The 224,069-nt window shown below is 71.0% G+C and carries 224 protein-coding genes, 1 tRNA gene, 7 pseudogenes and 1 riboswitch (1 of these 233 running past the window's edge); of the genes and pseudogenes, 125 read left to right on the top strand and 107 right to left on the bottom strand.

The genetic code is table 11. From position 1 onward, the window contains the following. Both GTY67_RS35075 and GTY67_RS19760 read left to right on the top strand, forming a co-directional pair. On the top strand, positions 1–173 hold the 3' portion of the coding sequence (locus GTY67_RS35075) for an NUDIX hydrolase (RefSeq protein WP_237502838.1). Its footprint begins 325 nt before the window's first position; 173 of the gene's 498 nt are visible here — the last part of the coding sequence; the start codon falls outside the window, past its left edge; the stop codon is at positions 171–173. A 105-nt stretch (positions 174–278) separates the two neighbouring features. Beyond that, positions 279–879 (top strand): annotated as a pseudogene (locus tag GTY67_RS19760) (sigma factor-like helix-turn-helix DNA-binding protein); the annotation flags it as partial. 79 nt (positions 880–958) lie between these two features. On the opposite strand, the gene GTY67_RS19755 reads toward GTY67_RS19760, so the two are convergent. The 4 genes from GTY67_RS19755 to GTY67_RS19740 form a co-directional block, all read right to left on the bottom strand. Next, on the bottom strand, positions 959–1,285 hold the full coding sequence (locus GTY67_RS19755; RefSeq protein ID WP_093694107.1) for a nuclear transport factor 2 family protein: 327 nt from the start codon (positions 1,283–1,285) through the stop codon (positions 959–961). A 226-nt stretch (positions 1,286–1,511) separates the two neighbouring features. Continuing rightward, complete coding sequence (locus GTY67_RS19750) at positions 1,512–2,408, bottom strand: LysR substrate-binding domain-containing protein (protein WP_093694106.1); 897 nt, start codon at positions 2,406–2,408, stop codon at positions 1,512–1,514. Positions 2,409–2,447: 39 nt separating this feature from the next. Next, positions 2,448–3,206, bottom strand: a complete 759-nt coding sequence (locus GTY67_RS19745; protein ID WP_093694105.1) for an SDR family oxidoreductase — start codon at positions 3,204–3,206, stop codon at positions 2,448–2,450. A 168-nt stretch (positions 3,207–3,374) separates the two neighbouring features. Continuing rightward, the gene (locus GTY67_RS19740; protein ID WP_161279530.1) at positions 3,375–3,560 is read right to left on the bottom strand and encodes a hypothetical protein; all 186 of its coding nucleotides are present in this window, start codon (positions 3,558–3,560) and stop codon (positions 3,375–3,377) included. 197 nt (positions 3,561–3,757) lie between these two features. Here GTY67_RS19740 and GTY67_RS19735 point away from each other — a divergent pair, with 197 nt between their 5' ends. Continuing rightward, the gene (locus GTY67_RS19735; protein WP_161279529.1) at positions 3,758–4,609 is read left to right on the top strand and encodes an SDR family oxidoreductase; all 852 of its coding nucleotides are present in this window, start codon (positions 3,758–3,760) and stop codon (positions 4,607–4,609) included. A 91-nt stretch (positions 4,610–4,700) separates the two neighbouring features. Then, on the top strand, positions 4,701–6,791 hold the full coding sequence (locus GTY67_RS19730; protein ID WP_161279528.1) for a serine/threonine-protein kinase: 2,091 nt from the start codon (positions 4,701–4,703) through the stop codon (positions 6,789–6,791). Between the two features lie 90 nt (positions 6,792–6,881). Here the strand turns inward: GTY67_RS19730 and GTY67_RS19725 are convergent, their stop codons facing one another. Both GTY67_RS19725 and GTY67_RS34640 read right to left on the bottom strand, forming a co-directional pair. Further along, positions 6,882–7,367, bottom strand: coding sequence for a hypothetical protein (locus GTY67_RS19725; RefSeq protein ID WP_161279527.1), 486 nt, complete (start codon positions 7,365–7,367; stop codon positions 6,882–6,884). 1,285 nt (positions 7,368–8,652) lie between these two features. Then, a complete protein-coding gene (locus GTY67_RS34640) occupies positions 8,653–9,213 on the bottom strand; it encodes a hypothetical protein (RefSeq protein ID WP_202461503.1) in 561 nt (186 codons plus the stop codon). Positions 9,214–9,349: 136 nt separating this feature from the next. Here GTY67_RS34640 and pip point away from each other — a divergent pair, with 136 nt between their 5' ends. Continuing rightward, positions 9,350–10,321 (top strand): prolyl aminopeptidase, encoded by a 972-nt coding sequence (gene pip / locus GTY67_RS19715; protein ID WP_161279526.1) that lies wholly within the window; start codon positions 9,350–9,352, stop codon positions 10,319–10,321. 120 nt (positions 10,322–10,441) lie between these two features. Here pip and GTY67_RS19710 read toward each other — a convergent pair whose 3' ends face one another. Next, positions 10,442–11,431: an aldo/keto reductase gene (locus GTY67_RS19710; protein WP_161279525.1), complete on the bottom strand. Its 990-nt coding sequence runs from the start codon at positions 11,429–11,431 to the stop codon at positions 10,442–10,444. Between the two features lie 131 nt (positions 11,432–11,562). On the opposite strand from GTY67_RS19710, the pseudogene GTY67_RS35560 reads away from it, so the two are divergent. Beyond that, positions 11,563–11,766 (top strand): annotated as a pseudogene (locus GTY67_RS35560) (EamA family transporter); the annotation flags it as partial. A 291-nt stretch (positions 11,767–12,057) separates the two neighbouring features. Beyond that, entirely contained in the window at positions 12,058–12,642 is a 585-nt protein-coding gene (locus tag GTY67_RS19700; RefSeq protein ID WP_161279524.1) for a Uma2 family endonuclease, read from the top strand. An 82-nt stretch (positions 12,643–12,724) separates the two neighbouring features. Here GTY67_RS19700 and GTY67_RS19695 read toward each other — a convergent pair whose 3' ends face one another. Together GTY67_RS19695 and GTY67_RS19690 are read right to left on the bottom strand one after the other, a co-directional pair. Beyond that, positions 12,725–14,059 carry an MFS transporter gene (locus GTY67_RS19695; protein WP_161279523.1) on the bottom strand — a complete coding sequence of 445 codons (1,335 nt, stop codon included), beginning with the start codon at positions 14,057–14,059 and terminating at the stop codon, positions 12,725–12,727. Between the two features lie 172 nt (positions 14,060–14,231). Beyond that, complete coding sequence (locus tag GTY67_RS19690) at positions 14,232–14,672, bottom strand: MarR family transcriptional regulator (RefSeq protein WP_093694094.1); 441 nt, start codon at positions 14,670–14,672, stop codon at positions 14,232–14,234. Between the two features lie 134 nt (positions 14,673–14,806). Between GTY67_RS19690 and GTY67_RS19685 the strand changes: the two genes are divergently transcribed. After that, entirely contained in the window at positions 14,807–15,046 is a 240-nt protein-coding gene (locus GTY67_RS19685; RefSeq protein ID WP_093694093.1) for a ribbon-helix-helix protein, CopG family, read from the top strand. Between the two features lie 54 nt (positions 15,047–15,100). On the opposite strand, the gene GTY67_RS19680 is transcribed toward GTY67_RS19685, so the two are convergent. Further along, complete coding sequence (locus GTY67_RS19680) at positions 15,101–16,555, bottom strand: NCS2 family permease (protein WP_161279522.1); 1,455 nt, start codon at positions 16,553–16,555, stop codon at positions 15,101–15,103. A 251-nt stretch (positions 16,556–16,806) separates the two neighbouring features. Here GTY67_RS19680 and GTY67_RS19675 point away from each other — a divergent pair, with 251 nt between their 5' ends. Next, positions 16,807–17,133 (top strand): DUF2530 domain-containing protein, encoded by a 327-nt coding sequence (locus tag GTY67_RS19675; RefSeq protein WP_161279521.1) that lies wholly within the window; start codon positions 16,807–16,809, stop codon positions 17,131–17,133. A gap of 198 nt (positions 17,134–17,331) precedes the next feature. Then, positions 17,332–19,800: an HAD-IC family P-type ATPase gene (locus tag GTY67_RS19670; protein ID WP_161279520.1), complete on the top strand. Its 2,469-nt coding sequence runs from the start codon at positions 17,332–17,334 to the stop codon at positions 19,798–19,800. Between the two features lie 74 nt (positions 19,801–19,874). On the opposite strand, the gene GTY67_RS19665 is transcribed toward GTY67_RS19670, so the two are convergent. The 5 genes from GTY67_RS19665 to GTY67_RS19645 form a co-directional block, all read right to left on the bottom strand. Next, complete coding sequence (locus GTY67_RS19665) at positions 19,875–20,741, bottom strand: DUF5707 domain-containing protein (protein WP_161279519.1); 867 nt, start codon at positions 20,739–20,741, stop codon at positions 19,875–19,877. Positions 20,742–20,951: 210 nt separating this feature from the next. After that, the gene (locus GTY67_RS19660) at positions 20,952–21,803 is read right to left on the bottom strand and encodes a calcium-binding protein (RefSeq protein WP_161279518.1); all 852 of its coding nucleotides are present in this window, start codon (positions 21,801–21,803) and stop codon (positions 20,952–20,954) included. A 150-nt stretch (positions 21,804–21,953) separates the two neighbouring features. Then, positions 21,954–22,754, bottom strand: coding sequence for a calcium-binding protein (locus GTY67_RS19655; RefSeq protein WP_161279517.1), 801 nt, complete (start codon positions 22,752–22,754; stop codon positions 21,954–21,956). Between the two features lie 213 nt (positions 22,755–22,967). Next, positions 22,968–26,171: a molecular chaperone Hsp90 gene (locus tag GTY67_RS19650; protein ID WP_161280183.1), complete on the bottom strand. Its 3,204-nt coding sequence runs from the start codon at positions 26,169–26,171 to the stop codon at positions 22,968–22,970. Between the two features lie 374 nt (positions 26,172–26,545). Next, positions 26,546–27,484: a DUF3027 domain-containing protein gene (locus tag GTY67_RS19645; protein WP_176727612.1), complete on the bottom strand. Its 939-nt coding sequence runs from the start codon at positions 27,482–27,484 to the stop codon at positions 26,546–26,548. Positions 27,485–27,913: 429 nt separating this feature from the next. On the opposite strand from GTY67_RS19645, the gene GTY67_RS19640 reads away from it, so the two are divergent. Genes GTY67_RS19640 through GTY67_RS19625 form a run of 4 tightly spaced genes read left to right on the top strand, consistent with a single transcriptional unit; the run spans position 27,914 to position 31,474 of the window. After that, positions 27,914–29,359, top strand: coding sequence for an MFS transporter (locus tag GTY67_RS19640; protein ID WP_161279516.1), 1,446 nt, complete (start codon positions 27,914–27,916; stop codon positions 29,357–29,359). Positions 29,360–29,386: 27 nt separating this feature from the next. Next, complete coding sequence (locus GTY67_RS19635; RefSeq protein ID WP_093694083.1) at positions 29,387–29,866, top strand: DUF2771 domain-containing protein; 480 nt, start codon at positions 29,387–29,389, stop codon at positions 29,864–29,866. A 53-nt stretch (positions 29,867–29,919) separates the two neighbouring features. Continuing rightward, complete coding sequence (locus GTY67_RS19630; RefSeq protein ID WP_161279515.1) at positions 29,920–30,615, top strand: futalosine hydrolase; 696 nt, start codon at positions 29,920–29,922, stop codon at positions 30,613–30,615. Further along, positions 30,605–31,474: a 1,4-dihydroxy-6-naphthoate synthase gene (locus GTY67_RS19625; protein WP_161279514.1), complete on the top strand. Its 870-nt coding sequence runs from the start codon at positions 30,605–30,607 to the stop codon at positions 31,472–31,474. Before GTY67_RS19630 ends, GTY67_RS19625 begins: the two co-directional genes overlap by 11 nt. An 11-nt stretch (positions 31,475–31,485) precedes the next feature. Here GTY67_RS19625 and GTY67_RS35330 read toward each other — a convergent pair whose 3' ends face one another. Beyond that, positions 31,486–31,869: a cold-shock protein gene (locus GTY67_RS35330; protein ID WP_006126557.1), complete on the bottom strand. Its 384-nt coding sequence runs from the start codon at positions 31,867–31,869 to the stop codon at positions 31,486–31,488. Positions 31,870–32,063: 194 nt separating this feature from the next. Here GTY67_RS35330 and GTY67_RS19615 point away from each other — a divergent pair, with 194 nt between their 5' ends. Next, positions 32,064–32,303 carry a hypothetical protein gene (locus GTY67_RS19615; RefSeq protein ID WP_093694080.1) on the top strand — a complete coding sequence of 80 codons (240 nt, stop codon included), beginning with the start codon at positions 32,064–32,066 and terminating at the stop codon, positions 32,301–32,303. Between the two features lie 59 nt (positions 32,304–32,362). Beyond that, the gene (locus tag GTY67_RS19610) at positions 32,363–32,668 is read left to right on the top strand and encodes a hypothetical protein (RefSeq protein WP_093694079.1); all 306 of its coding nucleotides are present in this window, start codon (positions 32,363–32,365) and stop codon (positions 32,666–32,668) included. A gap of 14 nt (positions 32,669–32,682) precedes the next feature. Here the strand turns inward: GTY67_RS19610 and GTY67_RS19605 are convergent, their stop codons facing one another. Next, positions 32,683–33,345: an HAD family hydrolase gene (locus tag GTY67_RS19605; protein ID WP_161279513.1), complete on the bottom strand. Its 663-nt coding sequence runs from the start codon at positions 33,343–33,345 to the stop codon at positions 32,683–32,685. Positions 33,346–33,528: 183 nt separating this feature from the next. On the opposite strand from GTY67_RS19605, the gene GTY67_RS19600 reads away from it, so the two are divergent. The 4 genes from GTY67_RS19600 to GTY67_RS19585 are packed head-to-tail and all read left to right on the top strand — an operon-like array spanning position 33,529 to position 37,534. Further along, the gene (locus tag GTY67_RS19600; protein ID WP_161279512.1) at positions 33,529–34,581 is read left to right on the top strand and encodes an iron ABC transporter permease; all 1,053 of its coding nucleotides are present in this window, start codon (positions 33,529–33,531) and stop codon (positions 34,579–34,581) included. Then, positions 34,578–35,648: an iron chelate uptake ABC transporter family permease subunit gene (locus tag GTY67_RS19595; RefSeq protein ID WP_161279511.1), complete on the top strand. Its 1,071-nt coding sequence runs from the start codon at positions 34,578–34,580 to the stop codon at positions 35,646–35,648. Before GTY67_RS19600 ends, GTY67_RS19595 begins: the two co-directional genes overlap by 4 nt. Further along, entirely contained in the window at positions 35,645–36,535 is an 891-nt protein-coding gene (locus GTY67_RS19590) for an ABC transporter ATP-binding protein (RefSeq protein ID WP_161279510.1), read from the top strand. The genes GTY67_RS19595 and GTY67_RS19590 overlap by 4 nt, the downstream gene beginning before the upstream one ends. 3 nt (positions 36,536–36,538) lie before the next feature. After that, a complete protein-coding gene (locus tag GTY67_RS19585; RefSeq protein ID WP_161279509.1) occupies positions 36,539–37,534 on the top strand; it encodes an iron-siderophore ABC transporter substrate-binding protein in 996 nt (331 codons plus the stop codon). Positions 37,535–37,552: 18 nt separating this feature from the next. On the opposite strand, the gene GTY67_RS19580 is transcribed toward GTY67_RS19585, so the two are convergent. Further along, positions 37,553–38,971 carry a hypothetical protein gene (locus tag GTY67_RS19580; RefSeq protein WP_161279508.1) on the bottom strand — a complete coding sequence of 473 codons (1,419 nt, stop codon included), beginning with the start codon at positions 38,969–38,971 and terminating at the stop codon, positions 37,553–37,555. 54 nt (positions 38,972–39,025) lie between these two features. Here GTY67_RS19580 and GTY67_RS19575 point away from each other — a divergent pair, with 54 nt between their 5' ends. Next, positions 39,026–41,491: a helicase C-terminal domain-containing protein gene (locus GTY67_RS19575; RefSeq protein ID WP_161279507.1), complete on the top strand. Its 2,466-nt coding sequence runs from the start codon at positions 39,026–39,028 to the stop codon at positions 41,489–41,491. Positions 41,492–41,512: 21 nt separating this feature from the next. On the opposite strand, the gene GTY67_RS19570 is transcribed toward GTY67_RS19575, so the two are convergent. Together GTY67_RS19570 and GTY67_RS19565 are read right to left on the bottom strand one after the other, a co-directional pair. Continuing rightward, on the bottom strand, positions 41,513–42,139 hold the full coding sequence (locus tag GTY67_RS19570; protein ID WP_161279506.1) for an RloB family protein: 627 nt from the start codon (positions 42,137–42,139) through the stop codon (positions 41,513–41,515). Beyond that, positions 42,084–43,463 carry an ATP-binding protein gene (locus GTY67_RS19565; protein WP_237502657.1) on the bottom strand — a complete coding sequence of 460 codons (1,380 nt, stop codon included), beginning with the start codon at positions 43,461–43,463 and terminating at the stop codon, positions 42,084–42,086. Before GTY67_RS19565 ends, GTY67_RS19570 begins: the two co-directional genes overlap by 56 nt. A gap of 273 nt (positions 43,464–43,736) precedes the next feature. On the opposite strand from GTY67_RS19565, the gene GTY67_RS19560 reads away from it, so the two are divergent. From GTY67_RS19560 to GTY67_RS19525, 8 genes are all read left to right on the top strand, one after another. Continuing rightward, positions 43,737–44,432: a DUF2071 domain-containing protein gene (locus GTY67_RS19560; RefSeq protein ID WP_161280181.1), complete on the top strand. Its 696-nt coding sequence runs from the start codon at positions 43,737–43,739 to the stop codon at positions 44,430–44,432. 433 nt (positions 44,433–44,865) lie between these two features. Then, complete coding sequence (locus GTY67_RS34635; protein ID WP_202462323.1) at positions 44,866–45,177, top strand: hypothetical protein; 312 nt, start codon at positions 44,866–44,868, stop codon at positions 45,175–45,177. A gap of 457 nt (positions 45,178–45,634) precedes the next feature. Then, on the top strand, positions 45,635–47,278 hold the full coding sequence (locus tag GTY67_RS19550) for a DNA repair helicase XPB (protein ID WP_093694070.1): 1,644 nt from the start codon (positions 45,635–45,637) through the stop codon (positions 47,276–47,278). A 51-nt stretch (positions 47,279–47,329) separates the two neighbouring features. Next, the gene (locus GTY67_RS19545; RefSeq protein WP_161279504.1) at positions 47,330–48,211 is read left to right on the top strand and encodes an AraC family transcriptional regulator; all 882 of its coding nucleotides are present in this window, start codon (positions 47,330–47,332) and stop codon (positions 48,209–48,211) included. Between the two features lie 400 nt (positions 48,212–48,611). Next, complete coding sequence (locus GTY67_RS19540) at positions 48,612–49,508, top strand: ABC transporter ATP-binding protein (RefSeq protein ID WP_161279503.1); 897 nt, start codon at positions 48,612–48,614, stop codon at positions 49,506–49,508. Further along, a complete protein-coding gene (locus GTY67_RS19535) occupies positions 49,505–50,566 on the top strand; it encodes an iron-siderophore ABC transporter substrate-binding protein (RefSeq protein ID WP_161279502.1) in 1,062 nt (353 codons plus the stop codon). The genes GTY67_RS19540 and GTY67_RS19535 overlap by 4 nt, the downstream gene beginning before the upstream one ends. A 59-nt stretch (positions 50,567–50,625) precedes the next feature. Continuing rightward, the gene (locus GTY67_RS19530) at positions 50,626–52,719 is read left to right on the top strand and encodes an iron ABC transporter permease (RefSeq protein ID WP_161280180.1); all 2,094 of its coding nucleotides are present in this window, start codon (positions 50,626–50,628) and stop codon (positions 52,717–52,719) included. Next, positions 52,716–53,765, top strand: coding sequence for a peptidase C39 family protein (locus GTY67_RS19525; protein ID WP_161279501.1), 1,050 nt, complete (start codon positions 52,716–52,718; stop codon positions 53,763–53,765). The genes GTY67_RS19530 and GTY67_RS19525 overlap by 4 nt, the downstream gene beginning before the upstream one ends. 10 nt (positions 53,766–53,775) lie before the next feature. Here the strand turns inward: GTY67_RS19525 and GTY67_RS19520 are convergent, their stop codons facing one another. Further along, on the bottom strand, positions 53,776–53,964 hold the full coding sequence (locus tag GTY67_RS19520; protein ID WP_030566947.1) for a hypothetical protein: 189 nt from the start codon (positions 53,962–53,964) through the stop codon (positions 53,776–53,778). Positions 53,965–54,382: 418 nt separating this feature from the next. Between GTY67_RS19520 and GTY67_RS19515 the strand changes: the two genes are divergently transcribed. Then, on the top strand, positions 54,383–56,464 hold the full coding sequence (locus GTY67_RS19515) for an ATP-binding domain-containing protein (RefSeq protein WP_161279500.1): 2,082 nt from the start codon (positions 54,383–54,385) through the stop codon (positions 56,462–56,464). 99 nt (positions 56,465–56,563) lie between these two features. Here GTY67_RS19515 and GTY67_RS19510 read toward each other — a convergent pair whose 3' ends face one another. After that, the gene (locus GTY67_RS19510; RefSeq protein ID WP_093694065.1) at positions 56,564–57,253 is read right to left on the bottom strand and encodes a copper homeostasis protein CutC; all 690 of its coding nucleotides are present in this window, start codon (positions 57,251–57,253) and stop codon (positions 56,564–56,566) included. Positions 57,254–57,494: 241 nt separating this feature from the next. Between GTY67_RS19510 and GTY67_RS19505 the strand changes: the two genes are divergently transcribed. Further along, entirely contained in the window at positions 57,495–59,777 is a 2,283-nt protein-coding gene (locus tag GTY67_RS19505) for a heavy metal translocating P-type ATPase (protein WP_343238711.1), read from the top strand. A 79-nt stretch (positions 59,778–59,856) separates the two neighbouring features. On the opposite strand, the gene GTY67_RS19500 is transcribed toward GTY67_RS19505, so the two are convergent. The 4 genes from GTY67_RS19500 to GTY67_RS19485 all read right to left on the bottom strand — a co-directional run bounded on the left by GTY67_RS19500 (position 59,857) and on the right by GTY67_RS19485 (position 63,037). Continuing rightward, a complete protein-coding gene (locus GTY67_RS19500; protein ID WP_161279499.1) occupies positions 59,857–60,732 on the bottom strand; it encodes a biotin-dependent carboxyltransferase family protein in 876 nt (291 codons plus the stop codon). Continuing rightward, the gene (locus GTY67_RS19495) at positions 60,729–61,502 is read right to left on the bottom strand and encodes an allophanate hydrolase subunit 1 (protein WP_161279498.1); all 774 of its coding nucleotides are present in this window, start codon (positions 61,500–61,502) and stop codon (positions 60,729–60,731) included. Before GTY67_RS19495 ends, GTY67_RS19500 begins: the two co-directional genes overlap by 4 nt. After that, positions 61,499–62,248, bottom strand: a complete 750-nt coding sequence (locus tag GTY67_RS19490; RefSeq protein WP_161280178.1) for a 5-oxoprolinase subunit PxpA — start codon at positions 62,246–62,248, stop codon at positions 61,499–61,501. Before GTY67_RS19490 ends, GTY67_RS19495 begins: the two co-directional genes overlap by 4 nt. A 78-nt stretch (positions 62,249–62,326) precedes the next feature. After that, complete coding sequence (locus tag GTY67_RS19485) at positions 62,327–63,037, bottom strand: maleylpyruvate isomerase family mycothiol-dependent enzyme (RefSeq protein ID WP_161279497.1); 711 nt, start codon at positions 63,035–63,037, stop codon at positions 62,327–62,329. A 175-nt stretch (positions 63,038–63,212) separates the two neighbouring features. Between GTY67_RS19485 and GTY67_RS19480 the strand changes: the two genes are divergently transcribed. From GTY67_RS19480 to GTY67_RS19470, 3 genes are all read left to right on the top strand, one after another. Beyond that, positions 63,213–63,902, top strand: coding sequence for a hypothetical protein (locus GTY67_RS19480; RefSeq protein ID WP_093694061.1), 690 nt, complete (start codon positions 63,213–63,215; stop codon positions 63,900–63,902). A 131-nt stretch (positions 63,903–64,033) separates the two neighbouring features. Continuing rightward, complete coding sequence (locus tag GTY67_RS19475; protein ID WP_161279496.1) at positions 64,034–65,290, top strand: PQQ-binding-like beta-propeller repeat protein; 1,257 nt, start codon at positions 64,034–64,036, stop codon at positions 65,288–65,290. A gap of 93 nt (positions 65,291–65,383) precedes the next feature. After that, positions 65,384–66,679 (top strand): Cmx/CmrA family chloramphenicol efflux MFS transporter, encoded by a 1,296-nt coding sequence (locus tag GTY67_RS19470; protein WP_161280177.1) that lies wholly within the window; start codon positions 65,384–65,386, stop codon positions 66,677–66,679. A 54-nt stretch (positions 66,680–66,733) separates the two neighbouring features. Here the strand turns inward: GTY67_RS19470 and GTY67_RS19465 are convergent, their stop codons facing one another. Further along, entirely contained in the window at positions 66,734–67,003 is a 270-nt protein-coding gene (locus GTY67_RS19465) for a DUF4031 domain-containing protein (protein WP_093694058.1), read from the bottom strand. Continuing rightward, entirely contained in the window at positions 67,000–67,368 is a 369-nt protein-coding gene (locus GTY67_RS19460) for a hypothetical protein (RefSeq protein WP_093694057.1), read from the bottom strand. Before GTY67_RS19460 ends, GTY67_RS19465 begins: the two co-directional genes overlap by 4 nt. Positions 67,369–67,432: 64 nt before the next feature. Between GTY67_RS19460 and GTY67_RS19455 the strand changes: the two genes are divergently transcribed. From GTY67_RS19455 to GTY67_RS19430, 6 genes are all read left to right on the top strand, one after another. Continuing rightward, on the top strand, positions 67,433–67,852 hold the full coding sequence (locus GTY67_RS19455; RefSeq protein WP_161279495.1) for a hypothetical protein: 420 nt from the start codon (positions 67,433–67,435) through the stop codon (positions 67,850–67,852). Beyond that, positions 67,849–68,118, top strand: coding sequence for a hypothetical protein (locus tag GTY67_RS19450; RefSeq protein ID WP_202461498.1), 270 nt, complete (start codon positions 67,849–67,851; stop codon positions 68,116–68,118). Before GTY67_RS19455 ends, GTY67_RS19450 begins: the two co-directional genes overlap by 4 nt. Positions 68,119–68,189: 71 nt before the next feature. Further along, complete coding sequence (locus tag GTY67_RS19445) at positions 68,190–69,107, top strand: MurR/RpiR family transcriptional regulator (protein ID WP_093694055.1); 918 nt, start codon at positions 68,190–68,192, stop codon at positions 69,105–69,107. 64 nt (positions 69,108–69,171) lie between these two features. Beyond that, entirely contained in the window at positions 69,172–70,131 is a 960-nt protein-coding gene (gene murQ, locus GTY67_RS19440; RefSeq protein ID WP_093694054.1) for an N-acetylmuramic acid 6-phosphate etherase, read from the top strand. A gap of 86 nt (positions 70,132–70,217) precedes the next feature. After that, positions 70,218–71,786, top strand: coding sequence for a PTS transporter subunit EIIC (locus GTY67_RS19435; RefSeq protein ID WP_161279494.1), 1,569 nt, complete (start codon positions 70,218–70,220; stop codon positions 71,784–71,786). A gap of 193 nt (positions 71,787–71,979) precedes the next feature. Beyond that, entirely contained in the window at positions 71,980–72,609 is a 630-nt protein-coding gene (locus GTY67_RS19430) for an NAD(P)-binding domain-containing protein (protein WP_161279493.1), read from the top strand. Between the two features lie 99 nt (positions 72,610–72,708). On the opposite strand, the gene GTY67_RS19425 is transcribed toward GTY67_RS19430, so the two are convergent. Continuing rightward, positions 72,709–73,326, bottom strand: a complete 618-nt coding sequence (locus tag GTY67_RS19425; RefSeq protein ID WP_093694051.1) for a Uma2 family endonuclease — start codon at positions 73,324–73,326, stop codon at positions 72,709–72,711. 238 nt (positions 73,327–73,564) lie between these two features. Between GTY67_RS19425 and GTY67_RS19420 the strand changes: the two genes are divergently transcribed. Beyond that, positions 73,565–75,430: a PP2C family protein-serine/threonine phosphatase gene (locus GTY67_RS19420; RefSeq protein WP_161279492.1), complete on the top strand. Its 1,866-nt coding sequence runs from the start codon at positions 73,565–73,567 to the stop codon at positions 75,428–75,430. Between the two features lie 52 nt (positions 75,431–75,482). Continuing rightward, on the top strand, positions 75,483–75,890 hold the full coding sequence (locus tag GTY67_RS19415) for a response regulator (protein WP_161279491.1): 408 nt from the start codon (positions 75,483–75,485) through the stop codon (positions 75,888–75,890). 69 nt (positions 75,891–75,959) lie between these two features. Here the strand turns inward: GTY67_RS19415 and GTY67_RS19410 are convergent, their stop codons facing one another. Together GTY67_RS19410 and GTY67_RS19405 are read right to left on the bottom strand one after the other, a co-directional pair. Further along, a complete protein-coding gene (locus tag GTY67_RS19410) occupies positions 75,960–78,416 on the bottom strand; it encodes an ATP-binding protein (RefSeq protein WP_161279490.1) in 2,457 nt (818 codons plus the stop codon). A 53-nt stretch (positions 78,417–78,469) separates the two neighbouring features. Then, positions 78,470–78,922 carry an SRPBCC family protein gene (locus GTY67_RS19405; protein ID WP_161279489.1) on the bottom strand — a complete coding sequence of 151 codons (453 nt, stop codon included), beginning with the start codon at positions 78,920–78,922 and terminating at the stop codon, positions 78,470–78,472. A gap of 214 nt (positions 78,923–79,136) precedes the next feature. On the opposite strand from GTY67_RS19405, the gene GTY67_RS19400 reads away from it, so the two are divergent. Both GTY67_RS19400 and GTY67_RS19395 read left to right on the top strand, forming a co-directional pair. After that, positions 79,137–79,307: a hydrophobic protein gene (locus tag GTY67_RS19400; RefSeq protein ID WP_093694046.1), complete on the top strand. Its 171-nt coding sequence runs from the start codon at positions 79,137–79,139 to the stop codon at positions 79,305–79,307. A gap of 99 nt (positions 79,308–79,406) precedes the next feature. Then, a complete protein-coding gene (locus GTY67_RS19395; protein WP_093694045.1) occupies positions 79,407–79,760 on the top strand; it encodes a PRC-barrel domain-containing protein in 354 nt (117 codons plus the stop codon). A 113-nt stretch (positions 79,761–79,873) separates the two neighbouring features. Here the strand turns inward: GTY67_RS19395 and GTY67_RS19390 are convergent, their stop codons facing one another. Both GTY67_RS19390 and GTY67_RS19385 read right to left on the bottom strand, forming a co-directional pair. Beyond that, complete coding sequence (locus GTY67_RS19390; RefSeq protein ID WP_161279488.1) at positions 79,874–80,119, bottom strand: hypothetical protein; 246 nt, start codon at positions 80,117–80,119, stop codon at positions 79,874–79,876. Beyond that, positions 80,109–80,369 (bottom strand): hypothetical protein, encoded by a 261-nt coding sequence (locus GTY67_RS19385; protein WP_093694043.1) that lies wholly within the window; start codon positions 80,367–80,369, stop codon positions 80,109–80,111. The genes GTY67_RS19390 and GTY67_RS19385 overlap by 11 nt, the downstream gene beginning before the upstream one ends. A gap of 222 nt (positions 80,370–80,591) precedes the next feature. Here GTY67_RS19385 and GTY67_RS19380 point away from each other — a divergent pair, with 222 nt between their 5' ends. Continuing rightward, positions 80,592–81,635, top strand: a complete 1,044-nt coding sequence (locus GTY67_RS19380) for a LacI family DNA-binding transcriptional regulator (RefSeq protein WP_161279487.1) — start codon at positions 80,592–80,594, stop codon at positions 81,633–81,635. Positions 81,636–81,776: 141 nt separating this feature from the next. On the opposite strand, the gene GTY67_RS19375 is transcribed toward GTY67_RS19380, so the two are convergent. After that, positions 81,777–84,623: a glycosyl hydrolase gene (locus GTY67_RS19375; RefSeq protein ID WP_161280175.1), complete on the bottom strand. Its 2,847-nt coding sequence runs from the start codon at positions 84,621–84,623 to the stop codon at positions 81,777–81,779. 243 nt (positions 84,624–84,866) lie between these two features. Between GTY67_RS19375 and GTY67_RS19370 the strand changes: the two genes are divergently transcribed. The 4 genes from GTY67_RS19370 (at position 84,867) to GTY67_RS19355 (ending at position 89,728) form a co-directional block, all read left to right on the top strand. Then, the gene (locus tag GTY67_RS19370) at positions 84,867–86,177 is read left to right on the top strand and encodes an extracellular solute-binding protein (RefSeq protein WP_093694041.1); all 1,311 of its coding nucleotides are present in this window, start codon (positions 84,867–84,869) and stop codon (positions 86,175–86,177) included. A 173-nt stretch (positions 86,178–86,350) separates the two neighbouring features. Continuing rightward, positions 86,351–87,331 (top strand): sugar ABC transporter permease, encoded by a 981-nt coding sequence (locus tag GTY67_RS19365; RefSeq protein ID WP_093694040.1) that lies wholly within the window; start codon positions 86,351–86,353, stop codon positions 87,329–87,331. Further along, positions 87,328–88,239: a carbohydrate ABC transporter permease gene (locus GTY67_RS19360; protein WP_093694039.1), complete on the top strand. Its 912-nt coding sequence runs from the start codon at positions 87,328–87,330 to the stop codon at positions 88,237–88,239. Before GTY67_RS19365 ends, GTY67_RS19360 begins: the two co-directional genes overlap by 4 nt. Positions 88,240–88,300: 61 nt before the next feature. Next, positions 88,301–89,728, top strand: a complete 1,428-nt coding sequence (locus GTY67_RS19355; RefSeq protein ID WP_161279486.1) for a GH1 family beta-glucosidase — start codon at positions 88,301–88,303, stop codon at positions 89,726–89,728. A gap of 55 nt (positions 89,729–89,783) precedes the next feature. On the opposite strand, the gene GTY67_RS19350 is transcribed toward GTY67_RS19355, so the two are convergent. The 3 genes from GTY67_RS19350 to GTY67_RS19340 all read right to left on the bottom strand — a co-directional run bounded on the left by GTY67_RS19350 (position 89,784) and on the right by GTY67_RS19340 (position 94,517). Then, entirely contained in the window at positions 89,784–91,184 is a 1,401-nt protein-coding gene (locus tag GTY67_RS19350) for an MFS transporter (RefSeq protein WP_161279485.1), read from the bottom strand. 280 nt (positions 91,185–91,464) lie between these two features. Then, the gene (locus GTY67_RS35555; protein WP_343238710.1) at positions 91,465–93,408 is read right to left on the bottom strand and encodes a DUF4157 domain-containing protein; all 1,944 of its coding nucleotides are present in this window, start codon (positions 93,406–93,408) and stop codon (positions 91,465–91,467) included. A gap of 197 nt (positions 93,409–93,605) precedes the next feature. Beyond that, a complete protein-coding gene (locus GTY67_RS19340) occupies positions 93,606–94,517 on the bottom strand; it encodes a LysR family transcriptional regulator (RefSeq protein ID WP_161279484.1) in 912 nt (303 codons plus the stop codon). Between the two features lie 114 nt (positions 94,518–94,631). Here GTY67_RS19340 and GTY67_RS19335 point away from each other — a divergent pair, with 114 nt between their 5' ends. Both GTY67_RS19335 and GTY67_RS19330 read left to right on the top strand, forming a co-directional pair. Continuing rightward, positions 94,632–95,444 (top strand): inositol monophosphatase, encoded by an 813-nt coding sequence (locus GTY67_RS19335; protein WP_161279483.1) that lies wholly within the window; start codon positions 94,632–94,634, stop codon positions 95,442–95,444. A gap of 46 nt (positions 95,445–95,490) precedes the next feature. Further along, on the top strand, positions 95,491–96,135 hold the full coding sequence (locus GTY67_RS19330) for an NAD(P)-binding domain-containing protein (RefSeq protein WP_161279482.1): 645 nt from the start codon (positions 95,491–95,493) through the stop codon (positions 96,133–96,135). Between the two features lie 42 nt (positions 96,136–96,177). Here the strand turns inward: GTY67_RS19330 and GTY67_RS19325 are convergent, their stop codons facing one another. From GTY67_RS19325 to GTY67_RS19315, 3 genes are read right to left on the bottom strand one after another with little or no spacing between them, the layout of a single operon-like run. Beyond that, complete coding sequence (locus tag GTY67_RS19325) at positions 96,178–97,332, bottom strand: glycosyltransferase family 4 protein (RefSeq protein WP_161279481.1); 1,155 nt, start codon at positions 97,330–97,332, stop codon at positions 96,178–96,180. Then, positions 97,314–98,711: a hypothetical protein gene (locus GTY67_RS19320; RefSeq protein ID WP_161279480.1), complete on the bottom strand. Its 1,398-nt coding sequence runs from the start codon at positions 98,709–98,711 to the stop codon at positions 97,314–97,316. Before GTY67_RS19320 ends, GTY67_RS19325 begins: the two co-directional genes overlap by 19 nt. Positions 98,712–98,756: 45 nt before the next feature. Then, the gene (locus GTY67_RS19315) at positions 98,757–100,007 is read right to left on the bottom strand and encodes a nucleotide sugar dehydrogenase (RefSeq protein WP_093694033.1); all 1,251 of its coding nucleotides are present in this window, start codon (positions 100,005–100,007) and stop codon (positions 98,757–98,759) included. A gap of 66 nt (positions 100,008–100,073) precedes the next feature. On the opposite strand from GTY67_RS19315, the gene GTY67_RS19310 reads away from it, so the two are divergent. Continuing rightward, positions 100,074–100,847, top strand: coding sequence for a glycosyltransferase family A protein (locus GTY67_RS19310; protein WP_093694032.1), 774 nt, complete (start codon positions 100,074–100,076; stop codon positions 100,845–100,847). On the opposite strand, the gene GTY67_RS19305 is transcribed toward GTY67_RS19310, so the two are convergent. The 3 genes from GTY67_RS19305 to GTY67_RS19295 all read right to left on the bottom strand — a co-directional run bounded on the left by GTY67_RS19305 (position 100,844) and on the right by GTY67_RS19295 (position 102,699). Next, positions 100,844–101,791: a TauD/TfdA family dioxygenase gene (locus GTY67_RS19305; RefSeq protein WP_161279479.1), complete on the bottom strand. Its 948-nt coding sequence runs from the start codon at positions 101,789–101,791 to the stop codon at positions 100,844–100,846. The genes GTY67_RS19310 and GTY67_RS19305 overlap by 4 nt on opposite strands. Before the next feature lie 75 nt (positions 101,792–101,866). Next, positions 101,867–102,349, bottom strand: coding sequence for an ATP-binding protein (locus tag GTY67_RS19300; protein WP_161279478.1), 483 nt, complete (start codon positions 102,347–102,349; stop codon positions 101,867–101,869). Positions 102,350–102,429: 80 nt separating this feature from the next. After that, positions 102,430–102,699: a hypothetical protein gene (locus tag GTY67_RS19295; RefSeq protein WP_093694029.1), complete on the bottom strand. Its 270-nt coding sequence runs from the start codon at positions 102,697–102,699 to the stop codon at positions 102,430–102,432. 115 nt (positions 102,700–102,814) lie between these two features. Between GTY67_RS19295 and GTY67_RS19290 the strand changes: the two genes are divergently transcribed. Together GTY67_RS19290 and GTY67_RS19285 are read left to right on the top strand one after the other, a co-directional pair. Then, positions 102,815–103,663, top strand: coding sequence for a helix-turn-helix transcriptional regulator (locus GTY67_RS19290; protein ID WP_237502656.1), 849 nt, complete (start codon positions 102,815–102,817; stop codon positions 103,661–103,663). Next, complete coding sequence (locus GTY67_RS19285) at positions 103,639–103,836, top strand: DUF397 domain-containing protein (RefSeq protein ID WP_161279477.1); 198 nt, start codon at positions 103,639–103,641, stop codon at positions 103,834–103,836. The genes GTY67_RS19290 and GTY67_RS19285 overlap by 25 nt, the downstream gene beginning before the upstream one ends. Before the next feature lie 112 nt (positions 103,837–103,948). Here the strand turns inward: GTY67_RS19285 and GTY67_RS19280 are convergent, their stop codons facing one another. From GTY67_RS19280 to GTY67_RS19270, 3 genes are all read right to left on the bottom strand, one after another. Next, positions 103,949–104,524, bottom strand: coding sequence for a hypothetical protein (locus GTY67_RS19280; protein WP_161279476.1), 576 nt, complete (start codon positions 104,522–104,524; stop codon positions 103,949–103,951). A gap of 72 nt (positions 104,525–104,596) precedes the next feature. Then, positions 104,597–105,442 (bottom strand): helix-turn-helix transcriptional regulator, encoded by an 846-nt coding sequence (locus GTY67_RS19275; protein ID WP_093694026.1) that lies wholly within the window; start codon positions 105,440–105,442, stop codon positions 104,597–104,599. 106 nt (positions 105,443–105,548) lie between these two features. Next, positions 105,549–105,773 (bottom strand): hypothetical protein, encoded by a 225-nt coding sequence (locus GTY67_RS19270; protein WP_161279475.1) that lies wholly within the window; start codon positions 105,771–105,773, stop codon positions 105,549–105,551. 235 nt (positions 105,774–106,008) lie between these two features. Between GTY67_RS19270 and coaD the strand changes: the two genes are divergently transcribed. Continuing rightward, a complete protein-coding gene (gene coaD / locus GTY67_RS19265; protein WP_161279474.1) occupies positions 106,009–106,503 on the top strand; it encodes a pantetheine-phosphate adenylyltransferase in 495 nt (164 codons plus the stop codon). Here coaD and GTY67_RS19260 read toward each other — a convergent pair. Both GTY67_RS19260 and GTY67_RS19255 read right to left on the bottom strand, forming a co-directional pair. Beyond that, positions 106,481–107,725, bottom strand: a complete 1,245-nt coding sequence (locus GTY67_RS19260; RefSeq protein ID WP_202461497.1) for a mannosyltransferase family protein — start codon at positions 107,723–107,725, stop codon at positions 106,481–106,483. The two genes, coaD and GTY67_RS19260, sit on opposite strands and share 23 nt — an antisense overlap. Before the next feature lie 687 nt (positions 107,726–108,412). Next, the gene (locus tag GTY67_RS19255; RefSeq protein ID WP_161279473.1) at positions 108,413–108,913 is read right to left on the bottom strand and encodes a SigE family RNA polymerase sigma factor; all 501 of its coding nucleotides are present in this window, start codon (positions 108,911–108,913) and stop codon (positions 108,413–108,415) included. A 582-nt stretch (positions 108,914–109,495) separates the two neighbouring features. Here GTY67_RS19255 and GTY67_RS19250 point away from each other — a divergent pair. Further along, positions 109,496–110,314 carry a hypothetical protein gene (locus GTY67_RS19250; protein ID WP_202461496.1) on the top strand — a complete coding sequence of 273 codons (819 nt, stop codon included), beginning with the start codon at positions 109,496–109,498 and terminating at the stop codon, positions 110,312–110,314. Positions 110,315–110,370: 56 nt separating this feature from the next. Then, positions 110,371–110,646, top strand: a pseudogene (locus GTY67_RS19245) (Uma2 family endonuclease); the annotation flags it as partial. Between the two features lie 49 nt (positions 110,647–110,695). Here the strand turns inward: GTY67_RS19245 and GTY67_RS19240 are convergent. The 10 genes from GTY67_RS19240 to thrC form a co-directional block, all read right to left on the bottom strand. Beyond that, positions 110,696–112,621 carry an ABC transporter ATP-binding protein gene (locus GTY67_RS19240; RefSeq protein ID WP_161280173.1) on the bottom strand — a complete coding sequence of 642 codons (1,926 nt, stop codon included), beginning with the start codon at positions 112,619–112,621 and terminating at the stop codon, positions 110,696–110,698. Next, positions 112,584–113,054: a lasso peptide biosynthesis B2 protein gene (locus GTY67_RS19235; protein WP_161279471.1), complete on the bottom strand. Its 471-nt coding sequence runs from the start codon at positions 113,052–113,054 to the stop codon at positions 112,584–112,586. The genes GTY67_RS19240 and GTY67_RS19235 overlap by 38 nt, the downstream gene beginning before the upstream one ends. Next, entirely contained in the window at positions 113,051–113,302 is a 252-nt protein-coding gene (locus tag GTY67_RS19230; RefSeq protein ID WP_093694019.1) for a lasso peptide biosynthesis PqqD family chaperone, read from the bottom strand. Before GTY67_RS19230 ends, GTY67_RS19235 begins: the two co-directional genes overlap by 4 nt. A gap of 2 nt (positions 113,303–113,304) precedes the next feature. Continuing rightward, a complete protein-coding gene (locus tag GTY67_RS19225) occupies positions 113,305–115,257 on the bottom strand; it encodes an asparagine synthase-related protein (protein ID WP_161280172.1) in 1,953 nt (650 codons plus the stop codon). A 50-nt stretch (positions 115,258–115,307) separates the two neighbouring features. Then, on the bottom strand, positions 115,308–115,430 hold the full coding sequence (locus GTY67_RS19220; protein ID WP_018511015.1) for a keywimysin-related RiPP: 123 nt from the start codon (positions 115,428–115,430) through the stop codon (positions 115,308–115,310). Positions 115,431–115,970: 540 nt separating this feature from the next. Then, positions 115,971–116,405: a hypothetical protein gene (locus GTY67_RS19215; RefSeq protein WP_161279470.1), complete on the bottom strand. Its 435-nt coding sequence runs from the start codon at positions 116,403–116,405 to the stop codon at positions 115,971–115,973. A gap of 157 nt (positions 116,406–116,562) precedes the next feature. Continuing rightward, positions 116,563–118,185, bottom strand: a complete 1,623-nt coding sequence (gene groL / locus GTY67_RS19210) for a chaperonin GroEL (protein ID WP_161279469.1) — start codon at positions 118,183–118,185, stop codon at positions 116,563–116,565. 325 nt (positions 118,186–118,510) lie between these two features. Further along, positions 118,511–118,717: a cold-shock protein gene (locus GTY67_RS19205; RefSeq protein WP_003967346.1), complete on the bottom strand. Its 207-nt coding sequence runs from the start codon at positions 118,715–118,717 to the stop codon at positions 118,511–118,513. A gap of 419 nt (positions 118,718–119,136) precedes the next feature. Continuing rightward, the gene (locus tag GTY67_RS19200) at positions 119,137–119,415 is read right to left on the bottom strand and encodes a MoaD/ThiS family protein (RefSeq protein WP_018511018.1); all 279 of its coding nucleotides are present in this window, start codon (positions 119,413–119,415) and stop codon (positions 119,137–119,139) included. Positions 119,416–119,456: 41 nt separating this feature from the next. After that, positions 119,457–120,752, bottom strand: a complete 1,296-nt coding sequence (thrC, locus tag GTY67_RS19195) for a threonine synthase (RefSeq protein WP_093694015.1) — start codon at positions 120,750–120,752, stop codon at positions 119,457–119,459. A gap of 18 nt (positions 120,753–120,770) precedes the next feature. Further along, a riboswitch (SAM riboswitch) is annotated at positions 120,771–120,898 on the bottom strand. A gap of 164 nt (positions 120,899–121,062) precedes the next feature. Here thrC and GTY67_RS19190 point away from each other — a divergent pair. Both GTY67_RS19190 and GTY67_RS19185 read left to right on the top strand, forming a co-directional pair. Beyond that, positions 121,063–122,013: a glucosyl-3-phosphoglycerate synthase gene (locus GTY67_RS19190; protein WP_161279468.1), complete on the top strand. Its 951-nt coding sequence runs from the start codon at positions 121,063–121,065 to the stop codon at positions 122,011–122,013. Positions 122,014–122,161: 148 nt separating this feature from the next. Next, positions 122,162–123,553, top strand: a complete 1,392-nt coding sequence (locus tag GTY67_RS19185; RefSeq protein WP_093694013.1) for a trehalose-6-phosphate synthase — start codon at positions 122,162–122,164, stop codon at positions 123,551–123,553. 52 nt (positions 123,554–123,605) lie between these two features. Here GTY67_RS19185 and otsB read toward each other — a convergent pair whose 3' ends face one another. From otsB to GTY67_RS19170, 3 genes are all read right to left on the bottom strand, one after another. Next, on the bottom strand, positions 123,606–124,463 hold the full coding sequence (gene otsB, locus GTY67_RS19180; RefSeq protein ID WP_093694012.1) for a trehalose-phosphatase: 858 nt from the start codon (positions 124,461–124,463) through the stop codon (positions 123,606–123,608). 152 nt (positions 124,464–124,615) lie between these two features. Continuing rightward, on the bottom strand, positions 124,616–124,876 hold the full coding sequence (locus GTY67_RS19175; RefSeq protein ID WP_093694011.1) for a DUF3263 domain-containing protein: 261 nt from the start codon (positions 124,874–124,876) through the stop codon (positions 124,616–124,618). Positions 124,877–124,918: 42 nt separating this feature from the next. Next, complete coding sequence (locus tag GTY67_RS19170; RefSeq protein ID WP_093694010.1) at positions 124,919–126,196, bottom strand: extracellular solute-binding protein; 1,278 nt, start codon at positions 126,194–126,196, stop codon at positions 124,919–124,921. Positions 126,197–126,593: 397 nt separating this feature from the next. Here GTY67_RS19170 and GTY67_RS19165 point away from each other — a divergent pair, with 397 nt between their 5' ends. The 3 genes from GTY67_RS19165 to GTY67_RS19155 all read left to right on the top strand — a co-directional run bounded on the left by GTY67_RS19165 (position 126,594) and on the right by GTY67_RS19155 (position 129,761). Continuing rightward, entirely contained in the window at positions 126,594–127,526 is a 933-nt protein-coding gene (locus GTY67_RS19165) for an ROK family protein (RefSeq protein ID WP_093694009.1), read from the top strand. Beyond that, positions 127,526–128,683: an N-acetylglucosamine-6-phosphate deacetylase gene (gene nagA, locus GTY67_RS19160; RefSeq protein WP_161279467.1), complete on the top strand. Its 1,158-nt coding sequence runs from the start codon at positions 127,526–127,528 to the stop codon at positions 128,681–128,683. Before GTY67_RS19165 ends, nagA begins: the two co-directional genes overlap by 1 nt. A gap of 151 nt (positions 128,684–128,834) precedes the next feature. Further along, positions 128,835–129,761 (top strand): 1-phosphofructokinase family hexose kinase, encoded by a 927-nt coding sequence (locus tag GTY67_RS19155; protein ID WP_161279466.1) that lies wholly within the window; start codon positions 128,835–128,837, stop codon positions 129,759–129,761. 77 nt (positions 129,762–129,838) lie between these two features. Here the strand turns inward: GTY67_RS19155 and GTY67_RS19150 are convergent, their stop codons facing one another. Both GTY67_RS19150 and cdgB read right to left on the bottom strand, forming a co-directional pair. Beyond that, complete coding sequence (locus tag GTY67_RS19150) at positions 129,839–130,834, bottom strand: CBM35 domain-containing protein (protein WP_093694006.1); 996 nt, start codon at positions 130,832–130,834, stop codon at positions 129,839–129,841. A gap of 143 nt (positions 130,835–130,977) precedes the next feature. Next, positions 130,978–132,633 (bottom strand): diguanylate cyclase CdgB, encoded by a 1,656-nt coding sequence (cdgB, locus tag GTY67_RS19145; RefSeq protein ID WP_161279465.1) that lies wholly within the window; start codon positions 132,631–132,633, stop codon positions 130,978–130,980. Between the two features lie 396 nt (positions 132,634–133,029). Between cdgB and GTY67_RS19140 the strand changes: the two genes are divergently transcribed. Then, positions 133,030–133,536, top strand: coding sequence for a flavin reductase family protein (locus GTY67_RS19140; protein WP_093694004.1), 507 nt, complete (start codon positions 133,030–133,032; stop codon positions 133,534–133,536). A 113-nt stretch (positions 133,537–133,649) separates the two neighbouring features. On the opposite strand, the gene arfB is transcribed toward GTY67_RS19140, so the two are convergent. Then, positions 133,650–134,084: an alternative ribosome rescue aminoacyl-tRNA hydrolase ArfB gene (gene arfB, locus GTY67_RS19135; RefSeq protein WP_030088019.1), complete on the bottom strand. Its 435-nt coding sequence runs from the start codon at positions 134,082–134,084 to the stop codon at positions 133,650–133,652. Positions 134,085–134,278: 194 nt separating this feature from the next. Between arfB and GTY67_RS19130 the strand changes: the two genes are divergently transcribed. After that, positions 134,279–134,854 carry a TerD family protein gene (locus GTY67_RS19130; RefSeq protein WP_093694003.1) on the top strand — a complete coding sequence of 192 codons (576 nt, stop codon included), beginning with the start codon at positions 134,279–134,281 and terminating at the stop codon, positions 134,852–134,854. Positions 134,855–135,142: 288 nt separating this feature from the next. Then, positions 135,143–136,765: a M4 family metallopeptidase gene (locus GTY67_RS19125; protein WP_161279464.1), complete on the top strand. Its 1,623-nt coding sequence runs from the start codon at positions 135,143–135,145 to the stop codon at positions 136,763–136,765. Positions 136,766–136,793: 28 nt separating this feature from the next. Here GTY67_RS19125 and GTY67_RS19120 read toward each other — a convergent pair whose 3' ends face one another. The 3 genes from GTY67_RS19120 to GTY67_RS19110 form a co-directional block, all read right to left on the bottom strand. After that, positions 136,794–138,188: a M1 family metallopeptidase gene (locus GTY67_RS19120; protein WP_161279463.1), complete on the bottom strand. Its 1,395-nt coding sequence runs from the start codon at positions 138,186–138,188 to the stop codon at positions 136,794–136,796. A gap of 94 nt (positions 138,189–138,282) precedes the next feature. Continuing rightward, positions 138,283–139,497, bottom strand: coding sequence for a hypothetical protein (locus GTY67_RS19115; RefSeq protein WP_161279462.1), 1,215 nt, complete (start codon positions 139,495–139,497; stop codon positions 138,283–138,285). Positions 139,498–139,556: 59 nt separating this feature from the next. Next, positions 139,557–140,114 (bottom strand): heme-binding protein, encoded by a 558-nt coding sequence (locus GTY67_RS19110; RefSeq protein WP_161279461.1) that lies wholly within the window; start codon positions 140,112–140,114, stop codon positions 139,557–139,559. Between the two features lie 251 nt (positions 140,115–140,365). Here GTY67_RS19110 and GTY67_RS19105 point away from each other — a divergent pair, with 251 nt between their 5' ends. After that, on the top strand, positions 140,366–141,655 hold the full coding sequence (locus GTY67_RS19105; RefSeq protein ID WP_161280171.1) for a sensor histidine kinase: 1,290 nt from the start codon (positions 140,366–140,368) through the stop codon (positions 141,653–141,655). Next, the gene (locus tag GTY67_RS19100; protein WP_161279460.1) at positions 141,652–142,305 is read left to right on the top strand and encodes a response regulator transcription factor; all 654 of its coding nucleotides are present in this window, start codon (positions 141,652–141,654) and stop codon (positions 142,303–142,305) included. Before GTY67_RS19105 ends, GTY67_RS19100 begins: the two co-directional genes overlap by 4 nt. Positions 142,306–142,351: 46 nt before the next feature. Here the strand turns inward: GTY67_RS19100 and GTY67_RS34625 are convergent, their stop codons facing one another. After that, positions 142,352–142,522, bottom strand: coding sequence for a hypothetical protein (locus GTY67_RS34625; RefSeq protein ID WP_176727606.1), 171 nt, complete (start codon positions 142,520–142,522; stop codon positions 142,352–142,354). Between the two features lie 102 nt (positions 142,523–142,624). Between GTY67_RS34625 and GTY67_RS19095 the strand changes: the two genes are divergently transcribed. After that, the gene (locus GTY67_RS19095; RefSeq protein ID WP_028419539.1) at positions 142,625–143,122 is read left to right on the top strand and encodes a hypothetical protein; all 498 of its coding nucleotides are present in this window, start codon (positions 142,625–142,627) and stop codon (positions 143,120–143,122) included. A gap of 18 nt (positions 143,123–143,140) precedes the next feature. Here the strand turns inward: GTY67_RS19095 and GTY67_RS19090 are convergent, their stop codons facing one another. Further along, positions 143,141–143,842 carry a pentapeptide repeat-containing protein gene (locus tag GTY67_RS19090; protein ID WP_202461494.1) on the bottom strand — a complete coding sequence of 234 codons (702 nt, stop codon included), beginning with the start codon at positions 143,840–143,842 and terminating at the stop codon, positions 143,141–143,143. 117 nt (positions 143,843–143,959) lie between these two features. Between GTY67_RS19090 and GTY67_RS19085 the strand changes: the two genes are divergently transcribed. After that, positions 143,960–145,195, top strand: a complete 1,236-nt coding sequence (locus GTY67_RS19085) for an NAD(P)-binding protein (RefSeq protein ID WP_161279459.1) — start codon at positions 143,960–143,962, stop codon at positions 145,193–145,195. 106 nt (positions 145,196–145,301) lie between these two features. After that, positions 145,302–146,303 (top strand): zinc-binding dehydrogenase, encoded by a 1,002-nt coding sequence (locus GTY67_RS19080; protein WP_161279458.1) that lies wholly within the window; start codon positions 145,302–145,304, stop codon positions 146,301–146,303. Between the two features lie 173 nt (positions 146,304–146,476). Here the strand turns inward: GTY67_RS19080 and GTY67_RS19075 are convergent, their stop codons facing one another. Continuing rightward, complete coding sequence (locus GTY67_RS19075; protein WP_093693994.1) at positions 146,477–146,974, bottom strand: GNAT family N-acetyltransferase; 498 nt, start codon at positions 146,972–146,974, stop codon at positions 146,477–146,479. A 28-nt stretch (positions 146,975–147,002) separates the two neighbouring features. Beyond that, complete coding sequence (locus GTY67_RS19070) at positions 147,003–147,968, bottom strand: aminoglycoside phosphotransferase family protein (RefSeq protein ID WP_161279457.1); 966 nt, start codon at positions 147,966–147,968, stop codon at positions 147,003–147,005. A 34-nt stretch (positions 147,969–148,002) separates the two neighbouring features. On the opposite strand from GTY67_RS19070, the gene GTY67_RS19065 reads away from it, so the two are divergent. Next, entirely contained in the window at positions 148,003–148,716 is a 714-nt protein-coding gene (locus GTY67_RS19065) for a rhomboid-like protein (RefSeq protein WP_161279456.1), read from the top strand. Between the two features lie 76 nt (positions 148,717–148,792). Then, positions 148,793–150,193 carry an FAD-dependent oxidoreductase gene (locus GTY67_RS19060; RefSeq protein ID WP_161279455.1) on the top strand — a complete coding sequence of 467 codons (1,401 nt, stop codon included), beginning with the start codon at positions 148,793–148,795 and terminating at the stop codon, positions 150,191–150,193. A 4-nt stretch (positions 150,194–150,197) separates the two neighbouring features. Here GTY67_RS19060 and GTY67_RS19055 read toward each other — a convergent pair whose 3' ends face one another. Next, entirely contained in the window at positions 150,198–150,818 is a 621-nt protein-coding gene (locus tag GTY67_RS19055) for a class E sortase (protein ID WP_161279454.1), read from the bottom strand. Positions 150,819–150,890: 72 nt separating this feature from the next. Further along, positions 150,891–151,346, bottom strand: coding sequence for a MarR family transcriptional regulator (locus GTY67_RS19050; protein ID WP_161279453.1), 456 nt, complete (start codon positions 151,344–151,346; stop codon positions 150,891–150,893). A gap of 220 nt (positions 151,347–151,566) precedes the next feature. Between GTY67_RS19050 and GTY67_RS19045 the strand changes: the two genes are divergently transcribed. Together GTY67_RS19045 and GTY67_RS19040 are read left to right on the top strand one after the other, a co-directional pair. Continuing rightward, the gene (locus GTY67_RS19045) at positions 151,567–153,000 is read left to right on the top strand and encodes an MFS transporter (protein ID WP_161280169.1); all 1,434 of its coding nucleotides are present in this window, start codon (positions 151,567–151,569) and stop codon (positions 152,998–153,000) included. A 138-nt stretch (positions 153,001–153,138) separates the two neighbouring features. Further along, positions 153,139–153,348 carry a hypothetical protein gene (locus tag GTY67_RS19040; RefSeq protein WP_161279452.1) on the top strand — a complete coding sequence of 70 codons (210 nt, stop codon included), beginning with the start codon at positions 153,139–153,141 and terminating at the stop codon, positions 153,346–153,348. Between the two features lie 57 nt (positions 153,349–153,405). Here the strand turns inward: GTY67_RS19040 and GTY67_RS19035 are convergent, their stop codons facing one another. Continuing rightward, a complete protein-coding gene (locus tag GTY67_RS19035) occupies positions 153,406–156,441 on the bottom strand; it encodes a BTAD domain-containing putative transcriptional regulator (RefSeq protein ID WP_161279451.1) in 3,036 nt (1,011 codons plus the stop codon). A 203-nt stretch (positions 156,442–156,644) separates the two neighbouring features. Between GTY67_RS19035 and GTY67_RS19030 the strand changes: the two genes are divergently transcribed. From GTY67_RS19030 to GTY67_RS18975, 12 genes and pseudogenes are all read left to right on the top strand, one after another. Continuing rightward, positions 156,645–157,934 (top strand): MFS transporter, encoded by a 1,290-nt coding sequence (locus GTY67_RS19030; protein ID WP_161279450.1) that lies wholly within the window; start codon positions 156,645–156,647, stop codon positions 157,932–157,934. 17 nt (positions 157,935–157,951) lie between these two features. Continuing rightward, complete coding sequence (locus GTY67_RS19025) at positions 157,952–159,277, top strand: ATP-grasp domain-containing protein (RefSeq protein ID WP_161279449.1); 1,326 nt, start codon at positions 157,952–157,954, stop codon at positions 159,275–159,277. Next, positions 159,274–160,059, top strand: a complete 786-nt coding sequence (locus GTY67_RS19020; protein ID WP_161279448.1) for a hypothetical protein — start codon at positions 159,274–159,276, stop codon at positions 160,057–160,059. The genes GTY67_RS19025 and GTY67_RS19020 overlap by 4 nt, the downstream gene beginning before the upstream one ends. Further along, a complete protein-coding gene (locus GTY67_RS19015) occupies positions 160,052–161,278 on the top strand; it encodes a fatty acid desaturase (RefSeq protein ID WP_161279447.1) in 1,227 nt (408 codons plus the stop codon). The genes GTY67_RS19020 and GTY67_RS19015 overlap by 8 nt, the downstream gene beginning before the upstream one ends. Beyond that, positions 161,275–162,633 (top strand): phosphoribosylamine--glycine ligase, encoded by a 1,359-nt coding sequence (gene purD, locus GTY67_RS19010; RefSeq protein WP_161279446.1) that lies wholly within the window; start codon positions 161,275–161,277, stop codon positions 162,631–162,633. Before GTY67_RS19015 ends, purD begins: the two co-directional genes overlap by 4 nt. 5 nt (positions 162,634–162,638) lie before the next feature. Next, on the top strand, positions 162,639–163,946 hold the full coding sequence (ectB, locus tag GTY67_RS19005; protein ID WP_161279445.1) for a diaminobutyrate--2-oxoglutarate transaminase: 1,308 nt from the start codon (positions 162,639–162,641) through the stop codon (positions 163,944–163,946). Next, on the top strand, positions 163,943–165,595 hold the full coding sequence (locus tag GTY67_RS19000) for a rhodanese-like domain-containing protein (RefSeq protein WP_161279444.1): 1,653 nt from the start codon (positions 163,943–163,945) through the stop codon (positions 165,593–165,595). Before ectB ends, GTY67_RS19000 begins: the two co-directional genes overlap by 4 nt. Positions 165,596–165,701: 106 nt before the next feature. Beyond that, positions 165,702–165,905 (top strand): annotated as a pseudogene (fdxA, locus tag GTY67_RS18995) (ferredoxin); the annotation flags it as partial. Between the two features lie 11 nt (positions 165,906–165,916). After that, entirely contained in the window at positions 165,917–166,459 is a 543-nt protein-coding gene (locus GTY67_RS18990; protein ID WP_161279442.1) for a GPP34 family phosphoprotein, read from the top strand. 166 nt (positions 166,460–166,625) lie between these two features. Next, the gene (locus GTY67_RS18985; protein WP_161279441.1) at positions 166,626–166,937 is read left to right on the top strand and encodes a hypothetical protein; all 312 of its coding nucleotides are present in this window, start codon (positions 166,626–166,628) and stop codon (positions 166,935–166,937) included. A gap of 549 nt (positions 166,938–167,486) precedes the next feature. Further along, positions 167,487–168,293 (top strand): hypothetical protein, encoded by an 807-nt coding sequence (locus GTY67_RS18980; protein ID WP_161279440.1) that lies wholly within the window; start codon positions 167,487–167,489, stop codon positions 168,291–168,293. Further along, entirely contained in the window at positions 168,265–169,116 is an 852-nt protein-coding gene (locus GTY67_RS18975) for a hypothetical protein (RefSeq protein WP_161279439.1), read from the top strand. Before GTY67_RS18980 ends, GTY67_RS18975 begins: the two co-directional genes overlap by 29 nt. A 286-nt stretch (positions 169,117–169,402) precedes the next feature. Here the strand turns inward: GTY67_RS18975 and GTY67_RS18970 are convergent, their stop codons facing one another. After that, a complete protein-coding gene (locus GTY67_RS18970; protein WP_161279438.1) occupies positions 169,403–169,942 on the bottom strand; it encodes a hypothetical protein in 540 nt (179 codons plus the stop codon). Positions 169,943–170,180: 238 nt separating this feature from the next. Here GTY67_RS18970 and GTY67_RS35060 point away from each other — a divergent pair. The 21 genes and pseudogenes from GTY67_RS35060 to GTY67_RS34610 all read left to right on the top strand — a co-directional run. Continuing rightward, positions 170,181–170,366: pseudogene (locus GTY67_RS35060) on the top strand (integrase); the annotation flags it as partial. 376 nt (positions 170,367–170,742) lie between these two features. Then, the gene (locus GTY67_RS18965) at positions 170,743–171,789 is read left to right on the top strand and encodes a hypothetical protein (RefSeq protein ID WP_161279437.1); all 1,047 of its coding nucleotides are present in this window, start codon (positions 170,743–170,745) and stop codon (positions 171,787–171,789) included. Continuing rightward, complete coding sequence (locus tag GTY67_RS18960; RefSeq protein ID WP_161279436.1) at positions 171,786–172,601, top strand: sigma factor; 816 nt, start codon at positions 171,786–171,788, stop codon at positions 172,599–172,601. Before GTY67_RS18965 ends, GTY67_RS18960 begins: the two co-directional genes overlap by 4 nt. A 103-nt stretch (positions 172,602–172,704) precedes the next feature. Further along, positions 172,705–173,715 (top strand): hypothetical protein, encoded by a 1,011-nt coding sequence (locus GTY67_RS18955; protein ID WP_161279435.1) that lies wholly within the window; start codon positions 172,705–172,707, stop codon positions 173,713–173,715. Then, complete coding sequence (locus GTY67_RS18950) at positions 173,712–174,131, top strand: hypothetical protein (protein WP_161279434.1); 420 nt, start codon at positions 173,712–173,714, stop codon at positions 174,129–174,131. The genes GTY67_RS18955 and GTY67_RS18950 overlap by 4 nt, the downstream gene beginning before the upstream one ends. Continuing rightward, the gene (locus GTY67_RS35550; RefSeq protein WP_161279433.1) at positions 174,128–174,319 is read left to right on the top strand and encodes a hypothetical protein; all 192 of its coding nucleotides are present in this window, start codon (positions 174,128–174,130) and stop codon (positions 174,317–174,319) included. The genes GTY67_RS18950 and GTY67_RS35550 overlap by 4 nt, the downstream gene beginning before the upstream one ends. Then, positions 174,316–174,669, top strand: a complete 354-nt coding sequence (locus tag GTY67_RS35545) for an HNH endonuclease (protein WP_161279432.1) — start codon at positions 174,316–174,318, stop codon at positions 174,667–174,669. The genes GTY67_RS35550 and GTY67_RS35545 overlap by 4 nt, the downstream gene beginning before the upstream one ends. Further along, positions 174,666–175,718, top strand: coding sequence for a conjugal transfer protein (locus tag GTY67_RS18935; RefSeq protein WP_161279431.1), 1,053 nt, complete (start codon positions 174,666–174,668; stop codon positions 175,716–175,718). The genes GTY67_RS35545 and GTY67_RS18935 overlap by 4 nt, the downstream gene beginning before the upstream one ends. After that, on the top strand, positions 175,715–176,029 hold the full coding sequence (locus tag GTY67_RS18930; protein ID WP_161279430.1) for a hypothetical protein: 315 nt from the start codon (positions 175,715–175,717) through the stop codon (positions 176,027–176,029). The genes GTY67_RS18935 and GTY67_RS18930 overlap by 4 nt, the downstream gene beginning before the upstream one ends. Before the next feature lie 38 nt (positions 176,030–176,067). Continuing rightward, a complete protein-coding gene (locus tag GTY67_RS18925; protein WP_161279429.1) occupies positions 176,068–176,253 on the top strand; it encodes a hypothetical protein in 186 nt (61 codons plus the stop codon). 45 nt (positions 176,254–176,298) lie between these two features. Then, positions 176,299–176,505: a hypothetical protein gene (locus GTY67_RS18920; RefSeq protein ID WP_161279428.1), complete on the top strand. Its 207-nt coding sequence runs from the start codon at positions 176,299–176,301 to the stop codon at positions 176,503–176,505. Between the two features lie 28 nt (positions 176,506–176,533). Next, complete coding sequence (locus tag GTY67_RS18915) at positions 176,534–176,680, top strand: hypothetical protein (RefSeq protein WP_161278855.1); 147 nt, start codon at positions 176,534–176,536, stop codon at positions 176,678–176,680. Positions 176,681–176,732: 52 nt separating this feature from the next. After that, entirely contained in the window at positions 176,733–177,056 is a 324-nt protein-coding gene (locus GTY67_RS18910) for a hypothetical protein (protein WP_161279427.1), read from the top strand. Between the two features lie 43 nt (positions 177,057–177,099). Next, positions 177,100–177,522, top strand: a complete 423-nt coding sequence (locus tag GTY67_RS18905) for an NUDIX hydrolase (protein ID WP_161279426.1) — start codon at positions 177,100–177,102, stop codon at positions 177,520–177,522. Positions 177,523–177,608: 86 nt separating this feature from the next. After that, the gene (locus GTY67_RS18900; protein ID WP_237502654.1) at positions 177,609–179,753 is read left to right on the top strand and encodes an ATP-binding protein; all 2,145 of its coding nucleotides are present in this window, start codon (positions 177,609–177,611) and stop codon (positions 179,751–179,753) included. Positions 179,754–179,953: 200 nt separating this feature from the next. Continuing rightward, the gene (locus GTY67_RS18895; RefSeq protein ID WP_161279425.1) at positions 179,954–180,559 is read left to right on the top strand and encodes a DUF5753 domain-containing protein; all 606 of its coding nucleotides are present in this window, start codon (positions 179,954–179,956) and stop codon (positions 180,557–180,559) included. Next, positions 180,552–180,737: a DUF397 domain-containing protein gene (locus GTY67_RS18890; protein WP_161279424.1), complete on the top strand. Its 186-nt coding sequence runs from the start codon at positions 180,552–180,554 to the stop codon at positions 180,735–180,737. Before GTY67_RS18895 ends, GTY67_RS18890 begins: the two co-directional genes overlap by 8 nt. A gap of 135 nt (positions 180,738–180,872) precedes the next feature. Next, positions 180,873–182,078 carry a helix-turn-helix transcriptional regulator gene (locus GTY67_RS18885; RefSeq protein WP_161279423.1) on the top strand — a complete coding sequence of 402 codons (1,206 nt, stop codon included), beginning with the start codon at positions 180,873–180,875 and terminating at the stop codon, positions 182,076–182,078. A gap of 163 nt (positions 182,079–182,241) precedes the next feature. Next, a complete protein-coding gene (locus GTY67_RS34615; RefSeq protein ID WP_202462322.1) occupies positions 182,242–182,409 on the top strand; it encodes a hypothetical protein in 168 nt (55 codons plus the stop codon). A gap of 187 nt (positions 182,410–182,596) precedes the next feature. After that, a complete protein-coding gene (locus tag GTY67_RS18880) occupies positions 182,597–183,076 on the top strand; it encodes a hypothetical protein (protein ID WP_161279422.1) in 480 nt (159 codons plus the stop codon). A gap of 22 nt (positions 183,077–183,098) precedes the next feature. After that, entirely contained in the window at positions 183,099–183,236 is a 138-nt protein-coding gene (locus GTY67_RS34610) for a hypothetical protein (RefSeq protein ID WP_202461492.1), read from the top strand. 130 nt (positions 183,237–183,366) lie between these two features. On the opposite strand, the gene GTY67_RS18875 is transcribed toward GTY67_RS34610, so the two are convergent. From GTY67_RS18875 to GTY67_RS18815, 13 genes are all read right to left on the bottom strand, one after another. Continuing rightward, positions 183,367–183,645, bottom strand: coding sequence for a hypothetical protein (locus GTY67_RS18875; RefSeq protein ID WP_161279421.1), 279 nt, complete (start codon positions 183,643–183,645; stop codon positions 183,367–183,369). Then, positions 183,642–184,334 (bottom strand): hypothetical protein, encoded by a 693-nt coding sequence (locus tag GTY67_RS18870; RefSeq protein WP_161279420.1) that lies wholly within the window; start codon positions 184,332–184,334, stop codon positions 183,642–183,644. The genes GTY67_RS18875 and GTY67_RS18870 overlap by 4 nt, the downstream gene beginning before the upstream one ends. After that, entirely contained in the window at positions 184,331–184,744 is a 414-nt protein-coding gene (locus GTY67_RS18865; RefSeq protein WP_161280167.1) for a helix-turn-helix domain-containing protein, read from the bottom strand. The genes GTY67_RS18870 and GTY67_RS18865 overlap by 4 nt, the downstream gene beginning before the upstream one ends. After that, positions 184,734–185,090, bottom strand: coding sequence for a hypothetical protein (locus tag GTY67_RS18860; protein WP_161279419.1), 357 nt, complete (start codon positions 185,088–185,090; stop codon positions 184,734–184,736). The genes GTY67_RS18865 and GTY67_RS18860 overlap by 11 nt, the downstream gene beginning before the upstream one ends. Before the next feature lie 549 nt (positions 185,091–185,639). Beyond that, positions 185,640–185,885 carry a hypothetical protein gene (locus GTY67_RS18855; RefSeq protein WP_161279418.1) on the bottom strand — a complete coding sequence of 82 codons (246 nt, stop codon included), beginning with the start codon at positions 185,883–185,885 and terminating at the stop codon, positions 185,640–185,642. A gap of 101 nt (positions 185,886–185,986) precedes the next feature. Next, positions 185,987–186,640, bottom strand: a complete 654-nt coding sequence (locus GTY67_RS18850) for a hypothetical protein (protein ID WP_161279417.1) — start codon at positions 186,638–186,640, stop codon at positions 185,987–185,989. Between the two features lie 86 nt (positions 186,641–186,726). Continuing rightward, positions 186,727–187,434: a hypothetical protein gene (locus tag GTY67_RS18845; RefSeq protein WP_161279416.1), complete on the bottom strand. Its 708-nt coding sequence runs from the start codon at positions 187,432–187,434 to the stop codon at positions 186,727–186,729. 76 nt (positions 187,435–187,510) lie between these two features. Further along, positions 187,511–187,882: a hypothetical protein gene (locus GTY67_RS18840; RefSeq protein WP_161279415.1), complete on the bottom strand. Its 372-nt coding sequence runs from the start codon at positions 187,880–187,882 to the stop codon at positions 187,511–187,513. Next, positions 187,879–188,082 carry a hypothetical protein gene (locus GTY67_RS18835; RefSeq protein WP_161279414.1) on the bottom strand — a complete coding sequence of 68 codons (204 nt, stop codon included), beginning with the start codon at positions 188,080–188,082 and terminating at the stop codon, positions 187,879–187,881. Before GTY67_RS18835 ends, GTY67_RS18840 begins: the two co-directional genes overlap by 4 nt. Positions 188,083–188,325: 243 nt before the next feature. Continuing rightward, on the bottom strand, positions 188,326–189,600 hold the full coding sequence (locus GTY67_RS18830) for an AAA family ATPase (protein ID WP_161279413.1): 1,275 nt from the start codon (positions 189,598–189,600) through the stop codon (positions 188,326–188,328). Next, on the bottom strand, positions 189,597–190,136 hold the full coding sequence (locus tag GTY67_RS35045; protein ID WP_237502653.1) for a hypothetical protein: 540 nt from the start codon (positions 190,134–190,136) through the stop codon (positions 189,597–189,599). The genes GTY67_RS18830 and GTY67_RS35045 overlap by 4 nt, the downstream gene beginning before the upstream one ends. A gap of 102 nt (positions 190,137–190,238) precedes the next feature. Then, entirely contained in the window at positions 190,239–190,673 is a 435-nt protein-coding gene (locus GTY67_RS18820; protein ID WP_161279412.1) for a hypothetical protein, read from the bottom strand. A 128-nt stretch (positions 190,674–190,801) separates the two neighbouring features. Beyond that, positions 190,802–191,008, bottom strand: coding sequence for a DNA-binding protein (locus GTY67_RS18815; protein ID WP_161279411.1), 207 nt, complete (start codon positions 191,006–191,008; stop codon positions 190,802–190,804). A 123-nt stretch (positions 191,009–191,131) separates the two neighbouring features. Here GTY67_RS18815 and GTY67_RS18810 point away from each other — a divergent pair, with 123 nt between their 5' ends. Both GTY67_RS18810 and GTY67_RS18805 read left to right on the top strand, forming a co-directional pair. Further along, entirely contained in the window at positions 191,132–191,827 is a 696-nt protein-coding gene (locus tag GTY67_RS18810; protein WP_161279410.1) for a helix-turn-helix transcriptional regulator, read from the top strand. Further along, the gene (locus tag GTY67_RS18805) at positions 191,808–193,010 is read left to right on the top strand and encodes a site-specific integrase (RefSeq protein WP_161279409.1); all 1,203 of its coding nucleotides are present in this window, start codon (positions 191,808–191,810) and stop codon (positions 193,008–193,010) included. The genes GTY67_RS18810 and GTY67_RS18805 overlap by 20 nt, the downstream gene beginning before the upstream one ends. Positions 193,011–193,104: 94 nt before the next feature. Here the strand turns inward: GTY67_RS18805 and GTY67_RS18800 are convergent. After that, a tRNA-Thr gene (locus GTY67_RS18800) sits at positions 193,105–193,178 on the bottom strand. 177 nt (positions 193,179–193,355) lie between these two features. Here GTY67_RS18800 and ugpC point away from each other — a divergent pair. The 3 genes from ugpC (at position 193,356) to GTY67_RS18785 (ending at position 196,009) form a co-directional block, all read left to right on the top strand. Beyond that, a complete protein-coding gene (gene ugpC, locus GTY67_RS18795; RefSeq protein ID WP_093692706.1) occupies positions 193,356–194,492 on the top strand; it encodes a sn-glycerol-3-phosphate ABC transporter ATP-binding protein UgpC in 1,137 nt (378 codons plus the stop codon). Positions 194,493–194,718: 226 nt separating this feature from the next. Further along, the gene (locus GTY67_RS18790) at positions 194,719–195,132 is read left to right on the top strand and encodes a hypothetical protein (protein ID WP_093692707.1); all 414 of its coding nucleotides are present in this window, start codon (positions 194,719–194,721) and stop codon (positions 195,130–195,132) included. A gap of 157 nt (positions 195,133–195,289) precedes the next feature. Beyond that, complete coding sequence (locus GTY67_RS18785; RefSeq protein ID WP_093692708.1) at positions 195,290–196,009, top strand: nucleotidyltransferase family protein; 720 nt, start codon at positions 195,290–195,292, stop codon at positions 196,007–196,009. Between the two features lie 151 nt (positions 196,010–196,160). Here the strand turns inward: GTY67_RS18785 and GTY67_RS18780 are convergent, their stop codons facing one another. The 7 genes from GTY67_RS18780 to GTY67_RS18750 all read right to left on the bottom strand — a co-directional run bounded on the left by GTY67_RS18780 (position 196,161) and on the right by GTY67_RS18750 (position 203,502). Next, on the bottom strand, positions 196,161–197,792 hold the full coding sequence (locus GTY67_RS18780; protein WP_237502652.1) for a DoxX family membrane protein: 1,632 nt from the start codon (positions 197,790–197,792) through the stop codon (positions 196,161–196,163). Positions 197,793–198,000: 208 nt separating this feature from the next. After that, the gene (rlmB, locus tag GTY67_RS18775) at positions 198,001–198,957 is read right to left on the bottom strand and encodes a 23S rRNA (guanosine(2251)-2'-O)-methyltransferase RlmB (protein ID WP_093692710.1); all 957 of its coding nucleotides are present in this window, start codon (positions 198,955–198,957) and stop codon (positions 198,001–198,003) included. A 101-nt stretch (positions 198,958–199,058) separates the two neighbouring features. After that, positions 199,059–200,459: a cysteine--tRNA ligase gene (gene cysS / locus GTY67_RS18770; RefSeq protein WP_093692711.1), complete on the bottom strand. Its 1,401-nt coding sequence runs from the start codon at positions 200,457–200,459 to the stop codon at positions 199,059–199,061. 199 nt (positions 200,460–200,658) lie between these two features. Further along, positions 200,659–201,063, bottom strand: coding sequence for a PPOX class F420-dependent oxidoreductase (locus GTY67_RS18765; RefSeq protein ID WP_093692712.1), 405 nt, complete (start codon positions 201,061–201,063; stop codon positions 200,659–200,661). A gap of 258 nt (positions 201,064–201,321) precedes the next feature. Continuing rightward, on the bottom strand, positions 201,322–201,846 hold the full coding sequence (ispF, locus tag GTY67_RS18760) for a 2-C-methyl-D-erythritol 2,4-cyclodiphosphate synthase (RefSeq protein ID WP_093692713.1): 525 nt from the start codon (positions 201,844–201,846) through the stop codon (positions 201,322–201,324). Beyond that, on the bottom strand, positions 201,836–202,603 hold the full coding sequence (ispD, locus tag GTY67_RS18755; protein WP_093692714.1) for a 2-C-methyl-D-erythritol 4-phosphate cytidylyltransferase: 768 nt from the start codon (positions 202,601–202,603) through the stop codon (positions 201,836–201,838). Before ispD ends, ispF begins: the two co-directional genes overlap by 11 nt. Positions 202,604–203,019: 416 nt before the next feature. Next, on the bottom strand, positions 203,020–203,502 hold the full coding sequence (locus GTY67_RS18750; protein ID WP_006380568.1) for a CarD family transcriptional regulator: 483 nt from the start codon (positions 203,500–203,502) through the stop codon (positions 203,020–203,022). Positions 203,503–204,228: 726 nt separating this feature from the next. Between GTY67_RS18750 and GTY67_RS18740 the strand changes: the two genes are divergently transcribed. After that, complete coding sequence (locus tag GTY67_RS18740) at positions 204,229–204,930, top strand: DUF461 domain-containing protein (protein ID WP_161279408.1); 702 nt, start codon at positions 204,229–204,231, stop codon at positions 204,928–204,930. Positions 204,931–205,016: 86 nt separating this feature from the next. On the opposite strand, the gene GTY67_RS18735 is transcribed toward GTY67_RS18740, so the two are convergent. Both GTY67_RS18735 and GTY67_RS18730 read right to left on the bottom strand, forming a co-directional pair. After that, positions 205,017–205,697, bottom strand: coding sequence for a response regulator transcription factor (locus tag GTY67_RS18735; RefSeq protein ID WP_003968183.1), 681 nt, complete (start codon positions 205,695–205,697; stop codon positions 205,017–205,019). Next, entirely contained in the window at positions 205,694–206,974 is a 1,281-nt protein-coding gene (locus tag GTY67_RS18730; protein ID WP_093692716.1) for an ATP-binding protein, read from the bottom strand. Before GTY67_RS18730 ends, GTY67_RS18735 begins: the two co-directional genes overlap by 4 nt. A 197-nt stretch (positions 206,975–207,171) precedes the next feature. Between GTY67_RS18730 and phoU the strand changes: the two genes are divergently transcribed. Continuing rightward, the gene (phoU, locus tag GTY67_RS18725; RefSeq protein WP_093692717.1) at positions 207,172–207,852 is read left to right on the top strand and encodes a phosphate signaling complex protein PhoU; all 681 of its coding nucleotides are present in this window, start codon (positions 207,172–207,174) and stop codon (positions 207,850–207,852) included. Between the two features lie 238 nt (positions 207,853–208,090). Further along, complete coding sequence (locus tag GTY67_RS34605) at positions 208,091–208,240, top strand: hypothetical protein (RefSeq protein WP_202461491.1); 150 nt, start codon at positions 208,091–208,093, stop codon at positions 208,238–208,240. A 173-nt stretch (positions 208,241–208,413) separates the two neighbouring features. On the opposite strand, the gene GTY67_RS18720 is transcribed toward GTY67_RS34605, so the two are convergent. Then, positions 208,414–209,754: an MFS transporter gene (locus tag GTY67_RS18720; protein WP_161279407.1), complete on the bottom strand. Its 1,341-nt coding sequence runs from the start codon at positions 209,752–209,754 to the stop codon at positions 208,414–208,416. A 205-nt stretch (positions 209,755–209,959) separates the two neighbouring features. On the opposite strand from GTY67_RS18720, the gene GTY67_RS18715 reads away from it, so the two are divergent. Further along, on the top strand, positions 209,960–210,721 hold the full coding sequence (locus GTY67_RS18715) for a phosphoglyceromutase (protein WP_047177359.1): 762 nt from the start codon (positions 209,960–209,962) through the stop codon (positions 210,719–210,721). Positions 210,722–210,850: 129 nt separating this feature from the next. Here the strand turns inward: GTY67_RS18715 and GTY67_RS18710 are convergent, their stop codons facing one another. After that, the gene (locus GTY67_RS18710; protein WP_343238709.1) at positions 210,851–211,525 is read right to left on the bottom strand and encodes a hypothetical protein; all 675 of its coding nucleotides are present in this window, start codon (positions 211,523–211,525) and stop codon (positions 210,851–210,853) included. A 230-nt stretch (positions 211,526–211,755) separates the two neighbouring features. Here GTY67_RS18710 and GTY67_RS18705 point away from each other — a divergent pair, with 230 nt between their 5' ends. Beyond that, positions 211,756–212,004, top strand: coding sequence for a hypothetical protein (locus GTY67_RS18705; protein ID WP_018511076.1), 249 nt, complete (start codon positions 211,756–211,758; stop codon positions 212,002–212,004). Next, entirely contained in the window at positions 212,001–212,243 is a 243-nt protein-coding gene (locus GTY67_RS18700) for a hypothetical protein (protein WP_018511077.1), read from the top strand. The genes GTY67_RS18705 and GTY67_RS18700 overlap by 4 nt, the downstream gene beginning before the upstream one ends. Before the next feature lie 93 nt (positions 212,244–212,336). Here GTY67_RS18700 and GTY67_RS18695 read toward each other — a convergent pair whose 3' ends face one another. Next, positions 212,337–213,152: a hypothetical protein gene (locus GTY67_RS18695; protein ID WP_161279406.1), complete on the bottom strand. Its 816-nt coding sequence runs from the start codon at positions 213,150–213,152 to the stop codon at positions 212,337–212,339. Positions 213,153–213,442: 290 nt separating this feature from the next. On the opposite strand from GTY67_RS18695, the gene GTY67_RS18690 reads away from it, so the two are divergent. Beyond that, positions 213,443–214,447: an aminoglycoside phosphotransferase family protein gene (locus tag GTY67_RS18690; RefSeq protein ID WP_343238708.1), complete on the top strand. Its 1,005-nt coding sequence runs from the start codon at positions 213,443–213,445 to the stop codon at positions 214,445–214,447. On the opposite strand, the gene GTY67_RS18685 is transcribed toward GTY67_RS18690, so the two are convergent. Beyond that, positions 214,425–214,937: a YbjN domain-containing protein gene (locus tag GTY67_RS18685; RefSeq protein WP_093692721.1), complete on the bottom strand. Its 513-nt coding sequence runs from the start codon at positions 214,935–214,937 to the stop codon at positions 214,425–214,427. The genes GTY67_RS18690 and GTY67_RS18685 overlap by 23 nt on opposite strands. 72 nt (positions 214,938–215,009) lie before the next feature. Then, positions 215,010–216,362, bottom strand: coding sequence for a D-inositol-3-phosphate glycosyltransferase (gene mshA, locus GTY67_RS18680; RefSeq protein ID WP_161279404.1), 1,353 nt, complete (start codon positions 216,360–216,362; stop codon positions 215,010–215,012). A gap of 199 nt (positions 216,363–216,561) precedes the next feature. On the opposite strand from mshA, the gene GTY67_RS18675 reads away from it, so the two are divergent. The 3 genes from GTY67_RS18675 to GTY67_RS18665 all read left to right on the top strand — a co-directional run bounded on the left by GTY67_RS18675 (position 216,562) and on the right by GTY67_RS18665 (position 220,360). Continuing rightward, on the top strand, positions 216,562–217,347 hold the full coding sequence (locus GTY67_RS18675; RefSeq protein ID WP_093692723.1) for a class I SAM-dependent methyltransferase: 786 nt from the start codon (positions 216,562–216,564) through the stop codon (positions 217,345–217,347). A 266-nt stretch (positions 217,348–217,613) separates the two neighbouring features. Then, on the top strand, positions 217,614–218,705 hold the full coding sequence (locus GTY67_RS18670) for a C40 family peptidase (RefSeq protein WP_093692734.1): 1,092 nt from the start codon (positions 217,614–217,616) through the stop codon (positions 218,703–218,705). 275 nt (positions 218,706–218,980) lie between these two features. After that, positions 218,981–220,360, top strand: a complete 1,380-nt coding sequence (locus tag GTY67_RS18665; protein ID WP_093692724.1) for a PP2C family protein-serine/threonine phosphatase — start codon at positions 218,981–218,983, stop codon at positions 220,358–220,360. On the opposite strand, the gene GTY67_RS18660 is transcribed toward GTY67_RS18665, so the two are convergent. From GTY67_RS18660 to GTY67_RS18650, 3 genes are all read right to left on the bottom strand, one after another. Then, a complete protein-coding gene (locus GTY67_RS18660; RefSeq protein WP_030566729.1) occupies positions 220,333–220,674 on the bottom strand; it encodes a DUF2516 family protein in 342 nt (113 codons plus the stop codon). The two genes, GTY67_RS18665 and GTY67_RS18660, sit on opposite strands and share 28 nt — an antisense overlap. Positions 220,675–220,804: 130 nt before the next feature. Beyond that, entirely contained in the window at positions 220,805–221,512 is a 708-nt protein-coding gene (locus tag GTY67_RS18655) for a hypothetical protein (RefSeq protein WP_161279403.1), read from the bottom strand. A gap of 43 nt (positions 221,513–221,555) precedes the next feature. After that, positions 221,556–222,026 (bottom strand): helix-turn-helix transcriptional regulator, encoded by a 471-nt coding sequence (locus tag GTY67_RS18650; RefSeq protein ID WP_093692726.1) that lies wholly within the window; start codon positions 222,024–222,026, stop codon positions 221,556–221,558. A gap of 83 nt (positions 222,027–222,109) precedes the next feature. On the opposite strand from GTY67_RS18650, the pseudogene GTY67_RS18645 reads away from it, so the two are divergent. The 3 genes and pseudogenes from GTY67_RS18645 to GTY67_RS18635 form a co-directional block, all read left to right on the top strand. After that, positions 222,110–222,277: pseudogene (locus tag GTY67_RS18645) on the top strand (TetR/AcrR family transcriptional regulator); the annotation flags it as partial. Between the two features lie 187 nt (positions 222,278–222,464). Further along, positions 222,465–222,683 (top strand): annotated as a pseudogene (locus GTY67_RS18640) (hypothetical protein); the annotation flags it as partial. 36 nt (positions 222,684–222,719) lie between these two features. Beyond that, on the top strand, positions 222,720–223,574 hold the full coding sequence (locus GTY67_RS18635) for an alpha/beta fold hydrolase (protein ID WP_161279402.1): 855 nt from the start codon (positions 222,720–222,722) through the stop codon (positions 223,572–223,574). Between the two features lie 139 nt (positions 223,575–223,713). On the opposite strand, the gene GTY67_RS18630 is transcribed toward GTY67_RS18635, so the two are convergent. Continuing rightward, positions 223,714–224,064: a helix-turn-helix domain-containing protein gene (locus GTY67_RS18630; RefSeq protein WP_093692735.1), complete on the bottom strand. Its 351-nt coding sequence runs from the start codon at positions 224,062–224,064 to the stop codon at positions 223,714–223,716. Between the last annotated feature and the right edge of the window lie 5 nt (positions 224,065–224,069).

Below are 224,069 nucleotides of genomic sequence, written 5' to 3'. Positions count from 1 at the left end.
GCTTCGATTACGCCTCCCGAAGCGGGCGCAGGACACGGCAGTTCACGTTCGCGGTCAACGTCACCGGCGGGGCCGGGGCAATCACCCTCAGCGAGCACGACGAGTCCGCCTGGGCCGACCCGCATGACCTCCCGGCCGTCAGCGACGAGACACGCGCCCTCCTGGGCGGCTGACCGGGCTTGGTGGGCGACGGACCCGCCCGGGCCTCGGCGCCGCGTTTGGCTGGAGAGCTTCCCGATGATCACCGTCAGGAGGTCAGGACGAGGCAGTGGCCTCCGGTCCTGGACGAGTCGGTGACCATGGCCATCCTCGTCGGCCTTCCTCGTCGTACTGGAGTCGATGACGCCCGCCGAGCGGGTGGCGTTCGTCCTGCACGACGTCTTCCGCTACCCCTTCGCCGAGATCGCCGACGTCCTCGGCCGCACCCCCGCCGCCTGCAAGCAGCTCGCGTCCTCCGCCCGGCGGCGGGCCCGCGGCGCACCGGGGCCGGCAGCCGGGCAAGCGGTGTCGGCAGCCGGGCGCGCCCATGCCGTGCGGCGGGTCAAGGAGGCGTGGGAGAGCAAGGACATCGCGGCCCTCGTCGACCTCCTCGACCCCGCCGCCGTGATGACCGCCGACGGTGGCGGCCTGGTCGGTACGGTCCTGCGTCCGGTCGCAGGCGGTACGCGCATCGCCCAGTACATGGTCGCCATCGCCGACAAGGCCCCGGGGCTCGAACTCCTGGAGCGGTCGGTCAACGGGGTGCCGGGGCTGGTGGCCCGGCTCGGCGGCACCGTGATGACCGTGGCGTCGTTCGATGTCGGTGACGACGGCCGGGTGACCCGCATCTGGGCCGTACGCAATCCGGAGAAGCTGCGGCCCTGGCTGAGGGAGGGCTGAGGCGGGCCCTCCGGGGCGGGTCGTTCGAGGCGGGCCGCGCAAACAGCGCCCTTCAAGGCGGGCCGCTCAAGGGACACCCTCAGGCAGGCGCCTGGCCCGTCTCGAAGCGGCTGATGCGGTCGCCGGTGACCGTGAAGGACCAGCGCGTCCGCATCGTGCCCCACGTGTCGTTCGTGTAGTCGACGACGAGGGTGCGGCCGTCGTCCGAGGCCTGCACGACGTCCATGCGGCCGTTCGCCTTCGGGGAGAAGATCTCCTTCTCCGTCCAGGCGGCCAGATCCCGCTCGCTGCCGTCGTCGGACATCGTGGCGTCCTCGGTGAGGACGGCGGTGAAGGCGCTCTCGTCGCCCGCGTTGACGGCGGCGACGAACCGTTCCACCACCGGGTCGTTGATCGATACGGTCACGGGTTCCTCCTGCGTACGTCCACGGCCGGGGCCACGAGGCTCCCGGCGCTGCTGTCGAGGCCGAGTCTCTGTCGGCGGGCCCGCCGCCGCATGTCGAACCGCGCCTGTCTCGCGTAACGCCTGCCGCCTACCGCGAAGGGCCAGGGAGCCGCTGACCAGGAGGGGCCCGGCGGCACCTACGGCCCGAACACCCACGTCACCCGCCCGCCCCCTCGGGAAACCCACCTCACCCCGCCCCTCCCCCGGGAAAGTCCCCCGCCCTGCTCAGGAACACCTCCCGGTCCCGGCAGGTCGTGTGTGCGGGCCACAGTGCGTGGACCGGTACGTGGACCGGCGGGTCCAGGTCGACGACGTACGCCGCACCGCCCGCCGCCGGGCCCGGGGGCGTGGTGACGAAGGCGATGCGGCCCGTCGCGGTGACGGCGGTGATGGGCGGAGTGCCCTGCACCGGGTTGCGCTGCGTGTCCGGCTCCACGCCCGCCTGGCGGCACAGGCCGATCAACAGGTCCGTGTACGCGGACGAGCCGGACTCGCCCCACACCGTGATCGGCTCCCCGCGCAGGTCGGCCAGGGCCACCGTGGGGCGGGCGGCGAGCCGGTGGCCGGCGGGGACGGCGACCCGGAGGCGGTGTTCGGCGATCCGGGCGCGGGTGAGCCCGGTGTCGGCGGGCATGGACCGGCTCAGCCCCAAGTCGCACGCGCCCGTGAGGAGTTGGTCGCGCAGCTCGTCCGGGAAGAGCTGGCGTACGTGGGCCTGTATGCCCTGCTCCTCCGTACGGGCCCGGGTCAGCAGGTCCACCACCTCCTCCGCCGTGACCGCCGGGGTGTGGCCGATCCTCAGGTGCCCGGCCTGGCCCCGGCCGATGCGCCGGGCGCGCTCCAGGGCGGCGTGCGCCTGGGCCTGGAGCGCGCGGGCGTCGTCGATGAGGGCCTGCCCGGCGGGGGTGGGGGTGACGTGCTGGTGGCCCCGGTCGAGGAGCTGGACGCCGACGTACCGCTCAAGGGTGCGGATGGATGTGCTCAGCGCCTGCTGGCTGAGGTGCAGCCGTTCGGCCGCCCGGGTGAACCCGCCCTCCTCCGCAACGGCGACGAGGTGTTCCAGCTTGTGCAGGTCCAGGGTCACGCGGTTCTCCGGTACGCCTGATCGGGATGGGAATCGGGGTCAGCGGACCGTGTAGCCGCCGTTGGCGAAGATCGTCTGACCGGTGATCCAGCCGCCCTCGGTGACCAGGAACTTCACCAGCGGCGCGATGTCCTCGATCTCCGTCAGCCGGCCGCCCATCGCCTGCGACTTGTGGAACTCCACCCGCTCCGGCGTCTCCTGCGGGTAGAAGAACGGCGTGTCCATCGGCCCCGGGGCCACATTGTTCACGGCGATCCCGCGCGAGGCGAACTCCTTGGCCGCCGCCCGGGTGAAGTGCTCCAGCGGGGCCTTGGCGCCCGCGTAGGTGGCGTACCCGTCGGTGAAGGCGGCGAGCAGGGAGGTCACCAGGCTGACGATGCGGCCACCGTCGTTGAGCCGGGCGCCAGCCTCCTGGAGGAAGAAGTACGCCGCCTTGGAGTTGATCGCGAACATGCGGTCGTACTCCTCCTCGGTCGTCTCGCCGATCGGCTTGCGGAGGACCATGCCGGTGGTGTTCACGGCCACGTCCACCCCGCCGAAGGCGTCGAGGGCCTGGTCGAAGAGGCTGCGTACACCTTCGACGCGGGTCAGGTCCTCCCGTACGACGAGGGCCTGGGCACCCGTGCCCCGTACCGCCTCCGCCGTCTTCTCGGCATCGGCGGCGGTGTTCTCGCCGTGGTAGTGCACGACCACGTTGGCCCCGGACTCGGCCAGGGTCCGGCTGATGAGGCCGCCGAGGTTCTTGGCCCCTCCGGCGACGACCGCGGTCTTGCCGTTCAGCAGCTGCTGCTCGCTCATGGTGATGGTCCCTCTCTCCGGCCGCACTGTCGATATGCGGCGTTCGTTGCAGTTTCCGTCGTCCACGCTAGGAGCGCCCCCGGGGCCGGGGGAAACACAAAGATCGCGTCGGCCCACCAGGAAGATGGGTCACCGCAGGTCAGCGGGGGTGCGAGGGGGGCAGACCTGTCACTCTTTCCCGGTGGCGGAGACTCGGCGAAACGCATGAGGCAGTACGACGCCGCTGATCACGCCTGCCGCCAGGACGGGAAAGACGAACAGCCGGCTTTCCGGCAGAAACGCCCACGCGATGATGACCCCTGTCGAATAGCTGAGCGTTTGAAGAATTCTCAGAGTGCGATCACCCTCCGCCACGCATCCTTTGCTCTTATGGACCGGGGCGCTCCTGCCCGGGGCTCCGGGCCAGGGGTGATCTCCCTCCCATGCCGACAAAACTTAAGCAGGCGGAGAACCACAACAGGCAGTTGCCTCCCGTCTTTTGGCCTGCGCGGCAGGGTGTCCTGCCGGGGAAAGTCGTTGACGTACGTGTACGGGTCACGAAGGATCGGCCCGTGACGATCAACGAACAGCCCTCGGCCCCGCGAGAGCAGGCAGCCCCGCAGCCGGCCTCGGCGGAGGCCTCGGAGCAGACAGCCCCGCAGCCGGCCCGGCCCGTCGCGCTCATCACCGGCGTCGGCCGCTCCATCGGCATCGGCGCGGGCATCGCCCGGCAGCTCGCGGCCTCCGGCTGGGACGTGGCCTTCACCTACTGGACGCCGTACGACCTGCGCATGGAGTGGGGCGCCGAGGACGGGGCCGCGGCCGCCATCGCGCGGGAGCTGGAGGACGCCGGAGCCCGTACGGCGACGATCGAGGCGGACCTGACCGGCCCCGACGCCCCCACCCGCATCTTCGACGAGGCGGAGCAGCGCCTGGGCCCGGTCACCGCGCTCGTCCTCTCGCACGCGGAGTCGGTGGACTCGGGGATCCTGGACACCACCGTGGAGGCGTTCGACCGGCACTTCGCCGTCAACGCGCGGGCCAGTTGGCTGCTGATCCGCGAGTACGGGCTGCGCTTCCGCGGCGAGCCGGGCGCGGGCACGGGCCGCATCGTCGCGCTCACGAGCGACCACACCGTGGACAACCTGCCCTACGGTGCGAGCAAGGGCGCCCTGGACCGCATCACCCTGGCCGCCGCCCACGAACTGGCCCACCTCGGAGTGACCGCCAACGTCGTCAACCCCGGCCCCGTGGACACGGGTTGGATGACCGGCGACCTGCGCGAGGCCATCGCCCGGGGCACCCCGCTCGGCCGCCTCGGCACCCCGCAGGACACCGCGCACCTGGTGGACTTCCTGTGCTCGCCACAAGGCCAGTGGGTCAACGGGCAGTTGCTGAAGAGCAACGGCGGAGCGGCTTCCTGAACCAGCCGCGGATCATCATCTCGCCACACCCTGTGCAGTCCTGACGGAGCGTCTACTGTTTGCCTGGTCCATGTAGTGCACAGGGGGTCGCATGCAAGGCGAAGACAGGTCCGGAGCCGGGGCCGAGGGCGGGGCCGGGGGCGGCGCGGCGGGTGACGGAGCCGCCGACGGCCGTGGCGGCCCCCAGGACCGCTGGGCGGGCGACGGCCTCCAGCGCGCGGACTCCGGGACCGCGCAGGAATGGCCCCCGACACCGCCGCGTACCCCCTCACCGGGCAGGCCGCAGGTGGTGATCGAGGGCCGTTACGAGCTGCTGGAACCGATCGGCAGCGGCGGCATGGGCGAGGTGTGGCGGGCCCACGACCGGCGGCTGCGCCGCTTCGTCGCCGTGAAAGGCCTCCTCGACCGGAACGCGATGACCGCCTCCACCCAGGCCGCCGCGATGCAGCGGGCGCGCCGGGAGGCGGAGGCGATCGCCAAGATCGAGCACCCGAACGTGGTGACCGTCCACGACCAGGTCGAGACCGACAACCAGGTCTGGATCGTGATGAAGCTCCTCGAAGCCAGGTCCCTGGCGGATCTGCTGCGCGCCGAGCGGGTGCTCGCCGTACCGAGGGCGGCGGACATCGGCCTCCAGATCCTCCAGGGCCTGCGGGCGGTACACACGGCGTCGGTCGTCCACCGCGATGTGAAGCCGGGCAACGTGCTGGTCCGGGACGACGGGTTGGCGATCCTGGTGGACTTCGGGATCGCGACGTTCGAGGGCGCGGCCCAGGTGACCCGGTCCGGCAGCGTCATCGGCACGCCCCCGTACCTGGCGCCCGAACTCTTCGCCCCCGGCTCCCCCGGCCCCACCCCCGCGTCCGACCTGTGGGCGCTCGGCATCACGTTGTACGAGATGGTCGAGGGCCGGGTCCCGTTCGCCGGCGGTGAGGTGTGGGAGGTCCAGGAGAACATCCGGCAGACCCCCGACCCGGCCCTCCGGTACGCCGGACCGCTCGCCCCGGTGATCCAGGGCCTCCTCTTCCCGGACCCGCACGAGCGCCTGGACGCGGCGACGGCGGAGGCGATGCTGCGGGAGGTGCTGGGCGACCCGCCTCCACGGAACACAACCGGATCGGAACCCGCGACACACCCGCCCACGGCGGTGTCCGAACCGCGCCCCGACCCGCTCGGCCCGCCCGTAGCGGCGCCTCGGGCGGACGGATCACCAGCACGCCGCAGCGCCCGGAAGCGGCCGTGGCTGAGGGCAGCGACGGCGACCCTGTGCGTGGCCCTGCTGGGCACGGCGGGCTGGCTGGTCGCGAAGGGCGTCGGCGACGACAAGGACGGTACGACGGGCACCGCCACGGCCGGCTCGGGCGGCCGTGGTGGCGGCAGCACCGTGACGGAGAAGTGGAAGGCGACGAACCCCACCCTGAAGATCGGCGTCAAGGACGACCAGCCGGGCCTGAGCAAGTACGACAGGAAGACGGACACGTACGCCGGTTACGACATAGACCTCGCCTACGCGATCGCCGGACACATGGGCTACAGCCGGAACGAGGTCGCCTTCACCACGGTCCCGACCGACTACCGGAGCACCGCGCTCAAGACGAAGGGCGTGGACCTCGTCATCGCCTCGTACAGCATCACGCCCGAACGGAAGAGCGCGTCACCCGGCGGGTACAGCGTCGACTTCGCGGGCCCGTACTACGAGGCGAGCCGGGGCTTCCTGGTCCGCGAGAAGTCCAGCAAGTACACGATCAACGACTCCAGCGACCTGCGCCGGCTCAAGGTCGAGGTGTGCACGGCGCGGGACTCGACGTACGAGACGGAGCTGCCGAAACGGGGCTTCACGATGACGGAGTCCCAGCCCAACACCTACCAGGACTGCCTGGACCAGCTGCTGGACGTGACGTCGGACGTCTACGCGGTGGCCTCGGACGACATCATCCTCGCGGGCTACGAGAAGGCGAACCCGGGCAAGGTGCGGCGGCTGGAGAACATCCAGGGCGCGGAGGGGTACGGCGTGGCGATGCGCCCCGGGTCGCCGGGCCTGAAGAGCGAGGTGTGCTCGGCGCTGCGAAAGATCCTGGCCGGGAAGGTCTGGGAGGACGTGTACGCGAAGAACCTGTCGACCCTCCTGGACAACAAGAACCCCCCGGGCCGCCCGGACCTGACGGAGTGCGAGGGGTACTGAGGCTTTTCGGGGCATATGGGCCCGGGGCCGGGGGCCACCGCCCCGGTCCGGGGTGCCGATCACAGTCCGGGACACCACGCCCGCCCCGGCTCACCGCTCCGGAAACCGCTCCCCGCACCGGCTGCAGAAGACCGGCACGGGATCCTCGGACAACCGCCCGCACTCCGCACAGACCCGGTCCAGCATGCAGGGCCCTTCGCCCCCTTCGTACGCCACACCGGCCCCCTTGACGGCAAGCCCGGGCCGACGACGGTGAACGGTGAGATACGTGAGCCCGCCAGCGTCGGCGACAAGGCCGCGCCGCGAGGTGCGAGGCAGCCAGACGACGGTGCTCGGGCTCAGCGCGATGTCTCCGCCCCCCAGACGGACACGTCCCGCGCCCTCCAGCACGACCAAGAGCACATCGAGCACGTCCTCCTGATGGACCCCGACCTCGGCACCGGCCGGCAGCCGCACAAGATTGGCGTCCAACTCCCGCCCCGCCTCAGCCAGATGCCACAGCGCGCCGCGCTCGTCGGGGGCGGCGGAGGCGAGGATGTCGTCCAGTACGGCGAGGACCCGTGGAGTCGCGTTCACGGCGGCAAGGTTACGCCCGGCTCGAGGCCACATTGGGCCGCCGAGGGATCTGGCGGCCCGTCGCGAAGAGGAAGTGCTCAGAGAATCTCTGGAAGCGCAGTGGTCACCCAGAAGACCCCAATGACCATCACGATGCCCCCTGCCAACCGATAGGTATTCGATGTCGCGAATACCGGATCGGCGTGACCGGATGGCCGTTCGAACATCCGGCCTGCGAGGTTCCCGAAGTTCCTCGACCATGGAGATACCGAACGCAATGATCAGCAACCCCAAAGCCAGGCCAGACAGATCGATCACCTCAGAATTCCCCACCCTACCTGGCTCGCTCAAATCATTTGAGCTATCAGATAAATAGCCCAGATTCCCCCGATGGCCCACGAAGCCGAAATTACTTTCACAAACCAAACGGATTATGACTGGGCCGCTCTTTCGCCGGAGAGTGACCTCAGGCGACTGCGCAGGCCGCATGACTGGTCTGGCCTGGCCTGGCAGGAAATCTTCATCCGTAATCCACCCCTCCCCGCTAAGACCACCCGCACCGCAAGCGGCCTACCTCATAGCGGCGTTGCCACCCATGATCAAGGCCTTCTGCCGTGCACCCAGGAACTTTATGCAACGCGGTTGCCTGGGCGCGCCCAGGACCCGAGGAAGGGGACGCAGGCCCCAGCAGTCCGGTACAGATCAGAAAACGAAACGGTCCGCCGGAGATCCGGCGGACCGCCGCGAATGACCAGTGCTCAGATAACCTCAAGAAGAGCAGTGCCTACCCAAGCGAACCCTATGAAAATCACAACGATTCCAACAAGTCGAAACGTATTTGGCGTCGCAATTCCGGGATCGACACGACTGGCCGCCCGCTCGAACATCCGGTCGGCTAGCCTCCAGAAGTTCCCCACTATGGAGACACCGAAAGAAATGATCAGCAACCCCAAAGCCAGACGAAACAGTTCAAACATAATTTCTCCGAATCAAGTCTCAGCACCTGGATAGTCGCTCTATTTCCCCACCAAGCGTGCAGTTCGGTCCGGAATTTTCTTCAAACCCCAAACCTGCCCCACTCCTATCTCGACCAAGTGGGCCCGTTCCCCTCAAGAGTTCCTCTTTCCGATAGCGGCTTCGTGGCTGCCTTCAATCCCTGCACTCCTGTAGAGTCCGGCACTGATGTCTCTACCGAATCCCGAAAGCGGTTCGATATCATCTCATCCGCGTCACTCCTGATTATCGAAATTCCGCCGGCGCCACCCTCGCAAAGTCCAGCAGCGGAACCGGACAAGGTCCAGCCGTACTACATGGGGCCATCCGGATGTCTGACTGATACGTAGCACACTGAACCACTCCCGACGAGGCCGGCATCAAAGCCCGCGTATTCGCATAAACCCCTGGTGTTCGTCATTCCAAAGTCGGCAAAGAGACCTTCCATCGAAGCACTCGCGACTCTGACCTCAAGAGGTGACCCGGAAATGGACATCATGAAGCCGCGCTTTACAGCATCCCAGACACCCTCCCTGCTCCGGCGCTCCCTATCAGCCTTGACCTGCGCGGCGGACGGCCCTGTCTTCCCGCTCTTTCCTGGAGCGGCAGCAACCTTACTCATCCCGTACGGAGGCGGCTTGTAGCCGGCAGCGGCGGCCTTGTACGCCGTGTAGCGCTGCTTGGCCACGGAGCCCCGCTTCGGGGATTCCTGCCATACCCACTTGCCGTTCTTCAAGGTGTAGCCGGCGTACATGCCCCGGTCCGAGGCCCAGCGCTCGTCGCCCTTGACGTTGCCCACCGTGTCGTCCGGGCGCAGGCCCGTCGGGTCCGACTTGGTGAGCGGGCTGTTGTGGGCGTAGCTGTAGGCGTTCATCTGCGCCGGGGCGTCGAAGTCGATGACCGGGTCGACGGAGACGAAGCGGCCCAGGGCGGAGTACGGGGGCTCCTCCCCCCGCCACGGCGGCCCCGTAAGGTGGCCGGTTCACGAGCCGCGATGGGGAGGCACCGAGGTGGAGCGGGCAGAGCCTGACGACCTGTACCCGCCGATCGACCCGTACGACAGCGGCATGCTGGACGTCGGCGACGGCAACCTCGTGTACTGGGAGGTGTGCGGCAACCCGGAGGGCAAACCGGCCCTCGTGGTCCACGGCGGGCCCGGTTCCGGATGCACCCCGCGTGCCCGCCGGTACTTCGACCCGGACCGTTACCGCGTCGTCCTCTTCGACCAGCGGGGCTGCGGCCGCTCCACGCCCCACGCGAGCGACCCGGCCACGGACCTGCGGCACAACACCACGCACCACCTGATCGCCGACATGGAACGCCTCCGGGAACACCTCGGCATCACCGACTGGCTGCTGTACGGGGGCTCCTGGGGCTCCACGCTGATCCTGGCGTACGCGCAGACGCACCCGGAGCGCGTCACCGAGGCCGTCATCGCCTCGGTCACCACGACCCGGCGCAGCGAGATCGACTGGCTCTACCGGGGCGCCGGCCAGATCTTCCCCGAGGCCTGGCACGCCTTCCGCGAGGCCGTCCCCGAGGCAGCCGACCCCAGCGAGGTGGTCCCTGCCTATGCCCGCCGTATGGAGAGCCCCGACCCTGCCGTACGGGAACGGGCCACGGCTGCCTGGTGCGCCTGGGAGGACGCGGTCCTGTCCCTGGAGGCGGACCCGGGCCCGGCCCCGTACAGCAGCCGCCCGGACCGTGCTCAGCAGGCCCTCGTCCGCATCTGCACCCACTACTTCTCCCACGGCGCCTGGCTGAAGGAGAACCGGCTCATCGACGACGCCGACCGCCTGACCGGCATCCCCGCCGCCCTGATCCACGGCCGCTTCGACCTGGGCAGCCCCCTGATCACCGCCTGGGAACTCGACCGCGCCTGGCCGGAGGCCGAGCTGACGGTCATCGACGACGCGGGCCACCTGGGCGGGCCCGCCACCCGGCGGGCGGTGCTGGCGGCGCTGGACCGGTTCGCGGGGTAGCAGACCTCCAGGTGCCTGGCGGCCCCGGCCGGCGGTCGGCTCCTCCGGGGCGGCACGCAAGCGCACGCGGCCGCCGCCCCGTCCGAGGGCAGCGGCCGCGTGGTTTCGCTTCGGGTCAGGTCACCAGGCGAAGGCCTCCGGTGACGGGCCCGGGCCCGGGAAGATCTCGTCCAGGCCCGTGAGGACCGCCTCCGGGAGGTCCAGTTCCAGGGCGCGCAGGGCGCTGTCCAGTTGGTCGGCGGTGCGCGGGCCGACGATCGGGCCCGTGATGCCGGGGCGGGTCAGGAGCCAGGCCAGGGCCGCCTCGCCGGGCTCCAGGCCGTGCTTCTCCAGCAGGTCCTCGTACGCCTGGACCTGGGCGCGGACCGTGCTGTTGGCCAGGGCGTCGGCCGAGCGGCCCGAGGCGCGGCGGCCCTCCGTGGCCTCCTTCTTGATGACGCCGCCCAGCAGGCCGCCGTGGAGCGGGGACCAGGGGATGACGCCGAGGCCGTACTCCTGCGCGGCCGGGATGACCTCCATCTCGGCGCGGCGCTCGGCCAGGTTGTAGATGCACTGCTCGCTGACCAGGCCGAGCGAACCGCGCCTGGCCGCCTGCTCGTTGGCCTGGGCGATCTTGTAGCCGGGGAAGTTCGAGGAACCCGCGTACAGGATCTTGCCCTGCTGGACCAGGACGTCGATCGCCTGCCAGATCTCCTCGAACGGGGTGTTCCGGTCGACGTGGTGGAACTGGTAGAGGTCGATGTGGTCCGTCTGGAGCCGCTTGAGGGAGGCGTCGACCGCCCGCCGGATGTTCACGGCGGAGAGCTTGTCGTGGTTGGGCCAGGCGTCGCCGTCGGGCGCCATGTTCCCGTACATCTTGGTGGCCAGGACCACCTTGTCGCGCCTGCCGCCGCCCTGGGCGAACCAGGTGCCGAGGATCTCCTCGGTGCGCCCCTTGTTCTCGCCCCAGCCGTAGACGTTGGCGGTGTCGAAGAAGTTCAGGCCCGCGCCGAGCGCGGCGTCCATGATCGCGTGGCTGTCCGACTCGTTGGTCTGCGGGCCGAAGTTCATCGTCCCGAGCACGAGTCGGCTGACCTTGAGTCCGGTGCGTCCGAGCTGTGTGTACTTCATGACGCCCCAGCCAACTCCTTCGAGTCCACTCCAGGCAAGCATGCGTCGGCCGAGTGTCCGAGGCCTGGGACGGACCGCCCCTGCCGTCAGCGGCCGCCCTCCAGCGTGACCACCAGTGTCCGCAGCAGCCGGTTCAGCTCCCCGGCGCGCTGCTCGCGTACGTCGTGTGATTCAACGGCATAGCGCGGCTGCCGGCCCTCGCCGCCTCGTTCCTGTCGTTCGCCTCGCCCCTGTGCGCCACGGTCCTGGGCTACCTCTTCATAGGGCAGACCCTGGGGCCGCTCCAGCTCCTGGGCGCGGCCGGGGTCGTCGGCGCGGTGGTGCTGGCTCAGCGCGGCGAGGGGGCAGCACCCGGTACGCCGCCCGCCTCAGCTGCCGAAAGCGGCCGCCACGGCGACGACGAGGAACATGAGCACGAGCACGGCCGCCATGATGCGGTTTCTGGTCTTCGGGTCCACCCTTCGAGCCTAACCGCACCACCCACCGGCCCCGCGCCCAGGCCCGTACCACCTCCAGGGCCCGGGCAGGCGTGAGGAAAAGGGTCCGGGCGTGTCCGGGAAGCCAGGCCTATCGTTGTCCTACGCGGCTGCCCGCACGCCCGTGCGGCAGCGGGGAGGAGCGGCACGATGACCGTCGTAGACACCGACAGGATCGACATGGCCGACATCAGCGACGAGCTGACTCTGGACGAGATGTTCGAGTGGCTTGAGCCCACCCCCGAGGGATTCAAGGTCGAGATCGTCGAGGGGACCGTCCATATGTCGCCGCAGCGGGACACGCACTGGGAGATCATCCGTCGGATCGTGCGCGCTCTGGAGGACCGGTTCGGGATGGACGTGCGGGCCCTCTCCGACGTACGCATCGACTTCGGCGAAGGCAACGGATTCGCCCCGGACGTCGTGAAGCTCTTCGACCAGGCCGCCAAGGACAGCCGTGGCCGCTGGCTCCCCGAGCACATCGAGTTCGTCGGCGAGGTCATCTCCAAGGGCACGGCCGCAGCCGACTACGGGCCCAAGAAGGACGCCTACGCGGCCGCCGGGGTCCCCGTGTTCCTCATCGTCGACCCGTACACCGGCCGCTGCCTCCTCCACTCGGAGCCGAAGGACGGCGGCTACCACAAGAAGCTGGTCGTCGACTTCGGCCTCGACATCGACATGAGCGACACCTCCATGGACCTCGTCCTGAAGACCGACTCCTTTCCTCGCGACTGACCCCCCGACAACGCGAGAGCCGCCCCTTCCCGGTCCGGGAGGGGGCGGCTCCGTATGTCCTGCGCCTGTCCTACGCCGTGTCCTACGCCGCCGTCGCCAGCTGCTCGCGCTGTACGAAGCGGACGTGCGGGTGGCCCGGGCGGAGGTCGACCTTCAGGCGGAGGCCGCCTATGCGGGCGAGGGCGAAGCCGACACCCAGGGCGGCGATCAGCGAGATCGCGCCGCCGGACGCGAAGCCGATGCGCGCGCCGTACGTGTCGCTGATCCAGCCGACGATCGGGGCGCCCACCGGCGTACCCCCGGCGAAGACCATCATGTACAGGCTCATCACCCGGCCCCGCATCTCGGGGTCGGCGGCCATCTGGACGCTCGTGTTCGCGGTGATGTTCGTCGTGAGGCCGAGCATGCCGATCGGGACCAGCAGGATCGAGAACAGCCAGACGCTCGGGGAGAGCGAGGCGGCGATCTCCAGCAGCCCGAACGCCGTGCCCGCTGCCACCAGCATCCGCAGCCGCGTGGAGCGGCGGCGGGCCGAGAGCAGCGCGCCGGCCAGCGAACCGGCGGCCATCAGGATGTTGAAGAACGAGTACATCCCGGCGCCGCCGTCGAAGACGCCGTCGGCGAAGGCGGTGAGCCAGGTCGGGAAGTTGAAGCCGAACGTGCCGACGAAGCCGACCAGGACGATCGGCCAGATCAGCTCGGGGCGGCCACGGACGTACCGCAGTCCTTCGCGCAGCTGGCCCTTGGCGCGGGGCACCCGTACCGAGGCGTGCAGTTCGCTCGTCCGCATCATCATGAGGCCGATGAGCGGGGCCAGGAAGGAGAGGCCGTTGAGCAGGAACGCCCAGCCGCTGCCGACCGTGGTGATCAGGACACCCGCCACAGCGGGGCCGATGAGGCGGGCGGACTGGAAGTTCGCCGAGTTCAGGCTGACCGCGTTGCGGAGCTGCGCGGGGCCGACCATCTCGGAGACGAACGACTGGCGGGCCGGGTTGTCGACGACGGTCACCATGCCGAGGAGGAAGGCGACCAGATAGACGTGCCAGACCTCGACGACGCCGGAGAGGGTCAGGACGGCCAGCGCGATACCGCACAGGCCGAGCATGGCCTGGCTGACGAGCAGGATCTGCCGCTTCGGGAGGCGGTCGGCGATGACACCGCCGTACAGGCCGAAGAGCAGCATGGGAAGGAACTGGAGGGCCGTGGTGATGCCTACGGCCGTCGCGGAACCCGTCAGGCTCAGGACGAGCCAGTCCTGCGTGATGCGGGACATCCAGGTACCGGTGTTGGAGATCACGGCGCCCGTGGCGAACAGGCGGTAGTTACGGATCTTCAGCGACGAGAAGGTCCCGCCGGTCTTGCTCTCGTGGGCGGAAGTCGGTGCGGGGGCGGAGTCTGCTCCGGATCCCGTACTCAAAAGGGTTCATCTCCTCATACGTCTGCGGCGTGCGGTCCGACGAGGACGTGACGACGGGCGCTCCGGCGGTGATCGTCCGGGCCGGCGGTGTGCCGGGCCCGGTTGATCGTCTTCCCCGTGCCGGTGGTCCCATCCGGTACGGGTCAGGCGTGGCGCCGGTGCGCCCGCGGGGTCACAGGTGGGCGAGCTTCTCCAGCACGGGCGCGGCGGCCCGCAGCGTCTCCCACTCGTCCTCGTCCAGGCCCTCGGCGAGCTGGGCCAGCCAGGCGTTCCGCTTGGTGCGGCTCTCCGCGAGCATGGCCTCGGCCTGCTCGGTCTGGCTGACCATCTTCTGCCGACGGTCATCGGGGTGCGGTTCCAGCCTGACGAGTCCCTTCGCTTCCAGCAGCGCGACGATGCGGGTCATCGACGGGGGCTGCACGTGCTCCTTGCGGGCCAGCTCGCCGGGGGTGGCCGAGCCGCAGCGGGCAAGGGTGCCGAGCACCGACATCTCGGTGGGGCTCAGCGATTCGTCGACGCGCTGGTGCTTCAGGCGGCGGCCCAGCAGCATCACGGCTGAGCGGAGGGAGCTCACGGCGGCGGCACTGGCACCGTCGTGGATCAGGTCAGGCATGTTTGTTAGCGTAACTCATTACCCAAACTAAATACCACCCGGTGGTACGCGCGCGAGAATCCGATCACCCGAACGAGTGAGACGGAAGCGGAAAGTGACGCGAAAAGCGCCCCCGGGCGGCGACCCTGCTCGGTATGGGATCGACAGTGCTCAGCCTGCGGATAGACGGTGAGCTGCTCGACCGGCTCCGGCAGCATGCCGCCAAACGCGGAATGAGCGTCCAGGACTATGTGGTCCGGACGCTCATTCGCGACGACTTCGACGAACGCTTCAAGGCCGCCGTCGACGAGACGGAGAAGTTCTACGGCCCGCCGGGCGCCTCCAGGGACGCCGACGAGGAGAGACCCGGCGCCCGCGTGAAACCGGTCACCTAGGGCGTCAAGCGGGGCGCTTGACGGTCACGTAAGTCACGTGAGGCTTGACGGTGATCACGTGAGGCCGAGCGCCGGCATCGCGTAGTAGAAGACGAAGACCGCCGACACCACGTACATCGCGATCGGGACCTCACGGCCCCGGCCCGCCGCCAGACGCAGCACGGAGAAGGCGATGAAGCCGATGCCGATGCCGTTGGTGATCGAGTACGTGAACGGCATCATCACCATCGCCAGGAACGCCGGGACCGCGAGCGTGTAGTCGCTCCAGTCGATGTCCCGTACGGACCCCGCGATGATCAGGAAGCCGACCGCCAGCAGGGCGGGAGTGGCCGCCTGCGACGGGACCATGGTCGCCAGCGGTGTGAGGAACAGCGCCACCGAGAAGAGCAGACCGGTCACCACGCTCGCCAGTCCGGTGCGGGCGCCCTCGCCGACGCCCGCCGTGGACTCCACGAAGCACGTGGTGGCGGAGGACGAGGTCGCACCGCCCGTGGCGACCGCGATGCCGTCCACGAACAGCACCTTGTTGATGCCGGGGAAGTTGCCGTTCTCGTCCATCAGCCTGGCCTCGTCGCCGACGCCCAGGATGGTGCCCATCGCGTCGAAGAAGCAGGACAGCAGCACGGTGAAGACGAAGAGGATGCCGGTCAGCAGACCGACCTTCCCGAAGCCGCCGAAGAGGCTGACCTCGCCGAGCAGGCCGAAGTCCGGCGCGGAGACCGGGTTGCCGGGCCATGCGGGCGTCGTCAGGCCCCAGGCGCCGTCGGGCAGGCCGGCCACCGCGTCGATGATCAGGGCGATGGCCGTCATGGCGATGATCGAGATCAGGATCGCGCCGGGCACCTTGCGCACGATCAGCGCCAGCGTGAGCAGCGCACCCAGCACGAAGACGAGGATCGGCCAGCCGGTGAGGTGGCCGTCGCCGCCGAGCTGGAGCGGCACGGTGGTGAGCGCGGCGTCCGGGATGCGCGAGACGAAGCCGGAGTCGACCAGGCCGATCAGCAGGATGAAGAGGCCGATGCCGATCGCGATGCCCTTGCGGAGCGAGCGCGGTACGGCGTTCATCACGCGCTCCCGCAGCCCGGTCGCGACCAGCAGCATGACCACGATGCCCGCGAGGACCACCATGCCCATGGCGTCCGGCCAGCTCATCCGGGGGGCGAGCTGGAGGGCGACGACGGTGTTGACGCCGAGCCCGGCGGCGAGCGCGATCGGCACGTTGCCGATGACGCCCATCAGGAGCGTGGAGAAGGCGGCGGAGAGCACGGTGGCGGTGACCAGCTGACCGTTGTCCAGCTGGTGGCCGTACATGTCCTTCGCGCTGCCCAGGATGATCGGGTTGAGCACGATGATGTACGCCATCGCGAAGAACGTGGCGAACCCGCCGCGGAGTTCGCGCCCGACGGTCGACCCCCGCTCGGAGATCTTGAAGAACCGGTCCACGCCGCCGGCAGGCTGCGGAGCCGAGGGCTGCGGGGAGTCGACCGGAGCGGTGGCCGAGGGGGGCATGGGTGACCTCAGTCGTACGTAGGGGAAGGCGGGGCGCTACCCGGGGCGGGAGCAAAAGGGGCGGAAGGTGATCGAAATTGGATGTTCAGACGAACAATTCGAGCCAGCCCAAAGCAGATTCAGTATGAATACATCAAGCGAAGATCGCTATCTCCGCGCGTAGACCCGCGTGGCCCCTTGGCGACCGGGCCGCGAACGGTCGTCCCAGCCGCCCGCGCACCCCCGATCGGGTGGCGCCATACACTGAACGCATGGAGAAGTGGACACCGAAGCACGAGGCGCCCGAGCCCCTGGAGGGCCCCGTCGTCTCCACCGTCGTCGGCGGCACGATCCTCTGGTTCGTCCTCTTCCTCGCCCAGCTCCCCTTCTACGGCTGGTTCGCCGACCGCGGGCACACCTGGTGGGTGTGGACGCCGCTGGCCGGAGCCGGGCTGGGCCTGATCGGCATCTGGTACGTCCGTGGGCGCGACGCCGCCCTCAAGCGCCACGCGGCCCAGGCACAGGCCAAGGACGCCGCGGGGGCCGAGGCGGCGGACGGCGCGCTGGGCACGAGCGCCCGGGCCGACCGGAGCGCCTGAGACGGCCGGAGCGACCGGACCGCCTGAGCCCCGACCGGGCCGACCGGAGCGCCTGAGGCTGCCGGTGTGCTGCTGGTAGCCCTCCCGTACGGGAACCTCCCGCCCCCGTACGACCACAGGACCGACTTGCTCCTCCCCTGGTCGGATCTTCGACCCCCCGGCGGGTGATCCGCGCCGTACGCCCGTACCGTCTAGTCCATGACGCAGCGGGCACTCGATTCCTCCGGGGAGCAGACCCCCGGACCCTCCCGGCCGGCCATGATCGACGCGGGGGCGGAGCTCGACCCCGTGCACCCCATGGACCTGCCACCTTCGACTCACGACGCCACCGGCCTCACCACCGCCGAGGTCGCCGAGCGGGTGGCGCGGGGCGAGGTCAACGACGTACCCGTGCGGTCCTCGCGCTCGGTCACCGAGATCGTCCGGGCCAATGTCTTCACCCGGTTCAACCTGATCATCGGCGTGCTCTGGGTGATCATGCTGTTCGTCGCGCCGATCCAGGACAGCCTCTTCGGCTTCGTGATCGTCGCCAACACCGGCATCGGCATCATCCAGGAGTGGCGGGCCAAGAAGACCCTGGACAGCCTCGCGGTGATCGGCGAGGCGAAGCCGACCGTGCGCCGTGACGGGAAGGCCGCCGAGATCTCCACCCACGAGATCGTCCTCGGGGACGTGGTGGAGCTGGGCCCGGGCGACAAGGTGGTCGTCGACGGCACGGTCGCCGAGGCCGACAGCCTGGAGGTCGACGAGTCGCTGCTCACCGGTGAGGCCGACCCGGTCCTCAAGCGGCCCGGCGACCCGGTGATGTCCGGCAGCTTCGTCGTCGCGGGCGGCGGGGCGTTCACCGCGACCAAGGTGGGGCGTGAGGCGTACGCCGCCCAGCTCGCCGAGGAGGCGTCGCGCTTCACGCTCGTCCACTCCGAGCTGCGCAGCGGCATCAGCACGATCCTGAAGTACGTCACCTGGATGATGGTCCCGACGGCGATCGGGCTGATCATCAGCCAGCTCGTCGTGAAGGACAACAACTTCAAGGACTCGGTCGCCCGGACCGTCGGCGGCATCGTCCCGATGATCCCCGAGGGCCTGGTCCTGCTGACCTCCGTCGCCTTCGCCATCGGCGTCGTACGCCTGGGCCGCAAGCAGTGCCTGGTCCAGGAGCTGCCCGCCATCGAAGGGCTCGCCCGGGTCGACGTGGTCTGCCTGGACAAGACCGGCACCCTCACCGAGGGCGGCATGGACATCACGGAGGTCCGGCCGCTCAACGGGAGCGACGAGGCGTACGTCCACCAGGTGCTGCGCTCCCTCGGCTCCTCCGACCCCCGCCCCAACGCCAGCCTCCAGGCCATCATCGACGCGTACCCGACGGCTGACGAAGCCGCCTGGGCCGTCACCGACGCCATGCCGTTCTCCTCCGCCCGCAAGTACAGCGGCGCGGCGTTCACCGAGGCCGACGGGACCCCCTCCGCCTGGCTGCTGGGCGCCCCCGACGTCCTGCTCGCCGACGGCGACGAGACCCTCACCGAGATCGAACACCTCAACGAGCAGGGCCTGCGGGTGCTGCTGCTGGCCCGGGTACGGGGTGAGCTGGACGCCCCGGACGCGGCCGAGGGTGCCGTACCCACCGCCCTGGTCGTCCTGGAGCAGCGCCTGCGGCCGGACGCGGCCGAGACGCTGTCCTACTTCGCCAAGCAGAACGTGGCCACCAAGGTCATCTCCGGCGACAACGCCGTCTCGGTCGGCGCGGTCGCCGGGAAGCTGGGTCTCGCGGGCGCCGAGAACACCCTGGACGCCCGCCGGATGCCGACCGACCCGGACGAGATGGCCACGGCCATGGAGCAGAACGCGGTCTTCGGCCGGGTCACCCCGCAGCAGAAGCGGGACATGGTGGCGGCCCTCCAGTCGCGCGGCCACACGGTCGCGATGACGGGCGACGGCGTCAACGACGTCCTGGCCCTCAAGGACGCCGACATCGGGGTCTCGATGGGCTCCGGCTCCGAGGCGACGCGGGCGGTGGCGCAGATCGTGCTGCTGAACAACAGCTTCGCGACGCTCCCGTCGGTCGTCGCCGAGGGCCGCCGGGTGATCGGCAACATCACCCGCGTCGCGACCCTCTTCCTCACCAAGACGGTCTACTCGGTGCTGCTGGCGATCCTGGTGGTCTGCACCCAGGTGGAATACCCGTTCCTGCCGAGGCACCTGACGCTGCTGTCCACGCTGACCATCGGCGTACCCGCGTTCTTCCTGGCCCTGGCGCCGAACAAGGAGCGCGCCCAGCCCCACTTCGTACGCCGGGTCATGCGGTACGCGATCCCCTCGGGCGTCATCGCGGCGGCGGCCACCTTCATCACGTACCTGGTGGCCCGCCACCACTACTCCGGGCCTGGCGCCCTGGAGGCCGAGACGAGCGCGGCGACGCTGACGCTGTTCCTGACCTCGATGTGGGTGCTGGCGATCATCGCCCGCCCGTACACCTGGTGGCGCATCGGCCTGGTGGCGGCGATGGGGCTCGGCTTCCTGATCGTGCTCGTGGTGCCGTGGCTCCAGGACTTCTTCGCCCTGAAGCTGGTGGGCACGACGATGCCGTGGACGGCGGTCGGCATCGCGGTGGCGGCGGCGGCCCTGCTGGAGTTCAGCTGGCGGCTGGTGGGGCGGCGGTTCGGGGCGTAGGCGGACCGCGCGGACATAGGGGAAGCCCCCGGGAGGACGAACCTCCCGGGGGCTTCTCCGTGGTGCCTGCCGAACTACTTCACGTCGACGAAGTCACCGGCGGCCGAGACGGCCGGGGTGGTCGACGTACCGGCGAAGCTGTAGCGCCAGTGACCGTCCACGGACGCCTTCACCGTGGTCTTCAGGGTGCCGGTGGAGCTGGTCTTGACGGTCTTCACCGTCGTGTAGCTCTTGGCACCCTTCTTCTTGAACTGGAGCTTCACGGGCTGAGCCGCGTACCCCTTGTACGTCGCGGTGTCCCAGTTGGCGCGCGTCAGCTTGCCGGTGACCGTGATGGTCTTGCCCTTCTTCACCGGCTCCGGGGAGGCGTTCACCGTCAGCTTGGAGAAGCGCTGGACGCGCACCCTGCCGGCGTTCTCGTTCACCGAGTAGTCGTCGTCGTTGGCGAAGGCCGCCGCGCCGATGTGCCAGTTGGCGGCGTCGGAGTTGATCATCTCCGAGGGGTCGAAGGTGACCGTGAGCTTGCAGGTCGACGTGTTCACCTTCACGACCTTGCAGGAAGCCCTGCTCTCGTTCTGGTCGAAGTAGAAGGTGTCCTTGTCCTCGAAGGTCTTGCCGACCCAGAGGATCGTCGCCGCGTCCGCGATGCCCGAGTCGTCGGTCGCCGTGATCTCGATGGAGAACTTCTGCTTCGACTTGGTGCCCACGACCAGCGGCTTGCCGCCGTTGGCGACCACGGAGAGGACCTTGGTGTCGCCCTGCTTCTCGGCGGCCGCGGCAGCGGCGGCCGACCGGGCCTTGGCCCCCTTGGGGGCGGCGGGCACGGAGAAGGCGGAGGCGCCGTCCGAGGGGCGGCGGTCGTCGGCCTGCGCGGCCGGTACTGCGAGGGCGGAGAGGGCCAGGGCGCCGGAGACGGCTGCCACAGTGGCACGAATACGCATGTGTCCCCAAGTGGAGAAGGGGCCCCGGGGCGCGGCGTCAGCCCGGCGGGACCCGTCTGGTCCAGAGCCTGTTGGCTCGCAGGATCAGACAGGCAACGCATGTGAATGGTTGTACGACTTTATGACTTTCCTGTGAACGGCCATGTGTCGGGCGCTGCGGGCCGACCCACTTGAGGCGGGCCGGCCGCACAGCACCCGTGCAGGCAGGATCTACTTCACGTCGAGGAAGTCGGCGGCGGACGTCACCGTCGGGGTGGTCGACGTACCGGCGAAGCTGTAACGCCAGTGACCGTCCACGGACGCCTTCACCGTGGTCTTCAGAGCACCGGTGGAGCTGGTCTTGACGGTCTTCACCGTCGTGTAGCTCTTGGCACCCTTCTTCTTGAACTGGAGCTTCACGGGCTGAGCCGCGTACCCCGCGTACTTCTTCGTCTCCCAATTGGCGCGCGTCAGCTTGCCGGTGACCGTGATGGTCTTGCCCTTCTTCACCGGCTCCGGGGAGGCGTCGGCGGTCAGCTTGCCCAGGCGCTGGACCTTGACGCGGGAGACGGAGTCCTTCTGGATCTGGTCGCCGTCCTCGGTCACCGCCACCACGCCGACGTGCCAGTTGGCCGCCTGGGCGTTCTTCAGCTTGGCCGGGTTGAGCGTGATGGTCCCCTTGCAGGTCGTGGTGGTCGCGTTGACCCCCTTGCAGGTGAACCCCTTCTCGTTGGGCCCGACACCGAAGGCGGTGTTGACGTTCTTGCCGACCCAGATGAACGGGGCGGTGCCGATGAGGCCGGAGCCGGTCGCCGTGGTGGAGAAGGAGACCGTCTTCTTCGCGTTGGCGGCGAGCACGATCGGCTTGCCGCCGTTGACGACCGCCGAGGTGATCTTGACCTTCGCGGCCTTCGCGCTCACACCGGCGGTGCGCTTCGCCTGGCCGCCCTGTGCGGGCTGCGGTGCGGTGAAGGAGGAGCCACCCGACGTCGGACGGCTGTCATCGGCCTGCGCGGCCGGTACTGCGAGGGCGGAGAGGGCCAGGGCGCCGGAGACGGCTGCCACAGTGGCACGGATACGCATGTGTTTTCCCCAGGTGGAGAAGGGGCCCCGGGGCACATCGTCAGCCCGGCGGGGCCCATCTGGTCCAGAGCCTGTTGGCTCGCAAGATCAGACGGGCGACACATGTGAATGGTTGTGCGACTTTATGACTTTCCTGTGAACCCCCGGGGTCTACCGCACGTCGACGTAGTCACCGGTGGCGGAGACGGCCGGGGTGGTCGACGTACCGGCGAAGCTGTAACGCCAGTGACCGTCCACGGACGCCTTCACCGTGGTCTTCAGGGTGCCGGTGGAGCTGGTCTTGACGGTCTTCACCGTCGTGTAGCTCTTGGCACCCTTCTTCTTGAACTGGAGCTTCACGGGCTGAGCCGCGTACCCCTTGTACGTCGCGGTGTCCCAGTTGGCGCGCGTCAGCTTGCCGGTGACCGTGATGGTCTTGCCCTTCTTCACGGGCTCCGGGGCAGCGTTCACCGTCAGCTTGGAGAAGCGCTGGAGCCGGACCGAGGCCGCCGTCTCGTTCACGCTCTCGTCGTTCCTGTCGCCGGTCGCGGCGACCGCGCCCCCTGCCGCCTGCCAGGTCCCGGCCAGGGTGTTGCGGCCGAGGCCGGAGCGCGGGTCGACCGTGATCGTGGCCGTGCAGGTCGATGTGGTCGGGTCGGCGGGTGCCACGGTGCACGTGCCGTGGGGCTGGTCCTGGCCCAGTACGGCGTCGACCTCGTCGATGTGGCCGTGCCAGAGGAACACGTAGGCGTCCGCTATCCCGGACGGGGAGGAGGCCGTGATCGAGACGGCGACCTTCTGCCGGGACTTGGTGCCCACCACGATGGGCTTGCCGCCGTTGACGACGACCTTCTTGATGACGGGACGCTCCGCCGGGCGGGCGGTCTGAGCGGCCTGCGAGGCGGGGACGGCGAGGGCGGACAGGGTCAGCGCGCCGGTGACGGCGGCGGCGGCGGTGACGGAAACGCGCATGTGCTCTCCCGGAGCATCTGCCTCCGGCCCGGTGGCCCGAAGTGTGTGGCTCGGCAGAACAGACGGGCGAGGCCGGGGAATGGTTGTAGCCCTGCCCCCGCCCCTGCCCCTGCCCCTGCCCCTGCCCCTGCCCGATCCGGCCCGGCCCGGCCCGGGCCCGGCTGAGTCGCCCGTCCGGGATTGCCTCAGCCCCTGCCTGCGTCGCCTCAGTCCCTAGTCGAACCAGCGGTCCCGCGCCAGCTCCTCCGTACGGGACGGGTCCTCCAGCAGGGCCGCGACCTCGAAGCGCCGGGGCCACTGGCCCGCCGCCCAAGCCAGACCCGCCGCCACGCCCTCCAGGGTGGACGCGTGGACCACCCCGTCCTGGGTGCGGCGCCAGTCCAGTTCGACGCCGCCCGCGCGGAGTTCGGGGTGTTCGATGTACGTGTCCGGGGTGGCGGGGCCGAGCAGGACGCGGACGGACTCCGGTACGCGGTGCTCCTCGCCCTCGCTGGTGACGCCCGCCTCGATCGTCTCGCCGAGCCGACGCACCTGGAGGAGGTCGGCCAACTCGGCGGCCCGGGACGGGGCTACGGGCAGCAGCGGCAGCCCCTCCGTCAGCGGCAGCACGTCCGGGGCGTCCGCGATCACGGCGTCCGCCGCGTCGACCACGGCCACCTCCCCGTCCACCACCGCCCGCAGCTCGTCCGGCAACGTCACCTGGTCCGGGTCGAGTTCGGCGAGGGCCGTGTAGAGCGCGTGCAGCTGTACGGGGGTGACGGGCCGGTCCTCGTCGGCCAGGCGTCCCAGCAGCTCGGCCGCACCGCCCGGTTCGTCGAGGAGAGCGGCGACCGAGGTGCGCACCCCGAGGGCCCGCAGCACCTGGGCGTCGTCGAAGCCGGTGGCGTCCACCGCGTCGTACAGCCCGGCCAGGACCGGGTCACCGCCGGCCGCGCGCAGTCCGGCGGGGCGACGCCCGTCCAGTACGGGGTGGTCGCGCAGCCACCACGCGGTGTACGGGCGCACGGACTGGGTCGTCCCGTCCGGGAGCAGCACCCGCACCGGCTGCGTGAGCGCGTCCCGCAACGGCGGCTGCGCCAGCATCGCGAGCGCCTGCGGCCAGGCGTCGTCGTCCACCAGATCCAGATCCCGTACGGCGACGATCTCGGTGGCGACCGGCGGCACCGGGGTCTCCGGCAGCTGGTCGAGAAGGTCCTCGCACCAGACGTCGACGGCGTCCAGCAGCCCGGCGTCGTCCGGCTCGGCGAAGTCGCTGTCGCGGGGCTCCAGTTCGTCCGGGTCGAGGACGACATCGGTGGCCCGGACGAGGGCGAAGGTCGCCAGGACCCCGCAGGCGGTCAGCGGGCCCTCGCCCCAGCGCTCGGCCAACTCGTGGTCGGCGAGGGCCAGTTCACCCTCCCGCATGATCTGTGCGAACGGGCTTCCGGGGAGGACGAGTTCGCCCGCTGGGGCCGGTTCGCCGTCCTCGTCGGGGAGGGCGAGAGCGCCGAGCCAGGGCTCGTCGCCGGGGGCGAGTTCGGCGTCGCGTACGAGGGTGAGGACGGTCTCCGCCAGCTCGTCGCCGTCGAGTGCGCCCTCGTCCCAGATATCCCCCGCGTCCAGCGATCCGGCTACCGCCGCCCGCACTTGAGGGGTCGTCAGCACCGCGCGCGGTGTGGCGGGCAGGGCCCCCAGCTTCTCAAGGAGCGGGTGGGCGGCGTCCGGGTGGGCGACCTTGAGGCCGAGCCGGGAGAGGCGGGCGAGTACCGGGCCGGCGAGGGCGTCCGGGAGGGGCAGCAGCACCTGGCGGGGGCCGATGGTGGTGCGCGGCGGGCGGCCCGCCTGCTCGTCCTCCGGATCACCGGCGAGCGGGACGGGGAGGCCGGTGAGGCGGTCGGGGTCGATGCCCGCGAGGCTGTCGTAGAGCCGGTGCCACCAGGCGGGGTCGCGCTCCAGTCCGGCGAGGCGGTCGATGGCCTCGGTCAGGGGGACGCGGGCGACGCCGAGGGTACGGAGCTCGGGGCGGCGTTCCAGGCCAGCGGGCAGCAAGGAGGGCAGCACCTCGGCGAGGACCCGTACGGTCTCGGCTCCGACACCCTCGACCACCTCGGCCTCGACGGGGCGGAGGGCGGTGGTGCCGGGGGCGGTGTTCTCCGTACGGTCCCAGTCGTCCGCCCAGCCCTGATCCGCCTCGGGGTCCCGGGGCGCGGCGGGCTCCAGGAACGCGACCCTCGGCAGCCGGGCCAGGATCGCGCCGCGCAGGGCCCCGTCCAGGCCGCCCTTGCCGAGCGGTCCGGGGACCAGGTCGATCGTGCCGGTCGACACCGGCTGCCAGGCGCCCAGCAGCTCCGCGTACGCGTCGGCCGCCCGCTCCACCAGGAAGTCGGTGAGCGGCCCGGGCGCGGGGTGCCTGCGGGCGGTGTCCAGGGGGAGGGAGGCGATGAGCAGGGCGGGGATGCCGAGGGGTTCGTCGGTGGGGGTCGGGGCGTGGACGACCGGGGCCGTACGGGGGCGGAGCGGGGCGCCGGACTCGTCGACCGGGGCCGCCCAGGTGACCGACCAGTGGGGGCGCAGCCGCTCCTCGACCGGGCGGTCGGCGAGGAGGGCCGGTTCGACCGGGCCGTGGTGGAAGACGGTGCGCCAGCGGTGCAGGCCGTGCGCGGAGTCGTCGATGTGCGTGTACGGGCCGTGGACCGACCGGCTCAGGGTCCGTACCCCGTCCGGGGTCTCGATGACGACCTCGGCCAGGCCGGGCAGGGTCAGCAGCAGCGCGTCGTCCACTGCGGCCAGCAGCCGGGCCGCCAGGTCCTCGGCGGTGCCGTCGCGCAGGGGCAGCACGACGACGGTGTCGTACCCGTCGGGTGCGGAGCCCTCGGCGGGCAGCGGGAGGCGCAGCAGGGGTACGTGGCCGTCGCGGCGGCGCAGCTCGTCGCCGAGGCCGGGAGAGCCGACGGCCGCGTTCCGGGCCATCTCGCGGGCCTCGGCCAGGGACCAGCGGACGCCACCGTGGCGGCCGAGCACCGCCGGTTCGTCGCTGACCGCGAGGACGGCGGCGAACCCGACGCCGAACCGCCCCACGGCGGACTCGTGGCCCTCGCGCTTGGCGGAGGCCCGGAGGGTGGACAGGGACTCGACGCCGGTGGCATCCAGGGGGGCGCCGGTGTTGGCGGCGGCCAGGACGCAGCGTCCGTCGGGGTCGCCGGGGGCGGCGGGGTGCAGGGTGAGGCGGAGTTTGCCGGGGACTCCTCCGCGGGCGGCGGCGTCGGCGGCGTTCTGGGCCAGCTCCACGACGAGGCGGTCGCGGTAGCCGCCGAGGGCGAGGTCCTCCTCGGCGTTGGCGTCCTCCCGGAAGCGGGCGGGGCCCGCGCCCCAGGCGTCGAGCACGCCGCGCCGCAGCCGTGCCGTCCCGAACGGATCGGCCCCCTCGGTCGCATTCATGCTCACGCTGTCGACTCCGTCCGCCGTGGGTGGTGGCTGGGCCTGTCCCTGCCGCCCAGTGTGCGCCCGAAGGTACCGTGCACGGGGGCCCGGCCCCCAACCCGCGGGACGCCCCCGGCCACCCTCGGCCCGTGGGGCACCCACCCCAGCCCCCTCAGCCTGTGTGGGCGGCAACCCAGCCATCCCCAGCCTGTCCGGCGTTTGAGGACGGCCCCCTTGCCTGGGTGGGCGGGGACGGGCACAAGGGCCCTGGGGCACAGCGGCCCCGCGGAGGCACCCGACCCCACGTCGACGGTTCCGTCCTCAAACGCCTGACGGGCTGGAATCCGCACGGGCTGGAGTGGTCACCGCCCCACGCAGGGCCGGAGGGGCCCCTACGAGTGGCCCAGGTCCTCCGACGCGTCGTCGGACTCGGACGGGACCGAGCCGCCGTCGCGCTCGGGGCGCAACGCGTACTCGTCCACCCGCATCGTGTCCAGCGCATGATCCGCCGGCCGCACCGGCTTCGGCATCACCGCCGCCTCCGAGTGCCCCCCACACCCGTACGCCAGCGACACCACATGCCCGTCCGCCGGGCCGAACTCGTTCGCGCACACCCCGAAGGCCTGCTTCAGTGAGCCCGCCATCGGGATCAGGAACGCACAGCTCACACACGTCGCCGGTGCCGCCTGCGCCATCGGGGTCTTCGGCCCGAACGCCTCGTCCCAGCGGTCGGCCGCCTCGTACAGCCCGTACCGCGACAGCACCCGCGCCCGCCGCGTACCCAGCTCCTCGGCCACCGCCGCGATGGAGCCCCGGCTGGTGACGGCCACGGGCCGGTCCGTCAGCTCCGCGTCCTCCGAGTCGACGAGCTCGGCCAGCTCCTCGGAGACGATCGAGTTCGGCGGCGGCTCGTCCTCGCCCGTCCAGCCCGGCTCCAGGCGCAGGTCCTCCGCCTCGGTCGGCAGCAGGTCGCCCGGGCCCATGTCACCGGGGCGCAGCCGCTCGCTCCACGGCACCCACTCCGGCGCCAGGAGCGCGTCGGCCCCCGGCAGCAGCACCGTTTCGTCCAGGGTGACGTTCTTCGCGCGGGAGGCCCGCGCGACGGTCACCGCCCAGCGCCAGCCCCGGTAGCCGGGCTCCTTGGACTCGAAGTAGTGCGTGACGACGCGGTCCCCCTCGGAGACCACGCCGACATGCTCACCGACCACGCCGGGCGCGGCGGCTTCCTCCGCCGCCGCGCGTGCGAGGTCGACCGCCTCGGCGCACAGGCGGTCGGGAACGGGGGTACGGGCGGTACGGGCCGTACGGCTTCGCGTCGTCGCAGCACTCACAGGTCTTCGCTTCTCTCCATACGCCAGTCTCACGAGCGCGCCAGCTGCTGCACGATTGCCGTTTTCGGCCAGACAGTTGCGGGCGGAGCGGACCTGGGGGCCGCGTCGACGTCCACACCCGTTGTGCCTGCCTCGGGCGCGCCTTCTGCCACCCATTCTGCGGGATCGCGGAGAGGCGCGCGGCCAAGAACAACCGCCGGTGGCGCGTTACGCACGCTACCCTCTCCGCCGCTCCGCGCCCACCTGCCCGTCCCAAACGTGCCGTATCCGTCTCTCCGATATCCGGCCACCCCCGCTCCGGGAGGCTTGCGCGGCCCCGTCCTCCCCTGGTGCTCCGGCCGCCCGGCCGCACTGGTCCGACAGGGCGTCACGTGCGAGTCCGTAGCCGATCACCGTTCATACCGGCCAGGGTTGGGGCACTATGACGGGGTGACTGCCGCCAGGTCGCACGACGGTCCCGGCCCGCTCCGCAGGGCGGGACGGGCGACAGGTCGTGCCCTGCGCTCCCCGTTCACCGGTGCGGCGCGCGGAATCCGCAAGGCGACGCACGCCCATGGAGCCGGGGAATCCGGGCTCGGCAAACTCATCGAACTGCACGCGGTGAACGGCGCCGGTGACGTCATGATCACCGTCGCCCTCGCCTCCACGGTCTTCTTCTCCGTCCCGACGGACGAGGCGCGCGGGCGGGTCGCGCTCTACCTCGCGATCACCATGGCCCCCTTCACCCTGCTGGCCCCGGTGATCGGCCCGCTGCTGGACCGGCTGCCGCACGGCCGCCGGGCCGCGATGGCGGGCGCGATGCTGGCCCGCGCCCTGCTGGCCATCACCATGTCGGGGGCGGTCGCCACCGGCGGCCTGGAGCTGTACCCGGCGGCGCTGGGGGTGCTGGTCTCCTCGAAGGCGTACGGGGTGGTGCGCAGCGCGGTCGTGCCACGGCTGCTGCCACCGAAGTTCTCCCTGGTCAAAGCGAACTCACGGGTCACCCTGGCGGGGCTGCTCGCCACGGGGGTGGCGGCCCCGATCGGGGCCGGCCTCCAGACCGTCGGCTCCGCGTGGCCGCTCTACGGGGCCTGCGCGATCTTCATCGTGGGCACCTTCCTCGCCTTCACGATGCCGCCCAAGGTCGACTCCGCCAAGGGCGAGCGCCGGGCCCGCCTGATCGACCCGCAGGATCACCCCCACCTCCCCCACCTCCCGGAGCCCGTACGCCGCCCCGTCGACCGGAAACAGCAACGCACCAAGAAGGGCAACGGGGAGAAGCCGCCCAAGGAGCGCCCGCCCGGCCTCCGGTCCGTCGGCGGGTCGGTGCTCCACGGCCTCCAGGCCAACGCGGCGCACCGGGCCCTCTCCGGCTTCCTGATCTTCTTCCTGGCCTTCCTGCTGCGCGAGCACCCCATGGGCGGCCAGAGCGCGGCGGTCTCGCTCGCCATCGTCGGCGTGTCGGCAGGCGTCGGAAACGCCTGCGGTACGGCGGTGGGCGCCTGGCTCCGGGCGCGCGGGCCCGAGGTGATCATCGCGACGGTGCTGGGGCTCGCCCTGGGCACGGCGGTCCTCGCCGCGGTCTTCTTCTCCACCGCGGCGGTCGCCGCGCTCGGCGCGGTCGCCGGGTTCACCCAGGCCCTGTCCAAGCTGTCGCTGGACGCGATGATCCAGCGGGACGTCCCCGAGGAGGTCCGCACCTCCGCCTTCGCCCGGTCGGAGACGCTGCTCCAGATGGCGTGGGTGGTCGGCGGCGGCATCGGGATCGCGCTGCCGCTCAACGCGGTGCTCGGCATGTCGGTCGCCGCGGGCATCCTCGCCCTCGGCGCGGCCACGTCCGTACGGGGTCTCCTGGGGGCCGCGCGGCGCGGCTCGCCGCACCCCCGCGTGGCGTGAGCGGACGCGACCGATAGCCTTCGGCCCATGACCGTTGCGTTCTTCTCCGGTAAGGGCCGTCGTATCGGCGTCGCTCTTGGTGCCGTGTCCGCGGGACTCCTTGTCCTGTCCGCCTGCGACAAGCCGACGCCGCTCGCCACCGTGACGGTCGGCACGACGTCGGTGAACACCGAGGCGGCCTGCTACAACGACGGTGAGGCGATCAAGGAGTCGCTGATCCAGGGCTGCCTCAACAAGAAGGCCGACAAGACCATCGAGGTCGCGATGGACGACAAGGTCCGCTTCGGCGTCGACCCCGAGATCGCCGACCACGGCTGGACGCTCTTCATCAACGGCCAGCAGGCCGAGCAGGAGCCGTTCAAGAAGACCTACCGGACGATCCCCGGCAGCGCCTTCTTCGCCAGCCAGACGGGCGAGCCCGCCAGCAAGACGAACGTCTCCATCGTCGAGACGAACGGCAAGAAGCTCACCGGCATCTGGCAGTTCGAGCTCAAGAAGACGTCCTGACCCACGTCCTGACCGGCGTCCCCTGTCCCTCCTGAGGCCCTGAGGCTCTCCCTGTGCGTGTGCTCGTCGTGACCGCTGTCCCGGTGGAACGGGACGCGGTCACGCGTGCGTTCGGGGGTACCGACGAGACCCTCACCCTGCCGGGGGCCGAGCTGCACCGCAGCGGCGCGTTCGACGTCCTGGCGGGCGGGGCGGGCCCGGCGGCGGCAGCGGCGGCGGCGGCTTTCGCCCTCGCGTCGCCCCCGGAACCGTACGGGCTCGTCGTCTCCGCCGGGATCGGCGGCGGGTTCGCCCCCGCCGCCCCCCTCGGCTCGCTCGTCGTGGCGAGCGACATCGTCGCGGCCGACCTGGGCGCCGAGACCCCGGACGGCTTTCTCCCCGTCACCGCGCTCGGCTTCGGCCGGGACCGCTTCACGCCGCCGCCCGCGCTCGTACGGGAGGTGGCGTCGGCCACCGGCGCCGCGCCCGGCCCCGTCCTCACCGTCTCCACCGTGACCGGCACCGCCGCCCGCACCGCCGCCCTGCTCGCCGCGCACCCGGGCGCGCTGGCCGAGGCGATGGAGGGGTTCGGGGTGGCGGAAGCGGCCGAGCGGGCCGGGGTGCCCGTCCTGGAGGTGCGGGCAGTCTCGAACACCGTCGGCCCCCGCGACCGGGACGCCTGGCGCATCGGCGACGCGCTGGCGGCGCTCACAGCGGCGTTCGGGAAGACGGCACCCGTACTGGAAGGTTGGAACCGGCATGACCACTGAAGCGCACCCCGGCCCGATCGAGATCGCCTTCTCGCCCTGCCCCAACGACACGTTCGTCTTCGACGCCTGGGCCCACGGCCGGGTCCCCGGCGCGCCCGCGCCGGCCGTGACCTTCGCGGACATCGACATCACCAACGGCATGGCCGAGCGCGGCGAGCTGGACGTCCTGAAGGTGTCGTACGCGGTCCTGCCCTGGGTGCTGGAGGAGTACGCGCTCCTGCCCTGCGGCGGGGCGCTGGGCCGGGGCTGCGGCCCGCTCGTCCTCACCAAGGAGCTGGGCCTCGATCTGACGGGCCGGACCGTCGCCGTCCCGAGCGAGCGCTCCACGGCGTACCTGCTGTTCCGGCTCTGGGCGGCGGAGATGGTCCCGGGCGGGGTCGGCGAGGTCGTCGTCATGCCGTTCGACGAGATCATGCCGGCGGTCCGGGACGGAAAGGTCGACGCGGGCCTCGTCATCCACGAGGCCCGCTTCACGTACCACACCTTCGGGCTGCACAACCTGGCCGACATGGGACGCCACTGGGAGGACACCACCGGCCTGCCCATCCCCCTCGGCGCGATCATCGCCAAGCGCTCCCTGGGCGAGGAGACCCTGCGCCGCCTGGCCGACACCATCCGCGTCTCGGTCCGGATGGCCTGGGACCACCCCGAGGTCTCGCGGCCGTACGTCCAGGAGCACGCCCAGGAGATGGACCCGGCCGTCGCCGACCAGCACATCGGCCTGTACGTGAACGAGTTCACCGCCGACCTCGGCGAGGACGGCTACGCCGCGGTCCGCGGCCTGCTCACCCGCGCCGCGGCCGAGGGACTCGTACCGCCCCTCGGCCCGGACGCGCTGGCGTTCCCCGCAGCACCCTGAGAGTCCGCCGACTACACGTCCAGCTGGTCCGCGACCGCGCGCAGCAGGCCCGCGATCTTCGCGCCCGCGGCCTTGTCCGGGTAGCGGCCGCGCTCCAGCTGGGGCGTGATGTTCTCCAGGACCGTCGTCAGGTCCTGCACGATCGACGCCAGCTCGTCCGGCTTGCGGCGCTGGGCGGCCGCGACGGACGGGGTGGGGTCGAGGACCACCACGGACAGGGCCTGGTCACCGCGCTGGCCCGCGACCACGCCGAACTCCACACGCTGGCCGGGCTTGAGTGCGTCGACCCCGGCAGGGAGTACCGACGAGTGCACGAAGACGTCGCCGCCGTCGTCGCGGGAGAGGAAGCCGAAGCCCTTCTCGCTGTTGAACCACTTCACCTTGCCGGTGGGCACGTCTGTCCCCGTCCTCGTACTCGTCAATGTGCGGAAAGAGCCGTGCCCGACACCGAACACTCGACAACGGACAACGGCTCCGGATAGCAGTACAGCGGGTCACCGTGACCCGCCTGGTCCAAGGCTAATGGCCCTGCGTCCGGTGACAAGACGTCGCCGGAGTGTTCCTCCGGGCAGGGAACTACCCTGGTGGGGTGACCACTACTCCTTCAGGCGCCGGCGACCGGCTCGTTCAGGTCGGCGCGATCGTCTTTTTCATCGGCGCGTTGGCCACTCTGGTCACGGTCGCCCCGCTCTTCCTCGGTACGGAGCCGTTCCCCCCGATCGCGTACGGGGTCTGCATGTTCATGGGCGTCGGCTTCCTGATCGCCGGGGCGGGCGTCGTGCGCTCGGTCTGGCTGAGCTCCCCCAAGCGGGCGGCGAGCCGCGGCTAGGGTCCTTGGATCTTTCGTCCGGATCACGCCGGTCGTCCGGGATGGTTAGGCTCGGTCGCGTGAAGCACGCAGGGCACGCCCTTCCGGTCCATCCCGCAGCCTGTGACGTTCCGGGCCGGGCCACAGCGCACGTCGACGACCTCCTCGTACAGATCGCCCACGGCAGCCGTGACGCGCTCGGTCAGCTCTACGACCTGCTCGCCCCGCTCCTGCTGGAGCTGCTGCGGTCCCGGCTGCCGGAGGGCGCGGACGCCCGGTCCGCCCTCGTCGAGGGGTTCAGCGAGGTCTGGCGGCAGGCACCGTCGTACGAGCCCGGGCCGCACGGTCTGGACTGGGTGATGGACCGGGTGACCGACGGGCGGTAGGGGGCTGGGAGTTCTCAGGCCGCCGTGCGGTCCGCCTCGAACGCCCGCAGCCAGGCCGGGAACTCCGTCAGGTCCGCCAGCACCACATCCGCGCCCGCCGCCCGCAGCTCCTGCCCGCTGCACGGGCCCGTCGTCACGGCGACCGACAGCGCCCCGGCCGCGCGCGCCCCGCGTACGTCCCCGACGTGGTCGCCCACGTACACCTGCGCCCCGTGCTCCTTCAGCGCCTCGCCCTTGGCCTCGGCCCAGAGCCAGCCGATCACCGAGTCCGGCTCCATCCCGAGGTGGGCCAGGTGCAGCTTGGCGTTCGGCTCGTACTTCGCCGTCACCACGATCGCCCGGCCGCCGAGCGCCCGCACCGCGTCCACGGACTCCCGCGCCCCGGGGAGGGCGATGCTCGGCGCTATCGCGTGGTCGGGGTAGAGCGCCCGGTAGCGGTCGCCCGCGGCGGCCACCTCCTCGGCCGGGAACCAGTGCGCCAGCTCCTCCTCCAGCGGCGGGCCGATCCGGCTCACCACCAGGGCGTCGTCGATGGGGACGCCCGTCTCCGCGGAGAGGGCCCGGTAGGTGGCGGCGATACCGGCCCGGGAGTCGATGAGGGTCATGTCGAGGTCGAAGCCGACCGTGAGGGGGGCGGTGGGCAGGACCGTGTGGGGGCTCGAAGCCGTGGAAGCCATGGGGACCATTGTGCCGAGGGGCCCGGCGGACCGGCCCACCCCCGTCCCCGGCCGAACCCCTGCCGCCTAGACTGAGCCCGCACTTAGCCAAGCCTTAGTAATCCTCGCGAGCAATCCGTGCGAGCAATCCCTGCGAGCAACCCTTGCGAGCCCTCCTCGCGAAGTCCCTCCCGATTGGTTCAGATGTCAGCGCCCGCGCCAGCACCCGCACCGGCCGCCGCGCCCCCGATACCCCGCGCACCCCGCCTCTCCCGGCGCGCGACCGCCACGGCCGCCGCCGTCGTCGCGCTGCTGCTGGCCGTCCTGCTGAGCCTCGCGGTCGGGGCGCGCTCCATCCCGCCGGGTGAGGTGGTCGACGCCCTGCTGCACGGCGGGAACTCGGACGCCGCCGAGGTGATCCGCACGATGCGGGTGCCGCGCACGCTGATCGGCCTCATGGTGGGCGCCGCGCTGGCCCTCGCGGGGACGGTGCTCCAGGGGATCACCCGTAACCCCATCGCCGACCCCGGCATCCTCGGGATCAGCCAGGGGGCGTCGGTGGCGGTGGTGATGGCCATCGCGTTCGCGGGGGTCCACACGCTGACCGGGTACGTCTGGTTCGCCTTCGCGGGCGCCGCCGTCGCCTCGGTCGCCGTGTACGCCATCGCCTCCAGCGGGCGCGGCGGCGCGACCCCGGTGAAGCTCGCGCTGGGCGGTGCGGCGATCAACGCGCTGCTGGTGTCGGTGACGACGGGGGTCCTCACGACGAAGGCGTCCGCGCTGGACGAGTTCCGCTTCTGGCAGGTCGGGTCGATCGCGGGGCGGGAGGCGGATGTCGTCCAGCAGGTGTGGCCGTTCCTGCTGCTGGGGGTGGTGCTGGTGCTCTCGGTGGCCCGTGGGCTGGACGCGCTCGCGCTCGGCGAGGACGTGGCGAAGGGGCTCGGGCAGAACGTCGCGATGGTCCGGATCGTCGGCGGGATCGGGGCGACCGTGCTCACCGGGGTCGGGGTGGCCGCCGCCGGGCCGATCGCGTTCATCGGGCTCGCCGTCCCGCACATCGCCCGCGCGGTCGTCGGCAACGACCACCGCTGGGTGCTGCCCATGGCCGCGCTGATCGGGCCGGTGATGCTGCTCGTCTCGGACGTCGTCGGCCGGATCGTGTTCCCGCCGAGCGAGGTCCCGGCGGGTGTGATGACGGCGCTGATCGGGGTGCCGTTCCTGGTCACCCTCGTACGCCGGAAGGCGGTGCCGGCATGAGTGGCAGCCTGGTACGGGTCCGGCCCGCCGGGTACTCGGTCGTGAAGGCCGGGCCGCGTGGCCGGTTCCTGCTGCACCGGCGGGCGTCCGTCGTCGCGATCGCCCTCGTCGTCCTCCTGGCCGCCGTCTGCGTCGCGTACCTCTGTGTCGGCGAGAGCTTCGTCGCGCCCGGCGAGGTCGTGAAGGTGGTCCTCGGGCAGCCGTCCTCGGCCGAGCTGGTCGTGGGCACGCTCCGGCTGCCCCGCATGACCGTCGGGCTGCTGGTGGGCCTGGCCTTCGGGATCGCGGGCGCGCTGATCCAGACGGTGGCCCGCAACCCGCTCGCCAGCCCCGACATCATCGGCATCAGCCAGGGCGCGAGCGCGCTCACGGTCGGGGCGATGACCTTCGGCATCACCTCGTACGCGTTCCTCCCCTACCTCTCCGTCGTCGGCGGCATCGCGGCCGCCGCCCTCGTCTACGTCTTCGCCTGGCGCGGTGGTCTGCACGCCACCCGCTTCGTCCTCATCGGCATCGGCTTCGCGATCGCGCTGCGGTCGGTGACCACGCTGTTCCTGACCAAGGGCGACTACCTGGTCGCGCAGCAGGCGCAGATCTGGATGACCGGTTCGCTGAACGGGCGCGGCTGGTCGGAGGCCGCCCCGCTCGCCTGGACGCTGCTGCTCCTGCTGCCCGCCGTGGCGTGGGCGGCCCGCGCGCAGCGCACCGTCACGATGGACGACGACACCGCGACCGCGCTGGGCGTACGCCTGGGGCGCGTACGGCTCGGACTCGTCGCCCTCGGGGTGGTCCTGGCCTCCGTGGCGACGGGCACGGCGGGCCCGGTGGACTTCGTGGCGCTGCTCGCCCCGCAGATCGCCCGCCGGATGACCCGTGCGGCACAGATCCCGCTGGTCTCCTCGGCCCTGATGGGCGCGGTGATCGTCGTCCTCGGCGACCTGCTCGCCCGCAGGCTGTTCTCGCCCACCGAACTGCCGGTGGGCGTCCTCACGGCGGCGGTCGGCGCCCCGTACCTGATCTGGCTGATCATCCGCGGTCACCGTAGCCGCAGTGGAGGCACCGCATGACCCCGACGACCGATGCACCGCAGACCGGCTCTCGGCTGGCGGCCCGCGCCCTGACCCTCGCGTACGAGGACCGCACCGTCGTCCACGAGCTGGACCTCGCCGTGCCCGACGGGCAGGTCACCGTCATCGTCGGCCCGAACGCCTGCGGCAAGTCCACCACCCTGCGCGCCCTCGGCCGGCTGCTGAAGCCGCGCGGCGGGGCGGTGCTGCTGGACGGTACGGAGCTGGCGCGGATACCGACCAGGCGCATCGCCCAGTCCATCGGCCTGCTCCCGCAGACCCCGGTGGCTCCCGAGGCGATCACCGTCTCCGACCTCGTCGCCCGGGGCCGCCAGCCGCACCAGAGCTGGTGGCAGCAGTGGTCGGACGCGGACGAGCGGGCGGTGACCGACGCCATGGCCCGTACGGATGTGACGGCGCTGGCCGACCGGTCGGTGGACGAGCTGTCGGGCGGGCAGCGCCAGCGGGTGTGGATCGCGATGGCGCTCGCGCAGGAGACGGACCTGCTGCTCCTCGACGAGCCGACGACGTACCTGGACATCGCCCATCAGGTGGAAGTCCTCGACCTGGTACGCCAGTTGGCGGCCCCTGCCGCCGACGGCACCCGCGGCCGTACCGTCGTCACCGTGCTGCACGACCTCAACCAGGCGGCCCGGTACGCCGACCACCTGGTCGCCATGAAGGAGGGCCGGATCGTCGCCGAGGGCCGGCCGGGGGACGTCGTCACCGCGGGACTCGTCCGCGAGGTCTTCGGCCTGGAGGCGGTGATCGTCCCGGACCCGGTCACGGGTTCACCGCTCGTCGTCCCGGGCGCCCCCTGGACCCCTGCTCCTGCTCCTGCTCCTGCTCCTGCTGCCTCCGCCCCGACTCCCGGAAAGGCCCTCTGAGCCATGACAGCCAAGACCCTCAGCCACCGCTCCCGTACGCTCGCCACCGCGTCCCTGACCGTGGCCGCCGCCCTGACCCTGTCCGCCTGCGGCTTCTCGACGGAGTCCGGTTCCGACTCCGGCTCCAACTCCGAGGGGTCCGCCGAGGCTTCTCGTACGGTGAAGACGGCGATGGGCGACGTGAAGGTACCGGCCGCCCCGCAGCGGGTCGTCGTCCTGGACACCGCCGAACTCGACTCGGTCCTCACCCTCGGCGTGAAGCCGGTCGGCGCGACCCACGCGGACGTGGAGTCCGGCTTCCTCAACTACCTGCCGAAGGACCAGGTCGCGGGCATCAAGGACGTGGGCCAGATGATGACCCCGAACCTGGAGGCCATCGCCGGCCTGGAGCCCGACCTCATCCTCACCAGCAAGATCCGGCACGGCGACAAGTACGCCGAGCTCTCCAGGATCGCGCCGACCGTGATGACGGAGAACACCGGCTACCCCTGGAAGGAGAACTTCCAGGTCCACGCGGAGGCCCTCGACAAGAAGGCCGAGGCCAAGATGGTCACCGACGACTACGCGCGCCACGTGGCCGATGTGACGAAGGCGCTCGGCGGCAAGGACAGGGCGGCCGCGACCGAGGTCAACATGGTCCGGTTCGTCGAGGGCGCGGACATCCGCATCTACGGCAGGAAGAACTACATCGCCACGATCCTCGCCGACGTCGGCCTCGGCCGCCCGGCCATCACGGACAAGGCGAAGGACGGGTTCAGTTACGACGTCAGCCCCGAGAAGATCGACCTCGCGGACGCGGACGCGGTCTTCCACTCGACGTACGGCGACCCGAAGAAGGCCAAGGAGACCCGGACCACCGGCAGCGGCCTGTGGAAGAACATGGACGCGGTCAAGAACGGCAAGGTCTTCGCGGTCGACGACCAGCTGTGGATCCAGGGCATCGGCTACACAGCGGCCGACAAGATCCTGAGCGAGCTCCAGACCAGCCTGACGAAGTAGCCGCTTTTCTTTTCGGGTTCAGGCCCGCCTCCGCGCCCGCCACACCAGGTAGAGCGCGGAGGCGACGGCGGCCACCCGGACGACCACGGGCCAGGCGCCGACCAGCACCTCGCGGAGCGCCCCGTCCTCGATGGGCTCGCCCCAGCGCCCGTCCACCCGCCCCCACACCCAGACGAGCGCCCCGGCGACGACGACGCCCGGCAGCCCGAGGGCCGCCCACTTCGCCTCCGTACGGGAGAGGGTCCGCGAGCCGTACGCGATGAGCCAGCCGCCCGCGAGCGGGATCCAGGACCCGGTGACCACCCCGGCGATGAGCAGCACGGCGGCCAGGAGCAGCAGGGGGTGGGCGAAGCCGCCGCGCCGGGCGGGGGCGGCGGCGACCACGGGTTCGGCTACGACGACGGGCTTGCGGCGGCGCGGGCGGGGGATGCGGAGGGCGCGGCGGGGTTCTTGCTCGTCGGTGCCGTCGCCCTCTTCCGTGTCTTCCGCGTCGAGGCCGTCGCCCTCTTCCTCCTTGTCGGCGGCGTCGGGCTTCTGCGGGCGCCTGCCGAGGAGTTCCGGGGCCTCGATGCCGCCGAAGAACCCGGGGATGGCGGTCCCGGCATCGAAGGGCCCGGGCTCCAGGCGCCACCACTCGTCGTCGCTGCTCTGCTGGTCGGGGCCGAGGACGTGGGGGGCGGAGGGGTGGGGCCAGGGGGTGGGGTCGGCGGGGAGGTCTTCGTCGGGGCCGGTGGACTTCGTGAAGTCCGTACGGGGGTGGTCTCCGGGACCGGACCCTGTACGGGGGTCGGCGCCGGGGCTCTTCGTGAGGTCCGTACGGGAGTCGGACGCGTAGTTCGTGAGGTTCGTACGGGAGTCAGGGCCGGGGGCCTTCGTGAAGTCCGTACGGGAGTCGGACGCATAGCCGGTCTCCGTACGGAACCGGGCCTCGGCACGTCCGGCGTCCGCGTCGCCGCTCCTCCCGCTCCCCGCCCTCGCACCGCCCCCCGCACCCCACCGCGACGCGCCCCGCCAGGAACCGGCTTTCGGGCCGGGATCGGGGACGGGACCGGAGGCGGGGCCGGACGCCGGCCTCGGCTCGTCCGGAGCCCCCGGCGCCTCCGGCTCCTTCGGGCTCTTGCGGAGGAACCCGCTCCGGGGCCGGGGAAGGCCCGCACCGCCCCCCGTACGCGCCGACGGCAGCGGCACCGACCCGTCGCCCGACTCCGCCGCCGCGCTGACCAGTTCGGCCGGGCTCCCGAGGCGGCCGATGATCCGCCGCACGGCCGCCGGGGAGTCCGCGCCCTCGCTCGCGCGGCGGCGGTCGATCTCGCCGCGCAGGGTCGACACGAGCCGCATCCGGGCGCCGGAGGACAGCTGTTGCTGCTGGGCCAGGTCGCCGACCCGGCTCAGGTAGTCGTAGACGAGCTGGTCGCTCTCGATCCCCACGCGGTGCATCCCCTCTTGCGGCCCTGCCCCGACGGTAGCGTTTCAGCGGCTAACGTGGGACGGATGGGGACGACCACACCACCGCGCACGCTCGCCGAAGCCCTGCGCGCCCGGGGCGACGAATCGCTGGCCGGGCTGCTGCGTGCCCGCCCCGACCTCCTCAACCCGGTGCCGAACGACATCACCCAGCTCGCCACCAGGGCCGGAACCAGGGCCTCCGTGGTCCGCGCGCTGGAGCACCTGGACCGGTTCGCGCTCCAGACCGCCGAGGCGCTGGCGGTGGCGCCGGACCCGGCCCCGTACGACACGCTGCTCTCGCTCCTCACCGGCGACGGGCTGGACGACGGCGAGCAGCGCGACGACGTGGGGGCGGCGGTCACGGCCGCGCTGCCGGGCGCGTTGGCGACACTGCGCGAACAGGCCCTGGTCTGGGGCGAGGACGAACGGCTGCGGCTGGTGCGTACGGCCCGCGAGCTGCTGGCCCCGTCCCCGCAGCACCCTTCCCCCACCGGCCTGGGGCCGACGGTCGCGGAGGCGACGGCGGGGATGTCGCCGGGCCGCCTCCAGGAGATCCTGGCGGCGACGGGACTCCCTGCCACGCACGACCCGGTCTCGGCGGTGGCGGCACTCTCGGCCCTCTTCACGGACCGGACGCGGATGGCGGAGCTGCTGGACACGGCCCCGGTGGAGGCGCTGTCGGTCCTGGACCGGCTGGTGTGGGGCCCGCCGTACGGGGAGGTCACCCCGAACCCCACCCCGCCCGTGAAGTGGCTGCGGGACCGGGGCCTGCTCCTCCCGGTCTCGACGCGGACGGTGGTCCTGCCGCGCGAGGCGGCCCTGCATCTGCGCGCCGGGCGCGCGCACCGCGTACCGGAACCGGTCCCCCCGGTCGTCGCGACGGCCGCCGAACGCGATCCACAGGCTGTGGACAGAGCGGCGGCCGGGCAGGCGTTCACGGCGCTGTCCACGGTCGAGGAGCTGCTGAAGCTCTGGAACGGCGGCGGCCCGGCGATCCTGCGCGCGGGCGGGCTGAGCGTACGGGAGCTGAAACGGGTGGCGGCCGCGCTGGAGGTGACGGAGCCGATCGCCGCGTTCTGGGTCGAACTAGCCTACGCGGCAGGGCTGTTGGCCACCGACGGTGAGACGGACGAGCGGTACGCGCCCACGCCCGCGTACGACGAGTGGCTGGACCTCTCCGCCCAGGACCGCTGGACCCACCTCGCCACCGCCTGGCTCCCGGCCACCCGGGTGCCGGGTCTGGTCGGCGGCCAGGACGCGAAGGGGCGGGCGCTCTCCGCACTCGGCCCCGAGCTGGACCGTTCGGCGGCCCCCGACGTACGGCGCCGGGTCCTCGCCCTCTTCGCCGAACTGCCGCCGGGCACCGCGCCCGACCCGGAGACGCTGCTGCAACGGCTGCGCTGGGAACGCCCGTTGCGGAGTTCGGCGCCCTCCGCGGAGGGGACGGACCTCCGCTCCCGCCTGGCGCTCTGGACGCTGAACGAGTCGGAGCTGCTGGGGATCACGGGCCGGGGTGCGCTCTCCGCGCAGGCCCGCGCACTCCTGAACGAGGGAGAGGAGGCGGCGGCCGCCCTCCTGGCCCCGCTCCTCCCCGAACCCTTGGACCACGTCCTGCTCCAGGCGGACCTGACGGCGGTGGCGCCGGGCCCCCTGGAACGCCCCCTCGCGGAGACCCTCTCCGTCCTGGCGGACGTGGAGTCGAAGGGCGGGGCGACGGTGTACCGCTTCACGCCCGGCTCGGTCCGCCGCGCCCTGGACGCCGGGCAGGCGGCGGCCGACCTGCACGCGTTCCTGGCCGCGCACAGCCGTACGCCGGTGCCGCAGCCGCTGAGCTACCTGATCGACGACGTGGCCCGCCGCCACGGCCACCTGCGGATCGGGGCGGCCTCCGCGTACGTACGCTGCGACGACGAGGCGGTCCTCAACGAGATCCTGGCCGACCGCCGCTCCACGGGCCTGCGCCTGCGCCGCCTGGCCCCCACGGTCCTGGCCTCCCAGGCCGACCCCGGCGCCCTCCTCGAAGCGCTGCGCGAGATGGGGTACGCCCCCGCCGCCGAATCCGCCGAGGGCGACGTCCTGATCACCCGAGCCGGAGCCCGCCGCACCCCGCCCCGCACCCCTCCCACCCCCGTCCCGGAAGGCCCCCCGACCCCGGACGACACCCTGCTCGGCGCGGCGGTACGAGCCATCCGCGCGGGCGACACGGCCGCCACAGTGGTCCGCAAGGACCCGGCGAACACCGCCTCGTCGTCCACCACGACCTCCGGCTCCCTCCCCCGCACCACCTCGGCGGAGACCCTGGCCACGATCCAGGCGGCCGCGATGACAGGCACCGCGGTCTGGATCGGCTACGTCAACGCGGAGGGCGCGGCCAGCCAACGCGTGATCGCCCCGGTCCGCGTGGAGGGCGGCTTCGTCACGGCGTACGACCACACAGCCGACGAGGTCCGCACCTTCGCCCTGCACCGGATCACGGGGGTGGCGGAGCTGGCGGAGGACGGAGAGGGGTAGGGGCGGGGGCGGGCCGCGGGCTCACGCGTGCCGAGCCGCTTTCAGCAGGGCAACCAGCCTGTCCACATCCGTCCACGGGTTGTGCCGGTGCCCCTTCGATGCCCGCTGTCTCAGCGCCTCCGCGCGGTCCCGCGCCTGGCCGAAGCCGTCACGCAACGCGTCATAGGACAAATGCTTCCGGCTGGTCGAGTAGCCGCAGACACCGAGCTTCTCCAGCGCTCTCTGCGCCTCGTTCGAGGTGCTGTACCTCGTGACGTCCTTGAAGTGAAGCATGATCCATAACTCGAAGCACGGGTTGGTGAGCGCGACCTCGACGCCGTTCCGCCGGGCAAGGTCCAACGCGCTGTCGAGGCCGTCGTGCGGGGCTGGCGCTTCGACATCGATCACGCACCAGACCTCGTCATAGGCCATACGGCGGTCCTGCGGCGAGTGCAGGGCGCGCTCCTTGTGCTCGATCGCCGCTCGGACCAGGGACAACGGCTCACCGTGCTCACCGCCGAGACAGACCGCGACGGGAAGGGTCCGCAGATCCGCACGCAGGCCCTTGAAATACAGATCCTCGGTGCGCTCCCCTTCGCAGTAGATGAGAAACCTACGCTGCTCCGGACGTACGCCCTTCGTCCGCTTTAGCGGCTTTCCCCGCTTCACGCCCACCCCCATGCCGGAACGCCACGGCCACATCCCGCAGCAGGTCGTCGTCCAAATGCGGTACCGCCCCGTAGCGCCCGCCCAGATAGCGCCTCTCCAAATTGTCGGCCGAGTTGCGCACCGAGAACTCGGTCAGCGGAAACAGGCGCGTGGCCAGAGTCCGCGGGTCCTTCTCTGTGAACCAGACCTGATCCCTGAAGAGTTCGGTCCGTACGTTGCGCCCGAGCAGGGCTGCCTCATGTGTGCTGAAGACCAGCTGCGCTCCCCTGCTGTTGGTCTCGGGAGACTGGAACATGCCGACCAGGGCGTCCACCAGATAGGGGTGCAACCGGGCGTCGAGTTCGTCCACGCAGAGCACCCCGCCGTCGGCCAGCGTGGTGATGACGGGGCCGATGAGGCCGATCCACGTACGCGTGCCGCTCGACTCGTAGGCGAGGTCAAGCGGGAAGACACCCTCAGCGGTCCGGTGCTCCACCCTGACCCGCCGCTTGGCGTCCTCCCGCACGCGCACCTTGTCCCCTAGCGCGTCGCGAAGCGCCTGTGTGATTCGCTGGTGGTCCTCCCTGACGCTTTCGTCCCAGTCCTGGATCTCCAGTCCGGAGACGCCGAGGTCGGCGAAGCGGAGGAGGTCCAGCACCGGCTGGTCCGCCCGGCCGTCCCTGCCTTCGAGACAGAGCCGCACAGTGTGATCGAGGCGCTGGGGGAAGTCGTGGTCGGTGGCCATCCGCAGACCTGACCTGAACCACCGGAAGACCTCACCGAGCTGGTCGTGCCCCTGCGCTGCGGCGACGGACAGATACAGGCTGTTCGGCCTGAGCAGTTCCGCGATCAGCTTCCGCCGGCCGGTGAGCCACCGCCCGAAGGTGACGACGTCGTCCGCCCCGCGCTCGTACAGGCGGCGCTGGCGCCCTTCGGGGTAGTAGTACAGCCACTCCTCGGTGACGCGCTCGTCGTTGACCGAGAAGCCGAACTGGTGGTGCACCCCGCCGACGACGAAGTCGACCGCGAAGGAGCTGGGCCGCTCAGCCGCGCCCTGACCGAGCGCGAAGGTGCGGCGTGGAACTCCGCCGCTGGGGTCCCACCGACGGAACGAGGTCAGGACCGCCGACCGCATCCAGCCGATGGAGTCGATCACGTTCGACTTTCCGGAGGCGTTCGTCCCGTAGACCGCGACGACGGGAACCGCGAACTCGTCTCCAGCCGGGGAAGGGAACTCCGCCCGCTCCGGGTGCCGGTCGGCGGCGATGAGGGACAGCTCCTGTTCCTCCAGCAGCGAAGCGTGATTCGTGACCTGGAACCGCAGCAGCATAGCCAGCCTCTCCAAGCATCGAATGCTGTCTTCCCATGGCTCATATCGTCATAGCCTGACGATAGCGGCAGCGAAACGACATTGCCTAGTGATGCCACTCGTCCGTGTAGGCCAATGGCTCAGTCATGACGAATGCCCCGCCTCCCGAGGTGCCCGCCTGCTCTCGTCATCTCCCGGCGGCGGTCGCGGCCCATCTGCGATGCTGCAAGCATGTCCTTCGCCGATCAGGGCCTCGGGCTGAGGCAGGTGGGACCCGAGCCGGTTTCGGCAGACCCGCCCCGGGCGCCGATGCCGCCGCTGCTCACGCAGTCCTGGCTGGATCTGGCGTTCCTGCACTGGGAGGTCGATCCGGCGGATGTGGCGCCGCTGCTGCCGGCGGGGACGGTGCCGGACACCTTCGACGGGACGTCGACGTACGTGGGGCTCGTGGCGTTCCGGATGTACCGGGTGGGCGGGTTCGGGCTGCCGGGGCTTCCGTATCTGGGGACCTTTCCCGAGACCAACGTGCGGCTGTACTCGGTCGATGAGCGCGGGCGGCGCGGTGTCGTCTTCCGGTCCCTCGACGCCTCGCGGCTGATCCCCGTCCTCGTGGCGCGGGCCGCGTTCCGGTTGCCGTACGTGTGGTCCCGGATGGACATCGCGCGCTCCGGCGACACCCTCACGTACACGAGCGCCCGGCGCTGGCCCGGACCGCGCGGTGCGCGGAGCCGGATCGTGCTGCGGGCGGGGGAGGCCATCGATGAACCCACGCCCCTGGAGCACTTCCTGACCGCCCGTTGGGCCCTGCACAGTTCCTTCTTCGGGCGGACCGCCTATCTGCCGAACGCCCACCCCCGGTGGCCCCTCCACCGGGCGGAGCTGCTGGAGTGCGACGAGGACCTGGTGGCGGCCGGCGGGCTGCCCGCGCCGGTCGGGGAGCCGGTGAGCGTGCTGTACTCCCCCGGCGTCCCCGTACGCTTCGGGCCGCAGCGGCGCGGGACCTGAGGCTTCAGGAAATTCTCGCCGCCATCAGGCGGGGTCCATGCCCCGGAACCGTTCGAAGGTGTCCGTCCCCGTGGCGCCCTTCCCCCACGCACAGCAGGGCCATCTCCAGAAAGCCGCCGCTCTCGTCCTTCTGCCAGCGGCCCTTGCCCTCGGACCCGTCACCGTCGCTCAGGATCGCCTCGATCCGTGCGGGCTCGACCGCGTCAGGCCTCGCCGAGCGCGAGCATCGTGGAGTCCGGCTTCTTCCACACCGCCTGGAGCCCGGTGCCGGCGGGATGCGGCACAAACAAGTTGTCCGAGCGTGCGGGCGGGGAGACGGACGGCTCCTCCGCCGGGGTCCGTCACTGCCGGACCCTCACCCCTGTCGATCTTCGCCTGCTTCACCCAGCCCCACCGACGCCCCGTACTCACGCCCAGGTCACGCGCGACCTCCGTGACCGTCTTCTCCCACGACAACACCAAGGCGATCGCGTCCCGCTTGAACTCCAAGCGCCACATCGAGTCCGGTCACTCCGGCCAGATCTCAAGTCGGTCGAATATGAAGCAGGACATCGACAAGACGTTGGGGCGAGGAAAGTACACGGCCAGCGGCAGTGCGGTCGCTTGCAAGCTGGACAGTCGCACTTTCCGGAACCCATACGCCGGCGGCATGAAAGTGGTGTTCACCGAGCGAGTGGACTCGCGATCCAAAGACCGCCGCCCCGTCGGCGTCATCACTGCGTACCACTACAACTGTGGACGCTAGGTACGAATGAGCAAGATCACGGAGTACAGGGCGTATTTTTTGCCGTTGACCTCGACTCTTTACGGGTGGTGGAGCGCTATTCGGCTCGGTGGTCTGCCGTAATGGCCCCTGCTGTTGAGGGGCGGGCAGGTGGTGGAGCGGGAAGCGTACGGTGTCCGGTTCCACTTCGACGAGGTCGTCGACGTCGTGCAGCGTCAGGAGGCAGGGTGCCCCGGTCGGACCCCGGACACCGGCGACGTGGCGTCGCCGGTGCCGTTCCCCCGGTCCACGGCGGGCGCAGCCGCGGAGGCGGCGGCGGTGCGGCGTACGGCTGGTGCGGCTGAGTCCCAGGCCCGCCCCGCAGCCACCGCACGAAGCCCCGCCCGCCGCACACACCCACCCCGCCCCGCCCCCCGATGCGGCACACTGGACGTTTGGCCGCATCCGTGGCCGCACCCCGCAGAAAGGGCCGAAGCGCGTGACCGGACCCCTCATCGTCCAGAGCGACAAGACGCTGCTCCTCGAAGTCGACCACGAGCTGGCGGACGCCTGCCGTCGGGTCATCGCACCCTTCGCGGAGCTGGAGCGTGCGCCCGAGCACATCCATACGTACCGGGTCACCCCGCTCGGGCTGTGGAACGCCCGGGCCGCCGGGCACGACGCCGAGCAGGTCGTCGATGCCCTGGTGGAGTTCTCCCGCTACCCCGTGCCGCACGCGCTCCTGGTCGACATCGCCGAGACGATGGCGCGGTACGGGCGGCTCACCCTCTCCAAGCACCCGGTGCACGGGCTGGTGCTCACCAGCACCGACCGGCCCGTGCTGGAGGAGATCCTGCGGTCCAAGAAAGTGCAGCCGCTCGTCGGCGCCCGGATCGATCCGGACACCGTGGCCGTGCACCCCTCCGAGCGCGGGCAGATCAAGCAGACCCTGCTGAAGCTGGGCTGGCCGGCCGAAGACCTCGCGGGGTACGTCGACGGCGAGGCCCATCCGATCGAGCTGGCCGAGGACGGCTGGGCCCTGCGGCCCTACCAGAGGCAGGCCGTCGAGGGGTTCTGGCACGGCGGGTCGGGGGTTGTGGTGCTGCCCTGTGGGGCCGGGAAGACCCTCGTCGGGGCCGGTGCCATGGCCGAGGCCAAGGCCACCACGCTCATCCTCGTCACCAACACCGTCTCCGCCCGCCAGTGGAAGCACGAGCTGGTCAAGCGGACCTCGCTCACCGAGGACGAGATCGGTGAGTACAGCGGTACGAAGAAGGAGATCCGGCCGGTCACCATCGCCACCTACCAGGTGCTGACCACCCGGCGTAAGGGCATCTACCCGCACCTGGAGCTCTTCGACTCCCGTGACTGGGGGCTCGTCGTCTACGACGAGGTCCACCTGCTGCCCGCCCCCGTCTTCAAGTTCACCGCCGATCTCCAGGCCCGGCGGCGGCTCGGTCTCACCGCGACCCTGGTGAGGGAGGACGGGCGGGAGTCCGATGTGTTCTCGCTCATCGGGCCCAAGCGGTTCGACGCCCCCTGGAAGGAGATCGAGGCGCAGGGCTACATCGCGCCCGCCGACTGCGTCGAGGTACGGGTCAACCTCACCGACTCCGAGCGGCTCGCGTACGCCACCGCCGAGGCGGAGGAGAAGTACCGGTTCTGCGCCACCACCGCCACCAAGCGGAAGGTCACCGAGGCGCTCGTACGCAAGCACCAGGGCGAGCAGACCCTCGTCATCGGGCAGTACATCGATCAGCTGGATGAGCTGGGGGAACACCTGGACGCCCCCGTCATCAAGGGCGAGACCAGCAACGCCCAGCGCGAGAAGCTCTTCGGCGCCTTCCGGAACGGGGAGATCAGCGTCCTCGTCGTCTCCAAGGTCGCCAACTTCTCCATCGACCTGCCGGAGGCCACCGTCGCCATCCAGGTCTCCGGGACCTTCGGGTCGCGCCAGGAGGAGGCCCAGCGACTCGGGCGCGTCCTGCGGCCGAAGGCCGACGGGCACGAGGCGCGGTTCTACTCGGTCGTCGCCCGCGACACCATCGACCAGGACTTCGCGGCGCACCGCCAGCGGTTCCTGGCCGAGCAGGGGTACGCGTACCGCATCGTCGACGCGGACGAGCTGCTGGCCGGTAGCTGAGGGGGCGAGGGCGTAGGGGGTACGCGGGGGGCACCGGATACAGTCGGTCCCATGCCCCCTCGCCCTCCTGACCTCCCCGGTTTCGGGGCGTGGCCGCGTGAGCCCGGCACCGTGGTGTGCCGGGCCTCGGCCGTTCCGGCGGGGGCTTCGGCTCCGTTCGTGATCATCTCCGAGTCCCACGTACCCGGTGTCCCCACCGAGTGGGAGCCGCACACCCACCCCCTGCACGAACTGGTCTGGGTGCGCGGCGGCACCCTGATGTCCCGGGTGGCGGACCAGGTGTTCACCGTGTCCGAGGGGCAGGGGCTGTGGATGCCCGCCGGGGTGGTGCACGGGGGGCGGCTGACGGCGGGGGTCGAGTTCTACGACGCCTTCTTCGCGCCCGAGCGGACGCCGCTCGCCTTCGAGGGGCCGACCGCCATCGCGATGACCCCGCTGCTGGAGTCGTTGCTGACCCATCTGGCCCGTACGGACCTCGACGCCGGGGCCCGGGCGCGGGCGGAGTCCGTCGTGTTCGACGTACTGCTGCCGTCGGAGCGCCAGTTCACGCTCCGGCTGCCCGGCGACGCCCGGATCGACACCATCGCCGAGGCCCTGCTGGAGGACCCCGCCGACGCCCGGTCGCTGGAGGAGTGGGCGCGGGCCCTGGGGACCAGCGACCGTACGGTCACCCGGGCGTTCCGGCACTCCACGGGGCTGTCCTTCAGCCAGTGGCGGCAGACGCTGCGCGTCCACCGGGCGTTGACGCTGCTCTCCGAGGGACTCGATGTGCAGTCCGTCGCCCTGGAACTCGGCTATGCGCAGCCCAGCACCTTCATCGCCGCGTTCCGGCGGGTGGTGGGAACGACACCGGGGGCCTTCTTCAGTACGGCCACGGGGGCCGCCTTCCGTACGGCCGCCGAGCAGGGCTCCCGCGCGGCGGAGTCCCGTTAAGCCACCGATCGCGGCTCCCGCGCGGCGGAGTTCCCGTCAGGCGCCGAACGGGGCTCCCCTGCGGCGGACGTTTCGGTCAGGCGCCGAACGCCGCACCCGTGCAGCGGACGTTCCGGTCAGCTGCCGAACGCGGCACCCGTGCGGCGGAGTTCCCGTCAGCCGCCGAGCAGGGCTCCCGCGCCGACGCCCCCTCCCGTGTCCGGAACGCCGTATCCGGTGTCTCCAGCTCCTGATTGCCGACACGGCAGGCGGAATATAGCCTTCCAGGAGTTAGGTAACCCTTAGTTGTTGCCCGCCAGGTGTGGTCGTCGTCGGGCTCGGGGAGCTTGTGGCGCGGTCGGCGGTGTGCGGCCACCGGGGGTGCCGCGCGCCATCGCCCCTCGACCCGACCGGACGCCCCATGTTCACCAGCCATCCCCCGCCCCCGGCCGCCCTCGACGGGCGTGACCTGGTCCTGCGGTACGGAAAGACCCCCGTCGTGCACGGGGTCTCGCTCTCCCTGGAACCCGGCCGCGCGACCGCCTTGGTCGGCCCAAACGGCAGCGGGAAGTCCACGCTGCTGCGCTCGCTCGCCCGGCTGCACCGGGTGGACGACGGCACGGTGACGCTCGGCGGCGGCGGTGGGGACGAAGACGGCGGCCCCGGGCGCTCCGTGTCCCTGCTCAGCGCCCGGGAGTTCGCCCGGGAGGTCACCCTGTTCTCCCAGTCCAGGCCCGCCCCGCAGGGCCTCACCGTGGCGGAGGTCGTGGCCTTCGGCCGCCACCCCTACCGGCGCGGCTTCTCCGGGCTCTCCGCCGAGGACCGGACCGCGATCGCGTACGCCATGGACGCCACCGGCGTACGCGACATGGCCGCCCGCCCCGCCGGGGAGCTCTCCGGCGGCGAGACGCAGCGCGTGTGGCTCGCGGCCTGCCTGGCCCAGAACACCGGTGTCGTCCTGCTGGACGAGCCGACCAACCACCTCGACCTGCGCTACCAGATCGAGACGCTGGACCTGGTGCGCGACCTCGTCCAGGACCACGGCATCGCCGTCGGCATCGTGCTGCACGACCTCGACCACGCCGCCCGCGTCGCCGACACCCTCGTCCTCATGCGCGCCGGCCGCGTCCACGCCGCCGGTCCGCCCGCCGACGTCCTCACCGCGCAGAACATCGGCGAGGTCTACGACATCCGCGTCGAGGCGTACGCCGACCCGCGTACGGGCCGGGTCCGTATCGACCCCGTCGGGCGGCACCCCGCCCCGACCACTTCCGCAGGCAACAGCCGTAGCAGTAACAGAGAAGAGGACCCTTCATGATCCGCGCCCGCCGTCTCCTGGCGTCAGCCGCCACCGGGCTCGCCGTCGCCCTCGCCACTACGGCCTGCGGCACCACCGACGTCAAGACGCCCGAGGCAGGCGCCGCCGCCTCCCCGGCCTCCAAGGACTGTGCCGGGGACACCACCGCCACCTCGGCCAAGCCGGTCACCCTCACCGACAGCCTCGGCCGCAAGGTGAAGCTGGACAAGCCCGCCGCACGCATCGCCGTCCTGGAGTGGCAGCAGGTCGAGGACGCCCTCACGCTCTGCGTCACGCCCGTCGCGGTCTCCGACGCGAAGGGGTACCGGACCTGGGTCAGCGCGGAGAAGCTCCCCCAGGGCGTGACGGACATCGGCACCCGCGAGGAGCCCGACCTCGACACGCTCGCCGCGGCCAAGCCCGACCTCGTCGTGGTGGAGGCGTTCGACGCCAAGGACGAGACCCTGGTCGCGCTGGAGAAGCGGGGCATACCGGTGATGGCCACCCGGGGCGCCAACCCCGAGGACCCCATCGGCAACGTGCGCGACGTGTTCAACCTGATCGGCGAGGCCACCGGGCGCACCGAGCGGGCGAAGCAGGTGATCGGCGAGTTCGACGACCACCTCGCACGGGCCAAGAAGCAGGTGGCGGACGCCGATCTGCCGACGCAGGACTTCCTCTTCTTCGACGGCTGGCTCCAGGGCGGCAACCTCACGGTCCGCCCGTACGGGCAGGGCGCGCTGTTCACCGCGATCGGTGAGGAGCTGGGGATGAAGGCCGCCTGGACCGACGACATCAACAAGGCGTACGGCGACGGCGGCGTCGACCCCTCCTACGGCCTGGCCCAGACCGACGTCGAAGGGCTGACCGGCGTGGGCAAGGCGAACCTCTTCTACGCCAACGACGAAGGCGCCGGTGGCTACGTCACCGCCCTCCAGAAGAACCCGGTCTGGAAGTCGCTCCCCGCCGTGAAGGAAGGCCGCGCGCACAGCTTCCCCGCGCGCGTCTGGGGCGCCGGCGGGCCGCGCTCGTGCGAGCAGGCGATCGACGCGTACGTCGACGTCCTCACCAAGAAGTGAGCGCTCAGCACCAAGAAGTGGGCGTTCAGCACGAAGAGGTGAGCGTTCAGCACCGTGAAGTGAGCGCTCCGGCCCTCGCAGCAGAAGCACAGGCGCCCGTATCCGACACCGGTCGCCTCGCCGGGGGCGCCGTCCTCGTGCTCCTCGCCGTCGCCATCGTGCTGGTGGGCCTCTGGCATCTGACCCAGGGGACCTCCGGCGCGGGCATGTGGGACCTGCTGCGGTACGCCGCCGGGGCGCGGGAGGACGTCGGCGGGGTGCCGGTCGGGGACATCGTCGCCGGTTCGCGGCTGCCCCGGCTGCTCGCGGGGGTGGCCGTCGGCTTCGCCCTCGGGGCCGCCGGGGCGCTGCTCCAGTCCGTCACCCGTAACGCCCTCGCGTCCCCGGACACCCTCGCGGTCACCGCCGGGGCCTACTTCACGCTGTCGGCCGTCGCCGCCTTCGGGCTCACCGTGCCGCTGTGGGCCTCCGGGGCCGTCGCCTTCGCGGGCGGCCTGCTCGCGGCGGTCCTCGTGCTGGCCCTGACGGGCCGTACGGCGGGCACCTCGGGCACCCGTCTCGTCCTCGCCGGGTCGGCGACGGCCATGGCGCTGGACGCGGCGACCGCGATGCTGCTGATCCTCTTCGACCGGAACACCACCGGCCTCTTCGCCTGGGGCAGCGGCTCCCTCGCGCAGCTCAACATCGACGCGTCGATGCGCGCGATCCCGCTGGTGGCCGTGGTGCTGTGCGTCGCCCTCGCGCTCTCCCGGAAGCTGGACGTGCTGGGCCTGGGCGAGGACACGGCGTCCTCGCTCGGTGTGCCGATCCGCGCGACCCGTACGACCGCCGTGCTCTGCGCCGTACTCCTGACCAGCACGGCGGTGACGCTCGCGGGCCCGATCGCGTTCGTGGGGCTCGGCGCCCCGGTCCTGGCCCGGCTGGTCGCCGGACGCGTCCGGGCCCTGCACCGGCACGCGCTGCTGGTCCCCGGGGCCGGGCTGCTCGGCGCGCTGCTCGTCCTGCTCGCGGACGCCTCGCTGCGCGCGGTGCTGGGGGCCGAGGGGGCCGCCTCCGTCCCCACGGGCATCCCGACCGCGCTGCTCGGCGCCGTCGTCATCGTGGTCCTCGCGCTCCGCCTCCGGGACGCGGGGCCGGTCCGGCAGCCCCCGCAGGCCCGGTCCGCCACCCGGTCGCGCCGGTCGTTCCTCCTCGTGGTGGCCGGCGCGGTGGTGCTGCTGGCCGGGGCCGTGCTGGTGGGGATCCTGGCGGGGAGCCTCTGGCTGCGTACGGGGGACCTCGTCCTCTGGGTGCAGGGCACCGCCCCCGAGCTGGTCGGGCGCGCACTCGACGACCGGATGCCCCGCGTGGCCGCCGCCGTCCTCGCGGGCGCGGCGCTCGGGCTTGCGGGGTGCGCCGTGCAGAGCGCGGTACGCAACCCGCTGGCCGAGCCGGGCGTGCTCGGCATCACGGCGGGGGCCGGGCTCGGCGCGGTGGCCGTCGTGACGTCCGGCCTGCCCGGCGGGCGGCCGCTGCTCATCGCGGCGGCCGTCGGCACCGGGCTCGCCACGTTCGCGCTGATCGCCCTGCTGGCCTGGCGCGGCGGCTTCCTGCCGGACCGGTTCGTGCTGATCGGCATCGGCTGCGGATACGGGCTCAGCGCCGTCTCCACCTTCCTCCTGCTGCGCGCCGACCCGTGGAACACGCCCCGGATCCTCACCTGGCTCTCGGGGACGACGTACGGGCGCTCGCTCCCCGATGTCGTACCGGTGGCGGTGGCCCTGCTGGTCGCGCTGCCGCTGCTGCTCGCGATGCGGCGCGAACTGGACCTGCTCGCCGTCGACGAGGACACCCCGCGCATCCTCGGCGTCAGCCCGGCCCGCACCCGCTTCGCCTCGCTCACCGTCGCCGCCGTCCTCGCGGCGCTCGGCGTGATCGCGATCGGGGTCGTCGGCTTCGTCGGGCTCGTCGCCCCGCACCTCGCCCGGTCCCTCGTCGGTGCCCGGCACGGCCGCGCGATCCCCGTCGCGATGCTCATCGGCGGGGTGCTGGTCTGCGTGGCCGACACCCTCGGCCGCACGCTCATCGCGCCCGCGCAGATCCCCGCCGGGCTCATGGTCGCGCTGGTCGGCGCCCCGTACTTCGTCTGGCTGCTCCGGAGGTCCCGCGCATGACGCCGACGTACACCGTCCTTCCGTACGAGCCCGGCGCGTGGCCGGACGCGCTGCGGCGGACCGCCCGGCCCGAGGTGCTGGAGCGCTGGGGCGCGGTCGACCGTTCACCGCACGCTCCCCGCCTGGTGGCCGCGCCCGACGGGGGCGGCACCGCGCTCGTGACGGCACGCCCCGGTACCGCCTACGTCAAGATCGTGGACACGGTCGGGGACGTACCGGCGGCGGTCGGAGCGGTTCTCTCGTACGCCTACGAGCAGGGCCTCGCGCAGGTCAAGTGGGAGGGGTGGACGGCGAGCGCCGAGGATGCGGCGGCGGCCGGGTTCGCTCCGCTGCGGCTGCCGCTCACGCGCCCGGACGTCCCGGGTGGACCCGGGGCCGGGTATGTGCGCTGGCTGGTCGGCGGTGAGGCCGTCGCCGAACCCCCGTACTACCGGCAGAGCACCCACTTCACCTGCGGAGCCGTCACCGCCCTGGTCGCGCAGGCGCACGCGGGCGTGGCGGGGCGGGAGCCGATCGGCCGGGAGGCGGAGCTGACCCTGTGGCGGGACGCGACCAACTTCCCCGCGTGCGAGCCGGTGGGACTGGGGGTCGCGGTCCGGCGGCGGTGGCCGTCGTCGGACGTGGAGGTGCTCCTCGATACGGACAAGCCCGTCCTCCTCGACCACCTCGCCGGGGACGAGCGGGAGTGGCGGGCCGTGCTCCAGCGCGTGTCGCGGACGGAGGCCGGGCGGCTCGGCGTGCCGGTCGACGGGCGGCGGCTGTCGCTGCCGGAGCTGCGGGACGCGGTCGGCCGGGGGGAGTGCGTGCTGCTGCTCGTCTCGCTGGCCGTGATGCAGGGGTTCGACGTGCCGCACTGGGTGCTGTGCCACGGGGCCGTGCCGGGTGCGGTGGTGGTGGGAGATCCGTGGTTCAACACGGCTGTCGGAGAGACCTGGGTCGACGCCCATCTGCTGCCCGTTGCCGACGGGGCACTCGACGCGATGTCGCTGGTCGGGCAGGACCGGGTCCGGGGCGCGGTGCGGATCGGAGGAGGAAGAGATCGCTGAGGGGGGCGGCTCAGTGGCCCCTCCGTACGCCCGCCCCCTCCGCGTACTCCCCCAGGACGACCACGCTGAACGCCGCCGTCACGAACACCTTCACGGCGCGCACCGCGTCGCCGACGCGATGGGGTCGGTGGTGACCGGTGACCGCGGTCGCGCCGTGCGCGGGGCCGGTCCTGCGTGGGTTCAGGGTGGTTGTGCTCATGTATCCATGGTGCTCCCGTCACCCGTATGGGCGCGTCGGTCCGCAGACGGAACCCGTACGCCGGGCGCGTAGCTCTCCGGTACCGCCCAGGCCGCACACATCCCCTACGGGTACCCCTGGCCTCTCCACCCCCGGGAGGGCCGTAATCCGTTTCGCCGCCGACCCGCCCTGTGGCTACAATCGCCGGTCTGCCCGCCTCCCGCGCCGAGTCAACGGCCCCGGGAGCGCCGCCGACCGGACGGAAACCGGCCGACACACGCGAACGAACCTTCCGAGCGGACCGTCCTGCTCCGGCTCCCGCCGGCACCGACAGCGGTCCGCCGTCCTGCGTCGAAAAGCTGTCGAAGAGCCGTCGAAAAGCCTTCGAGAAGCCTTCGAGAAGCCGTTGAAGAGCCGTTGAAGAGCCGGAGGCAACACCGTGCCCGCGCACGTAGCAGAAAGCGATTCCACCACCGATCCCGCCGACCCCCTGGCGCACGAACGCGCCCATCTCGCCGCGTCCCGCGCCGCCCTGCGCGCGATGCGGGAGGACGTCCAGGCCCTCGACATCCGCGATGTCACCGCGAACTGGGTCAACGCCGCCGTGCTCCAGTCCCAGATCGACGACCGCATCAAGGCGCTCGCCGACCTCTCCCACACGCCCCTGTTCTTCGGGCGCCTCGACTATCTCCACGCCGTCGGCGGCGACCTGGCCGAGGGGGCGGAGGGCGAGCGGTTCTACATCGGGCGCCGGCACGTCCACGACGCCGCCGGGGACCCGATGGTCATCGACTGGCGGGCCCCGGTCTCCCAGCCGTACTACCAGGCGTCCCCGAAGAACCCCCAGGACGTGGGGCTCCGCCGCCGCTTCGGGTACACCGCCGGTGAGCTGACCGCGTACGAGGACGAGCACCTCACCGACCCCGCCGAGATCGCGCACACCAGCCGCCTCCTCCAGGCGGAGATCGAACGGCCCCGCGTCGGCCCGATGCGCGACATCGTGGCCACCATCCAGCCCGAGCAGGACGAGATCGTACGGAGCGGCCTCGGCGGCACCGTCTGCGTCCAGGGCGGTCCCGGCACCGGGAAGACCGCCGTCGGCCTGCACCGGGTGGCGTTCCTGCTCTATGCGCACCGCGAGCGGCTCGCCCGCACCGGCACCCTCGTCATCGGGCCGAACCGGTCCTTCCTCCACTACATCGAACAGGTCCTGCCCGCCCTCGGTGAGCTGGAGGTCAAGCAGGCCACCGTCGACGACCTGGTGACGGCGGACGTGGAGGTCCGGTCCACGGACGACGCGGCCGCCGCCGTGGTCAAGGGCGACGCCCGCATGGCCGAGGTGCTGCGCCGGGCCATCCGCTCGCACGTCACCACCCCCGCCGAGCCCGTCGTCGTGGTGCGCGGGTCGCGGCGCTGGCGCGTGCCCGCGTACGAGATCGAGGAGATGGTCGAGGAGCTGCTGGCCCGGGACATGCGGTACGGCTCCGCCCACGAGGCCCTGCCGCAGCGGATCGCGCACGCCGTCCTCGTACGGATGGAGGAGGCGGGCGAGGCCCCCGACGACCGGGTGCAGAACACCGTGGCCCGCAACCCGGCGGTCAAGGCGGCCGTGAAGGCGATCTGGCCCGCCGTCAACCCGGCGAAGCTGGTGCTGCGGCTGCTGTGCGACCCGGAGTTCCTGGCCGTCCACGCGGAGGGGCTGCTCACCGAGGACGAGCAGAAGCTGATCCTGTGGGCGAAGCCCGCCCGGAGCGTGAAGTCGGCCAAGTGGTCGGCGGCGGACGCGGTGCTCATCGACGAGGCCCGTGACCTGGTGGCCCGTACGCACTCGCTCGGCCATGTCGTGCTGGATGAGGCGCAGGACCTCTCGCCGATGCAGTACCGGGCGGTGGGACGGCGGTGTTCGACCGGTTCGGCGACCGTGCTCGGAGACCTCGCGCAGGGGACGACGCCGTGGTCCACGGAGAGCTGGGACGAGGCGCTGTTCCACCTGGGCAAGGCGGACGCGGTGGTGGAGGAGCTGACGGCCGGGTTCCGTGTGCCGCGCGAGGTGATCGCGTACGCCTCCCGGCTGCTGCCCGCGATCTCGCCGGGTCTCGCGGCGGTGGAGTCGGTGCGGGAGTCGCCGGGGTCCTTGGTCGTACGGGAGGCGGGCGGGGCGGACGCGCTGGATGCCGCCGTCGTCTCCGCCTGCGAGGAGTCGCTGCGCCACGAGGGGTCCATCGGGCTGATCGCCGCCGACGCCCGGATTCCGGCGCTGGGCGCGGCGTTGGAGGCGGCGGGGCACGCGTACCTCTCGCCCGGTGAGGAGACCACCGCCGAGTCGCGGCTGACGCTGGTGCCCGCGTCGCTGGCGAAGGGCCTGGAGTACGACTACGTGGTGCTGGACGAGCCGGCGGCCGTGGTGAACGGCGAGCCGGACGAGCGGACCGGGCTGCGGCGGCTGTACGTCGCGCTGACCCGTGCGGTGTCGGGGCTGACGGTGGTGCACACGGCGGCGTTGCCGGAGGCGCTGGGGTAGGGCCCGGGGACGCTGGGGCAGGGCCCGGAGGCGCTGGGGCAGGGCCCGGGGAGGGGCGGGGTCCGTGCGGCTCCCGCCCCTTCCGAGAACCCGGCCGCCTCAGACGTCGAGGGCCTCGCGCCACTCCCGTACCGCCGCCGCGTCCACCGGTGCCGACCAGCCGGACGGACGGGCCGCACCGCCGATGTGGAAGGCGTCGATGCCCGCCGCCCGGAGCTGCGGCAGGTGGTGGAGCTGGAGGCCGCCGCCCACCAGGATCTGCGCCTCGTACCCCGGCTCCCCGGCGCGGGCGGCCTCTTCGAGGAGCGTCGGGATGCCCGCGTCGACCCCGTCCGGCGAACCGGCGGTGAGGTACGTGTCCAGGCCCGGCAGGTCCGCGAGCTGCTTGCGCAGGGCGTCGCGGTCGGTGGCCCGGTCGATCGCGCGGTGGAAGGTCCACCGGGCGCCGTCCAGCTGGGCGACGACCCGCTCCACGGCGACGAGGTCGGCGTGGCCGTCCTCGTCCAGGAAGCCTAGGACGTACTCGTCGGCGCCCTCCGCCCGCAGCTCGCGGGCCCTGCGGGCGAGCGCCTCGATGTCACCGGCGGCGAATCCGTCCGCCAGCCTGAGCATGACGCGCAGCGGGATGTCCACGGCGGACCGGATCGCCGCGAAGGTCTCCCGTGACGGCGTCAGGCCGTCCGCGGCCATGTCGGTGACCAGTTCGAGGCGGTCTGCACCACCTGCCTGGGCGGCGACCGCGTCCTCCGCGTCGAGAGCGATCACCTCCAGGACTGCACGGTTGCTCATGGGTCCCCATTCCTCCGATACGCGGCTACAGGTCTAGTCCAATGACCAGCCTACGGGGCGGCCCGGTGGCCGCACAGCCCTCCATCTGAACGCATGATCGCGGAGATGCGCACCCCCACCCCGCAGGCCCCTCCCGGCGCGCCTTGCGCTTCATAGGGGTGGGGGGTATACATGGGGAGAGGACGAGATACCCCCTAGGGGTATCAGACACAGATCCTGAGACCGCCCCGAGGAGGCCCCCGTGCCCACGCGCTCCGCCACCACCGGCACTGCCACCGCCACCCGCACCGCCGAACTCGCCATCGGCGGCATGACCTGCGCCTCCTGCGCGGCCCGCATCGAGAAGAAGCTGAACCGGATGGACGGCGTGGAGGCGACCGTCAACTACGCCACCGAGAAGGCGAAGGTGACGTACCGGGGCGAGGACGTCTCCGTACAGGACCTGATCTCCACCGTCGAGGCGACCGGCTACACCGCACAGGAACCACCACCGCCCGAGACGAGGAGGAGCGAGACAGCGGCGGAGGCGGAAGAACCCGACGACGGGCTCACCTCCCTCCGCCAGCGCCTCATCACCTCGGTCGTCCTCGCCGTCCCGGTGATCGCGATGGCGATGATCCCGGCCCTCCAGTTCGACAACTGGCAGTGGCTCTCCCTGACGCTGGCCGCCCCCGTCGTCGTCTACGCGGGCTGGCCCTTCCACCGCGCCGCCTGGACCAACCTCCGGCACGGCGCGGCGACGATGGACACGCTGATCTCGGTCGGCACGTCGGCCGCGTTCCTGTGGTCGGTGTGGGCGCTGTTCTTCGGTACGGCGGGCATGACCGGGATGACGCACCCGTTCGAGCTGACCATCGCGCGCGGCGACGGCGCCGGGAACATCTACCTCGAAGCCGCCGCCGGGGTGACCGCCTTCATCCTCGCCGGGCGCTGGTTCGAGGCCCGCTCCAAGCGGAAGGCCGGGGCCGCGCTCCGGGCGCTGATGGAGCTGGGCGCGAAGGAGGTCACCGTCCTGCGCGACGGCCGTGAGGTGACCGTGCCGACCGGCGAACTCCAGGTCGGGGACCGCTTCGTGGTACGCCCCGGGGAGAAGATCGCCACCGACGGCAGGGTCGTCGAGGGCAGTTCGGCCGTGGACGCCTCGATGCTGACCGGCGAGTCCGTGCCCGTGGAGGTCGCCGCCGGTGACTCCGTGACCGGCGCGACCATCAACGCGGGCGGGCGCCTGGTCGTCGAGGCGACCCGGATCGGCTCCGACACCCAACTCGCCCGCATGGCCCGCCTGGTGGAGGACGCGCAGAACGGCAAGGCCGCCGCCCAGCGCCTCGCCGACCGCATCTCCGCCGTCTTCGTCCCCGTCGTCATCGTGCTGTCCCTGGGGACGCTGGGCTTCTGGCTGGCCAGCGGCGCCGGACTCACGGCGGCGTTCACGGCGGCCGTGGCGGTCCTGATCATCGCCTGCCCCTGCGCCCTCGGCCTCGCCACCCCCACCGCCCTCATGGTCGGCACCGGTCGAGGCGCCCAGCTCGGCATCCTCATCAAGGGACCCGAAGTCCTCGAAACCACCCGCCGCGTCGACACCATCGTCCTCGACAAGACCGGCACGGTGACCACCGGCAAGATGACCCTCCTCACCGTCCACACCGCCCAAGGCGCCGACGAGAACGACGTGCTGCGGCTGGCGGGCGCGGTGGAGCACTCCTCCGAGCATCCGATCGCGCAGGCCGTGGCGGCGGGTGCCGTCGACCGCCTGGCCGGGTCCGACCCGCTTCCCACCCCCGAGGACTTCGCCAACATCCCCGGACTCGGCGTCCAGGGCGTGGTCGAAGGACACGCCGTCCTGGTCGGCCGGGAGCAGCTGCTGACCGAGTGGGAGATCCGCCTCCCGGAGGGGCTGGCCCGCGCCAAGGCCGAGGCCGAGCGCGCCGGTCGCACGGCGATCACGGTCGCGTGGGACGGGGAGGCGCGGGCGGTCCTGGAGGTCGCGGACGCGGTGAAGGACACCAGCGCCGAGGCCGTCCGGCGGCTGCGCGCCCTCGGACTCACCCCGATCCTCCTCACCGGCGACAACCGGGCCGTCGCGGAGACGGTGGCGGCCGAGGTCGGCATCGACGAGGTGTACGCGGAGGTCATGCCCGAGGACAAGGTCGACGTCGTCAAGCGCCTCCAGACGGAGGGCCGGAGCGTCGCGATGGTCGGCGACGGGGTCAACGACGCCGCCGCCCTCGCCCAGGCGGACCTGGGTCTGGCCATGGGTACGGGGACGGATGCCGCGATCGAGGCCGGTGACCTCACCCTCGTACGGGGAGACCTGCGGGCCGCCGCCGACGCCATCCGGCTCGCGCGCCGCACCCTCTCCACGATCCGGACGAACCTGTTCTGGGCCTTCGCCTACAACGTGGCCGCCATCCCCCTCGCCGCCGCCGGTCTCCTCAGCCCGATGATCGCGGGGGCCGCGATGGCGTTCTCGTCGGTGTTCGTGGTCGGCAACTCGCTGCGGCTGCGGGGCTTCAAGGGGGCGTGAGGGCGCGGCTCCCCGAGTTCCCGTACGTACGTCGGCCTCTCCCGCCCGTACGGGACGCCTCACGCCCTTACGAGACGCCTCACGCCCGTACGACGAACCGCACCCGCGTCCCCGGAACCGCCTGCGCCGCCCCGGCGAGGGCGGTTTCCGGTACGACGCCGACGACCGGGTAACCGCCGGTCGTCGGGTGGTCGTTGAGGAAGACGACGGGCCTTCCGTCCGGGGGCACCTGGATCGCGCCCAGCACCATGCCCTCGCTGGGCAGTTCGCCGTCGCGGGCCCGCTCCAGGGCGGGCCCTTCGGTGCGGAGGCCGATGCGGTTGCTGTGCGGGGAGACGCGGTAGGCGGCGGTGGTGAGCGTACGCAGCGCGGTGGCCGTGAACCAGGTGTGGCGCGGGCCGAGGTGGAGGGGCAGCACCAGCTCGGCGGGGGCACCGGGCCAGGGAACGGGCCCTTCGCCGGTCGGCGGCTCCCCGCCCGGCCGACCGAGCGGCAGTGTGTCGCCCTCCGCCAGCGGGGCCGGGCCAAGCCCCGAAAGGAGGTCGGCGGAACGGCTGCCCAGCACCGGTTCCGGCTCCAGGCCGCCCGCGAACGCCAGATAGCCGCGCACCCCGGTCACGGCGGGGCCCACGTCCAGCACCGCCCCCGCCGGTATCCGCACGGGCGCGCCCCAGGCCACCGGCCGCCCGTCGACGCTCACCCGGCACCCCGCACCGCCGACGACGGCCACCACGGTCCGGTCCGGGCGGACGGCGCACCCGGTGACGGTGGTCTCCAGGAGGGCGGCGCCCGGCGGGTTGCCCACGAGCCGGTTGGCCAGCCGGGCGGCGGCCGCGTCGAGGGCCCCGGCCCGCCCGACGCCGAGATGCGCCCAGCCGGACCGGCCGGCGTCCTGGACGGTGGTGAGGGCGCCGGGCCGGACGATGTGGAGGAGCCCGTTCCGTACGGGGGTCATGAGCGCGACTCCGTACGGGACGTGGGTACGGTCTCCGCCGCGCGAGGCATGGGCAGGGGCGCCGCTCCACGGGAAGCGGGTCCCGGCTCCGGCTCCGCCGCCACGAACCGGACCCGGGTCCCCGGTCCGAGCAGCGCCGCCGGTTCCCTGCCCGGGTCCCACAGGGCCGCCGGGTCCACCATCCGCCCGATGAGCTGCCAGCCGCCGGGCGAAGGGCGCGGGTAGACCCCGGTGTACGGCCCGGCGAGGGCCAGCGCCCCGGCCGGAACCCTCGTACGCGGGGTCGTGCGCCGGGGCACATGCAGCCGCTCGGGCAGCCCGGTCAGATAGCCGAACCCGGGCGCGAACCCGCAGAAGGCCACCCGGAACGCGGTACGCGAGTGGAGCGCGGACACCTCGTCGACGCCGACACCCCAGAGCGCGGCGACCTCCGCCAGATCGGGGCCGTCGTAGACGACGGGGATCTCGACCGCGTCGCGCGCCTCGTGGCGCAGAGGCGGCAGGACCCAGGTGACGAGATCGCGCGCAAGCCGGTCGCGGAGTGCGGAGGCGCTCTCTCCAGCATTTGCCTGGTCGCCGATCCCGTCCAGCAGAACGGTCCGGGCGCCGGGGACGATCTCGCGTACGCCGGGGAGTGCGCCCCGCTCGCGGCGGCGGAGAAGCTCGGCGTGGAAGGCCTCGGCGTGGTCGCCGTCGGCCAGTTCGACGAGGAGGGCGTGCGCCCCGGCAGGCAGCACGCGCACCTTCCCAGCGTCATCCCTCGGGCTCATGTGAACGCCTCCACCAGGACGCCCGCGTCCTCCAGCGCCGCCCGCACCCGGCGGGCGAGGGCAGCGGCGCCCGGGGTGTCGCCGTGGACGCAGAGCGAGCGCGCCTCGACGGGTATCCGGCTGCCGTCCGCCGCGGTGACCGCCCGGTCCAGCGCCATGCCGACACCGCGACGTACGACCTCGTCGGCGTCGTGCACCACCGCCCCCGGTTCGCCGCGCGGGACCAGCGTCCCCTGTGCGGTGTACGCCCGGTCGGCGAAGGCCTCCTCCGCGGCGGGCAGCCCGGCGGCAGAAGCGTGGGCGAGCAGATGGGAGCCGGGCAGCCCGAGGACGGTGAGGCCGCCGCCCGCGAGCCGGACGCCCGCGACGACGGCGGCGGCCTGCTCCTCGTCGTGGACGGTGCGGTTGTAGAGGGCGCCGTGCGGTTTGACGTACGAGACGGTGGAGCCGGCCGCTTCGGCGAACACCCGCAGGGCGCCTATCTGGTACGCGATCTCGGCGGCCAGCTCGTCGGACGGCACGTCCATCGACCGCCGCCCGAACCCGGCCAGATCCCGGTAGGAGACCTGCGCCCCGATCCGTACGCCGCGCGCGGCCGCCGCGTCACAGACCCGCCGCATGACGGAGGCGTCACCCGCGTGGAAGCCGCACGCCACATTGGCGCTGGTGACACAGGCGAGGAGCGCTTCGTCGTCGGTCAGGGTCCAGCGGCCGAAGCCCTCACCGAGATCCGCGTTCAGGTCCATCTTCACGAGCGCACGCTATTGACTCGGCTCCGGGGCGACAAGGGCCGGTCCGAGGGGCGGAACCTTCCGCGCGCCCTGTCAGTCCGCCGGCTTCGACGGCCGGTCGAAGAGGTGCAGGTCGCCCTCCCGTACGCCGTGCAGCTCGTACCGCGAGCCCACCAGCGGCCGGTTCGCGTACAGCCGGATCAGCGTGGGCCCGTCGCCTCGGTACCGGCCTGCGGGCCGCCCCTCGGGCGAGGGGACGCCGAGCGGGCGCGGCCCTCCCCAGCCCTCCGACTCCACGTCCGCGACGACCTGCGGCATCTCCTTCCGGTACGCCACGCCCTCCAGCAGCCCCAGGGCGTACGCCAGTCCGTGCCCGGCGTACGCGCCGTCGAGGCCCCACGCCTCGCGCACGTCCCCCGCGTGCACCCACTCGCCGAGCGCGACCCCGTCCAGCTTCCCGCCCGCGGCGGCGATCACCGGGCCGGCCTCGGTCATCCCGCGTTCCAGCTCGTCGAGGAGGGCGGCCAGGGGCAGTTCGGCGCGCTCCGCGATGTCCCGCTCGTTGGACTCGGGCGAGAACACCCCCTTCTCCAGCCGGTCCTCGACCACCCGGGTCAGGGCGGCGGCGCAGTGCGCGAGGACATGGCGGACGGTCCAGCCGGGGCACGCGGTGCGCAGGCCGTACGCGGCCTCGGGGGTGGCGCGCAGCAGCGGGAGGAAGGCGTCGCGCTCGGTGCGCAGGAGCAGACCGGGGAGTTCGGGATCGCGTACGGGGGCGGCGGGGGTGGAGGCCGTGGTCGTCATGGACCCCAGCCAACCGCAGGGGGGCTGGCGGCCGGGGCGGGATACCGGAATCGGTACGGGGGGGGCGGCCTCGCGTCCGTACGGGTCGGCCCGGCATCCGTACGGGGAGTCAGGCTCTCGTCCGTACGGGACACGGCCACTCAGCCGTACGGGGCTCAGCCTCTAAGGTCGTCCCATGACGGACAGCCCGCGCCCCCGCGACACCCGTGCCCTGCCCGACCGCTGGCGGGACGCGCTGCTCGCCGCCCGCTCCGGAGCGGGCGGACCCGACGCGGGACCCGACCCGCTGCCGTACGCCGAGAACCTGCTGGCCCGCTGGGACGAGCCGCAGCGGCGGTACCACACCACCGCCCACCTGACGGCGGTCCTGGACCGGATCGACACGCTCGCCGGGTACGCCGCCGATGTGCACGCGGTGCGGCTGGCCGCCTGGTTCCACGACGCGGTGTACCGGCCCGACCGCACGGAGAACGAGGAGCGCAGCGCCGCCCTCGCCGAACGGGCGCTGCCCGAGGCGGGGGTGGGGGACGCGGTGACGGCGGAGGTCGCGCGGCTGGTCCGGCTCACCGTGACGCACGACCCGGCCGACGGGGACCGCAACGGCGAGGTGCTGTGCGACGCGGACCTGGCGGTGCTGGCGGGGAGCCCGCAGGAGTACGCGGACTACGCGGCGCAGGTGCGGGAGGAGTACGGGTTCGTCCCCGACGAGGCGTTCCGGACGGGGCGGGCGGCGGTGCTGCGCCAACTCCTCGCGCTGCCGAGGCTGTTCCGTACGCCGCACGGGGCGGCGGAGTGGGAGGCGCGGGCCCGGCACAACCTGGCGACGGAGCTGGAGCTGCTGGGGTCGTCGTCCGGTCCGCAGTGATCGGCAAATGTTCCGGTTCCTTCACGGAGTTGTTCCGGTCACGCCCTGGCCGGGCCCGGGGCACCTGCCGGCGGCTAACGTCTGGCATCGCAGTTGCACACACTCTGACGACTCCACGGGGGTACGGCTCCATGTCCAAGGGACTGGCGGGATACGGCACGACGGCCGGCAGATCTTCACGGCGGCGAATACTGCGGCTGGCCGGGGCCGGGATCACGATGGCGGCCCTCGGCGCCGGGCTGACCGGCTGCGAGGACGAGCTCGCGACCGGCGGCAGGGGCAGCACGCCGCCGCCGCGCACCGCTTCCCCCGAGGCCGAGGGCGACAAGGCCCCCGAGGACGGCAAGACCCCCGCGCCCCTGTGGACGAAGTCGACCTCGGCGCAGACGTACGGGGACAACGACGAACTCGTCGCCGTGGCCGGTGTGGTCATCGCGAGCGGTGACCCGCTGGCCGCCCTCGACGGGGCGACCGGCGACGAGCGGTGGTCGCTGCCGGGCGGCGCGGTCCCCGGCGCCCCGCTGCTGCTCGGCAACGGCGACGACACCCTGTACCTGGCCAGCGGCAAGTACGACGGCAGCGTCATCGGGTACGCCCCGGCCTCCGGCAAGGAGACCTGGCGCAGCCACCTCGGCAAGGAGTACCGGCAGCCGAGGCCGGTCGCGGTGGACGGGACGCAGGTGTACGTCATCGCCGAGATCCTGGAGGCCGACAACTCCTCCCGTACCAACGTGATCGCCGCCCTGAACAGCAGCACGGGCAAGCTCGTCTGGAAGGAGCAGCGCGACCTCGGCACCGAGCAGAACGGGGTCCACGCCGCCGTGCAGGGCCGCTACCTCGTCTACACCGACTTCAAGAAGAACCTCACCGTGCGCGACACCGCCACCGGCCGGCAGGTGTGGACGCAGAAGACGACGAAGACGAGTTACGGCCCCTTCGCCGTCCACCAGGACCTGGTGATCGTCCCGCAGGGGCAGAAGCTCCAGGCCTTCGCGCTGTCCGACGGGTCCGAGAAGTGGTCCGTGGAGGGCGAGCAGTTCACCACCTTCCGGGAGCCGACCGTCCTGGACGACGTGCTGTACATCGCGGACAGCGGCCGGACGCTGTGGGCCCTCGACCCGCGTACGGGAAAGAAGGTCTGGCAGTCCACGGCGCTCAAGGACTCGGGCGCGCAGGTGCCCCGGCAGTTCGTGAGGGTCGGCTCCACCCTGTACGGGGCCACCGACCTCGACGAGCAGGGCGGCATCCACGCCTTCGACGCGAAGGACGGCGCCCTGCGCTGGACGTTCAACGACAAGTCCGGCGACTACCACGCCTGGCTGGTGGCCACCGACGGCAAGCACGTGTTCGCCCTGCACGGCAAGAAGCTGCACGCCCTGCCCGCGTAAGGGCTGTCCACCTGCCGAGAACCGGGAATGCGGACACGTTCCCCGGCGTTGGGACGAGTCATGCCCGACTCCACCTCCCGCCGCCGCACGCCCATGCCGCTGGCCGTGTACATCCTCGGCCTCTCGGTCTTCGCCCTCGGCACCAGTGAGTTCATGCTGTCGGGTCTGCTGCCGCCGATCGCCGACGACATGAACGTCTCGATCCCGCAGGCCGGGCTTCTCATATCCGCCTTCGCGATCGGCATGGTGGTCGGCGCCCCGCTGCTCGCCGTGGCCACGCTGCGGCTGCCCCGCCGGACGACCCTGATCGCGCTGATCTCGGTCTTCGGCCTCGGGCAGGTGGCGGGCGCGCTGGCGCCGACGTACGAGGTGCTCTTCGCCTCCCGGGTGGTGAGCGCGCTCGCCTGTGCGGGGTTCTGGGCGGTCGGGGCGGCGGTGGCCATCGCGATGGTCCCGGTGAACCAGCGGGCCCGGGCGATGGCCGTGATGATCGGCGGCCTGTCGATCGCCAACGTGCTGGGCGTGCCGATGGGGGCCTTCCTCGGCGAGCACCTCGGCTGGCGGTCGGCGTTCTGGGCGGTGGGTGTGGCCTCGGCCGTCGCCCTGGTCGGGGTCGTCACCCGCATCCCGTACATCCCGCTGCCGGAGAAGAAGCCGCAACTGCGGCAGGAACTGGCGATCTACCGGGACCGGCAGGTCTGGCTGGCCATCGTGATCACCGCACTCGCGGCGGGCGGGGTGTTCTGCGCGTTCAGCTACCTGGCGCCGCTGCTGACGGATGTGGCGGGCCTGGACTCGGGGTGGGTGCCGTGGATCCTCGGCCTGTTCGGGATCGGAGCGCTGATCGGTACGACGATCGGCGGCCGGGTCGCGGACGCGCACCTCTTCGGGGTGCTGCTCACCGGAATCACGGCGTCCACGGTGTTCCTGGCGGCGCTGGCCCTGTTCGCCTCCAGCCAGATCGCGGTCGTCGCGCTGGCGTTCCTGCTGGGCCTGTCGGCGTTCTTCACGGCCCCCGCGCTCAACGCCCGGATGTTCAACGTGGCCGGGGCGGCCCCGACGCTGGCCGGCGCCACGACGACGGCCGCGTTCAACCTGGGCAACACGAGCGGCCCGTGGCTGGGCGGCACGGTGATCGACGCGGACTTCGGCTTCGCGGCGACGGCGTGGGCGGGCGCGGGGATGACGGTCCTGGCCCTGGCGGCGGTGGCGGTGTCGCTGCGGCTCCAGCGCGGCGGGGACGGCGTCTCGCGTTCACGGCTGATCGCGAAGAGCACGGCCGGGGCGGGACAGGCAGTCCGCCCGGACTCCTCGGGGCGTACGGCACCGGCCGCCGGGACGGCCGAGTGCGCGGCGGGGGCACAGGGCCCCGCCTCCACCCAGCCCTGAGCGCCCCCGCCCAGCCCTGAGCGCCGTCGGCGCCCCCTGAGCCGTCGCGCGCCCCTAAGCCGACGCCCGCCCCTTGGGCCGCCGGAGTCCGGCGGCCGTGAGGCGGCGCACCAGCTCCTTCGAGCCGATCTCCCGCGCCCCCGCCCGTACGGCGTCCGCGTAATACGCCTCCGGTACGTCGTAGTGGTCGCGCTCGAACGCGCGCGGCGGGCAGCCGATCGCGGCGGCGAAGGTGTGCAGCTCCTCGAACGACACGTCGCTGACCAGGTGCGACCAGAGGCGGCCGTGTCCGGGCCAGGTGGGCGGGTCGATGTAGAGGGTCACCGCCGCAGTACCTCGCCCAGCGCCCCCACGGGTGCCACGGCCACGGCCGCCTTGACGCACACCCAGTGCGGGTCGGGCCCCAGCTCCGGCTCCACGTCCAGCGCGTGCGGCTCGTCCTCGGCGCAGGCGGGGCAGAGCGGCCACCGCCCGTACTTCTCCAGCAGGGCGTCCTGCACGTCCTGGGCGATCAGCCCGGCGACGAACTCCGCACCCTCGGGCCACTGCTCCACCCACCACCGGCGGTGCGTCACGGCGTCCTCGACGAGCGAGACGACATCGGCCTCGGCGACGTCTCCCGCGACGAGATCGGCCATGACCAGCGCGCGGGCGGTGTGCAGTGCCTGCTCCAGGGGGTTCAGCTCCATGCCCCTATTGTGCGCCCCACACCTACGGCAGTGTTCGGGAGCGCGGACGAAGGAGGCACCCACCATGAAGGAGGCGCACACCATGGCGGCTGACCGTGGAACGGGCGACGAAGTGGACGAAGTGTTCGTGCTGTGGCACGCGCGGCATCTCGTCGTGGACGAGGACGGGCGGACGACCCACCGGGACCCGGACGGCGAGATGCACGTGGACGAGGAGGAATGGAGAATCCTCGGGATCTTCACGGACGAGGCGGCGGCAGAGGCGCGGCGAGGGCTGTCGAGAGAGCTGCCGGGCTTCCGTGACGAGCCCGACTGCTTCGACATCTCCCCCCTGGTGCTGGACGAGGACATGTGGACCGACGGGTATTTCACGGAGTACCCGGAGGGCCACCAGCAGACTGACCCATCCCCCTGCCCGACCGGCGGACAGACATTCCCGCCGGCGGACAGACATCCGGCGGACAGACACGAGGACGTGAAATGAGTCGGACCGTCTACCTTCTGGTGCACCGGCACCACCTCTCCCTCACCCCCGGCAGTACGGCCCCCGATTTCATGGAGGACGGTGAGCCGCTCTTCCGGGACGACGGCGAGGACAGCTTCAAGCTTCTCGGGCTCTACTCCACCCGGCTGCGGGCCGAGGAGCGCATCGCCGGAGCGCGCACGCTGCCCGGGTTCGCCCAGGCTCCCGACGGCTTCTCCGTGCACGAGTACACGCTGGACGACGCCCGCTGGCCGAGGGGCCGCTGAGGACCGCCCGCCGCCGAAGGCGGAGACCACAGGGGGTTGACGGACCCCGGGCCTGAAAATATCTTTCAGATGTGACCCAAGACGTGAAGGAAATTTTCAGCGGCGACTCCCCGCCCGCCCCCGCGGCCCTCGCCGCGAAGGTGCGGACGCTCGCGCCCTCCATGACCCGCTCCATGCAGCTGGTCGCCGAAGCCGTCGCGGGCGATCCGGCCGGATGTGCCGCCCTCACCGTCACCGGTCTCGCCGAGCTCACCGGCACCAGTGAGGCGACCGTCGTCCGCACCGCCCGCCTCCTCGGCTACCCCGGCTACCGCGACCTGCGGCTCGCGCTGGCCGGGCTCGCGGCGCACCAGGAGTCCGGGCGGTCGCCCGCCGTCACGGCGGACATCGCGGTGGACGACCCGATCGCCGAGGTGGTCGCCAAGCTCGCCTTCGACGAGCAGCAGACCCTCGCGGACACCGCCGCCGGGCTGGACACCGTACAGCTGGGTGCCGCCGTGGCCGCCGCGTCGACCGCCCGCCGCATCGACATCTACGGCGTGGGCGCCTCCTCCCTCGTCGGCCAGGACCTGGCGCAGAAGCTGCTCCGGATCGGGCTGATAGCCCACGCGCACACCGACCCGCACCTCGCGGTGACCAACGCGGTGCAGCTGCGCGCCGGCGACGTGGCGATAGCGATCACGCACTCGGGGTCGACCGGTGACGTCATCGAACCGCTGCGAGTGGCGTTCGACCGGGGGGCGACGACCGTCGCGATCACCGGGCGGCCCGACGGGCCCGTATCGCAGTACGCGGACCATGTGCTGACCACGTCCACCGCGCGCGAGAGCGAGCTGCGGCCCGCCGCCATGTCGAGCCGGACGAGCCAGCTCCTGGTCGTGGACTGCCTGTTCATAGGCGTGGCCCAGCGGACGTACGAGACCGCCGCGCCCGCCCTCGCCGCCTCCTACGAGGCGCTGGCCCACCGCCACACCCCGCGCACCCGCTGACCTCACCCCTCACCCCCCGCACCGCCCGTACGCGTACGAGAACGAGAAAGCAGAGCCGCCCTCCATGACCTCCACCACCGACGCCTCCGGCACCACCGACAGCTACGGCGAGCTCCGCGCCCAGCTGGCCACGCTCACCACCGAGGCCTTCCGCCCCGAGTTCGCCGAGATCGACCGGCTGCCCACGGCGGAGATCGCGCGGATCATGAACGGCGAGGACGCCACCGTCCCCACCGCCGTCGCCGAGCGGCTGCCGCAGATCTCCGCCGCGATCGACGCCGCCGCCGAGCGCATGGCCCGTGGCGGCCGGCTGATCTACGCGGGCGCGGGCACCGCGGGCCGCCTCGGGGTGCTGGACGCCAGCGAGTGCCCGCCCACCTTCAACACCGACCCGGCCGAGGTCGTCGGCCTGATCGCGGGCGGCCCGTCCGCGATGGTGAAGGCCGTCGAGGGAGCCGAGGACAGCAAGGAGCTGGCCGCCGCCGACCTGGACGCGCTGAAGCTGACGGCGGACGACACGGTGGTCGGGATCTCCGCCTCCGGCCGCACGCCGTACGCGATCGGCGCGGTGGAGCACGCCCGCGCGCAGGGCGCCCTGACCGTCGGGCTCTCCTGCAACGCGGACTCGGCGCTCGCCGCCGCGGCCGAGCACGGCCTGGAGATCGTCACCGGCCCCGAGCTGCTCACCGGGTCGACCCGGCTGAAGGCGGGCACGGCCCAGAAGCTCGTGCTCAACATGATCTCGACGATCACGATGATCCGGCTCGGCAAGACGTACGGGAACCTCATGGTCGACGTCCGCGCCTCCAACGAGAAGCTGCGGGCCCGCTCCCGGCACATCGTCTCCCTCGCCACCGGCGCGTCCGACGCCGAGATCGAGGCCGCGCTCGCCGCCACCGACGGCGAGGTCAAGAACGCGATCCTCACCATCCTCGGCGGGGTCGACGGCCCCACCGCCGCCCGGCTCCTGACCGAGTCCGACGGCCACCTCCGCGCCGCCCTCGCGGCCGTACGCACCACCTGACCCACCCTGGGCCCGCCCTTGGGCGCCTCCGGGCGACCCTGAGCACCCCCGGGCACCACACCCCCGCACAGCAAGGCACGAGCACCATGGCCACAGAAGACAAGAACCGCGCCACCGCCGCCGCGATCCTCCCGCTCGTCGGCGGCGCGGCGAACGTCAGCTCCATCGCCCACTGCATGACCCGGCTCCGCCTCGGTCTGCACGACCGCTCCCTCGTCGACGACGAGGCGCTCAAGGCCCTGCCCGCCGTGATGGGCGTGGTCGAGGACGAGACGTACCAGATCGTGCTGGGCCCGGGCACGGTCGCCCGGGTCACGCCGGAGTTCGAGCGGCTGGTGGCGGAGGGCAGCGAGAGCACCCCGGCTCCGGGTGAGCCTGCCCCGGCCGTCTCCGCCGACGAACTGGCGGCACAGGGCGCGGCGATCAAGGCACAGCAGAAGACGAAGAACGCCACCCCCTTCAAGCTGTTCCTGCGCCGCATCGCCAACATCTTCGTGCCGCTGATCCCGGCCCTCATCGGCTGCGGCATCATCGCGGGCCTCAACGGACTGCTGGTCAACCTGGGGTGGCTGCCCGCCGTGACGCCCGCGCTGGCGGCGATGGCGTCCGGCTTCATGGCGCTGATCGCGGTGTTCGTGGGCTACAACACGGCGAAGGAGTTCGGCGGTACGCCGATCCTGGGCGGTGCGGTGGCGGCGATCATCGTCTTCCCGGGCGTCGCGAACATCGACGCGTTCGGCCAGACGCTCGCACCCGGCCAGGGAGGGGTACTGGGCGCACTGGGCGCGGCGGTCCTCGCGGTGTACGTGGAGAAGTGGTGCCGCCGCTGGGTGCCGGAGGCGCTGGACGTCCTGGTCACGCCGACGCTGACGGTGCTGATCTCCGGCCTGGTGACGATCTTCGGCCTGATGTACGTGGCGGGCGAGGTGTCCTCCGCGATCGGCACGTTCGCGGACTGGCTGCTCTCCAACGGCGGCGCGGGCGCGGGCTTCGTCCTCGGCGGCCTGTTCCTGCCCCTGGTGATGCTGGGCCTGCACCAGGCGCTGATCCCGATCCACACGACGCTCATCGAACAGCAGGGCTTCACGGTCCTGCTCCCGATCCTCGCGATGGCGGGCGCCGGCCAGGTCGGCGCGGCGATGGCCGTCTACTTCCGCCTCCCCCGCAACGAGTCGATCCGCCGCACCATCAAGTCCGCGCTCCCGGCGGGCCTGCTGGGCGTCGGCGAACCCCTGATCTACGGCGTCTCGCTGCCGCTGGGCCGCCCGTTCATCACGGCGTGCGTGGGCGGCGCGTTCGGCGGCGGCGTGGTCGGCCTGTTCAACCAGCTCGGCGACACGGTCGGCTCCACCGCCATCGGCCCGTCCGGCTGGGCCCTGTTCCCGCTCCTGGACGGCAACCACGGCCTGGGCACGACGATCGCGATCTACGGGGCCGGCCTGCTGGCCGGCTACGTCGCGGGCTTCCTGGCCACGTACTTCTTCGGCTTCAGCAAGGACCTGCTGACGGAGTTCAACGTCTCCCAGGACCCGACCCCGTCCACAGTCGCGGCAACGGGCGGCCCGCACCACCCCACGGCACCGGGCGCGCCGGGCCCCGGGGACCCCGGCTCCACGGACCCCGGCTCTCCGGAGAAGGCCCCGGCGGGGGTCTGACGACAGGGGGGCGGCCCGGGGGCGGGCCGGGCCCGAACGGGGAGACCCCCGAGGCCCGGCCCCCTGAGAACTTCGGGTCGCGGCACCCCGAGGCCTTCGGGTGGCAGCCCCTCGAGAACTAAGCCTCAGGTCCCGCCCCGCCCCCGTCTCCCGCCCGATCCGCCGCGCCGCCCCCGCTGGTTAGCGTCGCCCCATGCGTATAGGACTGCTCGGCACCGGAAATGTCGCCCGCGCCCTGGCCCACGGCTGGCGCGCCGCAGGGCACGACATCCTCCTCGGCTCGCGCCACCCGGAGGAGCGCACCGGCCTCGGTCTCCCCGTCGCCACCCTCGACGAGACGGCCGCGCACGCGGAGGTGCTGGTCAATGCCACGCCGGGAGGTGTCTCCGTGGAGCTGCTGCACTCCATCGGGGCTCCCACGCTGGCCGGGACCCCGCTGATCGACGTCGGGGTCGGCCTCTCCGACGACTTCACCCGGCTCACCCACCCCAACAGCAGCCTGGGCGAGCTGATCCAGGAGGCCTTCCCCCTCACCCCCGTCGTCAAGACGCTCTGCACGATGGACTCCACCACCATGACCGCCCCGGGTGATCTGACCGAGCCCGGCACCGTCTTCCTCTCCGGTGACGACGCCGAGGCCAAGCGGACCACCGGCCGCCTCCTCACCGACCTCGGCTGGCCTCCCTCCTCCCAGCTGGACATCGGCGGGATCACCACCGCACGCGGCCAGGAGCACTTCGCGTTCCTCTTCATGGGAATCGCGGGCGGGGTGGGGTCGCACACCTTCAACATCAAGGTGGTGACCCGCCCGACCGCCCCTTAGAGCAGGGGCGACGGCGGCCGGGGTCGTCGTCGGTGCAGGGCCGGGGACGCTTCCCGCGGGTTGGCCCGCGGGAAGGGGCAGGAAGCGGGGCCCGTACGCCTACGGGGCTACAGCTCCCGGGAACTCATCCGTCGGGATCGACACGTCGAAGGGCGCCGGAAGGATCAGCGGCTTACCGAACGGCACCGCCTCCACCTGCTTGAACGTGCCGTCGTCGTTCGGCTCCGTGAACAGCGTGGACATGGCCCCCCGGGTGTCGAAGCGGTCGATCAGCAGGTACATCGGGACGCCCGCACGCGCATAGGCGCGGTACTTCTTGGTCCGGTCCTCCCGCGCGTTGCCCTTCGACGTGATCTCGACGACGAGCAGCGCCTCGGCGGCGTCGAGCGGATCACTGGTCTCCGGGTCGGCCGCGGCGATCAGCTCCCTCGGCATGACCACCAGATCGGGGACGTAGAGCTTTCCCAACGGCGCCACGTGGACGCCCAGCGTCTGGTAGATCTCCAGGTCGTCGGGCAACGTCGCGTAGAGCCTGCGCTGCACCCTCGCAGCGATCCCGTTGTGGTGCGCGTGCGGCGGTGGTACCAAGACGATCTGCCCCTCGTCGATCTCGGCGCGCCATCCCTCAGGCACGTCCAGTTCTCGCCATGTCTGGAGCAGGTAGTCCCACGCGTGCGCACTCGGTGCGTGACTGTTCTCGACGAACGCTGCGGTCATCGCGTGTCCCTTCTTCAGTGGCCTCGCCGAGAAAACTAGATCGGAGGCTTCGCGGCCGTACGCCCGTTTCTCCCAGCGTCCCACGAACGAGCGGCCGCGCACAGGACAGCCCGCCCGCCCGTGGCGTCTCCCACGGCATGAATTCCGGCCCTCCGGTCATACTGGCCGAGTACCGGAGAGTCAGCCGCGTACAGGAGAAGTGGCGGGAGACGAGCAGGACGGAACCGGAGGGCGGGGCATGGTCGACGACACCTGGTCCAGTGCGCTGCACCGGCTCTGGCAGGCCGCTTCGCGGGCCGAGGAGGTCGCGGCGCTCGCGGACGACGTCTACGCGCCGCTCCTCGCCACCCCGGGGGTCCACCTCGTGGTGGGCACGCGGTGGGACGAGAAGCAGGTCCTGCGGTACATGCGCGCCCTGAGCGCCGGGAGCGACGCCCCGGTGATCGTCGCGACCACCCGGTCGATGCCGGGGGCGGCCGTACGGGAGCCGGGCGGCGAGCCCGTGGTGACCCGGTTCGCCGTGGACGGGCTGGACGACTCGGTGTGGCCGGAGGCGGCGTTCCTGCGGCAGGTGCCGGGGGCTTCCGTGGTGGCCTGCACGTTCCGGCTGGACCAGCGCGGCTGGGCGGCGCTCGCCCTCGCCGTGGACGGCTCGGCGGACCCGGCGGTCGTCGAGAGCCGTCTCACCCAGGCCGTGGACGTCATCGTCGCCTGCCACACGGGCATCCTCCAGCGCGGCCGTGAAGCCCGTCGGGCCTCGGACGACGCGCTGCTCGCCGAGGCCTCGCTCCAGATGGACTCGTCCCTCGACGTGGAGGACACCCTGCGACGGGTGGCCCGGATCGCCGTCCCGGCCGTCGCCGACGGGGCTCTCGTCCATCTGCTGCGCAGCGAAGGGCCGGAGTTCGTCGCCGCCACGCACGTCGCCGTCCAGCAGCAGCGCGCACTGGAGGAGGCCGGCCGCCACGACCCGTGGCTGGCGGCGCTGCTCGCGCGCCGGGGCGAGGACGAGGACACGCTGTTCCTGAGCGGCGCCACACTCGACGGCTCGCCCTTCGCCGACGCGGGCGGGGCGGGCGGGGCACCCGGTTCATCCGCCTCGGACGCCGGACCCGCCGGAACAACACCCTCCCGAGCGGCGGCCGGCGACAGCCGCCACCCCACCGTCGTCAGCATCAGCACCCTCCGTGCCCGGGGCCGCGTCGTCGGCAGCATCACCTTCGTCTACCAGCGGCCCGAGGCCCGGCTGCCGGACAGCGCCTTCCTGCGCAGCCTCGCCACCCGCGCCGCGCTCCCCATCGACAACGCCCTCCTCTACGAGCTCCGACGGCACGCCGTCCTCTCGCTCCAGGAGCACCTGCTCCCCTCGCAGCTCCCGGTCACCGACCAGTGGGACCTGTCGGCCAGCTACGCGGTCGGCGACCCGATGCTGGACGTGGGCGGCGACTTCTACGACGCCGTACCCCGGCCCGACGGCTCCATCGCCCTGCTCATCGGCGACGTCTGCGGACGCGGCGCGGAGGCAGCGGCCCTCACCGGCCTGGCCCGCCACACCCTGCGCACCCTGCTGGAGGAGGGCACCGACCCGGGCACCGCCCTCAGCCGGCTCAACCGGGCCCTGCGCCAGGAGCGGGCGAGCCGCTTCCTCACCGCGGTCGTCGCCACGCTGACGCCCCAGGCCGACGGCACGGCCCTGCTCAGCACGTGCAGCGCGGGGCACCCCCCGCCCCTGGTGCTCCGCAGCGACGGCACGGTCTCCGAGGTGCTCTCCGGCGGGCTCCTCCTCGGCGTCCTGGACCACGTCTCGTACGACAGCCACGAGGAGCGGCTCGGCCCCGACGACACCCTGGTGCTGTTCACCGACGGACTCACCGAGTCGCGGGAGGCCGGCGGCACGTTCTTCGAGAGCGTCCTGCCCGCGCGGCTCGCCGCCCTGCGCGGCCGCGACGCCGCGCACATCGCGGAGAGCCTGGCCCAGCAGGCCGAGCTGTTCCGCGACTCCGGACAGGACGACATCGCCCTGCTCGTGGCCCGCTGGACCGGCGTTCCGCCGGGCGCCGGCCTGCTCCCCCACGACCCCCGGCTCGAACAGGCGGCACTGTGATGACCATCCGAACCGGGATGCGCACCCGGACCGGCGAACAGGCGAGGCCCCGATGAAGAGCGACGGCCTGATCCTCGTCGTGGAGGACTCGGAGGAGGACACCGAGGCCATCCAGCGCGCACTGTCCCGCTCCCACCCCTCCCTGAACGTGGAGTTCGCCCCGCGCAGCGACGCCGTCGTGCCCCGCCTCCTGGACCCCGCCGCCGCCACGCCCGACCTGGTGCTGCTGGACCTCAACATGCCGGGCACGAACGGGCTGACGCTCCTGTCCGAGCTGCGCGCGCACCCGGAGTGCGGGTCCCTGACCGTGGTGGTCTTCACCTCGTCGACCTCCTCGGCGGAGGAGGACGCGTGCTACGCGGCAGGCGCGGACAGCTACATCTACAAGCCCGTCAACTTCGAGCTGTTCCAGACGGTGTTGCGGGGCGCCGTCGACTTCTGGATGGCGCAGAAGGCGTAGGCGTAGGCCGCGAAAAGCGGAAGCCGCAGGCCGCAGAAGGCCGAAGCCCAGGCCCAGCCGCCCCAGGCCCTACGGCGTGTCCGTGCCGCCCAGCGTGAACCACACCGCCGTCCCCGGCCCGCCACCGCCCGGCCCCCGGTCGCCGTCCGGCGCGGCGGCGGGGCTCTCCAGCCAGAGCCGCCCCCCGTGGCGTTCCACGATCCGCTTGACCACGGCGAGGCCGACGCCCGAGCCGCCGCCCCGTTCCTCGCGGCGGTGCAGGCGGCGGAAGAGCTGGAGGACCTCCTCGTGCCGGCCCGGCGGGATGCCGATGCCGTTGTCCCGTACGACGACGGCCGTCACCTCCCGCCCGTCCTCCCCGCCCGGCTCCGCCACCGGAACCGCCTCCACCCAGACCCGCCGCTCCCCGCTCCCCTCGTCCGCCGCGTACTTGGCCGCGTTGACGAACAGGTTCTCCAGCACCTCGCGCAGCCGCTCCCGGTCCGCGCGCACCCGGGGCAGGGGGGCCGGGCGGACCACCGTGACGCCCTGCTCCGCCAGCCGTCCCCCTGCGACGAGCAGCGCGTCGTCCACCACCTCGTCCAGCGACAACTCCTCCCGCTCCAGCCCCACTTGGCCCAGGCGCGAGAAGTGCAGCAGGGAGTCCAGCAGCCCGTCCATGCGCTCCGCGAGCCGGCGCACCGTGGTCAGGCGGCGCAGCGAGGTGGCGTCCAGTGCGGCACCGGCGTCCTCGACGATGAAGGCGGCCGCGTTCGAGATGCCCCGCAACGGCTCCTTCAGGTCGTGGGCCGCCGCGTGCGCGAAGGAGTCCAGGTCCTCGTTGGTCCGGGCCAGTTCGGTGTTCCGCGCCTCCAGCTCGGCCATCTGCCGGCTCAGCAGCCCCGACATCTCCCGCCACAGCTCCCCGGCCACGACCCGCTGCGCCGGAGTCCACGGCGCACTGCGCCCGCGTACGGTCGCCCGGTAGACGGCGGCGGAACCGCGCGGGGTCAGCCGCTCACCGCCGGGCCCCGTCCGCACCGGCCGCGCCGGGTCGGCCGCCCACTCCCGGGGCGCGGGCAGTTCACGGCGCCACCAGGCCAGCAGGTCGCCGGCCCGGGTGAAGGGGAGGAAGAGCAGGCCCGCGGGCACCCCCTGCGCCTCCGCGTCCGCCGGTTCGAGGCCCAGCGCCTCCGGCACCCGGTCGCTGCTCCACACCTCGCCCACCGGAACCTCACCCGTCGGACCGGCGCCCGCCAGCCGCTCCAGCAGGCCGGGCAGCCCGGCGGGGAGCGGGTCCCCCGTCGCCACCACCTCCCCACCCCGGACCAGCACCGCCCCGTCCGCGTCGAGGAGCCCGGCCACCCCCGAGCCGGGGCGCATCAACGCGTCCGGCGCCTCGGAGGAGAGCCGGGCCAGCAACGTGGCGAGCACCCGCCGGTACCCGGAGAGTTCGTCGGCCTGCTCGCGCTCGGCGACGGCCGCCAGTTGCAGGGACAGCGCGATCCCGAAGAACTCGCAGGCCGCCCGCACTTCGGGCGTCAGCCGCCGCGGCTCGTCACCGTGGCAGGCGATCAGCCCCCACAGCTCGCCGTCGTGCAGCAGCGAGACCGACATGGACGAGGCCACGCCGATGTTGCGCAGGTACTCCAGGTGGTAGCCGGAGACCGTACGGAGTGTCGACCCCGACAGGTCCAGCGGCTCGCCGGTCCCCTCCCGCACCTCCGGCAGCAGCCCCACCGTCGCGTCGTCCACGTCCCCGATGACCCGGATCCAGTTGCGGGCGTAGAGGCGGCGGGCCTGCGGCGGGATGTCGCTGGCCGGGAACCACAGCCCCAGCCACGGCTCCCGCCCCTCGTTACGCGCCTCCGCGATGACCTGGCCGGGTCCGTCGGCGCCGTCGAACCGGTACGCCACCACCCGGTCGTACCCGGTGAGCGCCTGGACCTCCCGTACGGCGGCCGCACAGCACTCGGTGACATCGGCGGCGCCCTGGAGCCGGTGCAGGGCGCGGCGCACCCGGGGATAGAAGTTCTGGAAGACGAACGGCCCGTCGGCGGCCCGTGGTTCGAACTCCAGCACCAGCAGCTCGGCGACCCGGTGGACGGTCACGTCGAAGGGACGCGCCTGCCCGTCGCCCGGCTCCAGCGAGAGGGAGAGCACCCCGGAGGCGGCGGGCCCGTCCGGCGCCCCTGGCGGCGCTCCCTCCGAAGAAGCCTCACCGGGGCCCGCCGGAGAGGCCTCCCCGAAGTCCGCCACCTCCGTGCTCTCCCGCGCCAGCGCCCACTGCTCGTCCCCGATGAGCTCCGTGACCGGCCGCCCCACCAGCTCGCCGGCCGCCCGGCCCAGCACCTCGCCCGTGTTCCGGCTCACCGTGTCCACCAGGGCGTCGTGCAGCCGGACGGCGACCAGGGCCCCGTACGACTGGACGCCGCCGAGCAGGTGGATCGGCTCCCTCACGCACTGGGAGAGGTCGAACTCCTGGCTCACCCCGGCCTCGGCCGCCACCGCTTTCGGGGAGAGCCATCCCCGTACCTCGTCGGACACTGCCTGGTCTCCCGTCCCGTCGCCCCGCTCCCGTCTTCCTACCACCCGGCGCCTCAGGCCCCGCAGTGGGCGAGCACCGCGCGCGGCATGGTCCGGGTGATCTCGTCGCCGAGCCGCTCGAACTCCCGGCGCAGGAACGGGTCGGCGAGCCGGGCGATGCCCTTGAAGCGGATGTGCGCGTGGTAGGTGATCCGGGTCGTTCCCTCGCCCTCGGCCCGGAACGTGAGGTCGTCGGTGGAGGCGGCCGTCTTGTTGGTGCCGACGAAGACCAGCCGGTCCGGCTCCTTCACATCCAGCCGGTACGTGAGCTCCGTGCGCCGCCCCCGGAACTCGGAGACGTTGTGCCACCTGGCTCCCTGGACGACGGGGGCCCCGGCCGGGCCGTCCGTCCGGTCGCACTCGCGCGTCCCGGGGTCCCACTCCTTCGCCCGGGAGAAATCGGCGAGGTACGCGACGACCCGGTCCAGCGGACACGCGACGGTGAACGAACGCCTGACGTCGACCACGATGACTCCTCAAACAGGGGGGAATGTGACCCAAGGGTCCCGAGGGTCCAAAACATGACGAATCTCGCCTGCCCGCTCCGCTCCTCGCCCACACCCTCCCACCAGGCATTTCCTGCGTGTGATTCTGCGTGTGAAGAAAAAATAAGATCGATGGATGCCGGTGGCGTGTAAGGAAAGCATCGCCGGGAACCCGAATTTCCGGAGGTTGGTAAACATGGTTCCCCTGATACTCGTTCTTCTGCTCATCCTGCTCCTCTTCGGCGCGGGATTCGCGCTCAAAGCGCTCTGGTGGATCGCCGTGATCGTCCTGGCCATCTGGGTCGTGGGCTTCTTCGTCCGGCCCGCCGCAAGTGGCGGCCGACGGGGCCGTTGGTACCGCTGGTAGCGGTACCGGCCGACGGCAACGGGGCACACGGATAACCGGCGAAGCCATCAGCCAATTCATCGATGATGAGTTGAATCGACCTTTGCGAAAGGGGCCACGATGAGCGACTCCCTGTGGGGCTATCAGCCGTCCAGCGGTCACACTGCGGGCGCCGATCTCTCCGGGTATTCGGTGGAGGCGACCGACGGCAGCATCGGAAAGGTCGACAAGCACTCCGACGAGGCCGGATCCGCCTATCTGCTCGTCGACACCGGGGCCTGGATCTTCGGCAAGGACGTCCTGCTCCCGGCGGGCACGGTCCGGCACATCGACACGGCGGGCCGCAAGGTCTACGTGGACCTCACCAAGGAGCAGGTGAAGGACTCACCCGAGTTCGACCGCCACCGGCAGGCGGAGGACCCGGGCTACCACGCCCAAGTCTCCGCGTACTACATGACGTTCCGCATCATGTGACCCCGATTCGCGTACGAGCAAGCCCTGTTGGCGCGCGTACGCCCCTGAACGGCGGCGGGCCCGACCCCGAGGAGGGGTCGGCCCCGCCGCCTCACGTGTGCGCCCGCCGCACCTCAACGCGGCAGCTGTCCCTCCCGGTTGATCTCCGTCACCCGGGCCCGGAGCACCACGCCCGGCGGGGCCGGCCTCAGGGCGTCCGCGGGGCAGGACCACTCGGGGCCGCCGCCCGGCGGCCGCAACCGCACGTCCTCCCCGGCCCCGGCCCGGCCCACCACCCGGCCGACGCGCCCGTCCCGGCCGTCCACCGCGAACGACCCCGGCCCGGGCGTACATCGCTCGTCGAGCCCCTCACCCGCCATGACCGCTCCCCTTCTCCGCGCTCTCCGCCTTCTCCGCCAGCACCTCGCACAGCCGCAACGCGGTGTCGATGTTGCAGCGGCCCAGGTCGACCAGGGGCGTCGGTTCGTTGCCCGCGCACGAGACGGGGTCGACCCGCAGCGAAGGCAGCGTCACGCCCAGCCCGGCGAGCCCTTCCTTCAGCCGCGCCACCGTGTCCTCCGCCGCCCGCACCCGGTCCGCCGCCGCCCTGCGCCGCTCCGTCGCTTCCATGCTGCACACCTTCCACTCCGAGTAAGCGCAATGCCTACCCAGCGTGTCCAACGCGCGGGAGGCCCGGAGGAGGCGCCCAACGGCCAACCGGAGTCCGTTCCACCGCTTGGAAGCGCTCTCAGCCGTCCGTCCGGCCCGGCGCTAGGCTGTAGCCGAACCGGCGACGGCACAGGCCAGCACCACCCCGCGTGTCGCCGCCCCCGTCGACGAGGAGCGACCGCCTTGCCCGAGCAGTCCCCCGGGTCCCGGCCCACCCTGGAAGCCGTCGCAGCGCGTGCGGGGGTCTCCCGGGCCACCGCCTCGCGGGTCGTCAACGGGGGCGACGGAGTCCGCAAACCGCTGGTCGACAAGGTGCTCAAGGCGGTCGACGAGCTCGGCTACATCCCCAACCACGCGGCCCGGACCCTGGTGACCCGGCGGACCGGCGCGGTGGCCGTCGTCATCGCCGAGCCGGAGATACGGATCTTCTCGGACCCCTTCTTCTCCCAGCAGATCCGGGGCATCAGCAAGGAGCTGACCGCCCACGACACCCAGCTCGTCCTGCTGCTGGTGGAGGGGCCCGGCGACTTCGACCGCATCGCGCGCTACCTCTCCGGCGGCCACGTGGACGGCGCGCTCGCCTTCTCGCTCCACACCGACGACCCGCTGCCCGCGATCACCCGGCGGGCGGGGATTCCGACGGTGTACGGGGGCCGGCCCAGCTGGACCGCCGACCCCGGCGACCAGGCCGTTCCCTATGTCGACGCCGACAACCGGGGCGGGGCGCGGGTGGCCGTGCAGTATCTGCGGGACCTGGGGCGGAAGCGGATCGCGCACATCGGCGGGCCGCCCGACCAGACCTCCGCGATGGACCGCCTCGACGGCTACCGGGACGTGCTCATCGACGTGGACCCGACGCTCGTCGCCGAGGGCGGGTTCACCGTGGAGAGCGGGGCGCGGGCGATGGCTGAGCTGCTGGAGCGGCGGCCCGACCTGGACGCGGTCTTCGTCGCCAACGACCTGATGGCGTCGGGCGCGCTGCGGGTCCTGCGGGAGCGCGGGATCTCCGTGCCGGAGCAGGTGGCGATCGTCGGGTTCGACGACATGGACGGGGTGGCGGAGGAGACCGACCCGCCGCTGACCACGGTGAACCAGGACATCGAGGGCCAGGGCCGGCTGATGGCCCGGCTGCTGCTGCGCGGCCTGGACCGCGACCGTACGGGGAACGGCCCGGCGCCCGACTCGGTGATCACCCCGACGACGCTGGTACGACGCGCCTCGGCGTAGTACCGGGTGAGGGCTGGTACGACGCGCTTCGCCGTAGTACCGGGTGCATGAGTACGGCGGGCCTCCGCCCTGAGGAGCCGGAGACCCGCCGCACCGATCGTGCCCGTACATCAGCTGCTCACACGTACGGGGTCATGGGTCCTACACGTACGGGATCCGCAGCACCGCCGCGTCCGTGCCCGTCTGCACCTGGGACGTGCCGTTGCCGAGCGCGTTCCAGATCTCCAGGCGGACCGTGCCGTTCTTCAGCTCGCCCAGGCTGCCGGTGGTCGCCTGCGCGCCGACCGCCTGCGTGTACTCCTCCCACCCGTTGACCGGGTCGGTGGCGAAGTAGCGGAAGGTCTCGGTGCGGTCGAAGGTGCCGTCGCCGGTCAGGTCGTAGCTGACCCGGACCTGCGGGGCGAGCCCGACCTTGGTGCCCGCGTCGACCCGGAGGCGGAACGCGGTGGCGGCCCCGGCGGAGACCTTGCCGTTGACCCGCTTCACCTCGTAGACGGTCGGGCGGTACGGGGTGCCGTCCCGGTTCACACCGTCGGCGGAGGCGATGGTGTCCGCACCCGCCGGGTCGGTGGTGGCGGTGGTGAGGGTGCCGCCGGTCTTGAGGCGGAAGGTGTTGCCGGTGGACGGGTTGCCGGGCTCCCCGGGCTCTTCCGGGTCGGGGTTGGATCCACCGGGTCCCGTGCTGACGGCCGTCGAACGGGCCGGTACGGAGAGGGTCTTGCCGTCGGAGAAGGTCACCGTACGGGCGGTGGAGCCGTGGTTGTGGGCGGTGTAGGTACGGGTGCCGTTCTTGGCGAAGACGGCGGAGGTCGGCAGGTCGCCGCTGACCGTCATGTCCGGGGCGCCGAGCGTGTTGAGGGTGTTGATCCAGTGATAGGTGTGCGCCTTGGACTCACCCTCCTCCGGGGTGTAATTCCCGTTCACACCGTCCCACTTGGCCTTCGCCGACGCCGGGTCGGAGAGGGCCTCGAACTCCCAGAGCAGGTCGCGCCACTCCTGGGCCGGGCCGCCGTTCTCGCGCTCCATCTCGGCGATGTTGCGCTTGATGGCCGCCTTCTCACGGGCCAGGTGGAGTGAACCACCGGTCACAGGGAGGACGTTGATGCCGTGGATCTCCTCCGGGTTCGCCGTCCACCAGGTGGAGTAGGAAGCACCGCTGCCCCAGACCATGCCGACCGTGCCGTACTTGTACGAGGCGGGGAAGACCGTGTCGTTGGCGTCGAACCAGTATTGGGTGATCGCCTCGGACTCGGTGGTCAGCAGGTAACTGCCGAGGTCACGCAGGGAGTTGTCGCCGGTCGCCGCACCCCACAGCACCAGTCCGGCGCTGAGGTTGATGGACTCCGACGACGACTCCTGGTTGTTGCCCGCCGCGAAGCCCTGGTGGCCGGAGGCCCAGCTGTGGCCCGCGTAGACGTCGAAGCCGCGCAGGAAGGGGTAGGCGGAGTCGGTACGGCTGGGGTTGGCGGTGTCGCGGATCAGGTGCTTGACCATCGTGCCCCAGGCCGAGTCGGCCGCCCAGGCCTGGTCGTACTGGGCGATGATCGCCGCCGCGTACACGTAGTAGCTGTAGTGGAAGTGGTGGTCGTTGAGCTCGGTGTCGCTGCCGTACGAGGCCGGGTACCCGGTGAGGGTCTTCCAGTCCTTGTCGTAGCTGAACTCACTGGCGCCGCCCGCCGTGAACCACTCCTGCATCCGGCCCTTCATCAGGCCCAGCAGCTTGTCGCGGACAGCGGTCTGGCCGATCTGGTCGGCGATGGGCACCAGTTGGGCGAGCTTGCCGAGCGCCTTGCCGGTCCAGTAGGTGTCCCTGGCCCCCGAGAACGGGTCGGAGGCGTTGGCGACCTCGTTGAGGTAGCCGGTCAGCCGGGCCCGGTCGACGCCGCTGGAGACGGGGAGCGCGGGAACGACGCCGTTGTTGCGCTGGCTGGTGGTGAAGGAGGCGGCCTCGCGCACCTTCATCGTGCCGCGCGGTGAGACGTACGTGTACGGGGTCAGCGCGTCGGTCGTATGGAGCCACTGGTGGCGGTAGAGCGCCTGGAGCGTGCCGCGCTCGGTGCCCTCCCGGGCCTCCGTGGTCAGGGTGTAGGTCGCCCGTACGTTGCCGCCGGTGGTCTGCCAGGCGACCTGGGAGCCGGTGACGAAGCTGAAGGCGTACTTGCGGTAGGTCGCGAGCGCGTCCGTGGAGGGCAGCACGGCGAGCGAGAAGTAGTCCTTGGAACCGAGCCCGGCGGTGATCGTGGTGCCGGAGATGTTCCAGTTGGAGCCGGTCGGGGCGAAGAGGGCGTAGTGGTGCCCGGCGACCGTGATGCCGACGACGTTGCCCTGGTTGGAGAAGACCGTGGGCGTGGAGGCGGTCGTGATCCGGGCGTCGCCGCCGGACCCCTTGGCGTACACGAACGGCATGCCGTGGCCGATGGTGGCCCGGAAGGTGCGGGAGCCGTCCGCCCAGTACGGGGTGACCGTCCAGTCGGACCAGGCGTCCGCCTTGGTGTCCGGGGAGTTCAGGCCGGTGAGGCCGACGGTGAGGTCGGCCTTGTGGGCGTACTCGTACTGCCGGCCGTCCCCGACGATGGCGGGCGTCGTCGGGTAGCCGACCTCCAGGCCGGAGGCCTTGGCCTGGTACGTGAGCGGGTGCCCGTACATGGGGGTGGAGTACGGGTTGTCGCCGTAGCGCTGGAAGGCGAGCGAGGACCACCAGTCGTTGGTCGGGACCGGCTGGTTCCGGGCGGCGGTGGTGAGCTTGGGCGTGACGGGGGCGCCGGTGTTGGTGGTCGGGCCCTGAGTGCCGGCGGGGCGGGAGTCGGTGTAGCTGCCGGCGCCTGCGGGGATGGTGGCGGCGGCCGCGGGGGAGGCGGCCGGGCCCAGGGTGACGGCGGCCAGGGCGATGGCCAGGAGCGTCGCCGCCGCGGGCCGCGAGGCGAGCCGGGAGGCGGGTCCGGGGGCCGGTCTGGGGAGGGAGGCTTGCACGAGCAGCACCTCGATCATGGTCATCATGGGGGGAGAGAGCACCTTCGAGAGCGCTCTCAAGTGCCAAGGAACGTAAAACTCCTGAAACCTAAGTGTCAAGAGAACGCACACAGAAGGCAGTTGGGCGACGGCCGGGTGTAACGCCAAGCTGTTATGCGTTCGAGTCTTGACGGGGCGGAGGTGGTGGGGGACGCTCCAGACGCAGGTTTTGAGAGCGCTCTCAAAGCGCTCGGTTCACCCCGAAGCCAAGGGAGGCTTCCCATGCCCATCGCCCGAGCCGCCAAGAGAGCCACCGTCCGCCTCGGCGCGGCCGTCCTCGCCGGGGCGCTCCTCGCCGCCTGTGGATCCGGATCCGGCGACTCGTCGGACACCTCCGACAGCGCGGGCGGGAAGGTCACGCTCACGGTCGACCTCTTCGGATCGTTCGGCTTCAAGGAGGCCGGGCTCTACGACGAGTACCAGAAGCTCCACCCGAACGTGACGATCAAGCAGAGCGACACCCAGGACGAGGCGGACTACTGGAAGTCGCTCCAGACCCGCCTGGCGGGCGGCGGCGGTCTCGCGGACGTGCAAGGGGTGGAGGTGGGCCGCATCGCCTCGGTCACCCAGCAGCAGTCCGACAAGTTCCAGGACCTGAAGGAGTTCGGGGCCGACAAGCTCAAGGACGAGTTCGCCGAGGCCAAGTGGTCGGCGGCGACCACGAAGGACGGCAAGGTCCTCGGCCTCGGCACGGACGTGGGCCCCGAGGCGATGTGCTACCGCACCGACCTCTTCAAGCAGGCCGGCCTCCCCACCGACCGCGAGGAGCTCGCGCAGAAGTGGGCCACGTGGGACGGCTACCTGGAGCTGGGCAAGGAGTACAAGAAGAAGGCCCCCGCCAAGAGCGCCTGGCTGGACAGCATCGGCTCGCTCTACGGGATCATGATCGGCCAGGAGGAGGAGCGGTACTACAACGCCTCCGGTGAGCTGATCTACGAGAAGAACCCGGCGGTCAAGACGGCCTGGGACACCTCCGTGAAGGCGGCCGAGGCGGACCTGAGCGCCAAACTCGACCAGTGGTCCCCGCAGTGGAACCAGGCGTTCGCCGCCGGTTCCTTCGCCACGATCCCCTGCCCGGCCTGGATGCTCGGCTACATCAAGGGCCAGGCCGGTGACGGCGGCCAGGGCAAGTGGGACATCGCCAAGCTGCCCGGCGGGGCCGGCAACTGGGGCGGCTCGTACCTCTCCATCCCGCGTGCGGCCAAGCACAAGAAGGAGGCGTACCAGCTGATCGAGTGGCTGACCGCCCCCGAGCAGCAGGCGAAGGTCTTCCAGAAGCAGGGCAACTTCCCCTCCTCGACGGGCGCGATCGAGAAGATCGCGGACGCCAAGGACGACTACTTCTCCGGCGCCCCGATCGGCCAGATCTTCGGTGACGCGGCCAAGGAGTCCCCGGTGCAGGTGCTGGGTGTGCACGACCAGAACGTGATGCAGCAGCTGACGAACGCGCTGAGCGAGGTGGAGCGCAAGGGGGTCTCGTCGGACAAGGCGTGGGAGACGGCGAAGAAGGGCGTGGCGAACGTGATCGGCTGACGCCGGTCCGCTGCCCCTCCCGCTCTCCCCCTCCCCGGGGCCGGTCCACCGGTGCGCACCACGGTGAACCGGCCCCACCCCCGTGGCCCGTCGCCGTCACCTGATGGCGGGCGCCACCCCCGTACCCCCGCTTCGCACCTACTCATCGCTCCCCGATCCCGAAGGGCCGCATCGTGTCCCTCACCGCCACCGCGAAGGCCGGGCCGAGCCGCCCGGCCGGAACCGGACCCGGGCCCGACGACGGTCGGGCAGCCGCTCTCCGGCGTACCTGGCGCAAGGCGTCCCCGTACGCCTACATCGCCCCCTTCTTCACCCTCTTCCTCGCCTTCGGCCTCTTCCCGCTCCTCTACACGGCGTTCGTCTCGCTCTACCGGGTCGAACTCCAGACGAGCGGCGAGATGGAGTGGCGGGGCATCGCCAACTACACGGCGCTCTTCACCGACGAATACTTCTGGATCTCACTGCGCAACACGTTCACCATCGGCGTGCTGTCGACGGTCCCGCAGCTGGCGATGGCGCTGGGCCTCGCGCACCTGCTCAACTACAAGCTGCGCGGCCGGACGTTCATCCGGACCGCGATCCTGCTCCCGTACGCGACCTCCGTCGCCGCCGCCACGCTCGTCTTCGCGCAGCTCTTCGGCCGGGACTTCGGGCTGATCAACTACGTGATCGGGCTGGTCGGTTTCGACCCGGTGGACTGGCAGACGGGCACGGTCGCCTCGCAGATCGCGGTGTCGACGATCGTGATCTGGCGGTGGACGGGGTACAACGCGCTGATCTACCTGGCGGGCATGCAGTCGATCCCGCACGAGCTGTACGAGGCGGCGGAGATGGACGGGGCGTCGCGCTGGCGGCAGTTCATCCACGTCACGCTCCCCGGGCTGCGCCCCACGATCATCTTCACGGTCATCATCTCGACCATCGGGGCGACCCAACTCTTCGGTGAGCCGCTGCTGTTCGAGGGTTCGATCTCGGGTGGCATCTCGCACCAGTACCAGACCCTGGGCCTGTACATGTACGAGCAGGGCTGGGGCTTCTTCCACCTGGGCCGGGCCGCGGCCATCGCCTGGGTGATGTTCGTCCTGATCGTGGTGCTCGTCGGGGTCAACGCCCTGATCGCGCGGCGCCGTTCACGCAAGGAGGCCGGCCGATGACCGCGCTCGCCGCACCGCCGACGGCCCCGGAGACGGGCCGCCCGCCGCAGGACCCGCCGGGCCGGCGCCTCCGTAAGGGGGGCGCGGGGCGGACGATGAAGGGCGGCTGGCTCTCGTACCTCATCCTCGGCTTCGCCCTGCTGATCTCGGCGTTCCCCTTCTACTGGACGATCGTCGCGGCCAGCCGGTCCAACGCGGACATGGCGCAGGTGCCGCCGAGCCTGCTGCCGGGCTCGAACCTGATCAAGAACTTCGACGCGGTGCTCGAAGAGGCGGACATCGGCAAGGCGCTGCTGAACTCGCTGATCGTGTCGTCGTCGATCACGCTCGGTACGGTCCTGTGCTGCACGCTGGCCGGATTCGCCTTCGCCAAGCTGAAGTTCAGGGGCCGGGGCGCGCTGCTGACGCTGACGATCGGGACGATGATGATCCCACCGCAGCTGGGCGTGATCCCGCTCTTCATGCTGATCGCCGAACTCCAGTGGGTGAACCAGCTCCAAGCGGTGATCCTGCCGGGCCTGGTCTCGGCGTTCGGCGTCTTCTTCATGCGCCAGTACCTGGTGCAGTCGCTGCCGGACGAACTGATCGAGGCGGCCCGCGTGGACGGCGCGTCCACGGCCCGCATCTTCTGGTCGATCGTGATCCCGATCGCACGGCCGGGGATGGCGGTGCTCGGGATGCTGACGTTCATGACGGCGTGGAACGACTTCTTCTGGCCGATCATCGCGCTCTCCTCGCAGGAGCCGACCGTGCAGGTCGCACTGCGGCAGCTGGGCGGCGGCTACGTCAACGACCAGTCGGTGATCATGGCCGGCACGCTGCTGGGCACACTGCCGGTGCTGCTGGTCTTCGGCCTGCTGGGCCGGCAGATCGTGGGCGGCATCATGCAGGGCGCGGTGAAGGGCTGACCCCCGTGCCTTGCTCCCTTTACTCACCCCCTCCTCCCCTCACCCCTGGAGTGTCCGTCTCATGACCGCTGTCGATGCCCGCCCGGCGACCTCCACAGGCGCCCGCCCCGAGACCGGTACGGTGCTCCGCTTCCCGGCCGGCTTCCGGTGGGGGACGGCCACCGCCGCGTACCAGATCGAGGGCGGGGCCACGGAGGACGGCCGTACGCCCTCCATCTGGGACACGTTCAGCCGTACCCCCGGCAAGGTGCGCAACGGCGACACCGGTGACATCGCCGCCGACCATCTGCACCGGATGCCGGAGGACGTGAAGCTGATGCGGGAACTCGGCGTCACGGACTACCGGTTCTCCGTCTCCTGGCCCCGCGTCCAGCCGACGGGCCGGGGCCCGGCGGTGGAACGCGGCCTGGACTTCTACCGCCGCCTGGCGGACGAGCTGCTGGGGGCGGGCATCAGACCGGTCGCGACGCTCTACCACTGGGACCTGCCGCAGGAGTTGGAGGACGCGGGCGGCTGGCCGGAGCGGGACACGGCGCACCGGTTCGCGGAGTACGCGGGGCTGGTGGCGGGGGCGCTGGGCGACCGGGTGTCGACGTGGACGACGCTCAACGAGCCCTGGTGCGGGGCGTTTCTGGGGTACGGGAACGGGGTCCACGCCCCCGGCCGCACCAGCGACCTCGCCGCACTGCGCGCCGCGCACCACTTCAACCTGGCGCACGGCGGAGCGACCCGGGTCCTGCGCGACCGCCTCCCGTCGACGGCCGAGATCTCCCTGACCCTGAACCTGCACGCCCTGCGCCCCCTGGCCGACACCGAGGCGGACCGGGACGCGGTGCGCAGGATCGACGCGGTGGCGAACCGGATCTTCCTGGACCCGGTCTTCCACGGGCGGCTGCCGCAGGACCTGGTGGCGGACACGGCGGCGGTGACGGACTGGTCGTTCGTGAAGGACGGCGACCTGGAGGTCACGTCGACCCCGATCGACTCGCTGGGCATCAACTACTACTCGCCGAGCGTGGTTTCGGCGGGCAGCTCCGACTCCCCCTCGCCGTGGGCGGGCGCCGAACAGCATGTGGCGTTCACCCCGGCGGAGGGCCCGCGCACGGCGATGGACTGGCCGGTGGACGCGAACGGCCTGTACGAACTCCTGACCCGCCTCCGCGACGAACTCCCGCACGTCCCGCTCCTGGTGACCGAGAACGGGGCGGCGTACGACGACTACGCGGACCCCGAGGGCCAGGTGCACGACCCGGAGAGGGTGGCGTACCTGGACGCGCACCTGAGCGCCGTACACCGGGCGATCGAGGACGGGGTCGACGTACGCGGCTACTTCCTGTGGTCGCTGCTGGACAACTTCGAGTGGGCGTACGGGTACAGCAAGCGCTTCGGCATCGTCCACGTGGACTTCGCCTCGCAGCGCCGCACGGTGAAGGACAGCGCGCGGTGGTACGCGGGGGTCGTGGCGCGGGGCGGGCTGGAGCGGGGGTGAGGCGGCGCTCGTCCCCCGGCCCTGGAAGGCCGGGGGACGAGCAGCGGTACGGGCATCAGCCGACGTGGGCCGGTACCTCGGCGAGCTGGTGCGAGGCGGCGGCGGGCCGGGGCCCACGGAGCATGGTCGCGGCGATGATCGCGGCGACCACCAGGGTGACGGCGGTGGCGAGGAAGACCGCGGAGTGGCCCTCGGTGAGGGCGGCGGCGCGGCCGTCACCACCGGCGGCGGAACGTTCGACGGCCCCCAGGTAGACCGTGGTGAACACCGACAGGCCGACGCAACCGCCGATCTGCATGGCGGAGTTGACGAGGGCCGAGGCCGCACCGGCGTCGTGGGGGTCGACGCCGACGAGGGCGACGTTCTGTACGGGGATGATGACGAAGGCGATCCCGATGCCGACGACGATCAGGCCCCCGAAGACCTCGGTCCAGTAGCTCCCGTCGGCGGTGACGAAGGTCAGCCACAGCATCCCGGCCGCGGCGATCAGCGGCCCCCCGGTCATCAGCACCCGCGGGCCCCGGGTGGGGAGCAGCCGGGCGGCCACGGGTGCGGTGGCCATGGTGGCGAAGGTCATCGCGAGGCTCGCGAGCCCGGCCAGGAGCGGGGAGAGGCCGAGCACGATCTGTAGGTGGAACATCAGGTAGAGGGTCATCCCGATGTAGACCGCGCCGATGGTCGCCTGGATGAGGAAGGCCCCGGCGCGGCCGCGGTCCCGCACGATCCGCAGCGGCAGCAGCGGCTGCGGGGCCCGGGCTTCGATCCGTACGAACACGGCGAGCAGCACCAGGCCGGCGGCGAGGAAGCCGATGGTGTCCGGCTCGGTCCACCCGGTCTCGGCGAGGGTGAACCCGTAGACGAGCGCGGCCAGGCCGAGGGTGACGGCCAGGGTGCCCCGGATGTCGTACCCGTTGCCGCCCTCGACCCGGCTCTCGGAGACGAACAGCAGCGCGCCGACCAGGCCGACGACGGCGAAGACGATGTTGACCAGGAGGCACCACCGCCAGTCGGCGAACTCGGTCAGGACGCCGCCCAGGGCCAGGCCCACGGCGGCACCGGTGCCGGCGACGGTACCGAAGACCGCGAACGCCGTTCCGCGCTCGCGCCCGGCCGGGAACGTGACCGTCAGCAGGGCGAGCGCCGCGGGCGCCAGCAGCGCCGCGAACACGCCTTGCAGACCGCGCGCCGCGATCAGTTCGGTGCCGCTCTGGGCCAGTCCGCCCCACACGGAGGCGAGACCGAAGCCGAGCATCCCGACCATGTAGCTGCGCTTGCGCCCCCAGTAGTCGGCGATGCGCCCGCCGAGCAGCAGCAGCGCGCCGAACGCCAGGACGTACGCGGTGATGACCCACTGCCGCTCGGTGTCGCTCAGCTCCAGTTCGAGCTGGGCCTGGGGCAGGGCCACGTTGACGATCGTCGCGTCGAGGACGACCACCAGCTGCGTCAGGGCGATCACGGCCAGCGCCCACCATCGACGGGGATCGGGTGCTGTGGGCTGGGCAGGCAGGAGGACAGACACGAAAGAAACCTCCGGGGTTCTGTGTCACGAGCGCCGGAGGTTTCCAGCCTCGGACCAGACACCGGATGCCGGGCCTGACCACCTCGGCCAAGGGGCCGAGCAGATCCACCCATCGTAACCACCGGTCTCGACCTGGTCCGCGCCACGGGGAGGGGTGATCCGCCTCACAACGGGCCCTCCCCGGGGGCGGTAGGCCTGAACCGCCGCCCCTCACTGCCTAGTTGTTGCGCGCCTGGAGAGCCTGGATGGCGGCGAGGAGGGCGCGGACCAGGATGTCCCTGCTGGCCTTGGCGGTCTCCACGACCCCGGTGTCCACCCCCTTGAGCGGGTCCTTCCGGGCCGCGCTGTCGATGGCCTTGGCGCCGATGGGGTTCGCGGGGAGGGGCAGGGGCAGCTTGGACAGGTTCTCCATGGTGAGTCCGGCGAAGACGAGTCCCTCCAGGGTCCTGGAGACGGCGGCATCCGTGATGCCGTACGCCCTCTCGACGCGCTTCGTCCACTCCTGGGGCCTGGCGTGGGTCTGGGCGAGCGCGAAGAGCTGCTGGATGGTGTCGTTGGTGACCGGCGCGCCCGTGGGATGCGACCCGACGTTCTGGCCGACGCGGCTCATGTCGGTGGAGATGGCGAACCGCGGGTCGAAGTCGCCCTTCACGCCGTCGTACCGGTTCTTGTAGAGCGAGTCCACGAGGTGCTGGCCCTCTTCCGCCCCGCTGCCGAAAGTGACGCCGGCTTCCAGGTCCTCGTAGTGCTCGTGCACCTTCACGAAGGTGCTGGGTTCGGGGTAGTAGACCAGGTTGGGTTCCACCTGGGCCATGGCCTTGCGGACGGCGAGGTCCACCTGGCTCGCGTGCCAGATCAGGATGCCGTTGTCGCCGGTCCTGCTGCCGACGGGCGAGGTGTAGCCGCCGCTGAACACGTCCAGCTCGCCTGATTCCAGGTGCTCGGCGGCGGCCGAGAACAGCGGTCCGGCTTCCGTGTCGAAGGAGGCGGTGTCGGAGTCGCTGGTGTGCAGATAGACGTGCTGCCTGCCGGCCCCGCGCAGCCCGGCGATCATGGCGGTGGTCTCCGGGGAGCGCATGATCCGGTCCCTGATCTCGCCGTACGGGATGGTCCGCTGGTTCGTCTCCTGGGCGTCGGTGGCGTGGTTGGCCCAGGTGAACCCGATGACCGCGACCCGGAACCGGTTCGCGCCCCAGGTACCGAGGAAGGCGGTGGTCTTCTGGGTCAGCAGGGTCTGCGCGGCGGTCGCCTCCTGCTGGTTCCGGACCCGGATGTTGACGCCGATGACCAACGCGAAGCGGTCGGCCGGCGCCGTACCTCCGGCGAAGCCCTCCTCGTACTTCTGCGCCACGTCCATGAGGTTCAGGCCCTGGCTGAGGACGACGGGGACGAGGGCGACCGTCCCGACGCCCTCGGGCTCGGCACCGGCCACGGCCTGCCCGAAGGTGCCGGTGGTGCCGCCGCCGTTCAGACCGTTGAGCTCGGCGGCCCGCTGCACGGCCGCGACGCCCGGAGCCGGTGCGGACGGCCGTGCCCGCCGGACCGGTGCGGCCGCCTCGGGTACGGCGCTCCGCATCACCCGGGTCGCGTTGGCCTCGGCCTCGCGCTCGAAGCGGTCGGAGGGGTCGGAGACCTTGAGGCCGGCCCCGTTGACGGTCCCCGCGACGGGCCCGGAACGCTGCTGGATGACGTGGGTCAGCTCATGGGCCAGGGTGTGCTTGTCCGCCCCGCCGTCGCCGATGACGACGTGGCTGCCGCTGGTGTAGGCGCGGGCCCCGACCTCGGCGGCGGATGCCTTGGCCGCCGCGTCGTTGTGGATGCGTACGTCGGAGAAGTCGGCCCCCAGCCGGGCCTCCATGTCGCCGCGGGTGGCGTCGTCGAGAGGCCGCCCGGGGGTGCGCAGCACGGCGTGCACGGCGGACCGCTGCACGACACCGCCCCCGCTCCCGTGCCCGCACCCCGCACCGTGCCGATGCCCCTCCTGGTCCACGGCCTGCTCGGAATCGCGCAGCATCTGGACGACGGCCGCGTTGCCGACGGTGGCCTGCACCTCCATGAGCCCGTACGGCGGCGGCGCCCCGCCCTCCACCGCAGGCGCGCGGGAGGGGGTACGGGCGGTGGGTTCGGCCCGTACGGTTCGGTCGTTCTGCTGGGCGTGCACAGCGGGCCTTCCCTGCGTAGAGGTAGCGATCCTTCCTGCATACGCGGTGATCGTTCGCGGGGCCAGGAACCTGAGGGCAGAGAGGGGTGGCCGGACGGGCAGTACGGGGATGGCCCGAGGCGCCCGGAGCCGGCCGGGCAGCTCCCCGCCAGTTCCGGAACCCTGGCGAGTCGGCCGGTGGGGGGCGCTCGCGACGATCAGGCGTTCACCGGCGAGAAGAGCGCCTGGACGGTCTCGGTGGCCAGGTCGCGCAGCCAGACGTGGGCGCGGTCGTCGTCGTAACGCTGATGCCAGAGCAGGTACAACGGCACCTCCGGCAACGGAAGGGGCGGCGCCAGCGCGGTCAGGCCGAGGCGGTCCCGGGCGGCGCGGGTGACCGCGTCGGGGAGGGTCACCACCAGGTCGGATTCGAGGGCGAGTTGGAGCGCGTAGGCGGCTGTGGGCCCGGCGGCGACGACGCGCCGTTCGAGGCCGTACGAGGTCAGGGCGTCGTCGATCGGGTCGCGCAGGCTGCCGCGCCGCGAGACGGTCAAGTGCTCGGCGGCCGCGTAGCGTTCGAGGCTCGCCGGGTCCTCGGTGAGCGGGTGGCCCGGGCGGACGGCGACGACCAGCCGGTCGCTGCCGACGAGGCGGTGGCGGATGTCGGGGGACGCCGGAACGCCGGAACTGGATTCGAGGTCCACCTCGCCCCGCCGCAACTCGGGCCCGTCCGCGCCGGGTTCGGCGGACAGCCGCAGCCGTACGCCGGGGGCCTGACGGTGGACGGCGGTGGTCAGGGCCGTACCGCAGGCGGCGGTCAGGGCGTCGTGCCACCGCACGGTGAACACCCGGTCCAGAGCCGCCAGGTCGAGTTCCTGCTCTGCGGACAGGAGTTGATGGGCCTGCTGTACGAGGGCGTGGACCTGGGCGCGCATGGCCAGGGCACGAGGGGTGGGGGTCATGCTGCGGCCGGTGCGGACCAGGATCTGGTCGCCGGTGACCTTGCGGATGCGCCCCAGGGAGCGGCTCATCGCCGGTGAGGTGACGTGGAGGCGAGCAGCGGCACCGGCGACACTGCCCTCTTCCAGCAGGGCGTCCAGGGCTGTCAGCAGGTTCAGATCCAGTTGCATGGCAGTAACTCTACAAGTGACAAGCATGCACTTGTTGTTAATGGCCGGGCGGCCTAACGTCGAAGTGCGGGGCGGGACGGACCGCCCGCATCGACAGAATCCAAGGAGCCCTTCATGACCACACCCATGCCTTTCGCCGCCGGTACGACGCTCCTGACCGACGTGACCGCGGCGGTGAAGGCCGCCGGTGTCACGCTGCGCGACCGCTACACCCCGCACGCCCGAGGCGTGAGCCTGGACGAGGTCGTCGCGGAGATCCACGCCAACGACGACGCGGTACTGGCGGTCCTGCGCGAACCGCTGCTGCGGGCCCGGCCGGGTTCGCAGTGGGCCGAGGACGAGCTGGCCGGCGGCGCGCTGCCGCCCGGGGAGTGGTGGGTCGTCGACCCCGCCGAGGGCAACATCAACCATGTCCACGGCATGGACGATTGGGCCGTCACCGCCACCCTGGTCAGCGACAACCGGCCGGTCCTCACCGTCGTCCACCTGCCGCTGACCGGCGACACCTACACGGCCGTCGCCGACGGCGGCGCCCACCTCAACGGCCGGCCCCTGAAGGTGTCCGCCAAGACCGAGCTGGGTGCCGCGCTCGTCGGCACGGGCCAGGCGAGGCCCGGCGAGAGCGAGCGGACCTTCCGGCGGATCGGCGACTCCGTCACGGCCATGCTGATCAACGGCCTGGTCGTACGTGTGTCCGTCCCCGCCACCTTGCAGCTCATCCACGTCGCGGCCGGGCGCATGGACGCGTTCTGGCAGTTCTCCGACGTCCGCTCCGGCCTGGTGGCGGGCGCCCTGCTGGTCGCCGAGGCCGGGGGAACGGTCACCGACCTGGCGGGCGAGCCCTGGCACACGGGCAGCCGCGACTTCCTCGCCTCGGCCCCCGGCATCCACGCTGCCACGGCAAAGCTCCTGTCCCCGATCGCCTGAGCCCTTCTCCCCCTCCACCCCTCACCACCGCAAGGAGCGTCACCTCATGACCACCATCGGCATCCTGGGCGCGGGCCGCGTCGGTTCCAACCTGGCCGACAAGCTCGCCGCCGCCGGACACCAAGTCACCCTCGGCGTCCGGTCCTTGGAGGACACCACCGCCAGCACGGCCGGGGCCGCGCCGCGGATCACCGTCGCGGACCAGCGCACCACGGCCCGCACGGCGGACATCGTGATCAACGCGACGCCCGGCGACACTTCCCTGGACCGCCTCACCGCACTGCGCACCGAGCTGTCCGGAAAGATCCTCATCGACATCTCCAACGCCACCCGCGACGCGGAGGACGGCCTGCCCGGCGACCTGTGCTACCCGGGCAGCAGCCTCGCCGAGAAGCTCCAGGCCGCGCTCCCCGACACCCATGTGGTCAAGACGCTCAACACCATGCTGTTCATGGTCATGACGGCACCCGAAACCCTGGCGACCCCGCCGACCGTCTACCTCTCGGGCAACGACGGCCCCGCGAAGAAGACCGTCACCGACCTGCTCGCCGACCTGGGCTGGCAGCGCGGCTGGATGGAAGACCTGGGCGACATCAGCACAGCCCGCGCCACCGAGGCCATGATCCTGGTGGTCCCCCACATCATGCGCCGACACGGCTTCCAGCCCTTCGCGGTCTCCCTCGCACGCTGAGCCCACGGCCGGGCCGAGAGCGGTGAGCGCCGCGCCGGGGCATCAGCGGGCGTTTGCCGGTGGAGCAGGGAGCCCGCCGTACTTGTATGAAAGGACTACACGGACCGTCAGTTCGCGAAGCTGACGGGCGGTGGTAGTGATGTCGTACCGGCGCGCGTTGTTAAGAGCTGCCTCGGTCAGCGCTTCGCGCCGACGGAAGTCGCGACCCATCTCATCCAGGGCCAGGGCCAGCGAGCGGGGGTTGCCGGGCGCGTAGGGAAGACCGCTGCTACCCAGGATTTCCCTCACACCGGGAAGATCGGAGTAGGCAACCGGAAGTCCGTGGGCCTGGGCCTCGATGAGGACGAGTCCGAAAGCCTCCACACCTCTGGTGGTGAAGACAAAAGCGTCGAAGTTCGGTAGGCGGCACCACAGTTCGGCACGAGGCAGGGATGGATGAAACTGAACTCGGCCCCGCAATCCGAGGGCGATGGCCCGCCGTTCCAGTCGTTCTCGCAGAGGTCCGCTGCCGATCACGGTCAAGCGGTGCGGCCGATCGGTCAAAGCCAGGGCTTCGACAGCAGTGATCGTGGACTTGTTGTCATCCAGACGGCCTGCGTGCACCAGGGACAGGCCCCCGGTGGCAGTAGACGATTGATTGCGAACCCGAATATCGCTCAAGCGGATTCCCCACGGGATGACGGTGAGCCGATCGGCGAATCGACGTCCGGTGAGACGGTCGACGCGATCGGCGAGGGCCGCGGTCGGGGTGACGATCGCGGCGCTTGCGGCCGCAACTTGATTCACGATCTCGCGTTCCGATGCGCTGCGCTCGGCCACCATCACTTCGGGGCCATGGGCGATGGCGATGATCGGAATGTTGCCGGCGGTTCGGGTAAAGGCCAGGCTGAGAGCGAACCCGAGGTACTGGGCATGGATGACGTTCGGCTGGATCTTCTCGATGAGCGCACCGACCTCGTGCGTCAGCTCGTCAACGTACCGGTCGAAGCCGGGGCCTTGAGGGCGCTTCGTTGTGGAGAGAGTGATCAGATGATCGAACGTGGCCTTCCAGTCCTGATCGACCGGTGCTCTGCCGAGAAAGGTCGTGCGGGTGTCAGGCATCGCACCGTAGAGGTCGTTGACAAGGATCATGCTCCCGGACGAAGGCACGGAGATGCGGTTGATGCCGGTCAGGATCTTCAGGCGTTTGGCAGCCATGTGGAGACTCCGTTCGTCGATAGCCGCTGAGTGGCAATCCGGACTTCCAGAGCCGACTCCACCCGTGAGCCGTAGGTGGCGTGCCGCGCCTCGCGCTGACGAGAAGGGGCCCACCACGACGCCAGGTGCGGCGTGAAGGTGGCCGCGATTTCCTCGGCCGGATGCAAGTGGCCCTTGCTGTCCTGCTCCGCTGCCCATACCCGGACGGCCGATCTGGGGTAGAGGGGATTTATCCCTATCTCCCCCTTGGGGAGGATTCCATTGAAGGGGGTTGGTATTCCTTCGCTGTTCCAGTAGTCCCATGCCTCAAGAGCCTTGGCTTTCTCAAAGCAGTGATAGAGCTGCTGATAGCGGGGCATGTACCGGATTTGGCGAAAGACCATCTGGCCGATCAGTCCGGGCGCGAATTTCCGGAGCGTGTTGAGATCGGCACCCTGGAAGGAGACTGACGCCGCGTCCTGGGACGGGTGCAGCGCGGCCCGGGCGAACAGGTGGGAAAGTCGTCGCCGAACATATTCGGCCACTCCCGGGCCGAGACCCGGTTCGATCCTTTCGGTGAGCTGGATGAGCCTGCCGTAACGGGGCGCGAAGCGGGACAAGTCGAATAACCGGTCCATGCCATCCACGGCGGCGAATGCGAGTCGCTTGTAGAGCCAGTTGTTCAGCTCTCCCGCCTGGGCGCATACCTTGGTCTCCGGAGCGGTGGAGTGGAGCATTAGGTATTCGGACAGAACCTCGAAGTACAGATAGCCGAGGAACGGTACGTGGGCCACCGCGTCCGACGCCTGGTCGATGAACGCGGATGCCGGAGTGGCATGCCCGGTGGCGTTACGCAGAGCGATGTCGAGAAACACCGCTGCGGCTCGCAGCCCGCCCACCAGCGCATGATTGAGCTGGTCGTTCTCGGCCGGGGTGAGGAAGCTCCGGTAGCGCTCGTAGGTACGAAGGTGGATGGCACCGAGATGCAGGTAGTCAACGCCCTTGGGCGGCATCGGAGCGTCCGGGGTCACCTCGAAGACCAGGGGCGTGGTGGAAGGCTTGGTCCGCATCAGGTAGGTGCCGAGATTGTGAGGGCGCAACCCTCCGCGCCGGCTGACAAGAGGCGTGCAGTACAGGGCCCCGACCAGGCATCCGGTGGAGACGTGCAACTCCCCGCTGGCACGGATGGCGTCGATGCCCCTGGTGGTGTGCAGCAGGTACATCGACTTTCCGCTGACGAGCGCTTCAGTCATGGCGTTGTGCCGTATCAACCAGCCGTTGGCGGTTGAGCATTCCAGGTAGTGGCGCCAGTCATTCTCACTATCGACCAGCGAGGCAGGAATTTGACGCCGCGCAGGTGTGGTGTAGTCCGTATGGGCGTGTTCCCATTCGTTGCGCAAGACAACTCCCAGGACGCAGGATTGGCGGCGAGGCCGGGAGGGAGACTAAAGCGTCTCGACGTTCGGCCCGGAAAGGCGATTTCGACAGTCGAGAACATACGTGGCGCAATTCTCAATCATCAGGGGGTCGAATTGCGGGTGATCCATGAGAAGGACTACCGCATCAGCGGCGGCTACCTCCTCCGGGGTCGCATCGACCCGGAGGAGGTTCAGATCGGTGTGGCCGCCGTCCGGGATATTGGGTTCGGCTCCATGGACCTCGGCGCCGAGGTCCATGAGAAGTTCGGCGACACGCGCCGAAGGAGAATTGCGAAGGTCGGTGGCGTTGTGCTTGTACGTCAGACCGAGCAGCAGAATCCGAGATCCACAGGCGGGCATGCCGCGCTTGCCGAGTGCTTCTACGAGACGCCGGACGACGTAGTCGGGCATGTGCCGGTTGACGTCGGCGGCCAGCTCTGCGAACCGGAACGGGACGCCAAGCTCCTGCTGGGTCTTCCATGAGAGGAACATCGGGTCAACGGGAAGGCAGTGCCCGCCGACTCCTGGCCCCGGGGTGAAGCGCGTGAAGCCAAAGGGCTTCGTCGCGGCGGCGTCGATCGCCTCCCAGATGTTCACGCCGAGGGCAGAGGCCAGCATCGCCATCTCGTTGACCATGGAGATGTTGACGAACCGGAAGGTGTTCTCGATCAGCTTGGCCAGCTCGGCAACCTTCGTCCCGGACACGGGGACCGTGGTCCGGAAGATGCCGTCATAGAAAGTCTTGATCACATCGAGAGACTTGGCGTCGATTCCGGACACCACCTTCGGCGTCCCGTCGAACGACCATCGCTTGTTTCCGATCCGCTCGGGACTGAATCCGGCCATGAAGTCCACCCCGCCCTTGAGGCCGGACACCTCTTCCAGGATCGGCAGCAGCAGCTCCTCGGTGGTGCCGGGGTAGCTCGTGGACTCAAGGATCACCGTCGCACCGGGACGAATGTGCTCGCCCAGCGTCCAGGCGCATGACTCGATGTAGGTCAGGTCGGGCACGCCGTCCCGCAGCGGGGTGGGCACGGTGATCACCGCGATGTCGAAGCCGGCCAGCGCGGCAGCGTCGGCGGTCGCGGAGTAGGCCCCGGAGTCCAGCACTGCGCGCAGCCGCGAGGAGTCCACATCCCTCATGTAGGACTGGCCGGCAGCGAGCTGCTGGACGCGGTGCGGGTCCACGTCGTAGCCGACGACACGGTGGCCCACCTCTGCGGCGCGTACGGCCAGGGGGAGCCCCACATAGCCCTGACCAGCGACGACTATCTCCATAGCAGCTCCTACTCGGTTGCGGTGTTTGAATGGACCGTTGTTCCTGACCTGGCAAGGAGAAGCGCTGTGCCCTTGGTGTCTGTCGTGATGCCCGTGTACAACTCGGCAGCCACCCTCGGCGCGGCCGTCCGGTCGGTGCTGACGCAGACCCACGGCGACCTGGAGCTGCTGGTCACCGACGACCAGTCCTCCGATGCCTCCATGGACCTGCTCCGCGAGTTCGCCGAGCGGGACGAGCGCGTCCTGCCTCGGTCGGCACCCGAACGGGGCGGTGCAGGCCGGGCCCGCAACCTCGCGATCGAGAGAGCCCGAGGGGATTACATCGCCTTTCTCGACAGCGACGACATGTGGCTGCCGGAGAAGACCGAGAAGCAGCTCGCCTTCGCCGCGGAGTCCACTGCGCCTTTGACGTTCACCTCGTACTTCAAGATGGACGCCGGCTACGACGGCGAGAGCACCGACTGGGTCCCGAACGGGCGGGTGATCCGCGCGCGGGCACACGTGGACTACCGCGCGATGCTGGTCCAGGACCACATCGGTGCTCTCACCGCCATGTACGACCGCAATGTCCTGGGCACGAGGCTGATGCCGGAGATGCGCAAGCGCCAGGACTACGCGCTGTGGCTGAGCATCATGCGGGACGGCGCGGACGCTCGGGGCCTGGCTGAGCCGCTTGCGGTGTACAGGGCCCACCAGCCGGGATCGCTGTCCTCGAACAAGCTGTCGCTCGTTCCGTACAACTGGAACCTGTATCGCGAGCACGAGCATCTGTCGGTCGCACGGTCGACGCGGGCGCTGGCCGGCGCTGTGTGGCAGTCGCTGCGCAACTCGCGTATCTAGGCCAAGGTGGGACACGGTGAGTCATCGGTGCCGACGGCCGACTGAGCGGCCGAGCCGTCTCCGGCGCTCGCGTGCAGGAACAACTGGAGCAGCAACCGACGGTCGGCGGCCGGGACGGTCTCCTGGCCATGGTGGAGCGCTTTCCGACCGTGTAGGAAGCGGCGCTGGTTCACCATGAGGTAGTCCCCGGGTCGGAGCATGAAGGAGACCTGGCCCCGGACGAGTTCCTCTGCAAGTTCCCTGGCGGCGTCGGCGTTCGCTCGGCCGAGCTGAGACCGCTCCAGCATCTTGGCGGTGAACCGGACGAACCCCCTGCCTGGATCGGAGCCGTCCAGGATCGGGAACGGCCTGTACTCCTCTCCCACGCCGAACAGGTCGAAGAAGGTCCCGTAGTGGTAGGCCGGCTCGGCCAGCAGCGCACGGCTGTCCTCCGAAAGCCGCGCCACCGCGGCGTGGGCGTCGGAGAGGATGCTCGGACCGCCACCGAGCGGGTCGGGGCGAACGCACAGGAGTGTGGTGAAGTCCGGTGGCAGGGTTCCGTTCACCAGGTCCATGTGGAACGCGTTGTACCCAGTACCGCTGGACTTGCCGGGATCCTTGTCGACCTTGACTCCGATGTCCTTCCAAAGGGGCCACCGGGGGAAAGGCGAGAAGGGAACGGCCACCTCGGCCGCGAAGCCCGTCGCCAGCCGCAGGAACCGGTTGTCGTCGGTCCCCAGCGCCTTGGCGAGGTTTCCCAGGCGCAGCACGGCGTATCCCCCGCCCTCTCCGGTCAGGGCGTGGCGCAGCGTCGCGACGGTCTCCACGAACTGCGGGGTGGCCGTCAGCTCGGTCCGATACCGCTCCGCGGAGGACTCCGCCAGGAAGGGGCCGTCCAACTTCCATATCGGGAGGGAAAGGTCGATCAGAGCGGCTTCGAGTTCGTTCGGAACGTCGATGAACACGTGAAGCTTCCTTTCCTCGTACGAATCGCCGGGCTGCGCCCGGGTTCGGGGGCAGCAGAGTTGCGGCGGTCACGCTCACGCTCCACGCTTTGGAAGAACGAGCGCGCAGTGGGCGGTGTGGCCGTCCTCGCTGACTCCCCACTTGTCGGCCAGCGCCTCCACGATGCTCAGTCCGCGACCGCTCTCCGAGCTCTCGTCCGCGGTTCGGAGCACCGGGCGTACGGAAGAGCTGTCCTCCACCTGAATAGTCAGGTGCGTTCCGTCGGCAGACCAGGTGACGGTGATGTCCTCTCCGCCACCATGCTGGAAGGCGTTCGTGACCAGCTCGGTGAGGACGAGCGCGGCTGCGTCGATGCATGGCTGCAAGTCCCACAGCTTGAGCAGGGCACAGTTCATGCGCCGCAGTTGTCCGGGGCGGCGTCGGTCGGCCGACACCATCGACCGTCCGGCGGGTGTCGACCGCACGACGCTGACTTCGCACCGGCGCACCATGGGCGCACTCCTCACTGCGGTGTCGTGAACTTGCGGACCTTGACGGGCGAGCACTGTGATGGTCATGAGGTCATTACTCCGACGTGGGGTATCCGGGCCGGCACGGGGTTGCCGTGCGGCCCGCGTGGGCCGGCACGGGGCTTGTGTCAGGAGCCCGACGGGGCGCACGGCTGAGCCACGGGCTCCCTCACCTGAACGTCCAGCGCCAGGTTCAGCTCGTCCACGAGGTCGATGGCGTCGTCCACTTCCAGGCGGAGGTACGCCGGACCCTGCGCGCCGCCGTTGAAGGTGATCATCAGTGGCAGGTCAAAGTACGTGTCCTGCCTCTGTACGTCGATGACGCGCATGACCGGACGGGCGGGAATGCGCTCGGCCCGCCAGCTGCACTCGGGGGCGTACTTCGGCAGTGCGCTCATGGCTCTCACCTTCCGTGAAGACTTCGGATCTTTCTGTCACGAGCATCGGCGTTGCTGGCTACGCTCGGAAGGGGGTCTCTGTAGCCCTATCCCCCCAGGACACAGGGGAGTTGGAATGCCCAAACGCGCATCCGATTCGGGTGGGGAGGCGTCCGCCCGCAAGATGCTGCACGAGACGGTGAAGCGGTTGCGGGACCGGTCCGGGATGACGCTGGAGGAGCTGTACGAGGAGACGACGTACGACCGGTCGTACCTGCACAAGCTGGAGACCGGAGCGCGCCTGGGCTCACTGGAGGTCATGGCGGCACTCGACAAGGTCTACGGCACGGGCGAGCAGTTGCAGCAGCTCTGGGAGCTGGCCCGGGACGACGCCTTCGGCAGCCGGTACCAGCGGTTCATGAGGCTGGAGCGGGAAGCGACGGTGCGGTACGAGTACGCGTGCAGCGCCATCCCGGGGCTGCTCCAGACGAAGGCGTACGCGGCGGAGGTGTTGCAGCACTCCCCACCTCGGGATGCGGCGGAGCTGCAAGAGGATGTCGACGCCCGCATGAGCCGTCAGTCCGTCCTCGAAGGCCAGGACGCTCCGTACTTCCGGGCGTTGCTCGACGAAGCGGTGTTCCACCGCGCGGCTTCGCAGCCCGCCGTATGGCTGGAACAGCTGGAGGCCCTGCTGGAGTGGCAGAGCCGCCCGAACGTCACGCTTCAGTTGCTGCCCTTCTCGGCAGGGCTGCACGATCTGATGGGTGGTTCACTGACGGTCCTGTGGCTGGCCAACGGTAAGGCCGTGGCCTACCTGGAGGGCAGCAAGTCCGGTGAACTGGTTGAGGACTCAGGACGCGTCGAGGAGCTGCGGTTGTCCTACGATTTACAGCGAGACAAGGCGCTCTCTCCGGAGAAAACAACCGAGTTTATCCAGCAGCTGGTCAAGGAGATCCGAACATGCCTTCCCGCCGAGCCGACCTGACTTCCGCGACGTGGCGGAAGTCCTCGTACAGCAACTCCGACGGCGGTAACTGCGTCGAGGTGTCCGACGACTTTCCGGGTGTCGTCCCCGTACGCGACTCGAAGCAGCCGGAGGGACCGGCGGTCGTCTTCGGATCCTCCGCCTGGTCGGCGTTCGTCAGCGACGTGCGCTGAGACCTGGGGCCCGTGCGGGCCTCGGGGAGACCCGAGTTCGATGGGCCCCAGCACCGGTCTTGTCCCCGAGGCAGCGAAGTTCTCCATCTGTCCCAGCGCGTGCGCGCTGGATTCAGAGTGTTGTCCGCCCGGGCGCACCGGTCGGTGACGTAGGGCGGGTCAGCGCCCAGGAAGCCCAGGTCCCTGCTCCGTCGAGGCGGAGCACGATCGTGCGGAGGGTGCCGTCGTTGACGATGTACGTCGCGGTCGTGTCGCCGCAGCGGATCTCCGGGTGCGCCTCGCTCGTGCCGTCGGTCAGGATCCTCGCCACGCGAAGTCGGCCGGCACCGTAGCAACGTAAGGCCAAGGTGTCGGCGTTCCCCGGGTAGTCGATGCGGGCGGCAGCATCTTCCTGGAGAAGGCTCGAACGCAGCACGCTCCCCCTGGAGGCGATGTCGGCGAGGAACATCGCGTGCAGTTCCTCGCGAACGGCCTTGGTGACCGCGGCCTCAGTGGCCGTGGCGGCGCTCGGCGTGTTCCCGTTCCAGGTGGCCAGGGTGAACACGCCGACAGCGGCGGCGAAGAGGGCCACGGTGACGAGGGCGGCCGACTGGCCCGGCCGGGGAACGCGATGCCGATCGAAGGTGGGCGAGGCGCGCCAGGTCGGAGGCGCGTTCCAGTGCTCACTCCGGCGTCGTACGGCAGTCATGGGGCTGTGCTCCGTTCCGGCGTTGAGAGGTGACGGCCTGCGCCGAGCCCCGTCCGCCGGGTTGCGGAGAGGTCAGCTGTAGGCGCTGATGGCTTTCGCGATGATGGGAACTGCCGCACCGCTGACAGCGGCGAGTTCGCTCAGGCGCTGGAAGTCGGCCAGGTACCGGCTGACCTCGTTCTGCTGTTTCAGGGTGAGGAAGGCGGAGGGGATCTCGGCCTGGACCGTTTCGTCGTCATAGATCCAGAAATCCTGAGCCTTGTGGGCGGGGCCTCTGTCGGCGTCCCGCGGGATGATGCCGAGGCTGACACTGGAGTAGTCCGCGACCTGGATCAGCCGAGTGAGCTGATTGAGCATCACCGAGGGTTCGGCGTAGCGGGTATAGAGGACATCCTCTTCAAGGACGACCCGGAACTGCTTGGTCCTCAGGTACTTCTGCTTGGCCGTACGGGTGGCGACGGCGTCCTCGAAGCCGCTGTCACTCAGACCCCGGCGGACACGGATACCGGCGAGGACGGCTCGGGTGTAGTCCTCCGTCTGCAACGGGCCCGGGACGTAACTGATGGCGTACGCCTTGAATCTCTTGGTCTCCTCCCACAGCGGGATGACGTGTTCCTGGGCCTTGGCCAGCCCCCTGCGTTCCATGTCGCGCCATTCCAGGTACATGGACGCGATGTTGTTGGCAGCGGTGATCAGCTCAGGTGCGGCTTCCGGGTGCCGGCATGCCAGGGTCCAGGCGGTGATGTCGGCCGCGCTGGCGGCAGCGCGGCCGTTCTCGATACGGCTGACCTTGGACGGGTGCCAGCCACCACAGATGTCGGCCAAGGCACGACCGGTGAGACCCTCGCTCTTGCGCATCGCGCTGAGTTTGGCGCCGAGGTCGCGGCGGGCGCGTTGAACACTTTCGGAGTGAGCCATGCGCGACAGTGTGCCGTGCGGCAACCAGCCCGAACCAACCGGCCGGATCAGGCTATTTGACGGGCAATCAGCTAGATTTCATGGCTTCGTCCACCCGTTCGGATGCTCAGTCTTGCGGCGCTCCTCCGGCGGCCGGGAACAGCCTCAGAAGGCGCGAGGGGAACTCCACTATCGTCTCGTGCTCGGGAATCACGAGGTCGGACAGCCGGGTTGCCGAATCCGCCACGCGCCACCCCTGAAGCAGGTAGTTGCGCGACTCATCGTCGTAATACAAGGTGGGTGAGCCGTTGTTCGGGCTCTCCGGGTCCTTGCACAGGAGATGCAGGGCCACAAAGTCCTCCGTGGGCCGAGGGGTTGTGCTGACTCGTAGAGGGTGATCGACAGCGGAGCGTGAGCGGAAGGATGTTGCGCGAAATTGCGCTTGATCAACTTCCTTGCGGGTGAATTATGCGCAAAATTGCAGAGTGTGATCTTCGCCGCATCTCGGGCGGTATCCGTCCCGCTGATGACGGTTCGGCCTCCGCCACTCACCCACCAGGGGCGGCCGCTTGCTACTCTTCCCGGCCATGCGAGCCCTCTTCCCAGGATCTTTCGACCCGGTCACTCAAGGGCACCAGGACATACTCCGCCGCGCCGCCGCGCTGTTCGACGAGGTCGTCGTGTGCGTGATGTTCAACGCGAACAAGACCGGCCGCTTTCCCGTCCCGGAACGGCTGGACCGGCTCCGGGCGGCAGCGGCCGGCCTGAGCAACGTCACGGTCGACTCCCACACCGGCGGCCTGTTGGTCGACTACTGCGGCCGGGCCGGGATCGACGCCGTCATCCGCGGAGTCCGGGGCGTTCCCGACCTGGACTACGAAATGCCGATGGCCCGGATGAACCACGAACTGGCCGGAGTCGAAACGGTCTTCATCGCCGCAGACCCCGGCCTGGCCCATATCTCCTCCACCCTCGTCACGGCGACGGATCGGCTGGGCCGCGCCCCGGGCGGTGAGGCGGACCGGCCGTTCGTAGCGGCGGGTGGGTGCGGCGAGGCCGTCACCCCGCCCACCGCCCCGTAAGAAACGCCAGCGCCACCAGTGCGCTCAGCGGGGCCGCCACGCACAGGTAGGCCGTCCTGAACCACGGGCGGCGCAGGCTCAGGGCCGCCAGGCCGATCCACAGCGGCCACCACAGCAGCGTGGCGCGGGGGATGGACGTGTACCAGTACGACGTTCCCAGCGCCCACAGGCTCAGCGCGACGTACACCGCCTCCGGCCAGCGGCGGTGCCGTACCAGCAGCGCGACCAGGGCCAGGCCCACCACCATCGCCACCAACTCCGCCTGGAACATGGCCGCGTAGCCGGTCGCGTGTACGCCGTCGAACGCCGCGTTCCACGTGTTCGCCCACGCCTCCCAGGGGGTGTGGAACTCCCGGTACCAGCCCCGCTCCTGTGCGTGCTTCCACGCCATCCAGTCGCCCGTGCGGGCGTGCAGATACCAGCTGTACGCCAGCGGCGGCAGCGCGGGCAGTGCCAGCCAGGGCGCCCCGCGCCAGCCCTTGCCCGACCAGGCCGAGAGCGCGAACAGCACCGCCAGTGCCGCCGCCAGGAACAGGCCGCTGACCCGCACCGTCGTCGCCAGAGCCGTCAGCGTGCACGCCCACGCCCAGTGGTGGCGCTGGGCCGCCAGCCAGGCCGGGAGCGCGAACGCCAGGAACAGCGCCTCCGTGTAGCCGGCCGCCAGGAAGACCGCGCACGGGGAGAGCAGGAAGAACAGGGCCGTACGTCGGCCGTCGGCGTCCTCGGGGACGTACGAGCGGGCTATGCGGGACAGGGCCAGTACGGCCACGGCTCCCGCGACCAGCGAGATCAGCAGGCCCGCCGCCGTCCAGCTCGGGACGACGACGTGCACGGCCCTCAGGAGCAGCGGGAATCCGGGGAAGAACGCCTCCCTGTTGTCCCAACCCTCCACCCACGGGCCTGCGTCGGCCGGGAAGTAGCCGTCGCGCGCTATGTGCAGGTAGTGGTTCGCGTCCCACTGCTGGAACGGCGCGAGAACCGGGCCCGCCTCCCGTGTGTCCGAGCCCCGGGGGAACAGCCACCGGGCGCCGTGGGCCGTGATCCACAGGGATATGCGGGTGAGGAGGTAGAGCCGGAGCACCCTGCGGTCGGCCGGGGTCAGCCAGGCGAGCGCCCGGTGGAACCCTGCCCCGGCCGCCCGGCGCTCGTGCGTCTCCGGCCGGGGCTCAGAGGCCCCGGGGCGGGGCGGAGCAGGCCGCAGCCCGGGGGACAACGTAGACATTCAGGCACCTTTCGGGCACTTCCAGGCGTGCCGGATCGCCCGGGGGAGCCGCCGGGGCACGGGAGGGAGAGGGACGGGAGAAGGGGGCTTAGCCGGTCGGAAGCGGAAGCAGCCGCAGGCCCGCAGTCAGGCGTCAGGCGTCAGCCGTCACAGCACCGACCGTCAGCCGTCGACCGTCACGGCTTCGACCGTCACGGCGTCGACGTCGCCCCCATCGTCGGTGCGGTCGTCGATGTCGATGTCGATGGGGGCGAAGCCGCCTCCGTCGTCGGCATGCCCTCCGGAGGGAACGACCTCGTCGCCGAACCCGGCACCGTATTACTGGGCGTCGGCGGCTCCGTAGGGGTCCCGGCCGGTGGTGGCGGGGCCGGGGACGGGTAGCTCGGCGACGGGCTCGTCGCCGGAGGGGCCGGCTTCGGGGTGGCCGGGAGCAGGCCGATCGCCGCCGCCCCGCCGCCCCCGATGACCAGGCACACCCCCACCGCGACCACGGCCATCCGGCGCCGCTGGGCCCGCATGCCGCGTTCGGTGATGCGGGCCGCCGGGTCCGCGACGGAGCGGCCCTGCCCGAAGTCCCCGGCCTGCCGGAACAGGGACCGCAACGGATCGTGCGGACCCGACGGATCGTGCGGACCCGAGGAGTCCCGATGACCCTGCGATCCCTCCGGCCCCAAGGGGTCCCGTGGTTCAGACATCAGGAGCCTCCTCCATGCGGGGGTCCTCCAGACGGTGGGCGAGCGCCGCCCGTCCGCGGACCAGATGCGTCTTGATCGTGCTGGCGGAAAGCCCGGTCTCCCCGGCGATCTGCTCCACCGTGAGGTCGCACAGGTAGTGCAGGGTCAACGTCCGCCGCTGCTGCGCGGGCAGCTCCCGGAGCGCGTCGACCAGCACCACGTGGTCCGGGTCCGGCGGTGCGACGTGTTCCGCCGCACCGCTCCCCCGGCCCCACGCGTCCGCCGAACGCCGCCGGAAGCGCCAACGGCTCACCGCCAGCCGCCACGCGACCGTACGGATCCACGCCTCGGGCTGCCCGTCCCGCTCCAGCCGGCCGCGCCGGACCCACGCCTTGACGAAGGCCTCCTGCACGACGTCCTGCGCCTCCTGGAGGTCCCCCGTCATCACGTACAGCTGGCCTGTGAGACGCGCGACCGCCTGGGCGTAGAACTCTTCGAACTCCTCGACGGTCAAAAGTTGCTCCCGGATCTTTCGCTTCACCGGGTATACGCCCGCCGCCGGGCATCCGGTCTACAGCCCCGGCGAGCCATCGGAGTGATCGTCGTCACGGAACCCAGGGCGTCAGGAGCACGTCAGCCCGGCACTGCATCAGCCCACGCCCCCGACGCCCGGCCGCCAGGTCACTCCCGTCCGCCTGCCGGAACGACAGCAGCGACGACGCCGTAAAGGAACTGGCGTTCTTCACGCGGCGATCCTGCCGCACAACCGTTCCCACCGGCCCCGACCCCCTGCTCCTCCCGGAGCTCAAGCGGCGAGATCCGAGCGCTCTTTACGGTGATGGGGTGGATGGGTCACTTTTCCCACCCACCCTCCCTGCGACCGGAGTTGACCGCTTGTGACCGACTTGCGACGCGCAGTCGCCAGGCTCTAGCGTGCGGAAGAGCGACAGAAGAAAAGGACGACCCCTGTTGGTGGTGGAACACCGAACAGGGGCCTGACCAACGAAGATCGGAACAAGCGATCCCCATGGCTGCCAGCCAGCTTAGTGCTGACCCCCGCTCCCCGCACGAGACCCCGCCCACAACCCCGCACCCCATGGCCAAACCCGGCTACGGCAAGCGCACCGCCCCCGGCGAACGACCGCGCACCGAGCGCGACTTCGCCCACCTCCTTCCCCGTGACGCTGCCGTCGCCGCGTACGTCGACCGGCTGCCCGACGGCTCCGACATCTCCGTGAAGACGCTGGCCAAGCACCTCCCGTACGGACAGTGCGCCCTGAGCACCACCCTCAACCGGCTCCAGGCCGCCGGGCATCTGCGGCGCGGCAGGGAGTGCGTGATCACCGAGGAGATGATGTTCTGGGTGACCCGGACCTTCTTCTCCCGTACGGCACGCGAGGACGAGTGGTGGAACGCCTACGTCCGGGGCGACGCGCCGTCGGACCAGCCTCAACGGCCCACTCGCTCGCGGGCGTTCATCCTGCTGGCCGCCCTGGGACGTACGGCTCCGGCGCTGTCGCTGTCCGCCGCCGACTGCGTACGGCTGGAACCGCAGGTCAGCGAGTGGTTCGCGCGAGGTGCGACGGAGGCCGAGCTGCTGCACGCCCTGACCGCCGGCCTCCCCTCCCCCGTCCACTGCGCCGCCCGCCTCGTCGAACGCCGCCTCACCGACAAACTGCCACCCGAGCGGACCGTGCCGGCGCCCCGGACCGTCCTGCGCATCCTGGAGTGCGGCGAGTGCGGGGCCCCCGGCACCCCGGAGGCGCTGCTCGGCGGCCTGTGCCGGAAGTGCCGTGGGCCGGTGCCCGAGCCGCCGGTGGGTCCGCCGGGGGCCGTGCAGGCGCCCGGGGTACGGGAGCGGATGAACGCGGTCCGGGCGGGGCTGGTTCCCCGGCCCGAAAGGACATACCGATGACCGTGCAGCTCGTCCCCAGGTCCGACGGGGCACGATGGAGGGGAGGAGGCGACGCCATGCCCCCCAGCCCCGCCGATCACGCACCGCGCGCCCAGCTGTCCGTCGAGGAATTCGAGCAGCTGGCCCGCTCGGCCCCCGAGACCGTGACGCTTGAGCTCATCGACGGAAAGCTAGAGGTCAAGCCCGTTCCGGACGGGGATCACGACGAGATCATCATGTGGGTCGCGATGCAGTGCATGCAGCAGCAGCCGGAGCTGCGGCTTTACCGAGAGCGCGGGCTGCGGATCGGGGGATACCGCAATGGCCGTGCCCCGCCGGACGGCACCCTCGCCCGAGCGGGCCGCTACACCGAGGAGCTCAAGAGCTACGCCCGCTGACCCCTCACCGCACCTCCGCCGCCAGCTGCGTCGTCGCCAGTTCGCGGTAGAGGTCGTCCGACGCGATCAGCTCCTCGTGCGTGCCCGCCGTGCGGACGCGGCCCTCCTCCAGGACCACGATACGGTCGGCGTGGCGGACGGTGGAGAGGCGGTGGGCGATGACCAACACCGTTGCCTGCTCGGCCAGTTCGAGGATGACGTCGCGCAGCGCCTGCTCGTTGACCGCGTCCAGTTGCGAGGTCACCTCGTCCAGCAGCAACAGCCGGGGGCGGCGCAGCAAGGCGCGGGCGATGGCGATGCGCTGGCGTTCGCCGCCGGAGAGGGTGACGCCCCGGTGGCCGACCGCCGTGTCCAGGCCCTCGGGCAGCCGGGCGACCAGCGCGTCCAGGCGGGTGCGGGCCACCGCCTCCGTCAGCCGGTCCTCCGGGGCGTCGGGGGCCGCGAAGAGGAGGTTCTCGCGGAGGGTTCCGGCCAGGACCGGGGCGTCCTGTTCCACGTACGCGAGCGAGGCGCGCAGCTCCGTCAGCGGCCAGTCCCGGATGTCCCGGCCGTCCACGGTGATCGTGCCGCCGTCGTGGTCGTAGAACCGCTCCAGCAGGCTGAACACCGTCGACTTGCCCGCCCCCGACGGGCCCACCAGCGCCACCAGCCCGCCCGTCGGCACGTCGAACGTGACGCCCTTGTGGGCGGGGGCGCGCTCGTCCCCGTACCCGAAGGTCACGTCCTGGAAGGTGACGCGCAGGGGGCCGCCACCCTCCTTCAACTCGCCTACAGCCTCCGCCGGTTCGCCCGGCAGCGACTCCACCTCGTCGATCCTGCGTACGGCGGCGAGGCCGCTCTGCAAGCCCGTCCAGCCCTCGACCAGGCCGCCGATCGGGCCCATCAGGTAGAAGAGGTAGAGCAGGAACGCGATCAGCGAGGAGATCTCCAGGGAGCCCGACGCCACCCGCGCCCCGCCCACTCCCAGCACGGCCAGGAAGGCCAGTTGGATCGACATCATCATCGTGACGTCGGAGACCGAGGACCACTTCGCCACCGAGACACCCCGGTCGTGCGCATGGCGTGCCGCCTCCGCCACGGCCGCCGTCTCGCGCTCCTCCGCGCCGCTCGCCTTGACCGTACGGAACGCCTGGAGCACCCGGTCCAGCGCCGCGCCCATCGCGCCGACCGACTCCTGTGCGCGGAGTTGCGCGCGCTGAATGCGCGGCATGAGCAGAGCGGTTACGGCTCCGATACCGACGATCACCACCAGCGTCACGCCCAGCAGCGTGACGTCCATGTACGCCATGAACGCGACCGTCCCCAGCAGCATCAGCACGCTGTTGAACGACTCGACCAGGCCGCTGGAGAGGACCGTCCGGAGGAGGGTGGTGTCGCTGGTCACCCTCGATTGCAGGTCGCCGGGGGTCAGGCGGTCCACCGCCGGGACCTTCAACCGCATGATGCGGCCGACCAGTTGGTGGCGGGCGCGGAGGACGACGCCCTCTCCCGTACGGGCCATGAGGTAACGCCCGTACGCGGAGAGGCAGGCGCCCGCGAGGACGAGTGCGGTGAGCGCCACGAGCGGGGTCACGGGCGAGCGGTCGGCGGCGAACGCGTCCACCGCGTACTTCGCCATCAGCGGCATCGCCAGCCCGGCCGCCGAGCCGGCGAGCGAGAGCAGGCCCGCGCGGACGAGTACGCCGCGGTGGGGGCGGACCCGGGTGAGGAGGAGGCGGAGAGGGGCCGGGCCGGTCCCGCCCGCTTCGGAGGGCGATGCGGTCTCCTCCCGCGCCCCTACGGCCTCGGGCCGCCCGTCCGCCTCCGGCACTCCCACGGCCTCGGGCCGCCCGTCCGCCCCCGTCGGCCCCACGGCCTCGGGCCGCCCGCCCGCCCCCGGCGTCTCCGCGCCCTCAGGAGGCCTGTCCGCCCCCGTCGTCGTCCCCGCCACCGCGCTCACCCGGAACCCCCTCGCGTACCGACACCACCATCAAAGGACGCAGATCGGCCGACTCCGCCTGCTCGCCGACCGTACGTCCCCCCGCCTCCACCCAAGCATGCGGCGAGAACGGCGGTGCCGTCCGGACTCCCGCGCACCAGTCCGGCCAGCTCCCCGACATCCGGCACGCCAGCGCGATGGCCACCGAGCGGGGCAGGCAGCCGTAACGGCCCGCGCAGCGGCGGCTGGTGGCGGTGACCGCCTCGTACATCTCCAGCGTCTCGTCGTACGTCGCCGGGCGCGCGCCCCTGCTGCACCTCGCCAGCACCCGGCGCAGGCGGCCCGGCTTGAAGCGGGCCAGGACGAACGCGGCGGCGATCGCGGTACGCAGCCGCAGTCCGCCCGGGCCCGCGCCCCGGCGGGGCATCGTCATCTCGGTGGTCATGGGCGCAGGATCTTCGCCTCGACCAGCTGGCGGGTCAGCTCGGCCACGTCCGACTCCGCCTCGGCGCGCTCCACGTCGAACTCCGCGACGATACGTTCGACGGCCGCTTCGGGGGCCTCGCCGGCCGCCAGGGTCTCGACCACGATCACGCTGGTGTCGTTCAACTGCCAGTAGCTGCCGTCCTTTTCGTCGAGGAGCACTCCTCCGTACTCGGTCGTCGTGACGGCTATGCCTTTTCTGAGCTTCACAGTCATGCCTCGCTGGTCGTGGTCGTGGGGGTCAACTCGGGGGTGGGCCAAGCGTTCTCGGCCGTACGGAGCCAGGTCTCCCCGGCCACCGTGGAGCTGATGGAGTGCTCCACCAGGACGGGTGAGAAGGGTTCGGCCGCCAGTCGGAGCAGGTGGCGGGCGTCCACCAGGCCGTGTTCGGCGAGGCGGGAGCCGGTCCACAAGTCGGCGAGTTCCGGGGCGTGTTCGCGCAGGCCCTGGTGTTCGTCGGAGGACATGTGGTCCTTCGTCGTACGGGCCAGCAGCGCATCCGGCACCACCCCGCGCATCGCCTCGACGAGCAGCGGCTTGTAGCGCCAGGGGCTGATCCGGTCCGCCAGGCGTACGGCGAGGGTCGCCTCCAGGACCCGGTCGTCGTAGAAGGGCGCGGCGACCGGCAGCCCGATCGTCATGCCGATGTCCTCCATCGCCTGGAAGTGCCGCGCCCCCATCCGTACCGCGTCGATGTCCACATGCCGCCCCCGCCACGGGTCGATCGGCTCGGCCTCCTCGGCGGCCGCCCGGAACTCCTCGGCGATCAGGGCGTTCGCGTGGTCCGTGAACCACGGGCGCAGGGACTGCCGTACGCCCCAGGAGAGGAGCGGGGTCCGGGTGACCGGCTGGGGTTCGGGGGTGACCGCGCCCGCCAGCCAGCGGGGGAACGTGGAGCGGTTGAGCAGGGCCTTCAGGGTGGGGAGGAGGGGCCAGCCGAGCTGGTGGCGCAGGCCGCCGAGGTGGTTCCAGGCGGTGAGGGGGTTGCCGTGGAAGAGGTCCTGGTAGGCGTGGGGCAGGCCGAGGAAGAGTTCGTCGCCGCCGTAGCCGGTGAGGTGGTAGCGGGAGCCTGTGGCGTGGGCGCGGCTGAGGAGCAGGTGCGCGCGGGCGCGGCCGGGGGCGACGGGGAGCGGTTCGTCGTTGAGCTCGGCGGAGGTGGCGGTCAAGTCCGCGTAGAAGTACGGGGCTTGGTCGGCCGGGATGATGTGGTGGGCCAGGTCCGGGGCGGCTTTACCGCTCCGGCTTACGACTTCCGGGGTGCTCCCGTTCGCCGTCTCCACCGCCCTCCGCGCCCACGTCTCGTCCTCGCTGTAGCGGTCCCGGGCGGCCACCGTCAGCAGGGACAGCGTGGCCGGGGCGGTCGCGCGGGCGGCAAAGGTGAGGGCCGTCGAGTCCAGGCCGCCGGAGAGCTCGCAGCTGATCCGGTCCAGGCCGCCGACATGGGCCCGTACGGAGGCGGCGACGGCGTCCCCGAGTCTTCGGGCCCCCTCCGCCAGGGGGAGTTCCGGTGGCGGGGGCTCCCACCAGCGGTACTCGCGAGGGCCGGGGGCGGCGGCCGTGCCCGGTGCTGCGACGGGCAGGGCCAGTCCGTACCCGGCCCCGGTCTCGTGCACGCCCCGCCACAGGACGCGTCGGCTCAGGGGGTGCGGCAGGAAGTCCAGCATGCGCAGGGCGAGTGCGCCGTCGTCCAGGGGCGCGCCGGTCAGGCGGGCGAGGACGGCCGGGCGGTCGGAGGCGAGGGTCCCGGCCTCGGCGTGCCGGGCGTGGTAGATCCGGCGCAGGCCGGAGGCGGTGCCCCGGATCCAGGTCTCGCCGGAGAGGCGCGCGACGACGTGGTGCAGGCCGGGGAGCCGGGCGAGGCGGCGTTCCAGGGCGGCCCGGTCGCGTACGCCCTCCAGGAGGCCGGCGAGCACGGGCTCGGGGACGCGGTCGGGTCCGATGAGCACGAGGGCGTCGTCGCCCCGGCGGAGGTGGCTGACCTTGCGGACCAGGGGGCGGGCTACGACCCAGGGGCGGCCCGAGGGGTGGGCGACGGTCAGGACGTCGCCCACCACCGCGGTCGCTTCCGGTGCGGTCGGGTCCGGTGCGGGAAGCTGCCCGGCCACCGCGTGGCCCGCCACGCTGTCCGGCAGGACGACGAAGTAGTCACGCAGCAGGCCGGGCATCTTCACCTTTCGGAAGTTCTCACACCGTGCACAGGGAACCGGTCGGCGGTTCAGATGATGCGCCGGACCCAGTACTCCTTGTACGAGCCGTAGAAGTAACCGGCGGTCTTCTTCGAAAAGTCGCCCTGCTTGAACAGCGACGGCTTCACGTAAGCCTTCTTCTGCTGCTTCATGACACCTTCCCTTCTGTGCGGTTGACGACCGTTATGCCCAAATGGCTTCCGCATAACTGGAGTTACTCATGCGACTGGTGTTCACCGGGTGAACACCAGAGCCATCATGTCCCGCTGCCGGACCGGTACGCGTGATTCCGACCCACCGCCCGAAGTTGGCCGGATAGCGCGAGCGACGGGGGCGGGAGCCGCTGCCGTCGGCCGCCCCTCAGGGCACCGACCGGTCGGCATGTGCAGTCGCACACCGGCGGGCCGCGATGGGCGGGTGGACTGGACCAATGGCCGTACGGTGCCGTCCGACCCGGCGGTGAGCTGCCCGGGGATCGGACCGCCCACGGCGGAACGGAGGAACCAGCAGCGCCGCGCGCCCGGTGGCGCCCGCAGCGGCGCTACCCCACCGGCGGCCGGCGCGCCACCGACATCACCGAAACCGGTCGAACACGTGTTGCCGTACGTCGCGGGGGCCTGCAAGTAGCCATTCGGCCATGCCCGACCGCTCGTTCGGGTCCATCAGGGGCTCTCGGCGCCCGTCAACACCCCTCAGCGGCCCGGTCGCCCAGCATCACGCACCCGGTAGCCGCCCCAGGCCGCCACTCCGGTGCCCAGCAGCAGCGGGATCATGCCGTAGCCGACGATCGTCGACGAGTGCGCGAACCACCGCCCGCCCTCGGTCAGCTGGGTCGCGGTGATCGTCTCGGGGTCGTTCCGGCCGTCGTGGTCCGCGAAGCTGATCCGGGTGGGCCCGACGCCGTCCGCCGCACCGAAGCAGTGCCAGACCGTCTGCCCCTTGCTGGTGCGCGTGTCGCGGCAGTCGATGTCGCCGAAGGTCTCCACCCGCATGCCGAGGAGGCCGGAAAGGCCCGTGCCCGTCGCCACGATGAACAGGCCCGCCGCGAACAGCACGGCCCCGCCCAGGACGAGCGAGACCCCCTTGAGCCGTCCTCCGCCCGTTCTCCCCGCCGTACTCCCGCTCATGCCCGCCCCGCCCCCGTACCCGTAAGAAACCCACCGACCGCTCCCCCGCAGTCTCCCAGCAGACCCCGGACACGCCACAGGGGCGGGCACCTCCCGTGAAGGAGATGCCCGCCCCTGTGGGACGTGCGTGGAGCTTCGACCGGTCGTGAGGACCCGATCAGAAGTCCATGTCACCGCCCGGCATGCCGCCCGGAGTGGCCGCGCCGGCCTTCTCGGGCTTGTCGGCGATGACGGCCTCGGTGGTGAGGAAGAGCGCGGCGATGGAGGCGGCGTTCTGCAGAGCGGAGCGCGTGACCTTCGCCGGGTCGATGATGCCCTCGGCGATCATGTCCACGTACTCGCCGGACGCGGCGTTGAGGCCGTGACCGATCGGCAGGTTGCGGACCTTCTCGACGACGACGCCACCCTCGAGACCACCGTTGACGGCGATCTGCTTGAGCGGGGCCTCCAGCGCGAGCTTCACGGCGTTGGCGCCGGTCGCCTCGTCACCCGTGAGGTCCAGCTTGTCGAAGACTGCCGAGGCCTGGAGCAGAGCCACGCCACCACCGGCGACGATGCCCTCCTCGACGGCGGCCTTGGCGTTGCGCACCGCGTCCTCGATGCGGTGCTTGCGCTCCTTGAGCTCCACCTCGGTGGCGGCGCCGGCCTTGATGACGGCCACGCCGCCGGCCAGCTTCGCGAGGCGCTCCTGGAGCTTCTCGCGGTCGTAGTCCGAGTCGGAGTTCTCGATCTCGGCGCGGATCTGCTTGACGCGACCCTGCACCTGCTCGCTGTCACCGGCACCGTCGACGATCGTGGTCTCGTCCTTGGTGATGACGACCTTGCGGGCGCGGCCGAGCAGGTCCAGGCCGGCGTTCTCCAGCTTGAGACCGACCTCCTCGGAGATCACGGTGCCACCGGTGAGGATGGCGATGTCCGCGAGCATGGCCTTGCGGCGGTCGCCGAAGCCCGGGGCCTTGACGGCGACGGACTTGAACGTGCCCTTGATCTTGTTGACGACCAGGGTGGAGAGCGCCTCGCCCTCGACGTCCTCGGCGATGATCAGCAGGGGCTTGCCCGACTGCATGACCTTCTCCAGCAGCGGGATCAGGTCCTTGACGCTGGCGATCTTCGAGTTGACGATCAGGATGTACGGGTCGTCGAGAGACGCCTCCATACGCTCCATGTCGGTCGCGAAGTAGGCCGAGATGTAGCCCTTGTCGAAGCGCATACCCTCGGTGAGCTCAAGCTCCAGACCGAAGGTCTGGGACTCCTCGACGGTGATGACGCCTTCCTTGCCGACCTTGTCCATCGCCTCGGCGATCTTGGCGCCGATCTCGGTGTCGGCGGCGGAGATGGAGGCGGTCGAAGCGATCTGCTCCTTGGTCTCCACGTCCTTGGCCTGCTCCAGCAGAGCGGCGGAGACGGCCTCGACGGCCTTCTCGATGCCCCGCTTGAGGGCCATCGGGTTGGCGCCTGCGGCGACGTTGCGCAGACCCTCGCGGACGAGAGCCTGGGCGAGAACGGTGGCGGTGGTCGTACCGTCGCCGGCGACGTCGTCCGTCTTCTTGGCGACCTCCTTGACCAGCTCCGCACCGATCTTCTCGTACGGGTCCTCGAGCTCGATCTCCTTGGCGATGGAAACACCATCGTTGGTGATCGTGGGCGCGCCCCACTTCTTCTCGAGGACGACGTTACGGCCCTTGGGGCCGAGGGTGACCTTGACGGCGTCGGCGAGCTGGTTCATCCCGCGCTCGAGACCGCGCCGTGCCTCCTCGTCGAACGCGATGATCTTGGCCATGTGAAGTGGTCCTCCCGGACAGGGGTGGATTCTCCGGACCGAGAGGCGCCCGCGACGGACGGCCTGCCTGCGTGGTGGTTCCTTGCCCCACCGCGCCTGCGGGCCTCACCGGCCCGGTCCAAGTTTCTGTCACTCTCACCTGGAGAGTGCTAATGCCAATGATTAGCACTCGACCCCCGAGAGTGCAAGCGACTCAGGCCAAGGCCCGCCATGACCCGGGCCGGGTCCGGCCATCCGGTCCCGGGACGCGCGTAGGGCCCGATCCCCTGATCCGGGGTCGGGCCCTACGTGCGTGAGTAGTGACGTCGGACGGCCGCGCCGGGCGTCAGCCGACGGCGAGCTTGACCATGTCGGCCTGGGGCCCCTTCTGGCCCTGCGAGATCTCGAATTCAACTCGCTGACCCTCTTCGAGGGTGCGGTACCCGTCCATCTGGATCGCGCTGTAGTGGACGAAAACATCCGCACCACCGTCGACCGCGATGAAGCCGTACCCCTTCTCCGCGTTGAACCACTTGACGGTGCCCTGAGCCATGCCTAACTCCCCTATAACTGGCCCTTGCACGGGACCGCACTTCGCGGCCCCGGGTCGGAACTCACCCTCCGACAGGAGAGGGTGCGCGGCGCCGCAGCGCGTCGACCGCGGCCGAATGTATCCGCCCAACTGCCCTCTGCAACAGGTCAATCGGACGAGAATTCTGGGCACGGGCGAACGCCCGAATATGCGGGATTGCTGAAATTTACGGGCAAGTCGGGCCAGGCAAAGGCCACTTATGCCTCAAGGGGTTCACGTACTTTGGCTGCTTCTTATCGGGGCCGGGCGCATTCTCATATGCGGGCGGCACGCGCAGCGAAGGGGGCTTCCCCAACTCTACCGCGCTCAACCATGCAGAATTGCCCCCTCCGCTTTGTGCAGCGGAGGGGGCAACTGTTGTTCAGCTGAAGGTCGTCGGATCAGCAGCCGCCGGCCACGGCCGGGATGATCGAGATGCCGGCGCCGTCGGGCGTGGCGGCGTCGAGGCCGCCCTCGAAGCGCACGTCGTCGTCGTTGACGTACACGTTGACGAAGCGGCGCAGCTTGCCCTGGTCGTCCAGGACGCGGGCGGCGATGCCCGGGTGGTCCTTCTCCAGGGAGTCGATGACCTCGGAGAGCTTCGCGCCCTCCGCCGTGACCTCGGCCTGGCCGCCCGTGTACGTGCGGAGGATGGTGGGGATGCGGACCTTGACGCTCATGGTGGGTGCCCTTCTTGCTTCGGTCTCGGTGCGGTGGGTCGTCAGGCGGAGGCGAGGCCCGCGGCGCGGAAGGCGTCCAGGCTCGGCTTGATGGTGGCCGTCGCCTGCGAGGTCGCGGAGACCGCGTCGAGGGTCTTGAGGCCGTCACCGGTGTTCAGGACGACGGTGGTGAGCGCCGGGTCGATCACGCCCGCCTCGATGAGCTTCTTGGTCACGCCGAGCGTCACGCCGCCCGCCGTCTCGCCGAAGATGCCCTCGGTGCGCGCCAGCAGCTTGATCGCGTCGACGACCTGCTCGTCGTTCACGTCCTCCACGGCGCCGCCGGTGCGGCGGGCGATGTCCAGGACGTACGGGCCGTCCGCCGGGTTGCCGATGGCCAGGGACTTGGCGATGGTGTTCGGCTTCTGGGGCCGTACGACGTCGTGCCCGGCCTTGAAGGCGGCGGAGACCGGCGAGCAGCCCTCGGCCTGGGCGCCGAAGATCTTGTACGGCCTGTCCTCGACCAGGCCGAGCTTGATCAGCTCCTGGAACCCCTTGTCGATCTTCGTCAGCTGGGAGCCGGACGCGATCGGGATGACGATCTGGTCGGGCAGCTTCCAGCCGAGCTGCTCGCAGATCTCGTACGCCAGGGTCTTGGAGCCCTCGCCGTAGTACGGGCGCAGGTTGACGTTGACGAAGCCCCAGCCCTCGCCGAGCGGGTCGCCGATGAGCTCGGAGCAGAAGCGGTTGACGTCGTCGTAGTTGCCCTCGATGCCGACCAGCTCACCGCCGTACACCGCGGCCATGACGACCTTGCCCTGCTCCAGGTCGTGCGGGATGAAGACGCAGGAGCGCAGTCCGGCGCGGGCGGCGGCGGCACCGACGGCACCGGCCAGGTTGCCCGTGGAGGAGCAGGACAGGGTGGTGAAGCCGAAGGCGCGGGCGGCCTCGACGGCGATCGCGACGACACGGTCCTTGAAGGAGTGCGTCGGGTTGCCGGAGTCGTCCTTGACGTACAGGCCGCCGGTGACGCCCAGCTCACGGGCGAGGTTGTCGGCCTTGACCAGCTTGGTGAAACCGGGGTTGATATTGGGCTTCTCCGCGACATCGGCGGGCACCGGCAGCAGCGGGGCGTAGCGCCAGATGTTGTTCGGACCGGCCTCGATGCGCTTCTTCAGCTCCTCGGCGGAACCGGTCGGCAGGTCGTACGCCACTTCCAGTGGTCCGAAACAGGACGCACAGGCGAAAAGGGGGCCGAGCTCGAAACGCTCGCCGCACTCGCGGCAGGAAAGCGCCGCGGCGGGACCGAGGTCCACGGGGGCGGTGGTGGCATTACCTGCAATGGTCTGAACAGCCATGATGGCGGAGGCCCTTTCTCCTCATCTTCCTTGCGGCGCATTTCGCCACAAGACGGAATTGGCACCTTCCCCACCGTGACCTCGCGGCCGGTAGGAGGGTTGCCGGGACTTCAACGGGCCGTTCCCTCAGTCCCTCTGGATGAGCTCTGTGGCACTGGATCTTCGATCCAGGCGTTTGTGTGCGGACGGACCCCGACATGCGACGGTCATCCGCGTTGTTCAAGACTGTAACCGAAGGACCGGACTGTTGAGATAGTCGTCCGAACGGCGAGATGGATCACATACCGCTCACACGCAAGGAGTTCCGACCGTGCTCGAAGAGGTGGAACGCTGGCTGACCAGGCGTTCCTGGTCGTCCGCCGACCGCCCGCTGAACCGGCTCACCGACGCCCGGGCCGCCGACCCTCACCGTACGTCGGTGAGTGTGGTGCTGCCCGCGCTGAACGAGGAGGCCACGGTCGGCGCCATCGTGGCGACGATCCGGCGGGAGCTGATGGAGAAGGTCCGGCTGGTCGACGAGCTGGTGGTGATCGACTCCGGTTCCACCGACGCCACCGCCGCCGTGGCGCGCGCGGCGGGCGCCCGGGTGGTGCACCGGGACGCGATCCTGCCCCGGATCCCGGCCCTGCCCGGCAAGGGCGAGGTGCTGTGGCGGTCGCTCCTGGTCACCAGCGGCGAGATCGTCTGCTTCGTCGACGCCGACCTCAAGGACTTCTCGGCGGACTTCGTCTCGGGGACGGTGGGCCCGCTGCTCACGGACCCCGCGGTCCAGTTCGTCAAGGCGATGTACGACCGTCCGCTCGGCGACAGCGCAGGTCAGGGCGGCCGCGTCACCGAATTGGTGGCACGCCCGCTGCTCAATCTGCACTGGCCGCAGCTGGCCGGCTTCGTACAGCCGCTGGGCGGCGAGTACGCGGTGCGGCGGTCCTTGCTGGAGCGGCTGCCGTTCCCGGTCGGTTACGGGGTGGAGCTGGGGCTCCTCGTCGACGCCCTGCACACCGTGGATCTGGACGCGCTGGGCCAGGTCGACGTGGGGGTGCGGCGCCACCGCCACCAGGACGGGCAGGCGCTGGGCCGGATGGCCGCGGCGATCTACCGCACGGCGCAGCTGCGGCTCTCCCGGGGCCATCTGGTGCGGCCCGCGCTGACGCAGTTCGAGCGGGGCGAGGAGGGGTTCGTGCCGCGCACCCATGCGGTGGACACGGAGGAGCGGCCGCCGATGCGGGAGATCGAGGAGTACGCGGAGCGGTGGGCGGCGTGAGGCGCGGGGCTCCGGCGGCTCTGAGGTGTGCGCGGGCGCGGTGGGCGGCGTGAGGCGCGGGCGGTAGGAGGCGTGGGGCGCGTGAGGCTTGAGCGGCCGGGGGCCCTGAGGCGTTTGGCGGCTTCCCTTACGGGCTAGGTTCCGCTACATGGTCTCCGAGCACGCACCCTCCTCCACCGCCCAGGTTCTCGTCGCGTCCAACCGCGGCCCCATCACGTACACGCTCGGCGAGGACGGGACTCTCGACGCCAAGCGCGGCGGGGGCGGTCTCGTCTCCGGGCTGAGCGCCGTCGACGACAAGCTCTGGGTCTGCGCGGCCCTCGGCGACGGCGACCGCGAGGCGGTACGGCGCGGGGTCGGTGAGCCGGGCGTACGGATGCTGGACATCGACGCCGAGGTCCACGCCGACGCGTACAACGGCATCGCCAACTCGGTGCTCTGGTTCGTCCACCACCTGCTCTACCAGACCCCCGTGGAGCCGGTCTTCGACGCGGAGTTCCGGCGCCAGTGGGCCTCGTACGAGACGTACAACCGGGCCTTCGCCCGGGCGCTCGCCGAGGAGGCGGGGCCGGGGGCGGCGGTGCTGGTGCAGGACTACCACCTGGCCCTGGTCCCCGGGATGCTCCGCGAGCTGCGCCCGGACCTGAGGATCGGCCACTTCTCGCACACCCCGTGGGCGCCGGTGGACTACTTCCGGCTGCTGCCCGACGACATCGGCGAGCAGCTGCTGCGCGGCATCCTCGGCGCGGACCGGGCCGCGTTCCTGACCCGGCGGTGGGCGGACGCGTTCATCAGCTGCTGTACGGAGATCCTCGGCGGGACGGGCCGCACCAGGATCGGGGTGCACGGGCTGGGGGCGGACGCGGACTTCCTGCGGCGGCGCTCGCAGGAGGCGGACGTCGACGAGCGCATGGAGGCGCTGCGGGAGCAGGTGGGCGAGGGCCGGAAGACCATCGTCCGGGTGGACCGCACCGAGCTGTCCAAGAACATCGTGCGCGGCCTGCACGCGTACCGGGCCCTGCTGGAGACCCGCCCCGAGTGGCGCGAGCGCGTGGTCCACGTGGCCTTCGCCTACCCCTCCCGCCAGGACCTCTCGGTCTACCGGGACTACACGGCGGCGGTGCAGACTCTGGCAACGGAGATCAACGGGGAGTACGGCACGGAGAGTTGGACGCCCGTCGTCCTCCATGTGAAGGACGACTTCGCCCGCTCGCTCGCCGCGTACCGGCTGGCGGATGTGGCCCTGGTCAACCCGATCCGGGACGGCATGAACCTGGTCGCCAAGGAGGTCCCCGTCGTCTCCGACCACGGCTGCGCGCTGGTGCTGTCGCGGGAGGCGGGGGCGTACGAGGAGCTGGGCGAGGACGCGATCGTGGTGAACCCGTACGACGTGGTGGGCACGGCGGAGGCGCTGCACGAGGCTTTGTCGATGAGCGCCGAGGAGCGGACCGGCCGCACGAAGCGGCTGGCGGAGGCGGCGACCGCGCTCCCGCCGCAGCAGTGGTTCCTGGACCAGCTGGAGGCGCTGCGGCAGGAGTGAGGGGCGCCCAGGGCCTGTCGTCAAACTGCCGTCTGCCGTGCGACGCCTGGCCCTAGAGGCGGTCCGCCAGGGCCGCCAGGAAGTCCACCACGGCGGCCGGGCCGGGGACCAACAGGTCGGCGCGCTCCGCCAGTTCGGGCACCTCGGCGCTGCCGCTGCACACCAGCAGGCCGGGGATGCCGTCCGGGCCGTCGCCGCGCAGCTTCTCCACGGCGGCGAAGGCGGCGAGGTCCCCGAGGTCGTCGCCCGCGTACAGGACGGACTCGGCGTCGACCTCGTCGATGTACGTGGCGAGCGCGACGCCCTTGTCCATGCCGGGCGGGCGCAACTCCAGGACCTGGCGGCCCGGTTCGAGGATCAGCCCGTGGTGCGCGGCCAGCTCGCCGAGGGGGCCGCGCAGGGTTTCGAAGGCCGCCTGCGGGTCTGCGGCGCGGCGGGTGTGGACGGCGACGGCCTGCCCCTTCTCCTCGATCCAGGTGCCGTGCCAGGAGCCGAACTTGTGCAGTACGCCGGGGAGTTCGGCCCGCGCGGCGGCGACGCCGGGGTGCGGGGCGGGGGCGTTCACGGTGCCGGTGGCGGCGTCCCAGCGCTCGGCGCCGTAGTGGCCGAGGACCACGAGGTGGTCGAGGCCGGGGACGCCCGCGAAGCCGCCGTAGCGCACGGCGACGCCTGCGGGGCGGCCGGTGATCACGGCGACCGAGGCGACCTTGGGGGCGAGTGCGGCGAGCGCCTCCACGGCGCCGGGGTGGGCGCGGGCGCGTTCGGGGTCGGGGACGATGTCGGCGAGGGTGCCGTCGAAGTCGAGGGCGATGACCGCGCGGTCGGGGCGGGCGAGGATGGCGTCCAGGCCCTCGCGGCCGGCCGGGGTGGTCGGGGTCGGAATCGGCGGCTGTACGGAGTGGCTGCCCATGGGGTGAGCGTAGCGGGGTGCGGCGGGCTACGGGGCCCGGGCCCGGCCGGGGCTCCGCCCCGCACCCCCCGCAGGGGAAAGCCGGGGGCGGCAAAATCAAGCCCCTCCGGCGATTGAGGAGCGGGGGGCCGGGGCAGCGCCCCCCGAAAGGCTCAGCGCCGCTCGCGCCTCTCCGCCCGCAGCCGCCGCAGGCGGTTCACCGTCACCGGATCCTCCCGCAGCGCCCGCTCGTCCTCGATCAGCGCGTTGAGGAGCTGGAAGTAGCGGACCGGCGAGATCCCGAGCTCCTCCCGGATCGCCCGCTCCTTCGCCCCCGGCCCCGCCCACGACCTCCGCTCCAGCGCGAGCAGAGCACGGTCACGGTCGGACAGCCCGGCAGGGGAAGGCGCGGGATCGGCGTCGGAAGCGGTCATACAACCAACCTAACCGCGCCCGACCCCACCGCGCCCACCTGCCTACTCCGCGCTCTCCGCCTTCGTCGCCTCGGCCGCTATCGCCCCGAGCACCCGCTCCGGGCTCCCGCCGGGGGCCACCGCCTCGCCGACGTTCGTCTTGATCGCCTCGCTCACCGTCGCCCAGGACGTCTTGCCGAAGGGAGGTAGCTGGGAGTTGGGCAGCGCCGCCAGGAACTCGCGCAGCTTCGCGTGCTTGGCGTCGGTCTCCATCTCGGCGGAGGCGCTGCCGGTCACCGGGAGCAGGTCGTACTCGTCGGCGAAGGCGAGCACGTTCTCGTCGGAGTAGGCGTAGTCGAAGAACTTGCCGATCGCCTGGCGGTTGCCGTTCTGCTTGAAGCCCATCATCCAGTCGGCGACACCCATCGACCCCTTGGTCGGGCCCTCGGCGCCGGGCAGCGGCACCATGCCGACCTTGACGCCCTTGGCCTCGGCCTCCTCCATCAGCGTGGGGTGGCCGTTGAGCATGCCGACCTCGCCCTTGGTGAACGCCTCGAAGGCCTTGGCCCGGTCCAGCTTGCCCGGGGCGACGGGGCCGGTGAGGCCCTTGCCGACGAGGTTGTCCCGCAGCCAGGTGAACGTGGCGATGTTCTGGGCCGAGTCGATGTCGTACAGGCCGACGTCGTCGACGTAACCGCCGCTGTTGCTCAGCAGCCACATCATGGTCTCGGCCTGGGCCTCCTCCTGGCCGAGCGGCAGGGCGAAGGGGTACTTGACGCCCTTGGCCTTGAGCGCGGCGGCGCCGCTCTGGATGTCGGCCCAGGTCTCGGGGGCGTCCAGGCCCGCCTGGTCGAAGAGCTTCTCGTTGTAGAAGAGCAGCCGGGTGCTGGCGACGAACGGGAGCCCGTACAGCGTGCCGTCGACCTTGCCCGCGTCCGTGAGGGAGGGCAGGAAGTTGGCCTGGGTGCGGATGGAGACCATCTGGTCGACGCTGTAGAGCTTGTCGGCCTTGGCGAAGTCGGCGTACGCACCGATCTGCGCGATGTCGGGGGCCTTGCCCGCCTTCACCATCTCCGCGACCTTGCGGTCGACGTCCTTCCAGGAGAGGACGGTGACATCGACCTTGATGCCGGGGTTCTCCTTCTCGAAGCCCGCCGCGACACCGCTCCAGTATTTCTCGGAGCTGTTGGCCGAACTGGTGCCGTAGTCGGCGGCGACCAGCTTGAGGGTGACGTCGCCCGTGCCGCTGTCACCGCCGCAACCCGACAACGTTGCCGTCATACCCAGCGCGGCCACCACCGCGGTCAGAACCGTAAAGCGCCGCTGCACAGCCTCGCCCATCCTCGTTGATCCATCTGGTCGCGGGCGGTGGCGCGACGTCACCGCGCGGACCTCGCCATCGGTCGGCCGCGGTGCCGCCACCCGTCCTGCCACCGTCCGGATGAACTGCGATTTTCCCCCATCGCGGAGGGGGAGGTCTACACCACAGGCGTATCGCTTCGGCAACGTATACGGACCTCGGGGGCCACAACTGGCTTACGTGGTCTGGCAGTCGGGGCCCCGAACACGTATCTTGGTCCAGACCATTGATCGGGCAGGCCTCTGATCCGGGTGCCCATTTCGTGGCTTTCCGGCAGGAAACCGTCACCCTGCACTCGTTCATCGTTTTGTATGCGTGCGCAACAAACCACGCTAGTGGACTAGACCTTTTAGGGGTCGGCGGGCGAAACTGTCTCCCGTGAGACATGTCATCGCCCTCGATGTGGGCGGCACCGGAATGAAGGCCGCGCTGGTCGGGACCGACGGCACGCTGCTCCATGAGGCGCGGCGGGCCACCGGCCGGAAGCGCGGCGCCGACGCGGTCGTCGAGACGATCCTCGCGTTCGCCGCGGACCTGCGCGCCTACGGCGAGGAGCACTTCGGCGAGGCCGCCGTCGCGGCGGGCGTCGCCGTGCCCGGCATCGTCGACGCCGAGAAGGGGATCGCGGTCTACGCCGCCAACCTCGGCTGGCGCGACGTACCGCTGCGCGCCCTGCTCGGCGAACGCCTCGGCGGGATCCCGGTCGCCCTCGGCCACGACGTACGCACCGGAGGGCTCGCCGAGGGCCGCATCGGGGCGGGCCGGGGCGCCGACCGGTTCCTGTTCGTGCCGCTGGGCACCGGGATCGCCGGGGCCATCGGGATCGCGGGCGAGATCGAGGCGGGCGCCCACGGGTACGCGGGCGAGATCGGCCACATCGTGGTCCGCCCCGACGGACCGGACTGCGGCTGCGGCCAGCGCGGCTGTCTGGAGACCCTGGCCTCCGCCTCCGCGGTGACCCGGGCCTGGGCAGCCGCCTCCGGGGACCCGGATGCGGACGCCGCGGACTGCGCGAAGGCCGTCGAGTCGGGCGACCCGGCCGCGATCGCGGTCTGGCGGGACGCGGTCGACGCGCTCGCCGCCGGACTCGTCACCGCGCTCACCCTGCTGGACCCGCGCACGCTCATCATCGGTGGCGGTCTCGCCGAGGCCGGGGAAACCTTGTTCACACCACTGCGTGCGGCCGTCGAGGAACGCGTCACGTTCCAGAAGCTGCCCCACATCGTCCCGGCGGCCCTCGGGGACACCGCCGGATGCCTGGGCGCGGGGCTGCTCGCCTGGGATCTACTCTCCACGGAGGTTTCCGCCTGATGGCCGGACGCGCAGCAGACAGCACGGTCCTCGCGGGCGCCCGGGTGGTCCTTCCCACCGGGACCGTGGAGGACGGCCGGGTGGCCGTCGAGTCCACCCGGATCGCGGACTCCGCCCCCGAGGACGCCCGGGTCATCGACCTGCCCGGCCACTGGGTGGTCCCCGGCTTCGTGGACATGCACAACCACGGCGGCGGCGGGGCCTCCTTCACCTCCGGCACCGTCGACGAGGTCCTGCACGGCATCCGTACGCACCGCGAGCACGGCACCACCACCCTGGTCGCCTCCACGGTGACCGGCGAGATGGACTTCCTCGCCCGCCGCGCCGGGATCCTCTCCGAGCTGGTCGAACAGGGCGACCTGGCCGGGATCCACTTCGAGGGCCCCTTCATCTCGCCGTGCCGCAAGGGCGCCCACAGCGAGGACCTGCTGCGCGACCCGGACCCGGCCGAGGTCCGCAAGCTGCTGGACGCGGCCCGGGGCACCGCCCGGATGTTCACCCTCGCCACCGAGCTGCCCGGCGGCATCGACTCCGTACGGCTGCTCGCCGAGCACGGGGTCATCGCCGCGATCGGCCACACGGACGCGACGTACGAGCAGACCGTCGAGGCGATCGACGCGGGCGCCACCGTCGCCACGCACCTGTTCAACGCGATGCCCCCGATCGCCCACCGCGAGCCCGGTCCGATCACCGCGCTCCTGGAGGACGACCGGATCACCGTGGAGCTGATCAACGACGGTACGCATCTGCACCCGGCGATCCTTGAGCTGGCCTACCACCACAAGGGCGCCGGCCGGGTCGCGCTGATCACCGACGCGATGGACGCGGCCGGGTTCGGCGACGGGGAGTACCAGCTCGGCCCGCTCGCCGTCTCGGTCACCGACGGGGTGGCCCGGCTGGTGGAGGGCGGGTCCATCGCGGGCTCCACGCTCACCCTGGACACCGCGTTCCGCCGGGCCGTCACCATCGACAAGATCTCCGTGGAGGACGTCGTACGGTCCATCTCGGCCAACCCCGCCCGCCTCCTGGGCGTCGACGACCGGGTCGGTTCGCTGGAGCCGGGCAAGGACGCGGACCTGGTGGTCCTCGACGAGGACTTCGTGCTGGCGGGCGTCATGCGCAAGGGCGAGTGGATCATCGAGCCGAAGACGGCGTGAGCGCCCGCCCCCGAGGGGCACGTAACGAAGAGATGGCGGTCGGACCCGAGGGCTGGGCCCGGCCGCCCTCCCTTTGGCATGATCAACAGGCCCGTACCCGCGGGCCGCACGGATCGGCGGACCGACAGAGCGAGGGAGGTGGCCGGACCAGATGATCCTGACCGTCACTCTGAACACCGCACTCGACGTGACGTACACCGTCGACGCGCTCGTCCCGCACGCCAGCCACCGGGTCGGCGAGGTCACCGAGCGCCCCGGCGGCAAGGGGCTCAACGTGGCCCGGGTGCTGGGCGCGCTGGGCCACGAGAGCGTGGTCACCGGCTTCGTCGGCGGGGCCACCGGGGGCGTCCTGCGCGACCTCCTCGCCCCGCTCCCGCCGCGCGACGCCCTCGTCCCCGTCGCCGGGAACACCCGCCGCACGCTCGCGATCACCGACCGCTCCACCGGCGACACCACCCAGCTCAACGAGGCCGGACCGCAGGTGAGCGCCGCCGAGTGGGCCGCGTTCCTGCGGACGTACGAGGAGCTCGTCGCGGCCGCCGACGCGGTGGCCCTCTGCGGCTCGCTGCCGCCCGGCATCCACGTCGGCGCCTACGCCGAGCTGGTCCGGATCGCCCGCGCCGCCGCCGTACCCGTGCTCCTGGACACCAGCGGCGAACCCCTGCGCCGGGGCATCGCCGCCCGCCCCGACCTGGTCAAGCCGAACGCGGACGAGCTGGCCCAGCTTACCGGCTTCCGCGAACCGCTGCGCGCCGCCCGCGACGCCCGCCGCCGGGGCGCCCACGCGGTGATCGCCTCCCTGGGCCCCGAGGGCGTCCTCGCCGTCACCCCGGACGGCACCTGGCGCGCCGCCCCGCCCGCCCCCGTCCGCGGCAACCCGACCGGAGCGGGCGACTCCGCGGTGGCCGGCCTGCTCTCCGCCCTGGCCGAAGGGCTGGACTGGCCCGATCGGCTCGCCCGGGCGGTGGCCCTGTCGACGGCTACGGTGCTGGCCCCGACGGCGGGAGAGTTCGACGCGGCGGCGTATGCGGAGCTGCTGCCGCGGGTGAGGGTGGAGAGCACGGGCGAAGCGGCCTGACCGGGGAGACGGGACAACGGAAAACGGCCCGCCGAGGAAGTCGACGGGCCGTTCACAGGACATCGAGGGCGAAGGCTTCAGCTCTGGGTGACTTCCAGCCAGTCCAGCAGCACGTCGCACTGGTTGCCGTCCTCGCACGAGATCTTGATCTCGTTCTCGCCCTTCTTGAGGTCGACCGGCGCCCAGGTGGTCTGCCAGTTCTTCTCCCACGCCGGGTCGGAGGACTTGATGAAGTTCTTCAGGCCGATCGGCTGGCTGTTCTTCTTGCCGTTGACCGTCAGTGTGGCGTCGGCGTCCTTGGCCGGGACGGCGTAGCGCACGGAGAGGCGGTAGGACCCCTCGGTCTTCATCTCCGCCCGCCAGGTCACGGAAGAGCCGACCTCGTTGAAACCGGTGACGTACGTTCCGTTCACCCCCTGGGCCCCTTCGATGGATTTGTCCACCGTGGCGGGCCCGCCCAGCGTCAGCGTCGCCGCGTCCTGCTTCGGGAGTTCGACCGGCTTCGGAGTCTCCTCGGGCTTCTTCTCCGGCTTGCCGGACTCCTCGGCCTTGTCGGCGGGGCCCTCCGAAGACACGGCCTCGTTCTTCTTGTCCTTGTCGCCCTCGTTGCCCGAGAGCAGCGCGGCGCCGATGCCGATGAGGACGACCGCGACCACGGCGACCGCCGCGATCAGCAGCGCCTTGGTGTTCGGGCCGCCCCGGCCGCCGGAGCCGCCGCCGCCCGGCACGGAGCCGTGCTGTGCGGTGGTCGCGCCGCCCGGGTAGGTCTCGGGGGCCGCGTACTGCGGGTTCGGCGCGTTGTACTGCTGCTGGGGCTGCTGGCCGTAAGCCTGCTGGGGCGGGTAGCCGTAACCGTGCTGCGGCGGCACCTGGTGCTGCCCGTACTGGCGCTCACCGACCGTGCGCACCTGGTTGTACGACGTCCTGGGCACGCCCGGCTGCGCGGCCGGACCCGGGTAGCCGTAGCCGCCCTGACCGGGCGGCTGGGCGCCTGCCGCTTGTCCGTCCGCGTACAGATAGCCGAACGGATCGTCGTCCTCGGGCTTGCTCGCGCCGTTGTTTCCGGCCGTCATCCCTGGGTCACTCCTCACCATGTCGCCAGCCGTCGCCGACCGGCCGAGCCTACCTCGAACGGAGCACAGCCCGAATTGCGATCACGGACCGGACGGGCCGGGCGGAGGGGGTACGGGGCAGGGGAGGGAAGCGTTCATGAACGTCAGCCGGCCCTGCGGTGAACCTTCGAGCGGGACCGCTTCTCGACGTACATCCGCTGGTCGGCGGAGCGCAGGACCTCTTCCACGCTCATCCCGCACTCGGCCCAGCCGATGCCGAAACTCGCCCCGACCCGGACGGCGCGCCCGTCGACCCTTATGGGCGGAATGATGGCATTTCGCAGACGTACGGCCAGGTCAGCGGCGTCCGCCGCCCCGAGGCCGTCCGCGAGAACGACGAATTCGTCACCTCCGAGCCGCGCGACCGTGTCGCCGTCCCGGACGCAGGTGGACAGCCGCCGCGCGACCTCTATGAGAACCGCGTCACCCGTGTGGTGGCCGAAGCGGTCGTTGATGGACTTGAAGCCGTCGAGGTCGCAGAAGAGGACCGCGAGCCCCTTCGTGCCGTCGTCGTGCTCCGCGTCGGGGGCGACCGTGTGCACATGGTGGTCGTAGAGCCCGCCGCCGGGCGCCACCTCCCCCTCGTACCCGTCGGCCTGGTAGCCGTGGGTGAGGGACGACTCGACGTCCCCGTACGCCGCGTCCAGCGCCTCGATCGCGGTGGCGGCCGGGGAGTTCGGCCGCTCGCAGATCCGGGCGCTGAGGCGGGACTTCAGCTCGGCGCTGTTGGGGAGGCCGGTGAGCGCGTCGTGCGAGGCGCGGTGGGCGAGGTTCAGCTCGTGGCGCTTGCGCTCCTCTATGTCCTCGATGTGGGTGAGGAGGAAGCGCGGCCCGTCCGCCGTGTCGGCGACGACCGAGTTGCGCAGGGAGACCCAGAGGTACGTCCCGTCCCGCCGCCCGAGCCGCAGCTCGGCCCGGCCGCCCTCGGCGGAGGTGCGCAGCAGGGTGCCGATGTCCTCGGGGTGGACCAGGTCGGCGAAGGAGTAGCGGCGCAGTACGGAGGCGGGGCGGCCGAGCAGCCGGCACAGGGCGTCGTTGGTGCGCAGCAGCCGGCCGTGCTGGTCGCCGCCCATCTCGGCGATGGCCATCCCGCTGGGCGCGTACTCGAAGGCCTGGCGGAAGGACTCCTCGCTGGCCCGCAGCGCCTGCTGTTCGCGTTCGAGCCTGACCAGGGCGCGCTGCATGTTTGCTCGGAGGCGAGCGTTACTGATCGCAATGGCGGCCTGGGAGGCGTACATCTGGAGCGCTTCGCGCCCCCATGCGCCGGGGCGGCGCCCGTTGCGCGGACGGTCGACGGATATGACCCCCAGGAGGTCCCGTCCGCCCCCGGAGGCGTACATCGGGGCGTAGAGCCGGTCCAGGGGGTGCCACTCGTCCTCGAACCGGGGCTCGGGGCCCTCGGTGTGCCACTGCGGTACGTCGTCGTCGAGGAGGACCCAGCCCTCGGTGTGCGGGATGAACCGCAGCTGGTCCCAGGACTCGCCCATGGAGAGCCGGCGCTCCCAGGAGGCGCGGGAGCCGACGCGGCCGGTGATCAGGGCCTCGGCGGCGGCGTTGCCCGCGAAGGCGGCGATGACGAGGTCGCCGTCGGGCCGGACCAGGTTGACGCAGCCCAGCTCGTAGCCGAGACCGGTGACGATGCCGTCCGCCACGGTCTGCAACGTGTCCGCCAGACTCCGCGCCGTGTTGAGATCAGCGACGGCCTGGTGCAGCTGCCGCATGGTCGCAAGGCGGACGTAGGGCTCCGACTCGGCCTCCATTGCTCGCACTCCCCGAGACCTCGACAGCAACTCCAGGTTTCATATCGACGTACTTGTTGCAGTGTCACGGCCACTGAATCACAGTGAGCTGTGCACCCGGTACACAGGGTCAGCAGAAAATGGACTCTGTGACTCAAGTCACAACAGATGGTTCAGGGGTTGGGGTGACTCTTCGGGCGTTCCGTCGTTTCCCTGGCGCAAATCCGGCCGCGTGTATTCGGCCATGATCCGGAGGCCGGACGCGCGTGGCCCCCCGAACCCGGTCGGGCTCAGGTCCTAGGACCTGCCTGGTCCCCTGGCCCGATGCCGCGGCCGCTACGCGCGGTTAGCGTTTCCCGTGTGCTCCAGACGACTCCCGCCACCCCGCGCCCCGAGCCCATCCCCCATGCTGAGGGGGTGAGCAACGACGAGTTCCGCGCAGCACTCGCGCGGCTGGCCGCCGGAGTGGTGCTGGTCACCGCGCAGGAGCCGCCCCTCGACGAGGAGGGCCGCGGCGAGGACGTCGGGATGACGGCCACCGCCTTCATGTCCGTCTCCCTGGACCCGCCCCTGGTGATGGTGAGCCTGCGCAACGGCTCCCGGATGGACGACCTGCTAGACGAGCAGCCCCTGTGGGCCGTCTCCGTCCTGGCGGCGAGCCAGCGGCACATCGCGGGGCGGTTCGCCATGAAGGGCCGGATCAGCGACCGGCTGCTCTTCCAGGACCTGGCGTACGTACGGGGCGAGGTGAGCCACGCGCCCCTGATCGGCGGGGCGCTGGCCACGCTGGAGTGCCGTACGGAGCAGCGCGTGGTGGCCGGTGACCACACCCTGGTGATCGGGCGGGTGCTGACGGCGGAGCTGCCGAGCCCGGAGGGCGACCCGCTGACGTACTTCAAGGGGCGCTACCGGCATCTGGGGTGACGGCCCCTTGGGGGACCCTCCAGGGACCCTGAAGGGAGCGGCCCCGGTGGGTGTGCCGGCGCCGGGCGCGTGGGCCCCGCCCGTCGGCGCCGGGGGCCTGGGCCCCGTCCGCGCTACCAGTCCCGGCCCGAGCGGCCGCGCTTGGTGTCGCCGCGCTGCTTCTTCTCGCGCAGCCGGCGCTCGTTGATCCCGCGCGGGATCTTGCGCTTGATGCGCGGCTTGGGCGGCGGCGCCGTGGCCTCGGCCAGGAGGGCCGCGAGCCGGACGGCGGCCGTCTCGCGGTTGCGCCACTGGGAGCGGTGCTCGGAGGCCCGTACGGAGACGACCCCACCCACCAGCCTGCCCGCCAGCCGCTCCAGCGCCCGCGCCTTCCACACCTCGGGGAGCGCGTCGGTCGCCGCGAGGTCGAAGCGCAGCTCCACCTGGGAGTCGCTGGTGTTGACGTGCTGGCCGCCGGGCCCGGAGGAGCGCGAGAAACGCCACATGAGCTCGGCCTCCGGGAGGGAGACCGAGCCGCGGATGACATAGGGCCCGGACATGACACCCATGTTCCCCGCTCCACGCCCGGTCCGTCACCTTCTTTTGCGCCGGACTCCCCGTTTCCGACGCCTCTTCAGGAGGAAGTTCGGCAAAGAAAGTAAAGAGAACAGGAACCTCATGGTCTGCTGACTGCGTTATGACGGGTGACGGTAGCTTTCGTGATGGCACGAACGCCCGCACACGACGAGGAAAGGGACTTCCCATGGCTGTAAGCCTGTCCAAGGGCGGCAACGTCTCGCTCACCAAGGAGGCCCCGGGCCTGACCGCCGTCACGGTCGGCCTCGGCTGGGACGTCCGCACCACCACCGGCACCGACTTCGACCTCGACGCCTCGGCGATCGCGGTCAACACCGACGGCAAGGTCGTCTCCGACGGCCACTTCGTCTTCTTCAACAACAAGTCGACGCCGGACCAGACCATCGTGCACACCGGTGACAACGTCACGGGTGAGGGCGAGGGCGACGACGAGCAGATCAACGTCAACCTGGCGGGTCTGCCGGCCGACGTCGACAAGATCGTCTTCCCGGTCTCCATCTACGACGCCGAGACCCGCAGCCAGAACTTCGGCCAGGTCCGCAACGCGTTCATCCGCATCCTCAACCAGGCAGGCGGCGCCGAGATCGCCCGCTACGACCTGAGCGAGGACGCCGCCACCGAGACCGCCATGGTCTTCGGCGAGCTCTACCGCAACGGTGCCGAGTGGAAGTTCCGCGCGGTCGGCCAGGGTTACGCCTCCGGCCTCAGCGGCATCGCCCGCGACTTCGGCGTCAACCTCTGACCCGAGCCGCACCTCGTCTCCACATCTTCACCGGGAGCCCCCGGCCGCCTGCGCGGCCGGGGGCTTCCCGCGTGTGACATGACGTGACGTCAATTCGCATGTACGGCACCGTGTACGGCACAGCGAAATCACTCCAGCCCACCGAATACCGGACACCCGGGCACCCCAGTCGGACAAGAACTGGTCAAAAAGTTGTGAGGTAATTGTCGGCACACCGTCAACTTCGCTCATTCGGTGGCACGCTCTCCGCTCGTAGTCCCCCCACAGGACGACCAACGGAGAACACACATGAACCTCCACACCACCCCCCACAACTCCCGCACCGCGCGGACCACTCGCACCACCCGTCGGCTCGCAGCACTCGCGGCGGTCGCCGCGATGGTGGTCGCCGGAGTGCAGACCGGTTCCGCGGTCGCCACCCCCGGCGGGAGCGACGCCCCCTCGGCGGCGCCCTCCACGGCCGCCGCGCTCGGCGTCAACTCCTCGGCCCAGCGCGCCACGGCCATCAAGTCGGCGCAGGCCGAGACCGCTTCGGCGGCGAAGGCCCTGAAGCTCGGCGGCAGCGAGAAGCTGATCGTCCGTGACGTCATCACCGACGCCAAGGGCACCGTCCACACCCGCTACGAGCGCACCTACGACGGCCTGCCCGTCCTCGGCGGCGACCTCGTCACCCACACCGCCGCCGACGGCACGCTCAAGAGCGTCGACAAGGCGACGGACGCGAAGATAGCCGTGGCCTCGACCACACCGAAGCTGAAGAGCGCGGCGGCCGACGCCCGCAAGGTCATCTGGGCGGGCGGCGACGGGAACCCCGTCCTCGCCTTCGAGACCGTCAAGACCGGTGTGCAGAAGGACGGCACGCCCAGCCGCGTCCACACCATCACCGACGCCACGACCGGCAAGAAGCTGCACAGCTACGAGGCGATCGAGACCGGCACCGGCCACAGCCAGTACAGCGGCGAGGTCGAACTCAGCACCACGAAGAGCGGCTCCGGCTTCGAGCTGACCGACGGCGACCGCGGCGGCCACAAGACGTACGACCTGAACCAGGGCTCCTCAGGCACCGGCGAACTCGTCACGGACGACGACGACACCTGGGGCGACGGCACGGGCGAGGACCGGCAGACCGCCGCCGTCGACGCCCACTACGGCGCCGCGAAGACCTGGGACTTCTACAAGACGGCGCTCGGCCGGGACGGCATCGCGGGCGACGGCAAGGCCGCCTACTCCCGCGTCCACTACGGCAACGCGTACGTCAACGCCTTCTGGGACGACAGCTGCTTCTGCATGACGTACGGCGACGGCGAGGGCAACAAGAACGCGCTCACCGCCATCGACGTCGCGGGCCACGAGATGACCCACGGCCTCACCTCCGCCACCGCCAACCTGGACTACGCGGGCGAGTCCGGCGGTCTCAACGAGGCGACCAGCGACATCCTCGGCACCTCGGTGGAGTTCTTCGCCGACAACGCCTCGGACGCCGGGGACTACCTCATCGGCGAGAAGATCGACATCAACGGCGACGGCACCCCGCTGCGCTACATGGACCAGCCCAGCAAGGACGGCAGCTCGGCCGACTACTGGGACGAGGACCTCGGCAACCTGGACGTCCACCACTCCTCCGGCGTCGCCAACCACTTCTTCTACCTGCTCGCCGAGGGCAGCGGGAAGAAGACGATCAACGGCGTCGACTACGACTCCCCGACCTCCGACGGCTCCACGCTGACGGGCATCGGCCGGGAGAAGGCGTACCAGATCTGGTACAAGGCGCTCTCCGTCTACATGACCTCCACCACCGACTACGCGGGCGCGCGCGTCGCGACCGAGAAGGCGGCGACCGACCTGTTCGGCGCGGACAGCGAGGAGCTGAAGGCGGTCTCGGCCACCTGGACCGGGGTCAACGTCAAGTAACACCTGCGGTGCGGAACGCGGAAGCCGGTCAGCCCTTCACGGGTGGCCGGCTTTCGCCGTACAGCCAGGTGTCCCACAGCGCGGTGAGGTCCTGGCCCGTCTCCTCCTCGACGTACGCGGTGAAGTCGGCGGTCGACGCGTTCCCGTGCCGGTGCGCCTTCGTCCACCCCTTGACCAGGGCGAAGAACGCCGCGTCGTCGTCGATCGCGAGCCGGATACGGTGGACGACCATCGCGCCCCGCGCGTACACCGGCGGCTCGAACAGATCGGCGGCGCCCGGCGGATCGGCGGGCGGGAACGACCAGTTGGCGTCGTCCGCGTACGCCGCCTCGAAGCTCTTCCGGACCGGTACGTCCTCGTGGTCGGCGGCCCAGAGCCACTCCGCGTACGTGGCGAACCCCTCGTTGAGCCACAGGTCCCGCCAGGTCGCGGGGGTGACGGAGTTCCCGAACCACTGGTGGGCCAGCTCGTGGACGAGGAGCGCGGTGTCGGGCGGGCCGGGGAAGACGGGCCGGTTCTGGGTCTCCAGCGCGTACGCCGAGTCGCCCTCGCGCTCCACGATCGCCCCGGCGGAGGTGAAGGGGTACGGGCCGAACTTCTCCGCCGACCACGCCAGTACGGCCGGGATCTCCTCCAGCACGTCCTTGCTCGCGGCCGCCGACTCCGGGTCCACGGCGGTGAACAGCCGGATGCCGTCGGGCGTGCGCGACTGCCGGGTGGTGAACCGGCCGACGGCGACGGTCGCCAGATAGCTGGCCATCGGTTCGGTGGTGCGCCAGTGGTAGGCGGTACGGCCGTCGGCGGTGCTCCGGGAGACCAGCTCCCCGTTGGAGACGGCCGTCAGCGGGTCGGGGACGGTGACCTCGATGTCGTACGCGGCCTTGTCGCTCGGGTGGTGGTTGCCGGGGAACCAGGCCATCGACCCGGCCGGCTCCCCGAGGGCGACCGCGCCGTCCGCCGTCCGCAGCCAGCCCTCCTCCCCGCCGTCCGCGTCCTTGATGGCCTGCGGGGAGCCGGAGTAGCGCACGACGGTGGTGAACGTGCGCCCCTTGCGCAGCCGGTCCTCCACGGCGGCGCCCGGCCGGATCGTCAGCTCCTTGCCCGCCCGGTTCACGGACGCCCGGCGCCCCTCCACCGTGGCGCCCTCGACATCGAGTCCGGCCAGGTCGAGGTGGAAGGCGCTCAGGTCCTGGGTGGCGCGCGCGGTGATCGTGGCCGTACCGCGCAGCCGGTTCGCGGCCGGGTCGACGTCGAGTTCCAGGCCGTAGTGGGTGACGTCGTAGCCGCCGTTGCCGAGCCCCGGGAAGTAGGGGTCGCGGAGCCCGACAGCTCCCGGGGTGCCCTCGACCCCGCCGGAACAGCCCGCACCGAGGAGGGCCAGGGCCAGGAGGAGGGGGACGGCGGCCGGGCGAGGGAGGTTCACCGGACGATCGTAGGCGCCGGGTTCGGTGCGGTGCGCCGTGAAGGGGGAGGGGAAGGAGCCGCCCGCCCCGGGGGACGGGCGGACGGCTCCCGACTCAGAGGATGGCGATACCGAGGGGTCGGTTGCCTGCTTCCAGCCGGACCGGCTTGTTTTTCTGGTCGGTGGTGCTGTGGGCGCCGTTGTCGCCGTCCGGGCCGTCCTCGCCGGTCTTGCCGCCCTCGCCGCCCTGGCCGTCTTCCAGGTCCACGACGGTGATCCCGTTCCAGTACCCGTCGCGGGTGAACCCGCCGGTGACGTACGCCGTTCGGCCGTCCGCCGACACCGCCACGTCCTCGTGCGGCCCGTCCAGCGGGACGACCCGCTCCTTGCCGTCGGGGGTGCGGACGGTGAGCGAGGCGGCCTCGTCGTCCGCGCCGATCGGGCCGGTGCCGACGACGAGGAGGGTGCCGTCGGGGGTGAGGGCCGCACCGTGCTGGTGGGTGTCGGCCGTCATCGGCTCGGTCTCCACCTTCCCCGTACGCGGGTCGAGGACCGCGAGCCGCTCCCCCTCGAAGGGCAGGAGCAGCTTGCCGTCCCGGGGGCGTACGACGGCGTAGTGCGGCTTCAGCCAGGAGCCGAGCCCGCCCTCGGTGCCGTACGGGGCGACTTCCATGCGCCGCGTCCGCAGGGTGCCCGTGTCGACCGCCGTCACGTCGAAGGAGTCGTGGCCGGTGGCGTACACCTCGCGGCCGTCCGGCGAGACGTCCACGTCGAAGGGGCGGCGGCCGACCGGAGCGGCCCCGGTGACCTCGCTGGTCGCGGTGTCGATGACCTCCACCGTGCCGTCGCCGCCGGGCACGTTGACCCCGACGTAGACGTGCCGGCCGTCGGGGGCCAGGGCGATGCCCATGCCGCCGCCCCGGTACTCGCCGGTGGTGACGGGCCCGGTCTCCGTCTCGTACGGGATGGTCGCGAGCCGGGTCCGCCGCTGCGTGTCCACCACGGCGACGCCTTCGGCGGTGGCCACCCATGCCCGGCCGTCCTCGCCGACGACGAGCCCGTAGGGGGCGGTGCCGACCACGACGGAGGCGATGGGCCGACCGACCTTGCCGGACCCGTCGCGTCCGGGGTCCACAAAGGTCACGGTGTCGCTGCCGAAGTCGGCTACGAGGAGGGTGCCTTTGGGGGTGGTTCCCGTTGCGTCGGGGGCGGCGGACGCGGTCGTTCCGGTCGTGTCCGGGGCGGCCTCCGGCGCACCGGAAGCGCACCCGGCGAGGACGGCGGCCGCGGTGAACGCCAGCGTGAACCGGCGTGCGCGGAGGGCGTTCATGGACCTCTCCGTTCCGTGCGTACGAGGGTGGCTGCCGGAGTTCCGTGCGTACGGGGTGACTACCGGGTGAGGGAGGCGACGCCCGCCTGGGCGAACTTCTCGTCGAGGTCGCCGCTGGGCGCGCCCGCCACGCCGATGCCCGCCACGGGGGCGCCCTTGACCTGCACCGGGGCGCCGCCCGCGAGGAACAGGGTGCCAGGGATGTCCTTCAGGTTCGGGGCCTGCTCCAGGCGCCCCGCCAGCTCGGAGGTGGGGGCGTTCCAGGAGACGGCGGTGAACGCCTTCTTCACGGCGGACTCGGGGGACTGCGGGCCGGCGCCGTCGCCGCGCAGGGTCACGATGGTGTTGCCGTTGCGGTCGACGACGGCGACCGAGACGCGCTGGTTCTCCTTCTTCGCGGCGTCCAGCGTCGCCTGCGCGGCCTTGGTGGCTGCGGCCACGGTGAGGTGGGTGCTCTGCTGGAGGTTGCGGTTGTCCGTGTCGGCCTTGACCGCCGCGGCGGGGGCGGCGGCCGGGGCGGAGGCGCTCGCGGAGACGGCGCCGAAGGTCCCGGCCCCGAGGGCGGCGACGGCGACGGTACCGGTGAGGACGCGGGCACGCAGCGACAGCTTCTTCATGGTGGCTCCTTGGTGGTTTCCGGGCGGCCCGACGACGCGGACACGCGGCCCGATCGGTGGTCCGGCCGGGCGTTTCGCTCTCTGCCGTCGATCCTCCCGGCACACCCGGCCCCGTACGGTCGACGTACCGGCTGCAACGGGGGCGCGGGACGGCTGACGCCCCTGTCGGCCGATCGGTTGATGCGGGGGTGGCCGGGCCGGGTCACCATGGGGGGATCTGCGCAGGTCAACGAGGGAACGTGAGGTACAGGGTGGAGCACCGGAGCGGTGCACGGGAGGCGGAGGGGGACGGCACGGCCACCGGCCCCGACCCCGACGCTCGCTGGCTCGCGCTCCTCATGCACGCCGCGTTCTTCCTGCTGCTCGGCGCCTCGCTGACCCGGTTCCTGATGCGGCACCCGGGCGAGGCCCGTACGCCGTGGATCATCGCGCTGTCGATCACGCTGGCCGTGCTCTACCTCCTGGGCCCCGTCCTCGGCTCGCGCCCCACCCCGCGCCGGCTAACCTGGCTCGGGGTGCTCGTCGCCGTGTGGATGGTGCTGGTCGTGCTGGCGCCGAGCTTCGCGTGGTGTGCGGTGCCGCTGTTCTACACCGGGCTGCGCATCCTGCCGCCGCGCGCGGCGCTCGCGCTGGTCGCGCTGCTGACCGCGTTCGTGGTGGCCGCGCAACTGCGCCTGGCCACCGGGTTCGACCCGAACCTGGTGCTGGCCCCGCCCGCCGTGGCGGCCGTCGCCACCGCCGTATTCGTCCATATGCAGCGGCAGGCCGTACGCCAGCGGGAACTGGCGGCACGTCAGCGCGAGCTGATCGACGACCTGCTGCGCACCCGGCGCGAACTGGCCGCCACCGAGCGGCGCGAGGGGACCCTCGCCGAGCGCCAGCGGCTCTCCATGGAGATCCACGACACCCTGGCGCAGGGCCTGTCCAGCCAGCAGATGCTGCTCCAGGCCGCCGACCGCACCTGGGACGCGGACCCGGACGCCGCCCGCCGCCACGTCCGTACGGCCACGGGCATCGCGGAACGCAACCTCGCCGAGGCCCGCCGCTTCGTCCACGACCTGGCCCCGGCCGACCTGGCGGAGGGCGGCGGCCTGGAGTCGGCCCTGCACGCACTGGCGGCCCGCGAAACGGCCCAGGCACAGGGGGCGCTCACCGTCCGCTGCCATGTGGAGGGCACCCCGCACGCCCCGCTGCCGGACCGGGTGCAGTCCGCGCTGCTGCGGATCGCCCAGGGGGCCCTCGCCAACGTACGGGAGCACGCGGGTGCCACCGCCGCCGGTCTGACCCTGACCCACCTGGACGACCGGGTGGTCCTGGACATCGGCGACAACGGCCGCGGCTTCACGCCGGAGCGGGCCGGGGTGCGCGACGAACACGCCGTACGGGGCCACGGGCTCCCCGCGATCCGGGCCCGCGTGCAGCAGCTCGGCGGAACGCTGACGATCGAGTCGGCGCCGGGCGAGGGCACGGTGCTTTCGGCCGAGGTCCCGCTCACGCCCACCGACCTGACCGCTCCCACCGCCCCGGAGGCCCCCGCATGACCGGCCAAGGCAGCCCGCAGACGCCCCCCGCTCCCGTACGCATCCTGCTCTGCGACGACCACGTGGTCGTCCGCGCCGGCCTGCTCGCCCTCCTCGGCAGCGAACCGGACATCGAGGTCGTCGGCGAGGCGGGCAGCGGCGAGGAGGCGGTGGTGCTCGCCGCCCGCCTCACCCCGGACGTCGTCCTCATGGACCTCCAGCTCGGCGAGGGCATCGACGGCGTCGAGGCGACCCGCCGCATCGCGGCCGAAGGCACGGTCCACGTCCTGGTGCTGACCACGTACGACACCGACGCCGACATCACCCGGGCCATCGAGGCGGGGGCCACCGGCTACCTGCTGAAGGCGGAACGCCCGGAGGAGCTGTTCGCCGCCATCCGCTCGGCCGCCCAGGGCCGCACCACCCTCTCGGCCCCCGTGGCCAGCCGGGTCATGGCCCGCATGCGCAGCCCCCGCCCCACCCTCACCGACCGCGAACGCGACATCCTGGCCCAGCTCTCCCAGGGCCTCGGCAACCGCGACATCGCCCGCGCCCTGTTCATCAGCGAGGCCACGGTCAAGACCCACCTGGGCCGCATCTACGACAAACTCGGCGTCGACACCCGCGCGGGCGCGGTGGCGGTGGCCAAGGAACAGCGGCTGCTGCCGTGACCCGGCCGGGCCAGGGCCGTGACACGGCCGGGCCAGGCCTTTGCCGTCAGCTCTCGTCGACCACCGCGTCGGCGGTGGGCGCGGTGATGGCACGCTCGAACCACACGTCGAGTACGGCGAGGCTCGGGGGCTTCTTCAGGCCGGTACGGATGGACTCAGCTGCCCACTCGGCCGTCCCCTTGTCCCGGCAGAGGACCAGCTGAGGCGAACTGACCATATGCCGGAGACCAGGGACCTGCCCGCATGCGCATGAGGCATATGCATTCCCGTTCGCCCGATCGTGTCGGCCCGCCCCGACCGGGCATGACACCATCGATCCGTGCTCGACATCGGCTACTCCCTCTCCCGCCGCTTCCCCGACCCCCCGCAGACCGACTACCGCCGCGCGGACGTCCGCGCGCTGCGGCACGATCTGTTCTCCGGGGACGTCTACCTCGCGGACACCAAGGCGGACCGTGAGGTGTCCACAGCCTGGGGGTGGGTTCCGGTGCTGGACTTCGCGTGGGCGCTGTGCGACATCGTGGAGCAGATCGACCAGGATCCCCGGGGCAACCGCTCGCACCGGCGGCAGTACGCGGAGCTGGACTTCACCGAGTCGTCCGACGTCATGATCTTCGAGCGGCGCTTCGGGTGGGTCGACGTCGAGGCGGACTGGATGCCCGGCGACGAGCCCCCGCTCACCTTCAGCCACTCCCTGCTGCGCCGCGAGGCCCGGGACTTCCTGCACGACCTGATCGCCGACCTGGCCGACATGCACGACGGCCTCGCCGACAACCCGGTGATCTGGGACCTCCAGGCCCGCTTCCCCCGGCTCTGACCGCGCCCCGCGTACGCCTCACGCCTCCACCCGCACCCCGATCTGCGCCGCGAACGCGGGGGCCAGCTCCATCAGCTGGGACGGGCTGATCACCGCGCCCGCCAGCCGCTCCACCCCGCGCGCGATGTCCAGCTCGGCCACCGTCCGCAGGTCCACGGAGTCCATGCGCACCGCGCTGAAGTCGGCCCGCTTCAGCACACAGTCCCGGAACTCCACCCGCACCAGGTGCGCGTCGCCGAAGTCGGGCTCGGAGAGCACACAGCCCTCGAAGACCACGTCCTTCAGCCGGGCCTTGCGCAGGTTCAGGTAGTCGATCTTCCCGCCGCGCACCACCACCCGCTCCAGCACCGCCCCGTGCAGCTGCACCCCGCCGAGCCGCGCGTCCACCACCTCCACGTCCCGCAGCGACGCCTCCGAGAGGTCGGTGCCCACGCCCCGTACGCCCGTCAGGACCGAGTCCATGAAGCGGGCCCGCGCCAGCTCCGTACGGTCCAGGGCGCAGCCCTCCAGCGCGCAGTCCATGAACCGCGCGCCCGGTCCCGACGCGTCCGCCAGGTCCGTCCCGTCGAACCGCACCCCGTCGTAGTCGCCGTCCGGCTCCAGCCCCTCGCCGTCGTACGGGACGAGGGGCGGCAGCCGCACCTCCGGGCGCCGCGCCGCCGCGATGGTGTCCTTGGTGCCCTTCTTGGCCCTGGTCGTCCTGCCCGTGCTCGTCGCCATGCCCCCCATCGTGACGTACGCCACTGACAACGCCCCCAGCCCCGGTCGGGCAGCCCCATGTCACGCGCCACCGCCCCCGATCCGTCGCATCATCAAAGACGCGAAGGAGTTCCCGCCATGGAGCACATCCACCGCCAGACCCGCACCGACGTCCACGTCCATGTCATCGGCGGCGGCCTCGCCGGGCTCACCGCCGCCATCACCGCGGCCGAATCGGGCGCCCGGGTCACCCTGTACGAGGGCCACCGGACGCTCGGCGGCCGGGCCAGGACCACCGACGGGCCGTACCGCACCAACGAGGGGCCGCACGCCCTGTACCGGGGCGGGCCGCACTGGGCGTGGCTGGCCCGGCGCGATCTGCTCGGGTCCGTCGTCTCCGTACCGCCCCTCGAAGCCCTCCGCTTCCGCTTCCGGCGCGCGGGCGCGCTCCGCCGGGTCCCGCCCGCCGCTCTGCTGCGGCTCGCCCGTCGCAGCCCCCGCACCGCCCCCGTGGACGCCGACTTCCGGAGCTGGGCCGCCGGCCAGGTCGGGGACGAGGGCGCCCGGGCCGCCGCGCACTTCGCCGCCGCCGCGCTCTTCCACCACGACCCCGGCGCGCTCTCCGCCCGGTTCGTCCAGGAGCGCCTGCACCGGCTCTCCTCGCTCCCGCCCGAGGCCCGCTACCCGGTCGGCGGCTGGGCGCGGCCCGTCGACCGGATGGCCGGGCACGCCCGCGGCCTCGGGGTCGCCGTCGAGACGGCCGCCCGCGTCGACACCCGTACGCTCGGCGAGCTGGCCCGTACCGGACCGGTCGTCGTCGCCACCTCCCTCGGCGCCGCCCGCACCCTCCTCGACGACGCCTCCCTCACCTGGGAGAGCGGCCGCACCGTCCTCGTGGACCTGGCCGTGCGCACCCGGCGCGGCGACGCGTTCGTCGTGTCGGATCTGGACGCGCCCGGCTGGGTCGAACGGTTCACCGCCCAGGACCCCGGCCTCGCCCCGGCCGGGGAGCAGCTGCTCCAGGGCCAGTTCCCGATCGGGCCCGACGCGCGCAGGGCCGAGGGGACCGCCCGCGCCGAGGAGCTCCTCGACCTCGGCTTCCCCGGCTGGCGGGAGCGCACCACCCGGCGCACCGAGGCCCTGGCCGACGGCCGCACCGGGGCCGTCGACCGCCCCGGCACCACCTGGCGGGACCGGCCCGCGATCGTCCGGGGCGACGGCATCTTCCTGGCGGGCGACCAGGTCGCCGCCCCCGGGCTCCTCAGCGAGGCCTCCTTCACCAGCGGCATCGAAGCCGCGCTGCTCGCCGTGAAGGCCGCCGGACCACGCTCCGGGCAGCGCTCCGGATACGGGGTTGACCTCAACCGAACCTGAGGTACGAGGCTGAGGGCACCGCCCGCCCACCTGGGGGCACGCCCGCCCGGGCCGCCCCGCAGCCAGCGCGGGCAGTCCCGCAGCCCGCAGCCCGAGGGAGCCCTTCATGTACGCCATCCGCCTCCACACCTTCGGCCCCGCCGAGAACCTCTCGTACGAACGGACCGAGGACCCCGTACCCGGCCCCGGCCAGGTCCGCATCGCCGTCGAGGCCGCCGGCGTGCACCTCCTGGACACCGCGCTGCGGGAAGGGCACACCGGCCCCTTCCCCGCCCCCGCCGCGCTTCCCACCATCCCCGGCCGCGAGGTCGCCGGGACGGTCGAGTCGCTCGGCGAGGGCACCGGCCCCGGCTGGCTCGGCAAGCGCGTCGTCGCCCACATCGGCACGGCGCCGGGCGGGTACGCCGAACTCACCGTCACCAAGGCCGATAAGCTCCACGAGATCCCCGGCGACCTCGGCGCCGCCGAAGCCGTCGCCATGATCGGCACCGGCCGCACCGCCCTCGGCATCCTCTCCTTCACCGACCTCGGCCCCGACTCCGTGGCCGTCGTCACCGCGGCGGCGGGCGGGATCGGCACCCTCATCGTCCAGTACGCCAAGAGCGCCGGAGCCACCGTGATCGCCCTGGCCGGCGGCCCCGCCAAGGTCGCCCGGGCGGAGGCGAACGGCGCCGACCTCGCCCTCGACTACACCCTCCCGAACTGGCCCGACCACGCCCGCGCCTTCCTCGACGCGACCGGCCTGTGGGCCACCGTCGTCTACGACTCCGTCGGCGGGACCACCGCCCGCAGCGCGGTCGACCTGCTCGGCAAGGGCGGGCAGCACGTCGTCTACGGCTGGTCCGGCGAGGGCCTCCACGACGGGAAGCCCCTCACCTTCACCCCGGAGGAGCTGGCCGGACGCGCCATCACCTCCGGCTCCGTCCTCGGGCCCCAGCTGGTCGAGAGGGGCGGCGGCCTGCGCGTCCTGGAGACCCGCGCCCTCGCCGAGGCGGCGGCGGGCCGGCTGCGCCCCGCCGTCCAGCGCTACCCGCTCGCGGAAGCGGCCGCCGCGCACCGGGCGCTGGAGACGCGCGGCACGACCGGCAAGGTGGTGCTGGAGCCGTGAGGCGGTGGGGCCATGACGCCACTGGGCCCCGAAGTCCCGGGGCCGCGGCGTCGTGACCCCGCGACCCCGTAACGCCATAACCCCGTGCCGCCATGACCCCGTGCTCCCGTGCTCCCGTAACGCCGTAACGCCGTAACGCCGTAACGCCGTAAGAGCGTGCCGGGCAGCGTCCCTCAGGCCCCCACCCGGCCGCCCGCCGCCCCCAGCCGCCCCAACGCCCCGCCCGTCAACCGGTACACCGTCCACTCGTCCTGCGCCCGCGCGCCCAGGGACTCGTAGAACGCGATGGACGGGGCGTTCCAGTTGAGCACCGACCACTCCAGCCGCTCGTACCCGCGCTCCACACAGATCCGCGCCAACTCCGCCAGCAGCGCCTTGCCGTGGCCGCCGCCGCGCCGGTCCGGGCGGACGTACAGGTCCTCCAGGTAGATCCCGTGCACCCCGCGCCAGGTGGAGAAGTTCAGGAACCACAGGGCGAAGCCGACCACTTCGCCGCCGTCCTCCCCGGCCGTCGCCACATGCGCGTACGCGGCGGGGCGCTCGCCGAACAGCGCCTCCCTCAACTGCTCCTGGGAGGCGACCACTTCGTCGAGGGACTTCTCGTACGCGGCGAGTTCACGCACCAGGGCGTGCAGGACAGGGACGTCGTCGGGCGTAGCGGTACGGATCACGGGGTCAGCGTAGACAGCCCTCCCGGCCTCACCCCGCCCCCAGCAGCCGCCGCGCGATCTCCGCGTGGTCCGGGGCCAGTTCGCGCTCCCCGTCCCCGGTCCCCCACACCGCGTTCTGGAGCACCCGCCCCAGCGTCCAGGCCCGCGCGCGCTCCCGGTCCCGCTCCATGCCCAGCGCCTCCGTCAACGCGTCGAACCGCCACACCACCTCCCCGGCGTCGAACAGGTTGTCCAGCGCCGGGAACAGCTCGAACCCCGGGTCCCCCGCCAGCGGCTTGGGGTCCAGGGCCACCCACTCCCCCGCCCGCCCCGCGTCCGCGCGGCCCGCCAGGATGTTGTCGTAGTGCAGGTCCCAGTGGAGCAGCCGGTCCCCCGGCTCGCCCGCCACCTCCCCTACCGCCGCAGCGCAGTCCGCGAGCAGCCGCCGCTCCGCCGCGTCCGCCAGCCGCCCCACCGCCTCCGGAGCCGCCGCCAGCATCCGCTCCACCGCGTCGCCCAGGGTGCGCAGCCCCTCCGGCGCGGGGACCGCCGCCAGCCGGGCCAGCACCCCGCCGAGCACCGCCACCGCGCGCCGGGCGTCGGCCACCTCGCCCACGAGACGGCTCCCCCCGGGGACGCCACCGCCCCCGGCCATTCCCGACAACGGCCGCCCCTCGTCCAGCCGTTCGAGCAGCAGCGCCCCGGTCTCCGGGTCATGGCCGAGCACCCCCACCGCCCCGGCCCCCGCCGTACCCCACGCCCGCAGCGCGACCGGCTCGCCCACCGTCTCCTCGTCCACCAACTGGAGCTTCAGCGCGGCCGGCACCCCGTCCGCCGCCCGCACCACCGGCAGGACCAGCGCGCACATGCCGTACATCGCGGCCCCGTCCCGCCGCAGCCCCCACTCCTCCAGGAACCGGCCGGCGAGGCCCGGCAGCGCGGCGACGAAGGCCCGCCCCGCCGCGCCGTTGTATGCGTACTGAGTGGCGATCAGTTCGTCCGGGATGTCGATCACGCCCTGGATCCTAGGGCCGTGCGTCAATCGGACCATGCCCCGAGAACAGCCGGGCCCCGCCGCCGACGGCAGCACACGCGCAACCGACCACCGTCACCACGGCCGCACCCGGCTCACCGCCGTACGCCGCTGGATCGCCACCGCCCCCGGCACGTACAGCTGGCTGGCGGTCCTCCTCGTCACCACCGTCGTCCTGCACCGGATGTCCCCCGCCTTCGAGGAGGAGTTCCTGAGGGACCGCTCCACCAACCTCCACGAGCTGTCGCAGAACCCCCTCCGGGTCCTGGTCGCCAGCGCCCTGTGGATCGACGGCGGCCGGTGGCTCCCGTACGCCGTCCTGTTCACCGTCTTCCACGCCACCGCCGAACACTGGCTGGGCACCCTGCGCTGGCTCGCGGTCGCCGTCACCGCGCACGTCGTGGCCACGCTGGTCAGCGAGGGCGTGCTGGCCTGGGCCATCCGGCACGACCAGGCCCCGCAGTCGGCGGCAACCGCCCTCGACGTCGGGGTGAGTTACGCCCTGGCCGGGGTGGTCGCCGTCCTCACCTACCGGGTGCCCCATCCATGGCGGTACGTCTACGTCTTCGCCGTCCTCGTCGTCTACGGCATCCCCCTGGCCGCCGACGGCCGCACGGTCACCGACCTGGGCCACTTCACCGCCGTACTGACCGGCCTGGCCTGCTACCCCCTCACCCGGACCCGCGCCCGCCGGAAGGCACGGAAGACGGAACACCCCACCGCGCAGTAACGTCCCGCCACACATACGCTCGGCATCACACCGGGCACGGGACACCGGCACACCGGACAGGGACCCCAGGGGCATCATGAGCACCGTCAGTACCGTCAACGGCGGCATATCGTTCTGGTACGCGCAGGAGGGCACACCGGCCCCCCGCGAACCCCTCCCCGGCGACGCGAGCGCCGACGTCTGCATCGTCGGCGGCGGCTACACGGGGCTCTGGACGGCGTACTACCTGAAGAAGGCCGTCCCCTTCCTCAACATCACCGTGCTGGAGGCCAAGTTCTGCGGTTACGGGGCCTCCGGCCGTAACGGCGGCTGGCTGTACAACGGCATCGCGGGCCGCGAACGGTACGCGAAGCTGCACGGCCACGACGCCGCCGTACGGCTCCAGAAGGCGATGAACGAGACGGTCGGCGAGGTCGTCCGGGTGGCCGCCGAGGAGAAGATCGAGGCCGACATCCACCAGGGCGGCGTCCTGGAGGTCGCCCACACCCCGGCCCAGCTCGCCCGCCTCAAGGACTTCCACAGCGTCGAGGTCGCCTTCGGGGAGACCGACCGGGTCCTGCGCGGCGCCCGCGAGACCGCCGAGCGCGTGCATGTCACCGGAGCCGTCGGCTCCACCTGGACCCCGCACGGCGCCCGCCTCCACCCCGCCAAGCTCGTCAAGGGGCTCGCGGACGCCGTGGAGGCGCTCGGCGTCACGATCCACGAGTCGACCCCGGTCACCGAGATCAAGCCCAAGCACGCCGTCACCCCGTACGGCACGGTCCGCGCGCCCTACATCCTGCGCTGCACCGAGGGCTTCACGGCGGGCCTCAAGGGGCTGAAGCGGACCTGGCTGCCGATGAACTCCTCCATGATCGCCACCGAACCGCTCCCCGCCCGCATCTGGGACACCATCGGCTGGGAGGGCCGCGAGACCCTCGGCGACATGGCCCACGCCTACCTCTACGCCCAGCGCACCGCCGACGACCGCATCGCCATCGGCGGCCGCGGCTACCCCTACCGCTACGGCTCCGCCACCGACAACGACGGCCGCACCCAGCCCGCCACCATCGCCGCCCTCCGCGACCTGCTGGTCCGCCTCTTCCCCACCACGGCGGGCGTCCGCATCGACCACGCCTGGTCCGGCGTCCTCGGCGTCCCCCGCGACTGGTGCGCCACCGTCACCCTGGACCGCTCCACGGGCCTCGGCTGGGCGGGCGGGTACGTCGGCTCCGGCGTCGCCACCGCCAACCTCGCCGCCCGCACCCTGCGCGACCTGATCCAGCAGGACTCCGGCCAGGCGGGCCCCACCGACCTGACGACACTTCCCTGGGTCAACCACAAGGTCCGCCGCTGGGAACCGGAACCCTTCCGCTGGCTCGGCGTCCACGGCCTGTACGCCGCCTACCGCGCCGCCGACCGCCGCGAGACGGTCTCCCCGCGCCCCGGCACCGACCCGATCGCCAAGGCGGCGGACCGCATCTCGGGCCGCCACTGACGATCTAGTCGGGCTCCTCGGCCACCAGCACGCCCACCTTGTCGATCCGGTGCTCGGGGTTGCCGAGGCCGTCCCGCCAGAAGTTCCCGGCGGCGTCGTCCTCGGGGGTCGCACAGGTGGAGATCGTGATCATCGCCCGGGTCGGCTCCACGCCGGGCCGCCCCGGCACCTCGGCCCGCTGCTCGGCGAGCGAACGCTCACTGCGGAAGGAGGTCTGCCGGGTGGCGGTGATCTCGTACGTGTACCGGGTGCCGTCCTCGACCACGTACACGGGATCGCCCTTGCCGAGATCCGGCAGATCGCGCAGCACGCCGCCGGCGCTCAGCCGGTGCGCGGTGACGAGGTAGTTGCCGACATCCCCCGGCCCGACCCCGCCCTCCTCCCCGTACGGACTGGAGGCGACGCCCCGGTCCTGGATCCGGCTGCCGGGGACGTCGTCGGTGGTCCCCTCGTACGGCACGACGTCCAGGTCCTCGACGCCGATGGCGGGGATCGCGAGGACGGCGGTCTCGGTACGGGGTTCGGTGCGGTCGGCGGGGGCGGCGGCCGCTCCCACGGTGAGCAGGACGGCGGCACCGGCACAGGCGAGCGCCTCGGGAAGCGTACGAAGACGACGGCGGCGCATGAACTCCCTCCCCATCCATCTCGGGGCCCGTACCTCCAGTACACCAGGACAGGCCCCAGAGCGCCGGACGGGTCAGTCGCGGGAGTCGCGCGGCCAGGGCCGTCCGTCGAGGCGTTCGATGGAGAGGTTCAGCCTGCTGAGCGAGACGGCGAGCTGCTCCGCCTCCTCGGGCGTCCAGTCGGCCATGACCTTCGCCAGGCCCGCCACGTTCCGTTCGCGGTCGCTGTCGAGGCGGCGGGCGCCCTCGTCGGTGATGGCGAACTTGCGGGCGATGCCCCCGTCGGGGTCCGGGATGCGCTCGACGACCCCGGCGCGGAGCATCGCGGCGGTCTGCCGGTTGAGGGTGGAGGCGTCCAGGCCGAAGGCCTCGCTGAGCTGGCTGATGGACATGGGGCCCTCCACCTCGATCCGGCTGAGCAGGATGTAGGCGCTGCGGTCGAGGCGCCACTCGACGCGCGGGGCGAGCAGGTGCATGTACCGGCCGAGCAGCATGGTCTCGCGTTCGATCCGGTCGAGGGGCATGTCCACGCGTACAGGTATATCACGCGAGATATGCATGATACATAAGATGTGCATGATGCACATTCAATGTATCTTGCCTAGCTGAACGTCCGTCCGGCACACCGCGCTCGGGCACACCAGGCCCGCAAGGGCGAGAAGGAGACACCCCGTGGAGAGTTCACCGCCCGCAGCCCAGCCGGGAGGACCGACCGCCGGCCCGGCAGAACCCGCGGCCGGTCCCGGAGGCATCGTCGGGATCCTCGCCTTCGCCGGCATCGTGGCGGCGCTCACGCAGACCCTGGTGGTGCCGCTGATCGCGCAGCTGCCGACGCTGTTCGACACCTCCGCGTCCAACGCCTCCTGGGTCATCACCGCCACCCTGCTGGCCGCCGCGGTGTCGACGCCCGTCGCCGGACGGCTCGGCGACATGTACGGCAAGCGGCGCATGCTGCTCGTCTCGCTCGTACCGCTGGTCCTCGGTTCGGTGGTCTGCGCCCTGTCCTCGTCCGTGGTCCCGATGATCGCCGGACGCGGCCTCCAGGGTCTCGGCATGGGCGTGGTGCCGCTCGGCATCAGCCTGCTGCGGGACGTCGTCCCGGCGAAGAAGCTCGGCCCGTCCATCGCGATCATGAGCGCGTCGATGGGCGTGGGCGGTGCGCTCGGCCTGCCGTTCGCCGCCGCCATCGCGGAGAACACCAGCTGGCGGGTGCTGTTCTGGGTGGTCGCCGTACTCGCCCTCGCCGTCGGCGCACTGATCCTGGCCCTGGTCCCCGGCGACCGCCCGGCCGGGGCGGGCACCCGCTTCGACCTGCCCGGCGCCATCGGCCTCGGCGCCGCCCTGATCTGCCTGCTGCTCGCCGTCTCCAAGGGCGCCGACTGGGGCTGGGGCAGCGCCACGACCCTCGCCCTCTTCGCCGCCGCGCTCGTCCTGCTGCCCGCCTGGGGCTGGTGGGAGCTGCGCCTGAGCGACCCGCTGGTCGACCTGCGCGTCACCGCCCGCCCGCAGGTCCTGATGACGAACACGGCCTCGATCCTGGTCGGCTTCGCGATGTACGCCCAGTCCCTCGTCGTCCCCCAGCTGCTCCAGCTCCCCGAGGCGACGGGCTACGGCCTCGGCCAGTCCATGCTGGCGATGGGCCTGTGGATGGCCCCGGCCGGACTGATGATGATGGCGATGTCCCCGCTCGGCGCCAAGCTCTCCACCGCCAAGGGCCCCAAGGTCACCCTGGCCGTCGGCAGCCTCCTCATCGCCGTCGGCTACGGCCTCTCCGTCCCCCTGATCGGCTCCGGCTCCCCGTGGAGCCTGCTGATCGTCACCCTCGTCTGCAACTCGGGCGTCGGCTTCGCCTACGGCGCCATGCCCGCCCTCATCATGAGCGCGGTCCCCCAGTCGGAGACCGCCTCGGCCAACAGCTTCAACGCCCTGATGCGCTCCATCGGCACATCGTTCGCGGCGGCCGTCATCGGCGTGGTCCTGGCCCGCATGACCACCGACTTCAGCGGCTTCCAGCTCGCCTCCGAGAACGGCTTCCGCGTCGCGATGCTGATCGGCTGCGGGGTGGGCCTGGCCGCGGCGGTGGTCGCGGCGCTCATCCCCGTACGCACGGCGAAGCCCCCGCTCGGGGAGGCCGCGGCCTCCCCGGACCCGGCGCCGGGGGTGGCGGCGGCGAACCCGGCGTAGAACCAGGCGTCGCACGACGGAGGGCGGTTCGACGAAGGGCCCTGGGCAGGCCGACCGCCCTCTGGGCCGCTCCCCCGGACCCTCCAGCCGGTATCCATTCGGTATCCGAAGGGATTTCGCTCGGACCCGATCTCCCCCATGATCGGTTTCGCAGGAAGCGCACAACACATGGACATGAAATACGCAGGGGGAAAAATGCGACACAAGCTGGCGGGAACGCTGGGGATTCTCGCGCTGGCGGCGATCCTCATCACCGGGGGAGCGGCCCACGCCGGTCTGAGTGAGGGACAGCACGGGGAGCGAACGGTTCTGGGCGACATCAACGGCCCGCGCGAGGCCGGTAACTGACGCACCCGGACAAGGCGGCTCCGCTCCCCGGCACGGGGAGCGGAGCCGCCTTTCGTGTCAGAGGCGCATGCGGCTGCCGCCCGGGACGCCCATGGCCTCGAAGTGCTCGTCCGCGCTCCGCCGGTGTTCCGCCGCCGAGGCGTGCTCCCCGGCTCCGTCCAGGGCCTGCGCCAGGCCGTCGAAGGCCCACGCCATCTGGATGCGGTACTCGCTCGCCGAGGCATGACGCAGGGCCCGGCCGTGCAGTTCCAGCGCCAGGTCGTGCTCGCCCCTGCGCCGGTGGACGAGACCGGCGACGTTCTCGATCTCGGACTTCCACGGCCGCGTCGCCAGGGGTTCGGCGAGGTCCAGGCCCGACCGCACGTAGGCGGGCGCCTGCTCACCGCGCCCATCGCGCTGGCAGATGTCGGCCGTGAGGATGTGGGTGAGCGCGAGGTTCCGGGGCGTCGCCTCCTCCTCCCCCAGTTCGAGGGCCTGGTCCAGCGCCGCGAGCGCCTCCGGGAGATTGCCGCCGGACAGGTGGGCGATGGCCAGGTCGTTCAACGCGCCGGCCCGGTGCATCCCGTGGTTCACCTGCTGGTTCAGCCGCAAGGACCGTTCGGCGGCGACCACCGCGTCGTCTGCCCGCCCCAGCCAGGTGTACACGGAGCTGAGGTTGCACAGCGCGATGGTCTCCTCCATGACCTCCCCCGTCTCCCTCAGCAGGGCGACGGCACGCTCCATGGCGCGCCGCCCTTCGTCGAGGCGCCCCAGGGCGCAGTAGGCCCAGCCCACCTGCGCCAGGTAGATGCCCTCGTCCTGCCGGTCGTTCTCCGACCTGACGAGTTCGAGCCCCGCCTCACCGCACTCCGCCGCGCTCCGGAACTCCCCGCGCATCGAGTGGCCCGCGATCAGGTTCCGCAGACTGAACCCCTCCGCGACGCGGTCGCCCGCCAGGCGGGCCGCGTGGAGACCGGCCTCCCCGGTCTCCCGGTACCCCACGATGTCGCCCCGCTGGTGGAACTGGAACACCGTGTTGCGGGCGAGGTAGGCGGCCTGGCGGGGGAAGCCCCGCTCGCTGCCGAGGGTCACGGCCGCCTGGAGGGCGCGCAGCTCCCGGTCGAACCACTTCCCGGCCTCGGCGGGGCTCCCCAGGGGCGGCAGCTCCGGCGGCTCTCCGGCGGCCACGGCCGCGTACTCCACCCGGCCGGGGAACAGCGTCCGGCAGGCCCGGTCCGACGCCGCGAGGTAGTAGTCGATCAGGCCTCCCAGCGCGGCATACCGCTCCTCCTCCCGCGTCGTCAGCCACGGCCCCCGGGCGAAGCTGCGGACCAGGTCGTGGAAGGAGTACACGCCCATGCAGGTCTGCCGGAGCAGATGCACGTCCAGCAGCGCTTCCAGCATGGCCTCGGCGTCCTGGGGGCTCATGCCGAACAGGGCGGCCGCCGCGTGCACGTCGATGTCGGTGCCGGGGTGCAGCCCCAGCAGGCGGAAGGCGCGCCGCTGGCCCGGTTCCAGCACCTGGTAGGAGATCTGGATGGTGGTGGCCACGCTGCGTTCGCTGGAGCAGAGCTCCTTGAGGAGGCGGGACTCGTCGTGGAGTCTGCCCACGAAGTACTGCAACGTCCAGTGCGGCCGGTTCCGCAGCCGGGCGGTGGCGATGCGCAGGGCGAGCGGCAGATGCCCGCACAGCTGCGCGAGAGCGCGGGCCGCCCTCGGCTCGGCGGCCACCCGTGCCTCGCCCAGCGTCCGGGTCAGCATCAGCGCGCTCTGCTCGGGCTCCATGCTGCCGAGGGAGAGCCACCGGGCGCCGTCGAGATCCAGCAGGCGGACCCGGCCGACGACGATGACCAGCCCGTGCGACATGCCGGACAGCAGGGGCCGCACCTGGGCGGTGTCGGCGGCGTTGTCGAGGATCAGCAGAATCCGCCGGCCCGCGGTCCACGCCCGCCACAGCGCGAACCGCTCCCGGTCGTCGTCGGGGATCTGCGCGTCCGAGACCCCCAGCTGCCGCAGCAGGGCGTCGGCCACGGCGGCGGGCTGGAGGGGCTGCTCGCCCGGGGTGAAGCCGAACAGGTCGATGTAGAGCAGGCCGTCGGGGTAGTCGTCGGCGAGCCGGTAGGCGGCGTGCACGGCGAGCGTCGACTTGCCCGCGCCTCCCATGCCGTCCACCCCCACGATCCCGGTACGCCCGGCGGAGCTCATCTCCAGCAACTGGGCCAGCTCCCGTTCCCGGCCGGTGAAGTCCGACAGGTCGTACGGGAGGGAGCGGGGCGCCGGGACCCCGGTGCCGGGCGTCGCGCGGGCCGGGGCCCGGGGAGCGGGTGACCGGACCGCGGGCACCGGGCCGAGGAGTTCGGGGCTGCCCCGCAGGATGTCCTCGTGCAGGCGGGCCAGTTCCGCGCCCGGGTCGATGCCGAGCTCCTCGACGAGCAGCTCCCGCACCCGCCCGTACTCGGCGAGGGCCTCCGCCTGCTGGCCAGATCGGTAGAGGGCCAGGATGAGCCGGCCCCGCAGCCGTTCCCGCAGCGGGTGCTCGGCGACGGCCTCACGCAACGCGCCGACCAGCTCACCGCTCTCGCCTGCCTCCAGCCGCAGTTCGAAGAACTGCTCGGTGGCGGCGATCCGGTGCTCCGCCAGGGCAGTGGCGGCCGCGTCGATCACGGGACCCCCGTGACCGCACATCACCCCTCCGCGCCACAGCGCCAGAGCCGCGCCCAGCTTCTCCACCGCGTCGGCCGACCGCCCCCCGGCGACATCCGCCGCGGCATCCCGCACGTTCTGCCGGAACGCGTCCAGGTCGAGTTGGCCGGGCGCGATGTCGGCCCGGTATCCGGCCCCTTCGGTGACGACGTACTCGGCTCCCCGGGGGAGGCGGCGCCGCAGATCGGCGACCGTCTTGCGGATCTGCTGGACGGCGGTGGCCGGGGGCGCGTCCCCCCAGACCGCCTCGATCAGCCGGGGGACCGTCACCACTCGCCCGGCCTCCAGCAGCAGCATCGTCAGCACCCGCTCCTGAGTCGGCCCCCCGAGCCTGATGCGCTGCTTTTCCTGCCAACACTCCAATGAGCCAAGGATGTTGAACCTAATCGCGTCTTCGGCTATTTCCGTCATCCTGCCGAGACCCCCCTCTCAAGGACATTGCCCCAGGTTAGGGAGCGTGACCGGCAGATTCTAGGCCGATCCCGATCGGCTTCGGTACCGGTCCGGAACGCAGTCGGTATCGCCCTGGCAAAGACTCCGGTGCAACGACGGGACACGCCCGCCGGCGCACCCTTCGAACCCCCCATGGCCTTTGCCGGAAAGAGCGAGCTGACATGAGCGTCTATATGCGCCGAAACTTCCTCCTCAGCTTCCTGGCATCCTTTATTTCCCTGTTCGGCTCAAAGCTGCTGATGATCTCCTATGCCGCTTACGTGTTCCGGGAAACCGGCAGTGCGACGCTTTCGGCGATCGTCTTCGCTGCCGACTGGATCGCCAACCTGTTCGTCGGAATTTTCGCCGCGCAGTACATCGACCGGCAGAACGCCAAGACGCTGCTCATCAGACTGAATATCGCCGCCGCGGGCGTCACCCTGCTCTTCCTGGGATTCCTCGCCCCCGACATGTTCGTCGGAGCGGTCGTCCTCATCTTCGTGCGGTCCCTGCTGAAGAGCGCCGTCAGCAACGCCCGGGTCAAGGCACTGGTCCAGTTCTTCGACAAGCGGGAGACCGACCTGTACTCCCCGGTCTTCAATTCCAGCCTCCCGCTGGCGCTGGCACTGGCCGGAGCGGTGGGCGTCTTCATCCTGAAGTACGTCGGTTTCACGGCCGTCGTCTGGATCGACGCGGGCGCCTTCGTGGTGGCGGCGGTCATGATGATGTTCGTCCGCCCGAACCAGGAGCGTATGGACGAGTCCCTGCGCATGGCCCGCACGGCGGGCGGGGGCGGCAGTCTCTCCGGGGCGCGGGGCGCGCTTTCCCTGATGGCACGTGAGGACACCGTCGGAACAGCCGTCTTCTACATCGTGCTGTCGGTGACCGCTTTCCAGGCTACGTACGAATCCCTGATCACGGTCATTCCCGAAGTCTGGTTCCACTGGGGCGAGTCGGGCACCGCCCTGTTCTTCACCTTCGAATCGGTCAGCATCATGGCCGGCATCTTCGTCTACCAGTTCTTCAACCGCCGCGGGAAAATCACCCCGGCGAACGAGAACGCCGTGAACCTGACGGCTGTCGCCCTGGCCGCCCTGTGCTATCTGGCCATGCCGAGCGCGAGCGGGAACATCCACCTCAGCGTGGCCCTGTTCTCGGTGATGGTGCTCTGCGGCGAGGTCGTCTGGGTCCACCAGTTCAAGCTGATGATCGCCCGCACCCCCGACTCCCAGGTCTCCTCCGTCGTGGGCGTGCAGACCGCGATCGGCTACAGCCTGATGGCCGTCTTCGCCTTCGTCTTCGCCCGTGGCATGGACGGCATCGGCATCACTCAGGCCATCTACGCCGATGTCGCCCTCATCGTGGCCCTGGTCGTGGGCTGGGAGTTCCTGCGCAGGCGCCGGCAGAGCCGCCGTCAGGCCACCGCCCCCACCGCCCAGCCCGTTCCGGTCGAAGCGCCGGCCGCCCAGTGAAGAGAGAGACGCCCTCCATGCCGAACGCCAAGCCACCGGCCTTCGTCCTGCTCGAACTCCTCAACCACATGGTCCTCGTCGCCCGGGAGGCCAAGCGCCGGGGCTTCCACGTGATCGCCCTGAACCAGGGCCCCCTGCTCACCGAAGGCCCCTTCGCCGTACCGGAAGGCGTGGTCGACGAAGTCGTCGCGGTCACCACCTGGACCGACACCGCGGAGGTCGGCCGCCTACTCGACGACGTACTCGACCGGTACGAAGTGGCCGGCACCTACACCGCCTTCGAGGGGGCCCTGCGCCCCGAAGCCGTCCTCCGGGAGCGCTCCGGTCTGCCCACCAGCACGGCCGCCACGGTGACCCGGGTCCTGGACAAGGCGCTGGTACGCGGCGCCCTCCACGCCGAAGGCCTCACCGAACTCCGCTCCACCACCCTCGACAAGGCGCTGACCTGGGACAGCTGGGGCTTCGACGGGCCGGCCGTCCTCAAACCGGCGAACGGCACCGGCTCCGCTCTCTGCCACACCGTCGCCTCACTGGACGAACTCCGTTCGGCAGCCGAGGAGACCGCCTCCGTGACCGTGACGAACCCGCTGATGAGCGAGTACATCCAGGCGCACGGCGCATTCGTCCTGGAGGAGCGGGCGGAGGGCGAGCTGGTCTCGGTGGAGTCCCTGGTCCACGAGGGCGAGGTCCACATCGTCGGGATCACCGGCCGCTACGTCTCCGCCCTCGACCCGGTAGTCGAACTCGGCGTGTGCTTCCCGTACGCGCATCCGCGCCACACAGAGATCGTCGACCGGGTGACCGCCTTCCACCGGGCGCTGGGCCTCACCCACGGCCCGACCCACGTCGAGGTCATGGTGCCCGAGGAAGGGCCCGTGGAACTGATCGACTTCAACCCGCGCACCGCGGGCGTCGGCGCGGTCGTCTGCATCGGCAACGCATACGGCACCGACTACGCCGTCCCGCTCACCGACCTCGCCTGCGGAATCCGCCCCGACCTGGCCTTCCTGGACCGGACCCCGCGCAACTCGGCCGACCTGCTCCTCCTGCCGCCGCCGGGGGCCGCCGTCATGACGGACCTGTCCTTCCCCGACGGCACCGAGTACGGCCGCGCCACCAAACCCTTCGGGCAGCCCCTGAGCGGCCGCGCCGACCAGCTGGACGTGGTCGCCATGGTCGTCGTCACCGCGGACTCGCCCGAAGAGCTGCACCGCCGGACGCGGGAGGTCCGCAGGACCACCGTCTTCAACGGCGAACCGCTCGGCGACAACCCCAACAACCGCGTCATCGCTCCACGCCACCGAGGAACCCGCACCAGCACACAAGGAGACAACCGCGCATGACCCTCACCGACGAGACCGGTCCGCAGACGCAGCAGGGCACCCCCCTCGACCCCGAGCACCTTTTCGCGCGGCACTTCGCCCGGTTCACCGGCGAAACCCTCACCGGCCTCCAGGAGCGGTTCCGCGACGAGCACATCGTGCCGCTGCGCGGCTTCTGCCCGCCCGAGCTGCTCCGCCCGCTCCAGGACGAGGCGGCCGGCATCATGGACGGCCACGGGGTGGACCGTAAGTTCAGCTTCGACATCACCGACGGAACCCCCCGGCAGATGACGACGGTCGGCCAGCCCGTCATCAAGGAGCACGGCCGGCTCATCCACGCCACGTACTTCTCCCCCGCGGTCAAGGAACTGCTGGGCCAGGTGGTCGGCGAGGAGGTGTTCACCTGCCCGTACGCCGGCGAGCACTACGTGATCAGCCGGCTCGGCAAGAACGGCGACACCCACGGCTGGCACTGGGACGACTACACCTACGGTTTCATCCTGGTGCTCCAGGCACCCGACTACCGCGACGGCGGCTTCGTCCAGGCCGTCCCGCACACCTCCTGGGACAAACAGAACCCCGACGTGCACGGCGCCCTGCTCAAGAGCCAGGTCCGCTCGTACGCCTTCGAGGCCGGCGACGCCTACGTGGTCAAGACCGACACCACGATGCACCGGGTCTACCCCATCCGCGGGGAGACGAGCCGCACCATCGTCAACATGACGTGGGCGAGCGGCGCCGACCTCGACCGCGACATCACCCACGAGACCAACGACGTGCTGTTCGGAGGCGTCGGTGCGTAACTCCGCCAACACCCACGAGACCGTCCTGACCGGCGGTGAACCCCGCGAGTCCATGCGGGTCCTGCCCGCCTTCGTGCAGCCCTACCTCACCTGGGTGACCGGTGTCCCGCTCAAGGGGGGCAAGCAGCTCATACCGTGGAGCCCGCTCAAGGCCGGTCTGCTCGGGACCGCGCAGATCGCCGCGGGCATCGCGCTCGGCGCCCACGCCCTGCACCCCTTCACCGCCTGGTCGCCGGTACTGCTGCTGCTGGGCTGGCTGCTGACCGGCGGCGGCATGCGGCGCCTGGACGTGGTCGTGGTCCACCAGACGCTGCACCGCATGTTCACCAAGAAGGCCTGGAGCAACCGGCTCGTCGGCGAGCTCATCACCACGCTCTTCTGGCGCACCCCCTACGACGAGAACCGCAAGGAGCACCTGGCCCACCACGCCTTCCCCTGCTCCATGAAGGACGGCGACACCCGCTACCTGCTGTCGACCGGGATGCGCCCGGGGATGACGCGGTCCCAGTTCCGCCGCTACCTGTGGGGCGCCCTGTTCTCCCCGCGCCACCACGCCCGGTTCCTCTTCAACCGGATCACGTCCAACTTCATCGGCGTGAAGCCGCGTTACCGCCTGGCGATGTCCCTGGCCTACCTCGCCGCCACCGCCACCTTCATCACCCTCACCGGCTGGTGGCAGGAGTGGCTGGTGCTGTGGCTGGTCCCGGCCTCGGTCTTCTTCCAGGCGTGCACCTACCTCTACACGATGACCGAGCACCGCTGGTGGCTCTTCGGCAACCAGGAACGGCTCCCCCGCGACCAGCGCGACCTGCTCACCTTCGGCCGCTTCTGCGGAGAGGCCGTCCCGGCCGACTCGGTCACCGGCGTCCGCCGGGCGGGAGCGTGGGCGAAGTGGACGTTCCGGATGCTGGTCGTCCACTCCTCGTACCGCATGTTCGTCCTCGTCGGCGACACCGTCCAGCACGATCTGCACCACGTCATGCCGGCCTGCGACTGGGCCAACTCCCCCTGGATCCGGGCGGACGACCAGGACAACCGGCCCGAGCGCTACACCGAGGTATGGGGCTCGCTCGCCGACCACCTCCAGGCCGCCGGACAGGTGGAGGGCGACCAGACGGGTCTGCCCGAGGACGTCACGCCCACCCCGTGGGAGAAATCCGTACCGGTCGCCACGGGGGCTGTCACCCCTGACGGCCGCACAGTGAAAGGCCGCTTGTGACCGACGTACTGGTGATCGACGGCACGGGACGCGGGCATGCGATCTGCGATCTGTTCGTGCGCACCGACCCCTCCGTGACCGTGTATTACGGCCCCGGCTGCGATGTCCTGACCGACGAGCGCATCGTCCCGGTCCCCCGGATCCAGGTCGACGACCCCTCGACCGCCCTGGCGTTCCTCGCGGACCACCCGGTGGAGTTCGTCCTCGTCTCCCACGTCGACGCGCTCTGCGCCGGGTACGTGGACACCCTGGCCGCCCACGGCCACCGGGTGATCGGCCCGTCGGCTGCCGCCGCCCAGCTGGAGGCCAGCAAGGAGCGCGGAAAGCGGTTCTGCGTGGACCACGGGCTGCCCACCGCCGAGTACGCCGCGTTCACCGACGAGCCGGCAGCCCGGGCCTACATCCGGGAACGCCCGTACGCCTGCGTGGTCAAGACCGACGGGCTCACCCCCGACGGGGACGGCGCCGTGGTCTGCGACACGGCCGCCGAGGCCGAAGCCGCGGTGGCCGCCTTCGCCGCCGCACAGGGCGAAGCGCTCCAACTCGTCGTCGAGGAACGCCTCTACGGTCGCGAGATCTCCGTCTTCGCCCTCCTCGACGGCGAGGACTACCTGCTCTTCCCCACCGCCCTGGACTTCAAGCGGACCCTGGAGGGCGACGTCGGCAAGAACTGCGACGGCATGGGCTCCCTCGCCCCGCACCCCCAGTCCTCGCCGGCCCTGCTGGAACAGATCCGCCGCGACCTCGTCGAACCGTTCCTCCGCGGCGTCGCGGCGGAAGGCCTCTCGTACACGGGATTCGTCTACATCGGGGCGATGATCACCGACACGGGCCTCAAGGTCATCGAGATCAACGCCCGGTTCGGCGACTCCGAGGCCGAGGCCGTCCTCCCCGGAGTGCACAGCGACTTCACCGAGCTGTGCCGCGCCGTGCTCCGCCGCGACCTCGGTCGCAGTCTGCTGGTCACCGATGGCCAGGTGCGGTGCAGCATCGCCCTCACCCAGGGCTGCCTGGACCCGGCCGACTCCACGGCCGCACCCGGCTGGCCCTTCGGCACCTTCACCACCGGCCAGCCCGTACGGGGCCTCGACCCGGCCCCGGGCGACGACGCCCACCTCTTCTACGCCAACCTCCGCGCCGACGCGGAGGGGCGCCCGGTCACCAGCGGCGGCCGGGTCCTGCACGTGGTCGGCGCCGGCCGCACCCTCACCGAGGCGCGGGCCCAGGCCTACCGGCGTATCGGCTCCATCTCCTTCCCCGGCATGCGCCACCGCACCGACATCGGAGCCGCCTTCGAGGTCCGCTCCCCCCTCACCACCGGCGCCGCACCGGCCGTCGCGGAATCAGCGAGGTAACACCCATGACCACGCTCGTCCTGGACACCCCGGCGACTCCGTCCGTCTTCGAGACCGACGAGTCCGCCGTCCGCTCCTACTCACGCGCCTTCCCGGCCGTCTTCACCAGCGCCAAAGGCGACCTGCTCATCGGTGAGGACGGCACCCGGTACATCGACTTCCTCTCCGGTGCGGGCACCCTGAACTACGGCCACAACCCGGACGCGATCAAAGACGTACTGATCGAGTACCTCCAGGCCGACGGCCTCGTCCACGGCCTCGACCTCTCCACCTCGGCCAAGGCGGACTTCCTCCGGTCCCTGCGCAGCCACGTCCTGGAGCCGCGCGGCCTCGACTACAAGGTGCAGTTCACCAGCCCGTCCGGCACCAACGCCGTCGAGGCCGCACTGAAGGTGGCCCGGCTGGCCACCGGCCGTACCAACGTGATCGCCTTCGGCGGCGGCTTCCACGGCGTCAGCACCGGCTCCCTGGCCGCCACCGGATCCGCCTACTACCGGCAGGGCCTGGAGAACACCCTGCCCCAGGTCACCCACCTCCCCTACCCCGTCTCCCCGCTCGGCGCGTTCGACAGCCTGGACCTGCTGCGCCGCCACCTGGACGACCCCAGCTCGGGCGTCGACAAACCCGCCGCCGTCCTGCTGGAGACCGTGCAGGGCGAAGGCGGGGTGTGGGTGGCCCCCGTCGCCTTCCTCCAGGAGCTCCGCCACCTCTGCGACCGGCACGGCATCCTGCTGATCGTCGACGACATCCAGGCCGGCTGCGGCCGCACCGGCTCCTTCTTCTCCTTCGAACGCGCGGGCATCACCCCCGACCTGGTCACCCTCTCCAAGTCGATCGGGGGCTACGGCCTGCCGATGGCGATCGTGCTGATCAAACCGGAGTACGACATCTGGCGCCCCGGTCAGCACAACGGAACCTTCCGCGGCCACCAGCTCGCCTTCGTCGCGGCCGCCGCGGCCCTGCGCCACTACTGGGCCGACGACTCCTTCGTCCGCCAGGTCCGCACCAAGGCCGACCTCGTCGCCGACTTCCTGGACCGCCACATCGCCCAGCCCTACGGCGCCCAGGTCCGGGGCATCGGCCTGATCCACGCCGTGGAACTCGACCCGGCGCTGGGCGTCCAGGCGGCCGAGGTCTCCCGCCGCTGCTTCGAGAAGGGCCTGATCATCGAGGTCTGCGGACGCCGGGACGAGGTTCTCAAGCTCCTCCCGCCGCTCACCGTCAGCCAGATCAACCTCTCGGCCGGGCTCCGGACACTGGCCGACACCGTGGCCGAGCTCACCGCCGCGACCACCGGCGAGGTGGCCGCGTGAAGACCGCAGTCATCGTCTCCACCCGCGGGTTCGGCGTCTTCCGCCACGACCTCCTCGCCGATCCGGCCCAGGTGCGGCTGATCGGCATCTTCGCCGACCGCGACGCCGACAACCTCACCACCGAGCAGTTGGGCTGGTTCACCCAGGTCCACGTCGTCCCGTGCGGCCTGCCCGACCCCACACCCATGCTGTACTCGCTCGTCGACGCGCAGGCGTCACGCGAGGTCATCTCGGAGCTCCTGGCGGACACCTCGCCCGCCGACCTCACCGTCCACTGCTACGACGAGCAGAACATGACGGTCGCCGCCGAACTGCGCTCCCACTTCGGCCTCGACGGGCCCGGCTCCGCCGACATCCTGCCGTACCGCGACAAGTGCCTGATGAAGCAGCGGCTCCTCGAAGCGGGCATACGCGTCCCCCTCTTCGACGCGTTCGACCCGGAGCGCCACGCGGCGGATCCCGCCGCCTACTTCACCTCCGTCGTCGCCGAGGTCGGTCTCCCATTCATCCTCAAGCCGACCGACGCGGCCGCCTCCGAGGGCGTCCTCAAGATCACCGACAGCCGCCAGTTCACCGGACTGCCGTCGGACCTCGGCCGGGCCTACGAGTACGAGGAGTTCGTCGAAGGGACGATGTACAGCGTCAACATCGTCTCGGCCCAGGGGCGCACGGTCTTCGGCGGCGTCACCGAATACCTCGTCAACTCCCTCGAAGTGCCCGGGGGCAAGGTCAACGCCGACATCAACCTGATCGACTCCGATCCGCGCGTGGCCCGCATGGTCGCCTTCGCCGAACGCGCACTGGACGCGCTGGGCCGCCTCGACGGCGGCTCCCACCTGGAGCTGTTCCACACCCGGGACGACGAACTCGTCTTCCTGGAGGTCGGCGCCCGCTTCAAGGGCATGGCCGGTCTCGCCGCCATGCAGCGCAACTACGGCGTCGCCTTCGTCAACCTCGCCTTCGAGATCGAGTCCGGCGTGAAGAGCCACCCCTACGACGGCGAACAGATCTACTGCTTCGACGGCGTGGTGCCGAAGAAGCAGGGCGTCGTCAAGGAGCTGATCCACCCCGAACTGGAGAGCCGGGTCGACATGACCTGGAAGGTGGCGGTCGGCGAGGAGATCGAGAGCAGCAACTCCCTGTTGGCCAACGGCGGCACCTTCCTCGTCTCCAACAAGGATTACGAGGCCGCCTACCGCGACTTCCGCCGCCTCGCCGACTACCGGCCGATCGTGTACGCCGAACCGAGCCGCGTCCTGACCGTCCCGCCCGCCGCCCCCGAGAACGCCCACACGTACTTCCACGACCTCAGGCTCGCCTGCGAGACCGACCCGTACGACCTCCACCACGACCTGGAGGAGGGCGTACGCGGCCTCGTCGTCCTCGACGTACGGCGCACCGACGCCTACAGCGCCGAACATATCCGCGGCGCGCTCAGCCTCCCGCACCAGGACATCTCCCCCGCGACGGCCAAGTGGCTCGCCCCCGAGCCCCTCTACATCGCCTACGGCTGGGGGCCGGCCTGCAACGGCGCCACCCGCGCCGCCGCCCAGCTCTCGGCCCTCGGCTTCAAGGTGAAGGAGCTGCTGGGCGGCCTGGAGCACTGGAAGCGCGGCGGCTACCCCACGGAGCAGGGCGAACCGCGCTGACCGGCACGCGGGCGATGCGCCCGCCCCTCTCCCCCGGTGCTGCGACCGGCCGCGCACAGGCCGCCGGTCGCAGCACCGGGCTCCGTCCCGACTTCGAGGTATCCCGATGACCTATGTGATCGCAGCCCCCTGTGTCGACGTGAAGGACAAGGCCTGCCTGGACGAATGCCCGGTCGACTGCATCCAGGAGAACCCCCGGTCCCTGTACATCCAGCCCGATGAATGCGTGGACTGCGGGGCCTGCGAGCCGGTCTGCCCGGTCGACGCGATCTTCTACGAGGAGGACCTCCCCCCTCAGTGGGAGTCCTTCCGGATCGCCCCATGACCACGACGACACTCGCCGACGAGGTCATGCTGCACATCGCCGCCTCGACCGGCGGCCGCACCTCGTCCTGGCGCGTCGAACTCGGCATCGCGCTGGCCGGCGCCGTACTGATCGACCTCGCGGCGGCCGACCGCGTCATCATCCGCGGCACCCTCCTGCTGATCAACCGCCCCGGCCCGCCGGCCGACCCGGTACAGAACGAGGTCCTGCACCGCCTCGCCGCCCGCCGCCGCGCGGGATCGCTCCAGGCATCGATCCACCGCCTGGCCCCCCACGTACGCCACGGGGTCGAGACCCACCTGCTGGCAAGAGGCCTCCTGATCTCCACCCCCACCCGCCTGCTCCCCCAGCACCACCCCTCCCCCGCCACACCCCGGGCGAACAGCCCCCTCCACCGCCTGCTCCACGCCACCCACCAAAGCTGGTCCACCCCCGCCCTGACACCCCCACCAGACGAGCCCGCACCCGTCACGGCGATATGCGCAGCGGTCACGTCCTGCGCCGACGCCGCACAGCGACAACTGATCCAGGGGTACTAGAGCGAACGCTCCCGGCCGGCCTCCCTGGGCGGCGCGCCCGCCCCCGGCCGGCCGCACAGCGTGGCGCACCGGCCACCTGCGACGGAGCCGGATGTACTGACCGAGGACACCCCCCGACGTACGACGTGACAACGCGCCTACCCGACCGCACCCCGGAAGCCCTCTCATGCCCACCTACTTGGCCCTCTGCAGACAGACTCACCTGTTTCCCGGCGCCCGCTGCCGCCTTCAGGGCCTACCGGATCCCGCCGCCTTCGCAGCGGCCCCGCACCCGATCGACATCTACCTGCGCTTCCCCGACGGAGCGGCCACGGACGCGGAATTCCACACGGAGAACCCACCGGGCCCGGCCCTCAAGGTCCCGGCGTACACGACCGGCGCGGGCACTTCCATCGACGCCCGCACGTGGACGGTCCGGGAAGTCACCACGGCGGGAGACGAAGCCGAGCTGACGCTCGGCGCTCTGGCCCCGGCCTGATCACCGGCACAGGGCAGCGGCATCACAGAAGCGGGAAGCCCAGGTCAGAACGGATCTGACCTGGGCTTCCCGCTGAGCCCCTGTCGGATTCGAACCGCCGACCTACGCATTGAGGTTTGTCCGATCTTGTTCCAGGGGCATCCGTCGGCAGCCTCCGTAATGACGAACCGCATGGCCGGGCAGCCGCGCAGCCCTATACAGACGAGGCCAGACGACGTCCACGCTTGTCCGCCGCAGGTCGTCGGCGTTGTCACGGAGTTAGACACTCACCCGATCCGCAGGGTCAGAGAACATAAGCACACTTCTCCGGGGTGCAGGCATAACCCTTCCAGTGTGGTAGATCATCACTGGGACCCAGGCCAGAGCGGGGTGGGGGCGCCTACGGGCGCCGACCGTCGACGTCGGCCAGCTTCGGACGGCCCGGGGACGGCCCCAAACCCATGATGGGTATTCCTCCGAACAACCACCGAACGTAGGATTCCTAGGGCAAAATGACGTGAGATCAACCCTGCCATCCCCTTCACCCGAGGATCCGAACGCATCGAATACATGAACGCCACTTTGGAGAAAACCTTCGCACTCTTCGCTCGACGCATCAGCTTGAGTCAGCAGCAGCTTGATGAGGCGCTGGAGCGCGCTGGGGAAATTTGTCAATTCCTTTGCCAGTCAGTTGTGGTACAAGAATGCAAAATAACTGGCTCCTTGGCCCGCTCAACGGCGATTCAAGATTTCTCCGATGTAGACGTCGTGGCGGTATTGAGTTCACTCTCACCTACAGAAACCACTCCCCATTCCATCACAGCAAAAATTCTGGAAACCCTTAAACCCAGATACCACGAAGCGCACATCTCGGAAAATACAGTTCGCATCCACTTCACCCAAGGCCCAGACGTTGACGTGATACCGGCGATTCCCGATATCAGCAGCCCCAAGAGTGGAATCTACAAAATTCCGTCAGCCGATCTAGTTCGATGGAATGCATACGCCCCAGAGGAACGCAATCAAGAGATTAACCGAAAAGGTGCGCTACTTGGAGCAGGATTCATTCACCTCATCCAGATAATAAAATGGTGGAGCAAGAAAAACGGGCAGCCCATCGCATCCTACGAGATCGAGAATATTGCGAATACTGCGTTTCGCTCTCGAATGCCATCGATCACGCGTGCGATTGCCGAGTTCTTCGAGATTGCGGAATCTTCATCCCAAACGCGTCCAAAAGCTCACGTTGCTTCAATTTCCGTTGCGCGAGCCATCACCAATAGGGCCCTTCAGTGTGAACAGCAAGGGGATACGCGAGGGGCTCTCGACCACTGGGGGAGCTTACTAGGTGACCAGTTCTCAAGTGTCGTCTCATGAAATCATCGCACTGGCCAATGCGCAGCTTGAGAAAGCAGCAAAGGGTTACAGAGCGAGTAGGTGGCTCCAGGTGGCAACCTTCTCCCTTAGCGTCACATCGGTCTTCATTGCGAGTCCGCTGACTTATATTCCTGCTCTCATCGCATTGGGCGTCCAAATCTCATCCTGGATCGCCCGCAATAAGGCTGCAAAATGCCATTCGGCCGGCGAAGAGGGGAGGATTCGCGGCCTCCTGCTTGACGCTCTCGGAACAGTCGGCGAAAAAGTCGACCTCAGCAACTGGTTTGGTCGCGTAACTCCAACCGCAGGAGAAACACACCCCTCCCCTGTTCCGGCAGACTATTTCGCGAGCGAGGCTTCTCTTGGCATGAAGCGACTCTGCGAGCATCTCCAAGAGAATGCCTTTTGGGGGAAGCATCTGTATAAAACGGCCGCAGACTACTACGGACGCATGCTGTGGATGTTTTCAATTACTTCCGTTGGGGCCATCCTCATCGCCATCCCAATAACCTCTGGCGACAACAATATTATTCTTGCGCGCTTGATCGTCGTTGCTTTGGCCTCTGGAGCTGCCTTCACACAGCTGACTGAAGTTGCGGCTTGGCGATCAGCCGAGTCGAAGAGCGAGACCCTTGACCGACGCCTTGACTCGCTCACAAAATTCATAGATGAAGAACTTTCCTCCTCCCGCATTGGCACGGTTTTTTCAGCCTACGGCGATTACTGCATCGCCACCTCAGGGGCGCCGCCGGTACCGACCTGGATTTATGCAGGCCAGAAGGAGCGCGTGAATTACCTGTGGGCAAGGAGGGGACACGACTAGAGGTCGGTGCCGTGGAAATGGCCGAGTCAGGGGCGTCGGCCATAACGAAGGGCGGCGCCCATGCCAAGGCTTTGAGACCTACCCTTATCCTTATCAGGTCGATCATGCTGAGCGGAGAACCTCGGCCGATTGGTCGCTCTAAGCCGAAGCCGACCGCTCGTGCGCATGGTCGTTGATACCAGGTGCTGATGTCACTGAGCGAGCCCGGCCTTGACCACTAGACAATTACACAAGAGGCCGCTTGATGAGCTTCAGGCTGACTCCTGCGCTCGCCCTACTACGACGCTCACGACCAGATGCGTGCACTCCCAGAGTGCTGCCAAAAGTTCCGTGACCCCGAAGGTACGGCATCAGCCAAGACCACCTGAACCTGAGCTGTGAAGCTGTAGTTGCCCTGGACGGATTTGATCCGTCCCTTGGTGCGATGCCGGAGCAAGACAGCATCGTCCTTGAACGGCGCAACTACGACCTCCGTATCGGGCGGCACGCTCGCGGCTGCCCCCTCCTTTGGGGCATCGCAGATGGGGAATTTCAGGGCGCGGGGCTGTACCGCGTCTTCGACGCCAGACTGTCGGGCGATGGCGACGACCAGGTTGTCGAGCGTGGACCGAAGATGATTGATCGCTTCGCCGAAGCGGAAGCCCCATTCGGCGAGTGGTGGGGGCTGTGCTACCCGGAGCCGGAGCTCCCAGCTAAGACGGTCTGGTGCGATCACAGCTTGGGCATTGCACGATCTGCTGTCGCCCCAAGCCTGCACATTGGCCGACAGGTCAGCACCGAGCTGATGTGCCCTCGCCAGTCGGCCCAGTTGGTCGGTGAAGTCCATTTGGCACCCTAACTCCGTTTATCTGGTGCCACGTTACTGCTGCGCACAAATGCACGCCATCGGTTATGCAGGGAGCTCGGAGGTCAGCCCATTCCCTCAACCCACCACTCACCCCGGCTCCCATCCCGTCCGCCTTCGCCCCACACACCGTGGAGCGGTCGTGGTTCAGGGCGTCAAGGTGGAGCACGCCACTATACGAACGACCTTGACGCCCTGAACCACGACCGCTCGGCTCTGCCTCCGCCACACCCAGATCAGCCAGACCCGCCGCTACGTGAAGGGGCGCTCAGCCCTCTCCAAAGACGCCATGCTCCGCATGGGCAACGCCTTCACACCAGGCCAGCCCACGGGCCCCTCTGAGACCAGAACTGAGACCCCCGGCACCCGCACGGAGCGCTCACGGCGTCGCCGCCGCATCCGCTGACGACAGAAGCCCAGGTCAGACACCATCTGACCTGGGCTTCCCGCCGAGCCCCCTGTCGGATTCGAACCGACGACCTACGCATTACAAGGTCTCTCAAGCCGGATTCGGGACCTGCGGCGGAAGCCCATATGGCCTTTGACCTGCGAGTTTGCCATCCGTGCCCCTCCGTCGTTATCCCGCAACGTCTGGGGATCACCCGTACTGAATGTGTACTGCGGCCAGTGCGCCGCCCGCGATACTCCCGCACGACAGGCTTGCCCTATCGCATCTTCCAATGCTAATCTGCATTAGCAGTCACATTGAAGCGGCCCCCGCCGGTGCTAGAGACACCGAACGAGGGCCTCACGGACACACCTGAGCGAACAGGAGTACCGCTGTGAGTCATGCTCTCACGTCGCGTCATCGTCGGATCGACGCCGCTGCGGCCGTCGACAAGGCCGTCCTCTACACCACGATCTCCGCCGGGATGGTCCTCGCCCGCCGGTACCTCACCGGCCGCGGTGTCGACCAGGCGTTCGCCGACCAGTACGGAAGCCCCTTCGGCCGCACCGCGGCGAAGGTGTACCGCACCGAGATGGGCACCGAGCCCCGCAAGGCCTGGTCGAACGTCCACGGGAAGTGGCGCCGGGTCAACGGGTTCCTGCCCTCGGAGACGGCGGTTCTCGACAAGGCGTTCGTGACGTACAAGCGGACCGCCGAGTACGTCGCCCCCGCCCCGGTCGCCGAGCCGGCCCCGGCCGAGGTGTACGTGAACGCCACCGCCGGATACGCCGCCCGCTTCGAGGGCCTGACCGGTGACAGCCTGCGGGCCCTGGAGACCGTCCACGGCAGCGAGGCGCCCACCGACCACATCGCCCCCCTCCTCGACACCCTCGCCGACTGGCGGCAGGCCTTGGACCGGTTCGAGGCCACGGTCACGGACGCCGACGAGAAGACGGTCGAGGGCCTGCCCGAGGACGACCCGCGGCGGGCGGCGTGGCGTGCGGCCAGTACGGGCATGGACGCGTTCCTGAAGGCGCAGGCGGCCGTTCACGGCGCCTACGTCGACTGGTCGTTCGACCTGACCGGCACCGTCGAGATCAACGACACCCCCCTCCCGGCCGCCCCGGTCATCGCGGACGGGTGCCGGATCCCGGGGTGTGACCAGCACTGGCACTCCGACGGTCTGTGCGTCGCCACGCTGGGAGAGCTCCGCTTCGCCGAGGGTTCGTCCCTCCCGATCGAGCTGACGTCCCCGGACGACGGAGCGCCGTACATCGTGGCCTACGCGTTCGACCCGGTCGCGATGAACATGCGTCTCCAGATGGACACGCAGGCCGACGCTGTGGCGTTCGCCAAGGCCCTGCGGGACGCGGCCGACGCGGTCGATGAGGCCGCCGCCCACCTCGCCCCCGCGACCACCGGTACGGCGGTGGCCCTGTGAAGACCCTCGCCGATCGGCTCCTGACCAAGACCACTCCCGGCCCCGATGGCTGCGTGATCTGGACCGGGAAGACGAACAGCAACGGTTACCCCCGGCTCGTAATCGCCGGCCGTGCCGTGAACGCCCATCGGATCGCCCACGAGCAGTTCGTCGGCCCGATCCCCGAGGGGCACACCGTCGGCCGGACCTGCCACCAGGTCGACCTGTCGTGCAAGGGCGGGGTGACGTGCCTGCACCGCAGGTGCATCAACCCCGGCCACCTGTTCGTGATGACCACCGCCGAAGCGGGCAGGTCAGGTCGCAGCTTCGGCGGCACGCTGGCGACGCGAACGCACTGCGTGCACGGCCACCCGTTCGACGAGGCGAACACTCAGGTCAGCAAGACCGGTGCCCGGCAGTGCCGCGCCTGCCGCCGCACGTGGGCCAGGGACGCGAAGCTGCGGAACGCTGAGCGTGCCGAGCAGCGGAAGCGGGCGTTCGGCGACCTGTACGCGGCGCAGCAGGGCTTCGTGACCGGGGTGGTCCTCGCCGAGGTTCGTGACCGGAACTTCGCCCTCGCGGAGGATCTGACGGCCGAAGCGTTCATCCGGGCGTGGAAGGCGTGGCCGAAGTGCCGGGCCACCACCGACGCCCAGGTGCGGGCGTGGCTGCGGACGATCGCCCGGCACACGGTCATCGACCACTACCGGGTGAAGCGGAACACCGTCGAGACGGCGACCGACCCGACGGCCTGGCAGTACGCGAACCAGCCGGTCGAGCAGTCGGGCGGTTGCTACTCCGTCCGCTCTGGACGCCAGCTCACCTCGGCCTGACGGCCCCTGCCCCACCACCGTGTCCCGCGGTTCCGGGACTGCCCCGGCCGGACGTGTGTCGTCCGCCGGCCGGGGCCCCTCACCCGCTTTGAGGAGACCTGCCATGAGCAGCACCGCCCGCACCAACGTTCCCGCCACGTTCCGCCAGTCCGGGGCGCCGGTCGCCCCGCCGGCCACCACCGCCGCCCCCGTCGACCCGGCCTCCTTCTGGAAGGCCGTCACCCTCGGAGACGTCGCGACGATTCCCGTCGCCGAGCTCCTCACCGGCATGGGCGTCACCCTCATCGAGGTTGAGCCCGGCGAGCTGGCCGCTGACGGCATCGTCGCCTACTTCCACGGCCGCATCGGGGAAGCCGAGATCCAGGTCGAGCGCACCCTGCCGCAGACGGACCGGGAACCGATCATCAGGGAGCTCCTGGCCCGGATCAGCCCCGTCGAGCAGACGTACTCCAAGAGGGCACCGGAGCCCGCCCCGACGTCTCCCACGTCGACCGAAGACCTGTGGGCGCTGTGGCAGTCCATGACCGTCGGTGAGACCGCGCAGATGCCCCTCGACAAGCTGCTGACGCTCCTCGGGGTCACCGTCGAGGAGGTCGACCCGAAGGCGCTCCAGATCGGGGACTACGCCTACTTCGCCGGCCAGATCGGCGACGGTGAAATCTGGCTGTCGCGGAGCCTGCCGCAGGCCGACCGTGAGCCGATCATCCGGGACTTCCTGAACAGCATCACCCCCGACCTGGCGACCCAGACCAAGGGCCCGGCGACGGCCCGCCCGGTCCGCCAGGTCACGGTGCAGGTCGACTGCTACGACTGGTGCACCGAGGCCCACCACGAGCACACGGGGCCGATCGAAGACATCATCCACGCCAGCGCCTCCGTCGACCTGACGCTGACCGGGGCAGCCAACAGCGACGAGGACGTGCTGCTGATGCACGCCCGGATCGGCGTGGACCCGTTCAGCGAGCTGGAGGCGGAGCGGAAGCCGCACATCCTCATCGACGACGAGCAGGGCACGCACATCATGCCGCTGATCGAGGCCGTCGCATTCGCCGACGAGCTGGCCGAGTTCGCCGCGGAGATCCGCCACCAGGCCGCGAAGGCGGCCGACAAGTGAGCGGCGACCGGCCCACGGTGGCCCCCGAGCCCCGCCGCAACAGCGACGGCACCCTCACCCTCACCACCCTCGACGCCGGGGAAGTGCGGATCGCCTGCCCGCCGTGGTGCAGGTACGAGCACCCCTACCGCACTTCGCGGACGAAGGCGGAGATCGCCCACAAGAGCGAACCGCTGTGGGCAGTGACCGCCCCCACCTCCCACGGCGAGGTCGGTGTCGGCCCGGTGCACATCTCCCAGCACCCCTACGACCCGACCGGTTCCACGGTGCTGGTCGTCATCCAGACGGACACCGAGGAATTCCCTGTCGGTCCGGCGGACGCCCGCCGCTTCGCCGTGGCGTTCCGGGAGCTGGCCGACCTCATCGACCAGGCGGCCGACCAGGTCGAAGCGATCCGGGCCGGTGAGGGCCAGTGAGCAGCAGCCGCCCGGTTCGCCGGCCCACCGAGACCACCGCCCTGCACAACGCCCGCCGCCCGTGCCCCCCGGCCGACCAGGTCAGGAACCTTCTGACCGTCGCCCACGCCACCGGCGACCGGTACGGGGCCCGGCACTTCGGCCACATGTTCACCCGCGCACTCGGCCAGACCGGGGCCACCCGGTGACCTCCCCGTCGAAGCACCGGAACAAGAAGGGCCGGGGCAGTTCCCGGCGGCGACGTCACCTTCGCGGGTGCGTCGCCGCCCGGGACGGGCTCCGCTGCCACTACTGCCGGACCCCGCTCGCCGAAGACCTGTCCGACGCGACTCTCGACCACTACGTCCCGTGGTCGATGTGGCGGGCGAACGACCTGGTGAACCTCGTCCTCGCCTGCCACCCCTGCAACGAGGCCAAAGGGGCGGCCCTCCCGTGGACGGTGGCGTACCTGCTGCTCGCCCACGCCCGGGGCGCCCTCGCCGCCTACGTCTACCCGCCCGGCGACTACGCCGGATTCGACCAGAACGGAAGCCGATGAACAGCACGGCACGGAAACTCACCTGGGGGCAGGTGATCCTCCTCGTCGCGACGGCCCTCCCCATGGTCGCGGTCGCGGTCGCCGGAGGTATCGGGACCTTCACCAACCTGTCCGGCAAGTACGGGTCGGGGACCGCGATCGGCGCCCTGGCCGCCGGTGAAGGCGCCACCGCCGTAGCCGCCCTCGCCCTGCTGGTGACGACGCTCCTCAACCAGACGTCGTCACCCGTCGCCAGGGCCGCCCTGTGGCTGCTCCCGGCAGCCGCCGCAGCCATGGGCGTCACCGCCGCCAGCACCACCGGGCAGGCCATCATCTTCGGCCTGACACCGATGGGGATGACCGCCGGCGCCGAGGGCCTGGCATTCCTCGCCCGGCGGGTTGTGGTGCACCGCACCGGCGTCGACCTGGAGGTGCAGCGGCGGAACGCGCAGACGGTGCAGCGCCTGGCGTACCACCGGTCCCGGGCCGTGAACCATCCGCTCGGGTGGGTGCGGAAGTCGTCGGAGCTGACGTCGTGGCGCCTCGCGAAGAAGGTCGGGGTCGGTGACACCGAGCTGGGCGTTCGCCTGGTCCAGGTGCAGCGCGACCGGCTCGCCGAAGGGGCGGATGCGGCGCTGCTGAACATGTTCCACATCGACACCCCCCAGCCTCCCACCGAGACGGTTGTCGAGCGGGTCGAGGTGACCACCAACACCCCCGAAGAGGTGACCGCCCCCCCTGCCCCGGAGCTCGAACCCGCACCTGCGGCCCCGGAGGTGAAGCCGCTGGTCATCTGCGGTGGCCACCGGGTGTGGGACCTGGAGGCACCCGGCGTCGAAGAGGACGACGAGGTGCCCGCCGACAGCGACGAGAGGTTGCCTGCGGGGGTCGCCGCGAACGTCATCCGGGCAGGGTTCGTTTTGGGCACCTCCGTGGCCGAGACAGCCCGCCAGGCCACCCGCAGCACCTCCTACGTGAAGAAGGTGTTCGCCCGCCTCGAAGAGGAGGCGCGCACCGCCGAGGAGACCGAGCCCCCCGTTCGTCTGCTGCGGCCGGCGGTGTCGGAATGAGCGACATCGAGAAGGCCAAGAGGGACGCGGTCGAGGCTGCGGCGAACTCCGAGCAGCTGGCCCTCATCGCGGCCGTGCTCCAGGCGCAGCAGCTCACCCAGCAGCCCCCGGCACCCGCACCCGCCGCGTCCCAGAGCAGCGGTGGCGCCGCGAAGTGGGTCGCTATCGGGGGTGCGGCCTTGGTCGGCGGCCCTTTCCTCCTCCTCGCGTTCACCGCCGCCGCCTTGGCCACCGCAGCCGTCGCCCTCACCGTGGCGATCCTCGCCCTCGTCCTGCGCTCCATCTGGCGGGACATCCAGAAGACCAAGTAGCCGCCCCCACCTGCACGTTCAGCCGAAAGGAACCACCCATGAGTGCCCGTCACCATGCCGCCCGTCAGCGGCGCACGTTCATCGCCCGTGTCGCCCGGACCATGCACCGCGAACGCGGCCAGGTCAGCCCCTCCGAGGTCACCCACGTCGCCCTGTGCGCGGGCTGGAGGACAAACAACACCGAGGTCCGCCACGTCCTGGAGCGCCTGCGCCTGCACCGCTGACCACCCCACCCCACCCCAGCACCACACCACCGGAAGGACACCGCCATGAGCGACCAGAAGACCCCGCAGGAGATCGGCACCCACTCCCTGAACAAGGCCGTCGCTCTCGCCGACAAGGCCGACCGGCTCGCCAGCAGCAGCTTCAACAGCGCCTCGCAGAGCGCCGAGCACATCGCGATCTACGGCGGACTCGCCACCGTGTACGCCGACATCGCCAAGGCCGCCGCCGCCCTCACCACCGACACCGTCTGACCAGCCCGTGAACCCCGAGGAGACCCCCATGCCCGAGCAGACCACCACCACCGGCGGTTTCGTGACCACTGAGCGGACCGCCCCCGACACCGTCACCACCGTGATCGTCACCACCGAGGGTGCCACCGCCCACGACTGCCCCGGCGGCCTCACCGCAGACGACCTCGTCGACTAACTGCCACCAGTACCGCCTTCACGCATCTGCTACCTGACCAGGAAGGACACCCATGTACAGCTACACCCGGGCCGAGTCCCGCGAACGCGGCCGACTGTTCCGTAAGGGCTTCCGCCAGGCCCTCGCCGACAACGTCGACCCGCAGCTGCGGCAGCGCATCGACCGCATCGACAAGGTGGCCGCCGAGCGCGGTGAGCGGGAGCTGAACGCCCTGTACGACGTCCGCGGCAACGACCGGCAGGCCGTCGCACAGGCCAAGGCCGCCGTGCGCACCGCGTCCCGCGAGGAGAAGGCGGCGGCCCGGCAGGCGCTGCGGAACGCCGAACAGCAGCTCAAGCGGTCCGAGCGGGCCGTGAACAAGGCCGAACAGCAGTAGCTCCACCACCGGACACCCGCCCAATCACCCAAGAAGAGGCGTCATGACCGAGACGTTCGAGACGATCCGCTACACCGCCGACGTCGTCGTCACCACGACCGACGGGCACGTCCTGCTGATCCAGCGCGGCTGGGACCCGTTCAAGGGCCAGTGGGCGCTGCCTGGTGGTCACGTCGACCCCGGTGAGACCAGCCGTACCGCCGCCGCCCGCGAGCTCGCCGAGGAAGCCGGCGTGTACGCGGCACCGGACGAACTGGTGCAGGTCGGCACGTTCGACCGGCCCGACCGGGACCCGCGCGGCCGGTACGTCACCGTCGCCTACCACCTCACCGTTCTGCCCGGCACACCCATCGAGGCCGGTGACGACGCGACCCGCGCCGAGTGGTGGCCGCTGGGCTCCCTGCCGCCGCTGGCGTTCGACCACGCGGACATCATCGCCGCCGCCACGAACCGCACCACCAGCTAGCTCCACCACGGGGCGGCCGTCATCCGCCAAGACAGCCGGCCGCCCCGTGCCCCTGACCAGCCACAAGACCAGCAGGAGAGAACATCATGACCGACACCACCCCCCGGCCCGTCAACGGGCACACGGTGGCCAAGCTCCACCCCGTACCGCCCGAGCTCCTCGACAAGGTTCCGGCGCCCGCCGCACCGGCTGAACCGCAGGCCAAGGCCGCCGTCGAGGTCGAGCCGAAGCCCCGGTTGCACCGCCGTACCGGGCGGGCGGTCAAGCGTTTCGCCACCCACGACCGGACCCTTGCCGTGGGGCACCTGGCGGTGCGGCACACCGGGTACCTGGCCGGAGGGGCCCGCATCGTCACCCGCCGGGCGTGGGACGGGCGCAGCGCCGCCCGGTACGAGCGGATGATCCGTGCCGCGGAAGCTGCCGGGAACCTGGACGAGGCCAAGGAGTGGGAGGAGCGTGGCCAGCAGTTCCGGGCCGCCCGCCACCGCCGCCGTATGGAACTCCTCGCCTCCCCGCAGCAGCTGGGCAAGAGCGCCCTGGCCGGTGCCGGGGTCGGCGCCGGGGTCCTCCTCGGTACGGGGGTGGCCCTGGCCATCGCCAACGAGGACATCGGTGACGTCCTGGTCCCCGCCATGCTGTTCATCGACGCGATCCGGTGGGCCGTCATCATCGGCACGGTGGTGTGGGGGGTGGCGTCGATGCTGCTGCCGTGGGCGCTCCTCGCCGGCCTGTGGGCGGTCGGCAAGCACCAGCACACCGCACCCCAGTGGGCGCTGCCCGCCAAGCTCCGCACCGGTGAAGGGGCGCCGATCACCCCGTCGATCGTCGTCACCGCTATGCGTGACCTGGGCATCGGCACGCTGAAGACCGCGATCAAGGAGATGGGGGATGTCGGGGCGCAGATGCTCAGCCCCATTGTGATCGCCGGGTGCGGGGTCGAGGTCGAGGTTCACCTGCCGTCCGGGGTGTCGACGGAGGAGATCCAGAACCGGCGGAAGAAGCTCGCGGAGAACCTGAACCGTCACGAGCACGAGGTGTTCATCAGCATCCCGCCGGCCCCGCGCACCGTCCGGTTGTGGATCGCTGACAGTGGTGCACTCGATGAGCCGATCGGCCCGTCTCCGCTGGTCACCGACATGGACGTCAGGGCCGACTACAAGAACGGGCGGGCCCCGTGGGGCCAGGATCTGCGGGGAGATGCCGCCCTGGTCAGCCTGTTCCAGCGGATGCTGCTCATCACCGGCCTGTCCAACCAGGGCAAGACCGCGTCCCTGCGGGCGTTGGCGTTGTGGTTGGCGTTCGACCCGCGGGTCGAGTTCCGTATCGGTGACCTCAAGGGCATCGGCGACTGGAAGATGTTCAACGGCCTGGCCACCGTGCTGATCCAGGGGCCGACCGACGACCACGTCCTCGCCGTGACGGAGATGGTCGAAGGGGCCGTGCAGGAGATGAACCGGCGAATCCTCAACCCCAGCGACGAGCACCGGCCGTTGGTCGTCATCGTCGACGAAGCGCAGGTCGCCTACGGGTCCGGGGCTGTTGACGAGCACAAGAACCCCCTCGGTGGGGCCAGAGCCACGTCCCGCTACTTCCGGGCGATCAAGGCGATCCACGACCAGGGGCGGGCGGTGAACGTCACCACGTGGGAGGGCACCCAGGACCCGACGAACGACAACCTGCCCAAGCGGTCCCGTGAGGGCAACCACATCCGTTCGTCGCTGGTCCTGGGCACGGAGTCGCAGGCCCGCATGGCGATCGGTGATGCCGCTGTCGCTGGTGGGGCGGCCCCGCACAAGCTGCGGCAGGGCCTCGACAAGGGCACGGTCGTCGTTGCCGGTGACGGGCTCCAGTTGGGCCCGGGGCAGACGTCGGTGACGGTGCGGACGCACTACATCGACGGCGACCAGGCCGCCGAGGTGGCGGATCGGGCGAAGCGGGCGCGCGCCCAAGTCGTCACCCGGGCAGACGTCGAGAAGCCGGCCGCACCGGTCGACCACCTCGCGGACATCATCCGGGTCATGGGCGACGAGCCGAAGCTGCGCACCCAGGAGGTGTTGCAGCGGCTGACGGAGCTGAACCGGGCCGAGTACACGGAGTGGACGTTCGCCGATCTGACGCAGTACCTGGAGCCGTTGGGCGCCGAGCCGTACAAGACGGGCGGGGTGATGCACGTCAGTGCGGAGCGCCTTCTGGCGGCCGTTTTGAACCGGTCGAACGACGCCGGCGAGTAGGGGGAGGTGGCGGGGAGGCGGGGAGTTCTCCCTTTCTGCCTCCCCGCACCCCGAAACCGCCCTTGATCAGCAAGAACAGTCCGACAGGGAGGCAGGGAGTTGACCCGTGGCGGCCCCGGAAAGGGCCAGAATCGGGCCTCCCAGCGCCCATGGCTGCCTCCCTCCCCTCGTACCGCCAACCACCTTCTACAGGAGCCCCTGTGAGCCTCACAGCAGCACCCGAACCGGCCTCCCTCGACGAGCACCTCGACCGGCTGCTCGCCCTCGAAGAGTCAGCGGACCACATCCACGGATGGCACCCCACCCTCATGCCGGGGATGCTCCAGACCGCCGACTACGCTCGCGCCACCATTCGCGCGTCCGCACCCGCCCTGCCCCCGCACGACGTCGAGAAGCGGGCCACCGGCCGAACCGTGCGCATCGACACCCTGGGGCGCGCAGCCGGGCGTACAGCCCGGTTCGTCATCGGGGAGAACGTCCTCACACAGCCTGTCGGCGGGCCGGCCACCCTCGCCGCACAGCTTGACCACCTCATGACGCTCCTCGCCCTGCGCCCCACCCTCGAAGTGCGGGTCCTGCCCCAAGGGCAAGCTCACCCGGGCCTGTACGGGCCGTTCACCGTCTACCGCTCCCGCCCGGGGCGCAGCGTGTTCATCGAGCACCTGGCGGGCACCACGGTCATCAACACCCCGGAACAGGCCTTGTCGTTCATCCATGCCAGCGACAATGTGGGAGAGCGGGCGGCGAGCCCGGTGGACTCGCTTCGGATGATCGAAGCCGCGAGAAAGCGACTCACCCATGCGTGACGACGAACTGACCTGGCAGCTGTCCAGCTACACCGACACCGGGGCGTGCGTCGAGGTCGCCCGCCCGGCCGGCGAAGTTCTCGTCCGGGACTCCAAGCGGCGCACCGGGCCCCGCATCAGCGTCACCCCCGGCTCGTTCGCCGCCATGGTCGACTGGGCCAAGGGCCACCAGGTGTAACGAAATACGTAACGCAATTCGTCACGCGCCCCCTGTTCCTGCCTTCACCGGCCGGGCAGGGGCGCTTTCGTGCGTCCGGGGTCACCGTTCGCCGCGCGGAGTACCGTGGGCCCACACCTTCTGGCGGGGGTCCACATGAACACCAGCATTGGCGACCGCATCCGCGCGTTGCGAGAGTTCCGCGACATCACCCAAGACGAACTGGCCCGACGCAGCAACGTGTCGGTCGACACCATCCGGAAGCTTGAGCAGAACGTGCGGGAGTCCGCGCGTATCAACACGTTACGGGCGCTCGCCCGCGCACTCGACGTCCAGCTCGAACGCCTCGTAGGACAACCCACCGTGACCCAGCAACTCACCGACGACGGCGGCCTCCTCGCCCTCCGCGACGCGATCCAGGACCCCGGCTCCCTGCCCGGCGTCCTCGGCGACGCCGACCTCGAAGACCCGCCCGGCCCAACCGCATGGGCAGAACAGGTACGGGCCGCTACGGCGACGTACTGGTCCGGCGGGTACTCCGAGCTCGCCGCGACCCTGCCAGGCCTCCTGCGCGACGGCAGGGCCACCGCACGGCAGCACGACACCGAGACCGTGTGGCGGAGCCTTGCACTGGCCTACCAGCTAGCTGCGTCGCTCTCCACCCAGTCCGGCCACCCCGACTGGGCGTACACGGCCGTCGAGAAGCAGCTAGCCGCCGCCGCACGGGCATCCGATCCGCTCCTCGAAGGCATGGGTGTCTCCACCCTGTCGTGGGTGCTGCTGCGCCAAGGCCGGTGGGAGCAAGCTCGCGATGTCGCCGAGCGGAAAGCCGACCAGCTGGAGCCGGCGCGCCGGCGCGCGACAGCGGACCAGCTCGCCGTGTACGGCAACCTCCTCATCGCCGCGGCCACCCCGGCAGCGCGGGCCGACCACCACGATGAGGCGATGCAGCTGCTCACGCTGGCCGAGTCCGCCGCGGTGCAGTCCGGGCCCGTGAAGACCTACGGGACCGCGTTCAGCGTGACCGACGTCCGCACCCAGCAGGTGAACATCGCGCTCGCCGGGTCCATAGGGCGCCCCGACGTGGCGTTGACCGCGTCGGCCGGGGTCGACCTAGGAACTATCAGCCGCCCGGTGCACTCCGCGTCGTACCGGGTGGATGTGGCGCAGGCCCGCTACCAGGTAGGCGACAACCCGGGCGCCCTGGAGCTGCTCCTAGAGGTCGAAGCCGACCAGCCGGAGTGGATCAAGTTTCAGGCGGGGGCGGCGGCGACGGTGCGGGAGATGCTGGAGGCCGAGCGCCGTCGGAACTCGACGCTGCGCGGCCTCGCGTCCCGGTTGGGGGTAGACCCGGCCCTGTGAGCTAGGGCGCTACGTCCTACCTGACCGCCTAGGTGCTGCCTAGAGTGGTGGGGTACGCCCCTGGGGTGTGATCGCGCAGACACCTAGCGTGATTGACACGACAGCGGCGCCGGTCCCCCCGCCAGGATCCGGCCGGCGCCGCCCCATCCCTCAGGGGGCGAGCATGAGCGCCGAGACCGCGCGGATGACGCTGCGGGTGTACGAGGTGAACCGCGCCGGGATCACCCGGATCGTGCGGGAAGAGACCGCGGTGAAGCCGCTGGAGCGGCCCGAGGCCTCCCACCAGTTCCCCCCGTGCCAGTGCCCCAAGTGCGTGAGCCCTGCACGGTGACCCGGTGCTACGCCGACGGCGACGTGCACGACTTCCCCATCGAGGACGACACCGGCGCTCACTGCCCCGAGCACGGCATCACCCTGCTCTGGCACGCCGAACCGCCCACAGACTCCCACCCGGCCGCGCACTCCCTGGAAGGACCGCGACCGGGCGGGCGACCCCCAACCAGAAGAAGGAGATCACCATGAGCGTAGGCCAGTTACCCGTCATCGCCCGAGGCCTCATCACCGACGAGCGGTTCACCAGCTGCCGCACCACCGTCATGGACGCCAACCCGAACATGTCGCAGGACATGGCCGGCCGGATCGTCGAGGAGGGCCTGAAGTTCGTGGCCGCCTGCTCCCGCAACCCCGGCGTCGGCCTGGCCCCCTCCCGCATCGTCGACGAGGGGTGGCACGCGCTGCTGCTGCACACCGCCATGTACGCCGAGCTGTGCGAGGAACTGGGCGGGAACTTCGTCCACCACTTCCCCGGGTACGACCCGACGAACTACGACCCGGAGATCCTGGACCGCACTCGGGAGGCCATCACCGACCTGGGCTACGTGCCGGACGCCGAGCTGTGGGGCGAGCCGTCCGACGAGACCCTCGTCTCGGTGGCCGCGCGATGCCAGCACGCCCCGGACTGCACGATCCGGCCGATGCCGAAGCCGGAGTGGCCGTAGCCTTCTGGTCAGGAGGTGCCTCATGGCGAAGGAATGGATCGACCCGCGCTACGCGGACATGGTGGCCGCGTGGAAGGCCGGGCAGGAACCGGACTCCCGTGACCCGGACGAGCCCCGGCCGGTACGGGGGTTCCTGATCCCCACCGAGCCCGAGGCGTAACCCGCGCACAACGACAGGAGCCCCGACCATCGCGCGGTCGGGGCTCCATTTTTGATTCAAAGGCAAAAGCCGCATATAGCCAACGAATCATTGGTCAAAAGCGTCTCGCGCTTTCACTAGGTAGCTCTCGTTACGGTTCAGGTTCCGACACGTCGTGGCCCGCGGAGAGCGCCGCGAACTTGCCCGCCCGGATCGCCGCCGTGACCTCCTCCGGCCCCATCGCCGCCAACGCCGCCGCACCCAACTGCGGCACCGGGGCACCCGTCGCCGGATCAGTAGGCACCGAGTACGGGCGGGCAGACGACGCCGGGGCGCTCTTGTACGCCTCCAGCAGACCGGCATCGTTCGCCGCCACGATCTCCTCCGGCGACATGCGGGCCACGTCCTCGGCCGTCAGCTGCTCGCTCATCGCTGCGCCCCCTCGCCCTGGCGGGCCGCCGACACGAGTAGCTCCGCGAACGCCGACGTGTCGGTCTTCTCCCGCGCCTGCTGCTCCCCCACACCCACACGGGCGGCCACCAGGCGCTCAACCGGGCTGGACCCGATCCCGATACGCGGCGCCCCCGACAGACCCCGCACCGCATACACCCGGTTGATCGCCCGGCTCACCAGCTCCTGAGCCTTCCGCTCACCCACCTCGAACTTGCTGTCGCCCACCCGGATGATGAACTGCGGGTTCTCGTTCGCGACCACGTTCGGCATGTCCAGCGCTGCGAACGCCTTCAGATGGGTACGCACCGCGGTCTCACGCTGAACGCACACCTCCGCCAGAGCATCGAGAGCAGCCACCGCCGCCACGAACCTGTCGGCGATCACCTCATCCGACGCCGCCCCCAGATCCGCGCGCGCCGCCTCCTCCGCCTCACCCCGCCGACGGGCCTCCTCCGCCGCCTCGGCCTTGGCAAGCTTCCGCTCCGCCGCCTCCTGCCGCAGCTCCGCCAGACGCTTCAACCCGTACTGCTCCCCCAGCAGTTGCGCCTCCTCGGCCTCCTCACCGTTCCGAACCTTCTCTTCCAGACCGTCGATCAGCCCCTGGAGTTCGGCGATCTCCGCCCGGGTGTCGGCCAGCTCCCGCTGCGCCTCCGCCAATCCGCTCATGCTGCTGTCTCCGTCCGTTCTGGGGCGACGATCGCCGCCTCGGCCACCAACCACACCGGGCCGACCTTCCGGCCCCGGAGACGACCAGCACGGGCCAGACGCCTCACATAGCCCTCGGAGCACCCAAGTTCGCGAGCCGCTTCCGCAGTGCTGATCTCCACACTGACCGGCCGGTCAGCAGAAGTTCCGGGGGCGGAACCCTCCTCGGCCTCGGCCCGCTCCGCCGCCAACGCCAACGCCCAGAACAAGCTGGTCACCGGCAAAGGCACCGTCCCCTGGTCCGCCTTCAGCCTGGCCCCCGCATCCCGCAACAAGACCCGCAACACCGAGCCAGCAAGGGACGCGGGGATCCTCACCGAGCCGTCCGGACGAAGCAGCCGGCGGGCCGCCTCCCCCACGTCAGGCCGCATCATCGGGGCGCCCCTCGTCCATCTGCCGCAGCATCCGCACCGCACCCGGCGAACCCTGCCGGGCCGACTTCCGCAGCAGCTTCCCCAACCGCTGCTCCTCCGCCTCCAACAGCCGCCGGTTACGCACCGACGCGTTCTCCGCCGCATGCGCCTCACTCGTCAACCGGTCCAGCGCCGCCGTCGCCTCCGCCACAATCGGCTTCAGCTTCGCCAACGTCCCCGGATCCGAACGGTGCCCCTCACGGGCCAGGCGGATCATCGCCCGCCGGAACCGCGACCACGCCGCATCCAACTCCGCCCGACCCTCGATCGGCTGACCCTTACGGCCCTGCGGCTGCTCACTCATCGATCTCTCCGTTTCCGTGCATGCCCGCGCGCCTGAAGGCGATCGGGTCATGACCGGTCCCTCGCGCGCGGGCGGGGTGCTGACTGGTCAGGGGGCTTTGGTCTGGGGGTGCGACTGACCTTCCCGGAGGGGGGCTGTCGTTGGCGTCCGTCAGGTTGACGGTCACAACCGTGGTCCTCTGCACCGCAGTTGTGGGCGTATCCCCGCGACTGCCGTTTGCGGGGCCCTCGTGGGGCCTGGCAACCGTGGGCGTATCCCCACGCTTGCTGGGTGCCGAGACTGCTGCCGGTGTCTCGCGCGTGTCCGGGCTGTACTGGGACAGCCGTGCTAGCTTCTGCCGGTGTCTGGCGGCGATGCCGTGTTTGCGTGCTTCGGCGAGTTCGGTACGGCGTTGTTTGTCGTTGGCGATCTTTCGTCGTGCGGCGGCTATGCGCTCCTGCACGATGTCGTTGACGTCCATCTCGTTCCCAAGTCCGGGGCGGGGGCTGGGTGGATGAGAGCCTTACGGGTGGCCGGGCCCGGTTGCTTCGGGCCCGTCCGAGTCGTGCGTCAGGCGGGGTCTTCGTACATCTCTCCGGTGAGGATGTTGTTCGCCATGGACGCGATCATGTCCCGGCGGGTGGATCCTCCGTCTGCGGGAGGACCGGGGTAGTTGGCGGGGAGGTCGCGTTCGACGGCGTCGACGACGTCGGCGACCTTGAAGGTGATGCCGGTGTCGACGGCGAGGCGGGCGACCTGTTCGACGGCCTTCTCGGTACGGCGGATGAGGTCGATGGCTACTGCGTTGTGGTCCATGGGTTGGCCTCTCTCGGTGTTGGGTGCTGGTCGGGTTGACCAGCACTGGGATGCTGGGTGGTGGCCGCCCCCGAGTCCCGCGGGGGCGGCCGTGGTGCGGGTCAGACGGCGATGAACAGCTGGGGCGACTCCTTCAGGCGTCGCCAGGACGTCGTGTAGCCGAGGGCAGGCAGCTGCTCGGCGAGGCTCCCTGAGGTGGCGTCGGGGCCAGCAACGTGGCGCAGGCGATGCCAGAGCTCTTCTCGGCTCCTGTCGGGCCTGCTGTCGTTGAAGGCGAACGTGAACTCGTTGCGAACGGATCCACGAAACTGAACGCCACGGTGCATAAATTGAGCGAAGCCCGGACCGTCTTCTGTTCTGCTGCGGACGACCTGGAGCCGGTCGGGCCTACCGGCCTGATTGCCGCGGTGAGCGTAGGTCAAGCCCTCGGCGATAAGCGCCTCGACGTAGAGACCGGCCTTCAAGTGCCGGTGTGAGGCCACTGAGGGTTCGTACACGGTTGCGCGGCGCAGTTCGCCGTCCTTCTCCCAGACGACGTGGAGGTGCTCCTTGTCGTCAGCGCACTTGTCCGGGTGGTAGTTCACCCTCCCCCACGGTTCGCCTGCGAGCCCGGCATCGAGGGTGTTGATGATGTTCGCGTCTTCCAGCTGTCGGAAGACGGCGAGGGTTACCTGCTTCTTGCCGATGGTGAGGGCCTGCACCTGGATTGATGCGGTGGTGATCGTCGCGTTCTGGGTGGTGAGTTGTCTGCTCATGGGGCCCTTTCGGTGTGGGTGGGGTGTCGATGTTGTCCGGGTGCGGGTGTTCGCGCTACGGGTTCGGACGTTTTCGGTGACGTCTGTCAGGTGGCGTGCCGGTGGCGGGCTTGTACGTACCGGCGGCGGGCGGCGATGAACTCGGCATCGGTGCCGCCCCGGTCGGGGTGCGCGGCGGCCATGGCGGCCTTCAGTGCCTTCAAGTCCGGGGCGGGGGCGGGTTGGTGCCAACGGGGTTGCGGGAGGCTGGTGTCGGGGAGCTCGGGCGGTTCGGCGAACAACATGAACCAGTGGGGGACGCGCACCGACCCGAACGATTCGAGCTCTAGCCGGTTGATGTAGCCGGGCTCCCACTCGGGGCCCGTCGCGAACAGGGTGCGGCGCCGCAGGTAGTAGATCCGGCGGGCGGTCTTCCTGGTGATGGGGAACTTGACGATGCCGCCTTCGATCCAGGTGCGGTCGTCAAGGTCCCAGCGGCCCGGCTGGATGGCGTACAGGTAGCCGATGGGGTTCGGGGGCGGCTTGACCCCTGTTCGTTCGCTACGGGGCGGCTGGGCGGCTCTCTTGGCGGTGTTGAGCCTCTTGAGGCGTTCGTCGGCAATGCCGTGCAGAATCTCGATGTTGGCGTAGCGGCCGGCGGCGAGCTTCACCGCGGCGGCGTTGCCCTGTCGGGCGGCTTCCTCCCGGGTGTCGGCCCACCCGTGGGCTTGGTCGCCCTCGTGTTCGGACGCGGCCCAGAACCAGCGGCGCCCGGACCGGCACCGGCCCCACATGATCAGCGGAGTGTCGTCCATGGTCGGCTCCTTCCTGTTGGTGGGATGCTGGGTGAGTGGCCGGGCCCGATAACCGCGGGCCCGGCCCGTTGTGCGGTCAGGACCAGTCGAGGTGCTGGCCGGGCAGGTCGAAGGCGCGGATGCCGTCCGGCCGCATCCGGCCGGTCAGGTCGCGGTACAGGTCGTGGCTTGCTTCGCTGCGGTGCTCGGCGCAGGTGACGATGCAGAGCGGTAGCCCGTTCTTCTTCGCCAGGTAGAGGCCGGGGTTGTCGTCGTCGGTGGCGGTTCCCTCGATGGCCAGGGTTGCGAGGGTTGCGGGCTTGGTGCAGCCGTCGGGTTCCTGGCAGGTCAGGCCCCTGACCAGCTTCGGGATGCGCTCTACGCGGGTCTGGAGGATGGCGTACCGGTGGTCGCGGATGTCGTCGGCGAGAGCGGTGGGCGGGCCGGGGGTGAGGGTTCGGGCAGTCACGGGGTCTCCTTGATGTGCTGGTTCATGTGGCGGGCGTTGTCGACGTCGACCTGCGTGGGGGCGACGTACAGCACGTGGGGTTCGTCGAGGTCGGTGATGGGGTGGCCGGCGCGAAGGTGGGCGAGGCTGCGGGCGAGGTACCCGACCGAGCTGAACGCTTCGGCTTCGGTGAGGTCGTTGGTGGGCTGCGAGGCGGTCACTGGATCTCCTGCATTGGGATGGCTGCTGGGCTTCTCTGGCCGCATAGCGCCCTCACCTTCCGCATCTTCTGCCTGACCTGCGGTTTTGGCGCCTCACCTTCTCCCCCCGCTTCCCCTCTTCTTCTCCGCACCTTCAGTTCGAGGATTTAGAAGGTGGGGGGAAGATGAGGGGAAGGCGGGGGGAAGGTGGGGGGTATATATCTGCTGGTCAGAGAGAAGATGCGGAAGATGTGGACTGCGTACCTAGGGAGGGGGTTCGTCGGTCGGTGCGTAGTCGGGCAGCTGCCAGAGCCAGGAGGCGTCTTTCACCCCCTTCGGCTTGACGCTTTTGATCTTGAGTTTCTTCTTTGCGTCACGGAGGGCGTTCGGGGTGATGCCCGCCTTAGCAGCAGCGCCCTGGACGTCCTTCGGTAGTGCTTCGCCGGCCCGGTCGCCTTGGGTGAGGTAGTCCTCCAGCCACTCGACGGCTTCGGTGCGTTCCGCCTTGTCCAGGCCGATGGACGCTTCGTCGCGCATGATGTTGCGGACGGACGTGTCCGTCTCTGTCCCGAGCGTGAACTTCGAGACGTAGGACGGGCCTTCGTCGGTCTGGACCGTGACGGGCTGGATGACGTACTCGTGAGAGGGCAGACCGAGACGCCCGAGGTTGTTCTTCTCCAGGGACATGACGAACTTGTCGTCGGTGCCGCCCTCGCCTTCATCGCGCGCGAAGGCGATCAGGCCACGGATGAGCTGACCGAACGCCCCAGACCCGGCGACCCGTGAGAGAGGGTCCGTGCCGCCCGCCTTGGTGAAGTGGGCCAGGCCGAGAATGGTGAAGTGGTGCCGGTCCGCCGCTGCGACCAGTGGTTCTAGGGCGGACCGAACTTCCGATGCCTTGTAGTCGTTGACGCCCTTGTCGATGTATGACAACAGCGGGTCCATCACCAGCAGCGCAACGCTCCGCTCCTCCGCCTCACGGGCCAGCAGAGACGTATCCACGGGCAGAGTGAGACGCGCATAGGCCATCTCCTCGTCCCGCACAGCCACGTGAAAGACAAGGTCGAGGTCGGCTCCGGCTGCGACCAGCCGCGGGGCAATCGTGTACGTCCATGAGTCCTCGGCAGCCGCGTAGATCACCGGTCGGGGCTGCGCCCAGAGCTCGCCGGGCAGGGTGCCCGTGGTGATGCGGGCGGTCAGCCATACCGCGAACTGAGACTTGCCGAGGCCAGGTCCGCCTGCCGCAAGGACGAGCGAGTACATGGGGATTCGTCCGTGCGAGGTCGGCGGTGAGTCCTCGGGCGTCGTGTCCCAGAGCCACCGAACCGGCTTGATCTTGATTTGCGAGGCGGGCCTCAGCAGCAGCGAACGAGTCGGACCCGTCTCGCCGCCCGGGTCCGTTCCGTTCGGTGATCCCGTCGCCGCGGGGCGGAACGGGTGTCCCATGCGGCCGTCGAAGTGCGACCCCTCGACGTTGTCGCAGGGGCGCCCGTTCACCATCTCGGTGCAGTACCGGGTGACCTCATATTGCGTGGTCAAGCCGCCATCTCCTGCGCGTGAGTGAGGTACCGGCCGGGCTGTCCAGGGATGGCTATGGGGGGCCAACCTGGGGTTGCGCGGAGTACGTGGGAGGGCTTCGGTTTCGCCGCCTCATCAAGTTCGGCCTGTGTACGGCCGGTCCAGATGGGCGGCTTGGGGGCGCTTGCTTCCTCAAGCCACTGGGTGACATCGGTGCCGTACTTGCGCCACTTCTCGGCTGCGTCGAGAGCGGCGGCGAGCCGGCGAGGGTCGTCGGGGCCGAGTTGCCGCCACTCCAGGGAGGCGTAGGCGGGGAAGTCGTGGGCGAAGAAGAGGGACTTTGCACTCGCCCATAGGGCGACGACGTCGCCGGGCTCAATCTGCTCGGCCAGCTCCAGCAGCAGTTCACTGGGGCCTGTTTCTTCGTTGTCGGACTGCGGGCCGCACCCCGTAAGGCAGTCCTCCGGGTCACGGTGTCCGCAGTCGAGTGGAGGCAGGCGGTAGGAGGCTTCGCGGCGGCGACGCAGCTGTTCTGCGGTGCTGATTGTCGTACTCACGTGGTCTTCCGTTCGCGAGAGCGAGACGGGGCGGGGAACGTCTCGCGAAGGGGGTGGGGCATGGTGGCCCGGCCCCTGGTGTGTAGGCCGGGCCGGGGCACGTCAGCTGCCGTCCTGGTTGACGCTCCGGTGCTGGAGCAGTTCGAGCTCGGCGAGGGTGTTGGCGAGGGCGGTGGCGCAGACCCCGTCGATCTCGGTGTCGGGACCGATGGGTGCGGCGCCGGCGACGGCGTCGTGGAGGATCGCGAGGTCGTCGTCTTCGAGGTGGGTGTGTCCGCCGGCTGCGTCGTGGTTGAGGCGCGTGGCCCGCTCTTCGTCGTGGAGGCGGAGGATGTAGGCGACGAACAGGCCGTCGAGGGCGTGGGCCTGCTGGACGGGGGTGAGTCGCCGCCACGCTTCGTGGCCGATCCGTGCGACGTCGATGCCGCCAGGGTGGGCCCGGTGAAGCTCGGCGCGTACTTCCTGGACTGCCCCGTGGAAGGCGCTGCCGCTGGCGGTGATGCCGGAGACGATTTCGCCGAAGGCGTCGTCTGCCATGATGGTGATGTCCTTATCTGTTGGAGCCCCGGTCGCTGGCGAGCGATGAGCCGGGGCTTCGGCGTGTGTGGGACTGACGGCCCTTGCCTGCCGGTGTTCGAGCACCGGCGATCTGGTGGGGGCCGTTTCTATGCGGCGCCGTCGGCGGTGTTGACGGTCTGGGCGTTCAGCCATGCCTCGATGACGCTGCGCCGGTACCTGATGCGCCCGGAGCGTCCGGGGCTGGTCTTGATGTAGTCGGGCCCAATGCCCATCCACCGCCAGTTGGCGAGGGTCTGAGCGGTGAAGCCGTACTCGGCGTGGACTCGCTTCGGCTCAAGGAGCTCATCAGCCATCACGTTTTCCCTACTCCAGTCATGCGGATTTGCATTGCCTAATGTTAGAGTTAGGCCATGAGCCAGAGACTAGCACCACCTAGGCAGACACTGAAGCGGGTCAAGCCACATAAACTGGTCCGCATGACTGATGAGCAGAAGAAGCGCGGGCCGGCCGCTACTCAGATCGCCGCCACTGGCGAAGAGGTGAAGAGGAACGTCGCCCGACTGCGCAAGGCGCGGGGCTGGACCACGTATGAGCTGGCTCAACGCATGGGCGCAGCGGGTCGCCCGATCCCCCAATCAGGAATCTCGCGCGTTGAATCCGGCGGGCGCAGGGTGGACGCTGACGATCTTGCCGCCTTTGCGGTGGTCTTCGGCGTGTCGCCAGCGGCTCTTCTTCTGCCCCTCAAGGACTCCCCGCGGGAGCGCATCAACATCACCGGCGCCGGGATTGTGCCGGCTGACGTGGCATGGGCGTGGGCCAGCAACCGGCGCCCGCTCAAAACGCCATCAACCGAGGCCCGCAGCGCCGAGTCGGAGTACGCCCTCGCCTCGCTCCCCCCGAATGCCCGCGAGGCACGCCTGCACCCGGTCGGCCGGGCGATCGAGGCCGCTCGCGACGACGTGACGCGCCTGGCCTCTTACGCCGGCTGGTCCGTCGAGGGTGGTAGCGATCAGGAGTTCGCTGACCTGCTGGACCAGGCCCGCACGTCTCTGGACCGGGCGCGGGTCGAGGTGGACCGCATCGCTGTCGAGCGCAACGAGCTGTCGATGCTCCGTGACGGTGTCGGCTCGAAGACCGGGGAGGGTGGCGGCGATGGCCCGAGTATGGATTGAGGACCGGGAGAACCACGCCGACTACGTGGAGGCGATGGAGAAGTGGCAGGACGCGAAGCGGAACGGCAGTAAGCGCCGCCCGCCGGGCCGGTGGCGGGTCCGCTGGTACGGGCCGGACGGCAAGGGCAAGGCGGCCACGTTCGGGAAGCTCCCGCAGGCCGAGGCCGAGATGCACGCCATCACCGCCCGCCTCGACAAGGGGTCCTACCGGGACCCGAAGTCGGGGAAGGCCGCGACAAAGATCGTGGCCGAGGAGTGGTTCACGTCGAAGCGGAAGATCGGCCGGACCACCAGGCGGGACTACCGGGATCTCCTCGACAACTACGTCATCCCGAAGTGGGGTGACTGGCAGGTCGGGGCGATCCAGTGGGAAGACGTCTCCGCGTGGCTCACCGAGTTGGAGACGAAGCCCGGCAAATCGGGGAAGATCCTCGGGGCCGCCCGGATCATCAAGGCGTACCGGGTGCTGTCGATGGTGATGAAGCACGCCGTGTTCTCGAAGCGGATCAGCTCCAGTCCCTGCCACGACCACGAGCTGCCGCGGCCGGATGACGAGGACGAGCACGTCTACCTCACCTACGACCAGCTGGAGCGCCTAGCCCTCGCGGCGGGTGAGTACCGGCTGATGATCCTGACGCTGGGGTACAGCGGGATCCGGTGGGCCGAGGCGTCCGCCATCAAGACCGGCCGGCTCCAGGTGCCGAAGCGGCGCATCCGGATCGTCCAAAATTACACCGACGTGGGCGGCGTGCTGGAGCTGGGGCCGGTGAAGAACCACGAGAAGCGCAGCGTGCCGATCCCCCGGTCGTTCGCCGATGAGCTGGGCACCCTGGCCCGGGACAAGGCGCAGGGGGACCTGCTGTTCACGGCCCCTGAGGGTGGGCCGCTGCGCTACAACAACTTCCGCAACCGGGTCTTCGATCCGGCGGTGAAGGCGGCCGGGCTGAGCGGCATGGGGATTACCCCGCACAAGCTGCGGCACACCGCGGCGTCACTCGCCATCGCGGCCGGCGCCGACGTGAAAGTGATCCAGCTGATGCTGGGCCACAAGGACGCGTCGATGACGCTGAACATCTACGGGCATCTGTTCCCGGATCGTCTCGATGAGGTCGCGGATGCCCTCGATGCGGGCCGACTCGTCGCACTGGCGATGAAGGATGCGCCGATCGCGACGGCGGCCTAACCGAAGCAGGGTGTACTAAATACGTATGGACCCCCGAGGTGATCTTGCCCGGGGGTCCATCGCATACCGCACCTGATCTGCGGTTTCTTCCTTGAGCCCCCTGTCGGATTCGAACCGACGACCTACGCATTACAAGTGCGTTGCTCTGGCCAGCTGAGCTAAGGAGGCGTGCCGGAGCAGTGTAACCAACCGCGCACCCGCCCCGTTCGCGATTTCCCTGTGCCCCGGACTACTGACAGATCGGAAAACGCCAGGTAGCGTCACGGCAGGTTCGCGTCTGTGGACCAGACCACTCCCTACTCGGATCGTCCGGCACGTTCCTGCCGGTGGAGGAGAAGATTCAGCATGGCCAGTGTCACGTTCGACAAGGCGTCCCGCGTCTACCCCGGCTCCACGAAGCCGGCTGTGGACCAGCTCGAGATCGACATCGCGGACGGTGAGTTCCTCGTCCTCGTCGGTCCTTCCGGTTGTGGCAAGTCGACCTCCCTGCGCATGCTCGCGGGTCTTGAGGACGTCAACGGTGGTGCCATCCGCATCGGTGACCGCGATGTCACGCACCTGCCGCCCAAGGACCGGGACATCGCCATGGTGTTCCAGAACTACGCGCTCTACCCGCACATGTCCGTCGCGGACAACATGGGCTTCGCGCTGAAGATCGCCGGTGTGAACAAGACCGACATCCGGGCGAAGGTCGAAGAGGCCGCCAAGATGCTGGACCTCACCGACTACCTGGACCGGAAGCCGAAGGCGCTCTCCGGTGGTCAGCGTCAGCGTGTGGCGATGGGCCGGGCCATCGTGCGGGAGCCGCAGGTCTTCCTGATGGACGAGCCGCTGTCGAACCTCGACGCCAAGCTCCGTGTCTCCACCCGTACGCAGATCGCCTCGCTCCAGCGCCGTCTCGGCATCACCACCGTCTACGTCACCCACGACCAGGTCGAGGCCCTCACCATGGGCGACCGGGTCGCGGTGCTGAAGGACGGGCTGCTCCAGCAGGTCGACTCGCCGCGCAACATGTACGACCGCCCGGCCAACCTCTTCGTCGCCGGCTTCATCGGCTCCCCCGCGATGAACCTGGTCGAGGTCCCGATCACCGACGGTGGCGTGAAGTTCGGCAACAGCGTCGTCCCGGTCTCCCGCGAGGCGCTCTCCGCCGCCGCGGACCGCGGCGACACGACCGTCACGGTCGGCATCCGCCCCGAGCACTTCGACATCGTGGAGCACGGTGGCGCCGCCGCGAAGACCCTGACCAAGGACGCCTCGGACGAGCCCGCCGGTCTCGCCGTCTCCGTGAACGTCGTCGAGGAGCTCGGCGCCGACGGGTTCGTCTACGGTGCCGCGCAGGTCGCCGGTGAGCACAAGGACCTGGTCGTCCGCGTCGGCGGCCGTGCCGTGCCGGAGAAGGGCACGGAGCTGCACGTCGTCCCGCGCCCGGACGAGCTGCACGTCTTCGCCACGTCGACCGGTGAGCGCCTCACCAACTGACACCATCGCGCAAGCGCTCGGCCCCGTGCCCCCTTCCAGGGGGTGCGGGGCCGTTTGCATGGTCCGGGGCGGGTTTGGGTTTCGGTGGCGGGCGGCGTCAAATACCCCGGCACACAGGGCATTTCCCCCTGGTTCGTCAACCTGGCATTCGAAAGGACGCGTCGAACCATCCCCCGGAGGAGTGACGAAATGTCACCGAGCCACCACCGACCGCTACGCTCGCTGCGTGACCCACACCGCTCGGCGCCTCGGCCGATCCTTCGCCCTCGTCCTGCCCGTCGTCATGGTGCTCTCCGGGACCCTCGCGGTCACCAGTGTTCAGTGGGCTGCGACGGACAACGACTCCACCCTGCTGGCCGCCTCCTCGGAGACCGTGTCCAAGCCCGCCAAGCCCCGCGCGGCGCAGGACATCCTGCGTGACAAGCTGCTCGTCGAGCTCCAGGAGAAGGACCCGGGCACCGCGCTCACGGGCCTCCAGCGAGCCGTCGAGAAGCGCCCCTCGCTGGCGCAGCACTGCATGTCGATCGCCCGGGCGCTCGGCAAGGCCGCGGTCGAGCAGTACGGCCCGGCGCGCGCGCAGCGCTTCTCCCGCCCCGTCTGCGACACCTCGTTCGCCTCGGGGGTCGCTCAGTTCAGCTGAGCCTCCCACCGAGCCCCCGGTTCGGCTGAGCCCCGCCCAGCGCCCGAGCACCCGGATCGGACAGACCGAGTCCCGCCACGCTGTACGTCGCTGCCGTTGCCCACGTCCGTCGGGCAACGGCAGCTGCCGTGCGCGGGCAGCGCATATCGTGCGTGCCATGCATACGTATCCGACGCAGGCCGTGATCCTCGCCGGTGGCCAGGGGTCGCGGCTGCGGCCGTACACCGATGACCGTCCCAAGCCGATGGTCGAGATCCCGGGCACCGGGACCCCGATCATCGGCCATCAGCTCTCCTGGCTGGCCGCCGAGGGCGTGACCGACGCCGTGGTCTCCTGCGGGCATCTCGCGGAGGTGCTCCAGGAGTGGCTGGAGTCCGCCGTGCTGCCGCTGCGGGTCACCACCGTGGTGGAGAAGGAGCCGCTGGGCCGGGGCGGCGGGCTGAAGTACGCGGCGCAGCGGCTGCCCGATCCGGAGCAGCCCTGGTACGCCACCAACGGCGACATCTGGACGCGCTTCTCGTTGCGCGAGATGGCCGCGTTCCACGCGGAGCGCGATGCCACCGCCACGCTGGCGCTCGCCCGGCCCCGGATTCCGTGGGGTGCGGTGGAGACGGACGCGTTCGGCCACATCACGGACTTCATCGAGTCGCCCCCCTCGCCGTATCTGATCAATGCGGGGGTGTACGTGTTCTCCCCCGCGTTCACCGGGATGCTGCCGGACCAGGGCGACCATGAGCGGACGACGTTCCCGCGGCTGGCCCGGGAGCGCCGGCTGGCCGGGTATCCGCTGCCCCACGGGGCGTACTGGCGGGCGATCGACACGGCGAAGGACCTGACCGAGGCGGCGCGCGAGCTGGGCTCTCAGGGCGGCAGCTGAGGCGTACGGCACGCACGGCGGTGGCTGACCCGGGCCGTACGGCACGCAGGACGGCGGCTGACCCGACCCCGTACGGCACGCGACAGCAGCACAGAGGGGCGGCCCCCACCCGAAGCCGGGTGGGGGCCGCCCCTCGTGCGTTCCGTACGGGTCAGCCGAGGAGGCCGCCGATGGGGTTGCGGCCGCCGCCGGAGGAGCCGCCGCCCGAGGTGGAGCCTTCGCCGCCGCCGGTGGCGGGCGGGGCTTCGGGCTCCGAGCCGCCGCCGGTGGAGCCGTCCCCGCCGGTGGGGCCGGAGGAGGTGGGGCCGGCGCTGGTGGCGGCGGGGGGCTGCTGGGGGGTGGTCTGCTGCGGGGGTTCCTGGCCGGCGCCCTGGGTCTCGCTGGGCTGGGCCCCGGCCCCGGTGCTCTGGCCGCCGCCGGAGTCGCGGGGCGCGCCGGGGGTGGCCTGGCCGCCGGTGGCGGGGGCGGTGGCCTCGCCGGAGCGGGTGGGCTCGGGGCGGCGCTCCTGCTCCTCGGGGCTGCGGGAGGCCTGGCGTTCGCCGGTGGACTCCTGGGGGAGCGGCTGGCCGGGGAGCCGGTTGGTGGGGTAGTCGTTGCGGCCGGGGACGGTGACGACATCGGCGGAGCGGACGGCGCCGCCGAGGATGGAGCCGATGAGGAGGGTGAGGCCGATGACGACGGAGGCGACGACCGTTCCGCGGCGCAGGACGCGGCGGCGCAGGTCCCAGAGCTCGGAGCGCGGGCCCAGCGTGCGCCAGGCCTCTCCGGCGAGCCGCCCGTCCACGGAGTAGACGGGGGCGCCCGCGATGATCAGCGGGCTCCAGGCGGCCAGCAGGATGATGTCGGGGGCGTCGTACACGGCGACCGTGCGCCAGCTGACCGTCACCAGGAGGGCGGCGGAGAGCAGGGCGCCCACGGAGGCGGCGACGCGCTGCCAGAGGCCGAGGACGGTGAGGACGCCGACGACGACCTGGAGGAAGGCGACGGTGAGTCCGGCGCCGACCGGGTGCGAGAGGGCGAAGTCGCGGAGCGGCTCGGCGAGCGCCCAGGGGTGCAGCGAGGTCAGCCACTTGACCATGGAGCCGCGTTCGCCGCCGTCGAAGTAGACGGGGTCGCAGAGCTTGCCCATGCCTGCGTAGATGGAGATGAAGCCGAGGAGGACCCGCATGGGGAGCAGGACGACCCCGAGGTTCATCCGGTGGCCGGGGTAGTAGGCGTGCCGGACGGGGTCGTTGCCGTGGCGCCGGGCGCGGGCCTCGGAGCTCTCCTCGTAGCCGTCGTCGTCGGCCGCGGGGGTGTCCGGCCCGTCGTCGGCGGAGTCGTACGCGCCGACGGCCTGGCGCATGGGCGGCAGGAGGGGGCCGGTGCGTCCGGGCTGCTGCGGTGCGGTCAGTACGGGGTTGGGCTGGGTCTCCTCCAGGAGCGGGATGACCTGGGTCGCGCCCGCCGGGTGGCCGTTGGCGGCCCCGGCGGTGAGCGCGGTGTCGAGGTGGCCCGCGGTGGAGTTGCGTACGGCCTGGAGGAGGCCCGTGGCGCCCGGATCGCCCGGAGCCGATCTGCCGCTCCAGACGACCGGTGCCCGCCTGCGGCCGCCGCCCGCACCGCTCATGGCGGGGATGCGCGCCGTGTCCGCGAGACCGCGCAGCCGTGCGCGCTGGCCCGGGGCGAGCTGCACCCGGAAGCTGGCGTGGTTGACGATGACCTGCGCGGGGTCGCTGTCCACCTTGGTCATGCTCAGGGCGGGTTGCTCGTCGAACCGAGGCGTTCTGGTGTCCACACTCATCTAACCGAGTGATGGGTGGTTAGGACACTGCCTTGACGGGGCTTATGTGTCCGAGACCCGTCAAGATCCGGCCAAACTCGGGCATCCTGGAACCCCGTTCGGCGTTCGCGCGTCAACTCGGCGGGCGGGCGAACCCGTTGCCGGAGCCGTCACCGCGCGAACGCCGTACCGGAGAGCGGAGCGCCGGACAGGAGACCGGGTGGTGCGGCTATCCGCGGCGGCGCGCCACCTCGTAGAGCACGATGCCCGCCGCGACACCGGCGTTGAGCGATTCGGCGCCGCCCGGCATGGAGATCCGCACGCGGTAGTCGCAGGTCTCGCCGACGAGGCGGCCCAGGCCCTTGCCCTCGCTGCCGATGACGATGACGACCGGACCGGCCAGCTGCTCCAGGTCCTCGACCGTGTGCTCGCCGTCGGCGGCCAGGCCGACGACCGTGAGGCCCGCCTTCTGGTAGCCCTCCAGGGCGCGGGTCAGGTTGGTGACCCGGGAGACCGGGGTGCGGGCCGCCGTACCGGCCGAGGACTTCCACGCACCGGCGGTCATACCGGCCGCGCGGCGCTCGGGGACGACCACGCCGTGGCCGCCGAACGCGGAGACCGAGCGGACGATCGCGCCGAGGTTGCGGGGGTCCGTGACGCCGTCGAGGGCGACGATCAGCGGGTCCTCGTTGTTGTCGTACGCGGCGGCGGTGAGGTCCTCCGGGTGCGCGTACTCGTACGGCGGGACCTGGAGGACGAGGCCCTGGTGGTTCAGGCCGTTCGTCATCCGGTCCAGCTCGGGGCGCGGGGCCTCCATCAGGTTGATGTTGCCGCGCTCGCCCGCGAGCTTGAGGGCGTCGCGGACGCGCTCGTCGTTGTCGATGTACTGCTGGACGTAGAGGGTGGTGGCGGGCACGCCGTCGCGCAGGGCCTCGTAGACCGGGTTGCGGCCGACGACCATCTCGGAGGTGCCCTTCACACCGCCGCGCCGGGGCGCGGGGCGGCGGGCGGCGGCCTGCTTGGCCTGGGCGTTGGCCACCCGGTTCTTCTTGTGTCCCTTGCGGGCGGAGGCGGGCGGCGTGGGTCCCTTGCCTTCGAGACCACGGCGTCGCTGACCACCGCTGCCGACCTGCATGCCCTTCTTGTTGGACGTGCGGCGGTTCCTGCGCTGGCTGTTCCCGGCCATGACCTACCTGTTTCGTTGCTTTCAGACGTGCGTACGTATGTGGACAAGTGTGCCGCCCGGATCGCCGGGCGGCACAACTGTGCTGTTCGGAGGGGTGCCGCTCAGCGCGGGCCGAGCGTCCACCGGGGACCGCCGGCGCTGTCCTCGATGACCAGTCCGGACTGGTTGAGCTGGTCGCGGATGGCGTCGGCGGCGGTCCAGTCCTTGCGCTCGCGGGCCGACTGCCGCTGGTCGAGGACCAGGCGTACGAGGGTGTCGACGACGCCGTGCAGATCCTCGCCCCGGTCGCCCTCGCCCGCCCAGTGCTCGTCCAGCGGGTCGAGTCCGAGGACGCCGAGCATCGCCCGGACCTCGGCGAGGCGGGCGACGGCGGCTTCCTTGTCGTCGGCGGCGAGCGCGCTGTTGCCCTGGCGGACGGTGGTGTGGACGACCGCGAGGGCCTGCGGCACGCCGAGGTCCTCGTCCATCGCCTCGGCGAAGGCGGGCGGCACCTCGGCGGCGGGGGCGACGACCTCCCCGGCCTTCTCGGTGACGCGCTGGACGAAGCCCTCGATCCGCGCGAACGCGGACTCGGCCTCGCGCAGGGACTCCTCGCTGTACTCGATCATCGACCGGTAGTGCGGGGTGCCCAGGTAGTAGCGCAGGACGATCGGGCGCCAGTGCTTGACCATCTCGCTGACGAGGACGGAGTTGCCCAGCGACTTGGACATCTTCTCGCCGGCCATGGTGACCCAGGCGTTGTGCACCCAGTAGTTGGCGAACTCGTCGCCGTACGCCTTGGCCTGGGCGATCTCGTTCTCGTGGTGCGGGAAGACCAGGTCGAGTCCGCCGCCGTGGATGTCGAAGGCGGAGCCCAGGTACTTGTGGGCCATGGCGGAGCACTCCAGGTGCCAGCCGGGCCGGCCGCGGCCCCAGGGAGTCTCCCAGCTGGGCTCGCCGGGCTTGGCCGCCTTCCACATGGCGAAGTCCCGCTGGTCGCGCTTGCCGGTCTCGCCCTCGCCGGAGGGCTGGCGCAGCTCGTCCAGCTCCTGGTTGGAGAGCTCCAGGTAGCTGGGGAGGGACCGGACGTCGAAGTAGACGTTGCCGTCCGCCTCGTAGGCGTGGCCGCGCTCGATGAGGCCGCGCATCATCTCGATCATCTCGGTGATGTGGCCGGTGGCACGGGGCTCGTAGGTGGGCGGCAGGCAGCCCAGCGCGTCGTAGCCGTCGTTGAACGCGCGCTCGTTCTCGTAGCCGATCGACCACCAGGGGCGGCCCTGCTCGGCGGACTTCCTGATGATCTTGTCGTCGATGTCCGTGACGTTCCGGATGAAGGTCACGTCGTAGCCGCGGTAGGTGAACCAGCGGCGCATGATGTCGAAGTTCAGCCCGGAACGGATGTGCCCGATGTGCGGTGCGGCCTGGACGGTAGCGCCACAGAGGTAGATCGAGACACAGCCCGCGGTGAGCGGGACGAAGTCACGGATCTGCCGGGCGCTGGTGTCGTGCAGGCGAATAGTCACGCCTCAAGGGTAGTAGGCCGACACCAGTGCCCCGCGACCCTTGGGCGATCGCGGGGGCAACTTTCTGATACCGGCCTGGTCGGGGAGGTCCCACCAAGGGGTCCCGGGCGGCCCGAAGGGGCTCCTGAGGAGCTCTCGCGGGGGCTCCTAGGGGCTCCAGGGACTCTTCAGGGGCTCTTCGGAGGTTTTGCAGCGGTCCTCAGATGCGTCCGACGACCTTGCGCGGGGTGATCCGGACCACGACCCGGGGGCCGTCCTGGTCGGAGTTCGGGTTGAACTCCGCGTACGGCTTGCCGGTGTACTTCAGCGACAGCTCGTCGATCAGCTCCTGGCCGCCGTCCGTGGTCAGCTCCGCCCGGCCGCGGATCTCGGCGTACGCGTACGGGTTGTCGGCGGGCTGGACGACGACGGTGACGCGCGGGTCGCGGCGGAGGTTCTTCTCCTTGCGGCGGCCGGCCGTGGTGGAGATCAGGACGTCGTCGCCGTCGCGCTTCACCCACACCGGGGAGACCTGCGGGCTGCCGTCCGGCTGGATGGTGGCGATGTTGACGAAGACCGGGGAGTCGAGAAGGTCCTTGAGCTCGGTGGAGAGTGCGGCGGTCATGACGTACGTCCTCCTGGGGGTCGGTGCGATTCTTCTGGTCCTACCGCTACCGTCCTACCCCCCAACCCCGCGCTCTCTCCGTTACTTCCCGCGTCGCCCCCACTTCTCGCCGTGCCGGGCGGGGCGCGCTGGGCCGTACGGGTGAAGGGGCGGCCCGTACGGCCTGAGGGCGGTGAGGACGGCGTACGTCAGAGGCGTGCGGCACCCTCTTCCACGCCCGCCATGCCGCGTCAGCCTCTTCCAGCCCGCCCTTGCGCGTCAGCGCGCCCGGTAGACCAGTGCCGTCGCGATCCCCGCCAGGCCCTCGCCGCGGCCGGTGAAGCCGAGTCCGTCCGAGGTGGCGGCGGAGAGCGAGACCGGGGCGCCCACGGCCTCGGACAGCACCTTCTGCGCCTCGTCGCGCCGCTTGCCGATCTTGGGGCGTACGCCGACGACCTGGACGGCGACGTTCCCGATCTCGTACCCCTCGGCGCGGACGATCCGGGCGGCCTCGGTGAGCAGGGTGACGCCGGCGGCGCCGGACCACTCGGGGCGGCCGGTGCCGAAGTGCTGGCCGAGGTCGCCGAGGCCGGCGGCGGAGAAGAGGGCGTTGCAGGCGGCGTGCGCGACGACGTCGGCGTCCGAGTGGCCGGCCAGGCCGGGCCCCTCGCCCTCCCACTTCAGGCCCGCGCACCACAGCTCGCGGCCCTCCTCGAAGGCGTGGATGTCGGTACCGATGCCGACGAGCGGGATGACGGGGGCGGCGGGGGCCACGGGGGCCGCGGCCGGGGTCTCAGAAGCCATCGTGGGCCCTCCTGCGGGCGAGTACCGCTTCGGCCAGCACCAGGTCGAGGGGCCGGGTCACCTTGAACGCCTCCTCGTGGCCGGGGACGACGACGACCGGCTTGCCGAGGCGTTCGACCATGCCCGCGTCGTCCGTGGCGCCCTCGCCGTCGAGTGCGACCTCGGCGTGGGCCCGTACGAGCGTGTCGCGGTCGAAGCCCTGCGGGGTCTGCACCGCGCGCAGCCTGGCCCGTACGGGGGTGGAGAGCACGGGCTCCGGCTCCCCGGGCACCACGGCGGGCTCGACCTCCTTGACGGTGTCGGTGAGCGGCAGGGCGGGCACGACGGCGGCCGCCCCGTTCCGTACGGCTTCGACGACCGAGTCCACCGTGTCGACCGGCACCAGGGGGCGGGCCGCGTCATGGACCAGGACGACGGCGATGTCCTCGGGCAGCGCGTCGAGGCCGAGGCCCACCGACTCCTGCCGGGTGTCACCGCCCGGCACGACCAGGTAGTCGGTGCGCTCGGGCAGCGCGTGGTCGTCGAGAAGGCGCTTCACCTCGGGCGCGCCGTCCGGCGGGGCGACGACCACGACGAGGGAGACGGCCCGGGAGGCGGCCATGGCGCGTACCGCGTGGATGAGCATGGGCGTGCCGCCGAGCGCCCGGAGGGCCTTGGGGGCACCGGGTCCGAGCCGTATGCCCCGCCCGGCCGCGGGAATGACCGCGGCGGTACGGAGGGGGCGCGGCCGATCGGGCGGGGGTGGCGTCGAGGTCATCGATTGCACTCCGAAGGTCCGAGGGTTCGGCGGGTTGTCCGGCAGGTGGTTCAGCAGGCCGGTCCGGCAGGTTTGTTTCCACGGGAGACATGGGTAGGGGCCCAGCAAGCCGGGCGTGACGCCCTGACTTGGACCGGGCCCCTTCCGTGACCCCCGGTCCAGCAGGGTCTGCGGCGGCGACCAGCGGCACACGAGAACACCGCGAGAGCGCCGAGGGCACGGTGATCACCGGAAGTCGGGCACTCGGCCGACGCCGGGTTCGCGGTCCTTCGCGATCCGGCGTTCGCGATCCGGGTTCTCGGTCCGAGCAGGCCGCAGCATCCGGATCCGGACATGCCGCAGCGCCCGACGACACACCGTAAATACGGCTGGTCAGCGGGCACCGCGGCACATTCTTACGACCGGTGCGATCCGGTTCAGGACGCGAGGACCTCGTCGAGAAGGGCCTCGGCCTTGTCCTCGTTCGTGTTCTCCGCGAGAGCGAGCTCGCTCACCAGGATCTGGCGGGCCTTGGCGAGCATGCGCTTCTCTCCTGCGGAGAGACCGCGCTCGCGCTCACGACGCCACAGGTCACGCACCACTTCAGCGACCTTGATGACATCGCCCGAGGCGAGCTTTTCCAGATTTGCCTTGTAACGCCGGGACCAGTTCGTCGGCTCTTCGGCATACGGTGCGCGAAGCACCTCGAAGACCCGGTCCAGTCCCTCCTGCCCGACCACGTCACGCACGCCTACGAACTCCGCATTGTCCGCCGGCACACGAACCGTCAAGTCGCCCTGGGCGACCTTGAGCACCAAGTAGGTCTTGTCCACGCCTTTGATCTGGCGAGTTTCGATAGCCTCGATCAGCGCGGCCCCGTGATGGGGATAGACCACGGTGTCGCCAACCTTGAACGTCATGTGACAGGTACCCCTTCCGTGGCTATCCAGAGTAACACGAGAATCGCCTCTCCTGAATGGCGTTTTCGCAGGTCAGGGCATATCTCAGGGCTTGACAACAGCAACACGGACGTGCTGCGGAAGGCTTCCGGAAGACGGTATTCGCAGGTCGGAGCGGCTGTGCGACCGGCGGGAAACACTCGCGTCACACGGCCCGGAAGCCCCACAGAAGAGGGCGAAAGTCCCGTTTTGTCGGGTTCCGGATGATGAACTTTACCTACTCCGTTCGATGGTCGATCACCCGTACGGATGTAAGTGCGCGTGCCCAATGAAATTGATCAAGGCCCATCCCCCGCGGCACCTCACGACACCCCTGAAGGCGCCTCACGCGACGCCTTTCCCTCGGAATGCGCCGCGCTCCGGGGAATTGATCACCGGGATTATGTGAACAGCACGTGACACGTCGGCGCACACGGCGGCACCCGCATCGGCACGCTCATCGGTCCCGGTCCGGCTGTCCCACCTGCCCCGACGCGCCGCAGACCGCCGGGGAGCGCTCCCCGGAAGACCGGCGCCCGCCTAGAGGCGGGTCGGGTGCGGGGCGGGAGGGGCGGCTCGGTAGCCTAAGGCCGCTGACACACCCTTAGGACGGCTTCACATCACCCCTTCCCGGCCGTCCGCGGGGCGCTCAGCTCACGCCCGACGTCCGAAGTCCGCAGTCCGATCGTTCAAGGAGTTGCCGCCGCCGTGAGCCGCAGCCTTCGACACGGCGCTCTCGCCGCCACTGCCATCGCGTTCTCGATCGTCTCCCTGTCCGCCTGCGCGGCGGGCAACAACGCCGAGACTCTCAAGATCAGGCCGGACAACGCGGCCACCTCGGTGGGCACCATCAAGGTCCAGAACGTGAACGTGATCACGCAGGCCGAGACCGAGGCCGAGGGCCCCGCCGTGGTCGCCGCGACGCTGTTCAACGACGGCACCGAGACCGAGGTCCTGGAGAGCATCACGCTGCCCGGCACCGACGTCCGGGTGAAGCTCCAGCCCGCGAAGGGCAACGGCCCCGTCGAGATCCCGGCCGGCGGCCGGGTCGTCCTCGGCGGCGAGGGCAACGCCTCCGCCGTGATCGAGGAGGGCCGCGAGGCCACCCAGGACGGCAACGTCCAGCAGGTCGTCTTCAAGCTGAGCCGCACCGGCGACGTCGGCCTCGGCGCGAACGTCGTCCCGGCGACCGGCTACTTCAAGGACTTCGGCCCCAGCGGGCAGCCCGAGGCCCCGGCGCGGAAGCCGAGCGGGACCCCGTCCGCGGGCGGCTCCGAGACGCCGGCCACGCCGTCCGGTGAGACCTCCGAGTCCCCCGCCGGTACCCCGGAGTCCCCGGCGGCCGGTACGGAGCAGCAGGGCGGCACCGAGGGCTCCACGGAGACCGCGACGGCCGGGACGCACGGCTGACGCCACCCGCGTACGTAAGCGCGGGCATGCGAAGGGGCGCTTCCCGGCCGGGAAGCGCCCCTTCGCATGTGGTGCCGTCCCGCGGTTTACGGCTCGAACTTGTACCCGAGGCCCCGCACGGTGACGAGGTAGCGCGGCGCGCCCGGGTCGGGCTCGATCTTGGCGCGCAGGCGCTTGACGTGGACGTCGAGGGTCTTGGTGTCGCCGACGTAGTCCGCGCCCCAGACCCGGTCGATGAGCTGCATACGGGTCAGCACGCGGCCCGCGTTGCGCAGGAGCATCTCCAGGAGGTCGAACTCCTTGAGCGGGAGGTCGACCTTGCCGCCGGAGACCGTGACCACGTGCCGGTCCACGTCCATGCGGACCGGGCCCGCCTCCAGGGCGGCCGGGGTGACCTCCTCCGGCTCCCCTCGGCGGCGCAGGACGGCGCGGATGCGGGCGACGAGCTCGCGCGAGGAGAACGGCTTGGTGACGTAGTCGTCGGCTCCTATTTCGAGCCCGACGACCTTGTCGATCTCGCTGTCCTTGGCGGTGACCATGATCACCGGAACGTTGGAGCGGCTGCGGAGCTGGCGGCACACCTCGGTGCCGGGCAGGCCGGGCAGCATCAGGTCGAGGAGGACCAGGTCGGCGCCGTTGCGCTCGAACTCGTCCAGCCCGTCGGGGCCGGTCGCCGCGATCGCGACCTCGAAGCCTTCCTTGCGCAGCATGTAGGACAGGGCGTCGCTGAAGGATTCCTCATCCTCGACGACAAGCACTCGGGTCACGGAAGAGCCTCCGGGGCAGGGAAGGGGTCATAGGAGTCGGTCTCGAACGGGGGCTTGTCCTCGCCGCCGACGCCGTTGACGCCGTTGACGATAAGGGGCCCGCCGGTGGTGCGCTCCCTCACGACGCCCGATTCGGGCAGCCGGAGGGTGAAGGTGGAGCCCTGTCCCTCGGAGCTCCAGACGGTGACCTCCCCGCCGTGCGAGGCGGCCACGTGTTTGACGATGGCGAGGCCGAGACCGGTGCCACCGGTGGCCCGTGAGCGGGCCGGGTCGACGCGGTAGAACCGCTCGAAGACCCGTTCGCGGTCCTTCTCGGAGATGCCGATGCCCTGGTCGGTCACGGCGATCTCGATCAGGTCCCCGCCCGGTCCGGTGGTGCGGCGGGCCGCGATACCGACCCGGGTACGGGCGGGACTGTAGTTGACGGCGTTCTCGACGAGGTTGCCGAGCGCGCCGACGAGCTGGCCCCGGTTGCCCCAGACGGTGAGGCCCTCGGTGCCGCCGGAGGCCATGGTGATCTGCTTGGAGCCGGCCTGCTGGCGGCAGCGGTCGATCGCCTCGGCGACCAGCACCTCCACCTTGACGGGCTCCGCGTCCTCCAGCGGGTCGTCGTTCTGCACCCGGGAGAGGTCGATGAGCTCTTGGACGAGGTTGGTGAGCCGGGTCGCCTCGATCTGCATCCGCCCGGCGAACCGCTCCACCGCCTCCGGGTCGTCGGAGGCGTCCATGACCGCCTCGGAGAGCAGGGAGAGCGCTCCGGTGGGGGTCTTGAGCTCATGGCTCACGTTGGCGACGAAGTCGCGCCGTACGGCTTCGATCCGGCGGGCCTCGGTGAGGTCCTCGACCAGCAGCAGCACCAGCCGCGAGCCCAGCGGGGCGACCCGGGCGGAGACCGCGAGGGTGTCCCCGCGGCCGGTGCCGCGCCGGGGCAGGTCCAGCTCGCCCTGGCGTATCTCGCCGTCGCGCCGGGTGTCGCGGGCCATGGTGAGCATCGGCTCCACGGCCAGCCTGCCGCCCCTGACCAGGCCCAGCGCATACGCGGCGGAGCTGGCCTTGACCACGCTGTCGCTCTCGTCGAGGACGACGGCGGAGGAGCTGAGCACGGAGAGGACGGTGTCCACCCCGGGCGGGAGGGCGGCGTTGCTGTCCGGCCGCAGGGACGTACGCGTGGGCCGTTTCAGGTCGCGCTCGCTCCAGCGGAACGCCAGCATGGCGATCACACCGGTACAGAGCCCGGCGATCGCTGCAGCTGCGGCGACCGCCGCGTTCACGTCCATGCTTCAAGGTTATGCGGGTGCGCCGACACTCTCCCAGCCGTCCGAGTGCCATCTCGAACACTCGTCGCCCAGAGTTCACCGAGGGGATGGAGCCGGTTCACTTAGGGGGCCGGATACGGACGCGTTGCGGCCCCACCGTGTAACCGTGGGGGTCGGTCCGAGACCCCGGCCTCAGTTGGAACTGGAGAGGGACTTCCATGCGCGACGCTTACCACGAGGAACTCGACTCGATCGGAGAAGGCCTGGTCGAGATGGCCCGGCTGGTCGGATCGGCGATCGGACGGGCGACCACGTCCATGCTCGACGCCGACCTGAAGCTCGCGGAGAGCGTGATCGCCGGCGACCAGAAGGTCGACGACCTCCAGCACGACCTGGAGGCGCGCGCGATCGCCCTCCTCGCCCGTCAGCAGCCGGTGGCGACCGATCTGCGGATCGTGGTGACCTCGCTGCGGATGAGCGCCGACCTGGAGCGCTCCGGCGACCTCGCCCAGCACGTGGCGAAGCTGGCCCGGCTGCGCTTCCCGCAGTCGGCGGTCCCGCACGACCTGCACGCCACCATCCTGGAGATGGGCCAGCTCGCCCAGCGGCTGATGGCCAAGGCGGCCGAGGTCATCATCACCAAGGACGTCGATCTGGCGCTCCAGCTGGAGCAGGACGACGACGAGATGGACCTGCTGCACCGCACGCTCTTCCAGCACCTGATGGACGACCGCTGGAAGCACGGCATCGAGACGGCCGTCGACGTGACGCTGCTCGGCCGCTACTACGAGCGTTTCGCGGACCACGCGGTGTCGGTGGCGAAGCGCGTCGTCTACCTGGTGACGGGTGAGCACGCGGACGAGATCCAGGCGGCGTCGACGCCGGGAGAGGGTTCGTAGCGGAGGGCCGGCAGCACCACTCAGCCGCTCCTCCGGGGCGTGCGCACTCCCGGCGCACGCGAGTCGCACATGCGTTCCGGCGCCTGTGCGCCGTTGATGCGCCGGGCGGGATGGGCATGCAATGGGGCGGGGACGGCGCGACGGCCGTACGCGACAGGCACTGCCGGTCCGTCACGCCACGTCCCCGGCGGCGGCGCAGCGGCGTCCGCCGCCCAGCCGTACGCCCTGAGGAGGGACCATGGCCGAATCCCCCACGACCGAACCCCAGCGGGAGACCCCGACCGAAGTGGTGCACCTGACCGTGCTCGGCGCCTGCGGCTGCGGCTCGGGCTGCGGGTGCGGCTGCCAGTCCGGTGCTCCGTGCCAGTGCGGCGGCTGCTCGGGCTGACCCGCGCCGGACGCCTCGTACAGCATGCGGACGGCGCCCGCCCGGTTGTCTCTCCGGGCGGGTGCCGTCGCGTTTCTACGGCTTGGCCTACGGGGCCGGGGGCGCCGTCGCGTCCCCAGCGGCCGACGGCCCATGTCCTACGGGACCGGGGCGCCGTCGCGTTCTCGCGCGGCCTACGGGGCCGGGGTCCGGTCCGCGCGCTCCACGGCGTCCGCCGGGTCGGGCTCGGCCTGGTCGGGACGGGCCTGGGCGGGTACGGGGGCGGGCTCGGGGGCGGCCTCGTCCGCGGGGATCTCCTCGCGGGGCAGGTTGCGCATCAGCAGCCAGTAGCCGAAGCCGGCGACCGTACCGATCACCGCGCAGGCGCCCCAGAGCCAGACGGCGCCGTAGTGGTCGATCACGAACCCGGACATCAGGGGCGCGACGAGCGCGGCGACCGACCAGGACATCGTGTACATGCCCTGGTAGCGGCCCCGGCCCTGAGCCGGCGACAGCTGTACGACGAGGCCGGTCTGGGTGGGCGCGTTGACGATCTCGGCGAGCGTCCAGACGCAGACCGTCAGGGCGTACACGGCGACGGACCCGGCGAAGGCCGTCAGCCCGAAGCCGTACCCGGCGAGCAGCGAGGAGATGATCAGCAGCCGGCGCGGGTCGCGGTGCTGGATGAAGCGGGTGACGGGGATCTGGAGGGCCACGATCAGGACGCCGTTGACGGCGATGGCGGTGCCGAAGTCGGAGCTGGAGAGCCCGTCCGCCCCCATCGCCACCGGCAACCCCACGTACCCCTGCTGGAAGATCAGTGACACCAGGAACGACAGCCCCACGACCCCCATGAAGCGCCCGTCGCGCAGCACGGTGGTGATCCGGACCTCGTCCTTCGGCCGCTTGCCGCCGGCGGTCTTCACCGGGGCGGCCTGCGCGGGCCGCGACTCCGGCACCTTCAGGAAGACGACGACGGCGCACGCGAGCACCATCAGGGCCTCGCCGAGGAAGCCGGCGAGATAGCTGTACTCGGCGATGAACCCGGCCCCGGCGGAGGAGACCGCGAACCCGAGGTTGATGGCCCAGTAATTGAGGGAGAAGGCCCGCACGCGGTCCTTGGGGGGCACGATGTCGGCCATCATCGCCTGGACGGCGGGGCGGGAGGCGTTGCTCGCCATGCCGACGAGGAACGCGACGGCGGCGATGGCGACCGGGTGCTCCATGAACCCGAGCACCGCCACGGAGACGGCCATCGACAGCTGCGCCATCAGCATGGTGGGCCGCCGCCCGAGCCGGTCGGTCATCACTCCGGCGCCGAGCGAGGAGATGACCCCGCCGAGCCCGTGGAGGGCGGCGACGAGACCGGCGTACGAGGCCGAGTAGCCCCGGTCCAGGGTCAGATACAGCGCCATGAACGTGGCGACGAAGCCGCCCAGCCGGTTGACCAGGGTGCTGAGCCAGAGCCACCAGAACTCCCGGGGCAGCCCGGAGACGGTCTCCCGGGCGGCTGTTCTGAGACCGGCGACGGACATGCGTTTCCCCCCACGGGACGTGCGGCAAGATCGCCTCGGGTAAGGCTCCCGATGACCATCCGAACATTACGAACCCCGACGCCTCACCCGCCACCGGATTGACGCCCGCCGTCAATCGTCGGGCGCGTCCACCCCCGCTGCGGGGCCCTGTCCGGTACGCGGGCGGGCGCGCGGGGGCGGCACGGGTTCGATTACGCTCGGACTCATGGCCGACGCACCGTACAAGCTGATCCTCCTCCGCCACGGCGAGAGCGAATGGAACGCGAAGAACCTGTTCACCGGTTGGGTGGACGTCAACCTCACCGAAAAGGGCGAGAAGGAAGCAGTCCGCGGCGGTGAGCTGCTCAAGGACGCCGGTCTGCTCCCCGACGTCCTGCACACCTCCCTCCAGCGCCGCGCGATCCGCACCGCGCAGCTGGCCCTGGAGTCCGCCGACCGCCTCTGGATCCCGGTCCGCCGCTCCTGGCGCCTGAACGAGCGCCACTACGGCGCCCTCCAGGGCAAGGACAAGGCCCAGACGCTGGCGGAGTTCGGCGAGGAGCAGTTCATGCTCTGGCGCCGCTCGTACGACACCCCGCCGCCGCCGCTGGCCCGCGACGCGGAGTACAGCCAGTTCGACGACCCGCGCTACGCGACCCTCCCCCCGGAGCTGCGCCCGGACACGGAGTGCCTGAAGGACGTCGTGGTCCGGATGCTCCCGTACTGGTTCGACAGCATCGTCCCCGACCTCCTCACCGGCCGCACGGTCCTGGTCGCCGCCCACGGCAACAGCCTCCGCGGCCTGGTGAAGCACCTGGACGGCATCTCGGACGAGGACATCTCGGGCCTCAACATCCCGACGGGCATCCCGCTCTCCTACGAGCTGGACGCCGACTTCAAGCCGCTGAAGCCGGGCGGCACGTACCTCGACCCGGACGCGGCGAAGGCGGCCATCGAGGCCGTGAAGAACCAGGGCAAGAAGAAGTAGGCAGGGCGGGGGGAAGCCCAGCTGAAGAAGCCCTCTGCCGGCGGTCCGTCCGCCGGTGGGGGGCTTGTTCGTGTCCCCTGGGTGCCTGTTGCAGCACCGAGGGACAGCGGCCTCAGCCCCTCCGCCCCCTCAGCCGAGGCCGCCCGCGTCCAGCACCTCGCCCTTGGCCGGGGGACGTACATCCAAGGGCTCGTCGAAGCCACTGAACGATGTGGTGTTGTCGAACTCGTCGTCCTTGTAGACGACTTTGAGGATGTACGGCTTGCCCTCGGTGGCGACGTAGAAGGTGAAGGAGCCTCCCTCGGCCTGCTCGTCGGTCGCCTTCAGCGACAGCGCCGGGGTGCCGTCGACCTCGGTCGGTCCGCCCCTGGTCACCTCACCGAACGTGGTGAACTCGTGCGTGCACTGGGAGAGCCCGTCTCCCGGCTGCGACGTGTCGGCAGGGGTCTTGATCCAGCGCTTCCCCTCGCCCTTACCGGTCATGTCATGGCCCGACTCCTCGAGGTAGGCCCGGTTCGGGCGGACGTAGTCCGTCCCGTCGATCCGGATCTGTTCGAGGGCGGCACCCGTGGCCGAGGTCGCCTTGAACGCGCAGGTGGCCCGGAGGTCGGTCGCCAGACGGCTGGAGCGGTCATCACCCCCGGTGACCTTGGTGACCGTCTCGATGGTCACCGACTTCAGGCCGCGCATCGCGTCGTTGGCGTCATCGAGCAGCTGGCCTGCGGAGGGCTCCTCCGACGGGCTGTCGCCCGTGCAGCCGGTCGCGGCGAGGCCCATGGCCAGGCACGCCAGGGTGGCCGTCACAGCGGTCGGTATCTTTCGCACAAGGGCTCCAAGGTCTAAAGCAGATCATGTTAGAGGAGCCGGGGAGGGCTGCCGTACAGCTCGGCCGTCCCGGTCCTGCACCGGTCGCGCTCCCGCCCGCCCAACTCCGCTGCCCACGCACTACGGTGGCCCCAGGCTGTCGGCGGGCGGCCCCGTGCGAGGCAGGCGCACGGTCAGCGCCAAAGGCAAGGAGATCGGGGAGAGCGATCATGGGCGAGTCTCTGAAGACCTTCGTCGGGGGTACCGAGGTCGAGGTGCCCAACAGCATCCCGGACATCCGGGCCGCGCTGCCCGAGGAGAGACGCGAGGAGTTCGACCTCGCCATCAACGAGGCCGGGGTCCACGAGATCTCCGCCGTCATGCGGCACTGGATGCTGGAGGCCGTCCCCGATCCCGAGGCCGAACGGATCCTGGACCGGCTGGCGCAGGACGAGGCCGAGAGGCGGAGCGTCGCTTGAGCTTCCGCATCTCCTACGCCCCGCCCGCCGACGACACCCTGGCCAAGATGCGCGACGGGCAGTCCTTCCGGGACGAGATGGCCCGCACGCTGGGGAGGGAGCCGTACGGGCACGCCTCGTCCGCCGTCAAGAGCGAGCGGGACCGGCGTGAGGCGACCGTCTCCGGGGCCATCGTCCTCTACTACGTCTCCCGGTCCGTGCTGACCGTCACCGTCGTACGGCTCGTTCCTCTGCCCTGACCCTGCGCTGTCCCGCCCTGTTCTGCCCTGTCCTGAGCCTGTCCTGAGGGCCTGAAAAAGCCCGAGCCCCCGGGCAGGGGCGCGGCAGGAGCGTCAGCCCAGCTTCTTCGCCTGCGCCGCCACCAGCTCCACCGGCACCGTGAACTTCGCGCCGCCGTCCCGGCCCGCCGCCAGGTTGAAGGAGAGGAACGTCGCCACGGTGCCCTCCTTGCGGAGCGCCACCAGCTTGAACGGGGCCTTCGCGCCGTCCTCCTCCGAGGTGACCGTCCAGGCCGCCGCCTCGTCGCCGCCGGTGACCTTCTCCTCGGTGATCGAGGCGATCTTCTGCTTCTCGCCCGCCACCGTGGCGGTGAAGCCGCCCGCGCAGTCCGCCGCGGCCTTCTTCAGCGCGGCGAACGTGTCCGGTCCCGCCGTCCCGTCGTACGCGTTCAGCGCGACGAGGGTGGACGTGAGGTCGAAGGCCGCCGTCAGGGCGTCCTCGGTCTCGCCCTTCGTCAGGTCCTCGATCGACTTCTTGGCGTCGGTCTTCTTCGGCTCGGTGACCACCCTGCGCTTGGTGGTGGCCTGCGAACCGGCCTCCGCCACGCCGTACATGGCGTGGACGACCGGCAGGCAGACCGCCTTGTCGGCCTTCAGACCGTCCGCCGGGACCTCGTCGTCCGGGCCCGCCTCGGCGATCTTGTGGCCCTCGACGTCCCCCTGCTTCAGCGACACCGTCTCCAGCTCGGCGGCGCCGAGCGCCTTGGCCGAGGTCTTCGGGGCCGAGCTGCTCCCCGCCGCGCTCCCGGCCTTGTCGTTCTTCCCGTCGCCCGCATCCGCGTCGGACGAGCCGCCGCAGGCCGTGGCCAGCAGGGTGAGCGAGACCGCACAGGCGGCGAGGGCGGTACGGCGTACGGCAGTGGCGCGCATGGTTCTTCATCTCCGGGTCGGGGAGCAACCGTCCTTTCCCCGTACGGCACTTCGACGCCGCCCGGGACGGACCGTCGCAGTGATCCACACTTTACGATCGAAACTGTGAGCGATGATCCGGCCGACGGCCCTCTCCCGCGATCGTGATTCGGCTGTGATCATCCTGTGAACGCACTGTGCGGGCCTCCTGTACAACCCCACGCCCGTACAGCCACATGCCCGTACAGCCCCACGCCCGTACGCCCCCATCCGCCGCGCCGCAGCCGCAGCCGGAAAGGACGTCAGCCACCGTGCCCGACCAGGCCCCGCCCCCACCCCTCCCCCGCATCCTGCGCGCCCTCGGCGTCGGTGACCGCGACCTCGCCTCCTGCACGCCCCTCACCGGCGGCACGTACAACACCGTCACCCGCGTCACGCTCACCGACGGCCGCGACTGGGTGGTGAAGACGCCCCCGCCGCACACCGCCGGTCTGCGGTACGAACGTGACCTCCTCGTCAACGAGGTGGCCTTCTGCACCGCCGCCGCGCAAGCCGCCGGCGCCGCGATCCCCCGCGTCGTCCGCAGCGAGCCGGACCCCGCCGCCCCGACCGGCGCGTACCTGGTCATGACCGCCTGCCCCGGCCGCCCCTGGCACGAGTCCGACGGCCTGGAGGACACCGGGGACGAAGCCCGGCTCCGTACTCAACTCGGTTCTCTCGTCGGTCGGTTGCACTCCATCACCGGGCCCGGCGGCTTCGGCTATCCAGCTCAGCCGTTCGGGCCGCTCGCCCCCACCTGGCGTACCGCGTTCACGGCGATGACCGAGGCCGTGCTCGCCGACGCCGAGACGTACCGGGCGCCGCTTCCGTACGCCGTCGACCGCATCCGTACGGTGCTGGCGCGCGCCGCCCCCGTCCTGGACGACGTGACCCGGCCCGCGCTCGTCCACTTCGACCTGTGGCCGGGGAACCTGCTGGTCACCGGGGAGCCCGGGGCGCGGGCCGTCGGCGGGATCATCGACGGGGAGCGGATGTTCTGGGGCGACCCGGTGGCCGACTTCGTCTCGCTCGCGCTCTTCGGGGAGCTGGAGCGGGAGTTCCTCGGCGGGTATGCCGAATCAACCGGCGTACGGGCGGAGTTCGGCGCGTCCGTGCGGCTTCGGCTTGATCTGTACCGGAGTTACCTCTACCTGATCATGCTCGTCGAGACCGTGCCCCGGGACGTCGGCGAGGAATCCGCCCGGGAGACACGGCAGTTGGTGGCGCCCCACCTCGTCGCCGCCCTGGACGCCGTCAGTCGTCGGACGAGCGCTTGATCAGGTGGCTGAACGCGTCCAGGTTCCGGGTGGACTCGCCACGCGACGTCCGCCACGCGTACTCCTTGCGGATGGAGCTGGCGAAGCCCAGTTCCAGGAGGGTGTTGAACGAGTCGTCGGCCGCCTCCAGGACCACGCCGAGCAGCCGGTCCAGCTCCACGGGGGTGACCACGGAGAGCGGCAGCCGGCCGGCCAGGTAGATGTCGCCGAGCGAGTCGATGGCGTAACTCACCCCGAAGAGGCGCAGGTTGCGCTCCAGGAGCCAGCGGTGCACCTCGGCGTCGTTCTCGTCCGGGTGGCGGACGACGAAGGCGTTGACGGAGAGGGAGTGCTGGCCGACGATGAGCGAGCAGGTCGTCGACAGCTTGCGGGTGCCGGGCAGGGTCACCACGTAGTTGCCGGGTGCGGGGCTCTCCCAGGGGAGCTCGGCATCGTTCAGCACCGCCTCGATGACCTGGGCCGCTGCTGTTTCCTCGGGTACGTCAGCCATGCAGCGAGCGTACGTCAGCCCGGGACGGCGGGCAGGAGGGGCTCAGGTGTACGGCGCGGGCCGACCGGAGGCTCAGCCGTGGTGTGTACGCGCCCGGCGGCGGTGGTCGGCCAGCGCCGCCGTGTAGACGTCGGCCGTGGCCGAGGCCGCCGTGTCCCAGCCGAAGGACTGCGCGTGCGCCGCGGCCGCAGCCCCCATCCGCTTCACCAGCTCCGGCGCGTCCGCGAACCGTTCGATCGCGCGGGCGTACGCCTCCGGGTCGTGGCCGGGTATGAGGAACCCGCTGACCTCGTCGCGTACCGCCACCGGAAGCCCGCCCACCGCCGCCGCGACCACCGGCGTACCGGCCGCCTGCGCCTCGATGGCGACCAGGCCGAAGGACTCGCTGTACGACGGCATGACCAGCACCGACGCGGCCCGGAACCAGTCCGCCAGGCAGTCCTGGCCCACCGGCGGGTGGAACCGTACGACATCGGCGATGCCCAGGCGCGCGGCCAGCTTCTGGAGCCCCTCGGGCTTGGCAAGACCGCTGCCGCTCGGGCCGCCGACCACCGGCACCACGATGCGGGAGCGCAGGGACGGGTCCCGGTCCAGGAGGACGGCGACCGCGCGCAGCAGCACGTCCGGGGCCTTCAGTGGCTGGATACGGCCCGCGAAGAGGGGGATCAGGGCGTCCTGCGGCAGGCCGAGCCGGGCCCGGGCGGCGGCGCGGCCGTCGGCAGGGCGGAAGCGTTCCAGGTTGACGCCGGGGTGCACGACGGCGACGGCGGAGGGGTCGGCGTCGTAGAAGCGGACCAGCTCGTCGGCCTCCTCGGCGGTGTTGGCGATCAGCCGGTCGGAGGCGTGGACGATCTGGGTCTCGCCGATGACGCGGGCGGCCGGCTCGGGGGTGTCGCCGTCGGCGAGCGCGGCGTTCTTGACCTTGGCCATGGTGTGCATGGCGTGTACGAGCGGGACGCCCCAGCGCTGGGCGGCGAGCCAGCCGACCTGACCGGAGAGCCAGTAGTGGGAGTGGACGAGGTCGTAGTAGCCGGGGCGCTGGCCGGCCCAGGCCTGCATCACACCGTGGGTGAAGGCGCAGAGCTGCGCGGGCAGGTCCTCCTTGGCGAGCCCCTCGTACGGACCGGCGTCGACGTGCCGGACCAGGACGCCGGGGGCCAGTTCGACCTCGGGGGGCAGCGAGCCTGTGGTGGCCCGGGTGAAGATCTCGACCTCGATGTTGATCGCGGCGAGGCGCTTGGCCAACTCGACGATGTAGACGTTCATCCCGCCCGCGTCGCCCGTGCCGGGCTGGTGCAGCGGCGAGGTGTGCACGGAGAGCATGGCGATGCGGCGCGGCTTGCGGGAGGAGCCGGGGAAGCCGCCGGGGAACCTGATGCGGGGGCCGGTCCGGGGGGAACCGAGCCGGGAGACGTACTGGCTCACGTCGTCCGTCCTCCTCACTCAGGGCATGCCGCGGAGGGGCGCGGGGCCCTCCGAAGGGCGAAAACAGCGGAACCCTGCCTTTCATTTCCGTTTTGCCAAATCATTACGGACGCGGGAGGCGGCGGCATCCTGTGCCCGGGCCCCTCCGGCCCATGGGCACCCGGGTACCCGCCCCTCCCCCGTCGCATACGCTCACCGCATGCGCCAGCGCCCCATCGGCACCGCCACCCGCGGGACCACCAACCCGAACCGGCTGCGCCGCATGGACCGCTGGATCGCCGCCGTGCACGGCCCGGCCCTGCGCCGCGCGGACGCCCCCGTGGCCGTCGATCTCGGGTACGGGGCGGCGCCCTGGACCGCCGTGGAGCTGCTGGCCCGGCTGCGTACCGCCGAGCCCCGCACCGCCGTGGCGGGCATCGAGATCGACCAGGAGCGGGTCGCGGCCGCGAAGCCGTACGAGCGGGAGGGGCTCACCTTCGTCCACGGCGGCTTCGAGATCCCGCTGGCGGTGCGGCCCGTGCTCATCCGGGCGGCGAACGTGCTGCGCCAGTACGACGAGGACCAGGTCGCCGAGGTCTGGGCGCGGCTCCGCTCCCGGCTCGCCCCCGGCGGGCTGCTGGTGGAGGGGACCTGCGACGAGATCGGGCGGCGGCATGTGTGGGTGGCGCTGGGGCCCGAGGGGCCGCGCACGGTCACCTTCGCGACCCGGCTCGGCTCGCTGGAGCGCCCCTCCGACCTCGCGGAGCGGCTGCCGAAGGCGCTGATCCACCGGAACGTGCCGGGCGAGCCGGTCCACGCGTTCCTGCGCGACTTCGACCGGGCCTGGGCGGCGGCCTCCCCGTACGCGTCGCTCGGCGCCCGGCAGCGGTGGATCGCGGCGGTGCGGGCGCTGTCGGCCGACTGGCCGGTGACCGACGGCGTACGGCGGTGGCGGCAGGGCGAGGTCACCGTCGGGTGGGACGCGCTGCGGCCCGACAGCCGCTGAACGATCACCCGACCGGGCGAAAGTATGCTCTTCCGGGGAACACCGGGAACGCCGCCTGCGTGTCGTTCGTCCCTGGGGGTGGGGAAGACAAGAGGAACCGGGCACCGGGCGCCTCTGTCGTCGCCGGATACCGACTGCCTCTGTTGCTTTACGGGACGACATGGCACGATCGCGACGTCGCCTGAACGTTACTGATGGTAAGTCAGATGCACGCTATCCGGCTTCTGTTGCTTTTGTCTTGATTTTCGTTCTTGCTGGGGGAGTTCGTGAACCGACGCCACTGCGCCGCCGCGGCCATCACGTTGGTCTGTGCGCTGGGCCTGCTGACCGTTCCGGTCCAGGCGATGGCCGCACCGACGCCGGACACGTCGCCGTCCCCTTCGGCCTCGGCCCCCGCCTCCCCTCCGGTCTCGTCGGAGAAGGACCTCGAAAAGGTCCGCGAGCAGATAGAGACGCTCTACCGGAAGGCCGGAGCGGCGACGGACGCGTACAACCTCGCCGAGGAGCAGACCAAGAAGCAGTCCGGCGAGATCGTGAAGCTGGCCAAGGCGATCGTCGACGGCCAGGCCCGCATAGCCGAGCTGAAGGACCGCGCCGGCGCCCAGGCGCGCGAGCAGTACCGCAACGGCGGCCTGCCGCCCGGCGCCCAGCTGGTCCTCAGCAACGACCCGCAGCTGTTCTTGGACGGGGTCAACAAGGTCCGCACCAGCCAGCAGGCGAGCAAGACGGTCCTGGCCGAGCTGACCCGGACCCAGGAGGACCTGGAGACGTACACCCAGGACGCCAGCAGCAACTGGCACAAGCTGGAGACCAACCGGGTCAAGCAGGCCAAGGCCAAGAAGAAGATCAACGCCCAGATAGCCGCGGCGGAGAAGCTCGAATCGCAGCTGGAGAAGAAGGAGCGGGCCCGCCTCCGCCAGCTGGAGCAGGACGCCGCGAACAGGGCGCAGACCGCCTGGCTCGCCACCCGCCCCACGCCCAACATCGCCGTCAGCGGCGCGACGACCGCGGCCGGCAAGGCGGCGGTGGCCTTCGCGACCGCGCAGATAGGCAAGCCGTACGTATGGGGGGCCACGGGCCCCGGCTCGTACGACTGCTCGGGGCTGACCTCGCAGGCCTGGGCCGCGGCGGGCCGGCCGATCCCGCGCACCTCGCAGGAGCAGTGGCGGCTGCTCCCCCGCATCGACATCCAGGACATGCGCCCGGGTGACCTGATCATCTACCACGCCGACGCCAGCCATGTCGGGATGTACGTCGGCGACGGCGCGATCGTCCACTCCCCGCGCCCCGGCCGCCATGTCACGCTGGCGGGCGCGGGCTCCATGAAGATCCTGGGCGTGGTCCGGCCGGACAAGTAGGGCCGCCGGGGGCCTTCGGGCGTACGTGAGCGGCGCCACGCGACGGGTTCGGGCGGGCACGGGCGCGGGTGATGTTTGTCATGGCCTCTACGCCACCCCAGGCGTGCCCCATCCCGCCGGATCCGTGCCAGGAAGCGGCTTATGACGGCGCATATGACAGGGGCCGGTCCCCATGCGCCATTCCGTTCCCCCGCCGGAGACCGCTATCGTCCCCGACTGGCGTTCGTCGATCGGCGTACCGCCGCACCCTCGGGGGGAGGGGAGGACCCGAACCGATGCCCGTACCCGTACCGCAGCAACGTGACGTTCCCGCTGCGGAGACCAACCATGGCGCCGACCTCACCGTCCTGGTGATCGAGGACGACCCGGCGGGCAGCATCACGGGTCCCGAACTCTCGGCGGCGGCCGGCACCCGGGTCCGTATCCGTACCGCCCGCAACCTCACCGAGGCCGGGCGGCTGCTCACCGACGACGTCGACTGCATCCTGCTGGACCTCGCGCTGCCCGTGCCGACGACCACGACAACCACCGCCGCCCCCGAGCACCGGCCCGAGCCCGCCCCCGCCCGGGCCGACGAGCTGGCGGTCCTCACCCACGTACTGCGGATCGCCCCGCTCCACGCGGTCCTCGTGCTGACCGCGCAGGACGACACGGAGCTGGCGGCCGAGGCGGTACGCGTCGGGGCGCAGGACTACCTCTTCCGGGGCGAGCTGGACGCGCGGGTGCTGAGCCGCGCCATCCGGTACGCCGTGGAGCGCAAGCGGGCCGACATCGCCCAGCACCAGCTGACGGAGTCCGGGCTGCGCGCCCAGGAGAACGCCCGCCTGGAACGCGGCCTCCTGCCCACCCCGCTCCTGGAGGGCTCCGACCTGAGCTTCGCGGCCCGCTACCGGCCGGGCCGCAGCCGCGCCCTCCTCGGCGGCGACTTCTACGACACCGTGCGCACCCCGGACGGCACGGTCCACGCGATGATCGGCGACGTCTGCGGGCACGGCCCGGACGAGGCGGCGCTCGGCGTGGAGCTGCGGATCGCGTGGCGGGCCCTGACGCTGGCCGGGCTCTGCGGCGACCAGCTGCTCTCCACCCTCCAGCAGGTGCTGGAGCACGAGCGGCAGAGCGAGGAGATCTTCGCGACGCTCTGCACCGTCGACATCGCCCCCGACGGCCGCCGCGCCGGGCTCTGCCTGGCCGGCCACCCCGCGCCGCTGCTGGCCCGCCACGGCCGGCCGGCGCGGCTGCTCCCGTACGAGGACGGCGGCCCGGCGCTCGGGCTGCTCCCGCGCGCCCGGTGGCCGCGCCGCCAGGTGGAGCTGGGCGCGGAGTGGAGCCTGATGATGTACACGGACGGGCTGATCGAGGGCCGTGTCGGGGCGGGCAGCAGTCAGCGGCTCGGCCAGGACGGCATGGTGGCGATGGTCAACAGCCGGCTGGAGCAGGGGCTCGCGGGCGAGGAGCTGCTGGAGGCGGCGGTCGCCGAGGTGCGGGAGCTGAACGGCGGTGAGCTGACGGACGACGTGGCGGTGCTGCTGCTGGGCCGCGACCCGGAGCGGATACGGCGACGGGGCCGGAGCGCCTCGCGCCCCGGCCCCGTATCGACCGCTCCTGCCGCTCCTGCTGCCGCGCGTGCTCAGCGGCCGCCGTTGTACGGCCCGTAGGGCCCGTCGCTGCTGGAACCGCCCCGGCGGCCACCGCCGCTGCCACCCGAGACCTCCTTGAGCGCGGGCCGTACGTCGACCATGAACACGATCGACGCGACCACACCCGCGAGCTGGAGGAAGAGGAAGGGGATGAGCAGGTTCACGGCGACGGCGACGCCGAGAATGATCAGCCAGAAGGACTTCTTCTTCTTGTCGGCGGCACGGTAGGCGTCCTCCCGGGCGGTCGCCGCGAAGACGAAGGCGACCACGGCCAGCACCAGCATGCCCAGGTAGAGCAGCTGGAGGAGTGAGCCGAATGCGGAGAGCAACATGGTGTGAACCGCCTAGTGAGTGGATGAGCGCCCTGCGGCCAAGGTACCGGGACAACGAACCGCGCACCGTTAAAGGTGCCCGCCTCGCGCCCCGGTCACTCTTCGTACGTACGGGACGGAGCCGCCGGGGTCACTTCCCGGCGGGCGGGGTGGTCTTCTTGGCCGCGGGCTTGCGCGGGGCGGGAGCCTTCTTGGCGGGCGCGGCCTTGGCCTCGGCGGGCGCGACATCGGCCGGGGTGGCCTCGACCGGGGCGACGGGCTTCGCGGCGGGCGCGGGCTTCACGGCCGTGGGCTTCGCGGCGGCGGGCTTGGGCGCGCTCTTGGTCGCGGCGGCCTTCGGCTCGCTCTTGACGGCGGGCTTCGGGGCCGGCGCGGCCTTCGGCTCGGCCTCCACGACGGCGGCGATCTCGACGATCTCGTCGGCCGTCTCACCGCGCCAGGTCCGCACGGCCTGCTCACCGTGCTCGGCGACCCTCTCGTACGTCTCCCGGGCCCGCACCGCGTACTCGGCGGCGATGCCCACGCCGCGCAGCGCCAGGTCCTGAGCGCTCTCGCCGAGCTTCTTCAGGTCGGCGGCGTCGAGTGCCCCGAACACCTCGGTGACCTTGGCCTGCACGGTGGCCTGGGCCTCCTTGGCCTGCGTGGTCACCTTCTCCTGCACGGCCTTGGGGTCGGTGTTGCGTACGGCCTCGAACCGCTCGGGCGCCTCGGCCCGCAGCTGCTCGATCAGCGCCGGAACCTTGAGCGCCTGCTGCACGGCCAGGTCGGCCGTACCGGCGGCGAAGTAGAGGGGCGTGCGGTCGGTGAGGGTCTTGCGCAGGTCATCGGTGATGGCCATGACTGTGGTCCTCCCGGATCATCAGAAGCAGCTGGTGCTGTGGCTAGCTGTGAGGGTTGTCGTCTTCCGTGGCATCCGCCTTGAGCGCCGGGCCCGCTTCGGGCGTCCCATCCGCTTCAGGCGCCCCATCCGTCTCGTCCGCCTCGGGCGTCCCGTCCGCCTCGGGCACGAACCCGTTCTCGCGGCGGAAGGAGTCGTAGATTTGCAGCAGGACGTTCTTCTGCCGCTCGTTGATCGACGGATCGGCCAGAATCACCGCCCGCGTCTCAAGCTCCTCCCGCTCCCGCTCGTCGAGGATCCCCGCCCGTACGTAGAGGGTCTCGGCCGAGATCCGCAGCGCCTTGGCCACCTGCTGCAACACATCCGCACTGGGCTTGCGCAGGCCGCGCTCGATCTGGCTGAGATACGGGTTCGACACCCCGGCGGCCTCGGCGAGCTGCCGCAACGAGAGCTGCGCGGCGTTGCGCTGCTCCCGGAGGTACTCACCGAGATTGCCGACGTTGAGTGATGCCATGGTTCGATACTGCAACGCCGGTGCTAACTATTGCAAGCGCATGCTTGCAAAAGTGTCGCGCGCCACGTGGGCGCAAGCACGCGAACGGCCTCGCCATGACCGAAGCCACGCTGGCCGCCTTCGACGACCACGCCGATGTCGACACCGTCATGCGCGCCGTGGAGACCGTCAGCGCCTACGTCATCGGCGCGATCAGGCGCGAGATCGCGAACCTGCGGGCCGAGCGCGCCACGGGCCTATCCCAGCAGAACTGACAAAACCCAGGTCAGAGACACCTCCTCGACCCAGAACTTTCGGGAACGGACACCGCATGTCCCTTCCCGGCACGTGCGCATCGGCTCCGTCGCCCGGCACACACGCTCCCTGCCCGGCCTGTCAGCCCTCGCATACAGTGCGCGGGCAGCAGTTCGGTGGGCACACGCTTGCATGGTGGAAACACTGCGCCTGCACGACGCCCGGCAGGGGGACCGCTACCTGTTCTGCTCCGACGGTCTGTCGACCGTCGTGGCCACCGATGACATCCGCCGGGTGCTCAGCGAGATCAGCGATCCCGATCAGGCCGTCCGCGAACTCGTCGCCCTGGCCAACGGCTCCGGCGGCCCCGACAGCGTCAGCCGCGTGGTCGCCGACGTCCCGGAGATCCGGCCGAACCCCTGACCTTGTTCCGAAGATCATTCTGTTGGAGGCTGAGGCATGCAGAATCTGCCGACCTTCGTTCTTGTCCATGGAGCCTTCGCGAACTCGTTCTCGTTCGCACCGCTGCAAGCCGAACTCGCTCTGCTCGGCCACCGATCGGCCGCGGTCGACCTGCCGGGGCACGGGTTCGAGGCGACCTTCCCCGCGGCCTACCAGGCGCCCCAGGATCTCGGCGCCCTCGCCGCGGAACCGGGGCGTATCAGAGGCGTGACGCTCGCCGCCAACGCCGCCCGCGTGATCGAGGCCCTCGAACGGGCCAAGCGGAACGGGCCCACCATCCTCGTCGCCCACAGCAGGGGTGGCGCCACGGTCACCGCCGTCGCCAACGCCCGGCCCGAGCTGATCGACCGGATCGTCTACGTCTCCGCCTGGTGCCCCGTCGACCTCGATGTGGCCGGCTACTACGCCGAGCCGGAGATGACGGACGTCGATCCGGCCGCCTTCGCCGCCACGCTCGTCGGGAACCCGGCCGAACTCGGCCTGCTCCGCACCAACTTCCGTACCGCCGACCCGGCGGCGCTCGCCACGTTCAAGGAGGCGTTCGCCGCCGACCTCACCGATGACGAGTTCCGTACCTTCCTGAACACCTTCCAGCCCGACGAGAACCTCGACGCCGGTACGTCGGCCGACCGGGCACAGGCCGCGACCTGGGGCCGGATACCCAGGACCTATGTCCGCCTGGCCGACGATGCCAGCGTTCCGCCCGCCGTCCAGGACCGCATGATCCGCGAGGCGGACGCGCTCACCCCCGACAACCCCTTCGACGTCCGCACCCTCGAAGGCAGCCACCTGCGCTGGCTCGTCCACCCCAAGCCCGCCGCCGAGCTGCTCGCCGGCCTCGCGGCACACTGACCCGGCCTCCACCCCACCCCGTTGCCCAGTACCCACCTTTTTGTGGGTACTGGGCAACGGGCGTCGAGGGGCCGATCCTGGTGGAGCGGGCGGAGGAACTGCCGGGAGAGGCCAGGACAGGGAGTGGGGGCGTGATGCGTCAGGAGGCCGGCCGGGTCTCGGTGAGCCTCTCCAGGCGGCGGTGGCCCCAGTCGGAGAGGGCGTCGAGGAGTTCGGAGAGTTCCCGGCCTTCCTCGGTCAGTGAGTACGTCGTCTTCAGCGGCAGTACGTCGTGCACCTCCCGGTGCACCAGCCCGTCGGCCGCCATCTCGCGGAGCGCCTGAGTCAGCACCTTCTCGCTGAGGCCCGGCAGCTGACGACGCAGCTCGCCCGGGCGGCGCGGGCCGGACGACAGCAGCCAGATCAGGCCCGTCTTCCACTTTCCGTCGATCACGGCGATCGCGGCGGTGACCCCGCAGACGTTCACGTCCTGGGCACGGCTGCGCGTCATCATCT

The sequence above is a fragment of the Streptomyces sp. SID8374 genome (assembly GCF_009865135.1).
Taxonomy (GTDB): domain Bacteria; phylum Actinomycetota; class Actinomycetes; order Streptomycetales; family Streptomycetaceae; genus Streptomyces.
Note: the sequence above shows the minus strand (reverse complement) of the source record. Positions and strands in the feature narration are given on the sequence as shown.

Coding starts and splice junctions, on each gene's coding strand:
- GTY67_RS19650 (WP_161280183.1), bottom strand. CDS start 26,171: ATGAATGCGACCGAGGGGGCCGATCCGTTCGGGACGGCACGGCTGCGG.
- GTY67_RS19090 (WP_202461494.1), bottom strand. CDS start 143,842: ATGGCGACGAGCACGGGCAGGACGACCAGGGCCAAGAAGGGCACCAAG.
- GTY67_RS18990 (WP_161279442.1), top strand. CDS start 165,917: ATGACCACGACGACACTCGCCGACGAGGTCATGCTGCACATCGCCGCC.
- GTY67_RS19495 (WP_161279498.1), bottom strand. CDS start 61,502: ATGAGCCCGAGGGATGACGCTGGGAAGGTGCGCGTGCTGCCTGCCGGG.
- groL (WP_161279469.1), bottom strand. CDS start 118,185: ATGGCCAAGATCATCGCGTTCGACGAGGAGGCACGGCGCGGTCTCGAG.
- GTY67_RS19290 (WP_237502656.1), top strand. CDS start 102,815: ATGCCCAAACGCGCATCCGATTCGGGTGGGGAGGCGTCCGCCCGCAAG.
- GTY67_RS19275 (WP_093694026.1), bottom strand. CDS start 105,442: ATGGCTCACTCCGAAAGTGTTCAACGCGCCCGCCGCGACCTCGGCGCC.
- GTY67_RS19450 (WP_202461498.1), top strand. CDS start 67,849: ATGAGTCGGACCGTCTACCTTCTGGTGCACCGGCACCACCTCTCCCTC.
- GTY67_RS19225 (WP_161280172.1), bottom strand. CDS start 115,257: ATGCCCGGCCTGCTGCGTGACTACTTCGTCGTCCTGCCGGACAGCGTG.
- GTY67_RS18805 (WP_161279409.1), top strand. CDS start 191,808: ATGGCCCGAGTATGGATTGAGGACCGGGAGAACCACGCCGACTACGTG.
- GTY67_RS34625 (WP_176727606.1), bottom strand. CDS start 142,522: ATGGTCAGTTCGCCTCAGCTGGTCCTCTGCCGGGACAAGGGGACGGCC.
- GTY67_RS19655 (WP_161279517.1), bottom strand. CDS start 22,754: ATGCGCGTTTCCGTCACCGCCGCCGCCGCCGTCACCGGCGCGCTGACC.
- GTY67_RS18870 (WP_161279420.1), bottom strand. CDS start 184,334: ATGAGCGGATTGGCGGAGGCGCAGCGGGAGCTGGCCGACACCCGGGCG.
- GTY67_RS18720 (WP_161279407.1), bottom strand. CDS start 209,754: ATGTCCGTCGCCGGTCTCAGAACAGCCGCCCGGGAGACCGTCTCCGGG.
- GTY67_RS19585 (WP_161279509.1), top strand. CDS start 36,539: ATGACAGCCAAGACCCTCAGCCACCGCTCCCGTACGCTCGCCACCGCG.
- GTY67_RS18810 (WP_161279410.1), top strand. CDS start 191,132: ATGACTGATGAGCAGAAGAAGCGCGGGCCGGCCGCTACTCAGATCGCC.
- GTY67_RS19540 (WP_161279503.1), top strand. CDS start 48,612: ATGTTCACCAGCCATCCCCCGCCCCCGGCCGCCCTCGACGGGCGTGAC.
- GTY67_RS19280 (WP_161279476.1), bottom strand. CDS start 104,524: ATGACTGCCGTACGACGCCGGAGTGAGCACTGGAACGCGCCTCCGACC.
- GTY67_RS19030 (WP_161279450.1), top strand. CDS start 156,645: ATGAGCGTCTATATGCGCCGAAACTTCCTCCTCAGCTTCCTGGCATCC.
- GTY67_RS18935 (WP_161279431.1), top strand. CDS start 174,666: ATGAACAGCACGGCACGGAAACTCACCTGGGGGCAGGTGATCCTCCTC.
- GTY67_RS18655 (WP_161279403.1), bottom strand. CDS start 221,512: ATGGCCATCACCGATGACCTGCGCAAGACCCTCACCGACCGCACGCCC.
- GTY67_RS18925 (WP_161279429.1), top strand. CDS start 176,068: ATGAGTGCCCGTCACCATGCCGCCCGTCAGCGGCGCACGTTCATCGCC.
- GTY67_RS19385 (WP_093694043.1), bottom strand. CDS start 80,369: ATGGAAGCGACGGAGCGGCGCAGGGCGGCGGCGGACCGGGTGCGGGCG.
- GTY67_RS19535 (WP_161279502.1), top strand. CDS start 49,505: ATGATCCGCGCCCGCCGTCTCCTGGCGTCAGCCGCCACCGGGCTCGCC.
- GTY67_RS19215 (WP_161279470.1), bottom strand. CDS start 116,405: ATGAGCGGGAGTACGGCGGGGAGAACGGGCGGAGGACGGCTCAAGGGG.
- cdgB (WP_161279465.1), bottom strand. CDS start 132,633: ATGGAGGCCGAGTCGGAGCCCTACGTCCGCCTTGCGACCATGCGGCAG.
- GTY67_RS18780 (WP_237502652.1), bottom strand. CDS start 197,792: ATGAGTGTGGACACCAGAACGCCTCGGTTCGACGAGCAACCCGCCCTG.
- GTY67_RS18955 (WP_161279435.1), top strand. CDS start 172,705: ATGAGCAGCACCGCCCGCACCAACGTTCCCGCCACGTTCCGCCAGTCC.
- GTY67_RS19170 (WP_093694010.1), bottom strand. CDS start 126,196: ATGGGCGAGGCTGTGCAGCGGCGCTTTACGGTTCTGACCGCGGTGGTG.
- GTY67_RS19680 (WP_161279522.1), bottom strand. CDS start 16,555: ATGCCCCCCTCGGCCACCGCTCCGGTCGACTCCCCGCAGCCCTCGGCT.
- GTY67_RS19400 (WP_093694046.1), top strand. CDS start 79,137: ATGGTTCCCCTGATACTCGTTCTTCTGCTCATCCTGCTCCTCTTCGGC.
- GTY67_RS18675 (WP_093692723.1), top strand. CDS start 216,562: ATGCGCCAGCGCCCCATCGGCACCGCCACCCGCGGGACCACCAACCCG.
- GTY67_RS18660 (WP_030566729.1), bottom strand. CDS start 220,674: ATGTTGCTCTCCGCATTCGGCTCACTCCTCCAGCTGCTCTACCTGGGC.
- GTY67_RS19125 (WP_161279464.1), top strand. CDS start 135,143: ATGAACCTCCACACCACCCCCCACAACTCCCGCACCGCGCGGACCACT.
- GTY67_RS19130 (WP_093694003.1), top strand. CDS start 134,279: ATGGCTGTAAGCCTGTCCAAGGGCGGCAACGTCTCGCTCACCAAGGAG.
- GTY67_RS18815 (WP_161279411.1), bottom strand. CDS start 191,008: ATGGCTGATGAGCTCCTTGAGCCGAAGCGAGTCCACGCCGAGTACGGC.
- GTY67_RS19300 (WP_161279478.1), bottom strand. CDS start 102,349: ATGACCATCACAGTGCTCGCCCGTCAAGGTCCGCAAGTTCACGACACC.
- GTY67_RS19675 (WP_161279521.1), top strand. CDS start 16,807: ATGGAGAAGTGGACACCGAAGCACGAGGCGCCCGAGCCCCTGGAGGGC.
- GTY67_RS19355 (WP_161279486.1), top strand. CDS start 88,301: ATGACCGCTGTCGATGCCCGCCCGGCGACCTCCACAGGCGCCCGCCCC.
- GTY67_RS19235 (WP_161279471.1), bottom strand. CDS start 113,054: ATGACCACCGAGATGACGATGCCCCGCCGGGGCGCGGGCCCGGGCGGA.
- GTY67_RS19605 (WP_161279513.1), bottom strand. CDS start 33,345: ATGGCTTCCACGGCTTCGAGCCCCCACACGGTCCTGCCCACCGCCCCC.
- thrC (WP_093694015.1), bottom strand. CDS start 120,752: ATGGCTGTTCAGACCATTGCAGGTAATGCCACCACCGCCCCCGTGGAC.
- GTY67_RS19040 (WP_161279452.1), top strand. CDS start 153,139: ATGATCGGTTTCGCAGGAAGCGCACAACACATGGACATGAAATACGCA.
- GTY67_RS19055 (WP_161279454.1), bottom strand. CDS start 150,818: ATGCGCCGCCGTCGTCTTCGTACGCTTCCCGAGGCGCTCGCCTGTGCC.
- ispF (WP_093692713.1), bottom strand. CDS start 201,846: ATGGCTTCTGAGACCCCGGCCGCGGCCCCCGTGGCCCCCGCCGCCCCC.
- GTY67_RS18715 (WP_047177359.1), top strand. CDS start 209,960: ATGGCCGACGCACCGTACAAGCTGATCCTCCTCCGCCACGGCGAGAGC.
- GTY67_RS19635 (WP_093694083.1), top strand. CDS start 29,387: ATGACCGTTGCGTTCTTCTCCGGTAAGGGCCGTCGTATCGGCGTCGCT.
- GTY67_RS19035 (WP_161279451.1), bottom strand. CDS start 156,441: ATGACGGAAATAGCCGAAGACGCGATTAGGTTCAACATCCTTGGCTCA.
- GTY67_RS19375 (WP_161280175.1), bottom strand. CDS start 84,623: ATGATCGAGGTGCTGCTCGTGCAAGCCTCCCTCCCCAGACCGGCCCCC.
- GTY67_RS19560 (WP_161280181.1), top strand. CDS start 43,737: ATGCCGCCGCTGCTCACGCAGTCCTGGCTGGATCTGGCGTTCCTGCAC.
- GTY67_RS19185 (WP_093694013.1), top strand. CDS start 122,162: ATGGTCTCCGAGCACGCACCCTCCTCCACCGCCCAGGTTCTCGTCGCG.
- rlmB (WP_093692710.1), bottom strand. CDS start 198,957: ATGGCCGGGAACAGCCAGCGCAGGAACCGCCGCACGTCCAACAAGAAG.
- GTY67_RS19745 (WP_093694105.1), bottom strand. CDS start 3,206: ATGAGCGAGCAGCAGCTGCTGAACGGCAAGACCGCGGTCGTCGCCGGA.
- GTY67_RS18885 (WP_161279423.1), top strand. CDS start 180,873: ATGAACACCAGCATTGGCGACCGCATCCGCGCGTTGCGAGAGTTCCGC.
- GTY67_RS19690 (WP_093694094.1), bottom strand. CDS start 14,672: ATGCCTGACCTGATCCACGACGGTGCCAGTGCCGCCGCCGTGAGCTCC.
- GTY67_RS19085 (WP_161279459.1), top strand. CDS start 143,960: ATGGAGCACATCCACCGCCAGACCCGCACCGACGTCCACGTCCATGTC.
- GTY67_RS19340 (WP_161279484.1), bottom strand. CDS start 94,517: ATGCAACTGGATCTGAACCTGCTGACAGCCCTGGACGCCCTGCTGGAA.
- GTY67_RS18705 (WP_018511076.1), top strand. CDS start 211,756: ATGGGCGAGTCTCTGAAGACCTTCGTCGGGGGTACCGAGGTCGAGGTG.
- GTY67_RS19590 (WP_161279510.1), top strand. CDS start 35,645: ATGACCCCGACGACCGATGCACCGCAGACCGGCTCTCGGCTGGCGGCC.
- GTY67_RS19175 (WP_093694011.1), bottom strand. CDS start 124,876: ATGACCGCTTCCGACGCCGATCCCGCGCCTTCCCCTGCCGGGCTGTCC.
- phoU (WP_093692717.1), top strand. CDS start 207,172: ATGCGCGACGCTTACCACGAGGAACTCGACTCGATCGGAGAAGGCCTG.
- GTY67_RS18730 (WP_093692716.1), bottom strand. CDS start 206,974: ATGGACGTGAACGCGGCGGTCGCCGCAGCTGCAGCGATCGCCGGGCTC.
- GTY67_RS19510 (WP_093694065.1), bottom strand. CDS start 57,253: ATGAGCAACCGTGCAGTCCTGGAGGTGATCGCTCTCGACGCGGAGGAC.
- GTY67_RS19500 (WP_161279499.1), bottom strand. CDS start 60,732: ATGACCCCCGTACGGAACGGGCTCCTCCACATCGTCCGGCCCGGCGCC.
- GTY67_RS18920 (WP_161279428.1), top strand. CDS start 176,299: ATGAGCGACCAGAAGACCCCGCAGGAGATCGGCACCCACTCCCTGAAC.
- GTY67_RS19150 (WP_093694006.1), bottom strand. CDS start 130,834: ATGACGGCCGGAAACAACGGCGCGAGCAAGCCCGAGGACGACGATCCG.
- GTY67_RS18845 (WP_161279416.1), bottom strand. CDS start 187,434: ATGGACGACACTCCGCTGATCATGTGGGGCCGGTGCCGGTCCGGGCGC.
- GTY67_RS18860 (WP_161279419.1), bottom strand. CDS start 185,090: ATGAGTGAGCAGCCGCAGGGCCGTAAGGGTCAGCCGATCGAGGGTCGG.
- GTY67_RS18890 (WP_161279424.1), top strand. CDS start 180,552: ATGCGTGACGACGAACTGACCTGGCAGCTGTCCAGCTACACCGACACC.
- GTY67_RS18910 (WP_161279427.1), top strand. CDS start 176,733: ATGTACAGCTACACCCGGGCCGAGTCCCGCGAACGCGGCCGACTGTTC.
- GTY67_RS19710 (WP_161279525.1), bottom strand. CDS start 11,431: ATGAAGTACACACAGCTCGGACGCACCGGACTCAAGGTCAGCCGACTC.
- GTY67_RS19700 (WP_161279524.1), top strand. CDS start 12,058: ATGACCGTCGTAGACACCGACAGGATCGACATGGCCGACATCAGCGAC.
- GTY67_RS19285 (WP_161279477.1), top strand. CDS start 103,639: ATGCCTTCCCGCCGAGCCGACCTGACTTCCGCGACGTGGCGGAAGTCC.
- GTY67_RS34615 (WP_202462322.1), top strand. CDS start 182,242: ATGAGCGCCGAGACCGCGCGGATGACGCTGCGGGTGTACGAGGTGAAC.
- GTY67_RS19520 (WP_030566947.1), bottom strand. CDS start 53,964: ATGAGCACAACCACCCTGAACCCACGCAGGACCGGCCCCGCGCACGGC.
- murQ (WP_093694054.1), top strand. CDS start 69,172: ATGACCTCCACCACCGACGCCTCCGGCACCACCGACAGCTACGGCGAG.
- GTY67_RS18985 (WP_161279441.1), top strand. CDS start 166,626: ATGCCCACCTACTTGGCCCTCTGCAGACAGACTCACCTGTTTCCCGGC.
- GTY67_RS19315 (WP_093694033.1), bottom strand. CDS start 100,007: ATGGAGATAGTCGTCGCTGGTCAGGGCTATGTGGGGCTCCCCCTGGCC.
- GTY67_RS34640 (WP_202461503.1), bottom strand. CDS start 9,213: ATGAACGCCTACAGCTACGCCCACAACAGCCCGCTCACCAAGTCGGAC.
- GTY67_RS19460 (WP_093694057.1), bottom strand. CDS start 67,368: ATGGAGCTGAACCCCCTGGAGCAGGCACTGCACACCGCCCGCGCGCTG.
- GTY67_RS18900 (WP_237502654.1), top strand. CDS start 177,609: ATGACCGACACCACCCCCCGGCCCGTCAACGGGCACACGGTGGCCAAG.
- GTY67_RS18635 (WP_161279402.1), top strand. CDS start 222,720: ATGCAGAATCTGCCGACCTTCGTTCTTGTCCATGGAGCCTTCGCGAAC.
- GTY67_RS18685 (WP_093692721.1), bottom strand. CDS start 214,937: ATGGCTGACGTACCCGAGGAAACAGCAGCGGCCCAGGTCATCGAGGCG.
- GTY67_RS18930 (WP_161279430.1), top strand. CDS start 175,715: ATGAGCGACATCGAGAAGGCCAAGAGGGACGCGGTCGAGGCTGCGGCG.
- GTY67_RS19020 (WP_161279448.1), top strand. CDS start 159,274: ATGACCCTCACCGACGAGACCGGTCCGCAGACGCAGCAGGGCACCCCC.
- ectB (WP_161279445.1), top strand. CDS start 162,639: ATGACCACGCTCGTCCTGGACACCCCGGCGACTCCGTCCGTCTTCGAG.
- GTY67_RS19060 (WP_161279455.1), top strand. CDS start 148,793: ATGAGCACCGTCAGTACCGTCAACGGCGGCATATCGTTCTGGTACGCG.
- GTY67_RS19110 (WP_161279461.1), bottom strand. CDS start 140,114: ATGAAGAAGCTGTCGCTGCGTGCCCGCGTCCTCACCGGTACCGTCGCC.
- GTY67_RS19685 (WP_093694093.1), top strand. CDS start 14,807: ATGGGATCGACAGTGCTCAGCCTGCGGATAGACGGTGAGCTGCTCGAC.
- nagA (WP_161279467.1), top strand. CDS start 127,526: ATGGCCGGACGCGCAGCAGACAGCACGGTCCTCGCGGGCGCCCGGGTG.
- GTY67_RS19455 (WP_161279495.1), top strand. CDS start 67,433: ATGAAGGAGGCGCACACCATGGCGGCTGACCGTGGAACGGGCGACGAA.
- GTY67_RS19730 (WP_161279528.1), top strand. CDS start 4,701: ATGCAAGGCGAAGACAGGTCCGGAGCCGGGGCCGAGGGCGGGGCCGGG.
- arfB (WP_030088019.1), bottom strand. CDS start 134,084: ATGGGTGTCATGTCCGGGCCCTATGTCATCCGCGGCTCGGTCTCCCTC.
- GTY67_RS19220 (WP_018511015.1), bottom strand. CDS start 115,430: ATGAAGCAGCAGAAGAAGGCTTACGTGAAGCCGTCGCTGTTCAAGCAG.
- GTY67_RS19545 (WP_161279504.1), top strand. CDS start 47,330: ATGCCCCCTCGCCCTCCTGACCTCCCCGGTTTCGGGGCGTGGCCGCGT.
- GTY67_RS19665 (WP_161279519.1), bottom strand. CDS start 20,741: ATGCGTATTCGTGCCACTGTGGCAGCCGTCTCCGGCGCCCTGGCCCTC.
- otsB (WP_093694012.1), bottom strand. CDS start 124,463: ATGGGCAGCCACTCCGTACAGCCGCCGATTCCGACCCCGACCACCCCG.
- GTY67_RS18630 (WP_093692735.1), bottom strand. CDS start 224,064: ATGACGCGCAGCCGTGCCCAGGACGTGAACGTCTGCGGGGTCACCGCC.
- GTY67_RS19395 (WP_093694045.1), top strand. CDS start 79,407: ATGAGCGACTCCCTGTGGGGCTATCAGCCGTCCAGCGGTCACACTGCG.
- GTY67_RS18915 (WP_161278855.1), top strand. CDS start 176,534: ATGCCCGAGCAGACCACCACCACCGGCGGTTTCGTGACCACTGAGCGG.
- GTY67_RS18820 (WP_161279412.1), bottom strand. CDS start 190,673: ATGGCAGACGACGCCTTCGGCGAAATCGTCTCCGGCATCACCGCCAGC.
- GTY67_RS34605 (WP_202461491.1), top strand. CDS start 208,091: ATGGCCGAATCCCCCACGACCGAACCCCAGCGGGAGACCCCGACCGAA.
- GTY67_RS19100 (WP_161279460.1), top strand. CDS start 141,652: ATGACCGGCCAAGGCAGCCCGCAGACGCCCCCCGCTCCCGTACGCATC.
- GTY67_RS18970 (WP_161279438.1), bottom strand. CDS start 169,942: ATGGACTTCACCGACCAACTGGGCCGACTGGCGAGGGCACATCAGCTC.
- GTY67_RS19080 (WP_161279458.1), top strand. CDS start 145,302: ATGTACGCCATCCGCCTCCACACCTTCGGCCCCGCCGAGAACCTCTCG.
- GTY67_RS19595 (WP_161279511.1), top strand. CDS start 34,578: ATGAGTGGCAGCCTGGTACGGGTCCGGCCCGCCGGGTACTCGGTCGTG.
- GTY67_RS19155 (WP_161279466.1), top strand. CDS start 128,835: ATGATCCTGACCGTCACTCTGAACACCGCACTCGACGTGACGTACACC.
- GTY67_RS19480 (WP_093694061.1), top strand. CDS start 63,213: ATGACGGACAGCCCGCGCCCCCGCGACACCCGTGCCCTGCCCGACCGC.
- GTY67_RS19490 (WP_161280178.1), bottom strand. CDS start 62,248: ATGGACCTGAACGCGGATCTCGGTGAGGGCTTCGGCCGCTGGACCCTG.
- GTY67_RS19430 (WP_161279493.1), top strand. CDS start 71,980: ATGCGTATAGGACTGCTCGGCACCGGAAATGTCGCCCGCGCCCTGGCC.
- GTY67_RS18880 (WP_161279422.1), top strand. CDS start 182,597: ATGAGCGTAGGCCAGTTACCCGTCATCGCCCGAGGCCTCATCACCGAC.
- GTY67_RS19370 (WP_093694041.1), top strand. CDS start 84,867: ATGCCCATCGCCCGAGCCGCCAAGAGAGCCACCGTCCGCCTCGGCGCG.
- GTY67_RS18750 (WP_006380568.1), bottom strand. CDS start 203,502: ATGACGTTCAAGGTTGGCGACACCGTGGTCTATCCCCATCACGGGGCC.
- GTY67_RS19325 (WP_161279481.1), bottom strand. CDS start 97,332: ATGGCTGCCAAACGCCTGAAGATCCTGACCGGCATCAACCGCATCTCC.
- GTY67_RS19600 (WP_161279512.1), top strand. CDS start 33,529: ATGTCAGCGCCCGCGCCAGCACCCGCACCGGCCGCCGCGCCCCCGATA.
- GTY67_RS19390 (WP_161279488.1), bottom strand. CDS start 80,119: ATGGCGGGTGAGGGGCTCGACGAGCGATGTACGCCCGGGCCGGGGTCG.
- coaD (WP_161279474.1), top strand. CDS start 106,009: ATGCGAGCCCTCTTCCCAGGATCTTTCGACCCGGTCACTCAAGGGCAC.
- GTY67_RS19670 (WP_161279520.1), top strand. CDS start 17,332: ATGACGCAGCGGGCACTCGATTCCTCCGGGGAGCAGACCCCCGGACCC.
- GTY67_RS19415 (WP_161279491.1), top strand. CDS start 75,483: ATGAAGAGCGACGGCCTGATCCTCGTCGTGGAGGACTCGGAGGAGGAC.
- GTY67_RS18695 (WP_161279406.1), bottom strand. CDS start 213,152: ATGCGCGCCACTGCCGTACGCCGTACCGCCCTCGCCGCCTGTGCGGTC.
- GTY67_RS18875 (WP_161279421.1), bottom strand. CDS start 183,645: ATGAGCGAGCAGCTGACGGCCGAGGACGTGGCCCGCATGTCGCCGGAG.
- GTY67_RS19660 (WP_161279518.1), bottom strand. CDS start 21,803: ATGCGTATCCGTGCCACTGTGGCAGCCGTCTCCGGCGCCCTGGCCCTC.
- GTY67_RS19575 (WP_161279507.1), top strand. CDS start 39,026: ATGGGGACGACCACACCACCGCGCACGCTCGCCGAAGCCCTGCGCGCC.
- GTY67_RS18650 (WP_093692726.1), bottom strand. CDS start 222,026: ATGGCATCACTCAACGTCGGCAATCTCGGTGAGTACCTCCGGGAGCAG.
- GTY67_RS19335 (WP_161279483.1), top strand. CDS start 94,632: ATGACCACACCCATGCCTTTCGCCGCCGGTACGACGCTCCTGACCGAC.
- GTY67_RS18905 (WP_161279426.1), top strand. CDS start 177,100: ATGACCGAGACGTTCGAGACGATCCGCTACACCGCCGACGTCGTCGTC.
- GTY67_RS19485 (WP_161279497.1), bottom strand. CDS start 63,037: ATGACGACCACGGCCTCCACCCCCGCCGCCCCCGTACGCGATCCCGAA.
- GTY67_RS19025 (WP_161279449.1), top strand. CDS start 157,952: ATGCCGAACGCCAAGCCACCGGCCTTCGTCCTGCTCGAACTCCTCAAC.
- GTY67_RS18785 (WP_093692708.1), top strand. CDS start 195,290: ATGCATACGTATCCGACGCAGGCCGTGATCCTCGCCGGTGGCCAGGGG.
- GTY67_RS19625 (WP_161279514.1), top strand. CDS start 30,605: ATGACCACTGAAGCGCACCCCGGCCCGATCGAGATCGCCTTCTCGCCC.
- GTY67_RS18665 (WP_093692724.1), top strand. CDS start 218,981: ATGCCCGTACCCGTACCGCAGCAACGTGACGTTCCCGCTGCGGAGACC.
- GTY67_RS18765 (WP_093692712.1), bottom strand. CDS start 201,063: ATGACCGCCGCACTCTCCACCGAGCTCAAGGACCTTCTCGACTCCCCG.
- GTY67_RS18980 (WP_161279440.1), top strand. CDS start 167,487: ATGAACGCCACTTTGGAGAAAACCTTCGCACTCTTCGCTCGACGCATC.
- GTY67_RS19200 (WP_018511018.1), bottom strand. CDS start 119,415: ATGAGCGTCAAGGTCCGCATCCCCACCATCCTCCGCACGTACACGGGC.
- GTY67_RS19580 (WP_161279508.1), bottom strand. CDS start 38,971: ATGCACCGCGTGGGGATCGAGAGCGACCAGCTCGTCTACGACTACCTG.
- GTY67_RS18855 (WP_161279418.1), bottom strand. CDS start 185,885: ATGGACCACAACGCAGTAGCCATCGACCTCATCCGCCGTACCGAGAAG.
- GTY67_RS34610 (WP_202461492.1), top strand. CDS start 183,099: ATGGCGAAGGAATGGATCGACCCGCGCTACGCGGACATGGTGGCCGCG.
- GTY67_RS19435 (WP_161279494.1), top strand. CDS start 70,218: ATGGCCACAGAAGACAAGAACCGCGCCACCGCCGCCGCGATCCTCCCG.
- ugpC (WP_093692706.1), top strand. CDS start 193,356: ATGGCCAGTGTCACGTTCGACAAGGCGTCCCGCGTCTACCCCGGCTCC.
- GTY67_RS19475 (WP_161279496.1), top strand. CDS start 64,034: ATGTCCAAGGGACTGGCGGGATACGGCACGACGGCCGGCAGATCTTCA.
- GTY67_RS19250 (WP_202461496.1), top strand. CDS start 109,496: ATGGCCAAACCCGGCTACGGCAAGCGCACCGCCCCCGGCGAACGACCG.
- GTY67_RS19295 (WP_093694029.1), bottom strand. CDS start 102,699: ATGAGCGCACTGCCGAAGTACGCCCCCGAGTGCAGCTGGCGGGCCGAG.
- GTY67_RS19115 (WP_161279462.1), bottom strand. CDS start 139,497: ATGAACGCCCTCCGCGCACGCCGGTTCACGCTGGCGTTCACCGCGGCC.
- GTY67_RS19360 (WP_093694039.1), top strand. CDS start 87,328: ATGACCGCGCTCGCCGCACCGCCGACGGCCCCGGAGACGGGCCGCCCG.
- ispD (WP_093692714.1), bottom strand. CDS start 202,603: ATGACCTCGACGCCACCCCCGCCCGATCGGCCGCGCCCCCTCCGTACC.
- GTY67_RS19260 (WP_202461497.1), bottom strand. CDS start 107,725: ATGTCTACGTTGTCCCCCGGGCTGCGGCCTGCTCCGCCCCGCCCCGGG.
- GTY67_RS18850 (WP_161279417.1), bottom strand. CDS start 186,640: ATGAGCAGACAACTCACCACCCAGAACGCGACGATCACCACCGCATCA.
- GTY67_RS19330 (WP_161279482.1), top strand. CDS start 95,491: ATGACCACCATCGGCATCCTGGGCGCGGGCCGCGTCGGTTCCAACCTG.
- GTY67_RS19470 (WP_161280177.1), top strand. CDS start 65,384: ATGCCGCTGGCCGTGTACATCCTCGGCCTCTCGGTCTTCGCCCTCGGC.
- GTY67_RS18865 (WP_161280167.1), bottom strand. CDS start 184,744: ATGCGGCCTGACGTGGGGGAGGCGGCCCGCCGGCTGCTTCGTCCGGAC.
- GTY67_RS19205 (WP_003967346.1), bottom strand. CDS start 118,717: ATGGCTCAGGGCACCGTCAAGTGGTTCAACGCGGAGAAGGGGTACGGC.
- GTY67_RS19425 (WP_093694051.1), bottom strand. CDS start 73,326: ATGACCGCAGCGTTCGTCGAGAACAGTCACGCACCGAGTGCGCACGCG.
- GTY67_RS19420 (WP_161279492.1), top strand. CDS start 73,565: ATGGTCGACGACACCTGGTCCAGTGCGCTGCACCGGCTCTGGCAGGCC.
- GTY67_RS19065 (WP_161279456.1), top strand. CDS start 148,003: ATGCCCCGAGAACAGCCGGGCCCCGCCGCCGACGGCAGCACACGCGCA.
- GTY67_RS19525 (WP_161279501.1), top strand. CDS start 52,716: ATGACGCCGACGTACACCGTCCTTCCGTACGAGCCCGGCGCGTGGCCG.